Source organism: Leifsonia sp. RCC_180 (genome assembly GCF_058138205.1).
This window is the reverse complement of sequence record NZ_CP200340.1, coordinates 558,384-786,922: the sequence shown is the minus strand read 5'-3', so window position 1 is coordinate 786,922 and position 228,539 is coordinate 558,384. Positions and strand designations below refer to the sequence as shown.

Genomic DNA, 228,539 nt, shown 5'->3' with positions numbered 1-228,539 from the left:
AATACAGCAAATCGACGCATCGACCACCGTTCGGGATCGTTGTCAAGCTCTGGCCCTGAACTCGCCGGTCTACTTGGCTGGGCTTATGAAAACGCACGCGCGCTTCCTCCGCCAAGGGCTGGAGGTGTCGGAGATCTCGGACCACGAGTGGAGGGTCAGTGACACTCGGGTCGCGGCGGTGGGCGCGCCTCCGGTGGTGGGCTTCATCCTGCAGCTGGATGCGATGTTCGAGGTGACGCAGATCGGGCGGCCCGGCCAGCGCAGCTACTTCCGCTCCTTCGACGCGGCGCTCGACGCGCTGCACTCCTAGGCAAGGGTCGGTCGGCCCCGCTCCTTCGTGGGAACGGGGACCACGACCACAGGCACGAGTTGGTCATGGGCAAGCCGTGCGGCGACGGAGCCTGCGAGCCGGTCCTCGACGGCATTCGCGAAGCCGCGCCGCCGGGTGCCGACGACGATCAGCCGGGCCTCCACCTCGGCCGCGACCCGAGCGAGGGCTTTCGCCGGATCGCCCGCGAGGAGACGCAATGACCAATCCGTGGCGCCGGATGCGTCCAGCACCTCCGCAACGGCTGCTGTGAGGGCGAGCACCGCCTGCCCCTCCCCCGCACCGACCTCCGTGGGGTGCAGCGATTCACCGGCGACCGTGTCCGGCTTGTCCCATTCGGTCAGGTAGCTGTCCTCGCTGGCGTAGGCGCACAGCAGGGGCCGACGGAGCTCGCCGGCCAGGCGGGCGGCCTCCTCGACCACTATCCGGTCCTGTCCGCGGAGGACGCCGACCACGACGGCGCCCGCCGTCTGCGGCGACCCCGCGTCAGCCTCCGTCTCGACGGCGTCCGTCACGTCAGCCTCCGTCACGTCAGCGGCGGGTACCGACCCGTTCTCGTCCACGTTCCCCGCCGGACCAGTCGCCTAGCCCGCGGACGCCGCCGGAGCTCCCGCGATGTTCACCAGCCACTGGATGCCGAAGCGGTCGACCGCCATGCCGAAGCTGTCACCCCACGGCGCTTTGGCGAGCTGTTCAACGACGGTGCCGCCATCGACGAGCTTCTCCCAGTACCCGGTGAGCTCCGCTTCGTCGTCGCCGCTCAGGGAGATGCTGATGTTTGTGCCCTCGTTGAAGTCCATGTGCGCGGGCACGTCGGCTGCCATCAGTGTGAAGCCGGATGGAGACGTCAGCTGCGAGTGCATGATCAGGTCGTTGTCGGCCGGGTCTTGCGCCATCTGGTACTCGGCGAAGGTGCTGCGCTGCACCTCCCCGCCGAAGACGGACTGATAGAAGTCCATCGCCTCGCGCGCGGACGCGCGGAAGTTGAGGTATGGGTTCAATGTCGACGGCATGGTGTGTCCTCCTCGTGAGAGCGTGTGGATGCCGGTTCGCCGCCCAGCGTAGCGATGGGTGCGCGCCGCGTACCAGAGTGCGAATGCGCGAAAATGCGCGCACACCGATCAGCGCAGGTACGCCGCCACGAACAGGTCGCCGCGGATCTCTCCCAGCCGCCCCAGGATGCGCTCGACGAGCGTGTCATTGACCGCTCCGGCCGTCAGGTCGTACGGCCCGATCGGCTGCAGCTTGCCGCAGCGCACCCGCACCACCTCCCAGCCGGCCGCCCGCAGCAGGCGGTCCTTGCGCCGGTCCGAGGCCTCCCGTGGGCCGACGTGCTCCAGCCCGTGCCGCCCGGTGGTGTCGTACTCGATCGCGACTTTCAGCTCCGGCAGCAGGATGTCGGGCCATACCTCGAGGTGGGAATGGAACGGCTTCGCGACGCGGACCGCGTTCATGCCCAGGTCGAGTTCCAGGCGAGCGGCGAGCCGTCGCTTCAGTTCGGGCTCCGCCGCGGAGGCCGGGACGGGCGCCCAGCGGCTCACGAACGCCTCCCCCACCGGCACCGCGACCGCGCCGCCGTGTGCGTGACGGCACACCGGGCAGCGCCGCCCGCCGAGGATCCGCTCGATGTTCGCCTGATAGGTCGGATGTCCGGCCTCGCACTGCCAGGAGTGCTTCGTCGCCGTCCCGTTGTCAGCGGAAACGGCGACACGTGAGCCGGGCGCCGCCATGCTCACCAGCTGCTCCCGGGTGATCGATTCGCGGTCGAGCCTGCGACAGAGATAGCAGCGGTCATCGGCCGCGTCGTTCTCGATCCTCCGCAGATCGCGGACATGGCCGCAGAGGTGGACGCCGGCATCGTGTTCCGGGGTGCGCACCGGCCGCGGCGCCGCCGCCTCGAAGCACTGCGGGCACCACACCGATCGACGCCGCGTGCCCCCGGGCCGCGACCGCTGCTCCTCGGGCGTCGCGACGAAGCGGTGACCAGAGTCGCACTCCCACACCAGATACACGTCGGCGGCGGGCGGGACCTGCGTCAGGGTGATCCCGTGATTGAGGTCTGGATGGTACTGCCGGATGAGCACCGGGTACCGCTCCCAGTCGCTGCGGTAGCTGCCGATCGGGTACGGAACGGCGACTCCCTTCGACCACTGGCGGCGTGCCCACCACTGTTCGACGCTCTCCGGCACCAGCGATCCCTTCTCCCGCCGCCAGCGTAAGCGGGACCACCGTCATCGGGGCGCACATCGCGTTCAGAGCACGAACGGGATCAGCGCGCGCCGCTCCTGCGGATAGTCGTCGAACGTCTCCCGGTACCACCGGTGGTTCGCCATCGCCCGCGGGGCCAGGTTGGCGATCGTGTACAGCGCGAATGCCGTTCCGGCGAGCGACCATGTGGCGACGGCCCAGCCCGTCCACTCCACCATCTCGCCCAGGTAGTTCGGGCTCGACACGTACCGGAAGCCTCCCCCGCTCGGGATGCGGTAGCCGCCGCCTGCGCGACGCAGGCGCCGCAGCGTCCGGTCCGACCGCGCGTTCAGCGCAAGCCCTCCCGCGAACAGCACCACGCCGATCCAGAACCGTGGATCGGAGAGCCAGGCGACCGGATACGTCCCGTACTCCGAGATCCAGCGCGCGTTCACCCAGGCGTTCAGCACGTTGAACCCGATCGCGAGCAGCATCACCAGCACCGGCATCCGCGACCCCGAGCGCATCAGAAAGGGGTAGACGAACGCGCGATAGACGTAGTGCACGAGCCAGAGCGCAAGGAAGACCAGCGGCACCAGCTCCGCCCGGTGCGAACCGAGCAGGTAGAAGACGACGAAGAGGATGGACGCGGGCGCCTCCATGACGACCCAGCCGACGCGGGCGGGCACGGTCGGTCCCCAGCCCCCGCGTCCGTGGCGGCCGCCGTATGGCGCCACGACGAACTGCAGCGCGATGTAGGTGACCGCCGCCAGCGCCAGCTCGGCGTAGACGAACCAGCGGTACGCTCCCTCGGGCATGCGGTCAGGCTAGCGCGATCGAGTGGTCCCGACACGCCGCGACGAGCGGTGCCGTCGCGGCGTGTCGGGACCAGTGGATGCGCTACTGCTGCGGCGCGTTGGCGGCGGCCAGGAGGCCGTCGATCATTTCCGGGGTGACCTGGCCTCCGGCCATCATGCCGATCCGGCCGATCGGGAACGACGCCATCATCCGCTCCATCGAGACGCCCTCCGGCATGATCGAGGATGCGCCCTCCAGCATCTGCGACATCCCGGCAAGGGCCCCCTGCACCAGCGGGCCGGCGACGGGATGCGCGAGCACCTCGCCGAGCGACGACTCCCGGGTGAGTGGGAGGTGCACCACGTCACCGTCGACCGCGACGGTGACCGTGGACCGCAGGTCGCGGCTCGACGCCCCCACCTCGACCACGTAGTCGCCGCCCTCGACCGCCCAGCGCTCGGCGCGGAGGTCCCAGTACTCCAGGTCCTTCCGCCGCACGACCACGACCACCTCGCGGGAGGCGCCCGGCTCGAGCTCCACCGACGCGAAGCCCTTGAGCTCGCGCGGCGCCCGCTGCACACGGGATCCAGGGAGCGACGTGTACACCTGCACGACCTCGCGCCCCGCGCGATCGCCCGTGTTGGTGACGGTGATCCGCACCTCCAGGTCGCCGCCGTCCGTCTCGGAGACACGCGCCGCGTCGTACCCGAACGTCGTGTAAGAGAGCCCGTGGCCGAACGGGTACTCGACCTCCATCCGGCGCGCGTCGTACCAGCGGTAGCCCACGAACAGGCCCTCGCCGTAGCGGACGTGCCCCTCCTCCCCAGGGAAGTTGAGGAACGCGGGGGTGTCCTCCAGCCGCAGCGGGATGGTCTCGGTGAGCTTGCCGGACGGGTTCACCGCACCGAACAGCACGTCGGCGGTCGCCGAGCCTCCCGCCTGGCCGAGGAGCCATCCCTCGACGATCGCCGGCACACGCCGCGCGAACGGGAGGGTGACCACGCCGCCGTTGGAGAGCACGACGACCGTCCGCGGGTTCACTGCGGCGACGGCGTCGATGACAGCCAGCTGGTCGGCTGGGAGGTCGATGTCGTCGCGGTCGTAGCCTTCCGATTCGAGCCGCGCCGGAAGTCCGGCGAAGACGACGGCGATGTCGGCAGTGGATGCGGCAGCCACCGCGTCGTCGCGCAGCCGCGCCGTCTCGGCGGGGTCCTGGTCGGCCGCCAACGTAAAGCCGGGCGCGAACGTCGCGTCACCGGCCGCCGCGCGGATCGCCGTCAGCGCGTCATCCACCCGCGTCGGGTTGATCATCGACGAGCCCGCGCCCTGGTAGCGCGGCTTCTCGGCGAAGGCGCCGATCACCGCGATCGAGCGGCCGGTCGTCAGCGGAAGGAGCGGTTCGCCGTCCACCGGCTCGTTCTTCAGCAGCACGATCGACCGCGCGGCGGCCTCGCGGGCGAGGGCATGGTGCGCCTCCACATCGAGCGGTCCCTCCACTCGCGGAGTGGCCGCCCAGCGGGTCGCCAGCGAGGCAACGCGTTGCGCGGACGCATCCAGGAGCGCCTCATCGAGCGAACCGTCGGAGACGGCTGCGACGAGTTTCGCATCGGTCTCCCCTCCGTTTCCGGGCATCTCGAGGTCGAGGCCCGCGCGCAGGGCGGCGACGCGATCGGAGACCGCGCCCCAGTCCGACACGACGAGGCCCTCGAAGCCCCACTCGTCACGGAGCACGTCCGTGAGCAACCAGCGGTTCTCCGAGGCGAAGACGCCGTTGATGCGGTTGTAGGAGCACATCACGGTGTGCGGCTGCGCGTCCTCGACCACCCGCTGGAACGCGCGCAGGTAGATCTCGCGGAGCGGCCGCGGGTCGACGTCCGAGGAGGACCGCATCCGGTCGTCCTCCTGGTTGTTCGCCGCGAAATGCTTCAGCGACGCGCCGACGCCCTTCGACTGGATGCCGCGCACGAGCGCCGCGCCCAGCACGCCGGAGACGATCGGGTCCTCGCTGAGGTACTCGAAGTTGCGGCCGCAGAGCGGCGACCGCTTGATGTTGATGCCGGGGCCGAGGATGACGGCGACGTCCTCGATCGACGACTCGACACCGAGGGCGGCGCCGACGCGCTCGACCAGCTCGACATCCCACGAGGAGCCGAGGGCGACCGCCGGCGGGAAGCACGTGGCGGGAATACTGTCGCCGATCCCGAGGTGATCGCCTCCCTCCCTCTGCTTGCGGAGCCCGTGCGGGCCGTCGGTGAGCATGACCGACGGGATGCCCGCGCGCTCCGCTCCCTTGGTGCGCCAGAAGCTCGCGCCGCTGGTGAGCGACGCCTTCTCCTCGGTGGTGAGGCCGGTGATGTCGGCGGCCTGGTCGTGCGTGATCGTGTCGGTCATGTGTTTCCTTCCGTGCGGAACTGTGCGGAACTATGCGGTGTTGGATGCGGCGCGGCGGGCGCGCGAGCGGGTCAGCGGGTCGCCTTGATCGGCCACACGGCCAGTGCACCCAGGATGCCGAGGACGATGGCCACGGGGAAGAGCCCCGCGAAACCGAAGGCCAGGACGATGGCGCCGGCGACTCCCGGCGCGAGCGTCTGCGGCAGGGTCGCCGCGATGTTCACGACGCCCAGGTCCTTCGCGAACGACTTCGCCGACGGGAGCACCTCGCTCATGAGCGCCGTGTCGACCGCCTGGAACATCCCGAAGCCGAAGCCCGCGATCACCGTCATGACGATCCAGGCGGTGATGTCCGGCCAGATCCACGGGATGAGGAAGGCGAGGCTCACGACGGCCGCCGACGCGAACACGAAGGGCTTGCGGCGACCGACCCGGTCGGAGAGCGGCCCGGCGACGAGGGTCGACACGATGATGCCGACCAGGCTGAGCAGCCCGAGGAGCGGGATGACCTGCTCCGGATGCGCGATGTGGAAGTAGTCGGTGAGGAAGAACAGCTGGTACCCCGTGACCGCGAAGTAGCCGGTGTAGAGCAGGAGCCGTCCGGTGAACGCCCAGAAGAAGTCGGGATGTGCGATCGGGTTGACCCAGAACGTCTTCAGGAACTCGGTCAGCGTGAACGGCTCACGCTGCAGCTGACGGCTGGGGTAGTCCGGGTTCGCGAGCACGAAGAGGCTCAGCATGACGAGCGCGAACACGGCGAAGAAGATGTACCCGACGGCGATGCTGTTGAAGAACAGGGCTCCGACGATCGATCCGCCGAGCGCGCCGACCATCAGGCCGATGCCCATGAGGGCCGCGAACGTGCCTCGCCGCTTGAGCGGGACGCGGTCGGGCATCACCGCCGTCAGGGGCCCCTGCGCGAAGTTGAACGAGATCTGCACGAGGGTCCAGGCGATGATCACGCCGATGAACGAACCGGCGAACGCGAGTCCGACGAGGGAGAGCCCGCCGGCGAGTGCTCCGATGATGATCCACGGCGCGCGCCGGCCGAAGCGCGAGCGCGTGCGGTCGGAGATCTGCCCGGCGATCGGCTGCGCCACCATGGCGGCGAACGCGCCGATGGTGGCGACGATGGCCAGGTTGGCGACCTTGTCCTCCTCGCCGAACAGCACGGTGATCTGCTGCGGGAGCAGGATGCCGGGCACGGCTCCCCAGATCAGGTAGATGCCGATGTTGGCGGGGATGATCCACGCCATCAGGCGCCGGAGGCCCTTGAGCGGCGTGGGCGGATCGTCGCTGCCGGAGGCGGTGCCGACGAAGGTGTTCGTCGTGATGGGACGGACGGGTTCGGCGACCGGGTCGCCGGTCGGCACGGAGGTGTCTGACGTCATTGTCGAAGGTGTCCTCTCACCATCCACCGTGGATGGTGGCAAAACCTTACGTCACTCGGTTTTGGAAATGCAAGCGATGTTCGGGTTTAGTGTGGAGGCATGGCACGACGAGGGGCCTACGCCAAGGGCGTGGCCAAGCGCGACGAGATCCTGGAGAGCGCGCTGGAGGTGATCGCCCGCGAGGGATACCACGGCGCGTCCGTGAAGGAGCTCGCGGAGGCGGTCGGCCTCAGCCAGGCCGGGCTGCTGCACTACTTCGACAGCAAGGACGAGCTGTTCACGGCCATCCTCCGCAAGCGAGACGAGGTCGACTCGCGGCGCTTCGGCGCCATCGACGAGCACCCGTCGCTCGATCGCATCCGCGAGGGGTTCGTCGGGATCGTCGCGCACAACGCGGAGGTTCCGGGCCTCGTGGAGCTGTTCTCCCGTCTCGCGGTCGAGGCCGGCGAGCCGCAGCATCCCGCCCACGACTACTTCGTCGAGCGGAGCGCCGCGATCCGTCAGACCTTCAGCGAGGCGATTTCCGACCGGCAGCGCGACGGCCGCCTGACCGACCGGGTCGATCCCGACACGCTGGCGCGCCTCGTTCAGGCGGTCTCCGACGGCATGCAGCTGCAGTGGATGCAGGACCCTGCCGTCGACATGGCCGCGACCGTCGACGCCTTCTTCGAACTCCTCGACGCGAAGGTCCCCGCTCGCGGCGTCTAGTGAGTGGGCCCTGCCGGGATCGAACCGACGACATCCACGGTGTAAACGTGGCGCTCTACCAGCTGAGCTAAAGGCCCGGGATGACCGCCAGCCTAGTGGATGCGATCAGACGCGAGCGGTCAGACGTGGGCGGGCAGCCGGTCGAGCGCGGCGCGGTACGCGTCGATCGAGCGGGCCTCGCCGGGAGCCGTGATGAACGAGGCGCGGATGATGCCGCGCTCGTCGATCAGGAAGGTGGCGCGGTTCGCGAAGCCCTTCTCGGGGAGGAACACGCCGTACTCCTTCGCGATCTCGCCGTGCGGCCAGAAATCGGCCAGCAGCGAGAAGTCGTAGCCCTCCTGCTCGGCCCACGCGCGCAGCGTGAACTTGGAGTCGACGGAGATGCCCAGCAGCTCGACGCGGTGGTCCTCGAACAGGCCGATGTTGTCCCGCAGCGCGCAGAGCTCCCCCGTGCAGGTGCCGGAGAAGGCCAGCGGAAAGAAGACGAGCGCCACCGCCTTGCGTCCACGGAAGTCGCTCAGCCGAACGGTCTCGCCGTACTGGTTGCGAAGCTCGAAGTCGGGAGCCAGGGTGTCGTTCTCGAGTGCCATCGATAGTCCTTTCACGCCGGCGCGGCGTGGCTCGCGCGCAGGCACGAGAACAGAGCATAGACCTCGCTTCCGGGAGAGCCAAGCGGCGGTCATCAGTACCCGCGGAGTGAGGCTAGGCTGAATGTTGGTGCCCACGCTTGTCGTAACCCGACAGCGTTGTGGCCCGTCCACGATCCATCCGACACAAGAAAGAGGTCGAGGGTGACTGTAAACGACCAGGACCCGTACTCGATGAATAACATCGATTCGGACCCGGAGGAGACCGCCGAGTGGCGCGAATCCCTCGACCAACTGGTTGCGGCCCAGGGCCATGAGCGTGCTCGCGAGATCATGCTCAGCCTGCTGAAGCGCTCGAAGGACCTGCACGTCGGCGTCCCGATGGTGCCGACCACCGACTACATCAACACCATCTCCCCCGAGAACGAGGCGGAGTTCCCCGGCGACGAGGAGATCGAGCGCCGCTACCGGGCGTGGATCCGCTGGAACGCGGCCGTGATGGTGCACCGCGCGCAGCGCCCCGGCATCGCCGTCGGCGGCCACCTCTCCAGCTACGCCTCCAGCGCGACGCTGTTCGAGGTCGGCTTCAACCACTTCTTCCGCGGCCAGGACCACCCGGGCGGCGGCGACCAGATCTTCTTCCAGGGCCACGCCTCCCCCGGCGTCTACGCGCGCGCCTTCCTCGAAGGCCGCCTGAGCGCCGACCAGCTCGACGGCTTCCGCCAGGAGAAGTCGCACGCGGGCGGCGGGCTCTCCAGCTACCCGCACCCGCGCCTCATGCCGGAGTTCTGGCAGTTCCCGACCGTGTCGATGGGTCTCGGCCCGATCAACGCGATCTACCAGGCGCAGCTCAACAAGTACCTCACCAACCGCGGCATCAAGGATGCGTCCGACCAGCACGTCTGGGCCTTCCTCGGCGACGGCGAGATGGACGAGGTGGAGTCACGCGGCCAGCTCCAGGTGGCGGCGAACGAGAAGCTCGACAACCTCACCTTCGTCATCAACGCGAACCTGCAGCGCCTCGACGGCCCTGTGCGCGGCAACGGCAAGATCATCCAAGAGCTGGAGAGTTACTTCCGTGGCGCCGGCTGGAACGTCATCAAGGTGATCTGGGGCCGCGAGTGGGATGACCTGCTCGCCCACGACGCCGACGGTGCGCTGGTCAACCTGATGAACCAGACGCCGGACGGCGACTACCAGACGTACAAGACCGAGAACGGCGCGTACGTCCGCGAGAACTTCTTCGGCCGCGACCCGCGGACCCTGGAGCTCGTCAAGGACTACAGCGACGACCAGGTCTGGGGCCTCAAGCGCGGCGGCCACGACTACCGCAAGGTGTACGCGGCCTTCAAGGCGGCAGTCGAGCACAAGGGACAGCCGACGGTCATCATCGCGAAGACCATCAAGGGCTACGGCCTCGGTCCGTCGTTCGAGGGCCGCAACGCGACCCACCAGATGAAGAAGATGACCCTCGACAACCTGAAGGCGTTCCGGGATGCCATGCGCATCCCCGTGTCGGACGCCCAGCTCGAGGAGAACCCGTACCTGCCGCCGTACTTCAACCCGGGCGCCGAGGACGAGACGATTCGCTACCTGCACGAGCGCCGTCGCGACCTGGGCGGCTACGTGCCGGAGCGCCGTGCGAAGTACACGCAGCTGAACCTCCCGGACGACTCCGCGTACGCGATCTCGAAGAAGGGATCGGGCACGCAGGAGATCGCCACGACGATGGCCTTCGTCCGCCTGCTGAAGGACCTGCTGCGTTCGAAGGACTTCGGCCACCGCATCGTCCCGATCATCCCGGACGAGGCGCGGACCTTCGGTATGGACGCCTTCTTCCCCAACGCGAAGATCTACAACCCCAACGGCCAGCACTACACGTCGGTCGACCGCGAGCTGCTCCTGGCCTACAAGGAGAGCCCGCAGGGCCAGATCATCCACGTCGGCATCAACGAGGCGGGCGCACTGGCCGCGTTCACCAACGTCGGCACGTCGTACTCGACGCAGGGCGAGCCGCTCATCCCGGTGTACGTCTTCTACTCGATGTTCGGCTTCCAGCGCACCGGCGACGCGATGTGGGCGGCGGGCGACCAGATGGCGCGCGGCTTCCTGATCGGCGCCACCGCCGGCCGCACCACGCTGACCGGTGAGGGCCTGCAGCACGCCGACGGCCACTCCCCGCTGCTGGCATCCACGAACCCGGCGGTCGTCTCGTACGACCCCGCGTACGGCTACGAGATCGGCCACATCGTGCGCGCCGGCCTCGAGCGGATGTACGGCGGCAACCACCCCGACCCGAACGTCATGTACTACCTCACGGTGTACAACGAGCCGATCGTCCAGCCGGCGGAGCCCGAGGGCGTGGATGTGGACGGCATCGTCCGCGGCATCCACCGCATCAGCACCTCCGATGTGGCGGGCCCGAAGGCCCAGCTGCTCGCGTCGGGCGTTTCGGTGCCATGGGCTCTCGAGGCGCAGCACCTGCTCGCGCAGGACTGGGGCGTGTCGGCGGATGTCTGGAGCGTCACCTCGTGGAACGAGCTGCGCCGCGACGGCCTGAAGGCGGAGGAGCACAACTTCCTCTACCCGCAGCAGGAGAAGCAGGTGCCGTACGTGACCCGCAAGCTGCAGGAGGCCGACGGCCCGTTCGTCGCCGTGAGTGACTACGAGCACGCCGTCGCCGACCAGATCCGTCAGTTCGTCCCGGGCGAGTACGCGACCCTCGGCGCCGACGGCTTCGGCTTCTCGGACACCCGCCCGGCCGCGCGCCGGTTCTTCAAGATCGACGGCCCGTCGCTCGTGGTCCGCACGCTCGAGCTGCTCGCAGCTCAGGGCAAGGTCGACCCGAACGCACCGGCCTGGGCGATCGAGAAGTACCTGCTGCACGACGTCAACGCCGGCACCACCGGCTCCGCGGGCGGCGAGGCGTAACGCCTCCCGTGGCCGGCAAGCCGGTGGAGAGGACGAAGCCCGAGACGCTCGCGTGGCTGCGCAAGATCTCGGGTGAGCTGGCGACGACCACGCTCAAGCGACTCGAGGACACCCTCCCCTGGTACCGCGACATGCCACCGGGCCGACGCAGCGCCGTCGGCCTGGTGGCCCAGGCGGGCATCTCGTCGTTCATCTCCTGGTACGACGACCCGCGGTCCACGCCGTGGATCGCCGCGGATGTGTTCGGTGCGGCTCCGCGCGAGCTGCTCCGCAGCGTCAGCCTGCAGCAGACCCTCCAGCTGATCAAGATCACCGTCGAGGTGGTCGAGGAGCGCGTGAAGAGCGGCGGCGGGGAGGATCTTCGGGAGTCGATCCTGCTGTACTCCCGCGAGATCGCGTTCGCGGCCGCCGATGTGTACGCGCGCGCCGCTGAGGCCCGCGGCCTGTGGGACGCCCGGCTGGAAGCGCTCGTCGTCGACAGCATCCTCACCGGCGAGTACGACGACGAGCTGCCCAGCCGGATCGCCGCCCTCGGCTGGCACGGCCACGGCGAGGTGAGCGTGCTGGTCGGCACCGCGCCGAAGATGCTCGACGTCGACCAGCTGCGCCGTACGGCGCGGCACATGTCGGCCGACGTGCTGATCGGCGTGCAGGGCAGCAGGCTCGTGCTCGTCATCGGCCGGGCTTGGCCGAGCAACAGCACGCCGGAGGACCAGATCGGTCCTGCGCCGATCGTCTCGTTCATGGAGATCGCGCAGCAGCTGGAGCCCGGCTTCGGCGCCGGCCACCTGGTGCTCGGCCACGAGGTGCCGAGCCTGGTGGATGCGTCCAAGAGCGCCAAGGCGGCCCTCGCCGGGTTCGCGGTGGCGAAGGCATGGCGCAACTGCCCGCGCCCGGTGCACGCCGACGACCTGCTGCCCGAGCGGGCGCTCGCGGGCGACGGCCTGGCGCGCGCGACCCTGATCAGCCGCATCTACCGTCCGCTGCAGGGCTACTCCACCGAGCTCCTCACCACGCTCTGGTGCTACCTCGACAACGGCCGGTCGCTCGAGGCGACGGCACGCGAGCTGTTCGTGCACCCCAACACCGTGCGGTACCGCCTGAAGCGGGTCTCCGAGGTGATCGGGTGGGATGCGACCGGCGCGCGAGAGGCCCTCATCCTGCAGGCGGCGCTGATCGTCGGCTCCATCAACGAGCCGGATTCTTCGCGTCGCGGCAGTTGAGTTTGTAGACAACCACAAAGCATCCGCGGATACTTCGTATCCGTTCGACACATCCGCTGGGCGGAAGATTGGCAGACTGGAAACCGTGATCGTCATCGTGTGCCCCGGGCAGGGATCCCAGACCCCGGGCTTCCTGGACCCCTGGCTCACCGAGTCCTCGTTCCGCGATCAGCTCACCGGCATCTCCGACGCCGTGGGCATGGACCTCGTCGCCCACGGCACCGTGAGCGACGCCGATACCATCCGCGACACCGCGGTCGCACAGCCGCTCATCGTCTCGGCGGGGCTGCTGACCCTGTCGGCTCTTCTGACTGACGGGCGCCGCGAGCGTGTCGGCGGCATCGCCGGCCACTCGGTCGGCGAACTGACCGCTGCCGCGGGCGCCGGGGTGCTGAGCGAGACGGACGCCGTCGCCTTCGTGCGCGAGCGCGGCGCCGCCATGGCCCGGGCCGCGGCCGAGGCGCAGACCGGCATGAGCGCGGTGATCGGCGCCGACGAGACGGAACTGCTCGCACGTCTGGACGAGCTCGGCCTCTCCCCCGCCAACTACAACGGCGGCGGCCAGATCGTCGTCGCGGGCGCCGTGGATGCGCTGGCCCAGCTGGCCGAGAACCCGCCGGCCCGCGCGCGCGTCATCCCGCTGCAGGTCGCCGGCGCCTTCCACACCCGCTACATGGCACCGGCCGTGCCGGCGCTGGAGCAGTTCGCCTCCACCCTGACCACGAACGACCCGAGCCTGCGGCTCTGGACCAACAAGGACGGCTCTGAGGTCACCGACGGCGCCGAATTCCTGCGCCTGCTGGTCGGCCAGGTGTCGTCGCCGGTGCGCTGGGACCTCGACATGAAAGCGTTCGAGCAGGCCGGTGTGACCGGGCTGATCGAGGTGGCCCCCGCCGGCGCCCTGGTCGGTCTCGCCAAGCGCGGCCTCAAGGGCGTCCCGACCGTCGCGATCAAGACGCCGGACGACCTGGCCGCCGCCTTCGACCTCATCGACCAGGCCGCCTGAGCCGCAAGGAGCATCACGATGACCCACCCCACCCTGCAGCAGTCTCACGGCCCGCAGTACACCCGCATCCTCTCTATCGGCGCCGCCCGCGGCGACCTCGTCGTGCCGAACGACGACCTCGTCGGCCCGATCAACTCCTCCGACGAGTGGATCCGGCAGCGCACCGGCATCATCACGCGCACCCGTGCCAGCGCCGATGTGCTCGCCGTCGACCTCGCTACGGAGGCCTCGAAGGAGGCGATCGAGAAGTCGGGCGTCGACCCCAAGCTCATCGACGCCGTGATCGTCGCCACCGTCTCGAACGTGCAGCAGACCCCGTCCATCGCGGCCGTCCTCGCCGATCGTGTCGGCGCGAACCCGGCAGCGGCCTACGACATGAACGCCGCCTGCGCCGGCTACGCCTACGGCATCGCTCAGGCCGACGCGCTCATCCGCACCGGCGCGGCGCACTATGCGCTGGTCGTCGGCGCCGAGAAGCTGTCCGACGTCGTCGACCCGACCGACCGCACCATCTCGTTCCTGCTCGGCGATGGCGCCGGTGCCGTCGTCATCGGGCCGAGCGACTACCCCGGTATCGCGAAGACGGTGTGGGGCTCGGACGGCTCCAAAGCCGACGCGGTCGGGATGGGCAACACGCTCCTCGAGTACCGTGACGGGGAGAAGCCGTGGCCGACCCTGCGCCAGGAGGGCCAGACGGTCTTCCGCTGGGCCGTGTGGGAGATGGCCAAGGTCGCCAAGCAGGCTCTCGACGAGGCCGGGGTCAGCCCCGACCAGCTGGCCGCGTTCATCCCGCACCAGGCGAACATGCGCATCGTTGACGAGTTCGCCAAGCAGCTCAAGCTGCCGGAGACCGTCGCGATCGCCCGCGACATCGAGACGACCGGCAACACGTCCGCCGCCTCCATCCCCCTTGCAACCCACCGACTGCTCCAGGAACGCCCGGAGCTGAGCGGCGGTCTGGCGCTTCAGATCGGCTTCGGAGCCGGTCTGGTGTTCGGCGCGCAGGTCGTCGTGCTGCCCTAGACTGTTCCACGGTCAAAACGACACCCCCCAAGGAGAGAAAAACCATGGCATTGTCCACCGAAGAAGTTCTTGCCGGCCTGGCCGAGCTCATCAACGACGAGACCGGTATCGCGACCGACACGGTTGAGCTGGACAAGTCGTTCACCGACGATCTCGACATCGACTCGATCTCGATGATGACCATCGTGGTCAACGCCGAGGACAAGTTCGACGTCAAGATCCCCGACGAAGAGGTGAAGAACCTCAAGACCGTCGGAGACGCGGTCGAGTTCATCGTCAAGGCGCAGGACGCCTAAGCGCCGCCAAGGACTTCCGCGCGGGCGGCGCCACCTCGAGTCGCCGCCCGCGCGTGCGAACGCGCTCTAGCTGAGCGCGCCGCTGTTCTTTCTCACGGAGAGTTGCCGTTATGACCAAGAAGATCGTCGTCACCGGTATGGGTGCGTCCTCGCCCCTCGGTGGCACCGCCCCCGACAGCTGGGCAGGCCTGCTCGCCGGTACATCCGGCGCCCGCGCCCTCGAGCACGACTGGGTCGCCAAGTACGAGCTGCCCGTCACGTTCGCCGCGGAGGCGAAGGTGCGGCCGGAGGAAGTGCTGGAGCGCCCCGTCGCCAAGCGGCTGGACCCGTCCAGCCAGTTCGCCCTGATCTCCGCCATGGAGGCGTGGGAGGACGCCGGACGTCCTGAGGTCGCCCCTGAGCGCCTCGGCGTCGACTACGCGACCGGCATCGGCGGCGTGTGGACGCTACTGGATGCGTGGGACACCCTGCGCGAGCGCGGACCCCGGCGCGTCCTCCCCATGACCGTGCCGATGCTCATGCCGAACGCCGCCTCCGCCGCAGTGTCGATGCACTTCGAGGCGCGGGCCTTCGCCCGTACGGTCGCCTCCGCGTGCGCCTCCAGCACCGAGTCGATCGTCAACGCCTACGAGCACCTGCAGGCCGGCCTCGCCGACGTGATCATCGCCGGCGGAACGGAGTCGGCCATCCACCCGATCACGGTGGCCTCGTTCTCCTCCATGCAGGCCCTCTCGCGCCGCAACGACTCGCCCGAGACCGCGTCGCGGCCGTACAGCGTCGACCGTGACGGCTTCGTCATGGGCGAAGGCGCGGCCAGCCTCGTGCTCGAGACCGAGGAGCACGCGCTCGCCCGCGGCGCACGGATCTACGCCGAGCTCGCCGGTGGCGGAGTGACCGCCGACTCGTACCACATCACCGCCAACGACCCGGAGGGCCGTGGCGCGAGCCGCGCCGTGCACATCGCGCTGGAGCGCGCCGGTGCGGTGCCTGACGACGTCACCCACATCAACGCGCACGCGACGAGCACGCCGGTCGGCGACCCGTCCGAGTACGTCGCCCTGCGCGAGGTGTTCGGGGAGCGGGTGCACGACATCCCCGTGTCCGCCACCAAGGCGTCGACCGGTCACCTGCTCGGTGGCACCGGCGCCCTGGAGGCGGTGTTCTCGATCCTGGCCATCCGCGACCGTAAGGCGCCGCCGACGATCAACATCACGGAGATGGACCCGGCGATCCCGCTCAAGGTGGTCGGTGAGCCGCAGCCGCTCGGCGAGGGCGCGCAGCTGGTCATCAGCAACTCGTTCGGCTTCGGCGGCCACAACGCCGTCGCCGCGTTCCGCAGCTACGGAGACTGACGCGCTGACACACAGACACACTGACGCAAGAGAAGGCCCCGGTCGATGCGACCGGGGCCTTCTCTGTGTCACCGCCGGCGGGCGGCTGAGCCGGGCCCGCTGCGGGAGTGGTGGCGTGGTCAGCCGACGTTGTGCAGCCAGATGACCGAGGTGTCGTCGTGGGCGTGCCGGAACGGCTCCAGCTCGTCGTCCCACGCCTGCCCGAGCGCGAGCCGCAGCTCGCGGTGCAACTCGAGGGTGTTCGAGCCGGCGATCTCCATGGCGTAGCGGATGCGGTCCTCCGGGATCACCATGTTGCCGGCCGTGTCCACCTGGGCGAAGAAGATGCCGAGATCGGGAGTGTGCATCCACCGGCCGCCGTCGGTGCCGTGACCGGCATCCTCGGTGACCTCGTAACGAAGATGCTCCCAGCCCCGCAGCGCGGATGCGAGGCGTGCGCCCGTGCCCTGGGGGCCATCCCAGAAGAACTCCGTGCGCTGCGAGCCCTTGAGCACGGGCTGCGTCTCCCACGTGAAGTTGACGGCGCGACCGAGCGCGCGTCCCGCCGCCCACTCGATGTGAGGGCAGAGCGCGCCAGGTGAGGAGTGCACGTAGAGCACCCCTCGAGCTGTCTGTGCCGACATGGTTCTCCTCCGTTCGTTGGTGCGTCTTCCCCTACGACCAGGAACGGATGAAGTGTTTCGGCATATGCAATTGTGCAGGCGCTCGCGCGCGTTGCCACGATTATGCCCGAGAACCGCGGGTAGTTACAAGATTGTGATTCGGCGATTCGCTCGTCCCGCGAACGTTCGGCGCAATAGCATACCGAGTATGTCGGTGCAGAACGGTTTCCTGGCCCTGCTGACGCAGGGAGCGGCGTACGGGTCGCAGCTGCAGAGCGAGTTCCTGTGCCGCGCGGCGCACCGACGGCAGTTGAACCCTGGGCAGGTGTATTCGACCCTCGACCGGATGACCGACCAGGGACTCGTCGCCTCCGCCGGGGCGACCGATGACGGCCTCCCGCTCTACGAACTGACGCCCGCCGGCCGCGAAGCCGCGGCAGTGTGGCTCCGGAGCGGGCCGTCGGACGCGCGGCCCGACTGGGACGAGATGCAGGATCAGGTGCTGATCGCCGCCTCCCTCGACGGAGCCGATGCCCTCGCGATCGTCGACGACTACCGCGCCGCCTTCGCCGAGAAGATCCGGTACCTCACGCATGAGGCCGACTCGCGGGCGCTCCTCGCGGCCAACCGGGCGGGGGAATTAGGCGCGAAAGCGGCCATCGAGTGGCTGGACGAGGTGGCGGCGACCCTGCGGGCGCACCCCGGCGCGCTGGTGCAGCCGCGCTCCCCCGAGCGTCCGCGGCGCGGGCGTCGGCCGGCGGCGGAGACGACCGAAACCGTCCCGCCCGTCGGCTAGGAAGCGCCCGTGACGGACTAGTGGAGCAGCTCGCCCTGCTTGTTCAGGACGTTCTTCTCGCCGGCCTCGATCGGCACGGCGAACCGGTTCTGCGCCGGCGGGAGCGGGCAGTTGAAGTTGTAGCTGAACGCGCACGGCGGCAGCACCGCGAGGTTGAAGTCGAGGGTGACCGTGCCGTCCTCGTTCGGAACGACGAACAGGAAGCGTCCGACCGAGTAGGTGCTGTCGCCGTTGGTGGTGTCCGAGAAGACGAGCTGGAGCGCGCGGCCCGCCTTGAAGGCGGCCAGGTTGTAGTCGACGCCGTCCTTGCTGAACGTGATCTCGCCCGGGATCACCATGTCGCGGGTGGCGCCGTCGTCCTTCAGGTGCTCGAAGCCGACCGTCTTGCCGCCCTCGATCGGGCTGAAGGTCGCGCTGATGATCCACTCGGGGTTGAACGGGAAGGCGTCGATGGAGCCGAACTCCTGGATCGCCTCGGACTGCGCATCCCACACCCGCAGGGCGTAGTCGCCCTCCTCGCTGGCGATGACGAAACCGGTCTGCGTGTCGCTGAAGCGGATGGCACCCGGATTCGGGTCGTCCTTGCCGCGAACGATCGCCGAACCGTCCACGAGGACCTCATCCACGAAGATGTTGTCGGTCGCCTGGGCGGTGACCTTCAGGCCGGACTCGCCCTTCGGCAGCGGCGACCAGAGGCCGGGAACGCCCCACACCGGCTGCTCGGAGTCGGGCTCGCCCGTGATCCACTGCGTGTTCACGAGAGCCAGGTTGCCCTGGGGCGCGGTGACCGCCTGTTCGCGGCGTGCGCGGTACCGGGCGAGAACCGAGTTCGGGTCGGTCCGGGGGGCTTCGTTGCTCTGCGTGGCGGTGTCGGTCATGATCTCCATCCTCGGCCAGGTCTGTGGTGACAACCAACTCCGACACTCGGGCATTCCGCGCGGGCGGTCATTTCGCCTCGGCGTAGGTGTCGACGATCGCCGCGGTGACCGGGAACTCCACCGGGAAGTCCCCGAAAAGCAGCCTCCCGGCCTGTTCCGCCGAGGCGCGGACGGCCGCGGCGACCGGCTCCGCCAGCGCCTCGGGAGTGTGGACGATCACCTCGTCGTGCAGGAAGTACACCAGGTGCGGCGCGGCGGTGAGGGGCGCGTCGGGTGTGAGCGCGGTGAGCCGGTTGCGGAGTTCGGCCATCCAGCACAGTGCCCACTCGGCGGCGCTCGCCTGCACGACGAAGTTGCGGGTGAACCGGCCCCAGTCGCGTGCCTGGCCGCGCGCCCGGCGCTCGTCGGCGTCGGTCGAATCGGCGGCGGAGGCGGCGGACTGGGCCACGGCCCACGCCCGTCCGGGAAGTGGCGAGCTCCGGCCGAGGCGCGACGTCACCTTCTCGCCGCGCTCCCCCGCCCGCGCGGCCTCCTCCACGAGCCGGACGGCGCGCGGGAAGGCGCGGGTCAGCCGGGGCATGAGCCGGCCGCTCTCCCCTGTCGTGGCGCCGTACATGGCGCCCAGCATGGCCACCTTCGCCTGCGCGCGCTGCTCGACCGCTCCCGACGCGACGATGCCCTCGTACAGGTCTTTGCCGCGACCCGCCGCCGCCATCGCCTGGTCGCCGGCGAGCCCGGTCAGCACGCGCGGCTCCAGCTGCGCCGCGTCGGCGACGACGAGCTTCCAGCCGGGATCGGCGACGACAGCACCGCGCACCTGCCGCGGCAGCTGCAGCGCGCCCCCGCCCCGGGTGGCCCAGCGGCCTGTCACCACGCCGCCGGGCACGTAGTCGGGCCGGAAACGGCCGTCGTGCACCCACGTGTCGAGCCAGGTCCAGCCGTTCGCGGTGAGGAGCCGAGCGAGCTTCTTGTAGCGCAGCAGCGGGTCGATGACGGGATGCTCGAGCTTCTTCAGCTCCCACGAGCGAGTGGATGTCGCCATGACGCCAGCGCGCTGCAGCGCCTTGAGCAGATCGGGCGGACTGTCGGGGTTCAGCTCGGGCGCATCCAACGCCTCGCGGATCTCCCGCACCAAAGCATCCAGTACCGCCGGCCGCCCGTACGAGGGCCGGGGGCCGAGAAGGTCGGTGAGGAGCTCGTCGTGACGGTCGGCACGGTACGGGAGGCCCGCATGCTGCAGCTCGACGCCGATGAGCGCGCCCGCCGACTCTGCCGCGAGCAGCAGCCGCAGGCGACGCGGGTCGGTGCTGGTGGCGACCGCGTCCTCCTGGGCGGCGAACTCGGTGCGGGCGGACGGCCGAGCGGTTGCAGCGGTCCGCGGGGCGTCGTCGAGATCGAAGAGGGCGGTGTGGGCGGTTCGGGCGGCCGGAACCTCCAGCTCGGGCTCGGCGGCGACATCCCAGGGCCCCGGCTCAGCGCGGGCCAGAGCGCTTGCGGCGGTCAGCGTGGAGTTGCGCAGGATGGCATGGCTGAGCCGGAGGTCGACGCACCGCTCGACCCGCACGCCCCGTGCCAGGAGCGGCGGGTACCAGGAGCGCGTGTCATCCCACACCCAACGGGGCCGGTCGGCAGCCGCTTCTTCGGTGCCGACGAAGGCAGCGAGGTCGTCCGCCACGATCGTCTCGGCGCGCTCGCTGTCGCCCGCGCCGCCTGCCTCCAGTCGCGTGGCGCGGACGACGCCGCGCTCGGCGCGCTCGAGGAGGATGTGCACCCTCCCATTCTCGCGCCCACCCCCGACACCCCCTTGCCGGCCCCAAGCGATCCGCTCCTGAGTTTTTCGTCCCCGCGACCGCGTGTCGAGCGGAAAAACTCAGGAGCGGATCGCTTGGGACAGGGGCAAGGGGGACGGCGGGGCGGGAGAAGCGGGCGCGTCAGTCGGAGAGGGCGGTGAGGCGGGAGCGGAGCTGCGGCCACGAGGCCGCGAAGCCGGGGTGCAGGGGCAGTTCGGTGACCTCGTGGATGGGCACCCAGCGCAGCTCGATGCTCTCGACGTCCGCCATGTGCGGCTCGAACGGCCGGACGGCCTGCGCCACGACGGTGGTGTACGACCAGAACCCCAGGTCGAGAACACTCTCGAACAGCACCTGGACCGCATCGGGAGGCACGGCAGCCTCCTCCGCCGCCTCACGCAGCGCGCCCTGTACCGCACTCTCGTCGGCGTGACGGGCGCCGCCCGGGAGACCCCAGGTGCCGCCGAAGTGGCTCCAGTCGGCCCTGTGCTGCAGCAGCACCCCGCGCCGGAGGTCGTGCACGAGCAGACCCGCGGCACCGAACCGGCCCCAGAACCGCTGGCCCTCCGGCCCTTCCACCCACGCGTCTCCCGAATCCACGTCTCCACGTTAGTCGCCGCCGCCGAACCCAGCGGACGCGGTGTCACACGGCGACGCGAGGTGGCAGGCTGGGCGGCATGACCGTCCGCAGCGCCGCCCTGCTCCTGTACCGCCGCCGCACGGACGTGGAGGTGTGGATCGGGCACATGGGCGGCCCGTTCTGGGCGCGCAAGGACGAGGCGGCCTGGTCCCTCCCGAAGGGCATCGTCGAGTCGGACGACCTGGGCGACGAGCTCTCCGCCGCCCGCCGGGAGTTCGCGGAGGAGATCGGGACGTCCGCACCGGATGCCGACTACGTGCCGCTGGGCGAGTTCCGCGGCTCGGGTAAGACCATCGTCGTCTTCGCGGCCGAGACCGAGTTCGATCCCGGCACCGTCGAGAGCAACACCTTCGAGCTCGAGTGGCCGCCGCGCTCCGGCCGGATGCAGGCGTTCCCGGAGATCGACGACGCCCGCTGGTTCACCGTCGACGAGGCGCGCGTGAAGCTGACGAAGGCCCAGCGGCCCATTCTGGATGCGCTCCTCGCCCGCCTGGAGCAGGACGCGGAAATCCACTAGCCCGCAGAGGCGCTTGGGGCCATAGGGTAAGCCCCATCCAGGGGGCCGAACCCGAAGGAGGCACTGTGGCCAAGAGCAAGGCGGAGAAGGCAGCGGAGAGCGCGCTGGATGCGGCGAGAGTCGCGGTCGGCGAGGCGGAGCACGCCGTGAAGAAGCTCGACAAGAAGACCCGGCGGCAGGCTGAGGACCTCGCGGACCGCCTCCAGGTGGCCGCGAAGGATGCGCAGAAGGCGATCCGGCGGGCGAAGAAGACCGCCACGGAGGCCCGCACCTCGGCGAAGCAGATCGCCGAGCACGTGGCTGCCCCAGCGGCGAGCACCGGCATCCCGACGTTCCGCGAGCTGCGCGACCGGGCGAAGTCACGCGGAATCCAGGGCTACTCGCGGATGAACAAGGCGCAACTGCTGCACGCCCTCGGCGAGGGATGAGCGTGCGGGCGCACCCGCCGTTCACCCGCGCTTAACCCGCCACCCGTAGCGTGCGGCCGTGCCCGATGCTTCCGTGACCCCTGCGCCGGGAGTGCTGTTGCGCGCAGAGAGCGCCCCTCCCGCCCGCACCCTTTTCGACATCCTGACGGAGACCGCGCGGCGCTTCCCGGACGCCTCCGCTCTAGAGGATGCCGCAGGCGCTCTCAGCTACCGCGAGCTGCTCGCCCGCGTCTCCGCCGGGGCCGCGCGGCTGCACGACGCCGGCGTGCGTCGTAGCGACCGGGTCGGCGTGCGGATGAGCTCGGGCACGCGCGACCTGTACCTCGCCATCCTGAGCGTGCTCGCCGCGGGCGCCGCCTACGTGCCCGTCGACGCGGACGATCCGGAGGAGCGGGCCGACCTGGTCTTCGGCGAGGCCGACGTGCGCGCGGTGATGACCGACGAGGGACTCGTGCTGCGGGGGGAGGATGCCGCCCGCCCGGTCTTCGACGGCGGAGCACCGCACCCCAGCATCTCCGCCATTCCGGTGAGCACGGCGCCGACTCCGGAGGACGACGCCTGGATCATCTTCACCTCCGGGTCGACCGGGACGCCGAAGGGCGTGGCCGTGCGGCACCGCTCCGCGGCGGCGTTCGTGGACGCCGAGTCCCGACTGTTCCTCCAGGAGGAGCCGATCGGGCCGCAGGATCGCGTCCTGGCCGGCCTGTCGGTCGCGTTCGACGCCTCCTGCGAGGAGATGTGGCTGGCGTGGGCGCACGGCGCGTGCCTGGTTCCCGCGCCGCGATCGCTGGTCCGTACCGGCATGGACCTCGGCCCGTGGCTGTCCGCACGCCGCATCACCGTCGTCTCGACCGTGCCCACCCTCGCGGCCCTGTGGCCCGTGGATGCGCTGGACAGCGTCCGGCTGCTCATCTTCGGTGGGGAGGCGTGCCCGCCGGAGCTGGTGAGCCGCCTGGCGGTGCCCGGCCGCGAAGTCTGGAACACGTACGGGCCGACCGAGGCGACGGTCGTGGCCTGCGCCGCACCGCTGGTGGCCGGCGAGCCGGTGCGGATCGGGCTTCCGCTCGACGGCTGGGACCTCGCGGTGGTGGATGCCGCAGGGCAGCCGGTCGCCGACGGCGAGGGCGGCGAGCTGGTCATCGGCGGCGTCGGGCTCGCCCGGTACCTGGACCCGGCGAAGGATGCGGAGAAGTACGCTCCGATGCCGACCCTCGGCTGGGAGCGCGCGTACCGCAGCGGCGACCTGGTGCGGTTCGACCCGGCGGGCCTGTTCTACCTGGGCCGTGCGGACGACCAGGTGAAGCTCGGCGGCCGCCGGATCGAACTGGGCGAGGTGGAGGCGGCCCTCCAGCAGCTCCCGGGCGTCTCGGGCGCAGCGGCCGCGGTGCGGAAGTCCGCGGCAGGCAACGACGTGCTGGTCGGCTATCTCGCCGTCCCGGATGCCGCCGCCTTGGATCGCCGAGCCGCCGTCGAGCATCTGCGCGAAACGCTGCCTGCGGCACTGGTCCCGCTGCTCGCGGTCGTCGACGAGCTCCCGGTCCGCACCTCCGGCAAGGTCGACCGGGCCGCCCTCCCCTGGCCGCTGGATGACGCCGGGGGTGACACGGCGGGCGGTGACGACCCGGTTGCCGAAGCGCTCGCGGCCGACTGGCACAGCGTCCTGGGCCTGCGGGTCTCCGGCCCCGACGACAACTTCTTCGATCTGGGCGGAGGGTCGCTCGCCGCCGCCCAGCTCGTGTCGCTGATCCGCCGGCGGCATCCCGACGTCACCGTCGCGGACGTGTATGCGACGCCCCGGTTCGGAGCGATGGCCCAGGCACTCGCCGAGAGCTCTCCGTCGTCGTCCGCCGCCTCCACGCATGTCGTGCCGCCGACACCGCTGCGGATGCGTGCGCTGCAGACGGTGCTCGGCGTCCCGCTGTTCATCCTGGGCGGGATCCGCTGGCTCCTCTACCTGCTGACCGCGTCCGCGCTGCTCCGCCCGTTCGGCGGTTTCGACGTGCTGCCCGCCGTCGATCCCGTGTGGCTGGTCGTCGGCCTTCTCGTCTTCGTGACGCCGTGGGGCCGTATGGCGATCTCGGTGGTGGCCGCGCGCCTGCTGCTCGCCGGCGTGAAGGCTGGCGACCATCCCCGCGGCGGCGGGGTGCACTTGCGGCTGTGGCTGGCCGAGCAGGTGGCACACCAGATCGGGGCCGCGAGCCTCGCCGGAGCCCCCTGGATCCTCTATTACGCCCGTGCGCTGGGCGCGACCATCGACCGCGGTGTCGACCTGCACACGTTACCGCCGGTGACAGGGATGCTGCGCATCGGCGCCGGCGCCTCCATCGAACCGGAGGTGGACCTCGCCGGGTATTGGATCGACGGGGACGTGCTGCGGATCGGCGAGATCCGGATCGGCGCAGGGAGCGCGGTGGGCGCACGCAGCTCACTGATGCCGGGCACGAAGATCGGCCGCAACGCCACGGTCGCCCCCGGCTCCGCGGTCTTCGGCCGGGTCCCGGCCGGCCAGAACTGGTCCGGCTCCCCCGCCGTGCGTGTCGGCCGCGCCCGAGAGTGGTGGCCGGAGGCACGCCCGGAGCGACGGACGCGGTGGGTCGCCGCCTACGCGCTCGCCTCGATCGTCGTCTCCCTCGTTCCGGTGATCGCTCTGGCCGCAGCGGCGGCCGTCGTCGCCGCGTTCGTGCGTGGCGCATCCACCTGGGGAGACGTCGTCGTCCGGACAGCCGCGGGGCTGGTGCCCGGAACGCTGGCCGCGGGCCTGGTGCTCGCCGGACTCATCGTCGGTTTCGTGCGCCTGCTCGGCATCGGGATGCGCGAGGGCGTCCACCCGGTGCGCAGCCGGCCCGGCTGGCAGGCCTGGTCGACCGAACGACTGCTCGACCTATCCCGCACGGTGCTGTTCCCGCTGTACTCCAGCCTGTTCACGCCGGTGTGGCTGCGGATGCTCGGTGCCCGGGTGGGCACGGACGTCGAGGCCTCCACCGTGCTGCTCCTCCCCCGCATGACCCGGATCCGCGACGGCGCTTTCCTCGCCGACGACACCCTCGTCGCCTCCTACGAGCTCGGCGGCGGCTACGTGCGCATCGCCGCCGTCGACATCGGCGCGCGGGCGTTCCTCGGCAACTCGGGGATGGCCTTCGGCGGCAACCGCGTTCCGCGCGACGGGCTCGTCGCGGTGCTGTCCTCAGCGCCGCGGAAGGCGAAAGCCGGATCCTCATGGCTCGGTTCCCCTCCAGTCCGGCTGCGGCGGCGGGCGCAGGAGGGCGACCTCTCGCGCACGTTCGAGCCGCCGACCGCTCTCCGCGTGGCGAGGACCGCCTGGGAGCTCCTGCGGTTCGTACCGGTCATCGTGACCTGCGGCATCGGCTTCGGCGTCGTCATCGCGCTCGGCGCGATCGACACCGCGTGGGGGCTCGCCTGGGCCGTCGTGCTCAGTGGACCCGCGCTCATCGTGACCGGAGCGGTCGCGGCGGGCATCAGCACAGCGGCCAAGTGGATCCTGCTCGGCAGGCTGAAGCCGGGCGAGCATCCGCTCTGGTCCTCGTTCATCTGGCGGAGCGAAGTGTCGGACACTTTCACCGAGATGGTCGCGGCGCCCTGGTTCGCCTGGGCGGCCACCGGAACCCCGGCGCTGGTGTGGTGGCTGCGCAGCCTCGGCGCGCGGATCGGGTCCGGGGTGTGGATCGACAGCTACTGGCTGCCGGAGGCTGACCTCGTGACGCTCGGGGACGCATCCACCGTCAATCGGGGCTGCGTTGTGCAGACGCACCTGTTCCATGATCGAATCATGAGCATGGACCAGGTCACCATCGAGCGGGGCGGCACCCTCGGGCCGCACAGCGTCATCCTGCCCGCCGCCGATATCGGCTCCGACGCGACCGTCGGGCCCGCGTCGCTCGTGATGCGCGGCGAGACGGTTCCGGCGAGAAGCCGTTGGAGCGGCAACCCCATCGGGCCGTGGCGCGAGGTCGTGGTGCGCGAGTACCGGGCGCGGTCCGGCGGATGAGCGACGCCCCACACGCCTACCTGCCGCGCTCCGGCACCACCGACTACTCCGTCCTCCGGTACGACCTGGACCTGAACTACCGGGTGGCGACCAACCGGCTGGATGCGACGGCGGTCATCCGTGCGCGCGCCAACGTCGCGCTGTCGGCGATCATCCTCGATCTGGTGCACCTGAAGGCCAAGCGGGTCCGAGTGGACGGCAACAAGCGCGTCCGCTTCAGCCAGACGCCGACCCACCTGCGGATCGCGCCGGCCGCGCCCCTCCCTGCCGGCATGGAGTTCACCGTCGAGGTCGCGTACGACGGGTCGCCCGTCCCGCGCCGCACCCGGTGGGGCGCCCTCGGCTGGGAGGAGCTGACCGACGGAGTGATCGTCGCAGCGCAGCCCTCGGGGGCGCCGACCTGGTACCCCTGCAACGACCGACCGTCAGACCGCGCCGCCTACGGCATCCGGGTCACCACCGAGCAGGCCTACACGGTGCTCGCGACCGGCGAGCCGACCGGCCACAGCGTGAGCGGTGGACGCGGCACCTGGACCTTCGAGCGGCCGGAGCCCACGGCGAGTTACCTCGCAGCCGTGCAGATCGGCCGGTACACGCTCGAGCCGAGACGCTCCGCCGGGGTGGAGTGGGTGGTGGCGTACCCGCCGGCCCTCGCCCGCCGGGTGCTGCACGACTTCGAGCCGGTCGGGCGGATGCTGGAGACCTTCCAGGACCGGTTCGGGCCCTATCCCTTCCCGTCCTACACGGTCGTGGTGACGGAGGATCCGCTGGAGATCCCGTTGGAGGCGCAGGCGATGGCGACCTTCGGCTCGTCGCACGCCGACGGCCACGGCGGCTCGGAGCGCCTGATCGCGCACGAGCTCGCCCACCAGTGGTTCGGCAACAGTGTGGGCCTTGCATCCTGGCGCGACATCTGGCTCAACGAGGGCTTCGCCTGCTACGCGGAGTGGCTGTGGTCGGAGGCGTCGGGCGGACTGTCGGCCTCGGCGCAGGCGCGGGCGCATCACGCCGGCCTCCGCCTCGCGCCGGCCGACCTGGTGCTCGGCGATCCCGGGCCGGACTCGATGTTCGACGACCGGGTCTACAAACGGGGCGCGTGCCTGCTCCACGCCCTGCGGCTGCGGCTGGACGACGGGCCGTTCTTCGACCTGCTGCGCGGGTGGACGCGGGAGCACCGCTTCGGGAGCGTCACCACCGCCGACTTCGAGGCGCACGCCGAGAGGTTCTCCGCCGAGCCGCTCGGCGGATTCTTCGACGCCTGGCTGCGTCAGCCCCGGCTGCCGTCACTGACGCGCTGACGGGTCGCGACGGTCACCACGCAGCCAGACACCCGGATGGTGCGCAGGCGGTAGCGGACGCCGTCGAGCGAGCCGGTCCACCGGCCGACATGGACGCTGTCCGGCGGCAGGCGCAGTCCCCGTCCGTCGGCCTTCAGCACCGCCTCTACCGCGGTCCATCTCCGCAGAGCGTTCCCGTGGCCGGGTGCGAGGTCGTCGATGGCGGCAGTGCGGTCCGCCCCTGTACGGTCCGCCTCTGTACGGTCCGCCCCTGTACGGTCCGCCTCTGTACGGTCCGCCCCTGTACGGTCCGCCTCTGTACGGTCCGCCTCGGGGCGGGCCGGTTCGGCGTCGATGCCGACGGGGCTGCGAGCGGCGACCGCGAACGCATACCCGTCGGCATGGGCGAGCCCGAGGTACAGCGAGCGACCTCTACCGGAGGCGGTCGGCTGCCCGTGGGACAGGCCGCAGTCGGCACAGGGCGCGGCGATCTGGACGCTGGGCTCCCCCAGGCGTTCCGCAGCGGCCAGCAAGGCCCGGCGACCGGAAAGGAACCGCCGGATGTTCTCGTCGTCCGCTGCGTACGACGTCAGCCGCGCACGATCGCCCGCATCCAGGCGGGCTGTCACGCAGGAGGCGGTCGCCGCATCCAATTCGCTGTACGGCATCACGACGAAGGCGGGCATCCGACCTCCGTCCGTGCACCCCGATCCGCCTCGATGCTAACGCGCGGAGGCGCGAACCGCCGGGTCGTGGTCGGGCTCGGCCCGGCGATTCGCGCGATCTGTGGAGGATGCGGTCAGCGAGTGGTGCGGCCGGTCCCGTCATCGAATCGGGGAGCCTCGTGGCGGGCGGTGCGACGGGTCGCGTCGTCGTCCACGGGGGCGGCTGTCGCGTCCTGAGCGGGGACGGTGCCTGCGGGTGCGTCGGTGCGGGCTGTGCCCGCGGGGGCCGTGCCCGCCGGGGCCGCGGCGTCCGTGCGCGTCCCGTCATCGATGCGGTTGCCGTTCTTGTCGGTACGGACGTCGGGGTCGACGTGGTCCGCTCGGCGCATCGCTTCTTCCGACTCTGAGCGGGCGCTGGCCGCCGAGGACTCGCGCTCCTCCGCCTCGCGCCGCAACCGCTCGGCGTCGACCTCCGCCTGCTTGGCGTCCGCCGCTGCGCGTGCCGCCTTCGCTTCCCGGTCCCGCGCGTCGAGTTCGGTCTGCGCGGCCGACTGCCGCATCTCTTCGGCACGGCGGCGGTCCGCCTCGCGCTTGCGGTTGCGGCCGACGGTCGCGATGATGGCGATCACTGCGATCACGACCACGACGACGACGATCAGGATGATCCATCCGGTTGTGTTCATGCTGCATCACGGTACCCCTGAGAAGCGGAATCGCTAGGGGATTGAAATACTTCGCGCGCGCTGGACGCTGACTATCGCCGCCTCCCCGCAGAGACCTACCGTTTGCCTGCAGCCGCACTTCGCGCGCGTGCAGACCGATTGGAGCGGCGACATGGCCGACAAGCCCTACGTGGCGATTACCGCGCAGTATGCGAGCGAAGACGAGGCCGTGGCGGACTTCGACGCGCTCAAGGAGCACTACAAGGACGACGGACGCAAGCAGTCGTTCGACGCCGCCGTCGTCGTGCGCGACAAGGAGGGGAACGTCTCCATCCCGAAACGCGACAACGAGGCGAAAAGCCATGGCGGACGCAAAGGCATCGCGGTCGGGATCGCCGGCGGCGTCGTCGTCGCACTCTTCCCCGCAGTCGCCCTCGGTGGTGCACTCCTCGCCGGAGCCGGCGTGGGCGGAGGGATCGGCGCCCTCGCCGGTCACATCTCCAACAAGTCGTCGGCGAAGGAACTGAAGAAGATCAGCGAGACCCTGCACGCGGGCAGCGCCGGGATCGTCGTCGTGGTGTCGCCAGAGCAGGCCGACGCGGTGCAGCAGCAACTCACGCACGCCACCGGGGTCACCCGAGCCGAGCTCGCGGTCGACGAGGAGAAGCTGGACGAAGAGGTGAAGAACGCGTCCTGAGGGGCGTCACTGAGCGGGTGGCACCGCTGGGACGCCAGCCCTGGGTACGATCCCGGTATGAGACGCCTCGCCGCACTGATCTCCATCGGCGTGGCGTTGGCGTTGACCGGCTGCACGACGCTGCCAGCGACCGGCACTCCCGACACTCCGGAGCCGACCCGGTCGACGCCGTTCAGTGTCAACGGAACGTTCACGTTCGGGCTGGGCAACGCGAGCACGCAGCAGTTCCCCGAAGGCAGCCGGTGCGACACCCGGGACTCGCTCCAGGGACGCCGCGTCAGCGTCCTGAATCAGTCCGGCATCGTGATCGCCACCGGGAAGCTCGGACCGGGGACAACGAAGTGGGCTGCCAACCAGGCTGAATGCACGTTCGAGATGCAGGTTCACGCGGTCCCCGGGCGCCAGGAGTTCTACCGACTCCACGTCGACGACTACAAGGACACCGGCGACCTCACCGCCGGCTCACTCGAGCACTACCACTGGCTGGCGGAACTCATCTGACGGAGGCTGCCGTTCGGCGCTTGCTAGTTCACTACCTTCGACCGTCCACCCGTCGTAAGAGACTTCGCGGCACTCCTCAGCCGCGGCGCCGCGCCCGAGGCGAACGCAGAACGGCCATCGTCACGCCGACGGTCAGCAGGACGCTACCCGCCCAACCGGCACCGAGCTCGAGCAGCGCGGACCAGTCCCTCGACGACGGCGTCACCACCGCGGACCAGATGGCGAAGCCGAGGAATCCGGACATGAGCACGGTGGCTGTCCACCGCACGGTCAGCCGCCAGGTCATCTCCCACGTGCTCAAGGGCCACGCAGGCATGGTGACACGCGCCAGCCAGGCGCCTGGGCGCGCAAGTCCCGGTGCTCGTCCGCGGGCCAAGAGTCGACCACGAGGTCGTGACTTCCGACGCGGGTCGCTCACACGCCAGAATCTACACTGACGGCGCGCACCCGCGCTGAGCGAGCGTCGACAGGTACAGCTCAGCTCGCAGTCGTAGGGCGGACGGGACTTGAACCCGTGACCGAGGAATTATGAGTTCCCTGCTCTGACCAGCTGAGCTACCGCCCCGATCGTGCGCCGGCCCGGGTCACTCCGGTGCGGGCACGCTGGGGGCCGCATCCGTCACCGGGTCGGCCACCGGCTCACCACGATACAGGCTTTCGAAGGTGCTGATCGTGGTCTGGATGTCGTGCGTGGCGACGATGCGGAGTGAGCCGCGCTTCAGCACATCCAGCTCTTCCTGGGGCAGCGTGAGCACGCCCTCCAGCTTGTCCGCGAGGTCCTGCGCGTCGCCCGGGCGGAACAGGTAGCCGTTCTCGCCATCGTGGACGAGGTGCGGCAGGGCCATCGCGTCAGCGGCGACCACGGGGAGGGCGGACGCCATGGCCTCCATCGTCGCGATCGACTGCAGCTCGGCGATCGACGGCATCGCGAAGACGGTCGCGCGCGTGTACGCCTGGCGCAGCTCCTCGTCGCTCACGTAGCCGAGGAAGTCGACCCGGTCGGCGATGCCGATGGTCTCCGCCATGGTCTGCAGGTTCTTCAGCTGGTCGCCGCCACCGACGATCTGCAGGCGGGCATCCAGGCTGGCGGGCAGCAGCTTGATGGCGTTGAGCAACACGTCGATCTGCTTCTCGCCGGTCACCCGGCCGACGAACAGGATGTGGTTGCCCGCGCGCTTAGAGAAGTCGGGGATGTAGTTGTGGGCGTCGATGCCGCAGGAGATGGCGTGCACGCCGCGCAGGCCGGTCGACGCTTCGAGGAACTCCGCCGCCTTGCGCGTCGGCGTGGTGACGGACTCCGCCCGGTCGAAACTCTTGCGCGCGTCTGCCCAGGAGAGCTTCACGAAGATCTTCTGCAGGAACTTCGGCAGGAGGGTGAACTCGACGACGTTCTCGGCCATGACGTGGTTCGTGGCGACGATCCGGATGCCGCGCTTCTCAGCTTCGGCTGCGAGCCCCCGGCCCACGACGATGTGCGACTGGATGTGCACGACATCCGGCTTCACCTCGTCGAGGATGCGGCGGGCGTTCGCCTTGCTCGTCCACGGGAGCGCGAACCGCAGCCAGTCGTGCGGGTACCAGCGCCAGCTGAGGAGCCGGTGGACCGTCATCTTGTTGCCCTGGTGCTCTTCCACCCATGTGCCATGCGCGCGGCTCGCGGCGGGGGCGACGACGTGGACGTCGTGGCCGCGTTCGACCAGCCCGGCAGCGAGGCGCTCGGCGAAGCGCGCAGCCCCGTTGACGTCGGGGGCGAAGGTGTCGCAGCCCATGACGATGGTCAGCGGCTTGTGGGCTGCCGGGGCGGGCGGGGTGGGATGCGGTCCGCTCGTATCAGGCACGTTGTTCGTTCCCTACGGTCGTGTGCTTCGGAAGGCGAACCCTGCGACGGTGTTCGCGGTCCGGGCGAGTGGGTGTGCCCGGTCGATTCAACGGCCTAGTCTAGGCGGCTTTCCCTTGCGACGTCCGTAATGCGGTCAGCCACCGGCGCGTCCGAGGCGCTCTGCGGGTGGTACTTCGACAGCCGGAACACGCCGAAGACGGCGACGGCCCCGGTCAGCGCGAAGCCGACCATGGCCCACCAGGGGGCGCCGGCCGCCTCGTTGAGCACCACGATTCCGATGGTGACAGCGACCATCGGGTCGATGACGGTGAGCCCGGCGATGACGAGATCGGGCGGTCCGGAGGAGTATGCGTTCTGCACGAAGTAGGCGCCGAGGACGGCGGCCAGCAGCAGCGCGACGATGCAGGCGACCAGCAGCCAGTCCCACTCCTGGTTGGAGATCCGGTCGATCGCGACCTTGGCGAGGGTCGCGACGAAACCGTAGAGGACGCCGGCGCCGACGATGTAGATCAGTGCCTTGAGCCGGTGCCGCAGAAAGTAGAACACGACGCCGAACGCGATGAGCACGACGGCGAGGATGATGAGGATGACGATCAGCGCCCGACTCGTCACCGGCAGATCGCGGGCGAACACCGCAGCGAGCAGCACGAACGCACCGACGCCACTGACGCAGAGCGTCACCGCCACCACCGATTGATGGTTCAGCTTCACACCGCTGACCCGGGCGTTCAGGATGCTGGTGATGACGAGGCCGACGACGCCGAGCGGCTGGACGAGGATGAGGGGCGAGAGTTTCAGGCTGACCAGCTGGAACACGATCGCGAGGCCCAGGAGCAGCGTCCCGATCACCCAGGACGGCCGGGCGAGCAGGAGTCCGAGTGCGCGGACGCCCAGGCCGGACTCAGCGTGACCGGCGGTCGCCTCGACCTTGGCGACGCCGTGGTGCTGGAGCTGCGCGCCGACAGACAGGAAGCAGGCACCGACCAGCGCGACCGGGATGCCCAGGAGCTGGCTGGGCTGATAGGACAGGTCGAAAGCGTCCATCAGTTCCGTACCCACCCCACGACCCTACCGGGAATGATCCGGATAGTCTTGCTGAATGGCCGTCCTCCCGATCCGGATCACCGGTGACTCTGTGCTCCACTCCCCCGCCAGGCCCGTCGCCGAGATCGATGATGAGGTGCGCGCACTGGTCGCGGACATGTTCGAGACGATGGATGAAGCGCCCGGCGTGGGGCTCGCCGCGCCGCAGGTGGGCGTGCCGCTGCGGCTCTTCGTCTACGGGTGGACCGATGACGACGGCGTGCTGCACCGCGGGGTCGCGATAAACCCGACCCTCTGGCAGAGCCCGCTCACTGTCGGCGAGCTCGATGAGGACAGCGAGTCGGAGGGATGCCTGTCGTTCCCGGGCGAGCGTTTCCCGCTGCGGCGCGCCGAGCGCGTCATCCTGCAGGCCACCGACCTCGACGGCGCCGAGTACGAGGTGCGCGCGGACGGCTGGCTGGCCCGGATCTTCCAGCACGAGTACGACCACCTCGACGGGGTGCTCTACGTCGACCGCCTGGAGCATCCATTCGGCAAGGCGGCGCTGAAGACGCAGCGGAAGAACAGCTGGGGCGTGCCCGGGCTGAGCTGGCTGCCGGGCCGCGACCACCTGGAGGACTGAGGCGGTCGGCGCCCGGAGACGCGTCGGCGGTCAGCGCCGCAGATCGACCCCGTGCACGCCGTTGTGGTGGCGGAGCGCTGGGAAGACGACGGACAGCGTGAAGCCGACCCCTGGCACGGTCTGCGCGTTCAGCGTCCCGCCGAAGAGGGCAGCGCGCTCCCGCATCTCGATCATCCCGGCGCCTTCGTAGTGCTCCGTGAGGGCGCGGACGTCGTCCGCGATGCTGTACGCCGTCGCCTGGTCGACCCCGTCGCGATCGAGGCCCAGCCTGCGGGCGGCCGCACGGATCCCGTCGTCTTCGACGCTCACCTGGAGCCCGTCCGGCGTCCAGGCGAACGCCACGGCGACGTTCGTGCCGGCGCCGCCGTGCTTGAGCGCGTTCTCGAGGCTCGTCTGCAGGATGCGGAACACCGCCAGTTCGGCGCCCGGCCGCAGGTCGAAGCGCTCACCGCTCTCGGTGAAGGTGACGGCGAGTCCGGCATCCCGCATCACCCGGAACAGGTCGCGGGCGGAGTGCAGGCTCGGTTGTGGGAGCGCGGACTCCTGCGCCTCCCGTGCGACAGCCTGCAGACGACGGAGGTCGGCGAGGGCGTCGCGGGCTGAGGTCTCGAGCGCGCCGACCGAGCGGAGCGCGGTCGCTGGATCCGCGTCGGCGGCGTAACGGACACCCTCGGCCTGTGTCACCAGACGGGAGACCGACTGGATCGCCACATCGCCCAGATCGCCGATGATGCGGAACCGGCCGGCCTGCTCGGCGAGGTCGAGCTCGCGGTCGATGCGGTCCCACTCCGACTCCTGCCGGGTGTCGCGCAGGCGGATGCGGCGGCTCCGCTCCCACAGCCAGACCGCGAGGAAGACGAGCGCGGCGAGCCCGAGCCCTGCGGCCGCAAGCACGGTGGCATCCATCTACTGCCCGTTCCTTCTGTCCGTTCCGGCCACGCGGCTGCGCGGCCCGGTTGATACTACCGGGCCGCGCAGGCGGGGCGACGGGCGGCCGCCGAGCGTTGTGGATAACTCGGCGGCCGCCCGATCGGGGACGGATCAGGCGGTGTCGCGGTTGGCGCGCAGCACCTCCAGTCGTGCCCGGTACTCCTGCTCGTCGATGTCGCCGTTGGCGTAACGCTGTGCGAGCGTCTGCTCGGCGGAGCGGGTTCCACCGTTCGGGCCCCAGCCGGAGTATCCACCGCGTGCGATGGCGGCCCGGCGCCAGCGCCGCCCGGCGAAGCCGAAGATGAGCACGAAGACGAGGATCCAGAAGATCGGGATGAAGATCCACCACCAGCCGAAGAAGTGTGGGCCGTACGCGACGGCGCACGGCGCGGCGGCGACGGCGGTGGCCAGTGAGCTGAGCATGATGTCTGTCCAATCGGTGTGCGGCCCGCGCCATCCGCGAACCGTCACCCACAGCCTCGCCGGGCGGCGGCGCCCGCGAATCGGCCGGCGGGAGCGTTCGTGCCTACTCCCCCGGGAGCACGGCCCCGTCCAGGCCGCTTCCTTCCGAAGGAGATTCGACGCCCCTCCAGCCGAATCTCCTTCAGTACTGCCATTCGAAGGAGATTCGACGCCCGATCTCCTTCCCTGGCCGATCGGTCCCTGTCGGCAACACCCACCGACGACGTACGATGCGCCCATGGAGCATGACGACGGCAGGCACGACGCGGACGACCGCAACAACGAGGATCCGGACGACCCGGTCACCGAGTACGAGAACGACCAGGCGTCCAACCGCGAGTCGCTCGAGCGAGAGGCCGGCCTGACCGCCTTCGGAGGCCCGACGTTCGGGCACCTGTTCGACCAGCAGCCGGACGACGGCGGGTTCGACGCCGAGCACAACCCGTGAGCCGCCCGGGCGCCCGCCGGGTACTCCCCGGGTACTCCCAGGGGAGTAGCCGCGAGACACCCCGCGGCCGACGCCTGGGGCATGCGCCCTGGCTAGCATGAGGTAATGCCCTCGAACGCGTCCGCCGATCCCGGCTGGAGCGCGCCTCCCGAGTCCGGGCCCCACACCTCCGACCGCTGGTCCAACCCCTCCGAGCGGTGGTCACGTCCGCCATGGGGAGAACGCGGCCGCCCGCCGGGCACGCGCTGGTTCGCCCCCATCGTCGCCGCGCTCGTGCAGATCCCCGGACTCTTCATCGCCGGTCGGGATGCCGCCAACGACCCGGTCGCGCTGGGATTCGCCCTGCTCGCCTTCGCCGCGTCGTTCCTGCTGCTCGGCGCACGCCGGTATCCCGGACCGACGGTCGCGGCCATCGCGGTGCTGTGCGGGCCCGCGATCGCGGTGACGACCGGTCCCCCTTTCTCGGCGGTCCCTCTAGCCTTCGCCGTCGTCAGCGCCGTCGTGCGCGGCGCCCGGGTCTGGGCGTGGTGGACGCTCGCCGGGTTCGCAATCGCAGGTCCCGTAGCCGCCTACCTGCTGCGCGGCCAGCCCGCCGCGATGCTGCGCCCTCTGATCATCGCGCTCATCCTGGTGCTGCTCCTGGGGGTAGGTGAGGCACTCCGCAACCGGCGGGAACGCTACCGGGAGGTGGCACGCGCGGTCGCGGCGAGGCGCGAGTCGGCGGCCGAGGCGGAGCGGTTGCGCATCGCCCGCGAACTCCACGACGTGTTGGCGCACTCGCTGTCGCAGATCAGCGTCCAGGCCGGTGTGGGCCTGCACCTCTTCGACTCGCGCCCGGAAAAGGCGCGGGAGAGCCTCGAAGCGATCAAGGCCACGAGCGGACAAGCGCTGGAGGAGGTCCGCGGTGTGCTGGGATTCCTCCGCGGGACCGAGCAGTACGCGTCGCGGTCGCCGGAGCCGGACCTCGGGCGCATCCCCGTGCTGGTCGAGACGTATCAGAAGGCGGGACTCCGCGTGTCGTATGACCGCGAGCTGGCCTCGACCCCGTCGGCGGCGACCCAGTTGGCGCTGTACCGGATCGTGCAGGAGTCGCTCACGAACGTCGGCCGTCACGCCCAGGCGCGCTCCGTGTCCATCCGGCTCGTCGAGGAGGCTGGCTGGTATGTGCTCACCGTGCAGGACGATGGGCGCGGGCTTCCGGAGGAGAAACCCGGTGGCCTGGGGGGCGGCGTCGCCGCCGACCTGACCGGCGGTGGTTCGACGGGCAGAGGGATGCTCGGGATGCGCGAGCGCGCCGAGCTGCTCGGCGGGCGGTTCGAGGTGCGCGGCGCAGAGGGCGGCGGTCTCGTCGTGGAGGCGCGCATCCCGTCCGGCCGGACGACTTCGTCGCCTGCTTCGGGGCGCGCATCGTGATCCGGGTCGCGCTCGCGGACGACCAGCTGCTGGTCAGGGCCGGTTTCCGCGCCCTGCTCGAGTCTGAGGACGATGTCGAGATCGTCGGCGAGGCCGGCACCGGACGCGCGGCCCTCGACGTGGTGCGGGAGACGCATCCCGACGTCGTGCTCATGGACATCCGCATGCCCGACGGCGACGGGCTCTGGGCGACCGGCGAGATCGTCGCCGACCCGGCACTGGCCGGTACGCGGATCGTGATCGTGACCACGTTCGAGCTGGACGAGTACGTGGCGCAGGCGATCGTGGCCGGGGCGAGCGGATTCCTGGTGAAGGACACGGAACCGGTCGAGCTGATCCGTGCGGTGCGCGTGGTCGCCGCCGGGGACGCGCTGCTCTCCCCCGGGGTCACGCGCCGCTTGATCGAGCGCGTCTCGGGCGGACTTCGCCCGGCCCCGGACACCGCCCGCCTCGAGCAGCTGACCGACCGCGAGCGGGAGGTGCTCGCGCTGGTCGCCCACGGCCTGACGAACACGGAGATCGGCGAGCGGCTCTACCTCAGTCCGTTGACCGCCAAGACGCACGTGTCGCGGATCATGAACAAGCTGGATGCGCGCGACCGCGTCCACCTCGTCGTCCTCGCATACGAGACCGGGGTCGTGCAGCCGGGGTGGCAGTAGGGCTCGGTCCTGAATACAGGATGGCGTCAGCCGCGCCAGATACCGAAAACCCCCGGCCTTCCGCAGAAGACCGGGGGTTTCACTGGCTCCCCGACTTGGACTCGAACCAAGAACCTGCCGGTTAACAGCCGGCTGCTCTGCCAATTGAGCTATCGAGGAATGCTTGATCAGCGAAGCTACTCTAGCAATATTCGCGGCCCGTCGAGAAATCGAGGCCGCATCCCGCGCGCGTCATATTCAGCACCGGCTCAGTACCCCGCCGACGGGTCGACGACGCCAACGAACCGGCCGTCGTCCAGGAATGCACGCACGTTCACGCGGATGCGCTCGGCGAGCAGCGGCGCCGTCATCTCCGGGGTGTCCGCCTGATGGGGCGTGATGATCAGGTTCGGCTCGTCCCACAGCGGGTGTCCGTCGGGCAGCGGCTCCGGGTCGGTCACGTCGAGTCCGGCGCCGGCGATCGCACCGGAGCGCAGGGCGTCGAGCAGGGCATCCGTGTCGACCAGGCCGCCGCGCGCGATGTTGACCAGGTACGCGCTCGGTTTCATCGCGGCGAATTCGTCCGCGCCGAACAGGTGACGCGTTCCGCCGGTGAGTGCCGCAGCGACCACGACGAGGTCCGCGGCGGGCAGCACTTCGGCTAGCCGGTCGGCGGACACCGTGCTGACGGCGCCTGAGACCGGAGCGGAAGACCGTCGCACGATCGTCACGCGCACGCCGAACGGCTCTAAGAGCCGCATCAGCTCCAGCGCGATCCCGCCGGCGCCGACGATGACGACGTCGAGGCCGTACAGAGAACGCCCCTCCGGCTCGGTGGCCCACGATCGCGCGCGCACGCGCTTGGGCAGCACCCGCAAGAGCGCGAGGCTCAGCACCAGGGCGTGCTCGGCGACCGGCTGCGCGTAGGCACCTTTCGCGCTCGTCCACACGAGACCGGGGCGGTCTTCGGCCGCGAGGATGTCGGCGAACGCATCCACGCCGGCGAACGGCAGCTGCACCCAGCCGATACCCGGATGCGCCTCCAGCACCGGCGGGAACGCCGCGGCATCCTTGTTCGAAAGCCAGACGACGCCACGGGTCCGCTCCGAGAGCGGCTCGACCGTGCCGCCGGCGGCCTCGACCGCATCCACGAACTGCTTCTCCGGCTCGGGCAGCACCGCGATCGGGCCGGGCTCCGGTCGCTCCTCGGCGGACAGCTGCGTCGCTTCGACGGCGAGCACCGCCCGGTGACGCGCTCCTGCAGAACCGTCGCTCATCGCATCCCCATTCGTCCGTTCGTCTGCCATCAGAGGTCCTTTGCGGCCCGCCGCGTAGCGGCACGCTGCGGCCGCCGCTCGGTCCGCTGCGCCGGCGGCTTCAGGGCGCGCGCGAGGCCGGCGACGAAGGGATGCGTCGGGTCGGCGAGCACCTCCTCGATCGGCCCGTAGCCGACCGGCCGTCCGCCCTGCAGCACCAGCGAGGTGTCGGTCGCCCGGCGGAGCACGGAGAGGTCGTGGCTGACGACCACCGCGGAGAATTCCGGATGCCCGCGCAGCTGTGCGAGCAGGTCGATCACCGCGTCCCGCACCGTCGCGTCGATGCCCGCCGTCGGCTCATCGGCGATCAGGATGCTCGGCCCGAGCACCAGCGCTCGCGCGAGCGCGACGCGCTGCCGCTGGCCCGAGCTCAGCTCGTACGGGTACTTCTTGAGGACGCTCAACGGCAGGTGGACCGTGTCGAGCATCGTGGCAGCGCGCTCGCCCGCCGCTCGGCGCGGGTAGTGCTCGTCGCGTTCGAAGATCGGCAGCGTGACGTTGTCCTGCACGCTGAGCGAGGGCTCCAGGGTCGCCGCCGCCTCCTGCGGCAGGTACCCGACGTGGAAGGTCACCTCGGCGATGTCGCGCTTGCGCGCCTTTCGGAGCGGGTGCCCGAGCACGGATGCCTCGCCTCCGCTGATCCGCGGGCCCGGGTCGGACGCACGCGCCGGGAGCACGCGGCCTGCCAGCACCTGCGCGAGGGTGCTCTTGCCGGAGCCGGTCTCGCCGAGCACGCCCAGCACCTGCCCGTGCTCGAGGCGGAAGCTCACCCCGCGCAGGGCCACGCACGATGCGCTCGGGCCCCGCGCGGGGTATTCGACGGACAGGTCGCTGACGACGATGGCGGGCTCGGAACTCACATATTCGACCCTAAGCGCTCTCCGACTGCAGTTGGTGCAGCGCCTCCCGCCGGTCGGCCTGTTCGATCGGGTTGGGGACGGGCAGGGAGGCCAGCAGTCGCTGCGTGTACGCCTCGCGGGGATTTCCGAGCACCTCGGCGCCGGTCCCCTCTTCGACCAGTGTGCCGCGGTGCAGCACGGCGATGCGGTCGGCCAGCAGGTCCACCACCGCCAGATCGTGACTGATGAACAACGACGCGAAGCCGAACTCGCGCTGCAGGTCGGCGAACAGTTCGAGCACGCGCGCCTGCACCGACACATCCAGAGCCGAGGTGGGCTCGTCGGCGATCAGGAGGGACGGCTCCAGGGCCAGCGCCCGCGCCAGGCTTGCACGCTGCCGCTGTCCACCGGACAGCTCGTGCGGGAAGCGGTCGCCGTAGGCGCGGGGCAGCTGAACGGCCTCGAGGAGCTCATCCACCCGCTTTCGGGCATCGCCCGCAGAACTTGCACGGCCGTGCACCACGAGCGGCTCGGCCACGCACTCGGCGATCGTGAGCAGCGGGTTGAAGCTAGAGGCCGGGTCCTGGAACACGAATCCGATGTCGCTGCGCACCTTGCGGAAGTGCCGCTCGCGGACGCCGTTCATCTCCTGACCGAGCACCTGCAGCGAACCGCCGGTGACCCGGTTGAGCCCCGCGATGGCACGGCCGATCGTGGTCTTGCCCGAGCCGGACTCACCGACGAGGCCGAGCACCTCGCCCGGGCGGATGTCGAAGGACACCCCGTCGACCGCCACGAACCCGGGGCGACCCAGGCGACCCGGGTACTGGATGCGCAGGTCGCGCGCCTGTACCACCGGCGCCTCGATCGGACGCTCGGCCCGTGCGATCGCACGGTCCTGCGTCGCCACCAGGCCCTGCCCGATCTTGGGCACGGCAGCGAGCAGCTTCTTCGTGTACTCGTCCTGCGGATCGGCGAACAGCGTCCGCACGTCCGCCTGCTCGACGACCTTGCCCTGGTACATGACGGCGACCCGGTCGGCCAGATCTGCGACCACGCCCATGTTGTGGGTGATCAGCACGATCGCCGCGCCGAACTCGTCGCGGCAGCGGCGGAGCAGGTCGAGGATCTCGGCCTGCACGGTCACATCGAGTGCCGTGGTCGGCTCGTCGGCGACGATGAGCCCCGGGTTCAACACGAGCGCCATCGCGATGACGATGCGCTGCTTCTGGCCGCCGGAGAACTGGTGCGGGTAGTACTTGACCCGCTTCTCCGGCTCCGGGATGCCGACCCGCTGCAGGATCTCGATCGCCCGGGCCTGCGCCTCCTTCTTCGACAGCTTCCCGTGCGCCCGCAGGCCTTCGGCGATCTGCCAGCCGACCGGATAGACGGGGTTGAGCGCGGTCGACGGCTCCTGGAACACCATGGCGACGTCGGTGCCGCGCACCTCGCGCAGCTTGCTCTTGCCGACCGAGACGATGTCCGCCTCGGTGCCGCCGTCGCGACTGCGGAGGATGACAGCGCCGGATGCGGTCGCCGTCTCCGGGAGCAGACCGAGGATCGTCTTCGCCGTCACGGTCTTGCCCGAGCCGGACTCGCCGACGATCGCGAGCACCTCCCCCGGCGCCACGGTGAGGCTCACACCGTCGACCGCCTTGACGGCGCCCGCGTCGGTGGAGAAGGTGACCGACAGGTCCTTGATCTGTACGACGTCGTCGCTCATGGACGCACCTCGATTCCATGCTCGTCGAAGGATTCGCCGCCCTCGAGGCCGTCCACTCCGCCGGGGCCGGCGATGAGAGTGCCGCCGGGCACCACCGAGGTCTCTGCGACCTCCCCGGAAGCCGCCGCCGCTCGGCGACGACCGCGGAGGCGCGGGTCGGCCAGGTCGTTCAGGCTCTCACCCACGAGCGTGATGCCGAGCACCACCAGAACGATCGCGAGACCCGGGTAGATCGAGGTCCACCAAATGCCGCTCGTCACGTCATCCACGGCCTTATTGAGGTCATAGCCCCACTCGGCTGCGGCCGTCGGCTCGATGCCGAACCCGAGGAACCCTAGGCCTGCGAGGGTCAGGAGCGCCTCGGACGAGTTCAGCGTGAAGATCAGCGGCAGCGTGCGGGTGGAGTTCCGCAGCACGTGGCGGAACATGATCCGGCTGTTGCTCGCCCCGACGACCTTTGCCGACTCGACGTACGCCTCCGCCTTGATGCGGACGACCTCCGAGCGGATGACCCGGAAGTACTGCGGGATGTAGACGACGGTGATCGAGATCGCCGCGGCCAGGATGCCGCCCCAGAGGCTCGACTGGCCGCCGCTGATCGCGATGGCCATGACGATGGCGAGGAGCAGCGACGGGAACGCGTAGATCGCATCGCACAGGACCACGAGCACACGGTCGAGCCAGCCGCCGAAGTAGCCGGAGATCAGGCCGAGGAACACGCCGAGGAAGATCGAGAGGATCACCGCGACGATCATCACCAGAATGGCCGTCTGGGTGCCCCAGATCACGCGCGAGAAGACGTCGTAGCCGCCGGAGGTGGTGCCCCAGATGTGGGCGGGGCTCGGCGGCTGCTGCGCGCCGAACGAGACGCCGTCGGCTTTCGACTGCGCGAACCCGTAGGGCGCGACCAGTGGAGCGAAGATCGACAGAAGGATGAAGACGGCCGTGATGACGAGACCGGCGACGAGCATCCCACGCTGCAGTCCGACGCTCTGACGCAGCTGGTGGACGACGGGGAGGCGGTCCCAGAGGGACCGCTTACGGGTTGTGAGGGAGGCCGTGGACATCTCAGTACCTCACTCTCGGGTCGAGGAGGGCCGCGATGACGTCGACCACGAAGTTCGTAAGCGTGACGATCACCGCGAGCAGCACCACCATGCCCTGCACGGCGACGAAGTCGCGCGCCTGCAGGTAGTGCACGAGCTGGAAGCCGAGGCCCTTCCACTCGAAGGTCGACTCGGTCAGCACCGCACCGCCGAGCAGAAGGGCGATCTGCAGACCGATGACCGTGATGATGGGGATGAGCGCCGGCCGGTACGCATGCTTCCGGAGCAGCCGGGATTCGCTCACGCCCCGCGAGCGGGCAGCATCCACGTAGTCGGTGGACAGCGTCCCGATGACGTTGGTCCGGACCAGGCGCAGGAAGATGCCGGCTGTCAGGAGACCCAGTGCGACGGCGGGCAGGATGGCGTGGGTCAGCACGTCGCCGACCACCGCCGGGTCGCCGGTCTGGAATGCGTCGATCAGGTAGATGCCGGTCTTGTTCTCCAGCGTCTGCATTTCGAGTTCTGAGCCGGTGGAGGCGCGCCCCGACACGGGGAGCCAGCCCAGCCATATCGAGAACACGAGCTTCAGGACGAGGCCCACGAAGAAGACGGGCGTCGCGTAGCAGAGGATGGCGAAGACACGCAGGCTCGCATCCTGAGCCTTGTCGCGGAAGTACGCGGCCACGAGGCCCAGCGGAATGCCGACGACGAACGCGACGATGAGTGCGTAGAAGGCGAGTTCGAGCGTGGCGGCGCCGTAGGTCAGCAGCACCTCGGTGACGGGCCGGTTGTCCGTGAACGTCGTGCCGAAGTCGCCGCGGAGGAGCTGGCCCAGGTACTCGAAGTACTGGACGAAGATCGGGCGGTCGTACCCGGCCTCGTGCACGCGCTGGGCGAGCTGCTCGGGGGGCAGCTTGCCGCCGAGCGCTGCGGTGATCGGGTCACCAGTCGACCGCATCAGGAAGAAGACGACGGTGACCAGGATGAAGATGGTGGGGATGATGAGGACGGCGCGGACCAGGATGTAGCGGCCCAGGCCGCCTCCCGAGCGTCGCTTCGCCTTCGTCCGTTCTGGCCCGGGGGCGGGTCCCGCCGCCGGAGCGCTGACAGTCGCTGTCATGGAAGCCAATCGTGGTGGTTCGTGGAAAGGGGGCGGCTCGCTGCGTGAGCGAGCCACCCCCCGGTTCGGCTCAGAGCTGGTGGCTCAGTGCCGGATTACTTCGAAAGAGCCGCGTAGCGGAACTTGAACGAGGCGTCGAGCGTCTTGTCGGCGCCCGAGACGTCCTTGCCCACGACGGCGATCTGCGAACCCTGCAGCAGCGGCAGGGTGCTCAGGTCGGCTCCGACCTTGGCCTGGATCTCCTCGATCAGCTTGGTGCGCTCGGCCTTGTCGGTCGTGCCCGCCTGCTTCGCGATGAGATCCTGGACCTCGGCGTTGTCGTAGTGGTTCGCAAGGAAGTTCTTCTTGATGAAGAACGGCGACAGGTAGTTGTCGGCGTCGGAGTAGTCCGGGAACCAGCCCAGCTGGTAGGCCGGGTAGACGTCGGAGGTGCGGTCCTTGGAGTACTGCACCCACTCGGTCGACTGCAGGTTGACCTTGAACAGGCCGCCGTTCTCCAGCTGCTCCTTGACCAGCGCGTACTCGTCACCGGAGGACGGGCCGTAGTGGTCCGGGTTGTACTGCAGGTTCAGCGAGACCGGGGTGGTCACGCCGGCGGACTGCAGCGCCTGCTTGGCCTTGTCGAGGCTCGGGCCGCCGTTGCCGTCGCCGTACAGGTCCTTCAGGACCGTCGTGGCGCCGGTAAGACCGTCCGGAACGAACGAGTACAGCGGGGTGTAGGTGCCCTTGTAGACCTGGTCGGCGATCGCCGAGCGGTCGACGAGGTCCGCCGCCGCCTGACGCACGGCGAGTGCCTTCTTCGGGTCGGCCTCGGGCGTTGTGGCGCCGTACGGCTGGGTGTTGAAGTTGAAGACGATGTAGCGGGACTCGCCACCCGGTCCCTTAACGACCTTGACCTTGTTGTTGCCCTGGAGGCTCGAAACGTCGGTCGCCGAGAGGCTGCGGTAGGCGACGTCGATCGCGTTCTTCTGGATGTCGAGCTTCAGGTTCGACGACTCGGCGTAGTACTTGACGTTGACCTTGTCGGTCGCCGGCTTTCCGAGGAGGCCCTTGTAGTCCGGGTTCGCCTTGTACGCGATCAGGTTGTTGAAGTCGTAGCTCGTGATGTCGTACTGACCGGCGAAGGGGTGACCCTTGACGATGGTGTTGTCAGCCGTGACCTTGTCGGCGGAGAAGACCTGCTCGTCGACGATCGGACCGGCGGGGCTCGAGAGCACCTGCGGGAACGTCTGGTCGTTCGGGACCTTCAGCTTGAACACGACCGTGGTCTTGTCCGGGGTCGAGACGCTGTCGAGGTTCGCCAAGAGGGATGCCGGCCCGTTCGGGTCGTTGATCTTGCTCTGACGGTCGAACGTGAACTTCACGTCCGACGAGGTGAGGTCGTGACCGTTCGCGAACTTCAGGCCCGGCTTGAGCTTGACCGTGTACTCGGTCGGCGAGGTGAAGTCGGCGCTCTCGGCGATGTCCGGCTTCACGTCCGGGCTGCCGTAGGGCGTGTTCAGAAGGAACGGGTACACCTGGTTCATCACGGCGAAGGAGCCGTTGTCGTACGAGCCGGCCGGGTCGATCGACGTGATCTTGTCGGTCGTGCCGACGGTCAGGGCGCCGCCGCCTCCGCCGGAACTGTTGTTGCTCCCCGAGCAGCCGGCGAGCACCAGTGCCGTTGCTGCGAACGCGGCGGATACGGCGAGCAGGCGCCGTCCGCCGTTGTGTGCGGATGTCATATCCGATTACCTCTTCCTGGTGTGGGATCGCGGCGGCGTCGTCGCAGGCATGCGGGTCGCCCAAACGCGTGAGAACTTTCCTAGCACGGAAAGCTCATGATTCATGCATTCGGATAGGGATCCGGGCGCGATCTTTACAGGGACGCAACAAAAGAGCGACTATCGAGGCCAACGACGACGGATTTCGCAAGAGCGTCATTCGCCGCGGAGACGGCGCCGTTCGGTCTCGATCGCGACCATCGCCCGCTCGATCTGGCGGCGCAATTCCGGCTCCTCCGTGCGGCCCAGCCGGGATGTCAACTCCGCCTTCTCGCGCAGCAGATCGCGGTCGATCAGGCCGTCGACGATCGACCGGGCGTAGCGCCCGGGGTCGCCGCCCTGCGGCAAGGCCGCGACCGCGAGGCCGTTCACCGTCGGGGCGTACGCCTGCGGCACCTCGGCGAGGACGCGGTCGACCCAGCCCGGTTGCGTCATCGTGGGGAGCTGGCTGGCGATCGCATCCCGCACCACGGCATGCGTCGGGTTCACGAAGGGAACCTGGACGGCGCGGGCGGCCCGCTCGGCGCCCACCTCGCCGGGCAGCTGCAGCAGGACCATGAGGCTCTCGCGCTCGGTGCGCTGCGTCGGGTCGGCGAGCTCGGCTCGCGACAGCTGGACCTGGCCTTCGCCGCCCGGGCCGGAGGTGCCGTCGGCGCCGCCCTGCGCGGTGCCGCCCTGGCCGTCGCGGGAACGGCTGCGGGGGTCCCCGCCCGAGCCGTCTCGGGAGCCGCCGCGCTGGGCCGCGCGCACAGCTCGCACCGCATCCTGAAGGTCGCCTCCGGAGAGTCGCGCGAGTTCGCGCGTGTAGCCGTTCTGCGAGGCGGGGTCGCGGATGGTGGCGACGATCGGCGCGCCCGCCCGGAGCGCGGCGGCGCGGCCCTCCACCGAGTCGAGGTCGAACCGCTCGACCACCTGGCGGATCATGAACTCGAACATCGGCTTGCGCGCGTCGATCATGCGGCGCACCGCGTCGTCGCCCTTGGCGAGTCGCAGGTCGCACGGGTCGAGGCCGTCGGGACCCACGGCGACATAGGTCTGCGCCGAGAAGCGCTGCTCCTCGCCGAACGCACGCGTCGCCGCCTTCTGGCCTGCGGCGTCCGGATCGAAGGTGAAGATCACCGAGCCCTGACTGTTGTCGTCGCCCATCACGCGGCGGATCACCTTGATGTGATCTACGCCGAACGACGTCCCGCAGGTCGCGACGGCCGTGGTGATGCCGGCCAGGTGGCAGGCCATGACGTCGGTGTAGCCCTCGACGACGACCACCTGGTCCTGCCGGGAGATGTCCCGCTTGGCGAGGTCGAGGCCGTAGAGCACCTGCGCCTTCTTGTAGACCGGTGTCTCGGGAGTGTTCAGATACTTCGGGCCCTTGTCGTCCTCCAGGAGCCGGCGGGCGCCGAAGCCGATCGTCTGGCCAGTGACATCCCGGATCGGCCAGATCAGCCGACCGCGGAACCGGTCGTAAACCCCGCGGTCGCCCTGGGAGACCAGCCCAGCGGTGAGCAGCTCCTCCTGCGTGAAGCCCTTGCCGCGCAGGTGCTTGGTGAGCTCGTCCCAGCTCTTCGGGGCGAAGCCGACGCCGAAGTGCGCTGCTGCGGCAGAGTCGAAACCTCGCTCGCCGAGGAACCGACGGCCGGGGTCGGCGTCGGGCGCCGAGAGCCGGTCGCGGAAGAACTCCTCGGCCGCGGAGTTCGCCGCGAGGAGACGCGCCCGGTTGCCGGAGCCCTCCGACGGGCCACCACCGCCCTCTTCGTAGTGGAGCTGGTACCCGATCCGAGCCGCGAGACGCTCGACAGCGTCGGTGAACGACACGTGATCCATCTTGAGGAGGAACTCGTAGACGTCGCCGCCCTCACCGCAGCCGAAGCAGTGGTAGCGGCCGACGCCCGGGCGCACGTAGAAGCTGGGACTCTTCTCGTCGTGGAACGGGCAGAGACCCTTGAGCGCGCCGACGCCCCCCGTTTTCAGACTGACGTAGTCGCCGACGATGTCGCCGATGTTGGTGCGGGCCTTGACCTCTTCGATGTCGCTTTGTCGAATCCGGCCGGCCATGTCTCGATTCTAGTGAGCCGCGGAGACACTCGGTCCGGCTCGGCCGAATCTGTGGAGTACTCCCCCGGGGTCGCCCCGGCTGCTGTGCTTCTACTTGCCCGGCGGGCGACGGCGACGTGTGTTCTGGGCGATCTCGATGATGGCGCAGAACACTTCGATCCCGACACGGAGCAGGAGCACGCTGAGCATGGCCCCGACCAGAGTGATCAGCACGCCGAAGAGGAAGACGAACGCTCCGATCGGCGCGTGCGTCGCGATGGCCGACGTCAGGGAGTTCGTGAAACCGACCACGATTCCGAGGCCGATGAGCACGAGGCCGACGACGTACACCGGGCCCGCGAGCTTGCGCGTCACGTAGTTGGTGAAGGTGAAGTCGAACAACGACGAGAAGAAGCGCGAGTCGTCCAGGCGGTCGGCGAGGTCGGTCACGGTACGTCCGTGGCCCGGCTGGCTCGGGTCTGCCTGCGCGTCGGCGGGGATGCCTGCCTCGGGCCCGGCGGTTTCCGGCGCGGCGGTTTCGGGCTCGGCGGTTTCGGATGAGACGGTTTCGGGCGCGATCACTTCGGTCGCGACGACCTCGGTGGCCTCGGGCGTCTCGCGAGCCTCGGTCGTATCCACTGGAGCCTCCTGAGTGGCCTCATCGGGGCCGGCAGCCGGCTCCGTGCTCACCGTATCGGCCGGAACGGCGGCCGCTGACGACACGCCCGACGCGGTACCCGCATAGAGCTCCGCCGCCGTGGGAAGGCGCTTCGTCGTGGCGTCATCGGTCGAGGCTGCGTCGCTGGTATCGATCAGCGGTTCTGCCGGGGACGTGGAGGTGTCCGTGCTGCCCGAGGTAGTCGGAGCGGCGGTGGTCGGAGTGGCGGTGGCCGGCGCTGAGGTGGCCAGCGGCTCGCGTGCACCGAGCGTGGCATCCATGATGCCCGGAGCCTCGCCCTCTGGAGCGATCGCCGCCGTCTTCGCGGCCGTGCGGCGGGTGCGCGGCGTGGAGGGCTTCTTGGCGGCAGGCTTCGCTGCTGCGGCAGGCTTCTCCGTGGCGGCTTTCTTGGCTGCGGCAGGCTTTGCTGCGGCGGCGGGCTTCGCTGCGGCGGCGGGCTTGGATGCTGCGGCCGGCTTCGCCTCAGCAGCCTTCGCAGTGGTTCCCGCGCGAGGCGTGCGAGCCGCACCGCTTGCCGTGGACGTGCGCGGCGTGCGGCGAGGCGTTCCCGGCGTGGCGGGGGCCGGCTGTGCCGCCTCCGCTGATGCCGAGCCGTCCGTCGCCGGGCTGCCCTCGGTGGGGCGCTCACCGTCCGTCGGTGGTTCTGCGGTGCTCATTGGTCTCCTCCTGAGGCTCGACTCCCAGCATTCTGCACAGGGCCGAGGTATTCAAGCCCGGGCTACGCGGGCAGCGTCGCTTCAGTGCGTCACAGTTCTCTGCGACTCAGTGCTGCACGAGCCGTTCGTACCAGGCCAACGCCGACTGGTCGGTGAGGCTGGCCACCTGATCCACGACCACGCGGCGGCGTTCGTCGTCGGTCGACGCGGCCCGCCAATCCTCGGCGAATCCGGGGTCGAGTTCCGCCGGCCCGCGCTGGAACAGCAGGTCGGCCAGGGTCGTCAGGATCTGCCGCTGCTGCGCGTAGATCGGCTGACGGGTGTTTCGCGACATCACGAACGTCGCCACAATGCCCTTCAGCACGGCAATCTCGGCCTGGATGCCCTCCGGAACCACGACGTCCGCCCCGAAGCGGATCAGATCCGTCCGGCCGGCCGACTCCTTGGTCGCATGCACGGCGGCGTGGGCGAACCGCCCGATCAACTGGCTCGTCAGATTCTTCAGCCGGGCCTGCGAACGGCGGGAACCATCCCATCCATCGAGCCAGATGTCCATGCTGTCGAGCCGGTCGAAGGCTTCGATCAGGTGCTCGTGGCTGATCTCGCCGCCGATCCACTCGTGCATCGACTCCACCAGGTCCTCGTGGTCGACCCGGCTGCCCAGCGCCGCCACATCAATGTAACCGTTGACCACGGCGTCCTCGAAGTCGTGCACCGAGTAAGCGATGTCGTCGGAGAGGTCCATGACCTGCGCCTCGATACAGCGCTGACGCTCGGGGGCGCCCGCGCGCATCCACTCGAACACCGCCCGGTCATCGGCGTAGAACCCGAACTTCGCCCGACCGCTAGGATCGGCCACCGAGTTGGAGGCAGGCCAAGGGTACTTGCAGCTCGCGTCGAGGCTGGCCCGCGTCAGGTTGAGACCGTACGGGCGGCCGTCGCGGCCGAAGACCTTGGGCTCCAGCCGGCTCAGCAGCCGGAGGGTCTGCGCGTTGCCCTCGAACCCGCCGATGTCGTCGGCCCATGCGTTGAGGGCCCGCTCGCCGTTGTGACCGAACGGCGGATGGCCGATGTCATGGGCGAGGCAGGCCGTGTCGACGATGTCCGGGTCGAGCCCCAGGCTGTTCGCCAGCTCACGACCGACCTGGGCGACCTCCAGCGAATGCGTGAGCCGGTTGCGCGCGAAGTCGAGCCCGGCAGTGGGGCTCAGGACCTGCGTCTTCGCCGCCAGCCGTCGCAGCGCGCTCGAGTGGAGCAGCCGCGCCCGGTCGCGGGCGAAGTCGCTCCGGCGGTTGGAGTGGTGCTCCGGCATCCACCGCTCCTGGTCGTGCTCGGTGTAGCCGCCGATCGTCTCGCCGCTGGACGCCGTCGGGCGTGCGGTCGCCGCCACGTCATCCACCACTGTTGTGCACCTCCGCGTCGGCGACCTCGGCGCGCTGCACGCCGTCGAGCTCGCGGCTCTGCAGCCAGCCCTCGGGAAGGGCCGGACGCTTCGGTGAGCCGGCGCGCCCGCGCTGGCCTTCCGCGGCCTCCCCTGGGTACTCCTGGTCGGCGTCGAGGGTCGCGAGCAGCTCGTCGAGGTGCTCGAGAGTGTCGACCGTCGCCAGGCTCGCCCGCAAGTCGCCGCCGACCGGATAGCCCTTGAAGTACCAGGCCACGTGCTTCCGGATGTCTCGGCAGCCGCGCTCCTCGCTGTCGAAGAACTCGACGAGCAGTTCGGCGTGCCGGCGGAACGCCTGCGCGACCTGTCCGAGCGTCGGATGCGCCTGCGCAGCCTCGGCCTCGGCCGTAGTGATTTCACCGGCGCGGGCACGGAAGGCGGCGGCCAGGTCGCCGAACAGCCACGGGCGCCCGAGGCAGCCACGGCCCACGACGACGCCGTCGCAGCCGGTCTCCTCCACCATCCGGATCGCGTCGGCGGCCGACCAGATGTCTCCGTTGCCGAGCACAGGCGTCGAGGTGACGGTCTCCTTCAGCTTGGCGATCGCCGACCAATCGGCGTGACCGGAGTAGAACTCCGCCGCGGTGCGCGCGTGCAGCGCCATCGATGCGACGCCGGCTCCCTCGGCGACGCGTCCGGCTTCCAAGTAGGTCAGGTGGTCGTCGTCGATGCCCTTGCGCATCTTGATCGTGAGCGGGATGTCGCCCGCGGCCTTGACCGCGCCCTCCACGATTTCGCGGAAGAGCCCGAGCTTCCACGGCAGGGCCGCACCACCGCCCTTCCGGGTCACCTTGGGGACGGGGCAGCCGAAGTTGAGGTCGATGTGGTCGGCGCGATCTTCGGCGACGAGCATGGTCACCGCTTCGCGCACGGTCTTCGGGTCGACGCCGTAGAGTTGGATCGACCGCGGCGTCTCCGACTCGTGGTGGGTGATCAGCCGAAGGGACTCGGGGGTGCGTTCGACGAGGGCGCGCGAGGTGATCATCTCGCTGACGTAGAGCCCGGCGCCGAACTCGCGGCAGAGCCGCCGGAAGGCGGTGTTGGTGATCCCCGCCATGGGCGCGAGGACCACGGGCACGTCGAGCTGCAGCGGACCGATGGTCAGCTGGGGCGCGTGGCTTAGGGTGGCAGTGGTAGACATCTCACTCGATTCTCCCAGAAGGCGCGCTGAACTATGGCCGAGAGCCCGGAACAGGTGGACAACTCCCCCGCTGACGGTCCTGTGAGCACCGGTCGTGAACGGGTGGCCCAGGACGCGCAGGCGCGCGACGTGGACATCCGCATCATCGAACGCCCCGCCGCCCGAAGCCTCGGGGAGGCCGCGTCGCTGCTCGGCATCCAGCCCTCCGACATCGTGAAGACGCTGGTCGTCAAGCGCAGCGACGACACGTTCGTCTTCGCCCTCGTGCCCGGCGGTCGCAAGATCGCCTGGCCGAAGCTCCGGTCGGTGCTGCAGGTGAACAAGCTGCAGCTGCCCGACGCGTCCGTCGCCCTGGCTGCAACCGGTTACGAGCGCGGGACCATCACCCCCTTCGGCAGCACTACGGCCTGGCCCGTGGTCGCTGACGCGAGCATCCTCGGCCGCACCGTCTCGATGGGCGCCGGCGAACACGGCTACTCCCTCTTCGTGGATGCCGATGCCCTCATCGCCGCCTTCGTCGCCACCGTCGCCGACATCACCGACCCCGAGTAGCTCCGGTTGACGCAACACGCCGTCGTCGCATTCGCCGCGACGGCGTGTTGCGTCAACTCGGCGGAGGGGCTGTGGAGAGATTCCGAAACTGGCATCGGGAGCGTGCGAGCATGACGCGATGCACGACCTGGAACTCGGTAAGAACTTCTCGACGTGGGACGCTCAAGACGCTGGCGTCTCGCGCTCGCGGCTGCGCCGAGCCGACCTGCTGAAGCCGCACCACGGCGTCCGTGCGATGACTTCGGCGCACGATCTCGTCGAACGCTGCCGCGCATTCCAGCCCGCCATGAGCGCGCAGATGCTATTCAGCCATACGACGGCTGCGCTCCTCCACGGGCTTCCCTTGCCCGCTTCGATCGCCGGAGACCAGACGCTGCACGTGTCGACGCGAGCGCCGTACCGTGCACCACGGCACGCGGGAGTGCGTGGACATCAGACGCACCAGGGAGACGACACCGTGGTGGATCAGCACGGGCTCCCCGTTTCGTCCCCCATCGAGACGTGGTGTCAGCTCGCGTCCATGCTGGGTGAACGCGACCTCATCCTCTGCGGGGACGCCTTGCTGCGCAGGCAGCGCCCGCTGGCGACGATGGACGGACTGCGGGCCGCAGTCGCAGCCAGTCCTCGCCGATCAGGGGTGGGCCGCCTTCGCTCGGCACTCTCGCGAGTGCGGGCTCGGACCGACTCTCCGATGGAGAGCGTTCTCAGGCTCGCCCTCGTCGACTCCGGGCTGCCGGAGCCGGTGGTCAACTACCGCATCGCCGGTCGCGACGGTGAGGCCGCAGCGCACGGGGACCTCGTCTACCCTGGCGCTCGCGTCGTGATCGAGTATGACGGGGATCAGCACCGAACCGACGCCCACCAGTACTACGTCGACGTCGATCGCCTCTGGCGCATCCGCTCGCTCGGCTGGGAGATCGTGCGCCTCAACAAGTCCCACATGGCCGGCCACGCTGCGGAAGCCGTCCGCCGCGTGCGGCTCGCGCTGGCGTCGAGTTGACGCAACACGCCGTAGCGGACGGTGCGGCGACGGCGTGTCGTGTCAATTGGACGGCGGCAGGGTGCAGGTGTCGCCGTCACAGACGGCGGCGGGGGCGCCGAGCGGGAGCAGCGGGACGCGCGGCGCAGGCGCGGCCTGCGCAGGCGTCGGCTGCGGAGCGGCGGCCGCGCCGTCGGCGGGCGCGCTCACGCGGTCACCGCGGCGCGCTCGGACCAGACCTGCTCCAGCACCTGGGCGAACGTCGCCGCATCCTGCGCACCGGAGACACCGTACTTGCCGTCGATCACGAAGAAAGGGACGCCGTTGATGCCGTATTCGACGGCGGTGGACTGGTCGGCGCGCACGTCGTCGAGGTACTGCGACGACTCCAGGGCTGCGACGGCGGCATCCCGGTCGAGTCCCACCTCGGCGGCGAGGTCGGCGAGGTCTGCGACGCGGCCGACGTGACGACCCTCCACGAAGTAGGCGCGGAACAGGCGCTCGGCCAGTTCCAACTGCTTGCCGTGCGCCTTCGCGAAGTGCAGCAGTTCGTGCGCCTTGACGGTGTTCGTGTGCTTCAGGTTCTCGAAGTCATAATCGAGCCCGACCGAGGAGGCGGTACCGGTCACCCGCTCCAGCATCTGCTCGACCTGTACGGCCTGCATGCCCTTGTGCCCGGCGAGGAAGTCGATCTCGCTGCCGTCGAAGTCGACGGGGGTGTCCGGCGAGAGCTCGAAGGAGTGGTACTCGACCTCCACCGCGCGGTCATCGCCCGCGCCGGAGAACAGGCCGCTCCCGGCTTCGAACTTGCGCTTCCCGATGTAGCACCACGGGCATGCGATGTCGGACCAGATGTCGATCTTGATGGGTTCGCTCACAGTGAGGACAACCGTGCGGGACGGCAACTATTCCGCGATGCCGGTCGCCTCGGCGGTCGGCGCATCCACCGCACCACCGAACCGGCGGTTGCGTCGCAGGTACAGGTCCACCGCATCCCACAGGTCGGTGCGGCTGAAGTCCGGCCACAGCGTGTCGAGGAACACCATCTCGGCGTAGGCGCTCTGCCACAGCAGGAAGTTGCTCGTCCGCTGTTCCCCGGAGCTCCGCACGAACAGGTCGACGTCCGGCATGTCCGGGAGGTAGAGGTGACGCTGGATGGTCTTCTCGCTCACCGCGGACGGCCGCAGCCGCCCGGTCGCGACATCGTCGGCGATCGAGCGCACGGCATCGGCGATCTCGGTGCGCCCGCCATAGTTCACGCACATCGTGAGGGTCAGCACGTCGTTCTCGGCCGTGAGCCGCTCGGCGTACTGCAGCTCCTTGATAACCGACGACCACAGCCGCGGCTTGCGGCCCGCCCACCGGACGCGCACACCCCACTCGTTGAGCTGGTCGCGGCGACGGTGCAGCACGTCGCGATTGAAGCCCATCAGGAAGCGCACCTCCTCGGGCGACCGTTTCCAGTTCTCGGTCGAGAACGCGTACACGCTGAGGTGCTTGATGCCGACCTGGATGGCGCCGGCCACCACATCCAGCAGCGCCGCCTCCCCCGCGCGGTGACCCTCGATGCGGGTGAGGCCCTGCCGGTTCGCCCAGCGGCCGTTTCCGTCCATGACGATGGCCACGTGCGAGGGAACGCCGCCGGCAGGGAACGCGGGCGGGTACACCCCGGTCCAGTCGAGCGGACGGTACTCGACCGCATCCTTGTGGGTGTAGGGCTTCGGGCTCATCCACTCGCCTTCTGGTCGTGCGGGGTCTGGTCGTGCGGGGTCTGGTCGTGCGAGGTCTGGTCGTGCGGGGCCGGGTTGTGTGGCGTCTGGTCGTGAGGGATGTGCTGCAGCGATCGCAACCCGCGCTCCAGGTGCCACTGCGTGTACGCCGCCACGACGCCGTTCGCACGGCTGCGGGTGGGCTCGGGAGCAGCTTCCGCGGCCGCCCAGTCGCCGGTCAGCAACGCGCCGAGCAGCGCGATCGTGTCGGCGTCGACCCGGGGTGCACCTTGAGGCGCGCAATTGTCGCAGACCACTCCACCGAGCTGGACTACGACCGCGGTGTGCGGACCGGGTGCGCCGCAGCGGGAGCAGTCCTCGAAGCTCGGCGCCCATCCCGCGAGCGACAGCGCCCGCAGCAGGTACGAGTCGAGGGTGAGCCCGGGGCCGTGCTCGCGGCGCGACAGCGACCGCAAAGCGCCGACGAGCAGCAGGTACTGCTGGAGGGACGCCTCGGCGTCCGTCAGGCGGTCCGCCGCCTCCACCATCGCGTTCGCCGCCGTGTAGCTGGCGTAGTCGTCCGCGATCAGCGCGCCGTACGCCCCGATCGACTCGGCCTGCGTGACGATGTCGAGGCTCCGGCCTTCGTAGAGCTGCACGTCGGCGACCATGAACGGCTCGAGACGGGACCCGAACCGGGATGCGGTGCGCCGCACTCCCTTGGCCACCGCCCGGATCTTGCCGTGCTGCCGGCTGAGCATGGTGACGATGCGGTCGGCTTCCCCCAGCTTGTGGGTGCGGAGCACGACGGCTTCATCACGGTAGACAGGCACACCCCAGTATCGCGCCTACGGCTGACAGCGAGGCGGATGCGGAGCCCGCGCATGATACATATGTCGAGTGAGCACGACCGCCCAGACCATCGGCGCCCTGTCGATCCCGTTGTGGGGCGACCTGATCGCCGTCGGCGTCGGCAGCCTCCAGGGCGCGATGTTCGCCTCCGGCTTCCGTGACCGCCGCCTCGACCTGCTCGGCGTCGCCATCATCGGTGTGGCGACGGGCGTCGGAGGCGGGCTGCTGCGCGACCTCCTGCTGAACGTGACGCCGGTCGCCCTGCAGTCGAACTGGTACCTGCCGATCACGGTCGTCGCTGCGCTGCTCGGGATGCTGCTGATCCGCCTGTTCCGCCGGCTCGACCCGGTCATCACCTTCCTCGACGCGCTCACGATCGGTCTGTTCGGCGCGATCGGCGCGAGCAAGGCGCTGGCGCTCGGCTTACCGGAGGTGCCCGCCGTGTTCGTCGGCGTGGTCGCGGCGGTGGGCGGATCCATCCTTCGGGATGTGCTGCTGAACCTGCCGATCGCACTGATGCACGTCGGCTCGCTGTACGCGGTGGCGGCGGGGGCGGGCACGATCGTGCTCGTCGTGATGATCGACCTCGGCGTGCCGCTGACGGTCGCCGCGATCGTGTGCGTCGTGGTGACGCTCACCATCCGGCTGCTCGCAGTCCGGTTCGGCTGGAGCCTTCCGGAGCAGCGGGAGCTCGGCCGCATCCCGCGCCCGCGCTGGCCCCGCTTCACGCGCGCGCCGAGCGCCGCTCGCACGGCCGAGCGCACCGACACCGGCGCAATCCCCCGCTACCGCATCGACAAGCCCGAGTAACCCGGCGAGATTCGGCACGAATGTCGATTCTTGGGTGACGAAAATCGACATTCGGCACGGATCTCGCCGGGCGGACAGCACGAAGCCCGACATTCAGCACGAATGTCGGGCTTCGCAAAGGGAGGCGACGGAGGCGTCAGGCGGTGACCAGGTCGGCCGCCTGCCGGCCGGCGCCGGACCGCACCGCGCGGTTCACCGCGGAGACGACCGCCTTGAAGGATGCCGTGGTCGTGTCCGCGTCGATGCCGACGCCCCAGCGGCGCTGGCCGTCGACATCCACCTCGACGTAGGCGGCCGCCAGAGCGGACTCGCTGGCCGACAGCGTGTGCTGCGAGTAGTCGTACAGGTGGGCGTCCACCCCGTGCTGGTGCAGAATGTCGAAGAACGCCGCGATCGGACCGTTGCCCTCACCCGTGGCCTTCGAGACGGTGTCGCCGTCGCGCAGGGTCACGGTGAGCACGACGTGCTCGCCGGTCTCGTTCGAGGTCGTCGTGCTGCCCAGTTCGAAGCGTCCCCACTTGGCGTCCGCGTCGTCCGTCGGGGCCGGCAGGTACTCGTCCTGGAAGACGGCCCAGATCTGGTCGCTGGTGACCTCGCCGCCCTCGGCATCCGTCTTGGCCTGCACCACACCGGAGAACTCGATCTGCAGCCTGCGCGGCAGGTCGAGCGAGTGGTCCGACTTCAGCAGGTACGCGACGCCGCCCTTGCCCGACTGCGAGTTGACGCGGATGACCGCCTCGTAGCTGCGGCCCAGGTCCTTCGGGTCGACCGGCAGGTAGGGCACGCCCCAGACCAGGTCGTCGACCGAGACGCCCTGACGGACGGCCTCCGCCTCCATGGCCTCGAAGCCCTTCTTGATGGCGTCCTGGTGGGACCCGCTGAACGCGGTGAAGACCAGGTCGCCGCCCCACGGGCTGCGCTCACCGACCGGCAGCTGGTTGCAGTGCTCGACCGTGCGCTTGATCTGGTCGATGTCGCTGAAGTCGATCTGCGGGTCGATCCCCTGCGTGAACAGGTTGACGCCCAGGGTGACCAGGTCGACGTTGCCCGTGCGCTCGCCGTTGCCGAACAGGCAGCCCTCGATGCGGTCGGCGCCGGCCATGTAGCCCAACTCCGCAGCGGCCACGGCGGTTCCGCGGTCGTTGTGCGGGTGCAGCGACAGGATGACGTTCTCACGGTGGTTCAGGTGGCGCGACATCCACTCGATCGAGTCGGCGTAGACATTCGGTGTCGCCATCTCGACGGTCGCGGGCAGGTTGATGATGACCTTGCGCTCGGCCGTCGGCTCGAACACCTCCAGCACCTGGTTGCAGATGTCGGCGGCGAACTCCAGCTCTGTGCCGGTGTAGCTCTCGGGCGAGTACTCGTAGTAGATCGTCGTGCCGGGGACCAGCGATTCGAACTGGCGGCACAGCCGCGCACCGCTCAGGGCGATGTCGATGATGCCCTGCTGGTCGGTGCGGAACACGACCTCCCGCTGCAGGATGCTCGTCGAGTTGTACAGGTGCACGATCGCCTGCTTGGCGCCGACCAGCGACTCGTAGGTGCGCTTGATCAAGTGCTCGCGCGACTGCGTCAGAACCTGGATGGTGACGTCGTCCGGGATGGCGCCCTCTTCGATGAGGCTGCGGACGAAGTCGAAGTCGGTCTGACTGGCCGACGGGAAGCCGACCTCGATCTCCTTGTAGCCCATCCGCACCAGCAGGTCGAACATGATGCGCTTGCGCTCGGGGCTCATCGGGTCGATGAGGGCCTGGTTGCCGTCACGCAGGTCGACGGCGCACCAGCGGGGCGCCTGAGTGATGCGGTTGGACGGCCAGGTGCGGTCGGGCAGGTCGACACGGATCTGCTCGTGGAACGGTCGGTACTTGTGGATCGGCATGGCGCTCGGCGCCTGACGGTTCTTCATGGTCTGTTTTCCTCTTCGCGAGCTGCGCTTGTTCGTGTGCTGGGGTGGTGAGCCGACGACGAACTCCGCGACGAGTGAGGCCCAGAACTAGGACTCGTCGCGGCAGCTAAGGAGGAGCAGACCGTACACAGCACCGAGGGTACCACGACGCACTCCCGGGATGCCCTCCTACCGCCCCCGAACGAAGCCGGCGGCCTGCCGCACCGACAGCTCCGGCAGGTACGCGCGCACCAGCGCGATACCGATCGCGGGCAGGGCGACCGGGTCCGGATAGGCCATGATCAGCGGGTGCAGCTCGGGCTGGAACTTCTGCTTGAACTTCAGCAGCGAACGGAAGCCGTAGACCGGCTCGAGCGACGAACTTAGGTAGCCGAGCACGCGGTCCATCGTGTCCTTCTCGCCCTCGGCCGTTGAAGCCGTGTGCGCAAGGGGCGCCGCCGAGAGCGACATGAACTCGATGCCGTCCTCCTTCATCCGCGTGGCCGCCTCGGCGATGAGGAACTCCATGACGCCGTTGATGCTGTCCGGGCGCCGGCGCATGAAGTCGAGGGTCCAGCCGACGACGATGCCGTTGCGGTAGGTCGGCAGCCAGCTGGTGACGGCCTCGATACGGCCGTCCTCATCCACCGCGAGCATCAGCCGGACCTCGGGGTCGCGCAACTCGTCGAGACCGCCCAGGGTGAAGCCCATCTCGGGCAGGTCTTTCTCGGCGACCCACTGCTCGGAGATGTCCGACAGCTGGACGGAGGCGGTGAGCGGGAGGGCCGCGAAGCTCGTCCACTCCGACCGGATGCCCGCGCGCTGCGCCCGGTTGATCGACGACCGGACGTCCTGCCACTTCTTGCCGGTCGTCGCCCACAGCTGCGGCCGGATGACGGTCTCCTCGGCGACCGTCATGGTCGACCAGCCGAGGCGCTCGAACAGCGGCCCGTAGTGCGCATCCACGCTATAGAAGACGGGGATCCAGCCGTTATCGTCGCAGAACCGGGCGAATCCCTGGATGGCGCCGTCCTGCGGCCCGGGGCTCCCGAACGGACCACCGGTGGTCAGCGCGACGCGCCCCTCGACCCGGTAGGCGATCGCACCTCCGCCGATCGGATCGAACCAGAAGGAGTTGCCTGGCCAGGTCGCCATGAACGAGATGGCGTCGCCGCCGCCGCGGTGCAGCAGGTCGCGCACGTGAGCGGCCTCTCCCGTGCCCCGCCTGCGCAGCCCGCGGCCGAGGGTCGCCGGGATGGCGCCGACGATCGCGACGAGCCAGAACACGGTTCCGATGTTGTGGTAGACGACCGTCGCAAACGGCGTGGTGGGAAGGTATTCCACCGGTTCGCGCCGCAGGAAGCTCACCGGCACGAAACGCTCGAGTACGTCCGCGAGCAGGTCGCCGACCTCGATCGGCCGGGTGAACCCGGTGTCGCGCTGCAGCCATCCGACGAACACATAGAAGACGATGAGGCCCACACCGGTCGCCAGCACCAGGATGATGTATCTCCGCACGGCCCGTGCCGACGGCATGACCGTGAAGTGCCTGCGGTAGACGATCAACAGCACGGCCATGGCCAGCGGGATGAGCGTCGACATCGCCAGGATGACCGTCACCTCCCAGTACCGCGGCGACCCGACGGGATGGGCGGAGGCGACCGGGAGGATTCCGTAGTAGAGCGCGGAGAGCAGCGCCAGCAAGCCGTTGACCGACACGGCCAGCCACACGGCGAACCGCCGGCCGCGCAGCAGCCCGTACGCCGCGACCAGCAGGAGCAGCAGCGGCAGCACCGAGAGGAGGACCGGACCCAGGCCGTTGATCCGTTCGAGCGTGAGATCGCGGAAGCACTGCCGCGTCACGGCGAACGCCTGGCAGCGTTCCACGACCGCGCTCGCGCTCGGCGCCTCGTTGCTGAACAGCAGGCCGATCGGCGACAGCATCCCGTACCGGGTCGACCCGAGCAGGCCGATGACCGGCCCGAGCGCCGTGATCGTCAGAGCCGACGCGAGCAGCACCCGGACCTCGTGATGCGAGCTGCGCAGCCAGCCTCCGGCGACGCGTACCTGACGCAGCAGCGGCCCCAGGGCCAGGCCCGTGAGCACGGCGAGCAGCCGGTACAGGTCGGAGGGCAGCCCCGAATACAGCAGGTACATGATCGCGACGAGGAGGGTGATGACCCGGATGCGGCGGCGCCACAGCGTTCCGGCGAACGCACTCGCCGTCATGATCGTGCCGCCGATCGCCGTGAACGCATCCAGCACCAGCAGCCCGTGCACGTTGCGTGCCCACAGCTCGCCGATGTCGTTGGCGACCACCTGCACCAGGACCCCGACGACAATGCCGACCACGGCCGTCCCGAAGAGGGCGAGCGCCGTCCGCCAGGTCCCCATGAGCCGTTCGGACACGCCGACGAGCGCGACCGTCAGGATGAGGACGACGATGAGTTCGAGCAGGTCGTCGGTGAACAGCACCGCTGTGAACGGCGACCACCAGTGCCCGTCGAGCAGCTGGACGGCGCCGGCGCCGAGCCAGCCGCGGAGGGGACGATGCGGACCCCGGATGGGACCGGTCGCCAGCGCGAGCACCAGGACGAGCAGGGTCACCGCGGTGGTGAACGGATGCTGCGCGATGAGCCGGCCGGTACGCGCGGCCAGAGCGGCCGGCTTCACGAACCGAGCCCCAGCTGTCGCGCGATCACGGGGAAGCCGTGCGCGAGGACGTAGCGCACCGTCTTCCAGTCGTGCGCGGTGTCCGGCGAGCTGAGCAGCTGGGCACGGATGCCCGCGCTCTTCGCCTTTTCGTACAGGGTTCGCGCGAAGCCCGAGTACTTCGCATCCATCGCCCCAGCGCCGAACACCATGACCGAATCCCGGTACGGTGCGTTCGCGGCGAGCAGAGAAGCCGGCTGTGCCTTCTCGAACGCCTCCTTGGATCCCCCGAATCCCGTGCTGATCGTCAGCTCCTCATTCCCCAGTGTCGGTCCCAGCTCGCTCGACGACGCCAGCGCGGAACCGAACAGGTCCGGCCGCCCGCTCGCGAACTGCACGGCGCACGTCGCGCCCTGCGAGTAGCCGAACACGCTCCATCCTGCCGGATCGCTGCTCACGCGCAGGTTCGAACGCACCCAGTTGCGCACATCCGTCAGGAGATACGTCGCGGAATTCCCGAAGTCGCGGGAGTCGACGCACATCGGATTGCGGCCAGGGCCGCCGAGCTGGTCGGCCGCGACGACGATCGGCGCATAGCCGTCATGCTCGGCGGCGAACGCATCCATCGCCGTCGCCATCCCGCCCGCCGTGAACATGTCGGCCGGCGCGCCTGGCTGCCCAGACAGTGCGTACAGCACGGGGAGAGCCGGAGGGTTCGGGGTCAGCGCGACCGGCGGCAGGTAGACGACCGCCGTGCGCGCGGGGAACCGGGACTCGGTCGCCGGGATGCGCACCGTGCCGACCTCGCCCTTAACGGGCACCTCGGTACCCGCGGCGGCCGTTCTCGTCGCACGCCAGTCCGTCCCGGCGACCACCTCGCCGTGCTCGGAGTGCAGCTGCAGCGCCCCGTACGGGACCACGCCGAGCACGTCGTTGAGGTTGCGGTACGCACCGAAGTCGACGTTGATCCCGCAGAACGCCGCAGCCACGAACACAGGGATGCTGACCGCGGCGATCACCTTCCGCCACCAGCGGGAGCGGAACAGGTTCGCGATCGCGAGGCTCACTCCGCCGAAGCCCAGGGCCGTCCACAGGGTCGTCACGGGAGTGAGACCGACGCCGAACACATCCAGTACGTCGGTGACCAGCCAGACCAGGAACCACCCGGCGAGTCCGCCCACCACCGCGGCCGTCAGACCTGCCAGCGTCCGGCGCCAGGTCGGGCGGATGAGCAGGTACAGCGCCAGGATCCCGGCCGCGACGTACAGCGCGGTGAGGAACCGCGGCTCGTCGATCCTCAGGGTCATCAGCCAGTTCAGGGGGCATCCTCTCGGGGCGGACATGGGCCCGCAGGCGGGCGGAGCACGGGGCGGCCACTCGGGCCGCCCCATTATCCCGGGCTCAGTTCATCGATAGCTGAAGCTCTGTGAGAGTTCAGCAACCATCCAGGGCGTGTCACTCCACCGCGAGGGCCGCGACCGGCGACACCCGTGTGGCCCGGCGGGTCGGCGCGAGGGCGGCGACGAGCGCGAGTGCGGCCGCTCCCACCAGGATCGCGGCCAGGAACGGCCACGGGAACACCGGCGCGAGCAGACCGCCGCCGGGGATCATCCCGAGCAGGGACTGCGCCCCGATCCAGCCGTACGCCGTGCCGAGGATGAGCCCGGTGGCCACAGAGGCGACGGTCAGCTGAGCGCTCTCGGCGAGAACCATCCGACGCACCTGGCCCGCGCTGAAGCCGAGGGCGCGCAGGAGTCCCAGTTCCCGTCCGCGCTGCAGCACGCTGAGCGAAAGAGTGTTGACGACGCCGCACGCCGCGATCACAGCGGAGAACCCGACCAGCACCGTGAACACCGCCAGCGTCCCGCCGATCACCTGGTCGGCTCCCTCGTACATGCCCGGCTCGCGCGCGGACGCATCCCTGATCAGCTGCTGCCACGTGGATGCGGCGACCACGAACATCGTGATCAGCGTCACCCCGATGACCAGGCCGATCGCGGTGCGGGAGCTGCGCTCAGGGTTCCGCACCGCGTTCGCGGCAGCGAGGCGGCCCGCTGCTCCCCGGCCGAGCAGGAGGCCGACGGCCCGCAGAACGGCGGGCAGGAAGAACGGCGCAGCGAGGACGATCCCGGTGAACGACAGGATGCCGCCGGGCAGGGCGATCAGGACCCCGTACGACGACAGGCTCGCCAGCGTCGCACTCACCTTCACGAACGTGCCGAGGCCGAGCAGCAGTCCGAACACGAGCAGTGCGGCGCCCACGACGATCAGCACCAGAGACACCGCGAGCCGGCCGCGGCTGCGGACGACCGCCGCCGGACGTTCCTGGGCCGCGCCCAGCGCCTGCATCGGCGTCACCGCGAGCACGCGGCGGCTGCCGACCCACGACGCGAGCCACGTGGTGAGCACGACGGCGACGACCGGAGGCACCATCTCGATGCTGAGGACCGGGTACGTCGCCTCCGGGATCGCCCCCGTGACCACGAGGACGCGCACGGCCGCCAGGGCGAGCACTGCGGCTGCCGCGCCTCCGACCGTTCCCCCGATCAGTCCGACGGCCAACCCCTCGCCGGCGACCGAGCGCCGCTGCGTCCGGGCGCTGGAGCCGATCAGCCGCAGCAGCGCGATGGTACGCGTGCGACCCGCGATGACCGTCGCGAACGTGTTCGTGGTGACGATGGCGCCGACGTAGACCGCGACGACGAAGAAGATTCCGGCGACCACGGTGAGGGCGAGCTGGACGCTGCTGTGCTCCCCCATCGACGAGGCGCCGATGTAGGCGCCGAGCACGTTCACGCCTCCGACCAGCGCCACCCCGAAGGCAGCGCTCAGCGCCGCGACGAGGATGCCCGCCCGATGGTCGCGCGCGTTCGCCCGGAACGCCGAGAACGGCCGGCTCACGCGCGCGCCTCCATCCCGAGCATGAACGACGAGATCTCCTCAGGCGTCGATTGCGGTCGCTCGGCGGCCACCCGGCCGTCGGCCAGGAAGACGATGTGATCGGCGTAGCTGGCGGCCACCGGGTCGTGGGTGACCATGGCGATGCTCTGGCCGAAGGTCCGGGATGCCTCCTGCAGCACCCCGAGCACCTCGCGCCCGGTGCGCGAGTCGAGGTTGCCGGTCGGCTCGTCGGCGAACACGAGGTCGGGCCGAGTCGCGAGGGCGCGGACGATGGCGGCGCGCTGCTGCTGCCCGCCGGACAGCTCGTGCGGACGGTGGGTCAGCCGGTCGCGCAAGCCGAGCGTGTCGATCAGGTGGTCGATCCACTCGTTCTGCTCGCGGGTGGGACGGCGGCCGTCCAGCTCGAACGGGAGCAGGATGTTGCCCCGCACATCCAACGTCGGCACCAGGTTGAACGACTGGAACACGAAGCCGACGCGGCGGCGGCGCAGGAGGGTCAACTCCGCATCCCCCAGGTGCGTGATCTCCGTGTCGCCCAGAAACACGCGACCCCCGGTGACAGAGTCGAGCCCGGCCATGACGTGCATCAGCGTCGACTTGCCGGACCCGCTCGGTCCCATGATCGCGGTGAACCGGCCGGCCGGAATGCCGAGGGTGACGCCGTCGAGCGCGTTCACGCGCCCCGCGCCGGTGCCGTAGGTCTTCGTGGCCGCTTCGACGCGGGCCACCGTATCGGTGAGAGTCAGCTCCATGACCTCAACGCTAGGGATGCCGTCTCCCCGGCGGATCGGGCGGCGGGGCGATCCTGTGTCCTCCCTGAGGATGACGCGGAGTGGTACCGCTACCGCGCCAGCCCGCCTACTCGACCGCTGTCAGCCCGTGCTCGAACGCGTAGACCACCATTTGCACGCGGTCGCGCAGGCCGAGTTTGGCGAGGATGCGCGAGATGTGCGTCTTCACCGTGGCCTCGCTCAGAAACTCGGAGCCGGCGATCTCGGCGTTGCTCAAGCCGCGAGCGGCCAGCACGAAGATCTCGCGCTCGCGCGAGGTGAGGGACGCGAACTCCGGCGGCTCCGGGAGGCTCGGCTGTGCGGAGGAGAAGTACTCGAACAGCTCCCGGGTCGCTCCGGCGGCGATCACGGCGCTGCCCGCGTGCACCGTCCGGATGGCGGCGAGCAGGAACTCCGGCTCGGCGTCCTTGAGCACGAACCCGCTCGCGCCTCCGCGGATGGCGCGAGCCGCCGCCTCGTCCAGGTCGAACGTCGTCAGGACGACGATGCGGGGCGGCGTCCGTCCGGCCCGCTCCGCCTCTTCGATGATCGTGCTCGTCGCCGCGATGCCGTCCATCACGGGCATCCGGATGTCCATGAGCACCACATCCGGCCGCGTCTCTGCCGCCAGCCGGACGCCCTCCTGGCCGTTGCCCGCCTCCCCCGCGAACTCGAGGTCGCCCTGGGAGCTGAGCAGCATTCGCACGCCGGCCCGGAACAGCGGCTGGTCGTCCACCAGCAGCACCCGGATCGGCGCCGACTCCACCCCGGTCACGCGGCCGCCCCCGGAAGGAAAGCCGTGACGACGAACTCGCCGGCGACGGGCCCCGCGGTGAGCGAGCCGCCGGCGAGGGAGGCGCGCTCGCGCATCCCCGGAAGTCCGTGGCCGATCCGCGGCAGCGCCCCGGTCGTGGTCGGTTCGAGGGTGGTATCTCTCATGCTGTTCCTCACGGTGATGACGAGTCCTGGGCCGCGGTCGGCGGGCGCCTCCGCGAGCACGACGCTCGCAGGGCTACCGGTGTTGCCGTGCCGCAGCGCGTTGGTGAGCGCCTCCTGCACGATGCGGAAGGCGGCGAGCTGTTGCGCGGAGCCGAGCCCCGCGACCTCTCCGTGCCGCTCGAGGGTGACGGGGAGTCCGGCCGACCGGATGTGCTCGATGGTCAGGTCGAGGTCCGCCAGCGACGGCTGCGGGCCGTCGTGCTCGCCCGGCTGACGTGGAGTGTCAGAGGGATGCGACTGCCGCAGCTCCGCGAGCAGTACGCGCACGTCGCCGAGCGCCGAACGGGCGGTGGATGCGATCGTCGCGAGCGCCTCATCCACCGCGTCCGGGTCGGAGTGCCGGGCGTAGCGGGCGCCATCGGCCTGCGCGATGACAACGGCGAGCGAGTGGGCGACGACGTCGTGCATGTCGCGGGCGATGCGCGTCCGCTCTTGCTCGACCACCACGTCCTCCACTGCGCGGTTGCGGTCCAGCTCCGCCTCGGCTCGAGCGCGGCGGGCCACACGGGCGTTCCGCCAGGTGCGCGCGAGCAGGCCGAGAACCCACGACAGCCCGAGCACCGTGATGCTGACGACGAACAAGAACGCGAACTGCAGTGCGACGCTGGCGATCGCGCTCGACAACAGGTCGTAGTAGTTCTGCGCGACCGCCGAGGTCACCGTCAGGTACAGCGCAGCGACGAGCGCGCCGATGCCCGCCGAGATGAGTCCGGCGCCCCGCACGATCCGGTCGCCGTACCTCGCCGTGGCGTACAGCACGATCAGCACGCCCAGGTCGCTGACCAGGATGCTGTGGCCGGTCGTCATCTGGAGCACCGCCGCGAGCCACGCGATCACCAGGGCGACCGCCGGCGACAGCCGGCGGAGGGCGACGGCCACTGCGAAGGCGGTCAGCACGACGAAGGCGGCGCGATCCTGCTCGCCGACCACCAGGCAGAACACCTCGAAAAGGACGGCCCCGAGGATGTCGGCCGTCAGCTGGGTCCGCGTGAGCCGCCGGACCAGCACAGCACGATCATTCTCGTCCTCGGTGACCTCTGCTCCCCCGTTCGACGCCAGCCAGACGAGCACCGATGGCCCGCGCCCGGCCGTCTCCGCGCGCTGCCGAGCCACCAGGAAGCCGAGCAGCCATCCTGCGACGAAGATCACCGCCAGCAGCAGGCTCATCAGCAGGAAACCAACTCCCTGGCTGGTGTAGTAGCCGCCGATCACCGGGCCGAACTGTGGAAACTTCAGGTCGCCGCGCACCGTGAACAGGTACGCCAGGGCGGGCGCGAACAGGATCGCCGACCCGAAGTCGAACCAGCGCAGCACCCGCCCGCCGTGCGCCGCGACGCCGACGAGCGCCGCGACGACAGCGATCGCCGCGATCATCCGGAACGCGCCGTCCATCGGCTCCTGCTCGGTCAGCTCCAGCAGCACAGCGATCCAGACGAGCCCCAGCGCGACGGCCGGAAGGATGCGCGACAGCGCCACCGCGGCGCAGTAGAACACGAGCGCGAGGCCCGCCGCCATATCGAACGGGAGGCCGGTGACCAGCCACGCCGCGAACAGCGCTAGCGCGAGCGCAGGCTCCAGCACCCAGCGGTGCGGCGCCAGTGCGCTCAGCAGTCGGCGGCGGTCGGGCATGCTTCTACCGTACGGTCCGGCGCACCGCGGCCGGGCATCCGGTCACGGGAATCATCCTCGGGATGTACGAGGCCGCCGCGGACGCCCCCTCAGAACCCGAGTCGGCCCAGCTGCTTCGGGTCGCGCTGCCAGTCTTTCGCGACCTTCACCCGGATCGACAGGAACACGTGGCGGCCGAGCAGCTGCTCGATCGGCACGCGAGCGGTCGCACCCACGTCGCGGATGCGGCTCCCGCCTTTCCCGATCACGATCGCCTTCTGGCTGTCGCGCTCGACGAACAGGTTCGCGTAGACCTCGACGAGGTCCTTGTCGTCGCGTTCCACGATGTCGTCGATGGTCACCGCGAGCGAGTGCGGCAGTTCGTCCTCGACGCCCTCCAGCACCGCCTCGCGGATCATTTCGGAGATGCGGTCCTCCAGGCCCTCGTCGGTGATCGCCTCCTCCGGGTAAAGCGGCGCCGGAGAAACGGGAAGCAGCTTCATCAGTTCGGAGGTCAGTGTCTCCAGCTGGATGTTGCTCACCGCCGACACGGGGACGATCGCCTCCCACTCCCGCAGGGCCGACACCGCGAGCAGCTGCTCGGCGACCTGTGCCTTGCCCGTCGCATCCACCTTGGTGACAATGGCCACCTTCTTGGCTCGCGGGTACTCGTCGAGCTGCTCGTTGATGAACCGGTCGCCCGGGCCGATCTTCTCGTCCGCCGGAATGCAGAACCCGATGACATCCACGTCGCCCAGCGTCGACTGAACGAGCGAATTGAGGCGCTCCCCGAGAAGGGTGCGCGGGCGGTGGATGCCCGGGGTGTCCACCAGGATGAGCTGGCCGTCCTTCTGGTGCACGATCCCCCGGATGGCACGCCTTGTCGTCTGCGGCTTGGAGCTCGTGATCGCGACCTTCTCACCGACCAGGGCGTTGGTCAGCGTCGACTTGCCCACGTTGGGGCGGCCGACGAACGAAACGAATCCGGCGTGGTACTCGGTCACGATCTGGTCTCCTGTGCGGTGTGTCTGGAGTCGCCGTGGCGGGACTCGCTGTGCCGGTCGCTGCGGTCCGGGCGTTCGTGGCGCTCCGGGCGTTCGTGGCGCTCCGGGCGTTCCGGCCGTTCGGTGCGCTCCGGGCGTTCGGTGGGCTCGGGCAGCAGTGCCGCATCCCGCTCCACCAGCACCGTCGCGACATGCTTGTGCCGTCCCTCGATGCGGTCGACGGTGAACCTCAGCCCGTGCACCGTGACCGTGGAACCGACCTCCGGCAGCCGCCCGAGCGCTTTGGTGACGAGGCCGCCGACGCTGTCGACGTCCTCCTCCTCGATCTCGATGTCGAACAGTTCGCCGAGATCGTCGATGGGCAGGCGCGTGGCGATCCGGTAGCGGCCCTCGCCGAGCACCTGGATGAGCTCCAGCTCATGGTCGTACTCGTCCGAGATGTCTCCGACCAGCTCCTCGATCAGGTCCTCGAGCGTGACCAGGCCCGCGATACCGCCGTACTCGTCCACCACCATCGCCAGGTGATTGGATTCGCGCTGCATCTGGGCGAGCAGAGCGTCGGCTTTCTGCGACTCGGGCACGAACAGGGCGGGGCGCGCCAGCTCCTGGACGGTGATGTCGTCGGCGCCGAGCGGCCGCTCGTAGCTCAGCTTGGCCGCATCGCGCAGATAGAGGATGCCGACCACTTCGTCCGGGTCGCCGCCGTCGATGACGGGCATGCGCGAGACGCCGGTGCTGAAGAAGAGTCCCATCGCGGTGCCGAGGCCGGCCGTCGAATCCACGGTGACCATGTCGGTCCGCGGGATCATCACCTCGCGCACCACCGTCGCGTTGAACTCGAAGATCGAGTGGATGAGTTCGCGGTCGTCCTCTTCGAGCACGTCGAACTCGGTCGCCTCGTCGACGATTGAGAGGAGTTGCTCCTCGCTGGTGACCGGCGCCGACCGGGCGCGCGACGGCGTCACCCGATTGCCGAGCGCGACCAGCCCGCCCGGGATGGGCCCGAGCACCACGCGCACGAACCGGACGATCGGCGCGGTCAGCCGGAGCAGCACGGGCGCGTTCGCCCGGCCAACGCTGCGGGGGCTTACGCCCACCAGCACGAAGGACACCGCGGTCATGATCAGCGCCGCGAGGATGAGCGAGACCCACCACTCCGCGAAGATCTGCTCGAAGGCGAGCGTCACGAGCACCGCAGCCGTCGTCTCGGCGAGGAGGCGGGTGAAGCTGACCGCGTTGAGGTAGGCGCCCGGATCCTCCGCGATCGAGCGGAGGGACTTCTTCGCACGGGACGTCTCGGCCAGGTCGGCGATATCGCCGCGCGACTGCACCGCAAGCGCCGAGTCGACAGCGGCCATCAGACCGCCGAAAGCCACCAGCAGGAACGCGACGATGAAGAACAGCGCCTGCAGCATCCTGCCCCCTACCGCTGTCGGTCGTAGCGCGCGAACCCGACGAGGATGTCGCGCTGGATGGCGAACATCTCACGCTCCTCGGCCGGTTCGGCGTGGTCGAAGCCCAGCAGGTGCAGGATGCCGTGCGTCGTCAGCAGGAGCAGCTCATCCATCAGGGAGTGACCGGCCGTCTCCGCCTGCACCTGGGCGACCTGCGGGCAGAGCACGACGTCGCCGAGAAGCCCGGCGGGCGACGGCTCCTCTTCCGTTCCCGGGCGGAGTTCGTCCATCGGGAAGCTGAGCACGTCGGTCGGGCCCGGCTCGTCCATCCACTGCACGTGCAGCTGCTCCATGGCAGCCTCGTCGACGAGCACGATCGCGAGCTCGGCGTCAGGATGCACGTGCAGGATGTCGAACGCATAGGTGGCGAGCCGCTGCAGGGCGGCCTCGTCCACCTCGATGGTCGACTCGTTGTTGATCTCGATGCTCACTGCGGCCCTATCGTCGCTTCGGGAGGTGGTCGCGCGGCGATCCGCCGCGGCGCTCGGCGCGATTGGCGAACTCGGCCGCCTGCTCCCGCTCGTAGTGCCGCGCCTGCTGGCGCGCGTCGTACTCGGTGTAGGCGTCGACGATGCGGCCGACGAGGCTGTGCCGCACGACGTCTTCGCTCGTCAGCCGGGCGAAGTGGATGTCGTCGATGTCGTTGAGCACGCGGGTCACCAGGCGCAGACCGCTCGCCGCGTTGGGGAGGTCGACCTGGGTGATGTCGCCGGTGACGACCATCTTCGAGTTGAAGCCGAGACGCGTGAGGAACATCTTCATCTGCTCCGGCGTCGTGTTCTGCGCCTCATCGAGGATGATGAACGAGTCGTTAAGCGTCCGCCCACGCATGTACGCCAGCGGCGCCACCTCGATGGTGCCGGCGGCGAGGAGCTTCGGGACGAGGTCCGGGTCCATCATCTCGTTGAGTGCGTCGTACAGCGGCCGCAGGTACGGGTCGATCTTGTCCGTCAGGGTGCCGGGCAGGTAGCCGAGGCGCTCCCCCGCTTCGACCGCCGGACGGGTCAGGATGATGCGGGTGACCTCTTTGCGCTGGAGCGCCTGCACGGCCTTCGCCATGGCGAGGTAGGTCTTGCCGGTACCGGCCGGCCCGATCCCGAACACGATCGTGCTGTGGTCGATCGCGTCGACGTACTGGCTCTGCCCGAGCGTCTTCGGGCGGATGCTCTTGCCCCGCGCGGTCAGGATGGCCTGGCCGAGCACATCCGCCGGGCTCAGGTTGAGGTCGGTGCCGAGCATCTTGGCCGAGCTCGTGACCTCGGCAGGCGACAGTTCCTGGCCGTTGCGCACCATCTGCAGCAGCTCCTCGACGAGGCGCTGGGCAGCGGCGACCTGCGTCGGGTCGCCGGCGAGGGTGATCTCGTTGCCGCGCACGTGCACGCTGACCAGCGGGTACTGGCGCTCCAGCGTGGTCAGCAGGCGGTCCTGTGGGCCGAGCAGGCGGACCATCTGCACGCCGTCGACGCTCAGCCGGGCTTCCGCGCCCTCGCCGGGGGCCGCGGTCGAATCGCTAGAGGGCAAGGCTTCCTTCCTCGAGCCCGCCTTCGCCGGCGGCGCTCAGTACATGTGCATGGACGTGGAACACGGTCTGACCCGCACCCTCGCCCGAGTTGAAGATCAAGCGGTAGTCGCCGTCGCCGTACTCCTCGGCGAGGCGTTTGGCGGTCGCCACCAGCTCGGCGAGGAGCTCGGTGTCACCGGCGGCAAGCTCCGCGACATCGCGGTACTGCTCCGTCTTCGGAACGACGAGCAGGTGCAGCGGCGCCTTCGGGGCGATGTCGCGGAACGCGATCAACCGCTCCGAGTCGTACACGACGTCGGCTGGGATCTCGCCCGCGATGATGCGGGAGAAGATCGAACGCTCCGTTTCTGCCATGCCTCCATCCTATTCGCGAGGGCCGACAACGGCGGGGTGTCCGCCCAGGGCGTCACCAGCGGTTGAGAGCCGCGTTCAGCACCGCGAGGGCGGCGGGGCCCGCGGTGGAGGTGCGGAGCACCGTGCTGCCCAGCCGCACGATCTCGGCGCCCGCCTCACGGAACAGCGCGAGCTCCTGCGGCGCGATACCGCCTTCCGGGCCGACCACCAGCACCAGGTCGCGGCCATCCGGCTCGATTGCGGTCAGCGGAGTGTCGGCGTCGGGCTCCAGCACGAGCACCCGGCTGCTGCTGGCCAGCCCGGCGACCTGCTTCGTCGCTGCGAGCTCGGCGACCTCCGGCGTCCACGCGCGGATCGACTGCTTCGCCGCCTCCCGCACGATCGTGGCCCAGCGCTCGCGGCCCTTCGCGACCTTCGCGCCGTCCCACCGGGAGACCGATCGGGAGGCTGCCCACGGCACCACCGCATCGACACCCAGTTCGGTGGCCGCCTGCACCGCGAGTTCATCGCGGTCGCCCTTCGCCAGGGCCTGCACCAGCGTGATCAGCGGAGCCGGGCGCTCGACGCGCGAGACCGACTCCACGTCGATGGTCAGCTCGGTGTTCGTGGAGACGAGCACCTCGCCCGAGGCGACGAGTCCGCGGCCGTTGCCGATCAGCACCGACTCGCCGGGACGTGTGCGGTTCACGGTCGCCGCGTGCTTCGCCTCGGCGCCGGTCAGCGACAGCCGGGCGCCGACCTCGACGTCGTCGAGATCCTCACGCAGGTAGAGGGAGGCCACGATTCACCTCAGAGGTTGAGGAACCGGTCGCGCAGCTTCGCGAACAGCCCCTGCTGGAACCGCGCGAGCGACGGCTCCGGGCCCGCGTGGGTCGCGGCGAACTTCTTGATCAGCTCTTTCTCCTTGTGGTCGAGCTTCGTGGGCGTGACCACCTGGATGCCGACCCGTAGGTCTCCGCGTCCGGCTCCCCGCAGGTGCGTGATGCCGCGATCCTTCACCGTGATGATGTCGGCGGACTGCGTCCCGGGCTTCAGTTCGAGCCGGATGTCGCCGTCGAGCGCCTTCATCGTCGCCGTGGTGCCGAGGATCGCATCCGTCATCGACAGCTCGAGCGTGCAGAGCAGGTCGTCGCCGTCACGGCTGAAAACCTCGTGGTGCTTGACCTTGATCTCCAGATACAGGTCGCCGTTCGGGCCACCGGCGGGGCCGGCCTCGCCGCTGCCCGGCATCTGCAGCCGCAGGCCGGTGTCGACGCCGGCGGGGATGTCGACCGGCACGGAACGCCGGGCGCGGACGCGTCCCTGACCCTGGCAGGTCACGCACGGCGTCGCGATGACGGTGCCGTAGCCGCGGCAGGTACCGCAGGGGCTGGAGGTCATCACGTTGCCGAGCAGGGACCGCACCGAGCGCTGGATGCTGCCGGTGCCGTGACAGATGTCGCACGTCACCGGCTGGGTGCCCGGCTGGCAGCACGAGCCGTTGCAGGTCTCGCAGACGACCGCCGTGTCGACCTCCAGGTCGCGGTGCGTGCCGAAGATGACCTCGTCCAGGTCCACCTCCACGCGGAGCAGGGCGTCCTGGCCACGCTCGCGGCGCGACCGCGGACCGCGCGTCGCCCCTCCACCGCCGCCGAAGAACGTCTCGAAGATGTCGCTGAACCCGGCGAAGTCGCCGGCTCCCGCGCCCCCGCCGAAGCCGCCGGAGCCGCCCAGGTCGTACTGCTGGCGCTGTTGCGGATCGCTGAGCACGTCGTAGGCGTGCGTGACGAGCTTGAAGCGCTCCTGCGCCTCAGAACTGGGGTTCACATCCGGGTGCAACTCGCGCGCGAGCCGGCGGTACGCCTTCTTGATCTGGTCGGGGCTGGCGTCGCGCTCGACGCCGAGGACTTCGTAGTGGTCGGCCACGTAGGCTGTTCCTTCTTCTTCTCGATCGCGTGTTGTGGTCTCGGTCGCAGGCGGCCTACTGGTCGCCGAGCAGCCGGGAGAGGTAGCGGGCGACCGCGCGGACGGCCGCCATGTTGCCGGAGTAGTCCATGCGGAGCGGCCCGAGCAGGCCCACGCGGGCCACATCCGATCCCGCCGCACTGTAACCACTGGAGAGGATGGATGCTTCCGTCAGCCCGAACACGGCGTTCTCGCGCCCGATGCTGACCGCCACGCCGTGCTGGTCGGTCGCCATCTCATCGAACAGCCGGAGCAGGACGACCTGCTCTTCGATGGCCTCCAGCACCGGTGTGATGCTGCCGGGGAAGTCGTGCTCGGTGCGGACGAGATTCGCGGCACCCGCCATGACCAATTTCTCCTGCCGGTTGGCGGCGATCTGGTCGAGCAAGGCACCGACGACCGGTTCGACGAGCTGGCGAGTGCGTTCGGTCAGCGCTGCCGGCAGCTCCCGCAGCCGCGCGGTCGCCTCTGCGAGGGTCAGCCCCGCAGCGGCGCCGTTGATCGCACCGCGGATCTCGGCCACATCCTCGTCGCTGATCTCGACGTGCGACTCGATCACGCGCTGCTCGACGGCGCCCGAGTCGGTGATCAGCACGCTGAGCAGCCGGCGCGGCGCAAGTGCAACCAGTTCGATGTGCCGGATGCGCGAGCGCGCTACCGACGGGTACTGCACCAGGGCGACCTGGCTCGTCAGCTGCGAGAGCAGGCGCACGGTGCGCGAGAGCACGTCGTCGAAGTCGACGGACTCGCCGAGGAACGTCTCGATCGCGGTGCGCTGCGCCGGTGTCAGCGGGCGGACCTCAGCGAGGTGGTCGACGAACAGCCGGTAGCCCTTGTCGGTCGGCACGCGGCCCGAGGAGGTGTGCGGGGCCGCGATGAGCTCCTCTTCTTCCAGCAGCGCCATGTCGTTCCGGATGGTGGCAGCCGACACGCCGAAGGAGTGCCGCTCCACGATGCTCTTCGACCCGACCGGCTCCCGCGACGCCACGTAGTCCTGGACGATGACGCGCAACACTTCGAGGCTGCGTTCCGAGACCATCTCCGCCTCCCGTCGACCGATTAGCACTCGCTGTTCCTGAGTGCCAATCCTACCGCGCCGAAACGCGGTCAGGATGATTGCTGCCTGAGACTCGCCCGCAGTACCGTATGGGCACCGGTTCGACAGTGTTGCAACCGATCACGAAAGGGTTCCGCCGATGACAGACCCGAACCAGCCCTCCGACCCCGCGGACGGTGTCCCGCCGCAGCAGCCCGGCGGCGTCCCCCCGCAGCAGCCGTACTCGAACGTCCCGCCCCAGCAGCCGTACTCCCAGCCGGCCGGCGCACCGCAGCAGCCCTACGCCGCCCAGGCCGCGCCGCTCGACCCGGCCCAGGACAAGCAGTGGGCGTCGTTCGCCCACCTCGGCGGCATCCTCTGGATCCTTCCCTCACTGATCATCTGGCTCGTCTTCAAGGACCGAGGACGCCTCACCAACCAGGAGGCCAAAGAGGCTCTCAACTGGCAGATCACCTGGATCATCGCCTGGGTCGCCTCCCAGATCATCGGGATCATCATCGGCAGCTTCACTTACGGCATCGGCTACCTGCTGTTCGGCCTGCTGATCCCGTGGGCGCTGTACATCGTGAACCTCGTGTTCTCGATCCTCGGTTTCGTCCGCGTGAACAGCGGAGGCACCTACCGCTACCCGGTGAACTTCCGGTTCATCAAGTAGGGATACCGCGTTCAGGCTCTTTTCAGCCTGGGGCCGCGCGCCCTAGGCTGGCTTGATCACGTCCACCCCTGGTCCGTCAGAGGAGAACAGCACCATGTCCGCGACACCCCCGCCGCCCCCACCGCCCCAGCAGCCGTACGGAGGGGCGCAACAGCTCAGCCCCGCCGACGAGAAGCTGTGGGCCACCCTCGTGCAGGTCGGCGGCATCCTGTTCAACTGGATCCCGGCGCTGATCGGCTACCTCGTGCTGAAGGACCGCGGTCCGTTCGTGCGCGCGCACACGGCGACGGCGCTCAACTTCCAGATCACCATCTTCATCGCGTACATCGTCGGCGGCATCCTGTCGATCGTCGTCGTCGGGATCTTCATCATCATCGCCGCGTGGGTGATCAACATCGTGTTCAGCATCATCGCCGCGGTGAAGGCCAACCAGGGCGAGTACTACACGTACCCGGTGGCCATCCGCTTCGTCAGCTAGGCGAGCGATGCCGGTCGGCCTCGTCCACTGGGCGAGCCGTCACGCGGCCTCGTCGGCCAGCAGCCGGCGCACGACCGCGTCGGCCAGGAGCCGCCCCCGCAGGGTCAGCACGATCGACCCGCGGAGGGCGGCTCTTCCGTCTACGAGACCGTCCGCGATCAGCCCGGGCACCTCGTGTCGTCCGGACTCCCCGAGTTCAGTGGTGCGCAGACCGTCGCGGATGCGCGACAGCAGCAGCACGCGCTCCACGTGGCGGGTCTCGCTGTCGAGCGTCTCGCGCCCGGCGGCCGGCGACTCGCCGGCTAGGACTCGCTGGGCGTACGCGGCGGGATGCTTCACGTTCCACCAGCGGACGCCTCCGACGTGACTGTGCGCGCCCGGACCGATGCCCCACCAGTCGTGGCCGAGCCAGTAGGCCAGATTGTGACGCGACCGGTGGGCCGCATCCGTCGCCCAGTTGCTCACCTCGTACCAGTCGTAGCCGGCGTCGGCGAGCCGCGTGTCCGCGAGCTCGTACATGTCGGCCTCGAGGTCGTCATCCGGCTCGGGCACCTGGCCGGACCGGATCTGTCGGGCCAGCTTCGTGCCCGGCTCGACGATCAGGGCGTACGCCGACAAGTGGTCGGGCTGGCAGGCGAGCGCGGTGTCGAGGCTCTGCGACCAGTCGTCGAGCGACTCCCCCGGCGTGCCGTAAATGAGGTCGAGGCTGACCTGCAGGCCGGCCTCGCGCGCCCAGCCGACCACCAGCGGGATGCGCGCCGGGTCATGGGTGCGCTCCAGCGTCTCCAGCACATGCGGGACGGCGGACTGCATCCCGAACGACACGCGGGTGAACCCGGCGTCGGCCAGGCGCCGCAGGTCGTCGGCATCCACCGAGTCCGGGTTCGCCTCCGTGGTCACCTCCGCCCCTTCGGCGAGACCCCACGTGTCCCTGACCGCGCCGAGCATCGCACCGAGATCGCCGGGCGGCAGCAGCGTGGGCGTGCCGCCCCCGAAGAAGACGGTCGACGCAGGACGGTCGGGGATACCGCTGGCGCGGAGTGCACCCGCGGCGAACTCCACCTCCCGGACCGCGTGCCCGGCGTAGTCCGACTGCGAGACCCCGCGCAGCTCGGTGGCCGTGTAGGTGTTGAAGTCGCAGTACCCGCAGCGCACCCGGCAGAACGGCACGTGCAGGTAGACGCCGAAGTCGCGGGTCTCGGTGCCGTCGGCGGCGGTCGCGGGGAGCAGACCGTCGGCGGGCGCCGGGTCCCCGAGCGGAAGGACGCTCGGCATCAGGCGGACCGGACGGGGTGGAGCGCGCGCAGGTACTTCGCGGTGAACCGGCGCTGCACCAGGGTGAGCACGGGCGACACCAGGCGGTAGAACGCATTGGAGGGTCGGGACAGCGCGCGGAGCAGGAACCAGACCGTCCCGTCCTCACGCTGTTCGACGAGGAACAGTTCCTCTCCGCTCTCCGGGTGGCCGTGCAGGGTGCCGTAGGCGAAGCCGCGCCGGTGCGGCTCGTCGACGACATACACGACGCGGATCGGCGCGGACACCCGGAACGGGCCGAACGGAATCTTCAGGACCGCGGTCATCCCATTGCGGACGAACGGTGTTCCGTCGTCGGCGAAGACGTCCTCCTCCGGCCGGTTGGTGCGCATCCGGACCGGTGTGCCGTCCGGGCCGAACTCGACGCCCTCGTACTGAACGCCGGTTCCCTCGTGGACGTCCGTGACCTGGATGCCGCTGCCCTTCTGCACACCCCACGCCATCAGCGCGGTGGCCGCGGTCTCGAACCGCTCGTCGCCGCTGCCCAGCCGGATGCTGCGCTCGAGCGGCTTGTAGCCCTTCGGCGGGTAGTACAGCAGATCGGCCGCCTGGGTGCCGCCGACCGCCCCGTACGTGACGGGTTGATCGGTGAACGTGGAGCGGCGCATGTATTCATCTTCCGCCATGTCCCCGGGGTTCGCGAAACGGGCTGCGGCCGCCGAACCGGATGCCCGCGCAGATCGGCCTACTTTTAATCCTTCTTCTGTGTAACCCGAGGGTCGCCGAGTAAAAAATAACGGCGCACGATCGCAAGCAGGAAGGCGGGCCAACGATTTTTTGAACCCATTCGCACCAAACAAACGGACAGTTTAGGGATCCGTCGGTTGGTCAGCACAAGTCAGGACTGCTTCGGCGAAGGTCTCTTCTTGCCCTTGTTCTTCTCGGCGTAAATGCTTTGGCTCACGACCTGAACTGAGGTTTGCGTCATCGCCGCGATCTCACCACGCTTGAAGCCGACCAGTGACAAGCGGTAGATCTTCGCTGCCTGGGTAGCTCCTTCCATCCGATCAAGCATGCCGAACGCAGCGATCCGGTCCTGAATAGTCGCTTCGCCCGCCGGGATGCCGACTTCGTCTGTCTCAGCCATCTGCGTCGTCCTTGTTCACATGCTCGAAATTGCCAGCGGTCCGCCATTTGTCGCGGTCCATATCCACCGTGCACTTGGCGTTGATTAGTTTGGTCGCGAGTTCACGCCGGGTGTCGATCGAATTGTTTAGGTGCGTGACGTGGATCCCGCCGATGTCAGTGAAGGGCCTCACGTCGCCTAGCTGCGTGATAACGGTGCGGTCGGGGTGGCTACTCATCGCCATGCCAGCCTCGAAAAGCACGTTTGGACGGGCCTGTCCCGTCAGTTCCCTCTCATATGAAGGGTCGTTCTTCTTCCACAATCCCGGCTTGAGTTGTGCTAGGTCGTCCGGCGTCAGCAGGACCACCACCGCGACCGCCTTGACGAAAAGCGCATCGACGACTTGGCGCACTGTCGGATTTGCGATCTTGGTTTGGCTGATTCCTTGGGTCCAACTCATCGGCTTCAAATCCAGCGCTTCGAGAAACTCGAACATCGCCTCTTTGGCCTCTCCGTCGCGCCCGTACACCACCATCACAGTTCGCCCCGACCTCGCGCGGGCAGGCCGCTTTGAGGAGATTGAACTCCGGGCGTTGGGAACCGAAGTGGGTTGAGCGCCTGGAGTGGCAACCGAAGCGACGCCTTGTGCGCCTCGGAGTACCGCCCAGTCTTCGTCGTCGACGTGCTTGTTAACGTTGACCTTCTTCTCCAGTGCTACGGCCAGAGAGGCGTGATCTCGACCGAGACGATCTGAGAGCATTTTCGCCTGCACCAGGCGGTTCACGTGCCGGGCAGAAAATCCCGTCTTGTCGCTGATTGCGCGACGGATAGCAGCGCCATCAGCCATCTGTATCCTTAGCGGACTTGTCATCGGCAGATTTCTTGCGCGCTTGAGAAATCAGTGCGCGCACGGATCCCTCGCTCGAGCCAATCAATCCGGAGATCTGCTTGGTGCTGAATCCGCATGAGGAAAGGGTTGCAGCGGCAGTCGATCGATTCATCTCACGCGTCAAAAGGAGGGCGAGGACGTTGGCGATCCTTGCAAGATCGGGGGAATCGTCAGGCATTCTGTTCCACGTCCCCGCCCTTGGCCGCGACCGCGGTGCCAGCCTTCTTCTTCGCGCGGGCCATTTGCACTCGCAACGAGTCATCACTCGACCCCAGCAATGCAGCCGCCTCAGCCCGCGAAAGGCCAAGGGTCATAAGAAAGTTTGCTCGCACGACAAGCGGCGCGCTGCTGAGGTCTGCGAGGTGAAGGGCCTGATAGGCCTGGGCGCGAGCAGAGACCGCCAGCCAATCAGGCTCACTGTTATTCTCCGGCATTGGAACTCCTTCACATGAGTGTTCCTCAGATTACACCCGACGCTCCCGCTTGCGATTGATGGAATCGTCGACGGCTCACGAATCCCCCGGCCATGTGGGCTAGACGGACGTTGAAGTGCAGAGGTGAAGTTCAAACGGACCTGCACCGTATGCCGCAATTTCGCGAAACTTCAATGCTCAACTGTTCACCGAGGCGGCTATTTCACATTGTAGGCAGCTCGGTCTCGCCCGTTCAGACGAAAACGTCAGACCCGAGAACCGCGGAGTGTTGCTTCCATCGAACTGGTCGCCATGCTGAGACGACAGACAATCAGCCGGCATACAGCGCCGGGTCTCGCTTCTGCCATGAGGGCCTCGCACAGCCCAGCTTCGGAGCGGTGTCATCGCTAAGGGCAGAGGCGCCTTGGCGACGACTACTTCTTGTCCTTCTTCTCCGTGTCGCCGGAGAGCGCTGCGATGAACGCCTCTTGGGGGACCTCGACGCGGCCGACCATCTTCATGCGCTTCTTGCCCTCCTTCTGCTTTTCGAGGAGCTTGCGCTTTCGCGTGATGTCGCCGCCGTAGCACTTGGCGAGGACGTCCTTGCGCATCGCGCGGATGTTCTCGCGCGCGATGATCCGTGCGCCGATGGCGGCCTGAATAGGCACCTCGAACTGCTGGCGCGGGATGAGCTCCCGCAGACGGGACGCCATCATCGTGCCGTACGCGTACGCCTTGTCGCGGTGGACGATCGCGCTGAACGCATCCACCGCCTCACCCTGCAGCAGGATGTCGACCTTCACGAGGTCCGACTCCTGCTCTCCGAACGGCTCGTAGTCGAGGGAGGCGTAACCGGCGGTCTTGGACTTCAGCTGGTCGAAGAAGTCGAACACGATCTCGCCGAGGGGCATCGTGTAGCGGATCTCGACACGGTCCTCGCCGAGGTACTCCATGCCGAGGAGCGTCCCGCGGCGACCCTGGCAGAGCTCCATGATGACGCCGACGTAGTCCTTCGGGGCGAGGATGGCGGCTTTGACGACCGGCTCCTCGACCTTCTCGATCTTGCCGCCGGGGAACTCGCTCGGGTTGGTGACGGTGACGGTCTTCTTGTCCTCCGTCGTCACCTCGTAGATGACGCTCGGGGCGGTCGTGATGAGATCGAGGTCGAACTCGCGCGACAGCCGCTCGGTGATGATCTCCAGGTGCAAGAGACCGAGGAAGCCGCAGCGGAAGCCGAAGCCCAGGGCGACGGAGGTCTCGGGCTCGTAGACGAGCGCCGCATCCGACAGCTTCAGCTTGTCGAGGGCTTCACGCAGTTCGGGATAGTCGCTGCCGTCGAGCGGGTACAGGCCGGAGAACACCATCGGCTTCGGCTCGGTATAGCCCGGCAGGGCCTGAGAGGCCGGCTTCGCCGCGGTCGTGATCGTGTCGCCGACCTTCGATTGGCGGACGTCCTTCACGCCGGTGATGAGGTAGCCGACCTCGCCGACGCCCAGCCCCTTCGATGGCGTCGGCTCGGGCGAGGAGACACCGATCTCGAGGATCTCGTGGGTGGCCCTTGTCGACATCATCTGCACGCGCTCGCGCGGGTGGAGCGTGCCGTCGACCATGCGGACATAGGTGACGACGCCGCGGTAGCTGTCGTAGACGGAGTCGAAGATCATCGCGCGGGCCGGCGCGTCGGCGACCCCGGTGGGAGCGGGGATCTCGGCGACGACGCGGTCGAGGAGCGCCTCGACACCCATGCCGGTCTTGCCGGAGACGCGCAGGACGTCCTCCGGGCGGCCGCCGATCAGGCTCGCGAGCTCTTGCGCGTACTTCTCGGGATCGGCCGCCGGCAGGTCGATCTTGTTGAGCACCGGGATGATCGTGAGGTCGTTCTCCAGCGCGAGATACAGGTTGGCGAGGGTCTGCGCCTCGATGCCCTGGGCCGCATCCACCAGCAGGATGGCGCCCTCGCAGGCGGCGAGGGAGCGCGACACCTCGTAGGTGAAGTCGACGTGCCCGGGGGTGTCGATCATGTTCAGCGCGAAGGTCTGCCCGTCGACCTCCCACGGCATGCGGACCGCCTGGCTCTTGATGGTGATACCGCGCTCACGCTCGATGTCCATCCGGTCGAGGTACTGGGCGCGCATGTCCCGGTCGGAGACCACGCCGGTGATCTGCAGCATGCGGTCGGCCAGGGTCGACTTGCCGTGGTCGATGTGCGCGATGATGCAGAAGTTGCGGAGGGAGGCCGGGTCGGTCGCGGCGGGCTCGAGGGCCTGAAGAGCTCGTGGTGACATCGTCCGGCCATTCTCCCATGAACGCTCGGTGGCCGTCGTCAGGCGAATCGATCGGCGCGCTCGACGACGTGGCCGCGTCCGTCCTCGAAGCGGTAGACCTCGGCGCCGCCGATGTAGACGCGCTCCGCGCGCGAGTTCACATCGAGCGGGTCGCCCGACCAGACCACCACATCGCCGTCGAGCCCCACAGACAGCGAGCCGACGCGGTCGTCGAGACGGAGGAATGCCGCAGGGTTGATGGTGAGTGCTTCGAGCGCGGTGTCCCGTGGCAGGCCGTCCTTCACCGCGAGAGCGGCCTGGTACACGAGGAAGTTGATCGGGACGACCGGGTGGTCTGTGGTGATCGCCACCCGGACACCGGCCTGGGCGAGGATGGCGAGGTTGGCGATCGCCCGGTCGCGGAGCTCGACCTTGGAGCGCGAGGTGAACATCGGCCCGAAGATCACCGGGATGTCGCGCTCGGCCAGAACGTCCGCGATCTTGTGCGCCTCCGTGCCGTGGTTGATGACCAGACGGTAGCCGAACTCGTCCGCGAGGCGCAGAGCGGTCGCGATGTCGTCGTGACGGTGGGTGTGCTGATCCCAGGCGAGGTCGCCGTCGAGCACCCGCACCAGCGTCTCCTTCGCCAGGTCGCGGTCGAAGGGCTTGCCCTCCAGCTGCGCCTCGTCGCGGCGGGTCCGGTAGTTCTGGGCGTCCACGAACGCCTCGCGGATGATCATGGCGACACCGAGACGCGTGCTGGGTGTTTGATTCTTGGCTCCGTAGACGCGCTTCGGATTCTCGCCGAGGGCCGACTTCACACTGACGGCCTCGCGGATGACCTGCTCGTCGATGATCCGCCCGCCCCAGGTCTTGATCGCCACGGTCTGGCCACCGATGGGGTTGCCCGATCCGGGCTTCACCACGACCGAGGTCACGCCACCGGAAAGCGCATCGCGGAACCCTTCGTCGTCGATGTTGATCGCGTCGATCGCGCGGACCGCCGCGGTGTTGGGCGTCGTCATCTCGTTGGTGTCGTCGCCGGCGGGGCCGTTCGCCTCCTCGTGGATGCCGACGTGCCCGTGCGATTCGATGAAGCCCGGAAGGACCCACTTGCCTGCCGCATCCACCACGGTCACGTCGCCGGGGATCTCGATGGTGCCCGCCGCTCCCACCGCGTGGATGACGCCGTCCCGAACGAGGACGACGCCGTTCTCGATCGGCTCCTGCGAGACGGGGACGACGTAACCGTTGACGATGGCGATGCTGGAAGAAGTCATGGAAGGAGCCTACGCGCGTGGCCCGGCGGGCTCCGAGGGGACGGCAACCTGGGGAATGTTCGCGCGCATCCGATGTTGTGGACGATATGAACATCCTTCTCACCGGCGCGACCGGCTTCATCGGATCGGCCGTTCTCCCCCGTCTTCTCGACGAGGGCCATGCCGTCACCGCCCTCGTCCGCGACGAGGCCAAGGCAGCTGCAGTTCAGATGGCGGGCGCCACCGCGCTCATCGGCGACGCGAGTGACGCCGCTCTCGTGGAGCGTGCCGCGCGGACCAGCGACGGCGTCATCCACCTCGCCTCCTCGAAGGACGTGGATGCCATGCTCGTCCCTGCTGTGCTCTCCGGACTCACTGACTCCGGCAAGCCGTTCGTGCACACCGGCGGAATCTGGACCTACGGCTCGTGCGACGACATCACCGAGGAGTCCCCCGCCGCGCCGCCCGCCCTGACCGCCTGGCGGGCCACGGGCGAGCGCCTGGTGCTCGAGGCGGAGGGCGTGCGCGGCACCGTAGTCGTACCCTCGATCGTCTACGGGCACGGCAAGGGGCTCGCGAACGTGATCGTGGACGCGCCGCGCGGCACAGGCGCCGTCCCGACGCTCCGCTTGATCGGCGATGGGTCGCAGCACTGGGCGACGGTGCATGTCGACGATCTGGCGGCCCTCTACGTGCTCGCGCTGGAGAACGGCACCGCCGGACACACCTACATCGGCGCCGGCGGGCACAACCCCACCGTTCGCGAACTCGGCGAAGTCGCCGCCCAGGCCGCAGACGTGGCCGGCGGGGTCGCCGCCGAGTCTCTCGAAGAGACGGCCTCGCGGCTGGGCGAAGGCCTCGCGGAGGCGCTGCTGCTCGATCAGCAGGCACGTGGAATCCGCGCGAGGGTCGAACTGGGTTGGGAGCCGAACGGCCCCGCGTTGTCCGAGGAGCTGCTCGTCGGGTCGTACGCGCCCGCACGCGTCGGACGGTGACCGCACACCGTTTTGGCGGGAGGGCGCAATCGCTGGTAATGTTGTTTGTTGGCTTGCGTGTGGATGTGTCCGCACGAAACGCCGCAAGGCGCCCTCTCCGCTGAGCGGCACATCCCTAACTCACTCCAGAACGAAAGTGACCATTCGTGGCAAACATCAAGTCGCAGATCAAGCGCAACGGCACCAACAAGAAGGCGCAGGAGCGTAACAAGGCCGTCAAGAGCCAGCTGAAGACGGCCATCCGCGCCACCCGCGAGGCTGTCTCCGCCGGTGACAAGGACAAGGCGACCGCGGCGCTGCGCCTCGCCGCGAAGAAGATCGACAAGGCTGCCAGCAAGGGCGTCATCCACAAGAACCAGGCGGCGAACCGCAAGTCGGCCATCGCCAAGCAGGTCGCCGCGCTCTAAGCGACGACCGCCCGCGGGACCTGTCCCGCGCCGCTAGCGAGCCCCCGTCAGGACTTAGGTCCGGACGGGGGCTCGCTGCATGTGCGGGCGCTCAGTCGCGACCGCGGGCGCTGATGATGCGGACCATCCGCTCCAGCGCGAACACCGGGTCACGTCCTCCGCCTTTGACGTTGGCATCCGTCTCGGCGAGGAGCTCGATGCAGCGTCCCAGGCCGTCCTCCGTCCAGCCCTGGAGGTCGCGGCGTGCGCGGTCGACCTGCCACGGAGCGAGGCCGAACTGCTGGGCGAGCTGCCCGGAGCCGCCCCGCGACCCCGAGATCTTCGCCATCGTGCGGAGCTTGCTGGCGAAGGCGGCCACCATCGGGACGGGGTCGGCGCCGGACGCGAGGGCGTGGCGCATTGTCACCAGAGCTTCGCCGTGCCGCCCCGCGATCGCGGCGTCCGCGACCTGGAAGGCGTTCGTCTCGACCCGCCCTCCGTAGTACTTGTCGACGGTCGCCTCGGTGATCTGCTCCGAGGAGTCCGACAGGAGCTGCTGGCACGCCGCCGCGAGCTCGGCCAGGTCGTCGGAGAACGCCGACGTGATCGCGCGAAGCGCGCCCGGCGTCACTTTGCGGCCCGCCGCCGCGAACTCGGCCTGGGTGAAGTCGTACTTCTCGGCGTCCTTCTTCAGTTCTGCGCAAACGACTTCGATGCCGCCGCCGGTGCCGGAACGGATCGCGTCGAGGAGCTTCTTGCCTCGGACGCCGCCGCCGTGCCGCAACGTGACGACCGTGCCTTCGGCGGGAGAGCCCAGATAGTCGAGCATGTCGGCGAGGAACGCGTCGTTGCACTTCTCCACGGCCTCGACCCGGATCAGCCGCGGCTCACCGAACAGGGAGGGGCTCGCGAGGGTGAGCAGCTCTCCTGGCGCATAGTCACCGGCATTGAGGTCGCTGATCTCCAGGCTGGGATCGTCGGCTTTGAGCGCATCGCGAAGGGTGCGGACGGCACGGTCGGCGAGGAATCCCTCGGCCCCGGTGACGAGCACCACGGGCGCCGCGCGGATCTGATTCCACGGGACCTGCGGGATCGCGCTCGCGGCACGCGGCTTGCTTGCGCCGGCTCTACTGCTGCCTCGGGTCGCCACGGGTCTCCTCGTCGGTGTCGAGAGCCGTCCTGTTCCAGCCCTGCGTATCCAGGATACGGGCGACCACCGGCACTGCTCGTCGCGGCGTGCTCGCTCCACAACTGCACGCCGGAGGGACCGGGCGATACGAGCAGCAGGCCGGATTCGTCGGTCCGCGCGACCGCCGTTCCCGAGTCCGCCAGCAGCTCGAGCGCACGACGGGTCGGATGCCCGTAGCCGTTGTGCGCGCCGACGGACACCAGACCCACCCTTGCCCCGAGCGCCTGATAGAGGGCAGCACTCTGGTCGGCGGAGCCGTGGTGCGCGACCTTCACCACATCCACCGGACGGATGGACCGCGTTGCGAGCAGGGCATCCTGCGCCTGCTCGCCCAGGTCGCCGAGGAAGATCGAGCGGACGCCGCGCCCCTCGGCCTCGAGTGTCAGGCTGCCGGCGTTGCCGGTGTCCTCCACGGTAGCGGAGGCGGCTCGGGCCTCCCCACCGTTGCCACCCAGAGGCCAGAGCAGCCGCCAGGACAGGGCACCGAGCTGGCCCTGGAGTCCGGCGTGCCCCTGCTCCAGGGGGACGCCGGCGGACTCCAGCACGGCCAGCGTCCGTTGGTCGGCTTCCCGCACCGGACGCTGAACGATCGCGCGATCAGCCCGTTGCGCCACTGCGGCGACGCCGCCGACGTGGTCCGCGTCGAAATGAGTGAGCAGGAGGAAGTCGAGTCTGTCGATCCCGAGCCGGTCCAGGCACGCGGTCGCGGGTTCCGGCTTCCGTCCCACATCGATCATGGCGGTCGAGTCGCCATCGCGCAGGATCACTCCGTCTCCCTGGCCGACGTCGCATGCGGCGATCTGCCAGTCGGCGGGGATGGCCAGCGCGCGTCCCACCCCGCTGCCGCCGAGGGCACCTGCGTACACGACCGCGCCGAGACAGAGCGCGACGACCGCCGTGGCCGACACGGCGCGCGGAGCTCGGCGGGCGAGAAGCAGGACGCCGACGGCGAGAAGGACAACACCGCTGAGCACCACTCCGAGCGCCCCGGGCGCCCACGGCAGTGCGACGCCGGGTAGCCCGCTCGCGAAGGTCGCGACCTGCGCGATCCACGCCGAGGGCGCCCACGCCAGCCACACCACGAACTCGCCCGCAGCGGGCGCCCAGGGCAGCAGGGCGCACGCGACGCATCCGAGCACGGTCGCGACGGGCGCTGCCGGCTCCGCGAGGAGATTGGCGGGGACGCCGAACAGCGGCAGCGTCGGCGTCAGCAGCACCAGCACGGGCTGGCAGGCCAGCTGCGCCGCGGTCGGGACAGCCAGTGCGATCGCGAGTGAGCGCGGCATCCACCGCGAGAGCACCCGGCTCAGCGGGCCCGCGAGGACCAACAGGCCCGCCGTCGCCAGCACCGAGAGGGCGAAGCCGTAGTCGCGCGCCAGCCAGGGGTCGTTGACCAGCAGCGCGATCACCGCGAGGCCGAGCGCGGGCACCCCGTCAGCGGGCCGACCGCGTGCCAACCCGATGAGCAGCACGACGGCCATCGCTGCGGAGCGGATGACACTCGCTCCCGGCCCGACCAGCGCCACGAACGCCAGGAGCGCTGTGAACGCCGCGAGAATGCGCGTCCTTCTACCAGCGCCGGCCACGCGGGCCAGGCCGAAGACGAGCCCGATCACCAAAGCGCAGTTGGCCCCAGACACCGCCGTGAGATGACTCAGTGACGACGACTTCATCGCTTCGTCGAGCTGTTGTGAGACGGCCGTCTCATCGCCGATCGCGAGGCCAGGAAGCAACGCTCCTCCATCACCAGGCGTCGCGCCCGCCGCCTCGGCGAAGCCGGTGCGGATCACGGCGGTCCACGCGGCCCAGAATGGAGGGGGCTTCAAGATGGCCGGAGGCTGGTCCCCGCTCGCCCGGATCGTGTAGGTCGTCGCCTCTCCCGGCTCATTGAGGATGACCGTTCCCTCCACTCGGATTACCGCGCCCAGCGCGAGGACTCTCGCCTCCCGCTCGCCGGCCCCGAAGAGCACCGAGACCGGGATGGATGCGTGCGGCTCGACCGTCCTGCCCCGAACGCTCCACCGCGAGCCCCCGTCGAAGCCGGCAGCGACGCGCTGCGGCGCGCGCTCCACACGGACGCGGAGGTCCGCCGTCTCGAAGGCATCGGCGGCCGCATCCAGCTCCGGAGAGGTCCGACCGGGCGCCTGCATGGCGACGATGGCGGCGGCCAACCCGGCGGCCGTGAGCACCGTCGCGATCAACGGACCCATCCGCGCGATCCGCCCCCGCGACGTCGAGGCAACCCGGCTCGCTCCCGGCCAGCCGATCAGCGCGGCGCAGACAGCGACAACGGCCAAAGCCGCCGAAGCGATCGCAACGATCCAAGCGACGTCCGGAAGCCCGATCAGCACCGCACAGCAGACCCACAAGGCCACGGCGGGCAGAGCCAGCCGGAGGTCGGGCATCACACCGTCACCCGATCTTTCAGGCCGTCGAAGAGCTTCTGGCCGATGCCGGAGACCTTCAGGAGATCCGTCGCCTGGACGAACCGGCCGTTGGCCGCTCGCCAGTCCAGGATGCGCTGGGCGAGTGCCGGCCCGATGCGTGGAAGACTCTCGAGCTCGGCCTGAGTGCCTGTGTTGAGATTGACGGGCGCTCCCCCGGAGCCCGCCGCCGCGCCGGGACTGCTCCCACCATTCGCGACGGCGCCGGCGGGCGGCTGCTCGCCCACCCGCGGAACGACCAGCTGCTCGCCGTCGGCCACCGGCCGGGCCAGATTCAGGGCTGCCGGATCCGCTCCGTCGGCGAACCCTCCCGCAGCGGCGACCGCGTCGACGACCCGCGCCCCGGAGTGCAGGACGACGAGACCGGGCGTCCGCACCGCCCCGGTGACATGCACGATCGCGCTGTCGCCTGCAGTCTCCGACCCGGATCCAGGCGAGGAGGGGGCGCGGGAGACGGCGCCCGTGCCGGTCGGCAGCGGAAGCGAACTCCCCCGCTGCGCGGTCGCCGACACCAGCACCGCGACGACGGCCGCCACGATGAGCAGCACGACGGCCGCTCCGACCCCGACCCGAACCCGCCGCGGACGCCGCCCGTCGTCCCCGTCGCCAGCCCCCGGCACTTCCACATCCAGCGCAGGGTCGACGGAGCCGCCGCTCAACTCGGGCGGTGGCCCGTCGAGGTCGGAGGAATCGGAACGATGTCGCATCCCTTCACGCTAGGAAGAGCCGCCGCTCCCGAACCGCCCGAAAGCGAAGAGGTGGACAAACGCCGAGGGCGCCGGATTGTGCACGACAATCCGGCGCCCTCGGGCGCGAGCGACCGACCTCAGCCGCGCGGCTTGGTAGCGATGTTCACCAGACGCGGCGCGCGCACGATCACGTTGACGATCTCCCGTTCACCGACCGAGCGGACGACCGCCTCCAGTCCGCGAGCCAGCGCCTCCAGCTCGTCGGACGCGATCTTAGGCGACACCTCCAGCCGGTCGCGGACCTTGCCGTCGACCTGAACCACAGCCGTCACGGACTCCTCGATCAGCAGCGTCGGGTCGGGCTTGCGCCACTGCGCGAGCGCCACTGGCGGCTCGTAGCCGAGCTTGCTCCACATCTCTTCGGCGGTGTACGGCGAGAACAGGTTGAGCGCCATGGCGATGACCTCGGCGGCCTCGCGCACGGCGGCATCCGCGGGACCTGCTCCCGTGTCGATCGCCTTCCGGGTGGCGTTCACCAGCTCCATCAGACGCGCGACGACCACATTGAACTTGAACGACTCGATGAGCCCTGGGGCGTCCGCCAGGAAGCGGTGGGTCACGCGCCGGAGGGCCGGGTCACCCGTCTTCCACACGACATCGGGAGCGCTCGTCACGTCGTCCGCGATACGCCAGGCGCGCGCCAGGAACTTGGCACTGCCCGACGGAGACACGTCCGCCCAGTCGATGTCGTCCTCCGGGGGTCCGGCGAAGGCCATCGTCAGTCGCACCGCATCCACACCGTGCTCGTCCAGCTGCTCGGACAGCTTGACCAGGTTGCCGCGCGACTTCGACATCGCCGAGCCGTCCATCAGCACGAGGCCCTGATTCAGCAGGGCCGTGAACGGTTCCGTGAAGCTGATGTAACCGAGGTCGAACAGCACCTTGGTGATGAACCGCGCGTACAGCAGGTGCAGGATGGCGTGAGAAACGCCGCCGATGTACTGGTCGACCGGCGCCCACTTCTCCGCCTCGCGCGGGTCGAACGCCTGCGTGTCGTCCTTCGGCGACAGGAAGCGCAGGAAGTACCACGAGCTGTCCACGAACGTGTCCATGGTGTCCGTGTCGCGCTTCGCCGGTCCACCGCAGCTCGGGCAGGAGACATTCACCCAGTCGCTCGCAGCGCCCAGCGGGCTGGTGCCCTTCGGCTGAAGGTCGAGGCCCTCCGCCGGCGGCAGCAGCACGGGCAGGTCGGACTCGGGTACCGGCACCTCGCCGCACTGCTCGCAGTGAATGATCGGGATGGGCGTGCCCCAGTAGCGCTGGCGCGAGATCAGCCAGTCGCGCAGGCGGAAGTTCTTCGCCGGTGCGCCCAGCTTCGAGCTCTGCAGAGCCTCGGTGACCCGGCGGATGGCGTTCGACTTGCTCAGGCCGTCGAACGGTCCCGAGTTGATCAGCCGGCCCTCGCCGGTCAGCGCGACACCGGTCTCCGACGGATTCTCGAGCGCAGCCTCCTCCGGCAGAATCGGCTCGCCGGTCGCAGGGTCGGTGTGGATGACGGGGATGGCACCGGTCACCGGCTGCGTGGTGTCGACGACCACACGCACCGGCAGGTCGAAGGCGCGCGCGAAGTCGAGGTCGCGCTGGTCGTGTGCGGGCACGGCCATGATCGCGCCGTGACCGTAGTCGCTCAGCACGTAGTCGGCGGCCCAGATCGGCAGGCGCTCACCGGTCAGCGGGTTGATCGCGTGGCGCTCCAGGAACACGCCGGTCTTCTCGCGCTCGGTGCTCAGGCGGTCCATTTCGGTGGTGCCGCGCACGACGTCCAGGTAGTCGTCGAAGCGCTTCCTGACCTCCGGGCGCGCGCCCTCCACCAGCTCGGCGGCCAGGTCGGAGTCGGGCGCCACCACCATGAACGTGACGCCGTACAGCGTGTCCGGACGGGTCGTGTAGACGCTGACCGGTTCGTCGCGTCCCTCGATCTGGAAGGTCACGTCAGCGCCGGTGGAACGACCGATCCAGTTGCGCTGCATCGAGATGACCTTGGACGGCCAGGCGCCCTCCAGCTGGTTCAGGTTGTCCAGCAGGCGGTCGGCGTAGTCGGTGATCCGGAAGTACCACTGGGTCAGCTTCTTCTTGGTGACCAGGTGGTCGCAGCGCTCGCAGCGCCCGTTCACCACCTGCTCGTTGGCCAGCACGGTCTGGTCGAAGGGACACCAGTTGACCTGGCTCGCCTTGCGATACGCCAGCCCCTTCTCGTACAGCTTCAGGAAGAGCCACTGGTTCCAGCGGTAGTACTCGGGGTCGCTCGTCTGCAGCACGCGGTCCCAGTCGAAGCTGGGCGCGTAGCGGCGCATGCTGGCCTTCTGCTGCGCGATGTTGTCGTACGTCCAGCCGCGCGGGTCGAGCCCGCGCTTGATGGCGGCGTTCTCGGCGGGCAGGCCGAACGCATCCCAGCCGATCGGGTGCAGCACGTTGAATCCCTGCTGGCGCCAGTACCGGGCGACGACGTCACCCAGCGCGTAGGCCTCGGCGTGGCCCATGTGCAGGTCGCCGGAGGGGTACGGGAACATGTCGAGGATGTACTTGCGCGGACGCGTGTCGGCGGGGTCGTCGGTCGCGAAAGGCCGGAGCTGCTCCCACACCGGGAGCCACTTGTCCTGGATCGCCGCGAAGTCGTACTGGGCGCGCTCGGCGCGGGTGTCCTGCGGGGTGCTCGCTGCCGTGGTGCCGGCTGCGTCGTGCTCGTGTGCCACGTGACTCTCAATCTGGGTTCCGTCGTGCCGTCGGCGGGATTCGGACGGCACGGAAGAGACCGGACGGCGTGCGCCCGGGACTCCAGCGTACTAAACGTCGGACACGCCCAGTCCGTTCCCAGTGACCGTTCAGTTCGCGGCAGGCGTGATTGTCCGCACGGGCGGTGTGGTCAGCGCACCGTGAGCCCGGCCGCCGCGAGAAGGGCGGCGGCCTTCACCCGCACCTCCTGGAGCTCCTCCTCCGGCACCGACAGCGCGGTGATGCCGCCTCCTGCTCCGATCACAGCGGTGTCCCCGGCGAAGTGGATGCTGCGGATCACCATGGCGAGATCCGCCGTGCCGTCGAAGGCAAAGAAGCCGAAACATCCCGCGAACGCCCCTCGCGGGCCGCCCTCCAGACGATTCAGAATGCGCATCGCGCTGAGCTTCGGCGCGCCGGTCATCGAGCCGGCCGGGAAGCAGGCGGCGACCGCATCCACTGCGCCGAGACCCGGGCGCAGGAGCCCCGCGACGGTGGACACGAGCTGGTGGACCTGCGCGTAGCTCTCCACCGCGAGAAGGTGCGTGACTTCGACCGATCCGACCCTGCTGACCCGGCCCAGGTCGTTGCGCATGAGGTCGACGATCATCACATTCTCGGCGCGCTCCTTCTGGCTCGCCTCGAGGTCCGCCCGCAACACCAGATCGGCGGCGAGGGTCGCTCCTCGCGGCCGCGTCCCTTTGATCGGCCGGGTTCGCACGCGGCCGTCCGGCTCGACGCGGAGGAACTGCTCGGGCGACGAGCTCACCAGCGCCTCGCCGCCGATCCGGAGGAACCCCGCGTGCGGTGCAGGGCTCGCCCGGCGGAGACGAAGGTGGACGGCCAGCGGATCCGCCGTGGTGGTCGCGACGGCACGGTTCGTCAGGCAGAGCTGGTAGGCATCCCCGTCGTGGATGGCCTCCTGGCACGCGCGGATCGCGGCGAGGTAGGCCGGGTCGTCGTGACGCCAGCGTGCTGTCGCTTCCGGGAGCGGGTGTGCCGTCTCGTAGGCACGCGCGGCGCCGGAAACCTGGCCGAGCGTCACCGCGGTCGCGGCTGCCCAGGCACGACCGTCGGCGTCGTCGGAGGTGACGAGGGCGACGGACTGCGCCGCGTGGTCGAAGGCGACGAGGCGGTCGACGAGGAGGAGAGCGGCGTCGGCGGTCGGGTCGGCCGGCGGGTTCTCCGGCGGGTTCTCCGGCGCGTTCTCCGTCGGGTCACCGGCGGCGACCGGCGCGCCGACCGCCGCGGCCCCGGCTTCGTAGCCGATCCGGCCCCACCAGCCGACGGGATACGGTGACGGCTCAGCGTGCGGGCGCTGCGCGAGGTCGGCGCGCAGCGCATCCAGAATTCCGCCGGGCTTCCGCACCTCGCCGACCGTGACGGTGCCGTCGGCAACCGACGACGTCATGGTGAGCCGGCCCGTACCGATGAACGAATGTCCGCCGCCCGCGTCCGGCCCGCTGTCGAGCCAGGCGGCGTCCGCCCCGGCGTCGCCGCCGAAGAGCGCAACGAACGCGTCCGCCGGGTCGACCCAGAAGTCGAGCGGCTGCGTGCGGAGCGGGAGGACCACCGGGCTAGCCTAGGCGAGTGGACGCGCACGGCACCGGACCTGTCAGCACGATCGCCGATTGGGCGGAGGGCGAGTTGCGGGTGCGCGAGGACTGCGAGCTGGTGGAGACGCATTTGCTGGCGGCCGATTCGTTCCTGGTGCAGCACGGCGAGTCCCTCGCCCTAGGCCTCCACCGGACGCGGTTCGCCGAGACGGCTCGCGAGCAGGGCTTCGCGTCGGCCGGGGAGCTCGAAGCGTTCTGGGAGGCTGGCATCGGCACGCTACCGCGCGAGGGTGCGTGGTTCCCCCGCTTCGAATTGGTTCGCGCACGGGATGCGCTGCGCCTGCGATTCCGGCTGCGCACCGCGCCGCCGCTGACGACCTCGGTGGTCGTGGCGACGGCGGAGGCGGACCCGCGGCGCACCCCCGAACTCAAGGGGCCGGACATCGACACGCTGAGCGCCGTGCGTCAGCGCGCCCAGCGGCGTGGGGCGCAGGAGGCGATCCTCCTCGACGGCGGGCAGGTGTCGGACGGCACGAGCACCGCGCTGCTGTGGTGGCGCGGGGATGCGCTGTTCGCGCCGCCGTTCTCGCTGCCGCGGGTGGACAGCGTCGCGGCGAGGACGGTACGCGGGATCGCCGCGGCACTCGGGGTGCCGGTCGACGAGGAGGCGGTGCGTCCGGCGGAGCTCGACGGTGTTGTGCTGTGGGCTGTGAATGCGCTGCACGGGATTCGCGCGGTCACGGCGTGGGTCGACGGGCCCGCGCTGGTGCAGGATGCCGCACGGACGGAGGCGTGGCGGGCACGGTTCGCGATGCTCGCGCGGCCATTGCCCCCGGTGTCGCAGGCGCCGCAGGGCTGAAGCCGCTCACGCACCCACGAGCCGCCCACCCTCTATCCGCAGCTCACGATCGATCAGCCCGGCCGGCACCTCCGTGTGCGAGATGAGCAGCACCGTCCTGCCGTCCTCCGCCGCCGTCTGCAGCACATCCCGGACGATCGTGTCCGCGACCGACGCGTCCACGTTCGCGGTCGGCTCGTCGACGATCAGCACCGGGAAGTCGGCGAGCAGCGCCCGGGCCAGCGCGATGCGTTGCGCCTGGCCGCCCGAGACCAGGGCCCCGCGCTCCCCCATCCGAGCGGACAGCCCGCCGCGCGAGACCGCCCAGTCGCGCAGCCCCACCCGGTCGAGTACCGCGAGCAGCTCGTCGTCCGTCGCGGTGTCCCGCGCGAAGAGCAGGTTCTGCCGGAGGTCGGAGTCGAACAGGTACGGACGCTGCTCCACGAGACCCACCACTTGCCGCACGTCATCCTGTCGCAGCTCCCGCGTCGGGATGCCGTCGAGCCGGTAGTCGCCGGTGTGGTCGAGCAGGCGCGTCAGCACGTGCGCCAGCGCCGTCTTCCCGGCGCCGGTCGGACCAGTGAGCAGAACGCGCTCCCCCGGTGCAAGCCGCAGCGAGACGCTGTCGACAACCGGCGACCCCTCGTCCGGCCAGCTGGCCGACACCGCATCCAGCCGCACCTCGGGCACCGAACCGACCGCGAGGTCACGCGCGTCCGGCGCATCCACCGGGATCCCGGCCGGCACGCTCGCGGGAGCCACAGACGCGATCCGCTCGGCGCTCGCCCGCACCCGCCGCCAGGCGCCGAACGCGAGCGGCACCGTCCCGAACACCTCGAACACCGCCAACGGCAGCAGCACGATCACGGCGAGTCCCGGGCCGTCGATCGCACCGCCACCCAGAGCCGGGATGCCGCAGGCCAGCGCCCCAACCGTGGCGGCGCCGGCGAGCAGCGACACCGCACCGGCCGTCAGCCCCAGACCGACAGCGCGCACACGGACCGCCGCCGTGAGCCGCGCGCTCGCACGGCGCACACGCTCCTCGGCCGCCGGGAGGGCGCCGTAGGCGGTGAGCACGTCAAGATTGCTCACCAGGTCGTGCAGGGCATCGTTCACCGCGGCCCGCAGCGGCGCGATGCGACGCTCCGCGGCCCCGGCGGACCAGCGGTTCACCAGGGCGCCTGCGACCAGCGTCGCGACCAGCGTGACCAGCAGCACGACACCGGCGGCCGGAAGGATCAGGGCCGCCACGACGACGCTGCCCGCGGCGACGACACCCGCAGAGACGAGCGGCTGGATAACGCGCACGGACAGGTTCTGAAGCTCGTCCACGTCATCCGCGATGCGGGCAAGCAGGTCGCCGGACCGGACCCCGTGAAGTCCGTCGGGCGCGAGCGGCACCAGGCGGGTGAACAGCCGCGACCGGATGGTGCCCAGCTGCCGGAAGGCCGCGTCATGTCCCGCCAGCCGTTCCAGGTAGCGGAAGAACGCCCTGCCGAGGGCGAAGGCACGCACACCGACGACCGCCATCGATAGGTACATCAGTGCGGGCTGTTCCGAGGCGCGGGTGATCAGCCACGCGGAGACGCCGAGCAGCGCGACCGCGCTCGCCCCGCTGAGCGCACCGAAGGCGATCGCGGTCCACAGCCGACCGGCCGAGGGAACGGCCAGGCGCAGAATGCGGCGCACCTCCGACGGATCGGCGGCGACGACGCCACGTACGGGTTCAGCGGACACCGGACACCTCCGCCCTCGCTTCGATACCCACTTCGGGAATCCTGAGCACGGTATCGGCCGCATCCGCCACCGCCTGCCGGTGACTGACCACCAGCACAGCCACTCCGTCCTCCGCCACCATCCGCAGCGACTGCAGCAGCCGCCGCTCGGTCGAGGCGTCCAGCGCGGACGTCGGCTCGTCGAGGATCAGCACCGGGCATCCCTGGCTCCGTAGCCGGTACAGCGCGCGGGCCACCCCGACTCGCTGTGCCTGGCCACCCGACAACCCGGTTCCGCCCGGCCCGAGCACCAGTTCCGGGTCCAGTTCAGAGGCCGCTGCGCCTCGCAGCGCCTCGGCCACCTGCACAGGGTCGACCGCATCCCCCAGCGCGACGTTCTCGGCGATGCTCCCGGCCATGAGCGCCGGACGCTGTCCCGACCACGACACCGCCTCCCGTCGACCTTCGGCGTCCGTACGACCGCCCACGTGGATGCGACCCTCCGCCGCCACGAACCCCAGCACCGCAGCGATGAGGCTCGACTTGCCGGCCCCGCTCGGCGCCTGCAGCACGGCGAACTCGCCCGGCCGGACGTCCGCGCTGAACCCGTCCACCACGGTCCGTCCGTCGTACGCGACGCGGACGTCGTCGAACACGAGCCCGCCCCTGCCTGCTCCGACATCCGCGGCAGCAGCGACCGTCGCATCCTCCGCCGCCTCGATCACCGCGAACGCGTTCGACGCCGCCTCGATGCCCTCCGCGGCCGCGTGATAGCTCGCTCCGACATTACGCAGCGGGAGGAACGCCTCCGGCGCGAGCAGCAGCACGAACAGCCCGGCCGAGAGGTCGAGCGACCCACCCAGCAGCCGCAGCCCGATCGTCACCGCGATGACCGCGACCGACAGGCTCGCCGCCAGTTCCAGCACGAACCCCGACAGGAACGACATCCGCAGCACCCGCATCGTGTGCAGGCGGTACTGCTCGCTGACCTGGCGGATGCGGGCCTCCTGCCGGTGCTGGCGGCCGAACAGCTTGAGCGTCGCGAGCCCGGCGACGACATCCAGGAATCCGCTCGACAGCGTCGAAAGGGCCCGCCACTGCCGCCGCTGGGCGGCCTGCGTAGCCCAGCCGACGAGGACCATGAAGACCGGGATGAGCGGGAGCGTCACGACGAGGACGATCCCGCTGGTCAGATCCCGCCATCCGATCGTCAGCACGAGCAGCGGAGTCGCGACCGCCGTCGCGATGAGCTGGGGCAGGTACTTGGCGAAGTACCCGTCGAGCGCGTCCATGCCGTGGCCCGCGATCAGCGTCACCTCACCGCTGTTGCGGCGGGAGACCCATCCCGGACCGAGGCGCCCGATCGCCGACACCAGGCGCTCCCGCAACTGCCCGACCGCGCGTGCGCCGCCGCGCGCCGCAACCGCGTCGACGGCCCACAGCAGAACGGCGCGCACCAGCACCACGACGGCCAGCAGCGCGAGCGTGCCGCCGAGGTCCGTGAGCGAATCCCCGGCGATCGCGCGCACCACCAGGTCCGTGACGAGCCAGGCGAAAGCGACGATGGATGCGGTCTGCAGCACGGCGAGCATCCCCCCGACGGCGAGGGTGCCGCGGGTGGATGACACATAGCGCAGGAGGCGGGGGTCGAGCGGCTTCATGTCAGGCGGTCACCGGCCGCGGGGTGTCGTCGTCGGCCGTCGGCTCCACGGCCGGTCCTTCCTGCGGGATGTGGTCGCGCGTGACCCGCTTGCGGAAGATCCAGTAGGTGAAGACCTGGTACACGAGGATCAGCGGCAAGAAGATCGCCACGACCCAGGTCATGATCGTCAGCGTCGTCTGCGAGCTCGACGCGTTCGCGATCGTCAGGCTGTTCTCCGGGTTCGGCGAGGAGGGCATCACATCCGGGAACAGCGCGGCGAACAGCGAGACCACAGCCAGTGCGATCGTCGCGGCCATGAACCCGAAGGACCAGCCTTCGGCCCCGCGCAGGTTGGCGATCCAGGAGGAGACGAGGGCGACCGCCGCGAGGATGGCCAGTGCCAGGAAGACCGGCGAGAAGTGCGAGAGCGCGGTCCAGCCGAGGAAGACGACCGCGACGACGATCGCGACGAGCCCCGCCTTGGCGGCCAGCTTTCGTGCCCGCACCCGCAGCTCACCATCGGTCTTCAGCGAGATGAACACGACGCCGTGGGTGAAGAACAGCAGCAGCGTCGTGAGACCGCCCAGCAGCGCGTAGCCGTTGAGCAGGTCGAAGAAGGTGCCGGTGTAGTCGTGGTTCGCATCCAGAGTCACGCCCTGCACGATGTTCGCGAACGCGACGCCCCACAGGAACGCGGGCAGCGCCGAACCTGTGATGATCATCCCGTCGAACCACTTCTTCCAGCGGTCGCCGGCGCGCTGGTGCCGGTACTCGAACGACACACCGCGAACGATCAGAGCGAGCAGGATGAGCAGCAGGGCCAGGTAGAACCCGCTGAACAGTGTGGCGTACCACTCCGGGAACGCCGCGAAGAGGGCGGCCCCGCCGACGATCACCCACGTCTCGTTGAGGTCCCAGACCGGGCCGATGGTGTTGATCATCACGCGGCGGTCGACGTCGTCGCGCCCGAGGAACGGCAGCGCCATCCCGACGCCGAAGTCGAACCCGTCGAGCACGAAGTAGCCGACGAAGAAGAAGGCGACGAAGCCGAACCAGAGAACTGCGAGATCCATGTGCGGTGCCTCCTAGTAGATCGTCGCGACGGGGATGGGCTCACCGGCGTCATCGAGGTGCTTCGAGACGTCCTCCGGGCCCTTCTGCGCCGCGCGCTTGATGAGCAGAAACTCGACAACGGCGAGCGTGCCGTACACGGCGGTGAAGGCCACCAGCGAGATCAGCACCTCGAGACCCGTCGTCCCGGGAGAGACGCCGTCGGCCGTCTTCATGAGGCTGAACACGATCCACGGCTGACGGCCCATCTCGGTGAACACCCAGCCGACCACCATGGCGAGGAGCGACAGCGGCATCGCCCAGATCGCGATCCGCCACATCCACGTCCGCGGTGTCCGGCCCTTGCGGGTGAACCAGAGGCCGGCTACGGCGATCAGCACGTGGAGCATCCCGAGCCCGATCATCCACCGGAACGCCCAGTAGGTGACCCAGATGATCGGCGTATAGTCGCCCGGCCCGTACAGGTGCGTGTACTGCGCCTGCAGGTCGTTGATGCCCTCCACGGTGCCGTTCAGGCTGTGCGTGGAGAGGAACGACAGCAGGTACGGGATGCGGATCGAGAACAGCTCGTGCACGCCGTCAGGGGTGCCGAGGGTGAAGATCGAGAAGGAGGCGTCCGCCCCGGTCGAGGTCTTGTAGAGCGCCTCCGCCGCCGCCATCTTCATCGGCTGCGTCTCGACCATCGCCAGCCCCAGCTGGTCGCCGCTGAGCACCGTGCCGACCGCGGCGCCCACCATCAGCCAGAGGCCGAACTTCAGCGCCGGACGCATGGTGTCGAGGTGCCGGTTGCGCGACAAATGCCAGGCGGCGACGGCGATGATGAGGCCGGCCGAGACCATGAAGCAGCCGAAGATCGTGTGCGGGAACGCCGCGAGGGCCACCTTGTTCGTCAGCACGGCCCACAGATCGGTGAGCTCGGCCCGTCCCTTCGCCGCGTTGAGGTGGTAGCCGACCGGGTTCTGCATGAAGGCGTTCGCCGCCAGGATGAAGTACGCCGAGAGGATGCTGCCCACCGAGACCACCCAGATGGTCGCCAGGTGCAGACCTTTCGGCAATCGGTCCCAGCCGAAGATCCACAGGCCGATGAAGGTCGCCTCGAGGAAGAACGCCAGGAGACCTTCCAGCGCCAAGGGGGCCCCGAAGATGTCGCCGACGAAGCGGGAGTAGTCCGACCAGTTCATGCCGAATTGGAACTCCTGCACGATGCCGGTGACGACTCCCATCGCGAAGTTGATCAGGAAGATCTTGCCGAAGAAGTGGGTGAGCTGCAGGTAGTGCGGCTTCCCCGTCCGGTACCAGGCCGTCTGGAAGACGGCGGTGCAGGTGACCAGCCCGATCGTCAGCGGAACGAACAGGAAGTGGTAGATCGTGGTGAGCCCGAACTGCCAGCGCGACAGCAGGAGCGGGTCCAGCAGCTCGTTCACGTGCATCCTTTCGCCTCTTCTACGCTCTGTAGAAAACAACTTCTACGAAGTGTAGAACATTCCCAGCCTGATCGCGCTACCCTGTATCCGTGGCCAATCTCGGAGAACTGGAGCGGGCAGTCATGGACGCCCTGTGGGACGGCGACGCGCCCATCACCGCGGGCGAACTACGCGACAAGCTAGCGGCGGCGCGCGCGACCGGAAAGGCACCGGCGCTCACCACGATCCTGACGGTGCTCTCCCGCCTGGAGGCCAAAGGGTTCGTCGGCCGCGACCGCGATGCCCGGCCGCACCTCTACTACGCTGCACTTACGCGCGCCGGTCACGTCGCCGATCTCATGCGCGAAGTGCTGGAGTCGTCCTCCGACCGCACCGAGGCCCTGGCGTACTTCGTCGGCTCGGTCGACGAGTCCGAGGCGGAGATGCTGCGCCGTCTGCTCGACGCGCGCAGCGTGTGAGCGCCGACCCCGCCGCGGGACTGACCGGGGCGATCTTCCTCGGCGCCCTCGCGGTCGCCCTCGCGTGGCCGGTGCCGCTGCTGCTCGCCCGCGCGAAGTGGCCCTCAGCCGCCCCGGTACTCGCCGTCGCCCTCTGGCAGTCGATCGCCCTCGCCGGCGGCATCTCGATGATCGGATCGCTCCTGCTCGCCGGGCTGCAGCCGTTCGGCGACACCCTGTGGAGCCGGATCGAGGGCGCCTGGGCTTCCCTCTTCCACGGCCCTCTGCCGCCCGAGGCGACCCTGTTCAACGCGTTCCTGCTGAGCGCCGCCATCCTGCTCACCGCGCACCTGCTCCTGAACCTCGCGCTCACCTCGGTGCGGAGCCGCAATCAGCGCCACCGCCACATGGAGCTGCTGCGACTGCTGTCCTCGCCTCTCCCCGACACCCCGAGCACCCGGGTCATCGACCACCCGGCGCCCGCGGCCTACTGCCTGCCCGGCGCGCGTAGCGTGACCGTGCTCAGCGAGGGCATGATCGAACTCCTCTCCCCCGCCGAGCTGGATGCGGTGGTCGCCCACGAGCGCGCCCACCTGCGGCAGAAGCACCACCTGCTGCTCGACGCCTTCCGGTCATGGAAACGGGCGCTGCCATGGTTCCCGATCGCCACGCGGGCTCAGGACGCCGTGGCCCTGCTGCTGGAGATGCTGGCGGACGACACCGCCCGGCGCACCTCCGGGGACGCGGCGCTCGCCGAGGCGATCCGGCTGGTCGACGAGACGGGGCAGGCCGGTGCCGTATTGGGTGCGCCGAAGGATCGGAGGACGCCCGAGCAGCGTCGCGCCGCCCTCGTCGCCCGGGAGGAACGCCTGACGGGCCACCGCCGCACGGTAGGTCCGGCGCTGCGGGCCGTCGTGGTCGTGCTGACGGTACTGCTGGTCGTGGTGCCGCCCGTCGTGGTCCTCGTCAGCTGAGAGCCAGGGCGCGCCGCTAGCATTCGGGTATGCCGCCGCGGGGAACGACATGAACGATGCACTGACCTGGATCCTCGACCTCGTCCAGAGCGTCGATCCTGTTCTCAGGACGCTTCTCGCCGGCGTCGGGATCCTGCTCGAGACGTCCATCCTCGTCGGCCTCATCGTGCCCGGCGACACCATCGTGCTCGTCGCCAGCACCGGTGTGGCAAACCCCGTAGAGTACGTCGCCCTGGTGCTTGCGGTGATCGTCGGGGCGCTCTGCGGCGAGTCGATCGGTTTCGCGCTCGGGCGCTGGTTCGGCCCGCGCATCCGGGGCAGCCGCCTCGGCCGGCGGATCGGCATCCGCAACTTCGACCGGGCCGAGGCGTACCTGGCGCGCCGTGGCGGGATCGCCGTGTTCCTCTCGCGGTTCCTTCCGGTGCTGCACTCGATCATCCCGCTGACGGTCGGCATGAGCCCGATGCGCTATCGGACCTTCATGGCCTGGACGGTGCCGGCCTGCGTTCTGTGGGCCTTCGCCTACGTGAGCGTCGGCTCTGCCGCGGCCGGCGGATACCGCGAGCTGTCACGCGAGCTGCACTGGGCGGGATACGTCTTCGTCGCCGTCATCGCGGTCTTCCTGGTGGCCGTGTTCGTGGTGAAGAAGGTACTGACCAAGCGGGAGGCCCGGCACATGGAAGCGGCGGCCCGGGAATCCGAGCCGCCGCTGCCTGATGCCGAATAGGCCTACTTGATCGGGTGGTCCTGGAGCCACTTCTTCGCGACGGCGTCGGGCTGCGTCTTGCTGTCGCCCTGGTTCTCGCCGTTCATGTCGATCAGGTCTTCCGTGGTGAGTTCCTTGGAGACCTTGTTCAGCACGTCCTTGACCTTGTCGGACGCCTTGTCGCTGTTGATCAGCGGAACGATGTTCTGCGCGGCGATCAGGTTCTTCGGGTCCTTCAGCGTGACGAAGCCGTTGTCCTTGATCGCCGGAGTCGTCGTGTAGATGTCCGCCAACTGCACATCGCCGTTCTTCAGAGCGGCGACGGTCAGCGGGCCGCCCGAGTCGCTGATCGGCTTGAGCGTCGCGGTGACGCCGTAGGCCGACTTGAGCCCCGGGATGCCGTAGGGCCGCGTCTGGAACTCCGGGTTCGCGCCGACCGTCAGCGGGTCGGTCACCTTCTTGAGGTCATCGAGGCTTGTGACCTTCCACTTCTCGGAGAACTCCTTGGTGACGTTGTACGAGTCGGCGTCCTGAGCCTCCGACTGGTCGAGCACCTCGTAGCCCTTCGGCAGTGCCTTGCCGAGTGCGGTGATCACGTCGTCGCTGGAGGTGGCGGTGCTGTTCTTGTCGTAGAACTGGAGCAGGTTGCCGCTGTACTCCGGGATGAGGTCGATGGAGCCGTCCTGGAGGGCCTTCAGGTAGACGTCGCGCTGGCCGATGCTCGGCTTGTACGCGACCTTGACGCCGTTGGCCTCGAGCGCCTGGCCGTAGATCTGCATGAGGATCTCGGACTCGCCGAACGCGGCCGAGCCGACCGTGACGGTGTCGCTGGAGGACGATGCCTTGTCGGAGCTGAAGGCGCCACCGCCGGATGAGCAGGCGCTGAGGGCGAGCAGCGCCCCGGCGGCGAGCACGCCGGCCGCGATGCGGCTCTTCTTCGATGCGAACATGATCTCTCTTCTCTTGGTGTGTTTCTCTGTGTGCGTGGGACGTAAACGTTCGGGTCAGGTGGTGGATGCGCTCTCGCGCGCGGTGCTGCGGGCGGCCCGTCGGGGCTCCCCCTCAGCGGAGTCGCGGACGCGCCCTGCGGCGACACCGGGCGGGACGACCAGCCGCTGGACGATCGCGAAGATCCCGTCGGAGACGAGCGCCAGCGCGACGACGATGATGGAGCCGCCGAGCATCTCCGGATAGTTCTGCACGGCGATACCGTCGAACAGGTACCGGCCGAGACCCCCCACGGGAAGGATCGCGGCAACCGTCCAGGTGGCGATCACCTGCAGCGCTCCGGAGCGGATGCCGCCGATCACGAGCGGCAGGGCGAGCGGGAGCTCGACTTTGGCGAACACTTGCCAGCCCGTCATCCCGATCGCACGGGCCGCATCGATGGGCGCCCGGTCGACCGATTCGAGGCCCGAGTACGCTCCGGCCAGGATCGGTGGGATGGCCAGGATGGTCAGCGCGATGAGCGGCGGCACGATCGTGAGGTTCGTCGTGATCAGCGCCAGGTAGATCACGAGGCCGAGCGTCGGCAGCGCGCGGAGAGCGCCGGAGACTCCGACGGCGAGGCCGCGGAACCGACCGCTGTGACCGATCGCGAATCCGATGGGCAGTGCGATGATGGCTGCGAGCAGGAGGGTGAGCAGCGAGTACACGATGTGCTCGCCGAGCCGCACCGGGATGCCGTTCGGCCCCGACCAGTTCACCGGGTCGAAGATCCAGCCGAAGGCGGCGACGATGTCGGTCATGCGCCCACCACCGTCTTCATGGCCTGGCGACGACTGAGCCGCGAGGCGCGCCGGTCGGCACGCGACCAGGGCAGCAGCAGACGCCCGATGCCGACGAGGATCAGATCGAACACCAGGGCGAGCAGCATGATGAGCACGATGCCCACCGCGACCTCCTCGGTGTACGAGCGGTTGAGGCCGTCTGTGAACAGGTACCCCAGGTTGGGGACGCCGAGCAGCGCCCCGACGCTGACGAGGCTGACCGTGCTTACGGACACGACCCGGAGGCCGGCGAGGAGGACCGGACCTGCGAGCGGCAGCTCGACCGACCAGAACCGCCGCCAGGTCGAGAAGCCGACCGCGGTCGCCGACTGCAGAACATCGCCCGGGACCGACCCGAGCGCGTCAGCCGTGGTGCGGACCATCAGCGCCAGCGCGTAGATGCTCAGCGCGACCACGACATTGATGGGCGAGAGGATCTGCGTGCCGATCAGCGCCGGCATGGCGAAGAACAGCGGCAGAGACGGGATGGCGTAGAGGATGCCGCCCACCGTCAGCAACACGCCCCGGCTGAGCCGGTAGCGGTTCGCCAGCCACCCGATCGGCAGGGAGAGCACGAAGCCGATGACGATCGGCAGTGCACTCAGCCACACGTGGTAGACCGTGAGATTCCAGACCTGGCCGAGGTTCGACCACAAGAAGCTCACGGCGCGTCCTCACCCTGCGCCGGAGCACCCGCGACCGAAACGGTCGCGGCCTTTGCCTCGAAGGAGCCGGAACCACCGTGCAGTGGTCCGGAAAGGACGCCCGCGGCGCGGCCGTCGCTGTCGACGAGCACCGAACCGGTCGGTGTCTCCTCCACGTGCAGGGCGCGCCGACCGCGGTCGGCGCCGACGAACGACGCGACGAAGTCGTCGGCCGGGTCGGCGAGGATCTCGGCAGGGGTGCCCTTCTGGGCGACGATCCCGCCCTTGCGGAAGATGACGACCTGGTCGCCGAGCTTGAAGGCCTCGTCGATGTCGTGCGTCACGAAGACGACGGTCTTTCCCAGGTCGCGCTGAAGCCGGAGGAGTTCGTTCTGGAGATCGTCGCGCACGATCGGGTCCACCGCGCCGAAGGGTTCGTCCATCAGCAGGATGTTGGGGTCGACGGCAAGACCGCGGGCCACGCCCACACGCTGCTGCTGCCCGCCGGAGAGCTGACTCGGGTACCGGTCGGCCAGCGACCGTTCGAGCCCGACCGTGTCCATCAGTTCGAGGGCACGCTCGCGCGCATCCTTCTTCTTCACTCCGGTCAGGAGCGGAACGGTCGCGATGTTGTCGACGACCTTGCGGTGCGGGAGCAGTCCGGAATTCTGCATCACATAGCCGATCGATCGGCGAAGGGCCACCGGCTTGAGCGAGAGGACATCCTCTCCGTCGATCTCGATCTGCCCCGAGGTCGGGTCGACCATGCGGTTGATCATCCGCAGGATGGTCGTCTTTCCGCTTCCCGAGGAGCCGACCAGCACGGTGATCTTGCGCGACGGGATCACCAGCGAGAAGTCGTCGACGGCGAGCGTCCCGTCCGGGAAGCGCTTGGTCACATCGCGGAACTCGATCACGTCAGCGCTCCCTGGGTCGGGAACGCTGCGCTCATTGAGGCGCGAAAAAGTGCGGGGGACGTGAGAGCCATCGACGTAAGCCAAACAGCGTCCAGCCGTTTGCGCAACGGAATACGTCGAATTGTGGCGGACAGGGTCGGTCGCATTCCGGCCCCCTTCCTCTCGGTGAAGCGGCGATTCGGTGTGGTGCACTCTGTGTTCGGAGTGCTCGCCTCTGTGGATGGCAACTTGCCACCGACCACCGACATTCCCGAGGGATGCGACCAACCGAACTCAGGAGTTCGGCCCGAACCGCCGTTCCAGGTACTCGCGTGCGACGTCCCGCGCCTCCGAGATGTAGCGCTCGTCGCCGTTCGGGTCTTCCACGAAAGCACGGTTGATCAGGGAGTCCATGATCTCCACGACCACCTGGAGCCGGAAGGCGAGGTCGTCGCCCCCCGGGAGCCCGTACTCGTCGGAAAGAATCTGCGCGAATTGGTTCGCGAAGCCGGTGTCCGGAAGTGTCTCATCCTCTGCTGCTCCGGAGCGCTCGGCGTCGGTGAACCGGATGATGCGGAAACCGCGCTCGGTGCGGAACATCTCGACGAAAGCGTCGATCGCGCACTCCACAGCGTTCCACCAGTGTGCGGGCGACTGCGCGTCGATGGCCTCGACGACCGAGCGTCGGTAGCGCAGCAGCGCCCGGTCGCGCAGGGCCTGGAGCAGCACGATGCGGTCAGGGAAGTAGCGGTACACGGTCCCGATGGACGCGCCGGCGCGTTCTGCCACCATGGCGGTGGTGAGCCGGTCGAAGCCGATTTCGTCGACCACATCGGCGGCGGCATCGAGCAGGGCGTCGATCCGCGCAGCGCTGCGCTCCTGAATCGGCTCCGTACGCACGAGTTGCGCTCCGACAGTGGTCTGACCGGCAACCAGATCGTTGATGGGCACGAGGGCGACTCCTTCTTTCTCTCGAATAAGGCGGTATTGCGGGTCCCCAGCCCGGCGACGGGGCGACCCGTCGCACTGACCCGATCATATTCGTGGAAACCTCACTTCTGCTGAGGATTACCCTGTGACGCGCCGCGGAATTGTCCCCCAAATCTGGGGGATGCATTCGTGCGCACGTTCACTCCATGAGAAAATAGCTCAGATGCCCTCCCCCGAATCGCGCCCCGAGCAGGTCTCCGGCGAGCCCGTCGCCCGCCGAGGCGCCGCGGTCGAGCCGATCATGCACCGCGCAGCGCGCCTGGAAGATGCGTTCCACGAGTTCCGCGCCCGTCGCGCCCGCAAGCGCGGTTTCCTGGCGACCGTGGTGCCGTACACCGGCTACGGCTCGCCGAGCTGGGTGCGCATCCTCGGCCGCGTCGTGCTCGCGAAGGATCCGCGACCCGGGAGCCGTGCCGAGCGCCTGCACCGCAAGCGGGAGGAGTCCGTGCGCGGTTGGCGTTCGTTCGTCAGCGTCCCGCTGGCGATGACCACCGTGACAGTCGAGATCGAGGGCGAGCGCCATGAAGTCGTCACCGATCGCGGCGGCGTGATCGACACCGTCGTCCCGGTGCAGCTGACCCCCGGCTGGCACACCGTGCGCCTCTCGACCGCCGAGTCGGCCCGGGTCTTCGAAGCCCCCGTGTTCGTCATCGACCCGAAGGCGACCTTCGGGATCATCTCCGACGTCGACGACACGGTCATGGTCACGGCGCTCCCCCGCCCCTTCCTCGCCGCGTGGAACACGTTCGTGCTCGACGAGCACGCCCGCGTCCCGACGCCGGGCATGGCGGTGCTGCTCGAACGGCTCGCCGCCGCGCATCCCGGAGCGCCCGTCGTCTATCTCTCGACCGGGGCCTGGAACGTCGCGCCCACGCTCAGCCGCTTCCTCTCGCGGAATCTGTTCCCCGCGGGAGCCCTGCTCCTCACCGACTGGGGGCCTACGCACGACCGCTGGTTCCGCAGCGGCCGCGAGCACAAGCGGACGAGCCTCGAGCGCCTCTCGGAGGAGTTCCCCGGGCTCAAGTGGCTGCTGATCGGCGACGACGGCCAGCACGACGAAGACCTCTACGGCGAGTTCACGGTCGCCCACCCCGACAACGTCGCGGCAGTCGCGATCCGGCAGCTGTCCAGTGGCGAGGCCGTCCTCGCCGGTGGGCGGTCGAAGGCCGACAAGCACAGCGAGCTGTCCGGCACGCCGTGGGTGTACGCCCCCGACGGGGCCGGCCTGAGCGAACAGCTCGGAGAGCTCGGCCTGCTCCACTAGCCGGATGCGCCGTGTCGGCGGTCACTGGCAGGCTGGACCCATGCCCGCCAGCCGAGTCCGCCGCGCCGACCTCCTCCGCCTCCGTCGGCTCGCGCAAGCGATCGACGGCCGCCGCCAGCCCGATCCCGCCTCCGTCGCGCGTCGCATGCTCGCCCTGCAGGGTCAGGACTTCGCAGCGGGATGCTGGGCTCTCGCTCTGCGGACGACGGGCGCGACGCAGGCGGACGTCCTCTCCGACCTCGACGCCGGCAGGATCATCCGCTCCTGGCCCATGCGCGGCACCCTCCATTTCGTGCCACCGGAGGACCTGCGCTGGATGCTGTCGGTGACGACCGAGCGCCTGGTGGCCGGGCTTGCACTCCGGCAGAGGCAGCTCGAACTCGAACCCGCCGACTTCGCGCGCGCGGCCGAGGTGGTGACCGCCGCGCTCACGGGCGGCCGCAGCATCAGCCGAGCCGACCTCATGACGGTGTGGGAAGAGGCGGGAATCTCCACGGCCGGACAGCGCGGGTACCACCTCATCTACTTCCTCGCGCAGACCGGGCTCCTGTGCTGGGGTCCGGTCGTGCGCGCCGGCAACGGGAATCCGGCCCAGGCGCTCGTGCTGCTCGACGAATGGGCGCCGGCTCCCGCAGAGCTGTCGCCGGACGAAGCGGTCGCCCGGTTCCTGCTGCGGTATCTGCAGGGGCATGGGCCCGCGACCGTGCGCGACTTCGTCTGGTGGACGAAGGGCACGGTCGCCGGAGCCAAGACTGCTCGCGCGGTGCTGGGCGACGCGCTCACGACGCTCGAGGTGGATGGCATCGAGTACCTCGTGACGACGGAACTCCTCGACCGCGCGCAGGCCACGCCGGAGACGCGCGCCGAGAAGGATGCGGTCCACCTGCTCCCCGGGTTCGACGAGTACCTGCTCGGCTACCAGGACCGCTCGCCGATCCTCGACGACGAGCACGCCGAACTCATCGTCCCCGGCAACAACGGGATCTTCCAGCCGATCATCGTCGCAGGCGGCCGCATCGTCGGCACCTGGCGCCGCGACGGAGGCCGCGTGGTGCCTCAGCCGTTCGCGACGCTGACCAAGGCGCGCGCAGCTCGGCTGGAGCGCTCGGCGCGCGCGTACGCAACGTACGCGGCGTAGGGGCGTACGGGGCGTAGGGGCGTACGGGGCGTAGGCCGGGTAGCGTTGACGGGTGGCTCGCAACAGGACGTCCGGACGCCGGCTCCCGGCGGCCCTCGCGCTCCCCACCACCATCCGCACCTCGACGCGGGCGCCCTTCCTGCAGGTCGTGAAGACGGCCGTTGCGATGATCCTCGCCTGGGGAGCGGCCAGCCTCTTCGTCCATGGCGAGCTGCCGATCTTCGCCACCATCGCCGCCCTGCTCGTGGTCCAGCCGAGTGTGAATCAGTCGGTCGGCCGTGCCATCGAGCGTTCCCTCGGCGTCATCGGGGGCGTCGTCATCGCGTATCTGATCGGTCTGGCATTCGGCACCAACAGCTGGATCGTGCTGCTCGCGGTCGTCGTCTCCGTGCTGCTCGCCTGGGCACTCCGCCTGACGCCCGGCACGGCCAATCAGGTGCCGATCACCGCCATGCTCGTCCTCGCGATCGGGGCCTCCGACCCCGAGTACGCGCTCGCCCGGATCGTGGAAACGGTGATCGGCGCGGCGATCGGCGTCGTCGTCAACGTGGCGATCGTCCCTCCCGTCCTGACGGCTCCCGCCCGCCAGGCGGTGATCGCGCTGGGGGCCGAGATCGCGTCGACGCTGGACCGTCTCGCGGACGCCCTGACGACCGAGCAGACCCGGCCCGACTTGGATGCGCTGCTGATCGAGGCGCGACTGCTGCGGCCGATGGAGGCCAAGGCACAGGCGGCGCTGACCGCTGCGGACGAGAGCCTCTCGCTGAACCCGCGGCAGCGGAAGCATCGCGTGTTCCTGGACCACGATCAGCAGCTGTTCGACCGGCTGCGTCCGCTGATCAACCGCACGCTCGGGATGACGCGCGCCTTCCACGATCACTACGACGACAGCCTGGCGGCCGAGCCGACCATCCACGCGATCGCAGACGAGCTCGACCGCGCCGCTCACGACCTCCGGCTGCTGACGCGCGACCCGGACGAGCCCGTCGTCGAACCCGGCACGGAGACCGCCGGGGTTCCGGTGCTCACCGCTCCGCTGACCGTCATCACCCCGGACCCGCGCCACTGGGTGCTGATCGGGTCGCTCGTGGAGGACCTCCGCCGCATCCACGTGGAGATCGCCGGCGACGACGCGTCCACGGGCTGACCCCGGCCGACCGCCGGCCGGGCTCGGCTACGCCGTGAGCTCTGCCACCGCCTCGCCGACCGGGAGGGTGCGTCGATCACCCGTACGGCGGTTCCACAGCTCGACCTCGCCCTCGGCCGCACCGCGGCCGATGACGAGCACTCGCGGCACACCGATCAGCTCGGCGTCGCCGAACTTCACACCCGGGGAGACCTTGGGGCGGTCGTCGTAGAGCACGTCGAGGCGAGCATCCTCCAGCTGCACGACGACCTGCTCGGCAAGCTCGTAGGCGGCCGCATCCCGACCCGCCGCGACGACGTGCACGTCGAACGGCGAGACGGATTCGGGCCAGATGAGACCGCGGTCGTCGTTGTTCTCCTCCGCGATGATCGCGAGGATCCGGGTGACGCCGATTCCGTACGATCCCATCGTCACGGTGACGAGCTTGCCGTTCTCGTCGAGCACCTTGAGTCCGAGCGCCTCCGCGTACTTGCGGCCCAGCTGGAAGACGTGACCGATCTCCATGCCGCGGGCAAGCTCCACGGGGCCCGAGCCGTCCGGCGCGGGGTCGCCCGCCTTGACCTCTGCGGCTTCGACGACCCCGTCCCAGCCGAAGTCGCGACCGGCGACCAGACCGAAGACGTGCTTGCCCTCGATGTTCGCGCCGGTGATCCATCCCGAGCCGTCGACGACGCGCGGGTCGACGACGTAGCGGATCCCCGTCGCCGACTCTTCACCCAGCACAGGGCCTTCCGGCGACCAGGGGCCGATGTAGCCCTTCACAAGCCCGGGGTGCTTGGCGAAGTCGGCGTCCGTAGCCGCCTCGACCTCGGCCGGAGCGAAGGCCACCTCGGCGCGCTTGAGGTCGACGCCGCGGTCGCCAGGCAGACCGACGATCACCAGTTCACGCGTGCCGTCCAGGTGCGTGAGCGCGAGCACCACGTTCTTGAGCGTGTCCGCCGCGCCCCACGCGCGGCCGTCCGGCCGAGGGTGCTTCTCGTTGGCGAGTTCGACGAGCGACTGGATGGTCGGAGTGCCCGGCGTGTCCAGCACCTCTTGCGGCGTCAGCTTCTCGTACGAACGGGTCGGCGGAATCTCGGTCGTGAAGGCCTCGACGTTCGCCGCGTAGCCGGCGGGCGAACGGACGAACGTGTCCTCGCCCACGACGGTCGGGTGCAGGAACTCCTCCGAGCGCGAGCCGCCCATCGCCCCGGCATCGGCCTGGACGATGACATACGACAGCCCGAGCCGGGTGAAGATCCGCTCGTAGGCGTCGCGCTGCGCCATGTAGCTCGCGTCGAGCCCCTCGTCTGTGTAGTCGAACGAGTACGCATCCTTCATCGTGAACTCGCGGCCACGGAGGAGCCCGGCACGCGGACGTGCCTCGTCGCGATACTTGTCCTGGATCTGGAAGATCGACAGCGGCAGGTCTTTATAGGACGAATAGAGGTCTTTCACCAGCAGGGTGAACACCTCCTCGTGCGTCGGCGCGAGCAGGTAGTCGGCGCCCTTGCGGTCGTGGAGGCGGAAGATCCCATCGCCGTACTCCTCCCACCGGCCGGTGGCCTCGTAGGGCTCGCGCGGCAGCAGCGCGGGGAAGTGCACCTCGTGCGCCCCCGCCGCCGCCATCTCGTCGCGGATGATCCGCTCGATCTTCTCCTTCACCCGCAACCCCAGCGGCAGCCACGCGAAGATGCCCGGCGCTTGGCGACGGATGTATCCGGCGCGGACGAGCAGCCGGTGGCTGGTCACCTCCGCGTCGGAGGGGTCTTCACGGAGGGTGCGGAGGAAGTAGTTGCTGAGGCGTGTAGGCACCGTTCCATGTTAAGGGGCGGCCACGGGGCTCAACGCGCGGCGGGGCCCGGTGGGTACAACCGCTGAAAGAGTGAACCTGTGGACACGATCCGGGGCGTCGGACGCGAAGGCTAGTGTGGCGGCATGCCCGACCGCCGGACCCGTGTCACCGACTCCGCCTCGGCGGCCCCGCTCGCCGCCTCCTTGGCGGCCCTGCGTCACGAGCTCGGCCTTCCCGACGGCTTCCCCGAGCCCGTTGAGGCCGAGGCGCACGCGGTCTCCGCGCAGCACCCGCTGCCCGACGCCGACCTGACCGACGTCCCGTTCCTCACCATCGACCCCGCCGGCTCGACCGACCTGGATCAGGCACTGCACCTCTCCCGCACGGACCACGGCTTCCGCGTGCGGTACGCCATCGCGGACGTCCCGGCTCTGGTGACGCCCGACGGCGAGGTGGATGCGGAAGCTCGGCGCAGAGGGCAGACGCTGTACGCGCCCGACGGGCGGGTGCCGCTGCACCCCTCCGCCATCGGCGAGCACGCCGGCTCGCTGCTGCCCGACGCGATTCGCGGAGCGTTCGTCTGGGACATCGCGCTCGACTCCGCTGGTCACGAGACCTCGGTGCACGTCTCGCGAGCTCGCATCCGGTCGCGCCGCCAGTGGAGCTACGAGGAAGCGCAGCGCGCGCTCGACGACGGCAGCGCACCGCCCGAGCTCGCGTTGCTGCCCGAGATCGGCACCGCCCGCATCGCCTGCGAGCGGGAACGCGGCGGCGCGAGCCTCAACACCCCCGACGAGGAAGTGGTCTTCCGCAACGGCGCGTACACCTTGGAGCGCCGAGCACCCCTGCCCGTCGAGGAGTGGAACGCCCAGCTCTCGCTCCTCACCGGCATGGCGGCCGCCAAGCTGATGCTGGATGCGCGGGTCGGCATCCTCCGCACCATGCCGGCTCCGAGCGCCGAGGCGTTCGCCGCCTTTCGCGCGCAGACCGTCGCGCTCGGTCTCCCCTGGGCCGACAGCGTGCCGTACGGCGAGTACCTGCGCCTGCTCGACCACGCGGAGCCGCGCGCCGCGGCGGTGCTGCAGGCCGCGACCAGCCTCTTCCGGGGCGCCGGCTACGTCGTGATGGACGGCGAGGCGCCAACGGATCCGCAGCAGTCCGCCATCGCGGCTCCGTACGCGCACGTCACCGCGCCGCTCCGCCGACTGGTCGACCGCTGGGGGCTGGTGATCTGCGCGGCTCTCTGCGCCGGTGAGCCGGTTCCCGAGTGGGCGCGCACCTCGCTCGGCGTCCTGCCGTCGATCATGGGCAACTCCTCGCGACTCGCCGCCCAACTCGACGCGGGCGCCGTGGACCGGGTGGAGGCGGCCCTCCTCTCCTCCCGGATCGGGAGCGAGCTGGATGCCACGGTGCTCGGCGTGCGCAACGGCAGCATCCTCGTTCAGCTCGACGACCCGGCGGTCACGGCGTCGGCGCCGCGCCCGGACGGCGTGGCGCCGGGCGACCGGGTGCGCCTGCGACTGACGGCGGCGGACATCGCGACGGGTCGCGTGTCGTTCGCCGACGTTCGGTCCTGAGAGGGCAGCGCGCACGCCGCCCCAACGTCAGTGCGCGCCGACGCTCACCGTCGGCTCGCCGGAGGTGGTGTCCCCCATCTCCTCGGCGAGGCGGTTCGCCTCGGCGATGAGCGTCGCGACGATCTCCGACTCCGGCACCGTCTTGATGACCTCGCCCTTGACGAAGATCTGTCCCTTGCCGTTTCCGCTGGCGACACCGAGGTCGGCCTCGCGTGCCTCGCCCGGGCCGTTCACGACGCAGCCCATGACAGCGACACGCAGCGGCACGCTCATACCCTGCAGACCCTCGGTCACGCTGTCCGCCAGCGAGTAGACGTCCACCTGGGCCCGGCCGCAGCTCGGGCACGAGACGATCTCGAGCTTGCGCTCGCGCAGGTTCAGGGACTGCAGGATCTGCAGTCCGACCTTGACCTCCTCCGCCGGCGGCGCCGACAGCGAGACGCGGATGGTGTCGCCGATGCCTTCGCCGAGCAGGATGCCGAATGCCGTCGCCGACTTGATCGTGCCCTGGAACGCCGGGCCGGCCTCGGTCACACCGAGGTGGAGGGGCCAGTCGCCGCGCTCGGCGAGCATCCGGTACGCCTTCACCATGACGACGGGGTCGTTGTGCTTGACCGAGATCTTGAAGTCGTGGAAGTCGTGCTCCTCGAACAGGCTGGCCTCCCACACGGCGGACTCGACCAGTGCCTCCGGGGTGGCCTTGCCGTACTTCTCGAGCAGTCGCCGGTCGAGCGATCCCGCGTTCACGCCGATGCGGAGGGAGACGTCGGCCGCCTTCGCCCGGCGGGCGATCTCGGCGACCTGGTCGTCGAACTTGCGGATGTTGCCCGGGTTCACGCGTACCGCGGCGCAGCCGGCGTCGATCGCGGCGTACACGTAGTTCGGCTGGAAGTGGATGTCGGCGATCACCGGGATCTGGCTCTTCTTGGCGATGATCGGAAGCGCCTCGGCGTCGTCACGGCTGGGGACGGCGACGCGGACGATGTCGCAGCCGGAGGCGGTCAGCTCGGCGATCTGCTGCAGCGTGGCGTTGATGTTGGTCGTCGGCGTCGTGGTCATCGACTGGACGCTGACGGGAGCGTCACCGCCGACGAGGACTTTGCCCACCTTGATCTGACGGGACTTGCGACGGGGTGCGAGGGTTTCGGGGACCTTGGGCATCCCCAGATTGATTGCTGCCACGGGCTCAATCCTACGCGGCTCCGTGGGAGGCGGCTGGGTGCCTCCGGTGAGCGCGCCAACGGATGGCACGGGCGGCCAGGGGTCAGCCGAAGAGGTTGACCGGCTTCACGATATCCGCGTACATGAGCAGGACGCTCATGCCACCGAGGACGATCACGACGGCGAAGGTGAGCGGCATGAGCTTGGCCATGTCCACCGGTCCTGGATCGCGTCGGCGGAAGATCTTCGCCCAGGTGCGGCGCAGCCCCTCCCAGAGGGCGCCGGCGATGTGACCGCCGTCGAGAGGCAGCAGCGGGACGAGGTTGAAGACGAACAGCGCGATGTTGAGCGAGGCCAGCATCCCGATCATCGTGTAGACCTTGTCGACAGCCGGGACGCCGTCGAGTGCGGTGAGCTCACCCGCCGCCCGGCCGATGCCGACGACGCTGATGGGTCCGTTCGGGTCGCGCTCGGCCGAGCCGAACGCGGCGTTCCAGACGTCGACCATGCGCTGCGGCAGGTGCAGGAACACGTTGAAGACCGCCCCGGTCTGGGCACCGACCGCGGGAAGCACGGCGGTGGCCGGTTGCGGCACCAGCTTCGCGACCGGGCCGATGCCGACGAAGCCGACCGTGAGGGTCTCGATGCCGCCGTTGGCGTTCTTGACGACGGCGCCGCTGGCGTCCGTCTTGGCGACCTTGTTGACGACCGGCGTGAGCTGCACGGTGCGCTGCTCGTCGCCGCGGCTGATCACCATCGTGAGCGAGCGACCCGCCGACTCGCGGATGATGGCGGTGGACTGGTCCCAGCTGCTGATCCTGGTGCCGTCGATGCTGACGATGGTGTCACCGGGCTTCAGGCCGGCGGCGGCGGCCGGGCCCTGCGGAGCATCGTCCGGACAGGTCTTGGACGTGCTCCCGGCGGGCAGGACGCACTGGCTCACGGTCGCGACGGTCGTCGAGCTCTGCGGAGCGCCGAAGCCCATCAGGAGGACGCCGAAGAGGACGACGCCGATCACCAGGTTCATGAACGGCCCGCCGAACATGATCACGATCCGCTTCCAGACCGGGAGCTTGTAGAAGGTGCGCTCCTCCTCGCCGACGGCCACCGTCTCGGAGCTCGCGGTGCGCGCATCCTGGACCATCTGCTGCATGAAGCCGGTGGTCGCGTTGCGGCCGCGTCCGCCCTCCTTGCCCGGGGGGAACATCCCGATCATGGAGATGTAGCCACCGAGGGGGATCGCCTTCACGCCGTACTCGGTCTCGCCACGGCGGAACGAGAACAGCGTCTTGCCGAACCCGATCATGTACTGCGTCACCTTGACGCCGAACAGCTTCGCGGGCACCAGATGCCCCACTTCGTGCAGCGCGATCGACACAGCGACGCCGATCAGGATGATGACGACGCCGAGGACGAAGAGGAGCACGGATTCCACGGCTTCAGAGTACTGGCGGACGCCTGCGAGGAGGCCGCGAACGACCTCTATGGCGGCTATGCGCGAGCCGTGGTCTTACCCCGCAATCAGGGCGTCGGCCTTCGAGCGCGCCCAGCGCTCCGACTCCGCCAGCGACTCCCTGGTCAGTTCGCCGGCCGGGACGTGCGCGTCGACCACGCGCTCCACCGTCGTGAGGATGTCGAGGTAGCCGATCGCGCCCGCGTGGAACGCGGCGACGGCCTGCTCGTTCGCGGCGTTGAACACGGCCGGGTACGTGCCGGCGGCAAGCCCGACGCGCTTTGCGAGCGCGACGGCCGGGAAGGCTTCGGTATCGAGCGGCTCGAAGGTCCAGGTGTGCGCCGTCGTCCAGTCCAACGGTGTGCCGACGTCGGGCACGCGGTCCGGCCAGCCGAGACCGAGCGAGATCGGAAGCCGCATGTCGGGCGGCGACGCCTGGGCGATCGTCGACCCGTCCACGAACTCCACCATCGAGTGGATGACGGACTGCGGGTGGACCGTCACCTCGATCCGGTCGTAGGGCACGTCGAACAGCAGGTGCGCTTCGATCACCTCCAGACCCTTGTTGACCAGGGTCGAGGAGTTGGTGGTGACCACGAGACCCATGTCCCAGGTGGGATGCGCGAGCGCCTGCTGGGGGGTGACTTCAGCCAGCGACTCCCGGGCCCGGCCGCGGAACGGACCGCCGGACGCGGTGAGGACGAGCCGCCGGACCTCCGAAGGCGCCCCCGAGCGGAGCGCCTGGGCGATGGCGGAATGCTCCGAGTCGACAGGCACGATCTGTCCAGGCGCGGCCGCCCGCTTGACCAGGCCACCGCCGACGATCAGCGACTCCTTGTTGGCAAGCGCCAACAGAGCGCCGGTCTCCAACGCGGCGAGCGTCGGCCCGAGGCCTACGGAGCCGGTGATCCCGTTGAGCACCACATCCGCTTCGACCGACCGCACCAGCAGTTCGGAGTCGTCGGCGCCGAGCGCCGTGTCGACCACCCCGAAGCGTTCCGCCTGCGCGGCGAGCTCGTCCGCGTTGCGCCCGGCACTCAGCCCGACGACACGGAACCGGTCCGGATTCGCCGCGACCACATCCAGCGCCTGCGTACCGATGGAGCCGGTGGACCCGAGGATGATGACTCTGCGCACGAAGCCATCGTACGCAGCGGGGTGACGACGGCGGCTAGTGCGTGGCCTTGAGGATGTCCACGACGAAGACCATGGTGTCGGTCCCCTTGATGTCCCCGTTGCCTGCGCTGCCGTAGCCGTCGGCGGGCGGGATGACCGCGATCACCTGGGAGCCGACCTTCTGGCCGACCAGTGCCTTGGTGAATCCTGGTACGAAGCCGGAGGCGGTGTTCGTGTAGGGCGCACCGCGCGTCCACGTCGCATCGAAGACGCTGCCGGTCCTCCACAGGACGCCCTTGTACTGGATCGTCACCGTGTCCGTGGCCTGGACCGTCTCCCCGTCGCCCTGCTTGAGCACGGCGATCTTGGTCTCCGTCGGCGGGTCTGCCTTCGGGATGGTGATGGCGGGCTCGCCGGTCTTGGCGTTGAGCTTGACCGCGGGGAAGCCGGAAGGCGGGGTGACCGCCTTGCCGTTCGCGCGGGTCGGGGGCAGGTCGACGACGTCCGCGACCAAAACGACGCTGTCCTTGGTGGTGAGTCCGAGCTGGGAGAGGTCCTGGTTGCCGAAGGCGTCCTTCGCGGGCGCGGTCAGCACCACGCGGGAGCCCACCGACAGGCACTCGACGGCCCGCACCAGGCCGGGCACGTAGGCCTTGTCGTTGACCTGCACCGTCGCGGGCGCCGAGCCGTCGAAGCCCTGCGCGGAGGTCAGCTCCTTGCCGGTCGTGCCGTTGTAGGCGGCCAGCGCGATGTCCACGCTCGACCCGCCCTTCGCCTCGGCGCCGTCGCCCTTGATGACGACGGTGCGCTCCACATCCGTCGCCTTCAGCGGTACCTTGAAGGCCACCTTCGGGGCTGCGCGGTAGTCGCCGGTCACCGTGACCGCCTTCGAGGTGGCGCCCGACTTCACGTTCTGGCAGGCGTTCGCGGCAGGAGTCGAGGTGGCGGCCGGCGCGGCGGAGCTGCACGCGGCGAGTCCGGAGACGAGGAGGGCGGCCGCTGCGGTGGCGGTCAGGGCCTTGAGAGAGGTACGCACGGTCGACCATCCTGCCTTATCCGCCTCTGCCCAAGCTGAGCGCCGGTCAGGGGAACGCTGGATGCGCCGCATACGATGGATTCATGACCCGCGAATTCTCCGTGCCCCAGTCCCGCCATCTCGTCACCGAGCTGCCCGGCCCTCGCTCGGTGGAACTGCAGCAGCGCCGCGTGGCCTCGGTGAGCCGCGGCGCGGGAACGCTGGCGAACATCTACATGGAGTCCGGTTCCGGCGCGATCCTGGTGGATGTCGACGGCAACCGGCTCATCGACCTGGGCTGCGGGATCGGCGTCACCACGATCGGGCACGCACACCCGGGGGTCGCGGCGGCCGCCGCGGAGCAGGCCGCGAAGCTGACCCACACCCTGTTCACGGTCACCCCGTACGAGAACTACGTCGCCGTCGCCGAGAAGCTGGCCGAGATCACGCCCGGCGACTTCGAGAAGCACAGCATCCTCGTCAACTCCGGCGCCGAGGCGGTCGAGAACGCCGTCAAGATCGCCCGGAAGTACACCGGACGCCGCGCCATCGCGACCCTCGACCATGCCTTCCACGGCCGCACGAACCTCACGATGGCGATGACGTATCGCCCCTGGCCGGAGCGGGCCGGGATGGGCCCCTTCCCCGGTGAGATCTACAGCCTCCCGATCAGCTATCCGTTCCGCGACCCGGAAGGGATGACCGGCGAGGAGGCCGCCGAGCGGACGATCGACTACATCCGTACACACATCGGGGCGACCGAGCTGGCCGCGCTGTTCGTGGAGCCGATCCAGGGAGACGGCGGGATCATCATCCCGGCGCCCGGCTACTTCGCCCGCCTGGCCGAGTTCTGCGCCGAGAACGGCATCGTGTTCGTGGCGGACGAGATCCAGGCCGGCATCGGTCGCACCGGTACGTGGTACTCGATCGAGCACCACGGCGTCGTTCCGGACCTCGTCACCAGCGCGAAGGGCATCGCCGGCGGCTTCCCGCTCGCGGCGGTGACCGGCCGTGCCGAGATCATGGATGCGGTCCAGCCCGGCGGCATCGGCGGCACCTTCGGCGGCAACCCCGTCTCGACGGCGGCGGCTCTCGCGGTGTTCGAGGCGTTCGAGCAGGAGGACCTTCTCGCCGAGGCCCGACGGGTCGAGAAGGCCCTGTGGGCCCGGATCGGCGACTGGGCGGACCGCTTCCCCGTCGTCGGCGAGGTGCGCGGGAAGGGCGCGATGTTCGGCATCGAGCTGGTGGTCCCCGGCACCAAGAAGCCCAATCCCGAGGCCCTGACCGCCGTGCTGCAGCACGCGACCCGCAACGGCGTCATCCCGCTCGACGCGGGCAGCTGGGACAGCGTGCTGCGCCTGCTGCCCTCGGTCGTCATCAGCGAAGAGCTCATCGACGACGCGGCCACGGTGCTCGAAGAGGCCCTCGGTCGTCTGGGCTGATTCCCCGCCGTTTCCGGCGCTCTGCTCAGAATCGATCGCTAGGGTCGCAGGGCCTCCGCTCCGGGCGGTCGGTGACAGCAGCAAAGAAGGATGGTGGCAATGCGGCTCCCCCGTCTGCGCCTGCTCGCCGCGGCGTCCGCCGTGGCAGCGGCGCTCGCGCTGGTTCCTGCGGCAGCGGTCGCCGAGTCGCCCACGCCGTTCTACCCGGGCTACATCATCAGCGACGACAGCTTCTTCAACCCGGACGCGATGACCGCGGGCCAGGTCCAGCACTTCCTGGACGATCGCAGCTGCCGGCCGAAGGACGACTCGTTCTGCCTATCCGACTTCCGGATGGATTCGCCCGCCCAGCCGGCGTCGAAGGAGCGATGCACGGCGATGCCCGCGAAGAAGGGCGAGCGGGCCAGCAGCATCATCGTGCGCGTGGCGAAAGCCTGCACGATCAGTCCGCGCGTGCTGCTCGTGCTCCTGCAGAAGGAGCAGTCGCTGTTGACCGCGCCGAGCGCATCCGGCTATCAGAAGGCCACCGGCTACGCGTGCCCCGACACCGCCGCCTGCGACGCCCGCTACTTCGGCTTCTTCAACCAGGTCTACCGGGCGGCGTGGCAGTTCCGCGAGTACACCGTGCACCCCGGCGACTGGCGATACAAGGTCGGCGCGAACAGCATCCAGTACCACCCGGATGCGACGTGCGGCGCGAGCACGGTGACGATCCTCAACCAGGCGACCGCGAACCTGTACAACTACACGCCCTACCAGCCGAACGACGAGACCCTGAAGGCGCCGAAGGGTGAAGGCGGGGACTGCGCGGCCTACGGCAACCTCAACTTCTCGCGGCTCTACTCCGCCTGGTTCGGGACGCCGCTCGCTGTGCGGTACACGGGATTCGTCGAGGACTGCATGGTGTACCGATCCGGCTTCGGCTGCCCGCAGGTGACGCCGCTCAAGCCGTGAGACCCGCGCGCCACGCGACTCGCGCGCATCCATGCCCGAACCGGCATACGACCCCGCCTACCCTCGAAACGTGAGCATCGACGACCCCGACGATGGTGTGGCCTCGGTGAAGAGGCCCGGCGTGCCGTACTACCTCGGCCGCGTGCTCATGGCGCCCCTCCTCAAACTGGTCTACCGCCCGCGCGTGATCGGGAAGCGCAACGTCCCGAAGCACGGCAAGGTCATCCTGGCGAGCAATCACCTGTCGTTCATCGACTCGGTGGTGATCCCGATGACGGCGCCACGGCGTGTCCAGTTCCTCGCGAAGTCGAGCTACTTCGAGGGCACCGGTCTGAAGGGACGCGTCTCCCGCTCCTTCTTCACCTCCATCGGAGCTGTCGGCGTCAAGCGTGGCGCAGGTGCGGCGGCTCAGGAGGCCCTCGACCAGTCCCGCAAGATCATCGAGACGGGTGCGGCGTTCGCGCTCTACCCCGAGGGGACCCGGTCGCTCGACGGCCGCCTGTACCGAGGGCGGACCGGGATCGGCTGGCTCGCCCTGACCACCGGTGCGGTCGTCATCCCGGTCGGCCTGGTCGGCACGGACAAGATGCAGCCGGTGGGTGCGAAGTTCCCCAAGCCGCACCGGATCACGGTGACGTTCGGCGAGCCGATCGACCTCTCGCACTTCGGGCCGCCGGAGTCGGGACGCGCACGGCGCCAGGCGACGGACGCGATCATGACGGCCATCCACAACCTCACGGGCCAGGAGCTGGCCGGCGTCTACAACGAGACCCCGCCCGCGAACGCGGTGGAGCGGGTCAAGCGGGCGTTTCGCCCCGAGCGCCTCTGACGCGGTCTTCCGAGCGCCGGCTCAGGAGGCAGGGCGGTCCTTCGCGCGGTAGGTGCGGGCCTTCTGCCGGTTGCCGCAGACCTCCATGCTGCACCACTGGCGGGAGCCGTTGCGCGAGGCGTCGTAGAACGCCCAGCGGCAGTCCTCTCCCCCGCATAGCTTCACACGCCCGAGCTTGCCCTGGAGGCTGAGGACCACGGCGCTGGCGACCGCGGCGTCGGCCGCGGTCTGGGCTCCGAGTGCCACTGAACCCGCCGCGACGGTCACCGGTAGCGCCAGTTCGGGGAGCTCAGCAGGGACGCCGTCGACGATCTCGCGAAGCGCGTCACGGGCCTGCACGGCGGCGATCCGGTCGCCGGGCTCCACGTTGTGCTCGTGCGCCCAGCGGGCGTGGCCGTCGTCGTTGGCGAGCTGGTCGACGTCATCTTCGACGTCGAGGGTGTTCAGGAAGTCCACCAGCAACTCGGCCCCGAGTTCGGGCCCATTCGTACGCATGTAACCATTGTAACTCATTAGCGGGTTACGGTAGTCTGTAACCAGTCAAAGTAGATAGGTAGTTATCATGCATCCGCTGTTCTTCTGGTCCATGTCCGTGAACGACCTCGCCGAGCGCGAGCGCGATGCCGCCCTGCTTCGAGCGCAGCGTGACTCCGGCGTCGAGCAGCCTCCCCCGCTGAGCCGCGACGACCGCTGGCGCGCCGCGATCCAGCGCTGGGCCGCTGCCGAAGCACCACAGACCGCGGCCCCCGCTCCCTCAACGTCGCCTCGTCTCGGCTGCGCCTGACCTTCAGGCGAGGGTGAGCAGTTCGGGCGCGTGGCGGACGGGGAAGTTCACGCTCGAGGCGATGAAACACTTCTCCGAGGCCGGCTTGTGGAGGGATGCGGCCAGCTCACGCTGAGCAGGGTCGGCCAGAGTCACGCGAGGATGCAGCGTCACCTCGGTGAAGTGGCCACCACCGTCGCGGGTCTGCTCCATGGTGCCGGTCGCCGCATCCGTGTAGCCCACGACGACGACTCCGGCGTTCGCCGCTTCCGCCAGGTAGCTGAGCATGTGGCACTGCGCCAGGGCCGCGAGGAGCAGCTCCTCCGGGTTCCAGCGGTCGCGGTCGCCGAAGAAGGGCCGGTCGGCTGATCCCTCGATCGGATGCTTGTCCGGGGCGCTCACGACGAGGTCGCGGCCGTAGTCCTTGTAGCCGCTGGTGCCCGTCCCACGGTTGCCGGTCCACTGCAGGTCGATCGCGTACGCGTGCTCGAGCTTCATGCCTCGATTCTCGCACCGCCGCTAGACTCGGATGACCATGACTGACACCGTGAGCACCCCCGCGCCCGTCTTCTCCGTTCCACAAGAACGCCGCATCGTGACCGCCATCCCCGGCCCGAAATCGCAGGAACTGCACCAGCGCCGCCTGGCCGTCGTGCCGACCGGCGTGTCGTCCGCACTGCCCGTGTACATCGCCCGCGCGAACGGCGCGATCCTGGTGGATGTGGACGGCAACCAGTTCGTCGACTTCGGCGCGGGCATCGGGGTCACCACGGTCGGCCACACGGAGACGGCGGTCGTCGAGGCCGCCGCCGGACAGCTGCAGGACGTCATCCACACGCTGTTCACGATCACTCCTTATGAGGAGTACGTGCGCGTCGCCGAATTGCTCGCGCAGCACACCCCCGGCGACTTCGCCAAGAAGACCGTCCTCGTGAACTCGGGCGCCGAGGCCGTCGAGAACGGCGTCAAGATCGCGCGCAAGTACACCGGCCGTCGTGCCGTCGCCGTGCTCGACCACGCCTATCACGGCCGCACGAACCTGACGATGGCCATGAACTACAAGGCCATGCCGTACGCGACCGGCTTCGGTCCGTTCGCCGGCGACGTCTACCACGCGCCGAACTCGTACCCGTACCGCGACGGCCTCAGCGGCGAAGAGGCGGCCGCGCGCACCATCGCGTACCTCGAGAAGGTCGTCGGCGCCGCAGACCTCGCGTGCCTCGTCGCTGAGCCGATCCAGGGCGAGGGCGGCTTCATCGTCCCCGCCGAGGGCTATCTCGCCGCTCTGCAGGAGTGGTGCACGGCCAACGGCGTCGTCTTCATCGCGGATGAGATCCAAAGTGGGATGGCGCGCACCGGCGCGCTGTACGCGAGCGAGCACTTCGGCGTCGTCCCGGACCTCGTGCTCAGCGCCAAGGGCATCGCCGGCGGCCTCCCCCTCGCCGCGGTCACCGGACGCGCCGAGATCATGGATTCCGCCCAGCCGGGCGGCCTCGGCGGCACCTTCGGCGGGAACCCGGTCGCCGCGGCAGCCGCGATCGCGGTCTTCGAGACCATCGAGCGCAACGACCTCCTCGCGCAGGCCCGCCGGATCGAGAACGCTCTGAAGCCGGCACTCGAGAAGCTGCAGGAGAAGTACGACATCATCGGCGACGTGCGCGGCATCGGCGCCATGATCGCGGTCGAGCTCGTAAAGCCCGGCACCGGCCACACGACGAAGGAACCCAACCCGGAGGCCGTCAACGCGATCGTCGCGGCGGCCGCCCAAGAGGGCATCCTCTTCCTCAATGCCGGCACCTGGGGCAACGTGCTCCGCTTCCTCCCGAGCCTCGCCGTCTCCGACGAGCTCATCGCCGACGCCGTGTCGGTGATCGACGACGCCATCGCGGCGCTGTGAGCGCGCAGAACGCGATGACCGCCGAAACCTTCTCGGTCGACGACTCCGTCGAGCTGGCCGTCGTCGAGCGCAGCGGGTTCGTCGAGTCGCGGCACGCCGGATCCGCCGTGGTGCTCGGGCCGGACGGCATCGTCGTGCGCAGCCTCGGCGCGCCCGACCAGCCGGTGTTCCCGCGGTCGAGCATGAAGCCGTTCCAGGCGGTCGCCGTCATGGGTGCCGGTGTCCCGCTCGAAGGTGCCAGCGCCGTGCTCGCGACCGCCAGCCATGCCGGCACGCCGGCTCACCTGTCGGTCGTCCGCAAGCTGCTCGCCCAGGCGCAACTCACCGAGGACGCGCTCGGCTGCCCGCCCGACTGGCCGCTCGACACGGCCGCGCGCGACGAGCTGGTCCGCGCGGGCGAGCACAAGCATCCCGTGTTCATGAACTGCTCCGGCAAGCACGCCGCCATGCTGCTCGCGTGCCGCGTGAACGGCTGGCCGACCGAGAGCTACCTCGACCCGACGCATCCCGTTCAGCAGCACATCCGCGACACCGTCGAGCGCCTCACCGGCGAGAAGGTCGTCGCGACAGGCGTCGATGGATGCGGCGCGCCGGTCCACGCCATGTCTCTGCTCGCGCTGGCCCGCGGCATCCAGAGGATCGCGACGGCGTCCGAGGGGTCGCCGTTCGCTCTGTTCCGCAACGCGGCGCTGCTGAAGAACGCGGTGCTGGCGGACGGCTGGGCGATCGACGGTCCGGGGCGCGCCAACACGGTCGTCATCGACGAGCTCGGCATCTTCGCGAAGGGCGGCGCCGAGGGCGTCATGGTGATGGCGGCTCCGGACGGCACGACGGTGACGCTCAAGGTGCTCGACGGCAGCCTCCGCGCCGCCACGATCGTGGCCCTGCGGCTGCTGGCCGACGCCGGCGCGCTGAGCCACGACGATGTCGACCGGGTCGCCCCGATGCTCGACCTCGCGGTGCTCGGCCGCGGCGCGCCCGTCGGCGCCATCCGCGCCTCCTACATCTGACCTCACGCACATCCCCGCTACACAAGCCAACAGCTCCTGAGTTTTTCCTCGCTTTCACGGCGATTCGGGCGAAAAACTCAGGAGCTGTTGGTTTGGGGGCGGGTCGGGGCGGATGGGACGGGACGGTTATTGGCGGGCTAGGCGCTTCGCGCGGGCGGCGGCAGTGATCTGCGACACCAGCACCACGAGGATCGTCAGGATGAAGACGGCCGACGCGATCACGTTCGCCTGTGCCGGGATGCCGCGCGACGCCGCGATGTAGATGTACATCGGGAACGTGGTGACGGCTCCGGCGTTGAAGTTCGTGATGATGAAGTCGTCGAAGCTGAGCGAGAACGACAGCAGCGCCGCTGAGGCGATTCCGGGGAGCAGCAGCGGGAACGTGATCCGCCAGAACACCGCGTTCGGCGACCCGTACAGGTCGCGGCCTGCCTCCTCCAGCGCCGGATCGAGGGACGCGACCCGCGCCTTCACCGTCACGACCACGAAGCTGATGCAGAACATGACGTGCGCGATGATGATCGTCAGGAAGCCCTTGTTGACTCCCAGGCTGAGGAACTGCGCGGCAAGACCCGCACCGAGCACCACCTCCGGACTCGCCATCGGAAGGAACAGCAGGAGGCTGGTCTGCGACCGCAGCCGGAAGCGGTAGCGCATCAGCGCGATCGCGATCATCGTGCCGAGCACGGTGGCGATCACCGTGGAGATGATGCCGATGATGATGCTCGCCATGAACGCGTCGCAGATGCCCACGGCATCGCACACGTTCGTCCAGTTGTGCAGCGTGAACCCGCGCCACGCGATGTTGTTCTTGATGGCGTCGTTGAACGAGAACACGAAGGTGTAGACGATGGGGATGAGCAGGAAGGCCAGCGCGAGGAATGCGTAGACGCCCAGTCCGATCCCCTTGTACCGGCGCCTGCCCTTGACCGCGGACGGCGGTGTGGTGGTGTCGGTGGGAGTGATCATGGTGGTCACAGCAGCTCCTCCGTCCCACTCCGCCGCACGTACGCGCCGACGATGACGAGGATGACGGCCATCAGCACCACCGACATGGCGGCGGCCGTCGGATAGTTCTGCAGCACGAGGAAGTTGCTCTCGATGACGTTTCCGATCATCGAGGTGTCCGCGGCGCCGAGGAAGTCCTGCGAGGCGTTGATATAGTCGCCGGCCGCCGGGATGAACGTCAGCAGCGTCCCCGACACGATCCCGGGCATGGAGAGCGGGATGGTCACCTTGCGGAAGGTGGTCCACGGGCTCGCGTACAGATCCTGTCCGGCTTCGAGCAACCGCGTGTCGAGCCGCTCCAGCGTCGAGTACAGCGGCAGGCACATGAACGGGATGAAGTTGTACGTCAGTCCGAAGATGACCGAGAACGGCGTGCCGGTGATGTGGGCGTCGGGCGGGAGGATGGAGAGCGCCTTCAGAGAGCTGGCGATCCAGCCGTCGTCGCTCAGGATGGCCTTCCACGCCAGGGTCCGCAGCAGGAAGCTGATGAAGAACGGCGCGATGACCAGGGTCATCAGCAGGTTCTGCACCAGCGGCCGTCCGCGCATCTTCACGCCGATGAAGTACGCGAGCGGATAGCTGATCAGCAGCGCGGCGGCCGTCGCGATCAACGCGTAGGCGAACGAGCGCAGGATCTGCGGCCAGTACTCGGCGAGCGAGTCGGTGTAGTTGCTCCACTGGAACGCGGCCTGATACTGGCCGATGTCGCCGTCCACCACCGGCGCCTGGAACGACGTGATGATCAGCGAGATCAGCGGCGTGAGGAAGAAGAGGACGAGGTAGAGAACGCCCGGGAGGAGCAGGACGAGCGCGATGCTGCTCTTGCGGCGGGCGACGGGCTCCTGATCCTGGGTCGGCGGCGCCCCCGTGAACGCGGCGAGGGCCACTATGCCTCCTCCAGCTCCGTCAGCATCCGCTCGCGCGCCTGGGCCGCCAGCGCCTGCGTGTCGGCGTCGTCCGAGAACCGGCCGTCGGCGGGCGGCTCGTCGGCGAGGACGAACGTGTGGGATGCGTCCCACGACACCCAGACGTCGGCGCCGAGCGAGGCGACCGGACCGCTGGCCATGTTCTGCGCGAAGACGACGACGGTTCCGAGACCCGGCACATCCACCAGGTACTGCGTGCTCACGCCGCTGAACGACACATCCGTCACGCGCCCCGGCCCCAGCCGGTTGGCACCGGAGGGGATCGTCGCGGGCGTCTCGTGCAGCGTCAGCTTCTCGGGCCGTACGCCGACGGTGACGAAGCCGCTGGTGCGCTTCGCCCGCGCCCTCGGAACCTGGATGCGCGAGCCGCCGACATCCACGCCGATCGTCTCGTCCCCCGACTCCTGCACCGGGCCGGCGAAGAGGTTCGACTGTCCGAGGAAGTTGGCCACGAACACGGTCGACGGGAGCTCGTACAGGATCTCCGGCGACCCCATCTGCTCGATGCGCCCCTTGTTCATGACCGCGACGGTGTCGGCCATGGTCATGGCCTCCTCCTGGTCGTGGGTGACGTGCACGAAGGTCAGCCCGACCTCGGTCTGGATGGACTTCAGCTCCAGCTGCATCTGCCGGCGGAGCTTGAGGTCGAGCGCGCCGAGCGGCTCGTCGAGCAGGAGCAGGGCCGGCCGGTTGACGACCGCCCGGGCGAGCGCGACGCGCTGCTGCTGGCCGCCGGACAGCGAGGCGGGCCGGCGGGAGGCCAGGTGGTCGAGCTCCACGAGCCGCAGCGCTTCGTGCGCCTTCGCGATCGGGTCGCCGATGCGGCGCCGTCGCAGACCGAACGCAACGTTCTCCAGCACCGTCATGTGCGGGAAGAGCGCGTAGCTCTGGAACACGGTATTCACCGGGCGCTGGAACGGCTTGGTGCGCGTGACATCCTCACCGCCGATCAGGATGCGGCCCTCGGTGGGCTCTTCCAGCCCGGCGACGAGACGCAGGGTGGTGGTCTTGCCGCAGCCACTCGGACCGAGCAGCGCGAAGAACGACCCGGCCGGGATGACGATGTCCAGCTGTTCGATCGCGGTGAACCCGGGGAACCTCTTCTTGATGCCGTCGAGTCGCAGGTCTGCGCCGGACTCGGCGAATACTCCCTTTGCCATCAGGCCCCCAGGATCACCTTCTGGAACGCCGCCTGGTACTTCTGCTCCTCGGCGGGCGTGAGCGAGGCGAAGATCTTGACCGTGCTCAGGGTCTCATCGTCCGGGAAGATCAGCTGGTTGTCGGCGAGCTCCGGGTCGATCTTCGTGGCCGCCTCCTTGGCGCCCTGGACCGGGGTGATGTAGTTCACCCACGCCGCCACCTCAGCGGCGACCTCCGGCTGGTAGTAGTAGTCGATCAGCTTCTCGGCGTTCGCCTTGCGCGACGACCCGATGGGGATGACGAAGTTGTCGCTCCACAGGGTGCCTCCCGCCTCCGGGATAGCGAACTGCCAGTTGTCGCCGGCCTCCGCGTTCAGCTGCGTGATGTCGCCCGACCAGCAGATGGCGGCCAGTGTGTCGCCCGACTTCAGGTCGTTCAGGTACGAGTTGCCCTTGATGTTGCGGATCTGGCCGTCGTTCACCTCTTTGGTGATGGTGTCGATGGCCTTGTTGAAGTCGGCCTCGCTGAACTTCTTCGAGATGTCCACTCCCTGCTGCAGCATGATCAGGCCCATGGTGTCGCGCATCTCGCTGAGCACACCGACCTTGCCCTTGAGCTCGGGCTTCCACAGGTCGTCGATCGACTTGAGGCCCTTGGGCAGCTTCTCCTTGTTCCAGCAGATGCCGGCGAAACCGCTCTGCCACGGGAGGGACTTCTTACGTCCGGGATCGAAGTCGACGTCCTGGAGGTTCGCGACGAGGTTCTTCTTGTTCGGAATGGCGGACTCGTCAAACGGCTGGACGTAGCCCAGACGGATCCAGCGCGCGATCATCCAGTCGGTGAGGCACACGGTGTCCGCACCGATGTCCTTGCCGAGGGCGAGCTGGTCCTTCACCTTGGCGTAGTAGGTGTTGTTGTCGTCGACCGCGACGTCGTACTTGACCTTGATGCCGCTCTGCTTCTCGAAAGCCTCGAGCGTCGGATACTTCCCGGCGTCATCCTGGTCGAGGTAGGCCTGCCAGTTGGCCCAGGTCAGGGTCTTGTCGCTGGAGGACTGATCCTTCGCGGCGGTCGGTTTGCTCGACGCTCCCCCGGTCGAACACGCGGCCAGGGCCATCGCTGCTGCACCGGCGGTCGCACCGGCGAGGAGACCCCGTCGGGTGAGCTGCGACGCCCGGGCGGACTGGACGAGCTGGCGGATCATCGGGTCTTGCGGAAGGTTGCTCGGTTTCACTGTGGTGCTCCTCGGGGGATCGAACACGGACCACGGGCGACGGCGCTTCGGGCGGCACGTCCTCGTGCCGTCGCGGTGGACCCGATCCTGACACAGAAGAGTTGCGATCCGCAGCAGAAAAGGGCCGGATCGTCCATTCGGAAACACAATCTTTACGAAATCCGTTCCCGATCGGTCGATTCGCCCGGGAAACCGCAGACCCGACGTTCTGCCGCGAACAAGCCTGGCCCGGGTGCCTGCGGCGACGGCTGCGCTGCGGAAACCGTCTGCCGAGCGCGCGTCCACCCGCGAAATCAGCATCCGAAGTCCCACATTGCAGTCGAAATCCTCCGTGAACCCCGCTATGGTGAGAGCGAACCATCACGTCGAGTGCCGAAGGAGCCCCATGAAGGTCGCGATCCCCCGCGAGATCAAGAACAACGAGTTCCGGGTGGCGATCACGCCGGCCGGCGTGCACGACCTGGTCGGCGCGGGCCACGAGGTCTTCGTCGAGACCGGCGCCGGAGTCGGATCCTCCATCCCCGACGAGCTGTACGCGAATGCCGGCGCGACCATCCTGCCGGACGCGGCCGCGACCTGGGAGGCCGGGGATCTCATCCTCAAGGTGAAGGAGCCGATCGAGAGCGAGTACGGCTACTTCCGGCGCGGCCTCGTGCTCTTCACCTACCTCCACCTCGCGGCCGACGAAGCGCTGACCCGTGCCCTCATCGAGAGCGGCGTCACCGCGATCGCGTACGAGACCGTGCAGCTGCCGACCCGGGCGCTCCCCCTCCTCGCTCCGATGAGTGAGGTCGCCGGTCGCCTCGCCCCCATCGTCGGGGCCAACACGATGCTGAAGCCCAACGGCGGGCCCGGCCTCCTCGTACCCGGCGTCCCGGGAACCCACCCGGCCGTCGTCACCGTGCTCGGCGGCGGCGTCGCCGGCACCAACGCGATCTCGGTCGCCGTCGGACTCGGCGCGGAGGTCACGGTGCTCGACACGAACATCCAGCGCCTCCGTGAGCTCGACGCCCTCTACGCGGGCCGCATCAAGACGATCGCGTCGAACAGCTTCGAGATCGAGAAGGCCGTCGTCGCCTCGGACCTCGTCATCGGCTCGGTGCTGGTCCCGGGCGCGAAGGCCCCGAAGCTCGTCACCAACGAACTGGTGTCGCGCATGAAGGCGGGCAGCGTGCTCGTGGACATCGCGGTCGACCAGGGCGGATGCTTCGAGGACTCCCACCCGACGACGCACGCCGACCCCACCTTCACGGTGCACCAGTCGGTGTTCTACTGCGTCGCCAACATGCCGGGCGCGGTGCCGCATACCTCCACCTACGCGCTGACCAACGCGACCCTTCCGTACGCCCGGGCCATCGCCAACCGTGGTTGGCAGGAGGCGCTGCGCGCCGACGCATCCCTCGCCCTCGGCCTGAACGTGTTCGACGGCCGGGTGACCAACGCCGGGGTGGCCGCCGCCCACGGCATCGACGCCGTCTCCGTCGAAAGCGCTCTCGTCTAATCCCGCGCCGCGCGTCCCTGCGCCGCGCGTCCGAAGCGAACAGCTCCGGAGTTTTTCTGCCGACACACCGCGTGTCGCACGAAAAACTCCGGAGCTGTTTGCTTGGGGGCGGGCGGTTAGGAGACGTCGAACCAGTGGTCGCCGATTTCCACACGAGTGCCTCGCGTGACGCGGTAGCGACGGCCGGCCTCGCACTGGCGCGCCACGCCGCCGAGGGGATGCGCGATGGTGCCGTTCCCGGAGTAGCGGTCGCAGATCCACAGCTCGTCGCCCTCGAGACCGAACTCGAGGTGCGTCTTCGACACGCTCCGCCCTGGGTCGGACACCACGACCACCTGGTCGACGTGCTCCCCCGGCTGCGTGATCGGCCGGCGGCCCACCAGCCCGGAGCCGGTGACCTCGACGACGTCGCCGGTCGAGAAGCTGAGTGTGTAGGAGCGTCGCGCCTTCTGCGCAGGCGGTGCCTTCTCGACCGGGATGATCGTCATCGCCTGCGTCGGCGGCAAGCCGTCCTCGTCCAGCTCGAACGCGTCCGGGAACCGGCCTGCGATGGCGGGAGCCGGCTGCCGCTCGGCGATGCGGCCGGAGATGATCGAGGTGTCGGACGGGCGGGGATCGGCGAGCTCCGGCTCCCGGACACGGGACGACGTGACCGAGCTGCCGCACATCGGACAGAACAGAGTGCCCTCGGCCAGCTCCGCACCGCACACGCGACAGTTCATCGATCCCTTCCCTTTCCGTTCCGTCTCCCACGGTAGCCGAGCGATCGCAGCGAGACCGCCGCGAGCAGCCGCTTCCACCGCGTGTCGCGTTTGGCGAGCTGCGCGCGCAGGGCATCGACGGCCAGCCACACCGATTCCGCCTCGGCGGGCGTCGGGGCCACGCCGCTGAACGTGGCCCGGTCGGCGACCTTCGCCAGGGCGTTCGCCCGCGATCCGCCGATGGTGTCGGCGAACTCCACGCGGGTGGCGGCGGGCGGCGGGTCGTAGCCGTGGTCGACGGCCGCGTCGGCGAACTCGCGCCAGCCGCCGACGATCCGCTCCCGGGCCGTGGCGGCCGACCGCCGCAGCGCGCGACGCCGCCATTTCGCCGCCAGCACCGCGAGGAACGGAGAGGAGACCAGCGCCAGGATCAGCAGCGTCCACCCCACGATCACGAGCACGGCGAGCAGCGTCTCGAGCACGGGGTTCGGCTGCGGCTGGTTCGCCGGGTCAACCTGCGCCTGCGGCGGTTCGTCGTTGCGCTGCGGGTTCTCGTCGACGGGTGGTTGCACGTTCGTCTGCGGGCGCGAGATCTGGGTCGGCTGCTCGGGCTGCTTCGGCGGCACCGGGCGCAGCGGCGGCGTCGGGTCGACGGTGACCCAGCCAGAGGTGGTCTGCACTTCGATCCAGGCGGAGATGTCTGAGCCGAAGAAGGTCAGGTTCGAGCCTGTGACGTCCTCCGGTGCGACGAAGCCCACGACGACGCGCGCCGGGAACCCGAGCTGCCGCGCCATCAAGGCTGCGGTGACCGCGTACTGCTCCTGGTCGCCCAGCATCGGTACGTCGGTAAGCAGTTCGGTGATGCGGTCGGCTCCGTGGCCGGAGCGGCTGGCCGGCTCGTTCGGCCCGATCCCGTGGCTGATGTAGCCGTCCTGGGCGAGACCCCGCAGCGCGGCGGCGAGTTTCGGGCCGGCACCGGAGACTCCCGCCGTGTACTTCTGCAGCACCGACTGGAGCTCATCCGGGATGACGCTCGGACGCGGGACCGAGTCGGTGCCCGGCTGCACCTTCTCGAGCCGGTCCACCGACAGCATCGGCTTGACCACCGACTCCTGGGTGTAGGTGTCGCCGCTGCGCAATGAGGTCGTGACCGCGCCCGTCCCCGTCACGTCGTTGTAGTAGAACGCGCCGGCGAGCCGTCCCGCGTCCGGCCCCCCGAAACCGACCTGCTCCAGCTGACCGGCACCCGGCAGCCACGGACCGCGGTAACCGCGGACCACCACGGTGGTCGTCGCCGGCTTTCCGGTCGTCCGGCTCTGGTCGATGCGGTACGGCACGCGGCTGAAGGAGCCGGATGCGCTCGTCACCGCGCCGCTGCCGACGGCGTACGTCACACCGTCGTAGGTGTCGAGGGTCGCGATGCGCAGCCGGCGATCGGCGGGTAGCCCCGTGACGGTGAGCATCGCGTCCTCCGCCTTGGCGGGCTCCAGGTAGGAGCGGAAGCCGCTCAGAGGGCTCGCGTACTCACGCGGGTCGAACGGCTGCTCCACCGCCGTCCTGACCACCTGCCTGTCCCCCTGCGGCGGGATGAGGGCGGCGGCGGCGATCCCGGCGGCCGCCGCGGCGACGAGCATGACCGTCGCGCCCGCCGTCGTCAGCAGCGCGGTCGACCGGCGCTCGCTGCGCGACTCGATGAGGAGGCCGCTCTGCTCCCGCAGCGACCGGATGGATGCCGCCCGCCGCACGAGGCGGAACCGGATCAGCCAGGCGAGAAGGACGACGAACAGCGCGAACAGCAGGACCAGCGGCACGGAGGCGACCGACGATCCGAGCAGGATGCCGGCGACGAGCAGCACAACCGGCGGCACTGCAGCAAGCTCCGGCCGGGACGAGCGCAGCGCGATCGTGACCGTGAGAACCGTGGCGATCAGGGTCAGGATGAAGGCGGGAACCAGGAGCGCCTGGTACGACCCCACAGGGACGCTGATCGTGACCAGCTGCTTCCAGCTCAGCCAGGTCCCCTCCACCAGGTCGGCGAAGCCCGGCCCGCTGGGCAGGAGTCCACCGGCCGCCGCCTCCGACGGCACTGCGAGTTGCACGCCGAGCGCCAGGTACACCGCCACGATCATCCCGGCGACCGCGATGCTGGGCAGGCGGAACGCCCAGCCGAGCACGGCGACGGCGGTGCCGGCGACCAGCGTCGCAACCAGCATCAGGACGAACTCCGGCGACTGGTACACCGGCCAGAAGGCCCACGCGCCGAGTGCGACCGCGACCAGGGCGAAGGCGACGTCGATGAGAGCGTAGAGGGAGCGACGGGCGGTCATCAGGTCGCCATCCGCTTCGCCAGGCTGCGCTGCAGGTCCTCCAGGTAGCCAATGGTCAGCACGCTGAGATCGGAGACGCGACGGAGGGAGGGCACGGCGCCTTCGTCACAGACGATGGAGACGACATCCACGCCCAGCGGGAAGTGCGCGGCCGCCGCACGGAGCTGCGCCGCGGTCGGGGTGGATCCGCAGACCAGGAAGGCGATCGAGATTCCGGCCGAATCCTCCGACGCCACCCGCGCGAGCTCGGAGATTCGCAGGGCCGACTCCGCCGTCTCCACCCCGGCCAGGTCGTCCAGGAGTCTGCCGCGGTTGACCGTGCTGAGACGGCGGGCGCTGAACACCATCCGCTTGGCGAACTCGGGCGTCTCGGCGCTGGCGACGACCGACACGGTGCGGGAGTCGAGCATCGCGCGCACCCCGAGGGAACCGGCGACGCTGACGGCCAGTTCGAACTCCTCCTCCGTCGCGTAGTCCGCCGCCGAGAGGCTCAACGCGACCAGCAGATGGCTGCGCCGGGTCTCCTCGAACTGCCGCACCATGTAGCTGCCGGTCTTGGCGGTCGACTTCCAGTGGATGTAGCGCCGCTCGTCGCCGGGCACATACTCGCGCAGCGCGTGGAAGGCGATGTCGCTCGAGGTCAGGTCACGGGTCGGCGAGCCCTCCAGGTCGCGGACGAAACCGGTGCTCATGCTCGGGATGGCGATGGTGCGGGGATGCACGAACAGGTCGAGGGATTCGGCCCAGACGACCTCCCGGCGCAGCAGCCCGATGGGGTCGGCACGGACGGTCCGCACCGGGCCGATCGGGACGATCCCCCGACGGGTCGTGGGCACGACGAAGACGTCGGAGTGCTCCTCGCCGGAGGAGAGCGACGGCGCCGCGAACTCCGCGAGCCCGTGACCGACCGGGACCTCGACGCGCACGCCCGGCAGCCTCCGCCGCAGCGGGTTGCGCACCGACACCTCCCCCGGCGCCCGGTCGCCGACCACCACGCGGTTCGCGGGGAGCGACAGGCCGACCTCGTAGGCGGTGCGGCCGATCAGGTAGCCGGATGCAACGACGAGGAGGGCGAGCGCTGTCCAGCCCGCGACCACCGCCTCCACCCAGTTCCAGACATAGCCCGCGGTCAGTGCCAGCGCGGCCAGCACCAGCATCGACCAGCCGAGCGCGGTCACGACCGCACTGACGCGCCGAGCGACCACGGCGATCGCCCGCCCGGCTGTGGCGGAGGTGCGGACCACCCAGACGATCGCATCCGCGAGGAAGCCTTCGCGCTCGCCGACGATCCGGGCTCGCGCGTTGGTCAGCTCGGTCTGCGAACGGGTGACGGTGGTCACACGGCGGCCCGATCGCTCGGCGGCGGGGTCTCGATGAGGAGCTGGCCGATCACGCTGGACGCGCTGACGCCCTCGAACTCGGCCTCCGGGTCGAGCACCAGGCGGTGGGCGAGCACGGGCTCGGCGAGAGCCTTCACGTCGTCGGGCGTCACGTAGTAGCGGCCGGAGGCGGCGGCCATCGTCTTCGAGGCGCGCAGCAGCGCGAGGGCGCCGCGTACGCTGACGCCGAGACGGATCTCATCAGCGGTTCGGGTCGCCTCGACCAGCCGCGACACGTAGTCGTTGATCGTCGGGTCGACGTGGACGCCGCGCGCCATCGTGCCCATCTCGACCACCGTGGAGGCCGAGATGACCTCCGGGACGACGACCTCGTGCGCCTTGCGCTCCGAGCCCTCCAGGATGCGCAGGGTCGCCTCGTGGTCCGGGTAGCCGATCGACGCCTTCATCAGGAAGCGGTCCAGCTGGGCCTCCGGAAGCCGGTACGTGCCCGCCTGCTCGATCGGGTTCTGCGTCGCGATCACCATGAACGGAGCGCCCACCGAGTGCCGTACGCCGTCGACGGTGACCTGCTGCTCCTCCATCACCTCCAGGAGCGCGGACTGCGTCTTCGGGCTCGCGCGGTTGATCTCATCGGCGAGCACGATGTTCGCGAACACCGGGCCACGGTGGAACTCGAAGGCACCCGAGCGCTGGTCGTAGATGTTCACGCCGGTGATGTCGCCCGGAAGGAGATCCGGGGTGAACTGGACGCGGTTCGTCGTCCCGCGGACGCTCTCCGCGATAGCGCGGGCGAGCGACGTCTTTCCCGTTCCCGGGAAGTCCTCCAGGAGCAGGTGTCCCTCGCTGAACAGAGCGGTGAGCGCCAGCCGGATCACGTGGGTCTTGCCGAGGAGCACCCGGTCGATGTTCCCGACGAGGCGCTCGAACACTCCGGAGAACCAGCCGGCCTGCTCGGGGGTCATCGTCATGCTCCGGCCTCTTTCGGTTCGGGGCGCGACCCGACGGGTCGCAGGGAAGGATATGCGTGCAGCGGAATGCGGCACACTCCAGTATGGCGTCCGCGGATCATTGCAGACTCGATCCGGGGTAGCGCCAGCTGTACGTGTCGGCTCCGGAGACCACCGAGACCGTCAGCGTCGGGGACGGGTCGTTCGCCGGGGCGGTGCAGGATGCGGTCTGACCGGCGGCAGGCATCGGCAGCTGCGTCGTCCCGTCGCACGAGTAGGTGACGGCGTCGTACGAGCCGGTGGGCCAACTGGTCCAGCTGAAGACGTGGCTCGCCGGGTCGTAGCGCGCCCCGTCGATCGCGAGGCTCACCGCAACGCCGAGCGGCTGGGTCGCGTTCTGCGCGGAACAGAGCGGAGCGCCGTCCGGGTAGCTCTCGCACACCCGAGTGATCCGCACGGTGAGCGGCGTGCCATAGTGGCTGCCGTTCGTGCCGGTCAGGACCCCGCTCGTGCCCGCCAGGCTGCCGGAGTCGACCACGGCTCCCCCGGCGCTCACCAGCTGGTAGTCGAACACCGGGCTGGACCCGCCGCCCGCGCGGTAGTCGATCGTGACGGGGAAGTCGACCGTCGTGCCGTTCTGAGCCCGCTGCTCGACGGTGATGCCGGTCACGTCCCCGGGCGACTGGCGCGGCGTGGCTGTCACGACGGCCGAACGCGTGCAGCCCTGGCCGTTGTAGGCGTAGACCACGAAGTTGTAGCTCTGGTTGGGGCGGAGCCCGGTGAACGCGGTGCTGCCGCCCTGCACATCCTTGAGGCGCGGGTCCACGCTGGGCGTCGGCCGCCCGCTCTCCACACCGGACACCGAGCAGTCGGGCACGATCCCGCCCTGGAAGACGCCCGCGTAGTAGTCGGTGATCGCCTTGCCGTTGTCGCCGAAGACGTTCGACCAGCTCAGTGTGGCGCTGGTCCCGTCCTGCGTGTCCGGGTTGGCGACGGGAGCGATACCGGTGGTCGTCGGTGCGCCGGCGGGGATACCGCTTCCCGAGGCCTGGTTCCAGGTCGTCCGGCCCTGATAGAAGTCATTACGCGACGCCACTGTGAAGCCGATCGCCGCGCCGTTGGCGATCCCCGCGTCGGTCACGTTCAGGGCGTAGGTTGTGCCGACGGGATCGGACCCGGTGACCTGGACGGCGTTGGTCACCCCGCCGAGAGTCACCAGGTACGAGGTGATCGGGCTCGCGTTCGGGGCGTCGGCGGGCTTCGCCCAGGCGATGCGGAGGCCGTGGTCGAGGGGTGCCGACGAGAGGCCCGCCGGGGCGTTCGGGACGACGTCCGACCACACGGGCTCGGCGTACGCCGTCGGGTCCGAAAGTCCGAGCGCATTGCGGGCGCTGACGCTGAGGTTCACGGCGTTGGCGGACCCATTGCCCGGTGTGGTGATCGCGCACGTGGTCGTGGCGCACGGCGTGGTCGAGAGGACCTGACCGGTGGCCGCGGAGGTCATGGTGACCTCGAAGCCCGTGATCGGCGAGTTGTTGAACGCGCCGGGGATCCAGCTGAGGGTCAGACTACGGTCGGCGATGGCGCTCACCTGGACGTTGCTCACCGGCGCCGGCCGGTCCTGCACGGACACGACGACTGTTCCCCAGGTGTAGCGGTCGGGATCGCCCGTGGCGTCCGCCACCTCGTACTGCAGCGTCGCATCCGCGGGCGCCGCATCCTGCGACACGGTGATCTGCAGCTCGGAGTTGTCAGCGCTCGGCGTGATGCTCACGCCTGCGGGGAGCCCGCTTCCGAGGCCCCGGACGGCGACGACACGCAACGGCTTGCCCGGGAAGGGGTTCGTGGCGCCGTCGTTGGCGAGCACGTCGACGCTCGACGTCTGTCCGCGCGGGGCGATCACCCGGTCGGGCTGGGGGCTCGCGAGCGGCCTGCTCGACGGAACGACGGAGATGTCGATCCGCCCGGCCTGCCCGGCGTTCACGGCATCCCTCACCCCGATCGACAGGGAAGGGGTCGCACCCTTGGGCGTGCTCGTCGCCACGGTCACCGTGAGCTTCTGACCGGAGAGGGAGGCGCTGACTCCGACCGGGCGCGGGTCTTGGATGGAGTACACCAGCTCCGCCTGGTCTTTGGCGTACGGGTACTTGGTCACCTTGGTCAGATCGATCGTCTTCGTCTGCCCCGGCTCGAAGTCGATGAGCGCGCCCGTGAACACGGGCGGCTGGTTGTCGCGCGGGGTCACGTCGATCGGCAGCACGATGGTCGCGACGTTGCCGTCGGGATCGCTCGCGCTCGATCCATCGGTGACCTGGAACGAGATGGAGGCCGGCCCGAAGTACCGCGGCGAGGACGTGAACTGGAGGGTGTCGCTCCCCGCCACCAGGTCGTCGCCGTTCGCGTGGGTGGCGCGGACGGTCGCGGCGTCGGTGAGGCGCACCTTCCGGTCGCCGACGGCGACGATGTAGTCGTTGAGGTGGATGGTGAGGGTCTTCTCGCTCACCACCGTCAGCTTGGGTGCGCCGCGCTTGAGCTGGGGCAGGGCATCGTCGTAGCCGGGGACGTGGACGAAGCCGTAGGCGACGACCGACTCGTCCTCGGGGTTCGCGACGCGGAACGGCACGATCTGGCTCTTCGCCTGGACCGTGACCCGCAGCCGCTTCGAGGCCGTGACCTGGGCGCCCGTGCTGTAGCCCGGCACCAGGGACAGCTTGAGGGTGGACACCGGACCGTCGGCGAAGAAGACGTTCGCGAGGACGTTCACGTCGACCCGCTGCTTGCCGAGGATGTCGGAGAGCCCGAGCGTCGTGTCGGAGACGACGGGCCGCGCCGGCGGCGCCTTCTGGTCGACGGTGAGCCGCAGGAACGCCTGGCTGGTCCCTCCCCGCTCGTTCTGGATCGTGTACAGGAAGCCGTAGGACCCCTGCGTCTGGGGCGCAGTGACCGTGACGATGTCCCTGCTGACCTTCGCCTTGGCCTTGCCGTCGAGCGAACTGACCGACGTCACGCTGAGCGGACTGCCGTCGGGGTCGCTGTCGTTGGCGAGTACCTGCACGCTCAGGGTCCGGCCCGGTCGCGCGGTGACGTCGTCCTCCACGGCGATCGGGTTGCGTGCGCCCTCCACCCGCGCGGCGATGCCGACGCGGACCGTCCCCGTCGCCCGGGCTCCGAGCGCGTCGACCACGGCGTAGGTGAAGGTGTCGGTGCCCGCCGCGTAGTCGCCCGCCTGGAAGTCCATCCAGTCGGGTCCGGATGCTGTGACCGCACCCTTCTGCGGGTTGGTCTCCTGGCCGATGAACTGCACGGAGTCGCCGTCCGGGTCGATCCCGGAGAGCGGCACGGTGATGCGCACCGTGTCGCCGGCCAGCACACGGGCCGTGACCGTCTTCGGCACCGGAGGGTTGTTGGTGGCGGCGTCGCGCTCGCGGACTGCGATCGTGACCTCGGCCGTGGCCCATTGGCCGTCGGCCCCGTACACCTTGTAAGCGGCGGTGTAGTTGCCGGGCTTCGCTGGGGCGAGGTAGCGCAGGTGGTCGCCGCTGGCGAACAGCAGGCCGGCGCCGCTCGGCAGCGGCGTCGCGAGCGCCGGGTCGAGGGTGAGCTTGTCGCCATCCGGCTGTACGTCGTTGGCGAGCACGGGGATGTCGACCACGTCGTCCACACGCACCGACACGGCATCCGGCGCGGCGATCGGGGGCTGGTGGACCGTCAGCGGCGGCAGCTGCACGACGGTGACCGTGCCGACGGTCTCGGAGAGCCCGTTGCTCAGGCGGTAGTGGAAGTCGACCGGACCCTCCAACGGCCTGCTGAGCGTGACGCGGAGAGTGCGCTGCTGGAGCACCTGCACCCGCACGCCGGTCGCCGCGTCCGGATCGGTCACTCCGGTGACCAGCAGCACGCCGCCGGACGGGTCGATGTCGGTCGACAGCACGTCCACATCCTGGGTGGACTGCTCGCGGATGAACGCGGTGTGCGGCACGGCGATCGGCGCGGTCTTCGCCCCAGGAGGAGCCTTCACTTCGACCCGCACGACACCCGTGGCGGTCACGACACCGTCGGTGACCGAGTACTCGATGTTGTGCGTTCCGGCCTGGTCCGACTCGAAACGGAACGTGCCGCCCTGGTAGTCCGGGGTAAGGGTGGCGTCGGCCTTGCTGGGAACGGTGCTCAGCCGGACGGTGCCGTTACCGCCGCGCACATGGTCGAGCGGCGAGACGGTCACCTCCTGGCCCTGGTAGGCGAGCACGGCGAAGGGGTCCGCGATGATCGGCACCTGCCCGGGCGGGCGCACGGTGACCGCCAGCAGACCGGCCGACTCGGCCCGGCCGTCCGAGAGGGTCAGCGCGACATCCTTCACCCCGGCTCCGTCGCCGTGGTCGGAATATGCGACCTGCCCCTGCGGCGTGAACGTCACCGTGTCCGGGGCGGGGATGGCAGCGCCCGACAGGTAGAAGGAGTCGCCGTCCGGGTCGTAGCAGTCGCCGAGGACCGGCGACGACACGCGGCCGCCCACCTGCACGACCGCTTTGGCGTTGCGGACGCAGACCGGCGGCGTGTTCTCCTCCGCCGAGCGCACGGTGACGACGACGTGCGCCGTGGCCGTCCCCCCGCGACCGTCCGAGATCGTGTAGTCGAAGGCGATCGAGCCGGTGGCCGTCTCAGGGAGGGAGATCTGGAGCTGCTGGTCGGCATTCGTCAGCTCGATCGTTCCCTGCGTGGCAGGGACCGCGGTGAACGAGTCGATCGTCAGCACGTCGCCGTTCGGGTCGTAGTCGTTCAACAGCACCGGCAGAGGGGTGACGCGCCCGGGCCGGGCGCCGAACGCGTCCTCCACGGCCACGGGAGGCTGCTCCTGCTTCTCGAACTGCGGCGCCGTGTCCTGCTTGGTCTGGTCGACCAGCTCCTGCGTGGTCTTCTTCGAGACGAGCTCATCCCAGTTGTCGATCCGGGCGTTGCCGCTCTGCACCGCCCAGGAGACACCGGAGCGGCCGTCGTTCAGCACGACGCGGTCGCCGTTCACCCGGAATCGCAGGTCGGCCGTCGACGGCACGTCCTTCAGGGTGGTCCGTTCCGCCGAACCGGCCGAGCCCGAGCCGGCGCACGTGCGCCAGGCGGTTCCGTCGTTCCAGGCGGCGTACGTGCAGCCCGCTACCGTGACGGGAGCGGCCGGCGCGCCACCGGCCTGCGAGAACGGGCGCGTCGCCTTTCCGCCGTCGAGCGGCACGCGCACGAGGCCGGTGGTGGAGGCGATCCACACCGCGTTCCCGCCGGCCGCGGGCTGCTGAAGCACCGCGTCCACTCCTTCGGGGAGGAGGGATCGAAGGCTGACGGCCCGGCCATCGACCCACACCGTGCGCTCGGCCGGGTCGAAGAGCGCCCAGTGGCCGCCGACGGTGGTGAGGGCGACATCCGCCCCGTCTCCCGTGGTCGCAACGCTCCGGGTGGTGGTCGAGGGCTCTGCTGCGCCCAGGTCGACACGGACCAGCGACCGCGTCGAGGGCTGGTAGGCGAAGAGCACGCCGGAGGGGTCCATCGCAGAGACCGCGCGACCACCGAGGTCGACCGTCGCGGCCGATCCCGAGTTGAACTGGTCGAGCTGACCGACGCTGGTCAGCCACAGCTGGCCGGTGGTCTGCGACAGCAGCGCCACGTGGCCGCCGGCGAGCGACACCTGTGGCGACCGCGGCGGCAACGCCACCGACTTGCCCGCCTCCGCCTTCGCCGGGTCGACGACCGCGACCGTGTTGGCCTCGCGGTCGACCAGGAGCACATCCGTGCCGTCTTGGACGACGTCCAGCGATTCGCCGGTGCCCGCCACCACCGAGTTGAGCTTGTCGATCTCGGTGTTCGCGCGGCCCAGCGACTTCTTGGCGTCGCTCGCGACCCACACGGCCGCGTCGTTCAGCTGCAGGTGCTGGGCGCTGTAGCCGCCGGAGACCACCGCGAGCGTCGTCACCAGGGCGGCCACCGCCGTCCCGCTCACGGCCGTGGCCGCGATGGACTTGTGTGCGGCGAGCCAGGACCCGATGGCGCCGAAGCGGCTCACGTCCCGTCCGCCCTCTCGACGCACTTCTGGCCGCTCGGCGCGCCCGTCTTGCCATCGCGGTTCACCGTCACAGTGACGCAGACGCTGTCGCCGGGCTTCGCATCCACCCGGAACTCGGTCGCATGCTGGCTGCTGGGCGGCTGGTCGTCCACGGTGACCTGGTACGTGTCGCCGCTCTGGAGCCCGGGATCGCTCCACGTGAACACGATGGTGCTCCCGGTGACGCGCCCGCTCAGGTCGCGCACGGTCGGGATGTCGTCACCCGCCGAAGCGCGCACGAGCACGAACGACGCCGTCACCGCGAGCACCACGACCAGCACCGCGCAGGCGATCAACGCCATCACGAGCGCGCGCGACGTCTTCGCCGGCGCCGCTTGTGTCGGCGTCTGGGCGCTCCCGCTCTCGCGCACCACCGTGCGCGTCGGGGCACGCATCACGGTCGCGGACGGTGGAGCAGCGCGCCGCCTGCGCCGCCGGGCTCCCGGGTCGACGGCGACGACGCCCTTGACGCGGGTGCGATCCTCCGGGTCACCGGCGGTCGCCAGTGCCCAGTCGTCCATCGCCACCTCGATCGGCGTCTGCGGAAGCGCCATTTCGGCCTCGACCGCCTGCAGTTCGCGGATGAACTCGAGGGCGCTGCGCTGCCGTTGTGAGGGCCGGCGCGACATCGAACGCAGCAGCACCTGCTCCAGCCTCGGCGGGACATCCGCCCGGCCGATCGGGAGCGGGCGACCCTTCGTGATGCGCTGGATCAACTCGGCCGACGTGTTCTCCTTGCCGGGCACCTCGAACGGCGACCGGCCGGCCAGCAGCGAGTACATGGTCGCGCCCAGCGACCACACCTCGCTCGCGATCGTGCCGCTCGTCTCATCCAGCAGCACCTCAGGAGCCGACCACGGGATCGACAGGCCGATCGCCTCGGTCACGTCGGCCTCGCTGAGCGTAGCGGCGATCCCGAAGTCGCTCAGCACCGGGTGTCCGTAGGCGGTGCTCAGGATGTTCGACGGCTTGATGTCGCGGTGGAGCACCCCGGCGCGGTGGGCGGTCTCGACGGCGCTCGCGATCCGCACACCGGTGGCGAGCACCTCGGGGACGGAGAGCGGTTCGCTGCGGTAGCGCTGGCCGATGGCGGCCGAGCAGAGCTCCATCACCAGGTAGGGCCTGCCGTCGGAAGACACGCTGGCCTGATACACGGTCAGGATCGAGGGATGCGTGCTCAGCTGCGCCATCAGGTTGGCCTCGGCCTGGAACATCTGCTTGACCTGGCTGGTGACCACTTCGGCGAGCATCACCTTGACCGCCACCTGCCTGCGCGGCATGTTCTGCTCGTACAAAAAGACGTCGGCGAAGCCGCCGGAACCCAGAACCCGGACGTACGAGAAACCGGGAAGGTTCGGCGGCTGGGACGGCAAACGCCGGGCCATCGGCTCCCTCCCGTTCGTCGACGAAACGCGTTTCGCGGGGTGCAAAAGCGGTCTGACAATTGTAGGCAGCCGCATACCGCCACCAGCCGGCCCGGACCCGCACTGGGGACAAGTCCCATACCCCCAAGTCGGGGGGCAGGATCAGTGCCTTCGGGCGGCCCGGCGGGACACTCCCTCGCGATGCGCACCCGACTCCGGCGTCGCCAGCACATCCACGACCACGACGGTCACGTTGTCACGGCCCCCGTTGCCGAGGGCCGCATCCATCAGCTGCTGCGCCGCATCGAGCGGCGACGAGCCTTCGGCGAGGAAGTACCGGATGCCGTGCTCGGTGAGCTCCTTGGTCAGGCCGTCCGAGCACACGAGCAGACGCGAGCCGGCCACGATCGGGAGCAGGAAGTAGTCCGGGACCGGGTCCTCGTTGAACCCGACGGCACGCGTGATGACATTGCTGTGCGGGTGCACCTCGGCTTCGGCGGGCGTGATGGCGCCCGCGTCGAGCAGCTCCTGCACGATCGAGTGATCCAGGGTCAGCTGCTCCAGAGTCCCGTCGCGGTAGCTGTACACGCGGGAGTCGCCGATGTTGAAGACCAGCCAGTACGGCGCACCGTCGACCAGCGTCAGGGCGATCCCGGTCACGGTGGTCCCCGTCCCGAGATCGGTGTGCCCGACGCCGCGGGTCATGTCGTCGACGGCCGAGCGCAGGGCCTCCGTCAGCGCCACTTCGCCGACGAAGTCGGCTTTGACCTTCTCGGCCAGGCGCGTGACGACCGCGGTGCTGGCGAAGTCGCCTGCGGTATGGCCGCCCATCCCGTCGGCCACCGCGAAGATGGGCGAACGGGCCAGGAGGCTGTCCTCGTTGACGCTGCGCCGGTAACCCGTATCGCTGAGCGCCGCCCACGAGAGGCTGATGCGTGCGTCGGGATCGCCGGGGACGGCCACCGTGTGGCGTCTGCTGCTGCGACCGATCTGGGTCACTCGCGTCCTTCTTCTCGGGCTTCGGTGATCTCGATGATATTACCGTCGCCGATCTCCACTCTCGCTCCTGCGAGCACGACCGCCGATTCGCCCGGCCTCAGTCGCCTCGATCCGCCCGCACCTGTGATGACGGTGCCGTTGGTGGAGCGCAGGTCGGTGACGACGACCGCGTCCCCCGACTGCTCGATGCGGACGTGGGTGGATGACACCTCCTGCGTCGGCGACGGAACAGCGACCAGCCGCGGCTCGGCGCCGGTGTCGACCCGCGCGGGGGCGGGCCGGCGGCCGATCAGCACGGGGGCGTCGAGAGTCGCCGTGTCCCCCGACGGGAGCCGGACGGCGAAGCGGACGGGAGGCGGCGCGAGCACGACCGGCGCGGTGGGACTGGGCTGGGTCGGCATCGCGGGAATGGACGTCGGCGTGTCGATGTCCACCGCACCGAGAAGCTCGTGCGGGGCGGGATGCGCCGCAGGGGGCACGTCCTCGGTGCCGCCCGAGGCGTCTGCCGGGTCTGCTGTATCAGTCGCATCCGCCGAGTGCCCGAACAGGCTGGAGCTGCGGTTGCGGTCCCGGATGATGGTCTCTTCGGCCGCGGGGCCGGTCGCCGAAGGCGTGACTTCGGCTGCCGTCGTCGGCTGCGCGCCGCGCTCGGCGCGTTCGATCGGCGTGAGCGTCCAGGTGAGGAGCTCGCCGTCGGTCACGCCGACACGCAAGGGCAGGGATCCGATCGAGAGGCGGGCGACAGGACCGGTGGCGGCGTCGTCGCCCTGCAGCACGAGACCGGTCACATTCCGGAACTCCGCCAGCACCCACGGCTGCACGCCGCCGGCCGAGAATCGCCGAGCGCCGCCGACGGAGAACACGTCGATCGCGGCGGACCCTCGCACAACCGCCGTCACCGTCACCTCGCCGGCCGCGTTCGGCTCCGCGAGCTCCGCCACGGCGAACGAACGGACGCTGTCGGGCCCCGCCAGCGGGAACGCCCCGACGACCGACTCGATGGTGGCGAGGTCCGAGTCGGCGAGCCAGAACAGCGCATCCACGATCTCGTCAGAGACCGTGCTCTCGACGGCGGCGACGAAGCGCTGCCCCGCGATGAGCAGCCACCTCGACGGGCCCGCCGCTGGCGCGTACCGGATGAAGCCGCCCGTCATCGTCGGCTCCTCGCGGTCGGTCGCGCCGGAGGACTCCGGCGACGTAGATCTGTGGTCGATGAGAGTGTAGCCCGCGCACCGCGCGTCCCGTGACGAATCACCGACCGAGACACGGGCGGTGCGCGTGCAACTCCCGCGTCTCGATCTGCTGAGCCCAACGTCTGACTCATCGAGGGGTTTCCCTCTGGGTCGAGCAACCACGACACGGCCTCATTCGTCACGATGCTGCTGGTCGTTCCCCCATTTTCATTGGCGGCCATCGTCCTGGGCGCGACAGTGATGGTCTTCTCCGTCGGTCGCGACAATGATGGCGGGTTTTGGCCTACCAACAAGGGCTCTATGGTCCTCGGCGGAGTCGGATTCACAGGAGGTCTCGTGCTGCTCACGCTCACCTTCTACAGGCCCTGACGTCGATCCCCGTTTGCGCGCCCCTAGGATGAAGCGGCGTCGAGCGAAGGAGCGAGCATGGCCGAGGGCGTTCCCCCGCACACGACCGGCGTAGCGACCGGCGTGCCCGGCGGCGTGCTCAACGGTATCCGCGTCGCCGACTTCTCCCGGGTGCTCGCCGGTCCGTACGCCACCATGATGCTGGCCGACTTCGGCGCCGACGTCGTCAAGATCGAGAGCCCGTCGGGCGATGACACCCGTGCCTGGCGACCGCCGGTGGATGACGCCGGCGAGTCCACCTACTTCGGTGCGGTGAACCGCAACAAGCGCTCGGTCGTCTGTGACCTCACCACCCCCGACGGCCTGGCTGCAGCCCGGCGACTGACCGCGACGGCCGACGTCGTGGTCGAGAACTTCCGCCCGGGCGTGATGGAGCGGTTCGGCCTCGACGAGGCCTCCCTCCGCGAGGCCAACCCGCGCCTCGTCTACTGCTCGATCACGGGCTTCGGACGCGGCGAAGGGGCTCCCCTGCCCGGCTACGACCTGCTCGTGCAGGCGGTCGGCGGGCTGATGAGCATCACCGGCGCGCCAGACGGAGAGCCCACCAAGGTCGGTGTCGCGGTCGTTGATGTGCTCACCGGCCTGAACGCGTTCTCCGGCATCCTGCTCGCCCTGCGGCAGCGGGATGCGACCGGCCGCGGCTCGCGGGTGGAGGTGGACCTCCTCAGCTCGCTGCTCTCCGCCCTCGCCAATCAGGCGTCTGCGACGCTGGCGACCGGACTCTCCCCCACCCGGCTGGGCAACGCGCATCCGAGCATCGCGCCGTACGAGCTCTTCCGCGCGGCCGATCGCGTGCTCGTCCTCGCAGTAGGCAATGACCGGCAGTTCGCGGCACTGGCCACAGCCCTCGGCAGACCCGGGCTCGCCGCCGACGGCCGCTTCGCGACGAACGAGGCGCGCGTCGGCAACCGCCCGGCCTTGCGGGAGGTGCTGGATCCGCTCCTGGCTGCCCGTCCAGCCGCCGTCTGGGTGGACGAACTGACGGCGGTGCGGGTGCCCGCCGGCCTGGTCAACGACGTCGCCGAGGCGTTCGCCTTCGCCGAGTCCCTGGGCCTCGACCCCGTCGTCACGACGACCGACCCGGACACCGGCCGCGTGTCCCGCACCCCGGCGACGCCCATCGGACTGGATGCGGCCCCGGCCATCCACCGAACTCCGCCACCGCTCCTGGGCGCGCACAGCGCACGGTGGGCCGACGAAGTCGACGACACCGAAGACCCAGCCGACGCAGAAAGGACCCGACCGTGACGACCACCCTCGAGGAAGCCTTCAGCCTCGACCCCCTCCTCACCGATGAGGAGCGCGGCTGGCGCGACCGTGCCCGCACGTTCGCCACCGACCGCATCCGGCCGGTCATCGAGCAGGATTTCGAGGACAAGCACTTCCGCCGCGAGTTCGTCGCCGAGCTGGGCGCCCTTGGCTTCCTCGGCATGCACCTGAAGGACGAGGGATGCGCCGGCGCGGGAGCTGTCGCCTACGGACTGGTCTGCCACGAGCTGGAAGCGGCCGACAGCGGCTGGCGCACGTTCGTCTCCGTGCAGGGCTCGCTCGCCATGAGCGCCATCTCGAAGTTCGGCTCCGACGAGCAGAAGACGGAGTGGCTCGCGCCGATGGCACGCGGCGAGCGGATCGGCTGCTTCGCCCTCACCGAGCCGGACGGCGGCAGCGACCCCGCCGCCATGCGCACACGGGCCCGCCGCGACGGCGACGACTGGATCCTCACGGGCACCAAGCGCTGGATCGGCCTGGCCAGCCTCGCCGACGTCGCGGTCGTGTGGGCGCAGACCGACGACGGTGTCCGCGGGTTCCTCGTCCCGACCTCGACGCCGGGTTTCACTGCGACCGCCATCGACGGCAAGCTGTCGATGCGCGCCTCCGTGCAGTGCGACGTCGTCCTCGACGAGGTCCGCCTCCCCGCCTCGGCGCAGCTTCCCGGCGCGCGCGGGCTCTCCGGGCCGTTCTCCTGCCTCAACGAGGCGCGGTACGGGATCGTGTGGGGCGCGATGGGCGCGGCCCGGGACTGCCTCGAGGTGTCGATCGAGCGCGCCACCAGCCGGGAGGTGTTCGGGCGACCGATCGGCGCGACCCAGCTCATCCAGCAGAAGCTCGCCGACATGCTCGTGGAGTACGAGAAGGGGATGCTGCTGGCGCTCCATCTGGGACGGCTCAAGGAGGCCGGGCGCCTCACGCCCACCCAGATCAGCGTCGGCAAGCTGAACAGCGTGCGGGAGGCGCTGGCGATCGCCCGGGAGGCGCGGACCATCCTCGGCGGCGACGGCATCACCAGCGCCTTCCCTGTCATGCGCCACATGGCGAACCTGGAGTCCGTGCGCACCTATGAAGGGACGGACGAGATCCACACGCTCGTCCTCGGCCGGGCGCTGACCGGGCTGGCTGCGTTCGAATAGGCATGCGTTTCGGGCGCTGTCCTGCTGATTTCGTCATCCAAATGCCCGAATTCGTGCGGAATCGCTTGCCAGGTGCCCGATCCACTGACAGAATCGCTCCATGAGTACCCCTCGGGCAGCGAACGGCCAGAAGGCTGCGGTCATCGACGATGTCTCCAAGGCGATCATCGAACAACTGCAGGTGGACGGTCGCAAGTCGTACGCGGAGATCGGCAAAGCCGTCGGTCTCAGCGAGGCGGCGGTGCGCCAACGCGTGCAGAAGCTGACCGAGTCGGGCGTGATGCAGATCGTGGCCGTGACCGACCCCATGCAGCTCGGCTTCTACCGGCAGGCGATGATCGGCGTGCGCTGCACGGGCGACACGCGTGCGGTCGCCGACAAGCTGGCGGCCATGCCGGACGTGGACTACGTGGTGCTGACAGCCGGCACCTTCGACATCCTCGCCGAGGTGGTGTGCGAGAACGACCTCGACCTCATCACGATGCTCAACTCCGAGATCCGGACGCTGGAGGGCGTGCTCTCCACCGAGACGTTCGTGTATCTGAAACTCCACAAACAGTTCTACAACTGGGGAACGCGATAACCATGACGACAACCGTAGAAACGTTCGGCGAGCCGATCGAGGCCGAGGAGGCTGCGCTGCAGGCCAAGGCGCGCGACCACCTCTGGATGCACTTCGCACGCCAGTCGGTGATGGAGGAGGGCCACGGCGTCCCGATCATCACCCGTGGCGAGGGCCACCACATCTTCGACTCGCACGGCAAGCAGTACATCGACGGCCTCTCGGGCCTGTTCGTCGTGAATGCGGGCCACGGACGCAAGCGCCTCGCCGAGACGGCGGCCAAGCAGGCGGAGCAGCTGGCGTTCTTCCCCATCTGGTCCTACGCCCACCCGAACGCCATCGAGCTGGCCGACCGGCTGGCCTCCTACGCTCCTGGCGACCTCAACCGCGTCTTCTTCTCCACCGGCGGCGGCGAGGCGGTCGAGACCGCCTTCAAGCTCGCTAAGTACTACTGGAAGCTGCAGGGCCGTCCGACCAAGCACAAGGTCTTGTCCCGCGCCGTCGCCTACCACGGCACCCCGCAGGGCGCGCTCGCGATCACCGGCATCCCGGCCATGAAGGAGATGTTCGAGCCGCTCACCCCCGGCGGGTTCCGCGTCCCGAACACGAACTTCTACCGTGCGGATGAGATGGGCGCCCCGTCCGACGACCTCGAGGCCTTCGGCGTCTGGGCCGCGAACCGCATCGAGGAGATGATCCAGTTCGAGGGTCCGGAGACCGTCGCCGCGATCTTCCTCGAGCCGGTGCAGAACTCGGGTGGATGCTTCCCCCCGCCTCCCGGCTACTTCCAGCGCGTGCGTGAGATCTGCGACAAGTACGACGTGCTCATGGTCAGCGACGAGGTCATCTGCGCCTTCGGCCGCATCGGCCACATGTTCGCGTGCGACGAGTACGGCTACGTGCCGGACATGATCACCTGCGCGAAGGGCATGACGAGCGGCTACTCCCCCATCGGCGCGACGATCATCAGCGACCGCCTCTACGAGCCCTTCAGGCACGGCGACACGTCGTTCTACCACGGGTACACGTTCGGCGGTCACCCCGTCTCGGCCGCGGTGGCGCTGGAAAACCTCGACATCTTCGAGGAGGAGCGACTCAACGAGCGCGTCCGCGAGAACTCGCCGCTGTTCCGGGCCGAGCTCGAGAAGCTGCTCGACCTCCCGATCGTCGGCGACGTCCGCGGCGCCGGGTACTTCTTCGGCATCGAGCTGGTGAAGGACAAGAACACCAAGGAGACCTTCAACGACGACGAGTCGGAGCGCCTGCTCCGCGGGTTCCTCTCGAAGGCCTTGTTCGACGCCGGCCTGTACTGCCGCGCCGACGACCGTGGCGACCCCGTCGTCCAGCTCGCGCCGCCGCTCACCATCGGGCCGAGCGAATTCGTCGAGATCCGGCAGATCTTGGAGTCGGTGCTGACGGAGGCATCCAACCACCTGTAATTCGACATCGAGTGGTCCCAACACGCCGTCACGTCCGTGACGCGAACGGCGTGTTGGGACCACTGGGTTAAGGGAGGCACCGCATGGACTACCGCAACGTCGGCTTCTGGTTCGACTCCATCGCCGACCAGGAGGACGGCTTCCGGCCGCGGCCCGGGCTCTCCGGTGACCTGGATGTGGACGTCGCGATCGTCGGCGCCGGCCTCACCGGGCTCTGGACGGCGTACTACCTTCAGGAACGCGACCCCGCCTTGCGCATCGCGCTCCTGGAGAAGGAGGTCGCCGGCTTCGGCGCCTCCGGACGAAACGGCGGCTGGTGCTCTTCCTTGTTCCCGTGGTCGGCGTCGAAGCTGGAGAAGCGTTACGGCTTCGACGCCGCCGTCGCGACCCGGCGGGCCATGGTCGACACGGTGGATGAGGTCGGCCGTGTCGCCGAGGCGGAAGGCGTCGACATCGACTTCGCGCGCGGCGGCACCGTGACCTTTGCCCGCTCGGCGCCGCAGCTGGTGGCCGCGCGCGCCGAGTTCGAGGAGTCGGAGCGCTACGGCGTCGACCAGGTGGCGCTATGGGGCACTGAGACTGTGCGGAACCGCTTCGGTGTGACGGATGCGGTGGCCGCGACCTTCACGCCGGCCTGCGCGCGCATCCACCCGGCCAAGCTCGTGCGGGGCCTCGCCCGTGTGGTCGAGCGTCGCGGTGCGACCATCGCCGAGCAGACCGTGGCGCTATCATGGGGGGACGGGACCGTCCAGGTCCGCTCGGGCGGCGCCGACCGCGTGGTGCGCGCCGGCACGGTCGTCAACGCGACCGAGGGCTACGGCTCGCAGCTGCCGCAGGTCGGGCGGCGCATCCTGCCCCTCTACTCGCTGATGATCGCGACGGAGCCGCTGCCCGACGCCACCTGGGATCGCATCGGCATCCACCACGGCCAGACGTTCACCGACTTCCGCAACCTCATCGTCTACGGGCAGCGCACTGCCGACAACCGGTTCGCCTTCGGCGGGCGCGGCGCGCGGTACCACCTGGGCAGTGCCATCCGCCCGGAGTACGACCGGTCGCCGCGGGTGCGCGAGCACCTCATCCACACGCTGTTCGACCTGTTCCCGGATGCTGCGGGCGCCCGGATCACGCACCACTGGGGCGGTCCGCTCGGCGTTCCGCGCGACTGGCACGCCAGCGTCGGCTACCAGAAGGATGCGCGCGAGGCCTGGGCCGGCGGGTACGTCGGCGACGGCCTGAGCACGACGAACCTGGCCGGGCGGACCCTCGCAGACCTGCTGACCGAGACGCGGACGGAGCTCACCGCACTCCCCTGGGTCGGCCACCGCTCCCCGCGCTGGGAGCCGGAGCCGTTGCGCTTCGCCGGCGCGAACGCCGGCCTCGTCGCCATGGAGTCGGCCGATCTCGAGGAGGGCGTCACGCGCCGCCCATCCGTAGTCTCCCGCACCCTCGCCCCTCTCCTGGGCCACTAAAGAACCCCGCCTCCCACCATCGAGTCCGCGAACTTTGCACGCACGCAGGGCGTGTCGTGTGCAAAAGATGCGGACTCGACGGTCGGGGCGGGGTAGGGGGTCGAGAAGCTCAGGCGGCGAGGACGGCCTGCAGCTCGAGGGTGATGGTCACCTCGTCGCCGAGGAGCATTCCGCCGGTCTCGAGCGCGGCGTTGTAGGTGAGGCCGAACTCCTCGCGGTTGATCTTGGTCTTCGCGGTCGCGCCGGCCTTGTAGTTGCCGTACGGGTCCTGACCGAAGCCGCCGAAGTCGAATTCGAACGTCACGGGCTTGGTGACACCCTTGATGGTGAGGTCGCCGTCGACGAGGAAGTCGCCGCCCTCGTGGCGCACACCGGTCGAGACGAAGTCGATGGTCGGGTGCTCGTCGGCGAGGAAGAAGTCACCGGTGCGCAAGTGCGCGTCGCGGTTCTTGTCCTTGGTGTTGATGGAGGCGACGTCGGCCTTCGCGGTGACCTTCGACTCGAGCGGGTTCTCGGCGGTGACGAAGGTGGCGTCGAAGTTCTCGAACACGCCCTTGACCTTGCTGATCATCAGGTGGCGGATGCTGAAGCCGACCTCGCTGTGGGTGGGGTCGATGGTCCAGGTGCCTGCTTTGTAGCCGGGGATCTCGATGGTCACGGTGTCTCCTCGTGGAATCTGTGCGCAGGGCAGCCGGTCCGCCCGCGTTCGAGTACATGCAAGCGTATGGATCGGCTGTCTATTCCGGATCCAGGAAAAAAAGTTGACGCGTCACCCTTTCGGCGCGAGCGACCGCCGCAGTTCCAGCACCTTCAGCGCATCCGCATCGATCTGAGCGGCTGGGATGCGCCCCTGCTGCACCGCCGCCACCACCGCGTCGATGAGGGCATCCGGATCGCCGCCCGCGGGCAGCACGTCGAGCACCATCGTGTTGCCCGCCGCGAACGCCTGCACTGCGTTCTCGCCCGGGTCCTGATACTGCGGAAGGCCGGTGTCCTGCAGCATCCGCAGGTCGTCGGTGATACTGACGCCGCGGAACCCGAGCTCGTCGGTGAGGATGCGGTGCCAGGCGGGCGACAGAGACGCGGGCGCCGCATCCACGTGCGTGTAGGCGAGATGGCCGAACATCACCAGCTCCGCCCCTGCGCCGATGCCCGCCCGGAACGAAGGCGCGTCGCGCGCGGCCCAGTCCGCTTTCGTCACCGGCGTCGCCGGGACGGCGTGGTGCGAGTCGGCCTCGGTCTCGCCGTGCCCAGGGAAGTGCTTGAGCGTGCTGAACACCATCCCCCGCTCGCCGGCGACCGACGCCGCGACCCGAGCGGATGCGCCGCCCGGCTCCGTGCCGAGCACGCGATCGGCGATGAACGAGTGCGGGTCGGCGGTGACGTCGGCGACGGTCCCGAAGTTCACCGAGATCCCGGCGTCCCGCAACAGCTCCGCGCGCCGAGCGAATGCGGCCTGGGTGGCGGCCGGGCCCTGCGATCGCAGGGTGTCCGCCCCGGGCTGGTCGTCCCAGGCGAGGCGGGTGACATCCCCGCCCTCCTCGTCGACGGCGATCAGCGGAGGGAGGCCGGGGTCGGACGCCTTCATCGCACCCGTCTGCGCCGCGAGTTCGGCGGGGCTGCCCGGGATGTTGTCGCCCATCAGGATCATGCCGCCGAGACCGTACCGGTCGACGTACCCGCGCAGGGCCGCCGGATCGGTGCCCGGCAGGTGCAGCATGAGGAGGCCGGCGACCTTCTGCCGCAGGGTCTGGTTGGCCAGACGCAACTTCGCGTAGGCGACCACGGGATCGACGGTCGGCGTGGGGGTCGGTGTCGAAGCGGCCGACGGCGACGGTGAACCGCTGAGTGGATGCGCGGGCGCGGCCCCGACGCACCCCGCCAGCGTCGCGGACAGCGCCACGGCGACCGCCGCGGCGGTCCATCGTCGGGCGGCACGCATCCATCGATGTTAACTCAGCGATGCTGCGGCTCCGCTCAGTCCAGTCCGCTCAGCGAACTCACCCCTTGACTGCGCCCCCGAGCCCCGCGCTCCGCAGGAACAGCCCCTGGAACACCAGGAACAGCACGATCGGGATGAGCGTCGAGATGGCGAGCGCCGCCAGGTACACATCCAGCTGGATCGCCGCCTGCAACGTGGGCAGCCGAACCGACAATGGCTGCAGAGCCGGGTCGCGCAGAACGAGCAGGGGCCACAGATAGTCCTTCCAGGCCGCGATGATCGCGAACACCGAAACCACGCCGAGGATCGGCTTCGACATCGGCAGCACGATCGACCAGAACAGCCGGAACGGCCCGGCCCCGTCGGTCCGCGCCGCCTCGAACACCTCCCGCGGCAGGTTGTCGAAGAACCGTTTCACGAGCACTACGTTGAAGGCGCTCGCCCCGGCCGGCAGCCACACCGCCCAGAACGTGTTGATGAGCGAGGTCCCGAGCAGCGGCGGGTTCAGGATGGTGAGGTACAGCGGCACGAGCAGCACCACCGACGGCACGAACAGGGTGGTCAGGATGAGGCCGTACAGCACCTTCCCGTACGCGGGGCGGAGCACGCTCAGCGCGTACCCGGCAGTGGTCGCCACGATGATCTGCGCAGCCCAGGATCCGGCGGCGACCCAGATCGTGTTGACGAACTGCACATCGATGTGGACGGTCGACCACGCCGTGGAGAGGTTGGCCCAGTCGACGCCGTGCGGGAACAGCGCCATCGGCGTCTGGAGGGTGTCCACCGTGGGTGTGATGGCCGACTTCGCGAGCCACAGCAGCGGGCCGAGCCCGACGACGATCAGCACGACCAGCAGCACGCCGTGCACCACGCGCGTGCTCCAACGGACCCCGGGCTTGCGCCTGTCCGAGATCGAGAGGATGCCGCGGTCGCCCGAATCCTCGACGACCCGCCGCCGCCCACGGCGACCGCGCCGACGTGGCGGCTCGGGGCTTGCGCCCTCCTCGATCACGTCGGTGAGGACGTTCCTGACTTCAGGGGGCAGCTGGGTCGAGGTGCTCAATTGGTGCTCCAGGACTTGGTGAGGCGGAAATAGACGAGGGACAGCACGGCGAGGAATCCGGCGAGCATCAGGCTGAGGGCCGTCGCCGCCCCGTAGTCGCCGCCCAGCGAGTTCTGGAACGCGTAGCGGTAGATCAGCAGCAGGACGGTGACCGTCGAGTCGACCGGGCCTCCCCCGGTGAAGAGGAACGGCTCGAGAAAGACCTGCGCCGTCCCGATGATCTGCAGGATCAGCGTGATGAGCAGGATGCTGCGCAGCTGTGGCAGGGTGACGTGCCAGATCTTGCGCCAGATGCTCGCACCATCCACTTCGGCCGCGTCGTACAGCTCGGGGGCCACCCCCGTGATCGCGGCGAGGTAGATGATGATCGTGCCGCCGGCCGCGGCCCAGGTCGCCTCGACCACCAGCGACGGCATCGCCTGCGCGGCCGACTGGATCCACGGCTGCGGCGGGATGCCGACCCAGCCGAGGATCGTGTTGAAGACGCCGTCGGGGCGGGCGTCGTAGAAGAACTTCCACAGCAGCACCGCCACGACAGGCGGCACAACGACCGGGAGGTAGGCGAGCGCGCTGTAGAGACCCTTCGCCCGCTTCACCTCGCTCATGAGAACGGCCGCGATCAGCGGGATCGGGTAGCCGAGGATCAGCGCGAGGAGGGCGAACCACGCGGTGTTGCCGACGGCCGTCCAGAACAGCGGATCGTTCACCACCTGGACGAAGTTGTCCCAGCCCACCCAGGTGGGAGCCGAGACGAGGTTGGTGTGTTGGAAGCTCATCACGACGCTCCGCACGATCGGCCACCACGAGAAGATGCCGAAGATCAGGAGCATCGGCAGCAGGAACAGCAGGCTGCTGAGTCCCCCGCCGCGGATCCAGGTCAGGGGTGTGCGCCGTGGGCGGGCGCGAGGGCGTTCGATCGTTGTCATGGTGGTTCTCCGGGTGCCGAGGGCCGGCGGGATGCGCAGGGCATCCCGCCGGCCGGATGGGCGTGCTGGCTGGCTGCTGCTCGCGGTTACTTGTCCGCGTCGACGAGTTTCTGGATATCGCTGTCGACCTTGGTCAGCAGCGCGTCGATATCGGCGTGCTCATCCGTCAGTACCGCCTGGACGACCGAGTCGAGCGCACCGTAGAGCTCCTGCGAGTGCTTGTTCGGCTCCGGGACCAGGTTCGCGTCGAAGATCTTGTCGGTGAACGGCGCCACGTTCTCCTGCGGCACGTTCACCTCATCCTTGATCCACTCCATGTTCTGGTCGTAGGTGGCCTTGTCGAAGACCGGCAAGGTCGGGACGCCGACCGGCTGGTTGGACTTCACCAGCACCTTGGCGTCGGCGATCGCCTGCTCCTTGTTGAGCAGCTTCTGCATGTAGTAGAAGTCGATCCACTTGACCGCCGCCTCCTTCTGCGCCTGAGACGACTTGGGGCTGACCGCCGCGACATTGCCGCCGACGAGAACGCCCGCGTCGCTGTTACTGGCGTCGATCGGCAGCATCGTCAGCCCGTAGTTCTTCGGGTCGACGTTGTTCTGCTGCACGAGCGCCGTGAGCACGTCGGAACCCGACGGGTACATGGCGATCTGTCCGGCGCCGAACGCCTGGTTGATGCCGCTCCAGTCGAGCAGGAAGTTGCTGCCGACCGAGTTGTCCTCGAAGCGGAGGTCGTGCAGCCACTGCAGCGCCTCCTTGGTCACCGGGTTGTTGGTGGTGACCTTCGTCGTGTCGCCGTCAGTGGTCTCCATCCGGCCGCCGCGGGCGTACACCGTGGTGGTGAGCTCCCAGCCGCCGGTGTTGCCTTGCGTCATCTGCATGTAGCCGGCGACGCCCGGAACCTTGTCGGAGATCGTCTTGGCGTCCTGACGGACCTCGTCCCAGGTCGTCGGCGGCTTGTCTGGGTCGAGCCCCGCCTTCTGGAAGATGTCCCGGTTGTACGAGAGCCCCATCGCGTACGGGCCGTACGGGATGCCGTAGACCTTGTCGCCGGACTTCGCCACGGCCAGCACGTTCTCGTTGAACTTCTTCGCGTACGGGAGCTTGTCTACCTCTGCTGTGATGTCGGCCAGCTGCCCGGCCTGGACCAGCGCCTGGGAGTCGGTGAACGGCACGTTGAAGACGTCCGGGAGGGTGCCGCCCGCGAGCTGCGTCGCGAACGTGGGGCCCGTCCACTGGTACTCCTCGGACTTGATGACGACGTTCGGATTGGCCTTCTCGAACTCCTTCACCCGGTCGTCGAAGGCCTTGAAGGCGGCCTTGTCGCTGCCGGGGATGAGGCTGGCGACAGTGATGTGGACCTTGCCGTCGGATTCGCCGCCGGACGACGAGCATCCGGCGAGGAGCCCGGCTCCGGCGAGGGTGACCGCGGCGACCGCCGCGATCGTGCGTACTGACTTCATTGTCTGGACCCTTTCGAGTGTGATGCGTGGATGGTGCGTTCAGGTGGTGAGGTGCCCCGCGGGCGGCCGCTGGGTGCGCAACCACGCCGTGGAGTCGGATGGCAGGAGTCCGCCGACGAGCGGACTGCTGCTGAGCAGGATCGCCTGGTGCTCGGGCAGAGCGACCGGGCCGCCGGAGAGGTTGGTGACGCTGACGAACGCGGCTCCGCGGGCGAAGGCCAGCACGCCGGCGGGTGACGCGTGCCAGGTGAGCGGGCCGTCTCCGAGGGCGGGCTCGGCGCGTCGGATGCGCAACGCCTGCCGGTACAGCCAGAGCATCGACGAGGGATCGCTCTGCTGCGCCTGCACGGTGAGGCTGCTCCAGTCCGCCGGCTGCGGCAGCCAGGGCACGGCAGAAGCGTCGTCGGGGCTGAAGCCGAACGGCGGGGTGGTTCCGCGCCAGGGCAGCGGGACGCGGCAGCCGTCCCGGCCGGGGTCGACGCCGCCCGAGCGCTCGTGCATCGGGTCCTCGCGCAGTTCGTCCGGCAGGTCCTCGACCTCCGGGAGGCCGAGCTCGTCGCCCTGGTAGATGTACAGCGAGCCCGGAAGCGCCGAGGTGAGGAGTGCGGCGGCGCGCGCCCGTCGGCGGCCGAGGACGAGGTCGGTCGGCGTGCCCTTGCGCTTCTTCGCGAAGGCGAACGACGAGTCCTCCCGGCCGTAGCGCGTGACCGCACGGGTGACATCGTGGTTCGACAGCACCCACGTGCTCGGGGCGTGCACCGGCGCGTGCGCGGCGAGGGTCTCGTCGATGGATGCACGCAGGGCGTCCGCATCCCACGGTCGCGCCAGGAAGTCGAAGTTGAAGGCGGTATGCAGCTCGTCGGGCCGCAGGTACAGGGCGAACCGCTCGATGTCGGGCAGCCAGATCTCCCCCACCAGGACGCGCGTGCCGGGGTAGGCGTCGGCGAGAGTGCGCCAGCTGCGGTAGATCTCGTGCAGTTCGTCGCGGTCCTGATTGGGGTGCTCGCCGGCCCCGGGATGCTCGGGGATCTCGGGCAGGGCCGGATCCTTCACGAGGAGCGCGGCGGAGTCGATGCGGACGCCCGCGACGCCGCGATCGAACCAGAAGCGCAGGATGTCCTCGTGCTCCCGCCGAACGTCCGGATGGTTCCAGTTCAGGTCGGGCTGCTGCGGGCTGAACAAGTGGAGGTACCACTCGCCGGGCGTCCCGTCGGGGTTCGTCGTGCGCGTCCAGGTGTCGCCGGAGAAGTTCGAGGGCCACGACGTCGGCATCTCATCGCCCTGCTCCCCGCGGCCGGGCCGGAACCAGAACCGCTCGCGCTCAGGCGATCCGGGCACAGCGGCCAGCGCCTCCTGGAACCAGCGGTGACGGTCCGACACATGGTTCGGAACGATGTCGATGATCGTGCGGATGCCGAGGTCGAGCGCCTCGGCGATCAGCGCCTCCGCCTCGTGCAGGTCACCGAAGGCCGGGTGGATGCTGCGGTAGTCGGCCACGTCGTAGCCGCCGTCGGCGAGCGGCGACGCATACCAGGGCGTGAACCAGATCGCGTCGACGCCGAGGTCGGCGAGGTACGGCAGGTGCTGCCGTACCCCGGCGAGGTCGCCGACGCCGTCCCCGTTCCCGTCGGCGAAGCTGCGCGGGTAGATCTGGTAGATCACGGCGCTGCGCCACCACTGCGGGTCGTCGGCCGGCGGTGTCGGGCCGGCGGCACCGGCCGCGGCTGCCGCTGCACCGCCTGCCGGGGCGACGGGTGCGGCGGTGCCGCCATCCATCACAGTGAGGTCCACGCTGAGCCCTTCGGTCGTCTGTCGTCGCGACGAACCGGCTCGGCGCCGTCGTCGTTGTCCGAAATGTAGCTAAGACGACAAGATGACGCAAGAACTCAACAACACGTAATTGGTTTGCGCACATTTGCGTGCGCTTGCACGTCAGGCCGCGTGCGGGACGGGTCCCGTGGAGCCGCGGACGACCAGCTCAGGCTCGAAGAAGAGCTCGTCGCGGATGGCCGAATCGCTCGAGATCTGACGCAGCAGCAACTCGATCACCGTGCGGCCCATCGGCTCGATCGGTTGCCGGATGGTGGTGAGCGGGGGCTCGGTGCAGTTCATCAGCGCGGAGTCGTCGAACCCGACGATCGAGACATCCCGCGGCACCGACAACCCGGCCCGCCGGACGGCGCGGATCGCGCCAAGCGCCATGGGGTCGCTCGCACAGACGATCGCCGTGACACCGGCCGCGAGCAGCCGCGTCGCCGCCGCCTGACCGGCCTCCAGGGAGTACAGCGAGTGCACGACCAGGGACTCGTCGAGCTGGGTGCCCCATCCCTCGACGATGCGCCGCGCGGCCTCGAGCTTGCGCTGCGACGGGACGTGGTCGCGCGGGCCGAGCAGCAGCCCGATCCGCTCGTGCCCGAGAGAGCGCAGGTGTGTCAGCGCCTGGGCCGTCGCCACCGAGTCGTCGCAGGACACCGTGGCGAAGTGGAGCGAATCGACCGGAGCGTTGACCAGCACCGTGGGCAGGTTCAGGTCGGTGAGCCGGCCGTAATGCGCGTGGTCCGCATCCTTCTGCGCGTACGCGCCGCCGACGAAGACCACGCCGGACACCTGCTGCTGCAGCAGCAGTTCGACGTAGTCCGACTCGGAGATCCCGCCCGCCGTCTGGGTGCAGAGAACCGGCGTGTAGCCGTTCTGCGCCAGCGCACCGCCGATGATCTCGGCGAAGGCGGGGAAGATCGGGTTCTGGAGCTCTGGCAACACGAGCCCGACGAGCCGGGCACGCTCGCCTCGGAGCTTCGTCGGTCGCTCGTAGCCGAGCACATCCAGAGCGGTCAGCACGGCCTGCCGGGTGGCATCCGACACGCCGGGCTTGTCGTTGAGCACGCGGCTGACGGTCGCTTCGCTGACGCCGACCTTGCGGGCCACTTCGAGGAGACGTTTGGACATGACGCGAGTGTACGCAAGTCGTTGCGGATTCACGCAAGTTTCTTGCAAGGCGGTCCCGGGATACGATGACGGCATGGCGAAGAAGGCGATCTCCCTGCTCCTCGCCAGTCACCCCGGGCCCACCGTCGTCGTCACGGTCATCACCACCCTGCTCGGCGTCGGCCTCGGCTATCCGCCCGCCCGGCTCGCCCTGCTGGCCCTCGCCATCCTGCTCGGCCAGCTGTCGATCGGCTGGTCCAACGACTGGCTGGATGCGGCCCGCGACCGCGCCGTCGAACGCACCGACAAGCCGGCGGCGCGTGGTGACGTTTCGGTCCCGGCCGTCCGGCTGGCCGCCTTCGTGTCGCTGGCGCTCGCGATTCTCGTCACCATCCCGCTCGGCTGGGGCGCCCTCGCCGCGCACATCGTGGCGATAGCGGGCGGCTGGGCCTACAACCTGGGCCTCAAGTCGACCGTCTACTCGTTCGTGCCGTTCGCGATCAGCTTCGGCATCCTCCCGGCCATCGCCACCCTCGGCCAGGAGCAGCCGGCACTGCCTCAGTGGTGGGTGTACGCGGCGGGCGCCCTGCTCGGCGTCGCTGCGCACGTCACCAACGTGCTCCCGGATCTCGAGGACGACGCCCGCACCGGCATCCGCGGGCTGCCGCACCGGCTGGGCGCCCGGCTCAGCGGACTCCTCGCCTTCGCGGCTCTCGCGATAGCCACCCTCCTGATCACCTTCGGCCCCGGCCTGCCCGTCCGCCCGCTGCTCATCGCTGGGCTCGTAGTCGGGCTGGGAGCCGCCGTCGCCGGGGTCGTGCTGCTGCTACGGCGCAGCCCCACGAGGCTGCTCATGCAGCTCATCATGACGTGCGCGATCGTCGACGTGGCGATGCTCGCGCTCGCCGGTCAGTCCGTGACCGTCTGAATCTTCTCCGCGACGCGCGCGTGGTTCTCGATACCGATGGCCGACACCACGCCTCCGACGAGGAGCAGGGCGGCCGCGGCGATCATCGCGCGGTGCAGCCCCGCCGTATCCAGGGTCCCGCCGATGATCATGCCCACCGCGGCGACGGCGAGAAGGCCCGCGATCCGCGAGACCGCGTTGTTGGTGGCGGAGGCGATTCCCGCCTGCTCGGGGTGGATCGCCCCGAGGATGGCGCTGGTGAGGGGCGCGACGGTGATCGACAGCCCGACGCCGAAGAGCAGGACTGCCGGGAGCAGCGTCGTCCAATAGTTCACGTCCGTCCCCATCATCAACAGCCAGAGGAAGCCGACGGCCGCGATCACCGGGCCGACAGCCATGAAGAGCCGAGGTCCGTAGCGCCCGGCCAGCCCGCCGAACAGGCCGGAGAGCAGGAGCATGCAGAGGGTCGACGGGATGAACACGAAGCCGGCGGCGATGGCCGAGAATCCGGCGACCTGCTGCAGGTAGAGCGTGACGATCAGCGGGCCGAACGAGAGGGCCGCGTAGACGAAGAAGGTAGCGATGTTGCCGACCCAGAAGTTGTGGACGCGGAACAGGCCGAGCGGCAGCATCGGCTGCTTCACCCTGGTCTCGGCGATGAAGAAGGCAGCGAGACAGAGGAGACCGACGACGAGCGGGATCCAGACGCGCGGGTTGGTCCAGCCGTAGGTGCCCTGCTCGATGAGGGCGAACACCGTGCCCGCCAGACCCACCGACCCGAGGACGGCGCCCAGGTAGTCGACGCGGCCGCCCATCCCCTTGTCGGTGTCGTGAAGGGTCATCATCAGCACCAGCGTGATGGTGATCGGGATGACGTTGATCACGAACACCCACCGCCACGAGAGCGTGTCCACGAAGATGCCGCCGATGACGGGTCCGGCGATCATGGCGACGCCGGTCCACGCCGTCCAGCGGCCGATCGCCTTCGCCTGTGCGGCTCCCTCGAAGCGGGAGATGATGATCGCCAGCGAACTGGGCACGAGCAGCGCGCCCGCGACGCCCTGCAGGGCGCGGGCGACGATGAGGAAGATCCCCGTCGGCGCGAACGCGCAGAGCAGGGAGGTCACGCCGAAGCCGATCAGTCCTGCGTACAGGACGCGCTTTCGGCCGAACACGTCGGAGAGCGAGCCTGCGATCAGGATGAGCGACCCGAGCGTGACGAGGTAGGCATCCACCACCCATTGCTGCAAGGGCAGCCCGCCGCCGAGTTCACGCGAGATCGCCGGGAGGGCCACGTTGATGACGGCGCCGTCGAGGAAGGCGACGAAGCTCGAGAGGATCGCGATGACGAGCACCTTGAGCTGGAGCGACGACATCCGCTCGATCCGTACGTTGGTCATGCTCTCATTCAACGGCCTCGCGCACGGCCGTCGCAACAACGACCGGCGTGGCTAGTCGTTGCCCTTGGTGCAGGTCTGCTGCGCCGCCGTCTGGCCGGTGATTGTCGACGGGAGCTCGACCGCGCCGCCTGCGGTGTCCGTCGCGCTGGGAGCCGGCGTCGCCGGGGTCGCGGGTGCGGTCGGCGTCACGGGCGACGGTTCGCCGCCTGCGCCCGCGTCCGGTGCAGGCGAGGCTGTCGCGGTCGGATCCTCTGCCGCCCGGCCTGTCGACCCGGTCAGCTTCACGGGCTGGTCGTTCACCAGCGCTTCGTTGAGGGCGTCGGCGGCCGACTCCTGCGGAACGACCCTGTTCGGATTGTCCGGGTCGCTGACGGCCGGATACTGCACGAAGACCATGTTCTCGAGGCCGGTGTCCTTCAATGCCAGTGCGATCTGCACCAGCGTCGTCGGGTTGGTGAGGGTGTCCGACGGGGTGATGTTGTCGACCGCCGCCTTCGCCAGCCCGTACAGCTGGACAGGGTTCGACAGCACGCCCCCGCTCACGACCTTGCGCGCCAGCGCCGACAGGAACACCTGCTGGTTGGAGATGCGGCCCAGGTCGCTGCCATCGCCGACGCCGTGCCTGCTGCGCAGGAACGAGAGGGCGACATCCCCGACGATGGTCTGCTCGCCGGCGGGGAGGTCGAGCGGCGGGTTCGTGTAGTCGTCGACGACCGGCGACGCGAGGCACACGTTGACTCCGCCGACCGCGTTCGACATCGCGCTGACGCCGTTGAAGTTGATCTCCGCGGCGAATGGGATGCTCAAGCCCGTCATCTTCGACACCGTCGCCACCACGCAGTTCAGGCCGCCCCGCGACAGCGCCGTGTTGAACTGGGCGTAGGAACTGCCGTCGATGGTGCCGCCGTCCGGCGACGGGCAGTCCGGGATGGGCACCATGAGGTCTCGCGGGAAGCTGACGACCATCATGCTCTTGTGGTCCTGGGCGATGTGCAGCAGCATCGTGACGTCGTTGTTGCCAGCGCCGCTGCTCGCATCCTGCTCGTCGGCGCTGTTGTAGATGCCGCCGAGGTCGCTGCGGCTGTCGGTGCCGGCGATCAGCAGGTTGACGCCGCCAGGAATGGCGGCGACGTTGGGGACGTCCTGCGGGATCGGCGTCTGACCGGGGAGGGCCTGCAGGTGCACGCCCGTCTTGATCGACCGCGCCACATCCCACACCGCGTAGGCGGCGACGGACCCGATGCTCACGACGACGACGACCACCACAGCGGACAGCAGCTTGAGCGCGGCGACCGCTCCGCGGCGACGCGGCAGGCGACCGTGCCGGACGGCTTCCGGTCCGCGGGCACGCTGGTGCCGTCGCGGCAGATCGGTCATCGGCATCCCTCGGCTCGTCGGACGTTGCTCGAAATCCTAGCGATGCTCCCTTTCCTCCGGCTGCGAGGCGCGCATCCAGTGCTGAAGACGCTCACACGGGGACCGGCACGACCTGCGGATGAGGGTTTCCCCTCATTCGGGGTCGTCCCGCTGCGGGCCTTGGCGGTTCTCCCCGATGCCACGGCGGTCGCGGGCGGAGCATCGTCGCACCCGTGGCCGACCGGCGGCCACGACGACCCGAGGGGCCTCACCATGACTATCGCCGAGAAGCGCGCCGACGCGGCCGCATCCGGTGCGGACGCCGAGATCCGCCCGTTCTCCTACACCGCCACCGACGAGGAACTGGACGACCTCCGCCGCCGCATCCGCGCCACCCGGTGGCCCGACCGCGAGACCGTCGACGACACCTCGCAGGGCGTCCGGCTCGAGACGATGCGAGCGCTGGCCGACTACTGGGCCGACCAGCACGACTGGCGCCAGGTGGAGGCCCGGCTCGCGGAGCTGCCGCAGTTCGTCACCGAGATCGACGGCGTCGACATCCACTTCATCCACGTCCGCTCGAAGCATGAGGATGCGCTGCCGCTGATCGTGACCCACGGGTGGCCCGGCTCCGTGATCGAGCAGCTGAAGATCGTCGGCCCGCTGACCGACCCGACCGCCTACGGCGCCGACGCCTCCGACGCGTTCGACCTGGTCATCCCGTCGCTTCCCGGCCACGGCTTCTCCGGGAACCCGCGGACGACCGGGTGGGATCCCATCCGCATCGCCCATGCATGGGCGGAGCTGATGCGCCGCCTCGGCTATGACCGCTACGTCGCGCAGGGCGGCGACTGGGGCAACGCCGTGACAGAGCAGCTGGCGCTGCAGGCCCCCGAGGGGCTCATCGGCATCCACACCAACATGCCCGCGACCATCCCTCCGGCCATCCAATCGGCGCTCGATGCCCACGAGGAGCCGCCGGCGGACCTCGACGAGGAGGAGCGCTACGCGTGGGACCAGCTCGCTTTCTTCTACGCCCACGGCCTCGCCTATGCGCAGGAGATGGGCAACCGGCCGCAGACGCTGTACGGGATCGGGGACTCCCCCGTGGGACTAGCGGCGTGGATGCTCGACCACGACGCCCGCAGCTACGACCTGATCGCCCGCGTCTTCGCCGGCGGCTCGGAGGGGCTGTCCCGCGACGACGTGCTCGACAACGTGACGCTGTACTGGCTGACCAACACCGCGGTCTCCTCCGCCCGGCTGTACTGGGAGAGCAAGCTGCCGTTCTTCGCGCCGAAGGGCGTCGCACTGCCGACCGGCGTCAGCGTGTTCCCGGACGAGATCTACGCGGCGCCGCGCAGCTGGGCGACGCAGGCGTACCCGAACCTCATCCACTTCAACCACCTCGATCGCGGCGGGCACTTCGCGGCCTGGGAGCAGCCGGAGCTGTTCTCGCAGGAGATCCGCGCCACGTTCCGATCGCTGCGCTGAGCGGGGCGGACGATGGAGCGCGTTCTGCAGCTCGAGGCCGGCGAACTGAACGTCGGCTACACCGATGACGGACCGGCGGATGCCCCGGTCGCCCTGCTGCTGCACGGCTGGCCGTACGACATCCACAGCTTCGAGGGCGTCGTCCCGCTGCTCGTGGACGCCGGGTTCCGCGTGATCGTGCCGTACCTCCGCGGGTACGGCATGACCACCTTCCTCGATCCCGGCGGGCTGCGCACCGGGCAGCCGGGCGCGCTGGCACGGGACGCCGTCGCCCTCCTGGATGCGCTCGGCGTCGACTCCGCGGTGATCGGCGGCTCCGACTGGGGAGCACGGACGACCAACATCGTCGCTGCCCTGTGGCCGGAGCGCGTTCGCGGGCAGGTGACCGCGAGCGGGTACCTGGTCGCCGGCCAGGCGGCGAACGCCAACCCGCTCCCGCCGGAAGGCGAGCTCACCTGGTGGTACCAGTTCTACTTCGCGACCGAGCGGGGCCGGGCCGGCTACGACCGGTACCGCGACGAGTTCGCGCGGCTCATCTGGCGCACGGCCTCGCCGCGCTGGGACTTCGACGACGCGACGTTCGAACGCACGCGCCCATCGTTCGCCAACCCGGACCACGTCGACATCGTCATCCACAATTACCGCTGGAGACTCGGGCTCGCCCCCAGCGACCCGACCCTCGACGAACTGGAGGCGCGGATCGCCGGCCGCCCCGTCATCCCGGTGCCCGCGATCACGCTGGAGGGCGACGCGAACGGCGCGTTCCATCTCGACCCGTCCGCCTATCGCGACCGCTTCACGGGGCCGTACGAGCATCGGCTGCTCACCGGCGGCATCGGCCACAATCTGGCGCAGGAGGCGCCAGAGGCGTTCGCTCAGGCGGTCATCGATGTCGCGCGCTTGGCCGATACCGCGTCGGCGACATCCGGATCGGAGGCGGACCGTGTCGGATGACCGCGACCGCGGGCTCTTCCGCACCCTCGCCCACCGGCTCTCGGGCGACGCCGAGGAGCTTCCTGACGAGGGCCGGCTCCCCTCGTTCGCCCGGGCCAACGGCTGGCTGAACTCCGAGCCGCTGACTCCCGAGGGGCTCCGCGGCCGGGTCGTGCTCGTCGCCTTCTGGACGTACACCTGCGTCAACTGGCTGCGAACCGCTCCGTACCTGCGGGCGTGGCACGCGAAGTACGCGGACGCCGGGCTGACCGTGATCGGCGTCCACACTCCCGAATTCGGGTTCGAGCACGACCGCGCCAACGTGACCGCTCGCACCCGGGCGCTCGATGTCGAATACCCGGTGGCCGTAGACGACGACTACGGCGTCTGGGAGGACTTCGCCAACCACTACTGGCCGGCGTTCTACCTCGCCGACGCCGACGGGCGGCTGCGGTACCACCACTTCGGCGAGGGCGAATACGAGCGCACCGAGATGATGATCCAGCGGCTGCTGATGGATGCGGGAGCCCGGGACCTCGACCTGAACCTCGTCATGGTGGATCCGCAGGGGCTGGAGGTGGCGGCCGACTGGCGCGACCTCCGCTCACCCGAGACCTATCTCGGGTACGGCCAGAGCAGCGGCTTCGTCTCCGAGGCGACCGACCGCTACGACCGCTCGGAGCGGTACGACGGCGGGCGGGAACTGCCGCTGAACGGCTGGGGTCTGACCGGCCGATGGACGCAGGCGCGGCACGCGGCAGTGCTCGACGAAGCGGGCGGCCGGATCGCCTTCGCCTTCCACGCGCGCGACGTGAACCTGGTGATGGGTCCGGGCGCGGACGGCCAACCGATCCCGTTCCGCGTGCTCCTCGACGGGCGGCCGCCCGGCGAGGCGCACGGCACCGATGTCGACGCGGACGGCCGCGGCGTGGTGGACCGGCAGGACACCCTCCAGCTGATCCGTCAGGGCTCCCGCATTCAGGACGCCGTGGTCGAGCTCGAATTCGACCGCCCAGGGCTGGAGGCCTACTGCTTCACCTTCGGGTAGGCGTCCCCCGTTCACACGACGCCGTGCCGCAGGGCGAAGGCGGTCGCCTCGCTGCGCCGGGCCACGCCGATCTTCCGGTACAGGCTCGTGATGTGCCGCTCCACCGTGCGATCGCTCAGCCACATGGCCCCCGCGATCTCCTTGTTGCTGAGACCCTGCGCCAGGAGACCCAGCACCTCAAGTTCCCGGCGGGTCAGCGTGGCGACCAGGTGGTCGGCGCTGTCGGCGACCAGCGGCGTGGGCGCAGTCGCGGCGAACACCCGGCCGAGGCCGGCGACCCCCGCGACCGGCACGGGGACGCTCGCGTCTCCCGCCTCCCGAGACGCCTGGCGGACCCGTCGTGACACCGCCGTGAGCGCCGGACCGACCTCCTCCAGCAGCGAGTGAAGCGCCGCACTCTGCCGTTCGAGCGCATCCTCGGCGGTCCGTCGCGCCCGCTGCTCCGCGCTGAGTCGCCTGGCCGTATGCAAGGCGATCGCGGCCTGGCCGACCGCCACTCTCAGGAGATGCGTCTCCCGGTCGGTCGGGAAGTCGGGACGGGATGCCGCCACCAGCACCCTCGCGGACTCCCATGGCAGCGCGAGGGCCAGACTGGCCACCCGGGTGATCGCCCCCGCCGTCGCCGAACGCACATCCGTCGTCCGCACGGCCGCCGTCGCGAACCCGGCCGCCCCCTCGGGGAACGCGATACCGCCGCCCGCGGCAGCCGTGCCGGACGCGGGCTCCGCCCGCAGCGCCTCCGCGAACGCCTCCGGCGCCTCGGCCCCGGTCGGCCGCCATCCTTCGATGCGCTCCGTCCCGCCGGGCACCTCGAAGCGGGCGTAGGCGGCATCCAGTCGCAGCACCCCCACGAGCACGCTGAGCAGTCCGTCGGCGATCTCACCCGGCGCGTGGTCGACCCAGAGCGACGGGAGTGCCAGCAGCGCGCCGAGGTCGCGCATCCACCTCCGGTCGTCCGCCTCCATCGCTGCCGACCGCCCTCAGGCCCTGGCCCGGGCCGGCCGCTCCGCCAGGAACTCGTCCGGCGGCACGACGAAGGGGTTCTGCTGCAAAATCCCGCCGATCAGCACCATGGGATGCGTCCGCAGGATGTCGATCACGAAGGCGCCGTCGAACCGCGAGGTGTCGTAGGCGCAGATCACGACGTGCCGGTGGCGCGCGTGCAGGAAGTTGGCGCGCGCTTCGAACTCGATCAGGTCTTCGGCCACGTCGTCGTCGCGCTCGGCCCAGCCCATGTCGGCGAGCAGCCGGATGCGCGGCGCCTCCGATGCCAAGAGCATGCCGTCGAGCTGCCGCAGCATGTCCGCCTGGTCGAACGCACCGGTGCGCAGGTAGGTCTCCGCCCAGGTGCGCACTTCGCACCGGCCGTCCTTCAGAAGCTCCGCAGTGTCGTAGCCGAGCCGACGCAGCCGTCGGAGGGGGATGCCGGGGGCCGCGGTGTCGACCAGGTGCACCAGGCGGTCGCCCGCCTCCACGCCGTCCCGCACGAACGGGTCGAGCACCGCATCCGCCTCCGCCGATCCGTTGACGAACGCGCAGACGTGCCGATAACGGTCGAGCACCCCGCCCGCGAACGTGACGGGGTCTTCCGCGCTGGGGACCTGAGATGCCATTGCCGACTTCCCGCTTCGAGGTTTGGAGAGTATCCCGTCGGGGAACCCGCGCACAATGCACACCGACCGTTCCGGGCACGTGCACCTGCCGATACCCTCGCCTCATGACGAACAAGACCCCGCGCGAAGAAGAGATTCAGAAAGAGCAGGAGGCGAAGGACGCCGAGAAGGAGCGTCTGGAGCAGCAGGAGGAGGAGCGGCTGCGCTGACCTCGGCCTCTTTGGTCAGGCGCTCGAAGAACAGTGCGAGTACGGCGCGCTCGCGCCGGGTGAGCCCGGCGATGAGCGGCGCCACCTGCTCGACGGTCGGTTCCGTCTCGAACCGGCCGGCGAACTCGCCGAGCACCGCCGTGATGTCATCCGCTGTCAAGGACATTGGTCACCTCCTTCCGATGGTGTCGAGGTGTTCGGTGGTGGGGTGTTCGGTGGGCTGCTCGCGCCCAGGAGGAGCCGCGTCCTCCCACCGTCGGACTGCAGGAGGCCCAGCCGGCCCGGGATGCACGAGACGAGCGCCCCTTCCCGCGAGAGATAGACACGGTGCAGCGCCGAGTCGAGGGTCGTGACCTCGTCCTCCAGGAGTCCGTCCTTCACGAGGACGCAGGTGGGCGGTGCGCCGCGCGCGACGAGCAGAGCATGCACCTCACGCTCCGGCAGGGCGCTGACATCGAGGGCGGTGCCGTCCTTCAGGGCCACGCGGCCCGTCAGCCGGCTGCGGAACTCCCTTCGGCCACGGGTCGTCGCACGGCCGGCGAGCAGCAGCACCCACCGCTGCGCGAAGAATTCGTGCACGGCAGCGCTGACGTGCTCCTCGACGACCCGCACGATTGCCTCCTGTGCGACTCAGCGGTGCGGCATCCACGGGACCCCGAACCGACGAGCCCTTTGATGTCGAAACCCGTTCGTCTCCCACAGTGCATTCGGCGCGACAGCGCGATCGGATGCCGGTGAGGCGGAGAAATCTCCGACCGGTCGCGCTGGTCGCGCAGAAGGCGCAGCCCGGGTCAGCTCAGCGCTGGTGCGGACGGCGCGGCGGTCGACGTCTCGACGGTCCGGTGGCGAAGGCGCCGGCGAGGAGCAGAGCGATACCGATCACCCAGCCCGGCGTCTGGTCGATGCCGGTCGCCGCGAGCGACTCGGTCATCGACGGAGTGGAAGCGCCGCCGCCGCCCGCAGGAGGAGTAGGAGGCGGAACCTCCGCCGCGGTCACCGTGACCGTGGCCGTCGCGACCGTCAGTCCCGAACGCAGCACCTCCACCTCGTGGTCGCCGGGGGTCACCGAGGACGGCACAGTCGCCGAGAATCGGAGGCTCCCGTCCGGGCCGACCGATGCCGAGCCGAGCGCGACGGGATCCGAGTGGAGCACCAGGTCGTAGTCGCCCGGATCGAAGTGCTCACCAGAGACGGTGAGCGTGCCGCCGACCGGCACGGGACTCGTGACGTCGATGGTCAGCTGCGAGATGGCGAGGGAGAACGGCGCGGAGGCGGTCTGCGGCTGCGCCGACGAGTCCGTCACGACGAACGAGAACGTGCCGGTGAACGGTGCGGCGGCCGTGCCCGAGATCACGCCGGTCGCAGCATCCAGAGTCACTCCGGCGGGCAGCGTCTCCCCCGCGCCGAGGGCGTACACGTACGGTGCGGTGCCTCCGGAGACGGCGACCGGGATGGCGGCGAACGGGACGTCGACGTAGGCCTCGACGGGTGAGGGCACCAGCTCCAGGGCAGGCGGCGGCGCGGGGGCCACCTCAAGCGCAGTGGCCACGGTGGCGGTCTGCGCGGGAAGTTCCGCATCCACCACCTCGATGTGGATGGTGAAGCTGCCGGGGGTGCTGGGAACGCCGCCGATCCGTCCGGTCGCCGCCTCGATCGACAGCCCGGCGGGGAGGTCGGGTGAGGAGTAGGTCAGCGGGGCAAGGCCGCCGCTGACGGAGACCGGGACGGCAGAATACGGCTCGCCTTCCTCGCCGTCCGGCAGCGTCAGCGCCGTCGCGGTCAGTGCAGCCGAGAGCACCTGCACGGTCGTCCGTCCGACCTCGACGCCCTGGAAGAGCACGCTTACAACGTGCGATCCGAGCGTCTCAGCGAGCGGGACGGCGACGGTCGACCCGAGTTCGCCCAATGCTGCGACCGTCGTCGTGGCGACCTGCGTGCCGTCGAGGTCGATCGCGTAGTCGCCTGCGACGAGGCCGGACGCGGACACGGCCGCGGAGGCGCCCCGACGCACCGTGGCGGGCACGCCGATCGGCGTGGTCGAGAGGACGAGCGTCGCCGGCCCGGCCACCGCCGTCCCCGGCGGGATCGACGAATCCTGCACGCCGAGCGAGACGCTGTACGTGGATGCCGTGGTCGGGATTCCGCTGACCACACCTGTGGCACTGTCGAACGAGGTGCCCGGCGGGATGCTGCCCGACGCGACTGACCACGAGTACGGCGCCGTGCCGCCCGACAGCGTGGCCGGGCTCCAGGTCAGGGGTTGCCCCACCCGGCCCGCCGCATCGGCTGCCGGGACGAGCGCGACCGGCGCCGGGCGGACCGTGAGGCTCAGCGGGATCGAGACGGTCTGCGGCGCCGGGGAGATCGCGTCGGTGACATCGACGGTGAACGGGAAGACACCGCTGACCGTCGGAGTGCCCCCGATGCGGCCCGTGAACGGGTCGATGCTCAGCCCATCGGGAAGAGCCCCGTCCGCGACCGTGAACTCATAGCCCGGCCGCCCTCCGAACGTCGCCCCGCCGCTGACCGTCACCGCGGGCGTCACCAGCGAAACACCCTGCTGTGCGATCGGAAGGATCGGCGGAGTCACGACCAACTCCGGCACGCTGAAGCGGATCGTCAGCGAACCGTCACCGCTGTTGACACCGCTCGACGTCTCGGAGAAGTCGCCGTTCGTGGTCTGCAGTGCGCCGGAGCCGCCCCCGCCGGCGCCGCACCCGTCGGCACTGCCGAGACTTCCGCCGCCGCCGCCGCCCGCATATCCCGAGCCGCCGCCCCCGCAGGCACTGAACTGCGTCGCCACTCCGGCAGCGCCGCCCGCGGCGAGCAGAAAGTCGGTTCCCGGCGGGACCCGGAGCTGCACGTCCTGGCCGTCCTCCCCACCCGGCCGTCCCGTCCCGCCCTGGCCACCGGCGGCGAAGCCGCGCAGCGGTCCGCTGGGCGGTGCCTGTCCGCCCTGCCCCGCATTTCCGGCGGAACCCTGGCCGGCACCGCCGCCGCCGTCACTTCTGCCACTGACGACGCCGCCGTCTCCGCCGGCGAACCGGGCGCCCGCAATGGAGCCGCCGCTGCCGCCACCCCCGCCGACGACGACGAGCAGGATGCCCGGCACGGCCAACACCGATGCGCCACCGCCACCGCGGTAGTCGATGACATCATCCCCGGTGCCGCTCAGCGTCTCCACGTCGCCCGCGGCGCCGACGGTGTACTGCACCGGGGTGCCGGCGAAGGAGCGGCCGAGGGTGAAGTCCATGCTCCCCCCACCGCCGCCGTTCCCCTGGAAACCGAGCCCTTCCCCGGCTGACAGCGTGACCCCGATGCTGGTCGCGTTCTCGGGGATCCGGAAGGACCCCTCCCCTGGCGCGAACACGTGTGTCACCTGGACCGTGGCCGCTTCGGCCGGGACGGCGGTCACGGAGAGGGAGATGGCGACGAGCGCGAGGGAGGCCATCGCCGCGAGCGTCGGCACGAGTGGCCTTCGACGCTCCGGCTCCCCAGGGCCCGAGGTTCGCACGATGCCTCCCGGTGACTCGTGACGCGAACGCGCTCACGGTAGCACTCGGCGAACAGGTGCACCACTGATCCTCAGGGCCGAGGGGCTCCGGTCTCAGTGGCCGGCACGGCCCGCCACATGGTCGAGATGGCCGCGTCGTCGAGCACCGCGCGGAAACCGCCGATGGTGCTGAAGCCCGCGCGCTCGTACCGATGATCGTTCGCCGGATTCGTCGACTCCAGATAGGCCGGAAGCCCCGCGGCGTCGAACTCCGCCAGATTCTCGGCCAGCAGACGCTGCCCGATCCCCTGCCCGCGATGATCGGGATGCGTCGCCAGCAGACTCAAGTACATGTGCGGTTCGGAGTGCGGGTGGCTCGCGTCGAAGCGCCCCCAGAGCAGCTGGTAGGCCTCGAACCGTTCCGGCGCCAGAGTGCGTGCCATCAGCGCGTCCACCTCGGCCTCTTGCGCGCTCGTCAGCTCGTCCACTTCCGGTGGGAGCCACACGGCGACGGTCGCCGCCTCACCGGCAGGGCCGTCCTGCACGTAGACCGTCCGGTGGGCGATGGCGCCCTCGACGAAGTACCTCCAGAACCGTTCCAGGTGACCCGTGCCCCCGTCGGGCGCGCTGAGCGCCGGACCCCAGACGGGATCCACGCGGAAGGCCAGCGCGATCGTCGCCGTCACAGCATCCACGTCGGCGGCTTCGGCGATCCGTGTCTCCATGGAGGAACTCTAGCTTCGGACCCGGACAACGACGCGAAAAACCCCCGGTGAGCAGGTATCTCGCTGCTCGCCGGGGGCGATGGGTGGATCTGAGGGGACTCGAACCCCTGACCCCCTGCATGCCATGCAGGTGCGCTACCAGCTGCGCCACAGACCCAGAGTGTGAACCGATTCGGCCCTTTCGGACCTCCCGGAACAACTCATTCAGACTACTACATCGTGCGCACCAGAAAAAACTGAGCGGGCCTCGCGTCAGTCGAACAGCTCACTCAGCCAGTTCTCGCGCTTCTTCTTGTACGGGCGCTGGCCGTACTGATCGTGGTGCGGCTCACGGCGCTGCTCGCGGTACGGCTCGTCGCGGTACGGCCGGTCGGCATATTGCGGGGCGGAGACGGGTGCGGCGGGCGAGACGGGAGCGGTCCCCGCCCGGTCGATGATCTTGTCGAGTTCGCCGCGGTCGAGCCAGACGCCGCGGCACTCCGGGCAGTAGTCGATCTCGATGCCGTGCCGCTCGCTCATCACGAGGGTCGCATTGTCGGTAGGACACTTCATGCGCCCATCCAATCGGGCGACCATGAGAGAGTCCTCAGGCGAGCCCGGGAGAACGCTGGGTAGCGCTACTCGGCCCGCTCGTGGACCGGCAGCTCGATCGGGAGCGTCGGGCAGTCCTTCCAGAGACGCTCGAGCGCGTAGTACATCCGGTCCTCCTCGTGGAAGACGTGCACCACCAGGTCGCCGAAGTCGAGAAGGATCCAGCGGCCCTCCGCCTTGCCCTCGCGGCGCAGCGTCTTCACACCGGCGTCGTTCAGGCGGTCCTCCACCTCGGAAGCGATGGCGATGACGTTGCGCTCGACACGACCGCTGACCAGCAGGAACGCATCCGTCAGTGGGAGCGGTCCCGACACGTCGAGAGCGACCAGGTCTTGCCCGCCCTTCGAGTCGGCGGCGGCCGCGGCCACTTGCAGGATGTCCCGGGCGTGCTGGGATGCGGTCACGGACGGTCCTCCGGTCGCGGTCGGTACGAAAGTTGTGCAGGAGTGAAGGAAGACGCGCGGATGATCAGAACACCTTCAGAACGTAGGCGGCCACCAGGAGGCCGATGACGCCGACGGCGAGCACGCCTGCGGCGACCATGAGGACGACGGGAAGCAGATTGCCACGCTTCTTCGGCGGCGCGATCACCCCGCGAGTGGAGGTGTGGGTGCTGATGGCGCGCGACGCGCGAACCGGCTGCACCTCCGAGGTGTTGAACTCGTTCTCCTCGCCGTCGAGGAGACGGTCGAGGTCGGACGAGTCGATCCGATCGGGGTGGGCCCCGGTCGCGCCCATGCCGCGCGGCAGGTCGATGGACCCGGTCACCAGGATCTCGCCGGTGCTGGTCAGCGGAGCCGTGTTGTTCGGCTGCGGGATGACGGGCAGGATCAGCGCATTGGTGGTGGTCGCCGCCGTCGACTGGCCGACGTTCCGTGAGGTGATCGGCTCCTTCTGGTCGTCCAGCTCGGCGGCCGTCGACCAGTGCCCGGTGGGCGGAGTGAAGGGGCGGCGCTCCTGCGCGGCTGTGTCGTCGGCGCGTGCAGCCGGCGTCGGCGTCGGCGAACCGTTGTCGGCGGACGGCGCAGCGGGCTCGGCGGACTTCGCCGCGGCGGAGGCACCGAAAGCAGCGAACGGGGACGTACCGCTCTGGGTGACCGTGGTGTCGCTCTGCGCGGTGCGCGCACCGGCGGGGGCCGACGACGGCGTGAGGGGCGCGAACGGCCAGGCGGACTTCTCGCTCGCCGGAGCAGCGCTCCGGGCTTCCGGCGTCGAAGCGGAAGCCGGCACGTCGCCATCGCGTGCGGGAGCCGGCTCGTCGGTCTTCGCCGCGGCGTCCGCGTCCGCGTCCGCGTCCGGAGTGAAGGTCACAGGGAAGACGGCCTCACCTGCGGCGACCGGATGGTTCGCCTGGGCGTTGGCCTCCTGGGCCTGCAGCATGGCGCGCAGCTCACGCCGGGTGAGGGTGCGCTCGCGCGAGTCGTCACCGCTGGAGGTGGCCGCAGGGCTCGGCTGCTGAAGGATCGCCATCGGCTGGGTCACCGGCTCGGGCTGGGAGGCGTCGGGAGCCTGGCGGAAGAGGTCGAATGAATCGCGCGACGGCGAGGTCACGCCCGGCTCCGCGAAGGCGCTGGCCGGGATGGCGGGACGCTCGGGCGCAGCCGGACGCTCGGCAGCCTTCTGGGTCTCCTGCGCTGCTGCGGACTCGGGCGCGACAACCGCAGGCTCGACAACGGCCTCCGGGGCTTCCGCCTGCTCGACTTCCGCGGGCTCCCGCGGTGGAACGTTCGTGGTCACATCGGGGATCTGCCCGGCAGGGGTCGGCTCGGCAGTGCCCGCTCGTCGGGAAGCGGAGCGCTCGAACTCCCTCGCCTGTCGCCGCGTCTGCGGCTGGCCCGTCGGCGGCTGTTCAGGCCACGATGTCATGCCACGCTCCGATACAGATGGTGTTTGGAGATATATTGAACGACCCCATCAGGCACGAGGTACCAGACCGGGAATCCCCTGCTCACCCGGCTCCGGCAATCGGTCGACGAGATCGCCAGGGCCGGAACTTCCAACAAGCTTACGTCTTGCTCTGGTAATCCAGAAATACTCAAGTCGTGTCCCGGGCGACTCACAGCCACGAAGTGCGCGAGCTCCCAGAGCTCGGTCACGTCGCGCCAGCTCAGGATCTGCGCGATGGCGTCAGCGCCAGTGATGAAGAAGAGCTCGGCATCCGGCCGCTCGCGGTGGAGGTCGCGCAGAGTGTCGATCGTATAGGTGGGTCCGTCGCGGTCGACGTCGACCCGGCTGACGGTGAACTGAGGATTCGATGCCGTCGCGATGACGGTCATGAGGTAGCGGTGCTCCGCCGACGTGACCACGCCCTTCTGCCAGGGCTCACCGGTCGGGACGAAGATGACCTCGTCCAGGTCGAACGACTGCGCCACTTCGCTGGCGGCGACCAGGTGGCCGTGATGGATCGGGTCGAAAGTGCCGCCCATCACGCCGATCCGCGGCCGGCCCGTCTCCGTCAGCTCCATGCTCGCGGTGGGTCAGTGCCCCTGGTTCGGGTGTCCGGAGCCGTGGTGCGTGGCTCCCGGTGCGCCGGCGTGGGCCGCGGCGTCCGGTGCGGAGCGGTGGCTGTGGCGGTTGGCGACGTCCTTGAAGCTCCAGGCGACGAAGGCGAGGGAGATGAAGATCACGATGGCGATGGCACCGAACATCCACGTGGGCATCGGCAGCTCGACGTGGGTCTCCGCCTCGGCGAGGACGGTCGTCAGAAATGACATCGTGCGTAATCCTTTCTCCGGGCCGGTGGCCCGTCGTCAAGTCTAGCGGTCGGCTATGCGCGGATCTGGCCGGACCCGCGGACGATCCACTTGGTGCTGGTCAGTTCGGGCAGCCCCATCGGGCCGCGAGCGTGCAGCTTCTGCGTCGAGATGCCCACCTCGGCGCCGAACCCGAACTCGCCACCATCGGTGAAACGCGTGGAGGCGTTCACCATCACGACGGCGGAGTCGACCTCTGCCAGGAAGCGATCGGCGTTCACGACATCGTTGGTGATGATCGACTCCGTGTGCTGCGTGGAGTAGCGGCGGATGTGCTCCATCGCCTCGTCGAGGTCGTCGACGACCTTCACCGAGATGTCGAGGCTCATGTGCTCGGTCGCGTAGTCCTCGTCGGTCACCGGCACCGCATCCTCGGCGAACGGCAGCGCCCGATCGTCGGCGTGGATGGTGACACCCTCGGCCCGGAGGGCGGCCAACACCGGCGGCAGAAGCCGCTCCGCCGCGTTGCGATGCACGAGCAGGGTCTCGACGGCATTGCAGACGCTCGGCCGCTGAACCTTGGCGTTCCGCACGATGTCGACGGCCCACTCCTCATTCGCGGACTCGTCGAGCACGACGTGGACGACGCCCGCGCCGGTCTCGATCACCGGGACCGTCGACTGCGTCACGACCGTCTGGATCAGCTCCGCACTGCCGCGCGGGATGAGCACATCTACATACCCGCGGGCCGTCATCAATTCGGCAGCACCCTCGCGACCGAAGTCGTCGATCGTCTGCACGGCGTCGGCGGGGAGCCCGGCGCTCGCGAGAGCCTCCTGCAGCACCCGGACGAGCACACGGTTGGTCTCGATGGCGGCGCTGCCGCCTCGGAGGACCGCCGCATTGCCGCTCTTGATCGCCAGGGCGGCGATGTCGATCGTGACGTTCGGACGCGCCTCGTAGATCGCGCCGACGACGCCGAAGGGCACACGCACCTCGGTGATCTTCACCCCGTTCGGCAGGGCGCTTCCGCGCACCGCCTGCCCGACCGGGTCGGTCAGACCGACCACTTGGAGGACTGCATCGGCGAGGCCCTGCAGCCGCGCCGGGCTGAGGCTCAGCCGGTCGAGCAGACCCTTCGACAGGCCGTTCTCGCGCCCATTGGCGAGGTCGAGCTCATTGGCCGCGAGGATGTCGCCAGAGGCGGTGAGGACGCCGTCAGCGATGGCGCGCAGCGCGCGGTTCTTCTGCTCCGTGTTGGCTGTCGCGAGAGCCCGCGACGCCGTCTTGGCAGCTGCGAGCCGTTCGTGGAGGGAGAGCGCCGTTTCGGGCGCCGCACCGGTGATCTGGGACATGCCTCGATTCTAGGACGCGGCGGAGTCGGAGGTGACGGTCGTGACGGAACCTGTGGAGAGCTGGCCGCGGGCGTCGTTGGGGACGGAAGCGGTCGGCGCGGGCGCGAACCAGGTGCCGACGCGCTCGCCCCGCAATGCCTGCGAGACGAGCGACGTCGCCGTGAGCACCACGGCCGTGCCGCGCTCGGCGGCCTGCCGGGCCGCGGAGACCTTCGTCACCGCTCCCCCGCTGCCGACGCCCGAAAGTCCGGTCGAGCCGATCTCGACGCCTTCGAGCTCGTCATCCCAGCCGACGTGCTCGATGCGCGCAGCTCCCGGCTCGTGCGGCGGCCGGGTGTAGAGCGCATCCACGTCCGACAGCAGAACCAGCACGTCGGCCTGCACCAGCAGCGCCACCAGCGCAGCCAGTCGGTCGTTGTCGCCGAAGCGGATCTCGTGCGTCGCGACGGTGTCGTTCTCGTTGACGATCGGCAGGATGCGCAGGTCGAGCAGCCGCTCCATCGCCCGCTTCGCATTGCTGCGGTGGGTCGGGTTCTCCATGTCGCCGGCGGTGAGGAGCACCTGCGCTGCGACGATCTCGTACCGGTCGAAGCTGTCCTGGTAGCGGTAGATCAGCACGTTCTGCCCGACCGCCGCCGCCGCCTGCTGCGTGGCGAGGTCGGTCGGACGCTCGGACAGCGACAGGTACGGGATGCCCGTGGCGATGGCACCGGAGGACACGAGGATGACCTGCGTTCCCCGGCCATGCGCCTCGGCGAGGGCATCGACGAGCGAAGCGATCTGTCCCGCGTTCTCACCGCTGATGGACGATGAGCCCACCTTGACGACGATGCGCCGGGCGGACGGGATCTGGCTGCGGTCGTCGATGGTCATCCCTCGGTGCTCTCCTCGTCTCCGTCGCGCCGGTCGGTGCCGGCGACGACGTTGTCGTCGTAGCTGTCGTCTTGCCAGAGACCCGCCTCGCGCTCGCGCCGCAATTCTTCGCGCGCCGCCGCCTTGGCGTCCATCCGCTCGAAGTAGTCCTCGCGGCGCTGGTTGCGCGTCGGCCGGCCGTTCATGTCGAGGCGCGTGTCGGCGCCGCGCGGAGCGGTGATCAGCTCGGCCGTGGAGGTCAGTGTGGGCTCCCAGTCGAAGACCACGCCGTTCTCGCGGCCGATCACGACGGTGGAACCGGCGATGGCGCCCGCGCGGACCAGCTGGTCCTCGACGCCCAGCTTCGCCAGCCGGTCGGCCAGATACCCGACGGCCTCATCGTTCGCGAAGTCCGTCTGCGCCACCCAGCGTTCGGGCTTCGCGCCAAGAATGCGGTAGACCGGCCCATCGGAGCCGCCCTCGACCTTCACGACGAAGCCGGAGTCGTCGACGGCCTTCGGGCGCATGACGATGCGCGGTCGCGACTCTTCGAGCGCCGCCTGCTCGACGCGCGCCTGCTCGACGATCTCGGCCAGAGCGAACGACAGCGTCCGAAGGCCCTCATGGCTGACCGTCGAGATCTCGAACACGCGGTAGCCGCGCTGCTCCAGCTCCGGACGGACGAAATCGGCCAGCTCGCGCGCGTCTGGCACGTCGATCTTGTTGAGGGCGATCAGCTGCGGGCGCTCCAGCAGCGGCTTCTGTCCCTCCGGGACGGGATACGCGGCGAGCTCGGCGAGGATGACATCCAGGTCGCTGAGCGGGTCGCGGCCGGGCTCCAGCGTCGCGCAGTCGAGCACGTGCAGCAGGGCCGAGCAGCGCTCGACGTGGCGGAGGAACTCGAGCCCCAGCCCGCGGCCCTCGCTGGCGCCCTCGATGAGGCCAGGGACGTCGGCGATGGTGTAGCGGACCTCGCCCGCCTGCACGACACCGAGGTTCGGGTGGAGGGTCGTGAACGGGTAGTCGGCGATCTTCGGCTTCGCGGCGGACATCGCCGCGATGAGGCTCGACTTGCCGGCGGACGGGAAGCCGACCAGGGCGATGTCGGCAACGGTCTTGAGCTCGAGGAGGACATCGCCCTCCCAGCCAGGCGTGCCGAGCAGCGCGAAGCCGGGAGCCTTGCGCTTGGGGTTCGCCAGCGCTGCGTTGCCGAGGCCGCCGATGCCGCCGGGGGCGACGACGACGCGCATCCCGGGCTCCGTCAGGTCGGCCAGCTCGCCGCCGTCCGCGTCCTTCACGACGGTGCCGACCGGGACGGGCAGCTCGAGGACCTCGCCCGTGTGGCCGCTGCGGTGGTCGCCCATCCCGAAGCCGCCGTTGTCGCTCGAACGATGCGGTGCGCGGTGGTAGCCGAGCAGGGTGGTCACCTGCGAATCGGCGACGAGCACGATGTCGCCGCCGTTGCCGCCGTTGCCGCCGTCAGGGCCGGCCAGCGGCTTGAACTTCTCTCGGCGGACCGAGACGCACCCGTTGCCGCCGTTGCCGGCGCGCAAGTGCAACGTCACGCGATCAACGAACGTCGCCATGGTGCTCTCCTACTTCGTCACTGCTCCTGCGTTGTCCCGCAGAAATGGCGGATGGGCGGGCCGAAGCCCGCCCATCCGGAAAATGGTGCTCGTGGCCCTGGCTCAGGCCGAGGCTTCCACGATGTTGACGACCTTGCGGCCGCCCTTGTTGCCGAACTCGACCGCACCGGCGGCGAGGGCGAAGAGGGTGTCGTCGCCGCCACGGCCGACGTTCACGCCGGGGTGGAAGTGGGTGCCGCGCTGGCGGACCAGGATCTCACCCGCGTTGACGGTCTGGCCGCCGAAACGCTTCACGCCGAGGCGCTGCGCGTTGGAGTCGCGGCCGTTGCGGGTGGAGCTTGCTCCCTTTTTGTGTGCCATGGTGTCTTCTCCTCGAGAGCTTCGACTACTTGATGCCGGTGATCTTGACGCGCGTGAGCTCCTGGCGGTGGCCCTGACGCTTCTTGTAGCCGGTCTTGTTCTTGAACTTCTGGATGTGGATCTTCGGGCCGCGGAGATCCTCCAGGATCTCGGCGGTCACGGTGACCTTGGCCAGGGAGTCGGCGTCGGAGGTGATCTTGTCACCGTCGACCAGCAGCACCGGCGCGAGCTCGACCTTGCCGTCCTTGCGGGCCTTGATACGGTCCATCGTCACGATGGTGCCGACCTCGACCTTCTCCTGTCGGCCACCGGCGCGCACAACTGCGTAAACCACTTGTCAGTACCTTTTCGTCGGGGAACAGCTCCCGGCGATGCCGCGGACCTGATCCTGCTCTTCTACTCTTCTGGATGTCACTGGTCTGATTGTCACTGCCGAGCCGTGCCGGCAACGGTTGCGACCGACGGCTCTCAGAAAACCATGATGGCTGCGCGAGCGGGGCTCGGCACACACCAACGGTCAACTTTACCCGACAGCCCGTATCCCGTCAATTCAGCGCACGTCCGTCCGGCGCGAGTCGAAAGGGGCGTCAGGCCAGCCGGCTCCTCCAGCGGAACCGGTTCCTACAATCATTGTATGACGGTCCTGATCGATCCCCCGGCATGGCCGGCGCACGGCATGTTGTGGTCGCATCTGGTGAGTGACGCGTCGCTCGATGAGCTGCATGCGTTCGCCGCATCCAACGGCGTGCAGCGGCGCGCGTTCGACCTCGATCACTACGACGTGCCGGACCGTCGCTACGACGAACTCGTGGCCGCTGGAGCGCATCCCGTCTCCGGAAAGGAGCTCGTCTCGCGGCTGATCGCCAGCGGCCTGCGCGTGCGAGCGCGTGACCGCGTGCGCCGCCACTAAACGTCGCGTCCTTGCAAACGAATGGTCCCGACACGCCGTGTCGCTGATGCGCCATACGGCGTGTCGGGACCAGTGGATGCTTACTCGCCCTTCGGGGCCAGCTCACCGCCGGCGATGACCGTGGTGCTGGCGCGGCGACTACGGCCGCGACCCTGACCCGGCTCCTTGGGAGCCGGGAGGGCGTCGAGTACGGAGTCGAGCAGCAGCTCGGCGTCGTGGGGCAGCGTGCGCGAGGGGGCAGGCGCAGCGGCCGGCTCGGGGAGATCGAGCAGCGGGACGATCGGGTCGGCCGGAGCGCTGGCGGCGGTCTCCTGCTCCGGCGCGTCCGGCGTGAGCGCGGCCGCAGGCTCCGCCGCAGCGTCCGCCGTGACGGCCTCCGGCTGCTGCCGGTCGGCGCCTCCCTTGCCCTTGCGACGGCGCTTCTTGGTGGCGGTCACCTCGGTGACGCTGATCTCCTCGGACTCCGGCGCCTCGGCGGCCTCAGCAGCCTTCGACTCCTCGTCGTGGTGGATGGTCGACGCCGCGATCTTGGCGAGCGCGTTCTTCGCGTCGTCCGTAATGGCATGCGTGCCGCTGTGACCGGCCCCGTTTCCATTGCCGTTCCCGTTCGACCCGCCGTTGCCGCTGTTGGAGCCGCCGTTGCCACGCCCGCGGCGGCGGTCGCTCTGCGGCTGCTGCTGCTGCGGCTGGCGGTGCTTCACGACGGGGTCGTGGTGCACGACGACGCCGCGCCCGGCGCACACCTCGCAGGCCTCGCTGAAGGTCTCGAGGAGCCCGAGGCCGAGCTTCTTGCGCGTCATCTGGACGAGGCCGAGCGAGGTGACTTCGGCCACCTGGTGCTTGGTCCGGTCGCGGCTCAGGCACTCCACCAGGCGGCGCAGCACCAGATCGCGGTTCGTCTCGAGGACCATGTCGATGAAGTCGACGACGATGATGCCGCCGATGTCGCGCAACCGTAGCTGGCGGACGATCTCCTCCGCCGCCTCCAGGTTGTTCTTGGTGACCGTCTCCTCGAGGTTGCCGCCGGAGCCGACGAACTTGCCCGTGTTGACATCCACGACGGTCATCGCCTCGGTGCGGTCGATGACCAGCGAACCACCCGAGGGCAGCCACACCTTGCGCTCCAGCGCCTTCTCGATCTGCTCGGTGATGCGGTACTCGTCGAACGCGTCGCGCTCCCCCGTGTACGGCTCCACCCGGTCGAGGAGGTCCGGTGCGACCTGGCGCAGGTAGTTCTCGATGGTCTGGCGTGCGTCGTCGCCGGCGATCACGAGCTTCTGGAAGTCCTCGTTGAAGACATCGCGGATGATCTTGATCAGGAGGTCCGGCTCGCTGTGCAGCAGCGCGGGAGCCTGCTGCGTGTCGACGCGGGTGCTGATGTCGGTCCACTGCGCCGTGAGGCGGTTGACGTCGAGCGTCAGCTGCTCCTCGGTCGCGCCCTCGGCGGCGGTGCGCACGATCACGCCGGCGTTCTCGGGCAGCACCTCCTTGAGGATCTTCTTGAGCCGCGAACGCTCCGTGTCGGGCAGCTTGCGGCTGATGCCGTTCATGGATCCGCCGGGCACGTACACGAGGTAGCGGCCGGGGAGCGAGATCTGGCTGGTCAGGCGGGCGCCCTTGTGGCCGACCGGGTCCTTCGTGACCTGGACGAGGACGCGATCGCCGGCCTTCAGGGCCAGCTCGATGCGGCGCGGCTGGTTGCCGGTCTCCACCGCATCCCAGTCGACCTCTCCTGAATACAGGACGGCGTTGCGGCCACGGCCGATGTCGACGAACGCCGCCTCCATGCTCGGGAGCACGTTCTGCACCCGGCCGAGGTAGACGTTGCCGATCAGCGACGCCTCCTGCGAGCGGGCGACGTAGTGCTCGACGAGGACCTTGTCCTCCAGCACACCGATCTGGATGCGGCCGCCCTTCGAGCGGACGATCATCTGCCGGTCGACGGACTCGCGGCGGGCGAGGAACTCCGCCTCGGTGATGACGGGACGGCGACGGCCGGCATCGCGGCCGTCACGGCGGCGCTGCTTCTTGGCCTCGAGGCGGGTCGACCCCTTCACCTTCTGCGGCTCGGTGATCAGCTCCGGCTCACGCGGCGTGCGCACCTTGACGACGGTGTTGGCTGGGTCGTTCGTGCCCTCACGGCCGGTCTCGCCCGCACGGCGGCGGGCGCGACGGCGGACACCGCCTGCGGGCTCCTCGTCCTCGCTCTCGGAGAGCGGCGGAAGGGGCAGCGGGTCGGGCGCCTGGAACAGCAGCGTGGTCGGCGGGAGGCCGGGCGCAGCCGCGGCCGCGACTGCCTCGGGCTCGCCGTGCTGGTCGGGCAGAGCCGGAGGCTCGTGCGCGGCGGCCGCAGCTGCGGCATCCACCTCGGGCAGCGCCTCGGGGGCGGCTTCGGCGGTCGCCTCAGCAGTGGACGCGACCTGCGCGTCCTGCTGCACGTCCCGCTGCTGCTCCTGCGAGACGTGCGGCTCCGGAAGGTCCTGGGTGTCGGAAGCGTCGCCGTAACCGGCCAGCGGAGCCTTCCTCACCACGCGTCGCGTGCCGAAGAGCCCCTTGCGCTTCCGTCCTCCCGTCTCCGTGTCGTTGTTGTCCGTGTTGTCGATATTCTCGTTATCCACCATCGCTGGTGCACTCCTCGACCGGTGCGGTTCCCCGCTCACCGGGTACTCTCCGTCGGGAGGCGGCGCGCGCGGCGCCTCCCTCAATCCTGTTCGGATGCCTCCGGGCTCGTGGCGCGGCGTGCATCCGGCTATGTCATTCGCCGGCCTTCACGGCCGGCACTTTCACGGACGCTCGGGGCGCCCTCAAGCCTTCTGTCGGTGCTCCCGGCCTCGGCCGGGACGACTGCTGCAACGATTATCGCACGGGCGCGGGCCGGTGCGGGTCGCTCTCAGAACGACACGCAGGCCGCATGCCATAATCCGAGGGTGTCAGACAGTCCAACAGAGGCCGCCTACCGCCGCCCGACCGCTCTCGCCGTCTTCCTCATCATCGCCGGAGTGATCGGCCTCTGGGCCGCCTTCATGCTGACGGTGGACAAGTTCCACCTGCTGGAGAACCCGGATGCGCAGCTCTCCTGCAACTTCTCGGTGCTCGTGGGGTGCTCCAAGAATCTGAACTCGCCGCAGGGAGCGGTTCTCGGTTTCCCGAACCCGTTGCTCGGGCTCGGCGGGTGGACGGCCGCGATCGCCGTCGGCGTCGGCCTGCTGGCGACCCGCGCACGCTTCGCCCGCTGGTACTGGATCGCGTTCAATGTGGGCGTCCTGCTCGCCCTGGTGCTGGTGATCTACCTGATCACGCAGTCGCTGACCGTGCTGGATGTGCTGTGCCCCTGGTGCATGGTCACCTGGCTCGTGACGATCCCGACCTTCTGGGCGGTGACCCTCTACAACCTCAAGGAGGGCAACATCCCGCTGCCGGAGCGGGCGCGAGCCTTCTTCCGTGCCCTGTACGGCTGGGTGCCGCTGATCACCATCGTCTGCTACGCGATCGTCGCGGTACTGGCGCAGATCCAGCTGGACTGGATCCACCGCGCCTTCGTCTGACCCCGCGCGTCACACCCCGGAGCCTCACGACGCGCCCAAGGCGCACGCAGATTCGTGCCGAATGTCGACTTTCAGCGCGCTGAAAGCGACATTCGGCACGAATCTCGCGAAGCCGGTCCTGAAAACAGGACTCAGTCGAACCAGAGGGCCAGCTCGCGGGCGGCCGACTCGGGCGAGTCGGAGCCGTGCACGAGGTTCTGCTGCACCTTGAGACCCCAGTCGCGGGCGAGGTCGCCGCGGATCGTCCCCGGCAGCGCGGTCGTCGGGTCGGTGGCTCCGGCGAGCGAGCGGAAGCCCTCGATGACGCGATTGCCGGCCAGGCGGATGGCCACAATGGGACCGGATTCCATGAACTCGACGAGCGGCTCGTAGAAGGGCTTGCCCTCGTGCTCGGCGTAGTGCTGGGCGAGCAGCTCGCGGTCGGCCTGCAGCATCCGGAGGTCGACGAGCGAGTAGCCCTTCGCCTCGATGCGTCGCAGGATCTCGCCCGTGAGGTTGCGGGCGACCCCGTCCGGCTTGATGAGCACAAGGGTCTCTTCGACGGCACTGGTCATGGGTTCTCCGTTCCGTTGTCGGCCGCGCGAGCGGCGGCCTGATTGTTGCGGTCGATGCGTGCGGCGGCGATCATGCAGTACGCCCACATGGCGGTGAAGATCGCGCCGACGATGAAGAAGGCGGGGACGAGGAGTCCGGCGGCGACGAGCACGAGCTGCACGATCCATCCCAGGACCACGCCGACGGTGTTCCGCAGCAGGGCGATGGCGAGGATCATCAGCACGATGAGGCCCGCTCCCCCGCCGAGCGCCACGGCGGCGGGCAGCGCGTGCAGCCCGAACAGCACCAACGCGCCGAGGAAGACGACGAGGAGCTCGAAGCCGAGGACGATGGAGCCGAGCAGTTCGCGCAGCGACCGTTGCCGACGCGGCCGGGAGGCGCGCTCCGGAACCGAAGCGTCCGTCACGTGACCGCCTTCTTCCACTCCTGCTCCTCGGCGTAGGCCATCGCCTGACCGACGAGGACGATGCTGCCGGCGACGACGACGGCACGGCGAGCCTCTTCACCGGCCCAGTCACGGGCGGACTCGAAGGCGTCGATGGCGTCGGAGTAGACGATCGTCGCCTCGTCGCCGACCTCCTCGCGCACCAGCTCGCCGAAGTCCTCGGCGTCGCGAGCGCGCTCCGAGTCGGGGCGCGTGACGAAGAACTGCGTGGCCACCGGCGCGAGCGCGCGGATGACGCCGCGCGCATCCTTGTCGTTCAGGATGCCGACCACGAAGGTGATCTCGTCGAAGTCGAAGTACCGGCGGAGGGCCTCGGCGAGCGTCTCGGCACCCGCAGGGTTGTGCGCGGCGTCGACGAGGATGCTCGGCTCGATCCCGATGAGCTGCAGGCGGCCGGGCGAGGTGGCGGTGGCGAAGCCCTCCTCGACGAGGTCGGCCTTGAGCGGCTGCGTCCCGCGCCCGAGGAACGTCTCGACCGCGGCCACCGCGACGGCGGCGTTCTGCGCCTGGTGGTCGCCGTACAGCGGCAGGAAGACGTCCTCGTAGGTCGCGGCCCGGCCGCGGACGGTGACCAGCTGGCCGCCGACGGCGACCCGGGTGGCTGCCACATCGAAGTCGCGCGGCTGCTCGGCGAAGGTCGACTCGGTGAGCACGGCGGCATCCCGGAGCACCCGGTCGGCCTCCGGAGTCTGCGCGGACGACACGACGTCGGCCGAGGGCTTCACGATGCCGGACTTGGTGCGCGCGATCTCCTCGACCGTGTCACCGAGCGCCTTGGTGTGGTCGAGCGCGATCGGCGTGAAGACGGCGACCTGGCCGTCGCCGACGTTCGTCGAATCCCACTCGCCACCCATGCCGACCTCGATCACCGCGACATCGACCGGCGCATCGGCGAATGAGGCGTACGCCAGAGCGGTCAGCGCTTCGAAGAACGTCAGCGGCGCCTTGCCCGCCTCGGCGAGCTCCGCGTCCACGATCTCGAGGTACGGACTGATGTCCTCCCAATTGCGCACGAGCGATTCGTCGTCGATCGGCTGGCCGTCGATGACGATGCGCTCGTTGAACCGCACGAGGTGCGGGCTGGTCAGAAGGCCCGTACGAAGCCCGTAGGCGCGCAGCAGACTCTCGGCGATGCGGCTGGTGGACGTCTTTCCGTTCGTGCCGGTCACATGGATGATCGGGTACGCCCGCTGCGGATCTCCCAGCAGCTCGACGGCTCGCCTCGTCGCATCGAGCCGCCGCTCCGGCGCTCCCTCGCCCACGCGCGCGAGCAGCGCCTGGTAGACCCCTTCCGCGCGATCGCGGAACTCCTCGTCGTCGGTCACGATGCCTCCTCGACCCTGGTCACGCCGACGGTGAACGCCCCGGCGTTGGCGAACTGGCCGGCGCCGAACTCCTGCTCGAACGCCGAGTCTCCGGCGGACGATTCGCTCCCCGCGGACGATGGTCCCGCGGCGGACAGCCGCACGGCTAGAGCCAATGTCTCGGTCGCGATGTCGACGTCCGCCGCGAGGCCGATCGCGCGCGCGTCGTCTTCGTGCTCGAACGAGAGGGCCAGCCGGATGCGGTCGCTCACATCGAGCCCTGCCGCCTTGCGGGTGTCCTGCACGGCGCGGATGATGTCGCGCGCCAGACCCTCGGCCTCGAGCTCCGGCGTCGTGGCCGTGTCGAGCAGCACGAAGCCGCCGCCGGCGAGGAGCGCCAGCGCCGACGAGCCATCGCCGCTGGACGCGGTCTCAAGCACGAGGTCGTATTCGCCCTCGGCCAGCTCGACGCCGCCGACGGTCACGACGCCGTCCGTCTCCGACCAGTCCCCGGCGCGCGCGGCCTGGATGACCTGCTGCACCTGCTTGCCGAGACGCGGGCCCGCAGCGCGAGCGTTGACGGTCAGTTTGCTGGTGATGCCATAGCGGGATGCGCTGTCGTCCTGCAGCTCCACGAGCTGGACGGCCTTCACGTTCAGCTCGTCGCGGAGGATGCCCTCGAACGGCCGCAGCGCCTCGGCGTCATGGCCGACCACGGTCAGTGACGCGAGCGGCAGCCGCACGCGGCGACCCGCCTGCTTGCGCAGCGACAGCGCGGTCGAGCTGATCGCACGGATGCGGTCCATCGCATCCACCAGGGCGTCGTCCGCCGGGAACTCGGCCGCCTCGGGCCAGTCGGTCAGGTGCACGCTGCGCCCGCCGGTGAGGTCCTTCCAGATCCGCTCGGTGACGAGCGGCAGGAGCGGAGCGGCGACCCGGGTGAGCGTCTCGAGCACGGTGTAGAGGGTGTCGAAGGCTTCGGCACCCGAGCCGTCCTCCTCCACTCCCTGCCAGAACCGGTCGCGCGACCGACGCACGTACCAGTTGGTGAGCACGTCCGCGAAGTCGCGCAGCTTCGCGGCGGCGAGCGTCGAATCGAGGCCTTCGAGGTCGGCGGTCACGGCCTCGACCAGGTCGCGCGTCTTGGCGAGCAGGTAGCGGTCGAGCACATCGGTGGACGCGGTGGAGCGCTTCGCCTCGTATCCGGTCGCATTCGCGTACAGCGAGAAGAAGTACCAGGTGTTCCAGAGCGGCAGAAGTACCTGACGGACGCCCTCGCGGATGCCCTCCTCGGTGACGACCAGATTGCCGCCGCGGAGAACCGGGCTCGACATCAGGAACCAGCGCATCGCATCCGACCCGTCGCGGTCGAAGACCTCGTTGACGTCCGGATAGTTGCGCAGCGACTTGGACATCTTCTGCCCGTCGCTACCCAGCACGATGCCGTGACTGATCACATTGCGGAACGCCGGCCGGTCGAACAGCGCGGTCGCCAGCGTGTGCAGCAGGTAGAACCAGCCGCGCGTCTGCCCGATGTACTCGACGATGAAGTCGGCGGGGTTGTGGCTGTCGAACCAGTCGCGGTTCTCGAACGGGTAGTGCACCTGAGCGAAGGGCATCGACCCGGAATCGAACCACACGTCGAGCACGTCCGGGATGCGGCGCATCGTCGAGCGGCCGGTGGGGTCGTCCGGGTTCGGACGGGTCAGCTCGTCGATGAAGGGACGGTGCAGGTCCGGCTCCCCCGCCGCATTGAGCGGCAGGCGGCCGAAGTCGCGCTCCAACTCTTCGAGCGAGCCGTACACATCCACTCGCGGGTACGCCGGGTCGTCGCTCTTCCACACCGGGATAGGCGAACCGAAGTACCGGTTGCGCGAGACCGACCAGTCGCGGGCGCCGGCCAGCCACTTGCCGAACTGGCCGTCCTTGACGTTCTCGGGGACCCAGGTGATCTCCTGGTTGAGCTCGCCCATCCGGTCACGGAAGTCGGTGACGCGCACGAACCAGCTCGACACCGCTTTGTAGATCAGCGGATTGCGGCAGCGCCAGCAGTGCGGGTACGAGTGCTCGTAGCTCGCCTGGCGCAGCAGCCGACCCTCCTCCTTCAGCATGCGGGTGAGCGGCTTGTTGGCGTCGAAGACCTGCAGGCCGGCGACCTCCGCGACGTCCGGAAGGAAGCGACCGCCGTCGTCCACCGAGATGATGACCGGAATGCCGGCCTTCTCGGTGACGCGCTGGTCGTCCTCGCCGTAGGCGGGAGCCTGGTGGACGATGCCCGTGCCGTCCTCGACGGTGACGTAGTCGTCGACGAGGATGCGCCACGCGTTCTGCGTGCCCCACTTCTCGGTGTCGGCGTAGAAGTCCCACAGCCGGTCGTACTCGACGTCCGCGAGCTCGGAGCCGCGGACGGTGCCGCTGATCGCGGCGAGGGCGTCGGCGGGCGAGTCGTAGCCGAGGTCCTTCGCGTAGTTGCCGACGAGGTCCTTCGCGAGCAGGTAGCGCCCGCTCAGCACCTGGCTGTCCGGGTCGCCGTACGAGTCGGCGGCGCCGTTCGGGCCGGACGGGAGGACGGCGTACTCGATGTCGGGGCCGACCGCCAGCGCGAAGTTGGTGGGCAGCGTCCACGGCGTCGTCGTCCAGGCGAGGGCGCGGGTGCCGGTGAGGCCGAGCACTTCCGCCTTCTCGCCGACGAGCGGGAACGTGACGGTGACGGTCTGGTCCTGACGCATCTTGTAGACGTCGTCATCCATCCGCAGTTCGTGGTTCGACAGCGGGGTCTGGTCGCGCCAGCAGTACGGGAGCACACGGTAGCCCTCGTACGCGAGGCCCTTCTCGTGCAGCTGCTTGAACGCCCAGATAACCGACTCCATGTAGGTGGTGTCGAGCGTCTTGTAGTCGTTGTCGAAGTCGACCCAGCGCGCCTGCCGGGTCACGTACTCTCGCCACTCACGGGTGTACCGCAGCACGGAATCCTTGGCCGCCTGGTTGAAGGCGGCGAGCCCCATCTCCTCGATCTGGCTCTTGTCGGTGATGCCGAGCTGCCGCTCCGCCTCGAGCTCTGCGGGAAGGCCGTGGGTGTCCCAGCCGAAGCGGCGCTCCACCTTGCGGCCGCGCATGGTCTGGAAGCGCGGGAACACATCCTTCGCGTAGCCGGTCAAGAGGTGGCCGTAGTGCGGGAGCCCATTCGCGAAGGGCGGACCGTCGTAGAACACCCACTCCTCGGCTCCGGCGCGGTTGTCGATGGAGGCGCGGAAGGTGCCATCCTCGTCCCAGAACTTCAGGACGTCGGTCTCGATCTCCGGGAAGACCGGGCTCGCCACGATGTCGTGGCGCTGCACGTCGGGGCGGGCTGCGGGGCGCGCCTCGGGCTCGTTCTCGTCCGGCGCGGACTTGGGGTACGGCATCTCACTCCTGGCAGGTTCTCGTTCTGCACGAGGACGCCGGACGCTCGCACGCCCGCCGCGGTACCACCCCGCTTGCCCCACCCGCCGCCGGTGCCGGACGGAGCCTCTCATTCTTCGGCTGTGACGGGCCGGTCCCGTTCGGTTCTACTGGGCGCCGCTCGCGCGGGCTGTTCTTCCGAAGACTCGCCGGTGATGACCGGGTCAGTGTCTGTGCCTCCATTGTATCCGGTCGCGGGCGGCACTGTCCCGCTTCGCGAGCGAACGCCCCCTCCCGTTGCGAGCGCGCCTGCGCGCGCAGGCGCGCTCGTTCCGAGGAGCGTCGCTCGGCAGCGGCCATCACAATGCGGCGGCGTAGCCCGCGCAGACCGGTTCCACCGCCGCACGCACCAGCGGGGTGAGCGGCCCGCGGCCGACCCCGGCGCGCGCCCACGCGGTCGCGGCCGACACAGCAGCCCCCACCACGGCGGTCGCCGCCGCTCGCGGAAGCAGCGCCTCCGGCGACGCCCCGGCGCGCTCCGCGATGAACGACTGGAGCCGGCGCACCAGCGCGAGGAACCGCGGCAGCGCCGACGCCTGCAGCTCTGCGTCCGTCCCCATCAGCTCCACCTGCGTGACCGCGAGCGGAAGGCTGCCCGGACCGAACGCGTCGGCGAGACGGGTGACCGCCGCGAGGACCGCATCCATCGGCGCGAGGTCCGCGGGAACGGATGCCGCCGTCGCATCGAACGCGTCGAGCGCCTCGTCGACCTCCAGCCACAACAGGTCGCTCTTGGCTGACAAGTAGTTGAAGAACGTCGCGCGACTCACGCCTGCCCGCCGCGCGATGTCGTCGACGGTCGTGCCCGCGTAGGTCTGCTCGAGGAACAGTTCGGCGGCCGCCTCGGCCAGCATCCCGCGCGATGAGGAACGGGGACGACCGGAGCCGGACTGCCGCTCGGAATGCGCGAGAGCCATCCTGCGTTCCTCCTCATGCCATTATTGGACCCGGTCCACATATTAACCGTTCCGAAGGACACCCGTGACTACCACCATCAGCCCCGTCCGCAGCGAGACCGACCGTCCCGGCATCACGCCGGGCACGGCGCGCCGCGTCACCATCGCGTCGTTCGTCGGCACGGCGCTCGAGTCGTACGACTTCTATCTCTATGCGTACTTCGCCGCCTTCTTCGTGGGCCCCCTCTTCTTCGCGCCCCTCGGCGCCTTCGGCGGGACACTCGCCGGGTTCCTCGCCATCGCGGCCGGTTTCGTCATCCGCCCCATCGGCGCGATCGTCTTCGGAAACTTGGGCGACCGGATCGGCCGGCGGCCCACCCTGCTGATCACCATCCTTCTGATGGGCCTCAGCACCGGACTCGTCGGCGTGCTGCCGACCTACGCCGCGGCCGGCTGGTTCGGCGCGATCGCGATCGTGCTGCTGCGCCTGGTGCAGGGCTTCTCCGTGGGTGGCGAGTGGGGCGGCTCGATCCTTCTCGCCACCGAGTACGCCAACCCCAAGCGGCGCGGGTTCTACGCGGCGCTCCCCCAGCTCGGCTCGCCGGTCGGCTCGATCCTGAGCGCCGTCGTCTTCATCGTGCTCACGCTGAGCATGTCGACAGCCGACATCGCGGCCTGGGGATGGCGCATCCCCTTCCTGACGGCCTTCCCGCTGCTGCTCGTGTCGCTGTACCTCCGGTGGTCGATCGATGAGACCCCGGTGTTCCGCAAGCTACTGGAGACGGGCAAGCGCGACCGCTTCCCCGTCCTCGACGTCTTCCGCAAGGCGCCCACGGGCTTCTTCATCGGCGTGGGCGCTGCCATCCTCGGCATCAGCTCCTACTCGCTCATGAACACCTACATGGTCGACTACGGCACCGCCGTCCTCGGCTTCAAGTACCAGGATCTGCTGGTCGCCACGACCATCGGCGGCCTGCTGCAGCTGGTCACCATCCCGCTGTTCGGGCTCTGGGCGACGCGGATCGGCTCGGCGAAGGTCGTCGCGATCGGCGCGATCGGGACGCTGCTCGTCGCGTTCCCGATGTACTTCCTGCTGCAGTCGGCGTCGTTCGCGATCCTGGTCGGCAGCATGATCATCGGCGGCATCCTGCCCACCCTGTCGTGGGCGGGACTCGGCGGCCTGATGTCCGACCTCTTCCCGAGCGAGATCCGCTACAGCGGCCTCTCGGTCGCGTACAGCATCGCCGCACTGCTCACCTCGTTCGTGCCGGCGCTCACGTTGATCTTCGGTCAGGCGACCGGCAACGCGTGGTGGCACCCGGGCATCGTCCTGGTCGTGATGTCGGCGATCACGCTAGTGGCGTCCCTCTTCGCCGCCCGCCGGAAGCCGATCATCGACGAGGTCTGACGCGCAGCCGGGGCGCAGCCGACGCGTTCACACCCCACGATTCGGTACTCTTGAAGGGATCCCACACTCAGGCACCTCGACGACACGGTGCCGCATATATCGAATCGGAGGTCCTCCATGGGCGCGCAGAACGTTCCGGACAAGCCCGCACTGGAGGGCCTGGAGTCCAAGTGGGGCGACCACTGGCAGGCTGACGGCACCTACCGGTTCGATCGGGAGGGCGCGCTCGCGGCCGACCGCGACGGGGTCTACTCGATCGACACTCCGCCGCCGACGGCCTCCGGTTCGCTGCACATCGGCCACGTCTTCAGCTACACGCACACGGATGTGATCGCCCGCTTCCACCGCATGCGCGGTCAGAAGGTGTTCTACCCGATGGGCTGGGACGACAACGGCCTGCCGACCGAGCGCCGCGTCCAGAACTACTACGGCGTCCGCTGTGACCCGTCGCTCCCCTACGAGTCAGGATTCGTCCCTCCCTTCGAAGGCGGCGACAACAAGAGCACCAAGGCCGCCGACCAGAAGCCGATCTCGCGCCGCAACTTCATCGAGCTGTGCGAGCGGCTGACGGTCGAGGACGAGAAGCAGTTCGAAGCGCTGTGGCGCGCGCTGGGCCTCTCGGTCGACTGGTCGCAGACGTACCGCACCATCGGGCACGAGTCACTGCGCACCTCGCAGCTGGCGTTCCTGCGCAACATCGAGCGCGGTGAGGCCTACCAGGCGCTCGCGCCGACGCTCTGGGACATCACGTTCCGCACCGCCGTCGCCCAGGCCGAGCTGGAGGACCGCGAGCAGCCGAGCGCCTACCACCGCGTCGCCTTCCACGGCGCCGACGGACCGATCTGGATCGAGACGACCCGGCCGGAGCTGCTGCCCGCGTGCGTCGCACTGGTCGCGCATCCCGACGACGAGCGGTACCAGCCGCTCTTCGGCACGACGGTCCGCACTCCGCTGTTCGACGTCGAGGTGCCCGTGGTGGCGCACCACCTGGCGCAGCCGGACAAGGGATCGGGCATCGCCATGATCTGCACGTTCGGCGACATCACCGACGTCACCTGGTGGCGCGAACTCGACCTCCCGAATCGCGCGATCATCGGCTTCGACGGCCGCATCCTCCCCGAGCCCCCAGCGGTGATCACCTCGGACACCGGCCGCGAGGCGTACGCCGAGCTCGCCGGAAAGACCGTGTTCTCGGCCAAGCAGGCCGTCGTCGAGCTGCTGCGCGCCTCCGGCGACCTGGAGGGCGAGCCCAAGCCCATCCAGCACCCCGTGAAGTTCTTCGAGAAGGGCGACAAGCCGCTCGAGATCGTCTCCACGCGCCAGTGGTACGTCAAGAACGGCGCCCGCGACGAGGAGCTGCGTCAGCGGCTCATCGAGCTCGGTCGCGAGCTCGACTGGCACCCCGACTTCATGCGCGTGCGCTACGAGAACTGGGTCAACGGCCTCACCGGCGACTGGCTGATCTCGCGGCAGCGCTTCTTCGGCGTCCCCATCCCGATCTGGTACCCGCTCGACGCCGACGGCAATCCGGTCTTCGACCAGCCGATCCTGCCCACCGAGGACCTCCTCCCCGTCGACCCCTCCTCCGACGTCGCGCCCGGCTACGACGAATCGCAGCGCGGTCAGGCCGGCGGCTTCGTCGGCGAGCACGACGTGATGGACACGTGGATGACGTCCTCGCTTACCCCGCAGCTCGCCGGCGGGTGGATGCGCGACGACGAGCTCTTCGACGCCGTCTTCCCGTTCGACCTCCGCCCGCAGGGGCAGGACATCATCCGCACCTGGCTGTTCTCGACGCTGCTGCGCGCGAAGCTGGAGGCGGATGTGGCCCCGTGGCGGCATGCCGCGCTCTCCGGCTTCATCGTCGACCCGGACCGGAAGAAGATGTCGAAGTCGAAGGGCAACGTGGTGACGCCCGCCGACATCCTGGAGAAGCACGGGTCCGACGCCGTGCGCTACTGGGCGGCCTCGAGCCGGCTCGGGACGGATGCGGCGTTCGATCCGCAGAACCCGACGCAGATCAAGATCGGTCGCAGGCTTGCGATCAAGCTGCTGAACGCGGCCAAGTTCATCCTGGGCTTCGACGCTCCGGCCTCACTCGACCTCGACCAGGTGACCAGCCCGCTCGACCGCAGCATGCTGTTCGCGCTGGCGGGCGTGGTCGCCGACGCGACGGCGGCGCTCGAGAACTACGAGCACGCCCGGGCGCTGGAGATCACCGAGACGTTCTTCTGGACGTTCTGCGACGACTATCTGGAGCTCGTCAAGGAGCGCGCGTACGGCGAGGACAGCGCGGAGAAGACGTCCGCGGTCGTCGCTCTGCGGATCGCCCTCTCGGCCTTCCTGCGCCTGCTGGCGCCCGTGCTGCCGTTCGCGGCGGAGGAGGCCTGGAGCTGGTCCGAAGAGGGTTCGGTGCACGTCGCGCCGTGGCCCGAGGCCACCGAGGTGGCTGGCGACTGGAGCGCCGATCGTGACGTGCTCGCGATCGTCGGCCGAGCGCTGACCGGCATCCGCGGCGCCAAGACCGCCGCCAAGGCGTCGCAGCGCACGGCAGTCGACTCGGCCGTCATCGCCGGTCCTGAGGCTGAGATCGCCGCCGTCGAGTCGGCAGCAGGAGACCTCCGCTCGGTCGGGAGAATCGCCGAACTGCGGTTCGCCTCCGCCGACGAGCTGGCGGTGACCGATATCCTGCTCGCCCCGGCCCCGAAAGAGGAGGAACGATGAGCGCGAGCGTGCGAGAAGTCCAGGACAACGAGTTCTTCACCTGGCTCGACCTCTACGCGGGGTACGGGCAGTTCTACGAGCGCCCCATCACCGATGAGAAGGCTCTGCTGGTGTGGAGCTGGATCTCCGACCCCGACAACGAGCTTGAGGCGTTCTTCGCCGTCGACGAGGAGGACACTCCGATCGGGCTGGCGCACGTGCGCGAGTTCGTCCGTCCCCTCGACGGCAGCAAGGGGCTCTACCTCGACGACCTGTTCGTTTCGCCCGATGCCCGGGGCGCCGGGGCCGGCAGTGCGCTGCTCGAGGCGCTCCGCGACAGTGCGAAGGAGCGCGGCCTGTCGGTTGTGCGCTGGATCACCGCGAAGGACAACGAGACCGCCCGGCGCCTGTACGACAGGTTCGCTGAAAAGACCAAGTGGGTCACCTACGACCTCGTCCCCTGAACGGGACCGCGATATGGTCGGAACACGCACCGGGATCGCAACCGGGCGTGAAACGCGAACGGAGGAATCCATGTCGATCGAGGTTCGACCGGTCAAGGACGGCGATTTCTTCGCCTGGCTCGATGTGTACGCGAAGTACGCCGAGTTCTACGACACCCAGCTGACCGACCAGAAGGCGCTCGTCCTCTGGTCGTGGCTGACGGCCCCAGAGCACGAGGAGGACGGCCTCGTCGCCGTCGACGGCGACCGCATCGTCGGCCTCGCGCACTTCCGGCAATTCGCCCGGCCGCTCGAAGGCGACCGCGGGCTCTTCCTCGACGACCTGTTCGTCGTGGAGGAGGAGCGCGGCAAGGGAGTCGGCGCCGCGCTCATCCAGACGGTCCGCTCGCTGGCCGAGGAGCGCGGGCTTGGCGTCGTGCAGTGGATCACTGCGCAGGACAACTCCACCGCGCAGAAGCTGTACGACGATGTCGCGAACCGCACCTCGTGGGTGACGTACGAGATCGACCTGGCCGGCGCCCGCGTCCAGGCGGGGAACGCCTGATGCAGCTCGGGACGCGCTGGTCGGTCGGCGAGCAGGCTCCGGCCTCCCTGCCGGAGGTCGTGGCGTACGCCGTGCGAACGGTCGAAGAGGAGCTCGTCGCCACGGATGTGGAGACCACCGGCTGGAACTGGACGCTCACCTGGCTGGAGTCGAAGCCGGTCGTCACACTCGACGACGGGACCGAGATCCGCTACAACCCGGGCGAGGATTCGGCGACCATTACGCAGCCGGTCGAGGTCGACACGTCGGACTACGACGAGGACGAGGCGTAGCCTCCGGCCGCTAGCGCCCGACGCTTAGCGAGGCAGCTGCGGGAGGGTGCGCGCGGCGGCGTCCCGTGAGAACTCCATGCGGGCCACGCGCTCGACGTGGTGCGGCTCGCGCGCGAGCGGGCGTGCGCCCCAGGCGGTGAGCGCGCGGCCGAGGCGGAGCGCGAGACGGTGCGGGAGCGGGCGGGCTGTGGAGTCAAGCATTGCGGAGACGAGGACGGCGGTCATGACGGTTGTCCTTCCGGGACAGGTTCGGCGGCCGGCTCCTGCACGGATGCCGACAGAATCAGGCGGGACGCGACGAGCGTCAGGACGACCACCACGCCGCCGCCGATGACGAACGGCAGCCGGAGGTCGATGCGGGCGACGAAACCGCCCAGGACGGTGGCGATGGGGGTGAGCCCCCAGCCGATGGTGCGCACTATGCCGAGGGCGCGGCCCAGCATGGCGTTGGGGATGATGGCCTGACGTAGAGCACCCCACGGGACGTTCCAGACGGCCACCCCGAAGGCGCCGATGGCGTATGCCCCGATTGCGACGACCACGTTGCCGGTGACGCCGACCCCGAGTATGCCGACGCCGCTGACGAGGATCGCCCAGAACATGACGCGGCCCCGCCCGAAGCGGGCGACGAAACGGCTCGACACGAGTGCGCCGACGAGCGCACCGACCCCGATCGCAGCGGTCACCACGCCGATCAGCGCGGCCGGCACGTCGAACGTCTCCAGGAGCAGCAGGACGACACTCCCCTGCGCGAAGGCCAGAGCCGAGGCAGTGGTGGACGTGAGCAGGATCATCAAGCGCAGAAACCGGTGCTGCCACAGGAAACGGACGACTCCGGAGAGCGGCGGGAGCTCCGGTGCCACGCCTCCCTGCTCACCGGCACGGTGCGCGTGCGCGGCGGCCACTGGGATGGTGAGCGCAAGCATCCCCGCGATGAGGAACCCGGCGCCGGTCAGCCAGATGGGCAGCGCGATCGCGAATGCGAACAGGAAGCCCGCGAGCGGGGTGGCGATGAAGTTCTGGATGGTGATCTCGGCCGACTGCATCCGCCCGGCCGCGCGGTCCAACTGGTCGCGGGCCACCAGGCTCGGGACGACGGTGCTGGTCGCGTTGTCGAACACCGTCTCCCCCAGCCCGAAGGCGAGCACGCAACCGTAAAGCAGCCAGATGGTCAGCGAATCGGTCGTGATCAAGACGGCGAGCACCGCGGCGACGGCGAAGCGGAGCGAGTTGGCGACGGCCATCGCGATGCGGCGGTCGACGCGGTCGAGCAGCATCCCGGCAGGGATGCCGAACAGCAGCCAGGGCAGGAAGGTCACCGCACTGATACCTGCGATCAGCGCAGGGTCGCGGGTCAGGGTGGTGGCGATCAGCGGGACGGCCGTGCGGCCGAGGCCGTCGGCCAGGTTGCTGGCGATGGCAGCAGTCCACAGCCGGCCGAAGCCGGCGCCGAGCGGAGTCCGCGCGACCGTGGACATCAGCGGTCCTCCTGCTCGACCAGCGGGAACGCGTTGAACTGGACCTGGACGCGCTTGCTCTCGGCGTCACCGCCGGCGTTCTCCGCCTTCCACCTCTCCTTCAGCCGCTCCTGCAGCGCGTAGTACTCGCGGCCGAATTCGGCCAGCTGCTCGATCGTCAACTCCTGGTGCGACGTGGAGAGCGTGCTCGCCTCCATCCACTCGAAGCCGAACGTGTCGAGGCCGCGGCGGAGGAAGCCGGCGAGCCGGCGTTCGTTGTTCTGCTGCCAGCCGAGCGAGATGAGCTCGCTCGCTTCGCGGCCGGCCGGTGTGGCGAGCGTCTCGGGCGAGCCGATGGTCACGCCGCCCGGCGCCATGCGCCACCAGCGCTCGCGCCCGGAGCCCCGCTCGGTGTCCTCGACGATGATGTCGTGCTTGGCCAGCTGCCGGAGGTGGTAGCTGGTCGCACCGCTCGACTCCCCCAGCCGCTCGGCCAGCATGCTGGCGGTCGCCGGGCCGAAGTCGGAGAGCTCGTTCATGAGCTCGACCCGGAGGGGATGCGCGAGCGCCCGCAGGGCGGCCATGCCGAGCGCGTCCTCCCAGGGGTGACGCCCTCCGGCGACTCCCCCGGCCGGTGCGGTCGGCTCGGCTGCCTGCTCTTCGTTCGTCATATGACCAGGGTACGGATGCAAAGGCTTCTTTGCAAGTGTTTCTTTGCAAGCATCTTTTTGCAGAAGTATCCTTGCAATGCGGCCGTGACGCATCACTCAGCCGAATGCACCGGCCTCCCGGTGCCCTAGCGGCGCGCGATGATCTCCCCGTGGGGCATTGCGTACCAGCCCGATGGTGTCCTAGTCCACTCGCGCCACGCTTCTGCGATGGATGCGAGATCCGCGTCGGAAGCGATCCCGGCGTCTTTCGAATGACGACCGAAATCCGACTCCGTCACCCGCACACTCCACGAGTCGCCCCACCACTGGCGCTCCTCGGTCGACGCGAAGCACCAGACCGATGCAGAGCTGTGCACCTCGTCGAACCCTGCATCGAGAGCCCAGCCGCGTAGCAACCGACCCGCGAACGGTTCACCACCGTTCGCGCGTTGGACAGTCTGATTGACCCTCATCCACTCGGCGAGCCCAGGAAGCAGCGGGGCCCACATCGTTCCACCCCAGTCCACATCGCGGGCGACGACGTGGCCGCCCGGCTTCACGACACGCCGGAACTCCTGCAGTACCGCGACCGGATCGGAGACGTGTTGCAGCAACTGGTGCGCATGGACGAGATCGAAAGACGCATCCGGGAAGTCGAGACGATAAGCGTCGCCCACCTCGAAGCGGACATTCGACACCCCCCGCTCTCGGGCCGAGCGCTCGGCGTGCTCCACAATCGCCGCGTTTCCATCGACGCCGACGACAGTGGCCGGGGCAACCCTCTGGGCCAGGTCGAACGAGATCGTGCCGGGGCCGCTCCCGACATCGAGAACGGTCATACCCGGGCGGAGCAGATGCGTGAAGTACGCTCCTGAATTATCCAGTGTGCGCCATTCGTGTGACCGCAGCACACTCTCGTGATGACCGTGTGTGTAGCGTTCGTGAACATCCATGCAACCATCGTCGCACGAGCCGGACGGCCCGACGGGTTCGTTACGGATAGACCGGTGTCTAGGCTGGAGCAATGGCCGACACCGCGAACCCCTTCCTCTCGCCGAGTTCCCTCCCCTACCAGCTCCCGCCGTTCGCCGAGATCCGCGACGAGCACTACCTGCCCGCCTTCGAGCACGGGTTCACCGAGCAGCTCGCCGAGATCGACGCCATCGTCGCGACCGACGCGCCCGCCGACTTCGAGAACACGATGCTTCCGCTGGAGCGGTCCGGTCAGACCCTTCAGCGCGTCGCTGAGGTCTTCTTCAACAAGAGTTCCTCCGACAGCACCGACTTCACCAACGCCCTGGAGGAGGAGATCGCGCCGCGCCTTGCCGCCCATCAGGATGCGATCCGCCTGAACCCTGCGCTGTACGCCCGCATCGCATCCCTGCACGAGCGTCTCGACGACCTCGGCCTCGACGCGGAGTCCCGCTACCTCGTCGAGCGGTACTACGCCGAGTTCACGCTCGCGGGCGCCGGACTCGGCGACGCAGAGAAGGAGAAGCTGCGCGAGTACAACCAGCGCCTCTCCACCCTCACGACCCGTTTCGAGAAGAACCTCCTCGCCGACACCAACGACCTCGCCGTCGTCTTTGACAGCGCCGACCAGCTCGATGGTCTCGGCGAGGGCGAGCTCTCGGCCGCCGCTCAGGCCGCCGCCGAGCGCGGAGTCGACGGAAAGTACGTCGTCACCCTCGTGCTGCCCACCGGGCACCCGTGGCTGGCCGACCTGACCCGGCGGGAGTCTCGGGAGCGCATCATGACCGCGTCCCGCGCCCGCGGCATCCGGGGCGGTGACAACGACAACCGCGACCTGGTGCTCGAGATCACCCGACTCCGCGCCGAGCGGGCGCGGCTGCTGGGATTCGACACGCACGCCGCGTACGTCACGGCCGACCAGACGGCGCGCACGCCGGAGGCCGTCGCCGACATGCTGGGACGGCTCGCGCCTGCCGCCGCACGCAACGCCCGCGCAGAACAGGCTGATCTGCAGGCGCAGCTCGCCGAGGGCGAGACCGTCGAGGCCTGGGACTGGGCCCACCTCACCAGTGCGGTGCGCGCCGAGAAGTTCGACGTGGACTTCGCCGCCATGCGACCCTACTTCGAAGCGGAGCGCGTGCTGCAGGACGGCGTCTTCTACGCCGCGAACCGGCTGTACGGCATCAGCTTCACCGAGCGCCCGGACCTGGTGGCCTACCACCCCGACGCCCGGGTCTTCGAAGCCCGCAACGAAGACGGCTCCGAGCTCGGCCTGTACATCCTCGACCTCTACACGCGCGACTCGAAGCGCGGCGGCGCGTGGATGAATCCGCTCGTCTCGCAGTCCGCTCTGCTGGACACGCCGACCGTCGTCGTCAACAACCTCAACGTACCGAAGCCCGCAGCCGGGGAGCCGACCCTGCTCACGTACGACGAGACCAACACGCTGTTCCACGAGTTCGGCCATGCGCTGCATGGCCTGTTCGCGCGGGTCACGTACCCGCGGTTCGCCGGCACCAACGTGTTCCGCGACTTCGTCGAGTTCCCGAGCCAGGTCAACGAGATGTGGATGCTGTGGCCCGAGGTGCTCGAGAACTACGCCGTGCACCACCGCACCGGCGAGCGGATGCCGCAGGACCTCGTCGACCGGCTGCACGCCTCCGAGTCGTTCAACGAGGGTTTCGCCACCAGCGAGTACCTCGCGGCCGCGCTCCTCGACCAGGCCTGGCACCGGATCACCGCCGACGACGAGGTCACCGACGTCGCGGCGTTCGAGGCGCAGGCGCTCGCCTCTGTGGGTCTCGACAATCCCGCGGTGCCGCCGCGCTACGCCAGCACGTACTTCGCCCACACCTTCTCGGGAGGCTACGACGCCGGCTACTACTCCTACATCTGGAGCGAAGTGCTCGACGCCGACACCGTCGAATGGTTCCGCGAGAACGGCGGTCTCACCCGCGAGAACGGCGACCGGTTCCGGGCCCGGCTGCTCGGGGTCGGCGGGTCGAAGGACCCGCTGGAGGCGTACCGCGACTTCCGCGGACGCGACGCCGAGATCGAGCCGCTGCTGAAACGGCGGGGACTCGACCGCTGAACGTGCTCTAGCGGCCACCGCCGCCTGCCCTCTAGCCTGAGGCGCAACGCGGAGGGAGCCGAGCATGACGTCGACCGATCAGGGGCTGCCGGCACCCACCGTGCGCACCATGGTGCTGCTCAGCATCCCCGCGGTCGTCATCGGCGTGGTCAGCGGGCTCGCCCTCTGGCTGATCGAGACGATCGCCGGCTGGGTCGAGGACGGCGTGTGGACAGCGCTGCCGAAGGCCCTCGGGGTCGACCCGTCCTCAGGCTGGTGGATCTTCGCCGTACTGACGGTGACAGGCATCGCGGTCGGGCTGACGGTGTGGCTGGTCCCGGGTCACGCCGGGCCGGACTCTGCGACGACGGAGCTCGTCAGCACTCCGCTACGACCGGCCATCGTGCCGTCACTCGCCCTCGCCGCCGTCCTCGGGCTGGCGGGCGGGGTGAGCCTTGGCCCGGAGAACCCGATCATCGCGATCAACGCCAGCATTCTCGTCGCCCTCGTCGGGAGGCTGTGGAAGGCCGTTCCCGCGCAACTCGTCGTCCTGATGGCCGCCTCCGGCACCATCGGCGCGCTCTTCGGGACTCCCGTGGCCGCTGCGCTGGTGTTCACCGGCATCGTGGCGGCGATCCGCGGCGGCGGATCGCTCTGGGACAAGCTGTTCCTCCCGTTGGTGGCCGCGGCCGCGGGTTCGTTGACGATGACGTTCCTCGCGCATCCGCAGTTCCTGATCCCGATGCCCGCGTACACCACGATCACCGGGTGGAATGTGCTGGCCGCCATCATCATCGCCGTGGCCGCCACGGCGTTCGGGCTGGTCGGGGTGTACCTGTTCCCGCTCATCCACCGGGCATTCCACGCGCTGCGTCACCCGCTGCTGTTCACGCTGGCCGGCGGCATCGTTCTCGGAGTCCTCGGCGCAATCGGCGGTCCGATCACCCTGTTCAAGGGGCTCACTCAGATGGGCCAGCTGATCGAGAACCGCGACGACTACACCGTCGCACAGATCGGGATCATCCTGCTGGTCAAGCTCGCGGCACTGCTCGTCGCCGCGGGTTCCGGGTTCCGCGGCGGCCGGATCTTCCCTGCCGTGTTCATCGGAGCCGCGGTAGGAGTGTTCGCCTGGGCGCTCGTGCCCGGCATCCCGTTGCAGGTCGCCGTCGCCTCCGGGGTCATGGGGCTCACCCTGGCGGTCGCGCGGGACGGCTGGATCGCCATCTTCATCGGCGTAGCCGTGACCGGCAACCTGCTGATCCTGCCCATCCTGTGCCTGGCTGTGCTTCCGACCTGGCTGATGGTGACCAAGGCACCGGAGATGCTGATCAAGCCGCCTGCGCTTACGCCGACTTCTCCTCGCGCCGCGGACGGTGCGGGACGATAGTCGGCGCGGCGTTCTCGAGCACGGCCTCCTTCGTCACGACGACGCGGGCCACCTCGGAGCTGGACGGCACCTCGAACATGATCGGGCCGAGCACCTCCTCCATGATGGCGCGGAGTCCGCGGGCGCCGGTCTTGCGGAGAACCGCCAGATCGGCGATCGCCTCGAGGGCGGGGGCGTCGAACTCGAGCTGGACGCCGTCGAGCTCGAACATCCGCTGATACTGGCGCACCAGCGCGTTCTTCGGCTCAGTCAGGATCTGCATTAGCGCATCCTGGTCGAGCGGCGTCACCGTCGTCACGACCGGGAGGCGGCCGATGAACTCGGGGATCAGGCCGAACTTGTGCAGGTCCTCCGGCAGCACTTCGCTGAAGAGGTTGATGTCGTCGCCCTTCGAGTGCAGCGGGGCGCCGAAGCCGATGCCCTTCTTGCCTGCACGCGAGGAGATGATCTCCTCGAGGCCGGCGAAAGCGCCTGCCACGATGAAGAGCACGTTCGTGGTGTCGATCTGGATGAACTCCTGGTGCGGGTGCTTGCGTCCGCCCTGCGGCGGGACGGAGGCGACCGTGCCCTCCAGGATCTTCAGCAGCGCCTGCTGCACACCCTCGCCCGACACGTCGCGCGTGATCGACGGGTTCTCGGCCTTGCGGGCGATCTTGTCGACCTCGTCGATGTAGATGATGCCCGTCTCGGCCCGCTTGACGTCGTAGTCGGCGGCCTGGATGAGCTTCAGCAGGATGTTCTCGACGTCTTCGCCGACGTAGCCGGCCTCCGTCAGCGCCGTGGCGTCCGCCACCGCGAACGGGACGTTCAGCCGGCGCGCCAGCGTCTGCGCGAGGTAGGTCTTGCCGCAGCCGGTCGGGCCGATGAGCAGGATGTTCGACTTGGCGATCTCGACGTCGTCCATCGAGTCGGCTGCCGTGATGGTCTGCTTGGCGCGGACCCGCTTGTAGTGGTTGTACACCGCCACCGCCAGCGCGCGCTTGGCCGCCTCCTGGCCGATGACGTACTCCTCCAGGAATCCGAAGATCTCCTTGGGCTTGGGCAGGTCGAATTCGCTCGACGCCTCCTCGCCCGCCTCGGCGAGCCGCTCCTCGATGATCTCGTTGCACAGCTCGACGCACTCGTCGCAGATGTACACGCCGGGACCGGCGATGAGCTGCTGTACCTGCTTCTGGCTCTTGCCACAGAAGGAACACTTGAGCAGATCGGCGCTTTCCCCGATGCGTGCCATCCCTCTCCCCACCTTCTTCGGTCTCTTCCGTCGAGCCTAACCCGTGCCGGCGACAATGACGCGCACCTGACCTCGTTTTGCGTCATGCGGCGCGTCTGCTGACAGCAGATCTCGTGTACGGGTGATGTCGACTTCAGAGAAGGTGCCGGAGATAACGCTCGGGCGCGTCGAGGAAGGACCGGTAGTGCGCGACGATCTCGAGATCGTCATAGGTCGTCTCGCGGATCCCCCACTCGCCCAGCTCGAGGAGGTGCGCGCCGGGCAGGGCGGCGAGAATCGGCGAGTGCGTCGCGCACAGCACCTGCGTGCCGCGCTTCGCCATGACATCCAGATTCGCCAGCCACGTGAGCGTGGACTGGAACGAGAGCGCCGCCTCCGGCTCGTCGAGGCAGACCAGCCCAGCGACGAACTGCGGGTGATTCAGCCGGGTGGCGAGCAGCGCGTTGAACGACTCCCCATGGCTCATCTCATGGAAGCGCGGGTCCGCGCCGGTCGCGACGCCCTCGAAGTAGCTGTAGTAGCCGTGCATCGACTCTGCGCGGAGGAAGAACCCCCACTTCGCTGCCCAGGGCGCCCGCTCGAGCGTCAGCCAGTCGGAGAGCGGCGACTCGGACGGCCGCGTGACGTGACTGCCCTGGTTGCTGCCGCCCTCGGGTGGGAGTCCGTAGGCGGTCGCGACCGCCTCGACGATGGTCGACTTGCCGGTGCCGTTCTCACCGACGAGCATCGTCACCCCGGCGGGGAGGTCGAGACCTTCGTCGAGCAGTTGACGGACCGCCGGGATGCTCGCGGGCCACACGTCCGGGTCATACCCGGCATGCGTCGCCCGCCGGATACGCCGAACGGGGCGATCGTCGAATCGATCGCCCCGTTCGTGCATGCAGCGAAGGCTACTACTTGACCAGCGCCGGCAGCTGCTTGCGGCTGGTGAGCACCTGGTCGATGAGGCCGTACTCGAGGGCCTCCTCCGCGGACAGGATCTTGTCGCGGTCGATGTCCTTGTTGACCTGCTCAACCGAGCGGTTGGAGTGCTTCGAGAGCGTCTCCTCCAGCCAGGTGCGCATGCGCAGGATCTCGGCGGCCTGGATCTCGATGTCCGACGCCTGGCCCTGGCCGGCCTCGCCGACGGCGGGCTGGTGGATCAGGATGCGGGCGTTCGGCAGCGCCAGCCGCTTGCCGGGGCTGCCGGCTGCGGTCAGCACGGCGGCGGCCGAAGCGGCCTGGCCGAGCACGACCGTCTGAATCTGCGGACGGATGTACTGCATCGTGTCGTAGATCGCCGTCATCGCGGTGAACGAGCCACCGGGCGAGTTGATGTACATGACGATGTCGCGGTCCGGGTCCTGGCTCTCGAGCACGAGGAGCTGGGCCATGATGTCATCGGCCGAAGCGTCATCCACCTGCACGCCGAGAAAGATGATGCGGTCCTCGAACAGCTTCGCGTACGGGTCCTGGCGCTTGTAGCCGTAGGCCGTGCGCTCTTCGAAGCTGGGCAGGATGTACCGGGCGCCGGGCGCCTGGATTCCTCCGAAGGCCTGACCGCCGAGCATGGGGGTGTTCATAGTGTGTCCTTATCCTTCCGGCGGTGGGCTACTGGGCGTCCGGCTCGGTGCCGCCGCCGCCGGAGACATCGAGTGCCGACTCGCGGATGTGGTCGACGAAACCGTAGTCGAGCGCCTGCTGCGCGGTGAACCAGCGGTCGCGGTCACCGTCGGCGTTGATCTGCTCGACCGACTTGCCGGTCGCCGCTGCGGTGATCTCAGCCAGGCGGTTCTTCATGTCGATGATGAGCTGCGCCTGCGTCTGGATGTCGCTGGACGTTCCACCGAATCCACCGTGCGGCTGGTGCAGCAGCACCCGGGCGTTCGGGGTGATGTACCGCTTGCCCTTGGTGCCTGCCGTCAGCAGCAACTGCCCCATGGAGGCGGCCATTCCGATGCCGACCGTGACGATGTCGTTCGGGACGAACTGCATCGTGTCGTAGATGGCCATACCGGCGGTGATGGAACCGCCCGGGGAGTTGATGTAGAGGTAGATGTCCCGCTTGGGGTCCTCCGCAGCGAGGAGCAGAAGCTTCGCGGCGATCTCGTTCGCGTTCTCGTCTCGAACCTCGGAACCGAGCCAGATGATTCGGTCCTTCAGCAGTCTGTCGAAAACATTGGGCTGGATACCCATGTCGGCCATGTTCGCTCCGTTTCCTTTGTCGCTTGGCATCGAATCTATCGGAGCCCCGGGCCCCGCGCGGCCCTGTTCGCCGTGGGCAGAGAGCGGGCGCCGCCGCGGGCCACGCAGCGCGGTCAGAGGTCGTCGTCGAGGGCCGCGGCGTAGGCGGTGACGGCGCGGCCGTAACGCGCGAGGTGCGGTGCCAGGGCGTAGAGGGCCTCGCGGAGGGCGTCGGCGCGCATCCCGTCGTCGAAGAGCGCGAGGGCGGCGAACGCGCGGGCGGCGTCGGAGAGGGGATGCTCAGGCTCGGCGCCGAGGAAGTCGCGCAACAGACTCAGGGCCTCGGCCGGTCGGTCGAGGTTGCGCAGAGTGCTCGCCAGCTGCACGATCGCCTGACCGCGATACGGCTCGGGGAGGCCGTGGGCGAGTGCCGCCCGGTAGAACGGCTCGGCGTCGGCCTCACGACCGGCGAAGTCGCGCGCGCCGGCCGCCTCGAAGAGCGCCTCCGCGTCGTTCGCCGGGCGTTCGGCGACGAGGGCGTCGATCGCGGCGAGGGTCGCCTCCTCCCCCGCATCGTCGGCGGCCGCCCACACCGCATCCACTCGCTGCCGCCAGTCGTCCATCCCCGCTCCTTCGTCCACATGACACAACACGCCGTCTCGCAACAGTACGAGACGGCGTGTCGTGTCAACCAGACGGAAGGCTTACTTGTCGTCGGCCTTCTTCTTGGTGGAGCGCTTCTTCGGCTTGGCCTCGGCGGCGGGGGCCTCCTCGGTGGCTTCGCCACCGTCGGTTGCCTGGTCGGCGTCGGTTGCCTCGTCGGAGGTCGGCTCGGCCGCCTCGTCGCCGTCGGCGATCGCGGTGAACTCGGCCAGGTCGACCGGCTTGCCGTTCGAGTCGACGACCTTCACCTTGCCGAGGATGATCGCGAGGGCCTTGTTACGGGCGACCTCACCGACCATCGACGGGATCTGGCCGTTCTCGCTGAGGATCTTGACGAACTCGTTCGGGTCCATGCCGTACTGGCCGGCGCCCTGGATAAGGTACTGGGTGAGCTCGTCCTGGCTGACCTTGACGTCGTTCTCCTGCGCGACCTCGTCGAGGAGGATCTGCGTGCGGAAGGTCTTCTCGCTGGACTCGGTGACCTCTGCGCGGTGCACGTCATCCTCGAGCCGGTTCTCCTGCTCCAGGTGGCGGTGGACCTCGTCCTCGACGAGCTGCTCCGGGACGGGGATCTCGACGAGCTCGAGCAGCTTGTCGACCAGCTGGTCGCGCGCCGCGGTGCCCTGGCCGAAGACCTTGGCCCGCTCGACCTGCGTGCGCAGGCTCTGACGCAGCTCGCCGATCGTGTCGAACTCGCTGGCGATCTGCGCGAAGTCGTCGTCGGCCTCGGGGAGCTCGCGCTCCTTCACGGCGTTCAGCGTCACGGTGATCTGTGCGTTCTCACCCTCGTGGTCGCCGCCCATGAGCGGGGCCTCGAACGTGGTGGTCTCGCCGGCGGTGAGGGTGTCGAGCGCCTCGTCGATGCCCTCGATGAGCTCGCCGGAGCCGATCTCGTACGAGATGTTGGCCGCGGTGTCGACCTCTTCGCCGCCGATGACGGCGACCAGGTCGATCTGGGCGAAGTCGCCGGTCTTCGCCGGGCGGTCGACGGTCACGAGGGTGCCGAAGCGGCTGCGGAGCCGGTCCAGCTCCTCCTCGACGTCGTCGACGTCGACCTCGGCCGCATCCACCGTGATGGTGATGTCGTCGAACGCGGGCAGCTTCACTTCCGGGCGGGTGTCCACCTCGATGGTGAGCAGCAGGTCGCCCGAGAAGTCCTTCTCGTTCGGCCACTCGGTGATGTCCGCCTCCGGGCGGCCGAGCGGACGCACGTCGTTGTCCTCGATCGCCTGACGGTAGAAGCCGTCGAGACCCTCGTTGACCGCGTGCTCCAGGACGGCGGCCTTGCCGACCCGCTGGTCGATGATGGGCGGCGGCACCTTGCCCTTGCGGAAACCGGGGATGGTCACCTGCTCGGCGATGTGCTCGTACGCGTGGTTGATGGAAGGCTTCAGCTCCTCCGGCGTCACCGAGATGGTGAGCTTGGTGCGGGTGGGGCTGAGCTTCTCGACCGTGGTCTTCACGATGTCTGGGTTCTCCTGAATGATCGAACGATGGTCTTCTCGCAAGGAACGAGGTCCTCGTCGGGGCGACAGGATTCGAACCTGCGACCTCCCGCTCCCAAAGCGGGCGCTCTAGCCAAGCTGAGCTACGCCCCGGCTTCAAGCGGTGCGAAAGACCGGGGCAAGTCTACTGCACGCCCGCTCCCCGCGCGTCTGTACTACGATGGTCGTCGGCCGCCGCGCAGAGAGGCGGCCCGGTGCCGCTTGCGGCGCTCGGGGATGTAGCTCAATGGTAGAGCCTCAGTCTTCCAAACTGATTACGCGGGTTCGATTCCCGTCATCCCCTCCGTTTCATCCCGTTCATCCCACCGCGCCGCGAATGCGGCCACACGTAACGTGCGCGCCTGCGCGCCGCGGCGCGGTCGTGACAAGGGGGCGCACTCGCTGGTGCCAACGGCATCCCGGCGCGGGACAATGCCCGCATGACGGCACCTCCCCCGCCGGGCGACGAGCGCAACGACGCGCCCGAGCACCTCACCGACGCGCAGCGCAGCCTGCGGGCGCAACTGCTCGCGACCGAGCACTGGAGCCTGCTCGCGTCGCGGTCGACGACGCAGAGCGAGGTGCTGACGCGCATCGCGATCTTCCTCACGCTGGTGTCCGCCGGGCTCGTCACGCTCGGGTTCCTCGGGCAGGCGAGTGGATTCCGTGGCTGGTTCGGGGCGGCCTCGCTCGGGGTGCTGCTGGCGCTCGCGCTGCTCGGACTGGTCACCGAGATTCGGGCGTTCAACACCGCCAGTGAGGATCTCATGTATGTCGTCGCGATGAACCGCCTGCGGGCGGCCTACGTCGAACTCGACCCGGGCTTGGAGCGCTACCTGATGGCGTCGGCCCACGACGATGAAGCCGGCGCGGTGGCCACGTACCACTTCTTCTACCGGCGCGGGACGAGTCCCGTGCTCGGGAGTTCCATGATGATCATCACCATCGTGGAGGGGATCGTCGTCGGGCTGCTGGCCGGAGGGACCTCGTGGGCGCTCGGCGCGCATCCCATCGTCGCCACGGTGATCGGGGCAGTCGTGACAGTGGCGGTCGTCGGCGTGTCGCTTTTCCTGGGCATGCGGATGTACCGGAAGACATTCCGCTTCCACCGGCCGCTGCGCCCGAGCGACTGAGCCCTACTCGTTGCCGATGTGCTTGTCGGCTTGCTCCCGCGCGCCCTCGATCGTGTCGTCGTGCTTCCCGCCGGTCACCTTCTTCGCGGCGCCGGCGACGCCGTCGAGCAGCTTGTCGCTGATGTCCTCCGCCTGCTCGGAACTCAGGGCGTCCTTGACCTTCGGGTCGTTCAGGAACTCTTGCGCCTTCTTGGTGATGTCATCGAATCCGGCCATGGGGCCCATCCAACACCTCAGTGCTGCAGGAAGGCCAGTACCGCGAGCACTCGGCGGTGGTCGTCGCCGGAGTCCTCGAGGCCCAGCTTCTGGAAGATGGACGTCACGTTCTTCTCCACTGCGCCGACCCCCACGACCATGCGGGCGGCGATCGCGGCGTTCGTGCGGCCCTCGGCCATCAGCTCCAGCACCTCCCGCTCCCGCGGGGTGAGGGTCGCGAGCGGGTCGGTGCGCCGCATCAGCAGCTCGCGGACCACCTGCGGGTCGAGCACAGTGCCCCCGGCAGCGACCCGGGTGACGGCGTCGCGCAACTCGTCCAGCGACGCGATGCGGTCCTTCAGCAGGTAGCCGGTGCCGCCCTCGCCGCCGGCGAGGAGCTCCTGCGCGTACGTCCCCTCGACGTACTGCGACAGCAGCAGGACCGCGATCGACGGGTACTCGCGGCGGATGCGCAGCGCCGCCCGCACGCCCTCGTCGCGGAACGCCGGCGGCATCCGCACATCCAGCACCGCGACCTCGGGCATGAGATCCGGCACCGCCTCCAGCAGCGTGTCCGCGTCGCCGAAGGCGCCCACCGTGTCGAAGCCGGCCTCATCGAACAGCCGGATGAGGCCCTCACGCAGGAGGACGGAGTCGTCCGCCACGACGAGGCGCAGCGGGGTGGGGCTGGGGTCGTTCGCCACGACCCCAGCCTAGGGCCGCATCCACCGGGCACTGATTCAGCCCGGCGGATGCGGCCCGCGGATTCAGGCCAGCGGATTCAGGCCAGCGGATTCAGGCCAGCGGGATGCGCGCCCCGATGCGCGTCGGGCCACCGACCGGGCTCTCCACCACCAGTTCGCCGCGCAGACCGCGGACCCGCTCCTGCAGGCCGCGCAGCCCGTGGCCGTCGACCAGCGAGGCTCCGCCGCGACCGTTGTCGGTCAGCCAGACGTTCAGCGACGGCGTGCCGGCGGTATCCACGCCCTGCTCCAGGAACAAGCGGGCAGCGTGCGCCTCGGAATGCTTGGCCACGTTCGCGGCGAGCTCGGCCAGCACGTAGTAGGCGTTGCGTTCGAGCTCTGGGCTGAACCGCTCCCCCGGCTGCAGCGACGACTCCACTGACATCGGGACGGGGCTGCGTGCGGCGAGCGACTCGGCGGCGGCGGCGAGGCCGCGGTCTTGCAGGATGGGCGGGGCGAAGCCGCGCGACAGGGCCCGCAGCTCCTCCAGCGTGTCACCCGCCTGCTGTCGTGCCTCCGCCAGGAGGACGGCGGCAGCGTCCGGGTCGTCTCCGAGCTTGCGCTCGGCGGCGGCGATGTCCATCTGCAGGCGGATCAGGCGCTGCTGAGGGCCGTCGTGCAGATCGCGCTCCAGGCGGCGCAGCGCCTGGTCCTCGGCCGCCACAGCCGCGCCGCGCGACGCCGACAGGTCGGCGACCTCGCGCTGAAGCGCCTCCGACGGCCACCCGCCGAGGAGCCCCCGGGCGACGGCCTCGTGCAGCAGCGTCAGCCCGCGTGTGACGAACGGAAGCGTCGCGGCGAAGAGGGCACCCGCGATCAGGTACAGGATGCGGTCGCCGACGGTCGGATCGAAGTCCGAGTTCGTGCGGAACACCGCATCCACGATGATCTGTGACAGGAAGACGTCACGGCCGCCCTGCGGGATGAACGGCTCCCAGATCCACCCGGTCAGACCGCCGAGCGCGACAGAGGCCCAGACGACGGTGACCGTCCACGACAAAATGCTGATGATCGGGTTGATGATCGCGCCGTGCAGCAGGTACAGCCAGTAGTGGCCGTTCGCGAACGGACCGAAGACCGACCGCCAGAACGTGCGCGGCGTTCCCGGCCGTTCCCACACGGGACGAGGGATGGATGGCCTCCCCGCCCAGTCGAGGCGGGTCAGCTCCACCATCCCGAAGCCGCGGGCCGTGTAGAACGTGGCGACCAGGATGAAGACGCCGACGTAGATGACGATGGTGCCGACGCCCGTCCAGAACAGCGACAGCAGCACCGAGAGCCCGATGATCGCGATCGGCATGGTGAGGAGCAGGAAGCCGAGCTCCCTGGGCACGCCGCGCCACAGCGAGCCGTAGTTCGCTCGGGCTGTGGGAGGTGCGGAGGTGGTCACAGTATCCAGCGTGGCAGAAGAAGCGGCGCGGGACGGCGACGGATCGGAAGGCTGTGGAGAACTCACTACTGGTTCTGTTGTCATGCTTCGAGCCTGGCCGCGGCCGGACCTCCACCCCATCCCGCGTCCCTCCGGAACGATGCGGGGGTTAACCCGACCTAACTAAGCGCAGCCTTCGCTTCGTTGCGGAATTCCGGGGCCTGAGTAGCGTTGAGGCAGGCAGAAGAAAGGACGCCATCCATGACGGACATCACTGCAACCCAGAGTGTCTCCAACCCCGACGTCGCCGCCGGGGTCGCCCAGTTCCTCACCCCCGTGGTGATCGACCTGACGGCCATCGTCGTCAACGGCAAGCAGGCGCACTGGCACGTGCGCGGCGCGAACTTCATCGGCGTCCACGAGCTGCTCGACACGATCGTCGATCACGCGCAGGAGTGGGCGGACCTCGCCGCGGAGCGCATCGTCGCCCTCGGCCTCCCCGTCGACGCGCGCCTCGGCACGGTCGCCGCGAAGACCACGACCGCCGAGCTCACCGCCGGCTTCCGCCCCTCGCGGGAGACCATTGCCGAGGTCATCGCACAGCTGGATGCGGCCCTCGTCGGCGTGAACGCCGCAGTCCGCGAGCTGGCCGAGCTCGACCAGACCAGCCAGGACGTTGCCATCGAGATCGCGCGCGGGCTCGACAAGGACCGCTGGTTCCTGTTCGCCCACATCAGCGAGTAGGACCAGGTACGACAACGGGCCGTCTGCGGAAGCGGGCGGCCCGTTCTGGTTGACGGCCGGCCGGTGCTCGGCTTCGGCCTTCCGCCGACTCGTGGACACGCCGCGGACCTCGGCACTACGCTTCGGCCATGGCCCGCCGGGTGATCGCCGTCTGCGCGCTGAGCGTCGTCGCGGCGATCGGGCTGCTGGTGGCGCCCGCGGCGGGAGCTGCGCCGATCACGACCTTCGACGTCCTGAAGGGCATGAATGACGCACAGCAGGACGCGTACCTGGAGGCGCATCCCGAGCTCAACATCCGGCTCGCCAACACCGACCCGGATGCGGTGCACGACCAGTGGGACGACCTCGATGCCGCCACCAAGAAGGATGCGATCGAGACGTTGCCCGAGATCGTCGGGAACCTCGACGGGATCGACTACGACGATCGGGACACAGCCAACCGGAAGGCGCTGGCCCGCGCGCTCTCCACGAGCACGAAACAGGTGAAGAAGCACCCCGACGACGCCCTCGCGAAGCGGGTGATGGGTTCGCTCACGGCCATCCAGAAGACCTTGAAAGGCAAGCGGACGCCCGCCCGGCACCTGGTCTCGCTGAGTCTGGACCGGCCTCCGCTCGCGGCAATCGCACTGGGCGACCTGGACACGGCGTCCGACGTCACGTTCCTGGTGCCGGGCATGGGCACCTACACCGACGACATGCAACTGTGGACGCAGTCCGCGCAGAACCTGTACGACGAGCAGGGCGAGGTGGGCGCGCCGACGCGTCGGGCGGTCGTGTCGTGGATCGGCTACGCCACCCCGCCACCGGGCGTGGATGCCACCCTCGGCGACTTCGCCGAGCGCGGGGCGCCGCTCCTCACCGCCGACCTGCGCGGGGTCAACGCGGTCCGCGTCGAGTCTCCACCGCGCGCGCTCAACGTCGTCGCGCACTCCTATGGGACCACAACCGCGGCGAACTCCCTCGCCGAGGCGCGCGACCTGGGCATCTACGCCTTCGTCATGCTCGGCTCTGCGGGAATCGAGAACCGCATCCCGAACGCGGCAGCGCTGAACGCCCAGCACGTCTACGCCGGCGAGGCGGTAGCGGACAGCGAGGCCCAGTTCGGCCGGTTCACCCGTCGCGACCCGCGGGGGCCCGCGTTCGGCGCGACGGTCATCAGCGTCGACGGCGACAAGGCGGCCGACTTGCTGCCGGTCACCGGCCACGCGCCGGTGCTACACTCCGCCTGGAACGACGATCCGCTCTCCTCGGCGTGGTCGGGCATCACCGACACGGCGCTGTTCGAGCAGAAGTTCGCCGAACATCTGGCGCATTACGGCTACCTGGATGCGTACACAGAGTCGTTGCGGAACACGGCGGTCGCGACGGTGCCCGGGCGCGATCGGTTGCTGTTGCGCGGGCACTGAGCTGCCACCTATCGAAGGAGAATCGGGCTCGGATCTCCTTCGATTGGCAGTAGTGAAGGAGATTCGGACGGGATCGCTGCGAATCTCCGTCGATAGTGGGATGCGGGACGCAGCGGGACCTGTCAGCGGAGGGCGTCGTAGGTGAAGCGGCCCGCGAGGAGGGTCGCCGCGACCGGCATCGTGCGGAGGTCGTCCGGCTCCGAGGCGAACGGGTCGCGGTCGAGCACCACGAGGTCGGCCGGTTCGCCCACGGCCACCGCCGAACGGACGGAGGCGCCGAGGGCCACCTCCACGGGGATGCTCTGCTCGGGATGCCACGGCTCCCGCCCGTCGCGCGTACGACCCACGGCCGACGCGATCGCCGCCCACGGGTCAAGGGGCGCCACCGGCGCGTCCGACCCGAACGCGAGGCGGGCGCCGGCGCGGTACAGTTCGGCGAGCGGGAAGGCCCGGTCGGTGCGTCCCTGCCAGAGGTGCTCGGCCACATCCCGGTCGTCCATCGCGTGCTCGGGCTGCACGCCGGCCGTCACGCCCAGCCGAGCGAAGCGGGGGATGTCGGACGCGTCGATCAGCTGCGCATGCTCGATGCGGCCGCCGGCGCCCAGCGCCTCGAACGCATCCAGAGCGCGGCGGTTGGCCTCGTCGCCGATCGCGTGGACGGCGGGCTCCAGCCCGTGCTCCACCGAGAACCGCATCCGCTCGACGAGCTCTGCCGGGGACAGGTTCGCGATCCCATGGCCGCCGTCCGGATACGCGTGCGTGCACAACGCGGTGCGGGTGTTGAGCGAGCCGTCGGAGATCACCTTGAACGGCCCGACCGACAGCAGTCCCCCAGTCTCCGGGATGGCGTCCCCGGTGCGCAGGCCCAGTCCGACCGCCCGCTCGAGGTCGTCGCTGTAGATCCCGAACTCGACCCGCAGGCCGTCTGCACCGTCGGCCATCCGGCGCCGCCACACGTCGAGGTTCCAGCCGTACTCGAGGTCGACGACACCGACGACACCGCGAGTGGATGCGCGCCGAGCGGCGTCGGTCGCCCACCGGTCGAGCGTCGCCTCGTCGGCGGCCGTGAGGAGGCTCGTCACGGCGAAGCTCGCATCCTCCCGCAGCACCGGCTCGCTCGATCCCGGCGCAAACCGCCGGGCGGCGGCCGTGTTCAGCCACGAGCAGTGCAGGTCGCCGGCGATCAACACCACCGGGCGGTCGCCGGCTGCCGCATCCAGAAGCTCACGCGTGGGCAGGTCGGACCATAGCGCATCGTGGAAGCCGAAGCCCACGATCACCTCGTCGCCGCCCTCAGCGGTCGCGCGCTCGCGCGCCAGGGCGGCGGCCTCGGCGGCCGACGCCGCGCGCGACACGTCGAGGCGCCGCGCGGTCTGCGCCCACTGCGTGAAGTGCACGTGCTGGTCCCACAACCCGGGGATCAGCCAGCGGCCGTCGAGCGCGACCCGCTCCACGGCGGACCCACTGGATCCGCCGATATCGCCGGCAGACGTGGATGCGGCACCCGCCCCCGCAATCGTCGCGATCCGCCCGCCGTCGAGCACGACATCCACAGGGTCCGGCCGTCCGGGCAGCCGCGCCCCGGCCAGCACCAGGCTCATCGCGCGGCGCGTCTCCGGTCATGCACGAGCTGCATCTCGCGGAGCAGGCCCGCGCTCGCGTAGGGTCCGTCGCCGCCGAGCTCCGACATGATCGAGTCGACGATGTGGTCAGGCCGGTTCTGGCTCATCTTCTGCTTCGCCACCACGCGGGTCGGGGTGAGTCGCAGCCCGACCGTCCCGGAGACGATGCGTTCGGCGTAGGCGGCGTCCTTCAGCGTCCCGCGCATGCGGCGGGGCTCCGGGAGCTCGTCCTCGAAGTGGTCGACCAGACGGGCCAGCACATCGAGGTTCTCCTCGTCGCTCAGGATCTCGGGAACGCCGGAAAAGTGCGCAGCGATGAAGTTCCAGGTCGGCACCGCGGGGTTCTCGTCGTACCAACTGGAGGAGATGTAGCCATGGGGACCCTGGATGATGACGAGCAGCTCATGCTGCCCCAACTCGTGCAACTGCTCGTCGGGGCGCCCGACGTGCGAAAGCAGGCTGAGCTCCTCCCGTGTGTCGTCGAGGATGACCGGGTAGTGGGAGGCCACGAGCCCGTTCGCGGTGTTGCTGACGAAGGTCGCCCACGGGTTCTCGCGCACGAGCCGCTTGAGCTCGACCGGGTCGGTGAGGGTGAAGCTGGGATTCTGTCGCATGAGGCCTCCTACGCCTGGTCCACCGGGCACCAGTACAGCTTGCGGCCGCCCAGTTCCTCCATCACGATGTGCGTGCCGCATACCCGGCACGGCAGTCCCTCGCGCTTGTACACCCAGTGCCGGTCTTCGCGGCTGGCCATGGCGCGGCGGTAGGAGTCGTCGTCGAGGTCGTCCATGGTCATCATCTGGCCGGTCTCGACGCCGATGCGGAGCAGGTGCACCCAGTCGCGCCAGAGCGCCCGCACCGTCTCCTCGCGCACCTGTTTGCCCGGCGTGTGCGGGTTCTGACGCGCACGGAAGAGCAGCTCGGCGCGGTAGACGTTGCCGATGCCGCTCACCACGCTCTGGTCCATGAGCAGCAGCGCGATCGAGGTCGGCTTGCGGCGGACGATCGAAACGAAGCGGTCCTCCGCCTCCTGACCGGAGTCGACCTGAGGATCGGGCCCCAGCTTGGCGATGACCGCATCCACCTGCGCCGGGTCGAGCACCTCGCAGGCTGTCGGGCCGCGCAGGTCGGCGACCGCGCTGTCGGTGAGCAGCCGCACCCGCACCTGGCCGATGGGCTCCGGCGGGAAGCTCGTGATTTCGGCCTCCACCTTCTCGGACTCGGCCATGCGAAGCCGCGTGCGGCGCGGCGCACCGATCGAGTGCAGCGAGTTCTCGCCCGCACTGTCGAGGATCGGGTCGAGGTCGGTCCCCCGCTGGTTGGTCTGCCCCATCCGGCCGTTCGCACTGGCGATGGTCGGATCGATGCTGATGTCGCCGGCGAAGTCCCACGCCCCGTACAGCCCGAGGTGAACCCGCAGCCAGAGGTCGTTGTCGAACTCCAGGAACATCTGCTTGCCGACGGCTTTGGCGTCGGTCATCACGTGCCCGTCGATACGGGTGGCGTCGGCCGCGAACCGGCCCTGCGGTGACGACACCGCCACGCGGTGCCCGACGAAGTTCACCGCGAACTGCTTCGCGATGCGGTGGACGGAGTGACCTTCGGGCATCAGTGGTCCACGTGCTTGCCCGCGATGTCGCCGGTGGCCTCGTACTCCGCCAGCTGGGCGATCCGGCGCACGTGGCGCTCCTCGAACGAGAACGGCTCGGCGATGAAGGCGTCGATGAAGGAGGTGGCCTCCTCCACCGTGTGCTGCCGGGCGCCGATCGCGATGACGTTCGCGTCGTTGTGCTGCCGGGCGAGCAGAGCGGTGGACTGGCTCCAGACCAGCGCCGCACGCACGCCGCCCACCTTGTTCGCCGCGATCTGCTCACCGTTGCCCGAACCGCCGAAGACGATGCCGAGCGCATCCACCCCCGCCTGCTGATCGCGCACGACCGCCGCGGCAGCATTGATGCAGAAGGCCGGGTAGTCGTCGATGGGGTCGTACTCGACCGGCCCGTGGTCGATCACCTCGTGACCGGCCGCTCCCAGGTGCTCCTGCAAGTGCTTGCTGAAGTCGAGACCTGCGTGATCGGTGGCGATGTGGATGCGCATATCCACAGTCTAGGGAAGGCCACCGACGGCGTCGGCGCCGATGGATAAGGTGGTTGCGGTGGACACGATCCACGCCGTCCGAGTCCCAAGGAGCAAGCGTTGCCCGGAGAAAACCTCACCCGCCTCGAAGCACAGGAGCGCGCCGCGCTCATCCGCACCCACAGCTACGACGTCACCCTCGATCTGACGACCGGGCCCGAGACCTTCCTCAGCACGACGACCGTGCGGTTCGGGGCACAGGCGGGCGCGTCGACCTTCATCGACGCGATCACGCGGACGGTGCACTCCGTCACGCTGAACGGCACCGAGCTCGACCCTGCCGCCGTGAGCGACGGCGTGCGCATCCAGCTCGACGGCCTCGAGGACGAGAACGAGCTGACGGTCGTCGCCGACGCGATCTACACCAACACCGGTGAGGGCCTCCACCGCTTCGTCGACCCGGTCGACGGCGAGGTGTACCTCTACAGCCAGTTCGAGGTGCCGGACTCGCGGCGCATGTTCGCCGTGTTCGAGCAGCCGGACCTGAAGGCCGAGTTCACGTTCACGGTCACGGCACCCGCGCACTGGGCGGTCGTCAGCAACTCGCCCACGCCGGAGCCTCAGGATGCAGGCGAAGGCAAGAAGGTCTGGGCCTTCCCGCCCACCCCCGTCATCTCCTCCTACATCACCGCGCTCGTCGCCGGCCCGTACGAGTCGGTCCACAGCGAGCTCACCAGCCGCGACGGCCGCACCATCCCGCTGGGCGTGTACACGCGCAAGAGCCTCGCCGAGTACCTCGACGCCGACTACATCTTCGACAAGACGCGCGAGGGCTTCGCCTTCTACGAGGAGCGCTTCGACTACGCGTACCCGTTCGAGAAGTACGACCAGCTGTTCGTGCCCGAGTTCAACGCGGGCGCCATGGAGAACGCCGGTGCCGTCACCTTCACCGAGACCTACGTCTTCCGCTCCAAGGTCACCGACGCGATCAAGGAGCGCCGCGTCGTCACCATCCTGCACGAGCTCGCCCACATGTGGTTCGGCGACCTGGTGACCATGAAGTGGTGGAACGACCTGTGGCTGAACGAGTCGTTCGCCGAGTACGCCTCCACCCTCGCCACCGCCGAGGCCACCGAGTGGACCGAGGCCTGGACCACCTTCGCCGCCATGGAGAAGAGCTGGGCGTACCGGCAGGACCAGCTGCCGTCGACGCATCCCATCGTCGCGACCATCAACGATCTGGAAGACGTGCAGGTCAACTTCGACGGCATCACCTACGCCAAGGGCGCCTCTGTGCTCAAGCAGCTCGTCGCGTGGGTCGGTCAGGACGACTTCCTGGCCGGTGTCGCCCAGTACTTCAGGAAGCACGCGCACGGCAACACCGAGCTCGCAGACCTGCTGGTCGAGCTCGAGGCCACCAGCGGCCGCGACCTCACCGACTGGTCGAAGAAGTGGTTGGAGACCGCCGGCGTCAACACCCTGCGCCCGGAGCTCGAGGTGGATGCGGACGGCGTCATCACGTCGTTCGGCGTGCTGCAGACGGCGCCGGCCGACTACGCCACGATCCGCCCGCACCGCCTCGCTATCGGCCTCTACAACCTGCGCGACGGCAAGTTGGTACGCGAGAACCGGATCGAGCTGGATGTGGACGGCGAGCGCACCGACGTCCCCGAGCTGGTCGGTACCCGCCGCCCGGACCTCGTGCTCATCAACGACGACGACCTCGCCTACGCGAAGATCCGTCTCGACGAGGAGTCGCTGAAGGTCGCGATCGAGCACCTCTCCGACATCGAGAGCCCGCTCGCCCGCTCGCTCGTCTGGGGCGCGGTGTGGGATGCGACCCGCGACGCCGAGACCGGCGCGAGCGACTACGTCCGCCTGGTGCTCGGCAACATCGCGTCCGAGACGGAGTCGACCACGATCCGCACGACGCTCAACCAGCTCGTGCTGGCGGCGACCGCGTACGTGGTGCCCGAGCGGCAGAAGGAGACCGCGCAGAGCGCGGCGTCGGCCCTGTGGGAGCTGGCGAAGAACGCGGAGGCCGGAAGCGACGCGCAGTTCCAGTTCGTCAAGTTCTTCGCGGCTCTCGCCTCCACCGACGAGCAGCTGGACACGATCGCGGCCCTGCGCGACGGCTCGGTCAAGCTCGACGGGCTGAGCATCGACACCGACCTCTCGTGGGAGCTGCTCATCGCCCTGGTCGCCGGCGGCGCAGCAGGCACCGCCGAGATCGACGCGGCCCTGGCGGCGGACAACACCGCCAACGGCGGCCAGTTCGCGGCGCAGGCCCGCGCGAGCATCCCGACCCGTGAGGGCAAGCAGGCCGCGTGGGACTCGGTGTTCGGCTCGGACTCGCTGCCGAACACGATCGTCCGCTACACCGGGATCGGGTTCCAGCGGGCGAAGGACAAGAGCGTGCTCGCCTCCTTCATCGAGCCGTACTTCTCCTCCCTGCAGGAGATCTGGACCTCGCGCTCCTACAAGATCGCCGAGTACCTCGTCGAGGGCATGTACCCGGCGCCGCTGGCGAGCGAAGAGCTGCGCGACGCGACGCGTGCGTGGCTCGATGCCAATGCCGAGCCGGCGGCCCTCCGCCGCATGGTCGTCGAGAACCTCGCCGGTGTGGAGCGGGCGCTCGCCGCGCAGAAGCGGGACGCGGCGGCCTGACGCCGAACGCATCCCGGGCTGACCGCATCCCGACACGAAAGGGTCCCGCCGTCGCGGGGCCCTTTCGTCGTATCGACGGGAAGTCGCACGGGCGCCGGCACGAGTGGTACCGAGGGTGGATACCCCGAAGGAGCGCAGGCCCCTAGTCTCGGAGGCATGATCCAACTCGATCACCTGACCAAACGGTTCGGCGCGAAGACCGCCGTCGACGATATCTCCGTGACCATCCAGCCGGGCAAGGTCACCGGCTTCCTCGGCCCGAACGGTGCCGGCAAGTCCACCACCATGCGCATGATCGTGGGGCTCGACCGGCCGACCCAGGGCACCGCACTGATCAACGGCAGGCGTTACGCGGAGTTCCGCTCGCCCCTGACGGAGGTCGGCGCCCTGCTCGACGCCAAGGCCATCCACACCGGCCGCACCGCGTACGGGCACCTCCTCGCCTTGGCTGCGACGCACGGCATCCCCACCTCTCGCGTTCACGAGGTCATCGGGATGACCGGCCTCGAGTCGGTGGCCTCCAAGCGTGTCGGCGGCTTCTCCCTCGGGATGGGCCAGCGGCTGGGAATCGCCGCCGCCATGCTCGGCGACCCGGCGACGCTCATCCTCGACGAGCCGGTGAACGGTCTCGACCCGGAGGGCGTGCTCTGGGTACGCCAGTTCGCCCGGCACCTCGCCAGCCAGGGCCGCACCATCTTCCTCTCGTCACACCTGATGAGTGAGATGGCGCAGACCGCCGACCACATCATCGTGCTGGGCCGCGGCCGCGTCCTCGCGGACGCTCCCGTCGACAGCATCCTGGCCGGGGCCACCCGTCATGCCGTGCGCGTGCGCACCCCGCAGCCGGACCTACTCGCCCGCGCCGTCGCCGGTGCGGATGTCGCCGTCACCGGCGTCGAGGCGCAGCTGCTTGAGATCACCGGCCTGACGGCCGCGCAGATCGGCGAGACGGCCGCGCGCGACGGCATCGTGCTCCACGAGCTGACGCCGATCAGCGCCTCGCTCGAGGAGGCCTACCTCGAACTCACCCAGGACGACGTCGAGTACCGCACGGAGGTCAGCCGATGAGCACCGCAACCGCTCCCGCCGGAACCACGCATCCGCACACATCGCTGGGGCACCTGAACTTCGTCCGGGTCGTGCGCTCCGAGTGGATCAAGCTGCGCACCCTGCGTTCCACCTTCTGGACGCTGATCAGCGCCGTCGTCCTCGTCGTCGGCATCGCCGCCCTCGTGGCGTTCGCCATCCCCAACAAGACCACTCTGCTGGCCCGGGTGCCCGCCACGCAGCACGCTGCGGTCGAGGCGCAGGCGGCCGGGTTCACCTTGACCGCCGCGACCGCAGGCCTCACCTTCGCATCCCTCGTCATCGCGGTGCTCGGCGTGCTGGTGATCTCCGGCGAGTTCAGCACGGGGATGATCCGCGCGTCCTTCACCGCCGTCCCGCGCCGGTTCCCGGTGTTCGCGGCGAAGACGCTCGTGCTCTTCGTGGTCGCGTTCGTCGTCGGCCTGATCTCCTCGGCGCTGTCGTGGGCGGTCGCCGTGCCGGTGCTGACCGGCAAGGGGTACACGGGAGACCTGTTCGCAGCCGACACGCTGTGGGCGATCCTCGGAGCCGGCGTGTACCTGGGGCTCGTGGCCGTGTTCGCACTCGGTGTCGGCGCCATCCTGAAGTCCACCGCTGGCGGGATCGCCGGAGCGCTCGGCGTGCTGCTGGTGCTGCCGATCATCGCGGGACTGGTGAGCAGCCTCACCCAGACGCAGTGGCTCGCCGACGCGCAGCGCTACCTGCTGAGCAACGCCGGACAGGGGATGTCGGGCGTCGCCAACGGCGGAGTCGATCCGTGGGTGAACGTCGTCACGGTTCTGGCCTGGACGGTTGTCTCCTTCGTGGTCGGAGCCGTGCTGCTGCAGCGCAGGGACGCCTGACCGGCCGCGTGACCGCGCCCGTCCCGATCAACGACACCCCGGGCGGCCTCGAACTTCCGAGGCCGCCCGGGGTGATCCGTCGTTTTGTGGCGGCGCATCCCCTCGCCCTCGACCTGTTCGTGGCGGGCTTCTACCTGGTGCCGTCGGTGGTCGGCGCGCTCGTCGTGTCGGCGAGGGAGCCGACCGTCCAGGAGACCGTGCACCTCCTGCTCTCGACGGTCGCCGGCGCGGCGCTCGTCGCACGCCGCCGACGGCCGGGGATCGTCTTCGCTTTCGCGACGGTGCTGCTCGGGGCTAGCGTCTTCCTCGGCCGCGACATGGATGTGGTGCCCACCTTGTTCGCGCTGTATGCCCTCGCGGTCTACCGCTCCATCCGGTCGGCCTGGATCGCCTTCGCGGTCACTTCGGCGGTCACGGTCGCGACGGTCACGGTGGAGGTCGTGCTGACGCAGGCGAAGGTGTTCACGCCGCTGGAGACGGCAGCGGTGCCCTCGGGCATCCTCGTCTTGTCGTTCTCGGTGGTCGCCGTGCTCATCGGAAGCAACGTCGGAAACCGGCGGCGGTACCTGGATGCGCTGATCGACCGGGCGCGCCAGCTTGCGCGCGAGCGCGACCAGCAGGCCGAGATCGCCGCCGCGGCGGAACGCAGCCGCATCGCTCGCGAGATGCACGACATCGTCTCGCACAGCCTCACGGTGATGATCACGCTCGCCGACGGGTCCGTGCGCTCAGCGGAAGCGTCGCCTCCGTCTCCGGGGCTTCCGGACCGCTCGGTGGATGCCATGCGGCTGGTCGCCGAGACCGGTCGCGGTGCACTGGCCGACATGCGCCGCCTGCTCGGGGTGCTCCGCGATGGCGAGGGCGGCGCGGCCGCGCGCGAACCGCAGCCGGGGGTGACCGACCTCGCGGACCTGATCGAGACGTTCCGTGCGGCCGGTCTCCCCGTTCGTATCACCGTCACCGGCGTCCCGCCGGAGGACGTGGGCCAGCAGCTGACCGTGTTCCGCGTGGTGCAGGAGGGGCTGACCAACGCCCTCCGCTACGCCGCTTCGGCGACCGCGGTCCGTGTCGTCATCGTGTTCCGGCCCGGGACGGTGATCGTCACGATCGACGACGATGCCGCCATTCACCCGGCGGCCGATCAGGGCTCCGGTCGCGGCCTCATCGGGCTGCGCGAGAGGGTCGGCCTGTACGGCGGGACGCTGGAGGCCGGACCCCGGCCGGGCGGCGGGTGGCGCGTGCGCGCGCTGTTCGACGCGGTGCGGGCGGCTCCCCCGCCGGACCTGTCCCCTGCCGCAGAAGAAGAGCGCCAGCCCTCACCGCACCACCCCGAGACGAAGGAGACGACGTGACCGACGCTTCCATCCGCATCCTGCTCGTCGATGACCAGCAGCTCGTGCGCCTCGGGTTCCGCATGGTGCTGGAGGCGGAGCCGGACCTCGTCGTCGTCGGCGAGGCGGCTGACGGCGCAGAAGCCGTACGCCTGAGCGCCGGGCTACGGCCGGACGTCGTCCTCATGGATGTGCGGATGCCGACTCTCGACGGGATCGAGGCGACCCGGCGCATCGTGGAGGCGGACCCGGGTGCGCGGATCATCATCCTGACGACCTTCGACCTCGACGAGTACGCGTTCGGCGGGCTGCGCGCCGGAGCGAGCGGATTCCTCTTGAAGGATGCGCGCCCCGACGAGCTCATCGGTGCCGTACGCGCCGTCGCCGCGGGCGACGCCGCCGTCTCGGGCAGGGTGACCCGGGCGATGCTGGAGCTGTTCGCGGACCGCCTCCCGGCGGGCGACGTGCCCTCCCCCGGCGGGAAGGACCCCGCGGAGGTGCTCACCCCGCGCGAGCGGGAGATCCTGCTCGCCATGGGCGAAGGTCTGAGCAATGGCGAGATCGGTGCGCGGTTCTATCTGACCGAGTCGACCGTGAAGACGCACGTGGGCCGGGTGCTGTCGAAGCTTCAGCTGCGCGACCGGGTGCACGCGGTGATCTTCGCGTACGAGCACGGGCTGCTGGAGCGATGACCCGCGTCGTCATTCCAGCGACCGCCAAGGGAGGGGTCGCTAGGCTCGACCGGGTATGGAAATCCTGAGACAAGACTTCTGGACCGCGATCGGGTCGTGGGCCGTCCAGGCCGGCTGGAACCTGGTCAGCGCCGCCTGCATCATCGGCGGCGCCTTCCTGCTCAGCTGGATCCTCCGCGTGGTGATCCGCAAGGTCGTCTCGCGGATCGTGAACGGCGTGAAGAAGGGGCAGAACGTCAGCGACACGCAGGCGCTGGTGGCCTCGCCGCTGGCCGCCGTCCGCGTCGTCCAGCGCACGCGCACGCTCGGCTCCGTGCTGATGAACATCGTCAACGTGACGATCGGGATCGTCGCGATCATCCTCATCCTGAACGTCTTCGCGGCGAGCGTCCTCGGGTCGTTCGCGCTGCTGACCGCCGCGATCGGCGCCGGCCTCGGTTTCGGCGCCCAGAACATCGTGAAAGACGTGCTGAACGGCCTGTTCATGGTGATGGAGGACCAGCTCGGCGTGGGCGACGTCGTCGACCTGGGTTCGGCGACCGGTGTCGTGGAGGCGGTCGGCATCCGCGTCACCCAGGTCCGAGACGTGAACGGCACCTTGTGGTTCGTTCGCAACGGCGAGATCCTCCGCGTCGGGAACATGTCGCAGGGCTGGGCGCGCGTCATCATCGACCTCGCCGTGCCCTACGACACGGATGTCGAAGCGGTGCAGGCGAAGATGCTGGAGACGGCGAACGCGCTCGCGACGAGCACCAAGTGGCGCTCGCGCATCCTGGAGAAGCCGGAACTGTGGGGGCTGGAGTCGATCTCGGCCGACGCGCTGGTCATCCGCATCGTGCTGAAGACGCGCACCACCGCCAAGGACGACGTGTCGCGCGAGTTGCGCGTCCGGTTGAAGGCGGCTCTGGATGAGATGGGCGTCAAGCTCCCGTCGCTGTCGGCCGTCGTGCTCACCGGGTTCGACAGCGCGGCGAGCGTCATGGGCGCGAAGCCGCCGCGCACCCGGCCGAGCCAGGTCGTGACGACGGAGCCGCCGCTGAAGGGGCGCAAGGCCCGCGCGGCCGCCAAGCGCCAGGAGTCCGGCGCAGCCACCCCGGCGCCGCGGGCCGCCGACCCCGGTGCGATCCGGATCACCCCGGCGGTGGAGAAGGCGCCGAAGCCGCGCCCGGACGGAGAACAGACGTGAGCATCCCCGTCGGCCCCCAGCCCGCCTTCTTCGATCAGGTCGGCGGCCACGAGACGTTCGTCCGGCTCGTCGACGCGTTCTACCGGGGCGTCGCCGACGACCCGGTGCTGCGCCCGATGTACCCGGAGGAGGATCTGGGACCGGCCAAGGAGCGGCTCACGCTGTTCCTGGAGCAGTACTGGGGCGGCCCCACAACCTACAGCGAGCAGCGCGGCCACCCCCGCCTCCGGATGCGGCACAACCCGTTCAAGGTCAACCCGGATGCGCGCGACCGCTGGCTGGCGCACATGCGCGAGGCCGTCGGCGAGCTCGGGCTGCCTCCGCTCCAGGAGGAGACGCTCTGGAATTACCTGGAGCGGGCGGCGTTCGCTATGGTCAACACATTCGAGGAGTGACGCTCCCGCCATCCCAGTGCCGAAGGAGACACGGATGACCTACGAACCCGACGCGATCGTCGTCGGCGCGGGGCTTGCGGGCCTCGTCGCCGCGTCCGAACTCCTGGACGCCGGCCGGCGCGTGACGATCGTGGAGCAGGAGCCGTCCGCGTCGTTCGGCGGGCAGGCGTGGTGGTCCTTCGGCGGACTATTCCTCATCGACTCCCCCGAGCAGCGGCGGATGGGCGTGCACGACTCGCTCGCCCTCGCGCGCGACGACTGGTTCGGCACAGCAGGATTCGACCGCGACGAGGACCATTGGCCGCGGCAGTGGGCTGAGGCGTACCTCCAGTTCGCCGCGGGCGAGAAGCGCGCCTGGCTGCACGAGAAGGGTGTCCGGTTCTTCCCCGTCGTCGGATGGGCGGAACGCGGCAGCGGGATGGCCGGCGGTCACGGCAACTCGGTGCCGCGGTTCCACATCACGTGGGGAACGGGACCGGGAGTGGTCGAGCCGTTCGCACGCCGGGTGCAGTCGGCGGCGGCGACCGGGCGCGCGGTCATCCGGAACCGTCATCGCGTCGACGAGCTCATCGTCGAGAGCGGCCGTGTGGTCGGAGTCCGCGGTGCCGTCCTCGCACCCGATTCGGCCGAGCGCGGGGCGCCGAGCAACCGGGACCTCGTCGGCGACTTCGAGCTGCGGGCGCGCGTCGTCATCGTCGCCTCGGGCGGTATCGGCGGCAACCACGACCTCGTGCGGGCTGCCTGGCCGCAGCGTCTGGGGACTCCGCCCGCGTCGATGCTCTCCGGGGTGCCCGCGCACGTCGACGGCCGGATGCTCGGGATCGCCGAGACGGCGGGCGCGCACCTGATCAACGGCGACCGGATGTGGCACTACACCGAGGGCATCCAGAACTGGGATCCGGTGTGGGAGCGGCACGGCATCCGCATCCTGCCCGGTCCGTCGTCTCTGTGGCTCGACGCGCGCGGCGACCGCCTGCCCTCGCCGCTCTTCCCCGGCTTCGACACGCTCGGGACGCTCGAGCACCTGCGGCGCACCGGCTCGGACTACAGCTGGTTCGTGCTTACGCAGAAGATCATCGAGAAGGAGTTCGCGCTCTCGGGCAGCGAGCAGAACCCGGACCTGACCGGCAAGGATGTGCGCCTGCTTGCCAAGCGCGTTGCGCCCGGTGCGCCGGGGCCGGTCGAGGCGTTCAAAGAGAAGGGCGCCGACTTCGTGGTCGCCGACACGCTGGACGAACTCCTTGCCGGTATGCAGCGGATCGCCGACGTCCCGCTCGACACCGAGCTCGTCGCCCGCCATGTGCACGAGCGCGACCGGCAGCTCGACAACGAGTTTGGCAAGGACCTCCAGCTGGCCGCGGTGCGGTCGGCGCGGAAGTACCGCGGCGACCGGCTCATCCGCGTCGCATCGCCGCACAAACTCCTCGACCCGTCCGCCGGCCCGCTCATCGCGGTGAAGCTGCACATCCTGACCCGGAAGAGTCTCGGCGGGATCGAGACGGACCTCGACGGGCGGGTGCTGGGCACGGACGGCGCTGTGGTGCCCGGCCTCTACGCCGTGGGCGAGGCGAGCGGATTCGGCGGGGGCGGGATGCACGGCTACCGGGCCCTCGAGGGCACCTTCCTAGGCGGGTGCCTGTTCTCGGGACGCCAGGCCGGCCGCGCGGCCGCGCGCGCCTGACCGCCGCTCGCTCCAGTCTTCCGCGCCCGTCCCGTCTCGCTTCCCCAACGACCCCATCCAACAGTTCCTGACTTTTTCGCGCGAAATCGACGATTCGAGGCGAAAAACTCAGGAGCTGTTGGCTTGGGGCGGGTCGGGAGGGTGGGAGCAGCTGGCGGGACGGGCTAGCGGCGGAGGGACCAGGAGACGCGGCGCACCAGCGTGTGGCCGCGGCGGGTCGTGAGGCGCGTCCAGGTGCCGGTCTCGTGGATGGTGACCGGGTCGTCGTCGCCGACGAAGCCGAGGCTGTCCGCTGCGAAGGCGGCACCGCTCGGGATGTACTCCAGGCCGTCGATCGGACGGCCCCACACCTCCGCCCGCACCCGCTGCACGAGCTGCTCCCCTGTTCCCGTCGGCACGGCCTCCGCGACCTCGGCGACGCCTGCCTGCGCGGTCGACTGCAGCAGCGCGGACGTGGTCTCGCCGACCTTCTGCCAGCCGCCCCGCGGCGGCGAGATGCCCGCCCAGGTGACCGTGGAGACCTCGAGCGGCAGCCGGATCTCGACCGGGCCGGCGTCCGGTTCCCCCGCCTCCCCCGCCGCAGCCGCCGCCGCCGCCTCGGCGCCCTCCCGGGCGCGCGCGACCCGGTCGAGCAGCGAGCGGACCGGCACGACCGCGTCGAACTCCACGTCGCCGCGGGTCGCGAAGGTGCGCAGGCCCAGCACGGTCGGCGTCTCGTCGAGGAGACCCCGCGGGTACAGGATCGCCGTGTACACGGCCAGGACCCCGGAACCGGCGATCAGGCGCACGGATCCCTCCTCGACACGGGCCGCCCTCGACAGATACGTCTGCAGATCGGCGACAGCGAGGGCGTCCACTAGAGAAAACGACTGGCTCATCGGTTGTCTAAACTACCAACAGACCACCGACTTGGAGGCAC

General features: G+C 69.5%; 205 protein-coding genes, 6 tRNA genes and 1 pseudogene. 71 read left to right on the top strand and 141 right to left on the bottom strand.

Translation table 11 applies throughout. From position 1 onward, the window contains the following. The first annotated feature begins 85 nt into the window (after positions 1 to 85). Entirely contained in the window at positions 86 to 310 is a 225-nt protein-coding gene (locus AB7E03_RS03860) for a hypothetical protein (RefSeq protein ID WP_441782232.1), read from the top strand. Here AB7E03_RS03860 and AB7E03_RS03855 read toward each other — a convergent pair. The 6 genes from AB7E03_RS03855 to AB7E03_RS03830 all read right to left on the bottom strand — a co-directional run bounded on the left by AB7E03_RS03855 (position 307) and on the right by AB7E03_RS03830 (position 7,095). Then, positions 307 to 843 carry a universal stress protein gene (locus tag AB7E03_RS03855; protein ID WP_489939479.1) on the bottom strand — a complete coding sequence of 179 codons (537 nt, stop codon included), beginning with the start codon at positions 841 to 843 and terminating at the stop codon, positions 307 to 309. The genes AB7E03_RS03860 and AB7E03_RS03855 overlap by 4 nt on opposite strands. Positions 844 to 912: 69 nt before the next feature. Further along, the gene (locus AB7E03_RS03850) at positions 913 to 1,341 is read right to left on the bottom strand and encodes a VOC family protein (protein ID WP_489939477.1); all 429 of its coding nucleotides are present in this window, start codon (positions 1,339 to 1,341) and stop codon (positions 913 to 915) included. Between the two features lie 108 nt (positions 1,342 to 1,449). Then, positions 1,450 to 2,517 (bottom strand): zinc-ribbon domain-containing protein, encoded by a 1,068-nt coding sequence (locus AB7E03_RS03845; protein WP_489939475.1) that lies wholly within the window; start codon positions 2,515 to 2,517, stop codon positions 1,450 to 1,452. 63 nt (positions 2,518 to 2,580) lie between these two features. Beyond that, positions 2,581 to 3,333, bottom strand: a complete 753-nt coding sequence (locus tag AB7E03_RS03840; RefSeq protein ID WP_489939473.1) for a phosphatidylethanolamine N-methyltransferase family domain-containing protein — start codon at positions 3,331 to 3,333, stop codon at positions 2,581 to 2,583. A gap of 82 nt (positions 3,334 to 3,415) precedes the next feature. Continuing rightward, positions 3,416 to 5,704 (bottom strand): glycoside hydrolase family 3 C-terminal domain-containing protein, encoded by a 2,289-nt coding sequence (locus AB7E03_RS03835; RefSeq protein ID WP_489939471.1) that lies wholly within the window; start codon positions 5,702 to 5,704, stop codon positions 3,416 to 3,418. A gap of 71 nt (positions 5,705 to 5,775) precedes the next feature. After that, a complete protein-coding gene (locus AB7E03_RS03830) occupies positions 5,776 to 7,095 on the bottom strand; it encodes an MFS transporter (RefSeq protein ID WP_489939469.1) in 1,320 nt (439 codons plus the stop codon). Positions 7,096 to 7,194: 99 nt separating this feature from the next. Here AB7E03_RS03830 and AB7E03_RS03825 point away from each other — a divergent pair, with 99 nt between their 5' ends. Next, complete coding sequence (locus tag AB7E03_RS03825) at positions 7,195 to 7,803, top strand: TetR/AcrR family transcriptional regulator (RefSeq protein WP_489939467.1); 609 nt, start codon at positions 7,195 to 7,197, stop codon at positions 7,801 to 7,803. 4 nt (positions 7,804 to 7,807) lie between these two features. Here the strand turns inward: AB7E03_RS03825 and AB7E03_RS03820 are convergent. Further along, positions 7,808 to 7,880 (bottom strand) — tRNA-Val (locus tag AB7E03_RS03820). Between the two features lie 42 nt (positions 7,881 to 7,922). After that, positions 7,923 to 8,393, bottom strand: a complete 471-nt coding sequence (locus tag AB7E03_RS03815) for a peroxiredoxin (RefSeq protein ID WP_441782240.1) — start codon at positions 8,391 to 8,393, stop codon at positions 7,923 to 7,925. Between the two features lie 201 nt (positions 8,394 to 8,594). Here AB7E03_RS03815 and aceE point away from each other — a divergent pair, with 201 nt between their 5' ends. From aceE to AB7E03_RS03785, 6 genes are all read left to right on the top strand, one after another. Continuing rightward, the gene (gene aceE, locus AB7E03_RS03810; RefSeq protein WP_489939465.1) at positions 8,595 to 11,321 is read left to right on the top strand and encodes a pyruvate dehydrogenase (acetyl-transferring), homodimeric type; all 2,727 of its coding nucleotides are present in this window, start codon (positions 8,595 to 8,597) and stop codon (positions 11,319 to 11,321) included. Positions 11,322 to 11,344: 23 nt separating this feature from the next. Then, entirely contained in the window at positions 11,345 to 12,544 is a 1,200-nt protein-coding gene (locus AB7E03_RS03805; protein ID WP_489942852.1) for a PucR family transcriptional regulator, read from the top strand. An 85-nt stretch (positions 12,545 to 12,629) separates the two neighbouring features. Further along, positions 12,630 to 13,550 (top strand): ACP S-malonyltransferase, encoded by a 921-nt coding sequence (locus tag AB7E03_RS03800; protein WP_489939463.1) that lies wholly within the window; start codon positions 12,630 to 12,632, stop codon positions 13,548 to 13,550. Positions 13,551 to 13,568: 18 nt separating this feature from the next. Continuing rightward, positions 13,569 to 14,573, top strand: a complete 1,005-nt coding sequence (locus AB7E03_RS03795) for a beta-ketoacyl-ACP synthase III (RefSeq protein ID WP_489939461.1) — start codon at positions 13,569 to 13,571, stop codon at positions 14,571 to 14,573. 44 nt (positions 14,574 to 14,617) lie between these two features. Continuing rightward, entirely contained in the window at positions 14,618 to 14,869 is a 252-nt protein-coding gene (locus AB7E03_RS03790; protein WP_021765217.1) for an acyl carrier protein, read from the top strand. Positions 14,870 to 14,979: 110 nt separating this feature from the next. Then, entirely contained in the window at positions 14,980 to 16,221 is a 1,242-nt protein-coding gene (locus AB7E03_RS03785; RefSeq protein WP_489939458.1) for a beta-ketoacyl-[acyl-carrier-protein] synthase family protein, read from the top strand. Positions 16,222 to 16,340: 119 nt separating this feature from the next. On the opposite strand, the gene AB7E03_RS03780 is transcribed toward AB7E03_RS03785, so the two are convergent. After that, positions 16,341 to 16,844: a DUF3145 domain-containing protein gene (locus AB7E03_RS03780; protein ID WP_489939456.1), complete on the bottom strand. Its 504-nt coding sequence runs from the start codon at positions 16,842 to 16,844 to the stop codon at positions 16,341 to 16,343. A gap of 187 nt (positions 16,845 to 17,031) precedes the next feature. Here AB7E03_RS03780 and AB7E03_RS03775 point away from each other — a divergent pair, with 187 nt between their 5' ends. Beyond that, complete coding sequence (locus AB7E03_RS03775) at positions 17,032 to 17,619, top strand: PadR family transcriptional regulator (protein WP_489939454.1); 588 nt, start codon at positions 17,032 to 17,034, stop codon at positions 17,617 to 17,619. A 17-nt stretch (positions 17,620 to 17,636) separates the two neighbouring features. On the opposite strand, the gene AB7E03_RS03770 is transcribed toward AB7E03_RS03775, so the two are convergent. The 3 genes from AB7E03_RS03770 to AB7E03_RS03760 form a co-directional block, all read right to left on the bottom strand. Further along, on the bottom strand, positions 17,637 to 18,497 hold the full coding sequence (locus tag AB7E03_RS03770; protein WP_489939452.1) for a DUF1684 domain-containing protein: 861 nt from the start codon (positions 18,495 to 18,497) through the stop codon (positions 17,637 to 17,639). 67 nt (positions 18,498 to 18,564) lie between these two features. Next, the gene (locus AB7E03_RS03765) at positions 18,565 to 20,268 is read right to left on the bottom strand and encodes a bifunctional 3'-5' exonuclease/DNA polymerase (RefSeq protein WP_489939450.1); all 1,704 of its coding nucleotides are present in this window, start codon (positions 20,266 to 20,268) and stop codon (positions 18,565 to 18,567) included. Positions 20,269 to 20,428: 160 nt separating this feature from the next. After that, positions 20,429 to 20,887, bottom strand: a complete 459-nt coding sequence (locus tag AB7E03_RS03760) for an NUDIX domain-containing protein (protein ID WP_489939448.1) — start codon at positions 20,885 to 20,887, stop codon at positions 20,429 to 20,431. A 77-nt stretch (positions 20,888 to 20,964) separates the two neighbouring features. On the opposite strand from AB7E03_RS03760, the gene AB7E03_RS03755 reads away from it, so the two are divergent. The 4 genes from AB7E03_RS03755 (at position 20,965) to AB7E03_RS03740 (ending at position 27,176) form a co-directional block, all read left to right on the top strand. Beyond that, positions 20,965 to 21,444 (top strand): NUDIX hydrolase, encoded by a 480-nt coding sequence (locus tag AB7E03_RS03755; protein WP_489939446.1) that lies wholly within the window; start codon positions 20,965 to 20,967, stop codon positions 21,442 to 21,444. Between the two features lie 65 nt (positions 21,445 to 21,509). Beyond that, entirely contained in the window at positions 21,510 to 21,872 is a 363-nt protein-coding gene (locus tag AB7E03_RS03750; RefSeq protein ID WP_489939444.1) for a hypothetical protein, read from the top strand. Between the two features lie 58 nt (positions 21,873 to 21,930). Further along, entirely contained in the window at positions 21,931 to 25,878 is a 3,948-nt protein-coding gene (locus tag AB7E03_RS03745) for a Pls/PosA family non-ribosomal peptide synthetase (protein ID WP_489939442.1), read from the top strand. Next, complete coding sequence (locus tag AB7E03_RS03740; protein ID WP_489939440.1) at positions 25,875 to 27,176, top strand: M1 family metallopeptidase; 1,302 nt, start codon at positions 25,875 to 25,877, stop codon at positions 27,174 to 27,176. Before AB7E03_RS03745 ends, AB7E03_RS03740 begins: the two co-directional genes overlap by 4 nt. Here the strand turns inward: AB7E03_RS03740 and AB7E03_RS03735 are convergent. Further along, positions 27,146 to 27,841, bottom strand: a complete 696-nt coding sequence (locus tag AB7E03_RS03735; protein ID WP_489939438.1) for a 4'-phosphopantetheinyl transferase family protein — start codon at positions 27,839 to 27,841, stop codon at positions 27,146 to 27,148. The two genes, AB7E03_RS03740 and AB7E03_RS03735, sit on opposite strands and share 31 nt — an antisense overlap. 113 nt (positions 27,842 to 27,954) lie before the next feature. After that, complete coding sequence (locus AB7E03_RS03730; RefSeq protein ID WP_489939436.1) at positions 27,955 to 28,503, bottom strand: hypothetical protein; 549 nt, start codon at positions 28,501 to 28,503, stop codon at positions 27,955 to 27,957. A gap of 151 nt (positions 28,504 to 28,654) precedes the next feature. Between AB7E03_RS03730 and AB7E03_RS03725 the strand changes: the two genes are divergently transcribed. Next, a complete protein-coding gene (locus tag AB7E03_RS03725) occupies positions 28,655 to 29,179 on the top strand; it encodes a DUF1269 domain-containing protein (protein ID WP_489939434.1) in 525 nt (174 codons plus the stop codon). A gap of 57 nt (positions 29,180 to 29,236) precedes the next feature. Continuing rightward, positions 29,237 to 29,680 carry a hypothetical protein gene (locus AB7E03_RS03720; protein ID WP_489939432.1) on the top strand — a complete coding sequence of 148 codons (444 nt, stop codon included), beginning with the start codon at positions 29,237 to 29,239 and terminating at the stop codon, positions 29,678 to 29,680. Positions 29,681 to 29,756: 76 nt separating this feature from the next. On the opposite strand, the gene AB7E03_RS03715 is transcribed toward AB7E03_RS03720, so the two are convergent. From AB7E03_RS03715 to AB7E03_RS03700, 4 genes are all read right to left on the bottom strand, one after another. Further along, a complete protein-coding gene (locus AB7E03_RS03715) occupies positions 29,757 to 29,981 on the bottom strand; it encodes a hypothetical protein (RefSeq protein ID WP_489939430.1) in 225 nt (74 codons plus the stop codon). Positions 29,982 to 30,171: 190 nt separating this feature from the next. After that, positions 30,172 to 30,245, bottom strand: a tRNA-Ile gene (locus AB7E03_RS03710). A gap of 19 nt (positions 30,246 to 30,264) precedes the next feature. After that, positions 30,265 to 31,518 (bottom strand): glycosyltransferase, encoded by a 1,254-nt coding sequence (locus tag AB7E03_RS03705; RefSeq protein ID WP_489939428.1) that lies wholly within the window; start codon positions 31,516 to 31,518, stop codon positions 30,265 to 30,267. Positions 31,519 to 31,613: 95 nt separating this feature from the next. Continuing rightward, a complete protein-coding gene (locus tag AB7E03_RS03700) occupies positions 31,614 to 32,579 on the bottom strand; it encodes a DMT family protein (protein WP_489939426.1) in 966 nt (321 codons plus the stop codon). 40 nt (positions 32,580 to 32,619) lie between these two features. Here AB7E03_RS03700 and def point away from each other — a divergent pair, with 40 nt between their 5' ends. Then, positions 32,620 to 33,186: a peptide deformylase gene (gene def, locus AB7E03_RS03695; protein ID WP_489939424.1), complete on the top strand. Its 567-nt coding sequence runs from the start codon at positions 32,620 to 32,622 to the stop codon at positions 33,184 to 33,186. Between the two features lie 30 nt (positions 33,187 to 33,216). Here the strand turns inward: def and AB7E03_RS03690 are convergent, their stop codons facing one another. Together AB7E03_RS03690 and AB7E03_RS03685 are read right to left on the bottom strand one after the other, a co-directional pair. After that, complete coding sequence (locus AB7E03_RS03690) at positions 33,217 to 34,092, bottom strand: sensor histidine kinase (RefSeq protein WP_489939422.1); 876 nt, start codon at positions 34,090 to 34,092, stop codon at positions 33,217 to 33,219. Between the two features lie 135 nt (positions 34,093 to 34,227). Beyond that, entirely contained in the window at positions 34,228 to 34,539 is a 312-nt protein-coding gene (locus AB7E03_RS03685; RefSeq protein ID WP_441782266.1) for an SHOCT domain-containing protein, read from the bottom strand. Between the two features lie 277 nt (positions 34,540 to 34,816). Here AB7E03_RS03685 and AB7E03_RS03680 point away from each other — a divergent pair, with 277 nt between their 5' ends. From AB7E03_RS03680 to AB7E03_RS03670, 3 genes are all read left to right on the top strand, one after another. Continuing rightward, positions 34,817 to 35,026: a hypothetical protein gene (locus AB7E03_RS03680; protein ID WP_489939420.1), complete on the top strand. Its 210-nt coding sequence runs from the start codon at positions 34,817 to 34,819 to the stop codon at positions 35,024 to 35,026. A gap of 105 nt (positions 35,027 to 35,131) precedes the next feature. Continuing rightward, on the top strand, positions 35,132 to 36,439 hold the full coding sequence (locus AB7E03_RS03675) for a sensor histidine kinase (protein ID WP_489939418.1): 1,308 nt from the start codon (positions 35,132 to 35,134) through the stop codon (positions 36,437 to 36,439). Further along, the gene (locus AB7E03_RS03670; RefSeq protein ID WP_489939416.1) at positions 36,436 to 37,098 is read left to right on the top strand and encodes a response regulator; all 663 of its coding nucleotides are present in this window, start codon (positions 36,436 to 36,438) and stop codon (positions 37,096 to 37,098) included. The genes AB7E03_RS03675 and AB7E03_RS03670 overlap by 4 nt, the downstream gene beginning before the upstream one ends. 83 nt (positions 37,099 to 37,181) lie before the next feature. Here AB7E03_RS03670 and AB7E03_RS03665 read toward each other — a convergent pair. From AB7E03_RS03665 to dusB, 11 genes are all read right to left on the bottom strand, one after another. After that, positions 37,182 to 37,257 (bottom strand) — tRNA-Asn (locus AB7E03_RS03665). A gap of 89 nt (positions 37,258 to 37,346) precedes the next feature. Continuing rightward, complete coding sequence (locus tag AB7E03_RS03660) at positions 37,347 to 38,384, bottom strand: D-isomer specific 2-hydroxyacid dehydrogenase family protein (protein ID WP_489939414.1); 1,038 nt, start codon at positions 38,382 to 38,384, stop codon at positions 37,347 to 37,349. Beyond that, positions 38,384 to 39,253 carry an ATP-binding cassette domain-containing protein gene (locus AB7E03_RS03655; protein WP_489939412.1) on the bottom strand — a complete coding sequence of 290 codons (870 nt, stop codon included), beginning with the start codon at positions 39,251 to 39,253 and terminating at the stop codon, positions 38,384 to 38,386. Before AB7E03_RS03655 ends, AB7E03_RS03660 begins: the two co-directional genes overlap by 1 nt. Positions 39,254 to 39,263: 10 nt before the next feature. Next, complete coding sequence (locus AB7E03_RS03650; protein ID WP_489939410.1) at positions 39,264 to 40,955, bottom strand: ABC transporter ATP-binding protein; 1,692 nt, start codon at positions 40,953 to 40,955, stop codon at positions 39,264 to 39,266. Then, positions 40,952 to 42,022 carry an ABC transporter permease gene (locus tag AB7E03_RS03645; protein ID WP_489939408.1) on the bottom strand — a complete coding sequence of 357 codons (1,071 nt, stop codon included), beginning with the start codon at positions 42,020 to 42,022 and terminating at the stop codon, positions 40,952 to 40,954. The genes AB7E03_RS03650 and AB7E03_RS03645 overlap by 4 nt, the downstream gene beginning before the upstream one ends. Before the next feature lies 1 nt (position 42,023). Next, complete coding sequence (locus tag AB7E03_RS03640; protein WP_489939406.1) at positions 42,024 to 43,121, bottom strand: ABC transporter permease; 1,098 nt, start codon at positions 43,119 to 43,121, stop codon at positions 42,024 to 42,026. A 95-nt stretch (positions 43,122 to 43,216) separates the two neighbouring features. Next, a complete protein-coding gene (locus tag AB7E03_RS03635) occupies positions 43,217 to 44,845 on the bottom strand; it encodes an ABC transporter substrate-binding protein (RefSeq protein WP_489939404.1) in 1,629 nt (542 codons plus the stop codon). Between the two features lie 195 nt (positions 44,846 to 45,040). After that, positions 45,041 to 46,936, bottom strand: a complete 1,896-nt coding sequence (gene dnaG / locus AB7E03_RS03630; protein WP_489939402.1) for a DNA primase — start codon at positions 46,934 to 46,936, stop codon at positions 45,041 to 45,043. 90 nt (positions 46,937 to 47,026) lie between these two features. After that, entirely contained in the window at positions 47,027 to 48,250 is a 1,224-nt protein-coding gene (locus tag AB7E03_RS03625) for a DUF4282 domain-containing protein (protein WP_489939400.1), read from the bottom strand. Between the two features lie 106 nt (positions 48,251 to 48,356). After that, positions 48,357 to 49,652, bottom strand: coding sequence for a deoxyguanosinetriphosphate triphosphohydrolase (locus AB7E03_RS03620; protein ID WP_489939398.1), 1,296 nt, complete (start codon positions 49,650 to 49,652; stop codon positions 48,357 to 48,359). Further along, positions 49,642 to 50,832 carry a tRNA dihydrouridine synthase DusB gene (gene dusB, locus AB7E03_RS03615; protein ID WP_489939396.1) on the bottom strand — a complete coding sequence of 397 codons (1,191 nt, stop codon included), beginning with the start codon at positions 50,830 to 50,832 and terminating at the stop codon, positions 49,642 to 49,644. The genes AB7E03_RS03620 and dusB overlap by 11 nt, the downstream gene beginning before the upstream one ends. Before the next feature lie 33 nt (positions 50,833 to 50,865). Between dusB and AB7E03_RS03610 the strand changes: the two genes are divergently transcribed. Together AB7E03_RS03610 and AB7E03_RS03605 are read left to right on the top strand one after the other, a co-directional pair. Next, the gene (locus tag AB7E03_RS03610) at positions 50,866 to 51,384 is read left to right on the top strand and encodes an aminoacyl-tRNA deacylase (RefSeq protein ID WP_489939394.1); all 519 of its coding nucleotides are present in this window, start codon (positions 50,866 to 50,868) and stop codon (positions 51,382 to 51,384) included. 118 nt (positions 51,385 to 51,502) lie between these two features. After that, positions 51,503 to 52,384, top strand: a complete 882-nt coding sequence (locus AB7E03_RS03605) for an endonuclease domain-containing protein (protein ID WP_489939392.1) — start codon at positions 51,503 to 51,505, stop codon at positions 52,382 to 52,384. 42 nt (positions 52,385 to 52,426) lie between these two features. Here AB7E03_RS03605 and AB7E03_RS03600 read toward each other — a convergent pair whose 3' ends face one another. Genes AB7E03_RS03600 through recO form a run of 4 tightly spaced genes read right to left on the bottom strand, consistent with a single transcriptional unit; the run spans position 52,427 to position 54,905 of the window. After that, the gene (locus tag AB7E03_RS03600) at positions 52,427 to 52,573 is read right to left on the bottom strand and encodes a hypothetical protein (RefSeq protein ID WP_489939390.1); all 147 of its coding nucleotides are present in this window, start codon (positions 52,571 to 52,573) and stop codon (positions 52,427 to 52,429) included. Next, complete coding sequence (locus AB7E03_RS03595; RefSeq protein WP_489939388.1) at positions 52,570 to 53,241, bottom strand: DsbA family oxidoreductase; 672 nt, start codon at positions 53,239 to 53,241, stop codon at positions 52,570 to 52,572. The genes AB7E03_RS03600 and AB7E03_RS03595 overlap by 4 nt, the downstream gene beginning before the upstream one ends. 27 nt (positions 53,242 to 53,268) lie before the next feature. Continuing rightward, a complete protein-coding gene (locus AB7E03_RS03590) occupies positions 53,269 to 54,093 on the bottom strand; it encodes an isoprenyl transferase (protein ID WP_489939386.1) in 825 nt (274 codons plus the stop codon). Then, on the bottom strand, positions 54,090 to 54,905 hold the full coding sequence (gene recO / locus AB7E03_RS03585; protein ID WP_489939384.1) for a DNA repair protein RecO: 816 nt from the start codon (positions 54,903 to 54,905) through the stop codon (positions 54,090 to 54,092). The genes AB7E03_RS03590 and recO overlap by 4 nt, the downstream gene beginning before the upstream one ends. A 67-nt stretch (positions 54,906 to 54,972) precedes the next feature. Between recO and AB7E03_RS03580 the strand changes: the two genes are divergently transcribed. Continuing rightward, positions 54,973 to 55,734, top strand: a complete 762-nt coding sequence (locus AB7E03_RS03580; RefSeq protein WP_489939382.1) for a trimeric intracellular cation channel family protein — start codon at positions 54,973 to 54,975, stop codon at positions 55,732 to 55,734. 136 nt (positions 55,735 to 55,870) lie between these two features. Here AB7E03_RS03580 and leuA read toward each other — a convergent pair whose 3' ends face one another. The 15 genes from leuA to hrcA form a co-directional block, all read right to left on the bottom strand. Then, a complete protein-coding gene (gene leuA, locus AB7E03_RS03575) occupies positions 55,871 to 57,643 on the bottom strand; it encodes a 2-isopropylmalate synthase (RefSeq protein WP_489939380.1) in 1,773 nt (590 codons plus the stop codon). A 168-nt stretch (positions 57,644 to 57,811) separates the two neighbouring features. After that, complete coding sequence (locus tag AB7E03_RS03570; RefSeq protein ID WP_489939378.1) at positions 57,812 to 60,295, bottom strand: bifunctional lysylphosphatidylglycerol flippase/synthetase MprF; 2,484 nt, start codon at positions 60,293 to 60,295, stop codon at positions 57,812 to 57,814. Next, positions 60,292 to 61,581: an alpha/beta hydrolase gene (locus AB7E03_RS03565; RefSeq protein WP_489939376.1), complete on the bottom strand. Its 1,290-nt coding sequence runs from the start codon at positions 61,579 to 61,581 to the stop codon at positions 60,292 to 60,294. Before AB7E03_RS03565 ends, AB7E03_RS03570 begins: the two co-directional genes overlap by 4 nt. Positions 61,582 to 61,729: 148 nt before the next feature. Beyond that, the gene (locus AB7E03_RS03560) at positions 61,730 to 63,175 is read right to left on the bottom strand and encodes an ABC transporter permease (protein ID WP_489939374.1); all 1,446 of its coding nucleotides are present in this window, start codon (positions 63,173 to 63,175) and stop codon (positions 61,730 to 61,732) included. Beyond that, complete coding sequence (locus AB7E03_RS03555) at positions 63,172 to 63,927, bottom strand: ABC transporter ATP-binding protein (RefSeq protein ID WP_489939372.1); 756 nt, start codon at positions 63,925 to 63,927, stop codon at positions 63,172 to 63,174. The genes AB7E03_RS03560 and AB7E03_RS03555 overlap by 4 nt, the downstream gene beginning before the upstream one ends. A gap of 106 nt (positions 63,928 to 64,033) precedes the next feature. Then, positions 64,034 to 64,711 (bottom strand): response regulator, encoded by a 678-nt coding sequence (locus tag AB7E03_RS03550; protein ID WP_489942851.1) that lies wholly within the window; start codon positions 64,709 to 64,711, stop codon positions 64,034 to 64,036. Positions 64,712 to 64,716: 5 nt separating this feature from the next. Further along, on the bottom strand, positions 64,717 to 66,573 hold the full coding sequence (locus AB7E03_RS03545; RefSeq protein WP_489939370.1) for a sensor histidine kinase: 1,857 nt from the start codon (positions 66,571 to 66,573) through the stop codon (positions 64,717 to 64,719). Between the two features lie 89 nt (positions 66,574 to 66,662). Continuing rightward, the gene (gene era / locus AB7E03_RS03540) at positions 66,663 to 67,556 is read right to left on the bottom strand and encodes a GTPase Era (RefSeq protein ID WP_489939368.1); all 894 of its coding nucleotides are present in this window, start codon (positions 67,554 to 67,556) and stop codon (positions 66,663 to 66,665) included. Continuing rightward, positions 67,553 to 68,971, bottom strand: coding sequence for a hemolysin family protein (locus AB7E03_RS03535; RefSeq protein ID WP_489939366.1), 1,419 nt, complete (start codon positions 68,969 to 68,971; stop codon positions 67,553 to 67,555). Before AB7E03_RS03535 ends, era begins: the two co-directional genes overlap by 4 nt. A gap of 8 nt (positions 68,972 to 68,979) precedes the next feature. Beyond that, on the bottom strand, positions 68,980 to 69,441 hold the full coding sequence (ybeY, locus tag AB7E03_RS03530) for an rRNA maturation RNase YbeY (RefSeq protein WP_121260820.1): 462 nt from the start codon (positions 69,439 to 69,441) through the stop codon (positions 68,980 to 68,982). A 7-nt stretch (positions 69,442 to 69,448) separates the two neighbouring features. Further along, a complete protein-coding gene (locus tag AB7E03_RS03525; RefSeq protein ID WP_489939364.1) occupies positions 69,449 to 70,531 on the bottom strand; it encodes a PhoH family protein in 1,083 nt (360 codons plus the stop codon). Further along, a complete protein-coding gene (locus AB7E03_RS03520; protein WP_489939362.1) occupies positions 70,521 to 70,886 on the bottom strand; it encodes a histidine triad nucleotide-binding protein in 366 nt (121 codons plus the stop codon). The genes AB7E03_RS03525 and AB7E03_RS03520 overlap by 11 nt, the downstream gene beginning before the upstream one ends. Before the next feature lie 52 nt (positions 70,887 to 70,938). Then, positions 70,939 to 71,667, bottom strand: a complete 729-nt coding sequence (locus tag AB7E03_RS03515) for a 16S rRNA (uracil(1498)-N(3))-methyltransferase (RefSeq protein WP_489939360.1) — start codon at positions 71,665 to 71,667, stop codon at positions 70,939 to 70,941. Between the two features lie 8 nt (positions 71,668 to 71,675). Further along, positions 71,676 to 72,791, bottom strand: a complete 1,116-nt coding sequence (gene dnaJ, locus AB7E03_RS03510; RefSeq protein WP_441782301.1) for a molecular chaperone DnaJ — start codon at positions 72,789 to 72,791, stop codon at positions 71,676 to 71,678. A 55-nt stretch (positions 72,792 to 72,846) separates the two neighbouring features. After that, the gene (hrcA, locus tag AB7E03_RS03505) at positions 72,847 to 73,869 is read right to left on the bottom strand and encodes a heat-inducible transcriptional repressor HrcA (protein ID WP_489939357.1); all 1,023 of its coding nucleotides are present in this window, start codon (positions 73,867 to 73,869) and stop codon (positions 72,847 to 72,849) included. Positions 73,870 to 74,026: 157 nt separating this feature from the next. Here hrcA and AB7E03_RS03500 point away from each other — a divergent pair, with 157 nt between their 5' ends. Continuing rightward, complete coding sequence (locus AB7E03_RS03500) at positions 74,027 to 74,542, top strand: DUF4870 domain-containing protein (RefSeq protein WP_489939355.1); 516 nt, start codon at positions 74,027 to 74,029, stop codon at positions 74,540 to 74,542. Between the two features lie 94 nt (positions 74,543 to 74,636). Then, entirely contained in the window at positions 74,637 to 75,020 is a 384-nt protein-coding gene (locus tag AB7E03_RS03495; RefSeq protein WP_489939353.1) for a DUF4870 domain-containing protein, read from the top strand. 39 nt (positions 75,021 to 75,059) lie between these two features. Here AB7E03_RS03495 and hemW read toward each other — a convergent pair whose 3' ends face one another. From hemW to AB7E03_RS03455, 8 genes are all read right to left on the bottom strand, one after another. After that, positions 75,060 to 76,295: a radical SAM family heme chaperone HemW gene (gene hemW, locus AB7E03_RS03490; protein ID WP_489939351.1), complete on the bottom strand. Its 1,236-nt coding sequence runs from the start codon at positions 76,293 to 76,295 to the stop codon at positions 75,060 to 75,062. Next, entirely contained in the window at positions 76,295 to 76,942 is a 648-nt protein-coding gene (locus AB7E03_RS03485; protein WP_489939349.1) for a DUF1990 domain-containing protein, read from the bottom strand. The genes hemW and AB7E03_RS03485 overlap by 1 nt, the downstream gene beginning before the upstream one ends. 230 nt (positions 76,943 to 77,172) lie before the next feature. Beyond that, on the bottom strand, positions 77,173 to 77,421 hold the full coding sequence (locus AB7E03_RS03480; RefSeq protein WP_489939347.1) for a hypothetical protein: 249 nt from the start codon (positions 77,419 to 77,421) through the stop codon (positions 77,173 to 77,175). Further along, a complete protein-coding gene (locus AB7E03_RS03475; protein ID WP_489939345.1) occupies positions 77,414 to 78,247 on the bottom strand; it encodes a TIR domain-containing protein in 834 nt (277 codons plus the stop codon). Before AB7E03_RS03475 ends, AB7E03_RS03480 begins: the two co-directional genes overlap by 8 nt. Further along, on the bottom strand, positions 78,240 to 78,467 hold the full coding sequence (locus AB7E03_RS03470; protein WP_489939343.1) for an RNA polymerase sigma factor sigma-70 region 4 domain-containing protein: 228 nt from the start codon (positions 78,465 to 78,467) through the stop codon (positions 78,240 to 78,242). Before AB7E03_RS03470 ends, AB7E03_RS03475 begins: the two co-directional genes overlap by 8 nt. Beyond that, positions 78,460 to 78,723 (bottom strand): hypothetical protein, encoded by a 264-nt coding sequence (locus tag AB7E03_RS03465; protein WP_489939341.1) that lies wholly within the window; start codon positions 78,721 to 78,723, stop codon positions 78,460 to 78,462. The genes AB7E03_RS03470 and AB7E03_RS03465 overlap by 8 nt, the downstream gene beginning before the upstream one ends. A gap of 413 nt (positions 78,724 to 79,136) precedes the next feature. Then, on the bottom strand, positions 79,137 to 80,987 hold the full coding sequence (gene lepA, locus AB7E03_RS03460) for a translation elongation factor 4 (protein ID WP_489939339.1): 1,851 nt from the start codon (positions 80,985 to 80,987) through the stop codon (positions 79,137 to 79,139). A 38-nt stretch (positions 80,988 to 81,025) separates the two neighbouring features. Beyond that, positions 81,026 to 82,246, bottom strand: coding sequence for an amidohydrolase (locus tag AB7E03_RS03455; protein ID WP_489939337.1), 1,221 nt, complete (start codon positions 82,244 to 82,246; stop codon positions 81,026 to 81,028). A gap of 86 nt (positions 82,247 to 82,332) precedes the next feature. Here AB7E03_RS03455 and AB7E03_RS03450 point away from each other — a divergent pair, with 86 nt between their 5' ends. Both AB7E03_RS03450 and rpsT read left to right on the top strand, forming a co-directional pair. Further along, positions 82,333 to 83,220 carry an NAD-dependent epimerase/dehydratase family protein gene (locus AB7E03_RS03450; protein WP_489939335.1) on the top strand — a complete coding sequence of 296 codons (888 nt, stop codon included), beginning with the start codon at positions 82,333 to 82,335 and terminating at the stop codon, positions 83,218 to 83,220. Positions 83,221 to 83,366: 146 nt separating this feature from the next. Then, complete coding sequence (gene rpsT / locus AB7E03_RS03445; RefSeq protein ID WP_441782310.1) at positions 83,367 to 83,627, top strand: 30S ribosomal protein S20; 261 nt, start codon at positions 83,367 to 83,369, stop codon at positions 83,625 to 83,627. A 91-nt stretch (positions 83,628 to 83,718) separates the two neighbouring features. Here rpsT and holA read toward each other — a convergent pair whose 3' ends face one another. The 5 genes and pseudogenes from holA to AB7E03_RS03420 form a co-directional block, all read right to left on the bottom strand. Then, the gene (holA, locus tag AB7E03_RS03440; protein ID WP_489939332.1) at positions 83,719 to 84,756 is read right to left on the bottom strand and encodes a DNA polymerase III subunit delta; all 1,038 of its coding nucleotides are present in this window, start codon (positions 84,754 to 84,756) and stop codon (positions 83,719 to 83,721) included. Positions 84,757 to 85,034: 278 nt separating this feature from the next. Beyond that, positions 85,035 to 86,945 (bottom strand): annotated as a pseudogene (locus AB7E03_RS03435) (ComEC/Rec2 family competence protein); the annotation flags it as partial. Positions 86,946 to 87,199: 254 nt separating this feature from the next. Next, positions 87,200 to 87,946 (bottom strand): ComEA family DNA-binding protein, encoded by a 747-nt coding sequence (locus tag AB7E03_RS03430; RefSeq protein WP_489939330.1) that lies wholly within the window; start codon positions 87,944 to 87,946, stop codon positions 87,200 to 87,202. A 119-nt stretch (positions 87,947 to 88,065) separates the two neighbouring features. Continuing rightward, on the bottom strand, positions 88,066 to 90,681 hold the full coding sequence (gene leuS, locus AB7E03_RS03425) for a leucine--tRNA ligase (protein WP_489939328.1): 2,616 nt from the start codon (positions 90,679 to 90,681) through the stop codon (positions 88,066 to 88,068). 170 nt (positions 90,682 to 90,851) lie between these two features. Further along, complete coding sequence (locus AB7E03_RS03420) at positions 90,852 to 92,273, bottom strand: anthranilate synthase component I family protein (RefSeq protein WP_489939326.1); 1,422 nt, start codon at positions 92,271 to 92,273, stop codon at positions 90,852 to 90,854. Positions 92,274 to 92,290: 17 nt separating this feature from the next. Here AB7E03_RS03420 and AB7E03_RS03415 point away from each other — a divergent pair, with 17 nt between their 5' ends. Further along, positions 92,291 to 93,115, top strand: coding sequence for an aminotransferase class IV (locus AB7E03_RS03415; RefSeq protein ID WP_489939324.1), 825 nt, complete (start codon positions 92,291 to 92,293; stop codon positions 93,113 to 93,115). 6 nt (positions 93,116 to 93,121) lie between these two features. Here AB7E03_RS03415 and cydC read toward each other — a convergent pair whose 3' ends face one another. The 4 genes from cydC to AB7E03_RS03395 are packed head-to-tail and all read right to left on the bottom strand — an operon-like array spanning position 93,122 to position 98,946. Then, on the bottom strand, positions 93,122 to 94,831 hold the full coding sequence (cydC, locus tag AB7E03_RS03410; RefSeq protein ID WP_489939322.1) for a thiol reductant ABC exporter subunit CydC: 1,710 nt from the start codon (positions 94,829 to 94,831) through the stop codon (positions 93,122 to 93,124). Beyond that, positions 94,821 to 96,470 (bottom strand): thiol reductant ABC exporter subunit CydD, encoded by a 1,650-nt coding sequence (gene cydD / locus AB7E03_RS03405; RefSeq protein WP_489939320.1) that lies wholly within the window; start codon positions 96,468 to 96,470, stop codon positions 94,821 to 94,823. Before cydD ends, cydC begins: the two co-directional genes overlap by 11 nt. A 1-nt stretch (position 96,471) precedes the next feature. After that, a complete protein-coding gene (cydB, locus tag AB7E03_RS03400; RefSeq protein WP_489939318.1) occupies positions 96,472 to 97,524 on the bottom strand; it encodes a cytochrome d ubiquinol oxidase subunit II in 1,053 nt (350 codons plus the stop codon). A gap of 12 nt (positions 97,525 to 97,536) precedes the next feature. Next, on the bottom strand, positions 97,537 to 98,946 hold the full coding sequence (locus AB7E03_RS03395; protein ID WP_489939316.1) for a cytochrome ubiquinol oxidase subunit I: 1,410 nt from the start codon (positions 98,944 to 98,946) through the stop codon (positions 97,537 to 97,539). An 89-nt stretch (positions 98,947 to 99,035) separates the two neighbouring features. Between AB7E03_RS03395 and AB7E03_RS03390 the strand changes: the two genes are divergently transcribed. From AB7E03_RS03390 to AB7E03_RS03380, 3 genes are read left to right on the top strand one after another with little or no spacing between them, the layout of a single operon-like run. Then, complete coding sequence (locus AB7E03_RS03390) at positions 99,036 to 99,404, top strand: BlaI/MecI/CopY family transcriptional regulator (protein WP_489939314.1); 369 nt, start codon at positions 99,036 to 99,038, stop codon at positions 99,402 to 99,404. Beyond that, complete coding sequence (locus AB7E03_RS03385) at positions 99,401 to 100,357, top strand: M56 family metallopeptidase (protein ID WP_489939312.1); 957 nt, start codon at positions 99,401 to 99,403, stop codon at positions 100,355 to 100,357. The genes AB7E03_RS03390 and AB7E03_RS03385 overlap by 4 nt, the downstream gene beginning before the upstream one ends. Positions 100,358 to 100,406: 49 nt before the next feature. Continuing rightward, entirely contained in the window at positions 100,407 to 101,084 is a 678-nt protein-coding gene (locus AB7E03_RS03380; RefSeq protein WP_489939310.1) for a DedA family protein, read from the top strand. Between the two features lie 2 nt (positions 101,085 to 101,086). Here AB7E03_RS03380 and AB7E03_RS03375 read toward each other — a convergent pair whose 3' ends face one another. From AB7E03_RS03375 to AB7E03_RS03355, 5 genes are all read right to left on the bottom strand, one after another. Further along, positions 101,087 to 102,013 carry an ABC transporter substrate-binding protein gene (locus AB7E03_RS03375; protein WP_489939308.1) on the bottom strand — a complete coding sequence of 309 codons (927 nt, stop codon included), beginning with the start codon at positions 102,011 to 102,013 and terminating at the stop codon, positions 101,087 to 101,089. A gap of 54 nt (positions 102,014 to 102,067) precedes the next feature. Further along, entirely contained in the window at positions 102,068 to 102,811 is a 744-nt protein-coding gene (locus tag AB7E03_RS03370; RefSeq protein ID WP_489939306.1) for an ABC transporter permease, read from the bottom strand. Beyond that, complete coding sequence (locus tag AB7E03_RS03365; protein WP_489939304.1) at positions 102,808 to 103,497, bottom strand: ABC transporter permease; 690 nt, start codon at positions 103,495 to 103,497, stop codon at positions 102,808 to 102,810. Before AB7E03_RS03365 ends, AB7E03_RS03370 begins: the two co-directional genes overlap by 4 nt. Continuing rightward, the gene (locus tag AB7E03_RS03360) at positions 103,494 to 104,393 is read right to left on the bottom strand and encodes an ABC transporter ATP-binding protein (RefSeq protein ID WP_489939302.1); all 900 of its coding nucleotides are present in this window, start codon (positions 104,391 to 104,393) and stop codon (positions 103,494 to 103,496) included. Before AB7E03_RS03360 ends, AB7E03_RS03365 begins: the two co-directional genes overlap by 4 nt. Before the next feature lie 273 nt (positions 104,394 to 104,666). Next, positions 104,667 to 105,323: a TetR/AcrR family transcriptional regulator gene (locus tag AB7E03_RS03355; protein ID WP_489939300.1), complete on the bottom strand. Its 657-nt coding sequence runs from the start codon at positions 105,321 to 105,323 to the stop codon at positions 104,667 to 104,669. A 202-nt stretch (positions 105,324 to 105,525) separates the two neighbouring features. On the opposite strand from AB7E03_RS03355, the gene AB7E03_RS03350 reads away from it, so the two are divergent. The 3 genes from AB7E03_RS03350 to AB7E03_RS03340 are packed head-to-tail and all read left to right on the top strand — an operon-like array spanning position 105,526 to position 108,911. Continuing rightward, positions 105,526 to 106,626, top strand: coding sequence for an App1 family protein phosphatidate phosphatase (locus AB7E03_RS03350; RefSeq protein ID WP_489939298.1), 1,101 nt, complete (start codon positions 105,526 to 105,528; stop codon positions 106,624 to 106,626). A gap of 40 nt (positions 106,627 to 106,666) precedes the next feature. Then, positions 106,667 to 107,764 (top strand): winged helix DNA-binding domain-containing protein, encoded by a 1,098-nt coding sequence (locus tag AB7E03_RS03345; RefSeq protein ID WP_489939296.1) that lies wholly within the window; start codon positions 106,667 to 106,669, stop codon positions 107,762 to 107,764. A gap of 52 nt (positions 107,765 to 107,816) precedes the next feature. Then, the gene (locus AB7E03_RS03340; RefSeq protein WP_489939294.1) at positions 107,817 to 108,911 is read left to right on the top strand and encodes an FUSC family protein; all 1,095 of its coding nucleotides are present in this window, start codon (positions 107,817 to 107,819) and stop codon (positions 108,909 to 108,911) included. 27 nt (positions 108,912 to 108,938) lie between these two features. Here the strand turns inward: AB7E03_RS03340 and AB7E03_RS03335 are convergent, their stop codons facing one another. Continuing rightward, positions 108,939 to 110,705 (bottom strand): proline--tRNA ligase, encoded by a 1,767-nt coding sequence (locus AB7E03_RS03335; RefSeq protein WP_489939292.1) that lies wholly within the window; start codon positions 110,703 to 110,705, stop codon positions 108,939 to 108,941. Between the two features lie 123 nt (positions 110,706 to 110,828). On the opposite strand from AB7E03_RS03335, the gene AB7E03_RS03330 reads away from it, so the two are divergent. After that, entirely contained in the window at positions 110,829 to 112,262 is a 1,434-nt protein-coding gene (locus AB7E03_RS03330; RefSeq protein WP_489939290.1) for an RNB domain-containing ribonuclease, read from the top strand. Between the two features lie 27 nt (positions 112,263 to 112,289). Here the strand turns inward: AB7E03_RS03330 and ispG are convergent, their stop codons facing one another. The 4 genes from ispG to AB7E03_RS03310 all read right to left on the bottom strand — a co-directional run bounded on the left by ispG (position 112,290) and on the right by AB7E03_RS03310 (position 117,028). Then, complete coding sequence (gene ispG, locus AB7E03_RS03325; RefSeq protein WP_489942850.1) at positions 112,290 to 113,423, bottom strand: flavodoxin-dependent (E)-4-hydroxy-3-methylbut-2-enyl-diphosphate synthase; 1,134 nt, start codon at positions 113,421 to 113,423, stop codon at positions 112,290 to 112,292. A gap of 103 nt (positions 113,424 to 113,526) precedes the next feature. Beyond that, positions 113,527 to 114,858, bottom strand: coding sequence for a M50 family metallopeptidase (locus AB7E03_RS03320; protein ID WP_489939288.1), 1,332 nt, complete (start codon positions 114,856 to 114,858; stop codon positions 113,527 to 113,529). Positions 114,859 to 114,933: 75 nt separating this feature from the next. Further along, the gene (locus tag AB7E03_RS03315) at positions 114,934 to 116,013 is read right to left on the bottom strand and encodes a 1-deoxy-D-xylulose-5-phosphate reductoisomerase (protein ID WP_489939286.1); all 1,080 of its coding nucleotides are present in this window, start codon (positions 116,011 to 116,013) and stop codon (positions 114,934 to 114,936) included. A 34-nt stretch (positions 116,014 to 116,047) separates the two neighbouring features. Next, complete coding sequence (locus tag AB7E03_RS03310) at positions 116,048 to 117,028, bottom strand: FKBP-type peptidyl-prolyl cis-trans isomerase (RefSeq protein WP_489939284.1); 981 nt, start codon at positions 117,026 to 117,028, stop codon at positions 116,048 to 116,050. A gap of 83 nt (positions 117,029 to 117,111) precedes the next feature. Between AB7E03_RS03310 and AB7E03_RS03305 the strand changes: the two genes are divergently transcribed. The 3 genes from AB7E03_RS03305 (at position 117,112) to AB7E03_RS03295 (ending at position 120,232) form a co-directional block, all read left to right on the top strand. Further along, positions 117,112 to 118,449 carry an aminotransferase class III-fold pyridoxal phosphate-dependent enzyme gene (locus AB7E03_RS03305; RefSeq protein ID WP_489939282.1) on the top strand — a complete coding sequence of 446 codons (1,338 nt, stop codon included), beginning with the start codon at positions 117,112 to 117,114 and terminating at the stop codon, positions 118,447 to 118,449. 99 nt (positions 118,450 to 118,548) lie between these two features. Then, entirely contained in the window at positions 118,549 to 119,403 is an 855-nt protein-coding gene (locus AB7E03_RS03300; protein ID WP_489939280.1) for a hypothetical protein, read from the top strand. Positions 119,404 to 119,473: 70 nt separating this feature from the next. Continuing rightward, positions 119,474 to 120,232, top strand: coding sequence for a lysophospholipid acyltransferase family protein (locus tag AB7E03_RS03295; protein WP_489939278.1), 759 nt, complete (start codon positions 119,474 to 119,476; stop codon positions 120,230 to 120,232). Positions 120,233 to 120,253: 21 nt separating this feature from the next. Here AB7E03_RS03295 and AB7E03_RS03290 read toward each other — a convergent pair whose 3' ends face one another. Beyond that, positions 120,254 to 120,727 carry a CGNR zinc finger domain-containing protein gene (locus AB7E03_RS03290; protein WP_489939276.1) on the bottom strand — a complete coding sequence of 158 codons (474 nt, stop codon included), beginning with the start codon at positions 120,725 to 120,727 and terminating at the stop codon, positions 120,254 to 120,256. A 67-nt stretch (positions 120,728 to 120,794) separates the two neighbouring features. Here AB7E03_RS03290 and AB7E03_RS03285 point away from each other — a divergent pair, with 67 nt between their 5' ends. Further along, a complete protein-coding gene (locus AB7E03_RS03285) occupies positions 120,795 to 121,016 on the top strand; it encodes a hypothetical protein (protein WP_489939274.1) in 222 nt (73 codons plus the stop codon). Positions 121,017 to 121,019: 3 nt separating this feature from the next. Here AB7E03_RS03285 and AB7E03_RS03280 read toward each other — a convergent pair whose 3' ends face one another. After that, on the bottom strand, positions 121,020 to 121,493 hold the full coding sequence (locus AB7E03_RS03280; protein WP_489939272.1) for an OsmC family protein: 474 nt from the start codon (positions 121,491 to 121,493) through the stop codon (positions 121,020 to 121,022). 37 nt (positions 121,494 to 121,530) lie between these two features. Here AB7E03_RS03280 and gabT point away from each other — a divergent pair, with 37 nt between their 5' ends. Together gabT and AB7E03_RS03270 are read left to right on the top strand one after the other, a co-directional pair. Then, complete coding sequence (gene gabT / locus AB7E03_RS03275) at positions 121,531 to 122,892, top strand: 4-aminobutyrate--2-oxoglutarate transaminase (protein WP_489939270.1); 1,362 nt, start codon at positions 121,531 to 121,533, stop codon at positions 122,890 to 122,892. A 14-nt stretch (positions 122,893 to 122,906) separates the two neighbouring features. Then, on the top strand, positions 122,907 to 123,902 hold the full coding sequence (locus AB7E03_RS03270) for an asparaginase (protein WP_489942849.1): 996 nt from the start codon (positions 122,907 to 122,909) through the stop codon (positions 123,900 to 123,902). 126 nt (positions 123,903 to 124,028) lie between these two features. Here the strand turns inward: AB7E03_RS03270 and AB7E03_RS03265 are convergent, their stop codons facing one another. Genes AB7E03_RS03265 through AB7E03_RS03250 form a run of 4 tightly spaced genes read right to left on the bottom strand, consistent with a single transcriptional unit; the run spans position 124,029 to position 128,210 of the window. Next, the gene (locus AB7E03_RS03265; RefSeq protein WP_441782344.1) at positions 124,029 to 124,880 is read right to left on the bottom strand and encodes an ABC transporter permease; all 852 of its coding nucleotides are present in this window, start codon (positions 124,878 to 124,880) and stop codon (positions 124,029 to 124,031) included. After that, the gene (locus tag AB7E03_RS03260) at positions 124,877 to 125,797 is read right to left on the bottom strand and encodes an ABC transporter permease (RefSeq protein ID WP_489939268.1); all 921 of its coding nucleotides are present in this window, start codon (positions 125,795 to 125,797) and stop codon (positions 124,877 to 124,879) included. Before AB7E03_RS03260 ends, AB7E03_RS03265 begins: the two co-directional genes overlap by 4 nt. Continuing rightward, positions 125,797 to 126,996 (bottom strand): ABC transporter ATP-binding protein, encoded by a 1,200-nt coding sequence (locus tag AB7E03_RS03255; protein ID WP_441782346.1) that lies wholly within the window; start codon positions 126,994 to 126,996, stop codon positions 125,797 to 125,799. Before AB7E03_RS03255 ends, AB7E03_RS03260 begins: the two co-directional genes overlap by 1 nt. Continuing rightward, positions 126,996 to 128,210: an ABC transporter substrate-binding protein gene (locus AB7E03_RS03250; RefSeq protein ID WP_489939265.1), complete on the bottom strand. Its 1,215-nt coding sequence runs from the start codon at positions 128,208 to 128,210 to the stop codon at positions 126,996 to 126,998. Before AB7E03_RS03250 ends, AB7E03_RS03255 begins: the two co-directional genes overlap by 1 nt. 385 nt (positions 128,211 to 128,595) lie before the next feature. On the opposite strand from AB7E03_RS03250, the gene ald reads away from it, so the two are divergent. Next, complete coding sequence (gene ald, locus AB7E03_RS03245) at positions 128,596 to 129,711, top strand: alanine dehydrogenase (RefSeq protein ID WP_489939263.1); 1,116 nt, start codon at positions 128,596 to 128,598, stop codon at positions 129,709 to 129,711. A 116-nt stretch (positions 129,712 to 129,827) separates the two neighbouring features. Here ald and AB7E03_RS03240 read toward each other — a convergent pair whose 3' ends face one another. The 8 genes from AB7E03_RS03240 to AB7E03_RS03205 form a co-directional block, all read right to left on the bottom strand. Continuing rightward, on the bottom strand, positions 129,828 to 130,433 hold the full coding sequence (locus tag AB7E03_RS03240) for a zinc-ribbon domain-containing protein (RefSeq protein ID WP_489939261.1): 606 nt from the start codon (positions 130,431 to 130,433) through the stop codon (positions 129,828 to 129,830). Beyond that, positions 130,430 to 132,739, bottom strand: a complete 2,310-nt coding sequence (locus tag AB7E03_RS03235; protein ID WP_489939259.1) for a transglutaminaseTgpA domain-containing protein — start codon at positions 132,737 to 132,739, stop codon at positions 130,430 to 130,432. Before AB7E03_RS03235 ends, AB7E03_RS03240 begins: the two co-directional genes overlap by 4 nt. Then, positions 132,739 to 134,079: a DUF58 domain-containing protein gene (locus tag AB7E03_RS03230; RefSeq protein WP_489939257.1), complete on the bottom strand. Its 1,341-nt coding sequence runs from the start codon at positions 134,077 to 134,079 to the stop codon at positions 132,739 to 132,741. Before AB7E03_RS03230 ends, AB7E03_RS03235 begins: the two co-directional genes overlap by 1 nt. After that, positions 134,076 to 135,047, bottom strand: coding sequence for an AAA family ATPase (locus AB7E03_RS03225; protein WP_441782352.1), 972 nt, complete (start codon positions 135,045 to 135,047; stop codon positions 134,076 to 134,078). Before AB7E03_RS03225 ends, AB7E03_RS03230 begins: the two co-directional genes overlap by 4 nt. A gap of 97 nt (positions 135,048 to 135,144) precedes the next feature. Then, positions 135,145 to 141,072, bottom strand: coding sequence for an Ig-like domain-containing protein (locus AB7E03_RS03220; protein ID WP_489939255.1), 5,928 nt, complete (start codon positions 141,070 to 141,072; stop codon positions 135,145 to 135,147). After that, on the bottom strand, positions 141,069 to 142,496 hold the full coding sequence (locus AB7E03_RS03215; protein WP_489939253.1) for a serine/threonine-protein kinase: 1,428 nt from the start codon (positions 142,494 to 142,496) through the stop codon (positions 141,069 to 141,071). The genes AB7E03_RS03220 and AB7E03_RS03215 overlap by 4 nt, the downstream gene beginning before the upstream one ends. A 141-nt stretch (positions 142,497 to 142,637) precedes the next feature. Further along, entirely contained in the window at positions 142,638 to 143,474 is an 837-nt protein-coding gene (locus tag AB7E03_RS03210) for a PP2C family protein-serine/threonine phosphatase (protein ID WP_441782355.1), read from the bottom strand. Next, entirely contained in the window at positions 143,471 to 144,628 is a 1,158-nt protein-coding gene (locus AB7E03_RS03205; protein WP_489939250.1) for an FHA domain-containing protein, read from the bottom strand. Before AB7E03_RS03205 ends, AB7E03_RS03210 begins: the two co-directional genes overlap by 4 nt. A gap of 465 nt (positions 144,629 to 145,093) precedes the next feature. Here AB7E03_RS03205 and AB7E03_RS03200 point away from each other — a divergent pair, with 465 nt between their 5' ends. From AB7E03_RS03200 to AB7E03_RS03180, 5 genes are all read left to right on the top strand, one after another. Further along, on the top strand, positions 145,094 to 146,323 hold the full coding sequence (locus tag AB7E03_RS03200) for a CaiB/BaiF CoA transferase family protein (RefSeq protein ID WP_489939248.1): 1,230 nt from the start codon (positions 145,094 to 145,096) through the stop codon (positions 146,321 to 146,323). After that, positions 146,320 to 147,483: an acyl-CoA dehydrogenase family protein gene (locus tag AB7E03_RS03195; RefSeq protein ID WP_489939246.1), complete on the top strand. Its 1,164-nt coding sequence runs from the start codon at positions 146,320 to 146,322 to the stop codon at positions 147,481 to 147,483. Before AB7E03_RS03200 ends, AB7E03_RS03195 begins: the two co-directional genes overlap by 4 nt. 100 nt (positions 147,484 to 147,583) lie before the next feature. Beyond that, the gene (locus tag AB7E03_RS03190; RefSeq protein WP_441782359.1) at positions 147,584 to 148,066 is read left to right on the top strand and encodes an Lrp/AsnC family transcriptional regulator; all 483 of its coding nucleotides are present in this window, start codon (positions 147,584 to 147,586) and stop codon (positions 148,064 to 148,066) included. Between the two features lie 2 nt (positions 148,067 to 148,068). Then, on the top strand, positions 148,069 to 149,484 hold the full coding sequence (locus tag AB7E03_RS03185) for an aspartate aminotransferase family protein (RefSeq protein ID WP_489939244.1): 1,416 nt from the start codon (positions 148,069 to 148,071) through the stop codon (positions 149,482 to 149,484). A gap of 83 nt (positions 149,485 to 149,567) precedes the next feature. Next, entirely contained in the window at positions 149,568 to 150,956 is a 1,389-nt protein-coding gene (locus AB7E03_RS03180) for an NAD(P)/FAD-dependent oxidoreductase (RefSeq protein WP_489939242.1), read from the top strand. A 109-nt stretch (positions 150,957 to 151,065) separates the two neighbouring features. Here the strand turns inward: AB7E03_RS03180 and AB7E03_RS03175 are convergent, their stop codons facing one another. The 7 genes from AB7E03_RS03175 to AB7E03_RS03145 all read right to left on the bottom strand — a co-directional run bounded on the left by AB7E03_RS03175 (position 151,066) and on the right by AB7E03_RS03145 (position 159,293). Continuing rightward, entirely contained in the window at positions 151,066 to 151,614 is a 549-nt protein-coding gene (locus AB7E03_RS03175; RefSeq protein WP_489939240.1) for a YceI family protein, read from the bottom strand. A gap of 111 nt (positions 151,615 to 151,725) precedes the next feature. Continuing rightward, on the bottom strand, positions 151,726 to 152,898 hold the full coding sequence (locus AB7E03_RS03170; protein ID WP_489939238.1) for a glycoside hydrolase family 3 N-terminal domain-containing protein: 1,173 nt from the start codon (positions 152,896 to 152,898) through the stop codon (positions 151,726 to 151,728). A gap of 58 nt (positions 152,899 to 152,956) precedes the next feature. Beyond that, entirely contained in the window at positions 152,957 to 153,961 is a 1,005-nt protein-coding gene (locus tag AB7E03_RS03165; RefSeq protein ID WP_489939236.1) for a carbohydrate ABC transporter permease, read from the bottom strand. Next, a complete protein-coding gene (locus AB7E03_RS03160; protein ID WP_489939234.1) occupies positions 153,958 to 154,887 on the bottom strand; it encodes a carbohydrate ABC transporter permease in 930 nt (309 codons plus the stop codon). Before AB7E03_RS03160 ends, AB7E03_RS03165 begins: the two co-directional genes overlap by 4 nt. An 86-nt stretch (positions 154,888 to 154,973) precedes the next feature. Beyond that, positions 154,974 to 156,347, bottom strand: coding sequence for an ABC transporter substrate-binding protein (locus AB7E03_RS03155; RefSeq protein ID WP_489939232.1), 1,374 nt, complete (start codon positions 156,345 to 156,347; stop codon positions 154,974 to 154,976). Positions 156,348 to 156,386: 39 nt separating this feature from the next. After that, positions 156,387 to 158,123, bottom strand: coding sequence for a glycoside hydrolase family 13 protein (locus tag AB7E03_RS03150; protein ID WP_489942848.1), 1,737 nt, complete (start codon positions 158,121 to 158,123; stop codon positions 156,387 to 156,389). A gap of 156 nt (positions 158,124 to 158,279) precedes the next feature. After that, positions 158,280 to 159,293, bottom strand: coding sequence for a LacI family DNA-binding transcriptional regulator (locus AB7E03_RS03145; protein WP_489939230.1), 1,014 nt, complete (start codon positions 159,291 to 159,293; stop codon positions 158,280 to 158,282). 73 nt (positions 159,294 to 159,366) lie between these two features. Between AB7E03_RS03145 and AB7E03_RS03140 the strand changes: the two genes are divergently transcribed. Further along, the gene (locus AB7E03_RS03140; RefSeq protein ID WP_489939228.1) at positions 159,367 to 160,200 is read left to right on the top strand and encodes a UbiA family prenyltransferase; all 834 of its coding nucleotides are present in this window, start codon (positions 159,367 to 159,369) and stop codon (positions 160,198 to 160,200) included. Here AB7E03_RS03140 and AB7E03_RS03135 read toward each other — a convergent pair. Beyond that, on the bottom strand, positions 160,182 to 161,579 hold the full coding sequence (locus AB7E03_RS03135; RefSeq protein WP_489939226.1) for an MFS transporter: 1,398 nt from the start codon (positions 161,577 to 161,579) through the stop codon (positions 160,182 to 160,184). The genes AB7E03_RS03140 and AB7E03_RS03135 overlap by 19 nt on opposite strands. Before the next feature lie 51 nt (positions 161,580 to 161,630). Continuing rightward, positions 161,631 to 162,956: an LCP family protein gene (locus tag AB7E03_RS03130; RefSeq protein WP_489939224.1), complete on the bottom strand. Its 1,326-nt coding sequence runs from the start codon at positions 162,954 to 162,956 to the stop codon at positions 161,631 to 161,633. Positions 162,957 to 163,208: 252 nt separating this feature from the next. Here AB7E03_RS03130 and AB7E03_RS03125 point away from each other — a divergent pair, with 252 nt between their 5' ends. From AB7E03_RS03125 to AB7E03_RS03115, 3 genes are read left to right on the top strand one after another with little or no spacing between them, the layout of a single operon-like run. Then, positions 163,209 to 164,429 (top strand): epoxide hydrolase family protein, encoded by a 1,221-nt coding sequence (locus AB7E03_RS03125; RefSeq protein ID WP_489939222.1) that lies wholly within the window; start codon positions 163,209 to 163,211, stop codon positions 164,427 to 164,429. 12 nt (positions 164,430 to 164,441) lie between these two features. Next, on the top strand, positions 164,442 to 165,383 hold the full coding sequence (locus AB7E03_RS03120) for an alpha/beta fold hydrolase (protein ID WP_489939220.1): 942 nt from the start codon (positions 164,442 to 164,444) through the stop codon (positions 165,381 to 165,383). Next, positions 165,373 to 166,410, top strand: a complete 1,038-nt coding sequence (locus tag AB7E03_RS03115; RefSeq protein WP_489939218.1) for a redoxin domain-containing protein — start codon at positions 165,373 to 165,375, stop codon at positions 166,408 to 166,410. Before AB7E03_RS03120 ends, AB7E03_RS03115 begins: the two co-directional genes overlap by 11 nt. 11 nt (positions 166,411 to 166,421) lie before the next feature. On the opposite strand, the gene AB7E03_RS03110 is transcribed toward AB7E03_RS03115, so the two are convergent. The 16 genes from AB7E03_RS03110 to rplU all read right to left on the bottom strand — a co-directional run bounded on the left by AB7E03_RS03110 (position 166,422) and on the right by rplU (position 180,221). Continuing rightward, the gene (locus tag AB7E03_RS03110; protein WP_489939216.1) at positions 166,422 to 167,375 is read right to left on the bottom strand and encodes a helix-turn-helix transcriptional regulator; all 954 of its coding nucleotides are present in this window, start codon (positions 167,373 to 167,375) and stop codon (positions 166,422 to 166,424) included. A 15-nt stretch (positions 167,376 to 167,390) separates the two neighbouring features. Next, on the bottom strand, positions 167,391 to 168,023 hold the full coding sequence (locus AB7E03_RS03105; RefSeq protein WP_489939214.1) for an MEDS domain-containing protein: 633 nt from the start codon (positions 168,021 to 168,023) through the stop codon (positions 167,391 to 167,393). A gap of 365 nt (positions 168,024 to 168,388) precedes the next feature. Then, complete coding sequence (locus AB7E03_RS03100) at positions 168,389 to 168,844, bottom strand: hypothetical protein (RefSeq protein ID WP_489939212.1); 456 nt, start codon at positions 168,842 to 168,844, stop codon at positions 168,389 to 168,391. Positions 168,845 to 169,028: 184 nt separating this feature from the next. Beyond that, a complete protein-coding gene (locus AB7E03_RS03095) occupies positions 169,029 to 171,701 on the bottom strand; it encodes an Ig domain-containing protein (RefSeq protein ID WP_489939210.1) in 2,673 nt (890 codons plus the stop codon). 116 nt (positions 171,702 to 171,817) lie between these two features. After that, positions 171,818 to 172,450 (bottom strand): GNAT family N-acetyltransferase, encoded by a 633-nt coding sequence (locus tag AB7E03_RS03090; protein WP_489939208.1) that lies wholly within the window; start codon positions 172,448 to 172,450, stop codon positions 171,818 to 171,820. Between the two features lie 84 nt (positions 172,451 to 172,534). Then, positions 172,535 to 172,607 (bottom strand) — tRNA-Ala (locus AB7E03_RS03085). Positions 172,608 to 172,702: 95 nt separating this feature from the next. Continuing rightward, entirely contained in the window at positions 172,703 to 173,002 is a 300-nt protein-coding gene (locus AB7E03_RS03080) for a TFIIB-type zinc ribbon-containing protein (RefSeq protein WP_489939206.1), read from the bottom strand. Positions 173,003 to 173,067: 65 nt separating this feature from the next. Then, positions 173,068 to 173,445, bottom strand: coding sequence for a ribosome silencing factor (gene rsfS / locus AB7E03_RS03075; protein ID WP_441782381.1), 378 nt, complete (start codon positions 173,443 to 173,445; stop codon positions 173,068 to 173,070). A 64-nt stretch (positions 173,446 to 173,509) separates the two neighbouring features. Further along, positions 173,510 to 174,907 (bottom strand): hypothetical protein, encoded by a 1,398-nt coding sequence (locus AB7E03_RS03070; protein ID WP_489939204.1) that lies wholly within the window; start codon positions 174,905 to 174,907, stop codon positions 173,510 to 173,512. Then, positions 174,904 to 175,506, bottom strand: a complete 603-nt coding sequence (gene nadD / locus AB7E03_RS03065) for a nicotinate-nucleotide adenylyltransferase (RefSeq protein ID WP_489939202.1) — start codon at positions 175,504 to 175,506, stop codon at positions 174,904 to 174,906. Before nadD ends, AB7E03_RS03070 begins: the two co-directional genes overlap by 4 nt. A 12-nt stretch (positions 175,507 to 175,518) precedes the next feature. After that, a complete protein-coding gene (locus AB7E03_RS03060; RefSeq protein WP_441782384.1) occupies positions 175,519 to 175,755 on the bottom strand; it encodes a hypothetical protein in 237 nt (78 codons plus the stop codon). Between the two features lie 53 nt (positions 175,756 to 175,808). Continuing rightward, a complete protein-coding gene (locus AB7E03_RS03055; protein WP_489939200.1) occupies positions 175,809 to 177,089 on the bottom strand; it encodes a glutamate-5-semialdehyde dehydrogenase in 1,281 nt (426 codons plus the stop codon). Positions 177,090 to 177,098: 9 nt separating this feature from the next. Then, the gene (gene proB / locus AB7E03_RS03050) at positions 177,099 to 177,962 is read right to left on the bottom strand and encodes a glutamate 5-kinase (RefSeq protein WP_489939198.1); all 864 of its coding nucleotides are present in this window, start codon (positions 177,960 to 177,962) and stop codon (positions 177,099 to 177,101) included. Continuing rightward, entirely contained in the window at positions 177,959 to 179,527 is a 1,569-nt protein-coding gene (gene obgE / locus AB7E03_RS03045) for a GTPase ObgE (RefSeq protein WP_489939196.1), read from the bottom strand. The genes proB and obgE overlap by 4 nt, the downstream gene beginning before the upstream one ends. A 102-nt stretch (positions 179,528 to 179,629) precedes the next feature. Continuing rightward, complete coding sequence (gene rpmA / locus AB7E03_RS03040) at positions 179,630 to 179,887, bottom strand: 50S ribosomal protein L27 (protein WP_441782388.1); 258 nt, start codon at positions 179,885 to 179,887, stop codon at positions 179,630 to 179,632. A 25-nt stretch (positions 179,888 to 179,912) separates the two neighbouring features. Continuing rightward, positions 179,913 to 180,221: a 50S ribosomal protein L21 gene (gene rplU, locus AB7E03_RS03035; protein WP_441782389.1), complete on the bottom strand. Its 309-nt coding sequence runs from the start codon at positions 180,219 to 180,221 to the stop codon at positions 179,913 to 179,915. Positions 180,222 to 180,521: 300 nt separating this feature from the next. Here rplU and AB7E03_RS03030 point away from each other — a divergent pair, with 300 nt between their 5' ends. Continuing rightward, entirely contained in the window at positions 180,522 to 180,797 is a 276-nt protein-coding gene (locus tag AB7E03_RS03030) for a DUF4031 domain-containing protein (RefSeq protein ID WP_489939194.1), read from the top strand. An 80-nt stretch (positions 180,798 to 180,877) separates the two neighbouring features. Here the strand turns inward: AB7E03_RS03030 and AB7E03_RS03025 are convergent, their stop codons facing one another. After that, the gene (locus AB7E03_RS03025; protein WP_489939193.1) at positions 180,878 to 183,418 is read right to left on the bottom strand and encodes an Rne/Rng family ribonuclease; all 2,541 of its coding nucleotides are present in this window, start codon (positions 183,416 to 183,418) and stop codon (positions 180,878 to 180,880) included. Between the two features lie 306 nt (positions 183,419 to 183,724). On the opposite strand from AB7E03_RS03025, the gene AB7E03_RS03020 reads away from it, so the two are divergent. Next, positions 183,725 to 184,342 carry a vitamin K epoxide reductase family protein gene (locus AB7E03_RS03020; protein WP_489939191.1) on the top strand — a complete coding sequence of 206 codons (618 nt, stop codon included), beginning with the start codon at positions 183,725 to 183,727 and terminating at the stop codon, positions 184,340 to 184,342. Between the two features lie 131 nt (positions 184,343 to 184,473). Here AB7E03_RS03020 and ndk read toward each other — a convergent pair whose 3' ends face one another. The 5 genes from ndk to AB7E03_RS02995 all read right to left on the bottom strand — a co-directional run bounded on the left by ndk (position 184,474) and on the right by AB7E03_RS02995 (position 191,004). Further along, entirely contained in the window at positions 184,474 to 184,896 is a 423-nt protein-coding gene (gene ndk, locus AB7E03_RS03015; RefSeq protein ID WP_285117015.1) for a nucleoside-diphosphate kinase, read from the bottom strand. Then, positions 184,893 to 185,303 (bottom strand): DUF4233 domain-containing protein, encoded by a 411-nt coding sequence (locus AB7E03_RS03010; RefSeq protein WP_489939189.1) that lies wholly within the window; start codon positions 185,301 to 185,303, stop codon positions 184,893 to 184,895. Before AB7E03_RS03010 ends, ndk begins: the two co-directional genes overlap by 4 nt. Next, entirely contained in the window at positions 185,300 to 186,667 is a 1,368-nt protein-coding gene (locus AB7E03_RS03005; protein ID WP_489939187.1) for a bifunctional folylpolyglutamate synthase/dihydrofolate synthase, read from the bottom strand. The genes AB7E03_RS03010 and AB7E03_RS03005 overlap by 4 nt, the downstream gene beginning before the upstream one ends. Further along, a complete protein-coding gene (gene ileS, locus AB7E03_RS03000; protein ID WP_489939185.1) occupies positions 186,664 to 190,050 on the bottom strand; it encodes an isoleucine--tRNA ligase in 3,387 nt (1,128 codons plus the stop codon). The genes AB7E03_RS03005 and ileS overlap by 4 nt, the downstream gene beginning before the upstream one ends. 336 nt (positions 190,051 to 190,386) lie before the next feature. After that, positions 190,387 to 191,004 (bottom strand): TetR/AcrR family transcriptional regulator, encoded by a 618-nt coding sequence (locus AB7E03_RS02995; RefSeq protein WP_489939183.1) that lies wholly within the window; start codon positions 191,002 to 191,004, stop codon positions 190,387 to 190,389. A gap of 64 nt (positions 191,005 to 191,068) precedes the next feature. On the opposite strand from AB7E03_RS02995, the gene AB7E03_RS02990 reads away from it, so the two are divergent. The 5 genes from AB7E03_RS02990 (at position 191,069) to AB7E03_RS02970 (ending at position 196,374) form a co-directional block, all read left to right on the top strand. Continuing rightward, positions 191,069 to 192,391 carry an MFS transporter gene (locus AB7E03_RS02990; RefSeq protein WP_489939181.1) on the top strand — a complete coding sequence of 441 codons (1,323 nt, stop codon included), beginning with the start codon at positions 191,069 to 191,071 and terminating at the stop codon, positions 192,389 to 192,391. Positions 192,392 to 192,508: 117 nt separating this feature from the next. Continuing rightward, positions 192,509 to 195,115 (top strand): valine--tRNA ligase, encoded by a 2,607-nt coding sequence (valS, locus tag AB7E03_RS02985; protein WP_489939179.1) that lies wholly within the window; start codon positions 192,509 to 192,511, stop codon positions 195,113 to 195,115. Then, a complete protein-coding gene (locus AB7E03_RS02980; protein ID WP_489939177.1) occupies positions 195,112 to 195,558 on the top strand; it encodes a GNAT family N-acetyltransferase in 447 nt (148 codons plus the stop codon). The genes valS and AB7E03_RS02980 overlap by 4 nt, the downstream gene beginning before the upstream one ends. Before the next feature lie 70 nt (positions 195,559 to 195,628). Next, positions 195,629 to 196,102, top strand: coding sequence for a GNAT family N-acetyltransferase (locus AB7E03_RS02975; protein WP_489939175.1), 474 nt, complete (start codon positions 195,629 to 195,631; stop codon positions 196,100 to 196,102). After that, on the top strand, positions 196,102 to 196,374 hold the full coding sequence (locus AB7E03_RS02970; protein ID WP_489939173.1) for a hypothetical protein: 273 nt from the start codon (positions 196,102 to 196,104) through the stop codon (positions 196,372 to 196,374). The genes AB7E03_RS02975 and AB7E03_RS02970 overlap by 1 nt, the downstream gene beginning before the upstream one ends. A gap of 24 nt (positions 196,375 to 196,398) precedes the next feature. On the opposite strand, the gene AB7E03_RS02965 is transcribed toward AB7E03_RS02970, so the two are convergent. The 4 genes from AB7E03_RS02965 to AB7E03_RS02950 all read right to left on the bottom strand — a co-directional run bounded on the left by AB7E03_RS02965 (position 196,399) and on the right by AB7E03_RS02950 (position 199,434). Continuing rightward, on the bottom strand, positions 196,399 to 196,599 hold the full coding sequence (locus AB7E03_RS02965) for a hypothetical protein (protein WP_489939171.1): 201 nt from the start codon (positions 196,597 to 196,599) through the stop codon (positions 196,399 to 196,401). Beyond that, positions 196,596 to 197,852, bottom strand: a complete 1,257-nt coding sequence (locus AB7E03_RS02960) for an MFS transporter (protein ID WP_489939169.1) — start codon at positions 197,850 to 197,852, stop codon at positions 196,596 to 196,598. The genes AB7E03_RS02965 and AB7E03_RS02960 overlap by 4 nt, the downstream gene beginning before the upstream one ends. Next, positions 197,852 to 198,502 (bottom strand): ArsR/SmtB family transcription factor, encoded by a 651-nt coding sequence (locus AB7E03_RS02955; protein ID WP_489939167.1) that lies wholly within the window; start codon positions 198,500 to 198,502, stop codon positions 197,852 to 197,854. The genes AB7E03_RS02960 and AB7E03_RS02955 overlap by 1 nt, the downstream gene beginning before the upstream one ends. A 125-nt stretch (positions 198,503 to 198,627) precedes the next feature. Then, positions 198,628 to 199,434 carry a class I SAM-dependent methyltransferase gene (locus tag AB7E03_RS02950; protein WP_489939165.1) on the bottom strand — a complete coding sequence of 269 codons (807 nt, stop codon included), beginning with the start codon at positions 199,432 to 199,434 and terminating at the stop codon, positions 198,628 to 198,630. 71 nt (positions 199,435 to 199,505) lie between these two features. Here AB7E03_RS02950 and AB7E03_RS02945 point away from each other — a divergent pair, with 71 nt between their 5' ends. Beyond that, positions 199,506 to 201,545 (top strand): M3 family metallopeptidase, encoded by a 2,040-nt coding sequence (locus tag AB7E03_RS02945; RefSeq protein WP_489939163.1) that lies wholly within the window; start codon positions 199,506 to 199,508, stop codon positions 201,543 to 201,545. 64 nt (positions 201,546 to 201,609) lie between these two features. Then, complete coding sequence (locus tag AB7E03_RS02940) at positions 201,610 to 202,911, top strand: ion channel protein (RefSeq protein ID WP_489939161.1); 1,302 nt, start codon at positions 201,610 to 201,612, stop codon at positions 202,909 to 202,911. Here AB7E03_RS02940 and clpX read toward each other — a convergent pair. The 7 genes from clpX to AB7E03_RS02905 form a co-directional block, all read right to left on the bottom strand. Then, on the bottom strand, positions 202,868 to 204,142 hold the full coding sequence (clpX, locus tag AB7E03_RS02935; RefSeq protein WP_441782408.1) for an ATP-dependent Clp protease ATP-binding subunit ClpX: 1,275 nt from the start codon (positions 204,140 to 204,142) through the stop codon (positions 202,868 to 202,870). The genes AB7E03_RS02940 and clpX overlap by 44 nt on opposite strands. Positions 204,143 to 204,275: 133 nt before the next feature. Next, complete coding sequence (locus tag AB7E03_RS02930; protein ID WP_489939159.1) at positions 204,276 to 205,022, bottom strand: AAA family ATPase; 747 nt, start codon at positions 205,020 to 205,022, stop codon at positions 204,276 to 204,278. Between the two features lie 13 nt (positions 205,023 to 205,035). Beyond that, the gene (locus AB7E03_RS02925) at positions 205,036 to 205,704 is read right to left on the bottom strand and encodes an ATP-dependent Clp protease proteolytic subunit (RefSeq protein ID WP_489939157.1); all 669 of its coding nucleotides are present in this window, start codon (positions 205,702 to 205,704) and stop codon (positions 205,036 to 205,038) included. Between the two features lie 28 nt (positions 205,705 to 205,732). After that, positions 205,733 to 206,326: an ATP-dependent Clp protease proteolytic subunit gene (locus AB7E03_RS02920; RefSeq protein WP_489939155.1), complete on the bottom strand. Its 594-nt coding sequence runs from the start codon at positions 206,324 to 206,326 to the stop codon at positions 205,733 to 205,735. 113 nt (positions 206,327 to 206,439) lie between these two features. After that, on the bottom strand, positions 206,440 to 206,928 hold the full coding sequence (locus AB7E03_RS02915) for a tetratricopeptide repeat protein (protein WP_489939153.1): 489 nt from the start codon (positions 206,926 to 206,928) through the stop codon (positions 206,440 to 206,442). An 81-nt stretch (positions 206,929 to 207,009) separates the two neighbouring features. Then, on the bottom strand, positions 207,010 to 208,431 hold the full coding sequence (tig, locus tag AB7E03_RS02910) for a trigger factor (RefSeq protein ID WP_489939151.1): 1,422 nt from the start codon (positions 208,429 to 208,431) through the stop codon (positions 207,010 to 207,012). Between the two features lie 60 nt (positions 208,432 to 208,491). Next, positions 208,492 to 208,566, bottom strand: a tRNA-Pro gene (locus AB7E03_RS02905). Positions 208,567 to 208,685: 119 nt separating this feature from the next. Between AB7E03_RS02905 and AB7E03_RS02900 the strand changes: the two genes are divergently transcribed. After that, positions 208,686 to 208,756 (top strand) — tRNA-Gly (locus AB7E03_RS02900). 136 nt (positions 208,757 to 208,892) lie between these two features. Further along, positions 208,893 to 209,585, top strand: a complete 693-nt coding sequence (locus tag AB7E03_RS02895; RefSeq protein ID WP_489939149.1) for a hypothetical protein — start codon at positions 208,893 to 208,895, stop codon at positions 209,583 to 209,585. A 3-nt stretch (positions 209,586 to 209,588) separates the two neighbouring features. Here AB7E03_RS02895 and AB7E03_RS02890 read toward each other — a convergent pair whose 3' ends face one another. The 3 genes from AB7E03_RS02890 to AB7E03_RS02880 form a co-directional block, all read right to left on the bottom strand. Beyond that, entirely contained in the window at positions 209,589 to 209,801 is a 213-nt protein-coding gene (locus AB7E03_RS02890; protein WP_489939147.1) for an antitoxin, read from the bottom strand. A gap of 17 nt (positions 209,802 to 209,818) precedes the next feature. Next, positions 209,819 to 210,484, bottom strand: a complete 666-nt coding sequence (locus AB7E03_RS02885) for a response regulator transcription factor (protein ID WP_489939145.1) — start codon at positions 210,482 to 210,484, stop codon at positions 209,819 to 209,821. Positions 210,485 to 210,575: 91 nt separating this feature from the next. Next, positions 210,576 to 211,913, bottom strand: a complete 1,338-nt coding sequence (locus AB7E03_RS02880; protein ID WP_489939143.1) for a sensor histidine kinase — start codon at positions 211,911 to 211,913, stop codon at positions 210,576 to 210,578. Positions 211,914 to 212,153: 240 nt separating this feature from the next. Between AB7E03_RS02880 and AB7E03_RS02875 the strand changes: the two genes are divergently transcribed. Further along, positions 212,154 to 212,636 (top strand): Dps family protein, encoded by a 483-nt coding sequence (locus tag AB7E03_RS02875; RefSeq protein WP_489939141.1) that lies wholly within the window; start codon positions 212,154 to 212,156, stop codon positions 212,634 to 212,636. A 128-nt stretch (positions 212,637 to 212,764) separates the two neighbouring features. Then, positions 212,765 to 214,042 (top strand): alpha/beta hydrolase, encoded by a 1,278-nt coding sequence (locus AB7E03_RS02870; RefSeq protein WP_489939139.1) that lies wholly within the window; start codon positions 212,765 to 212,767, stop codon positions 214,040 to 214,042. Positions 214,043 to 214,164: 122 nt separating this feature from the next. On the opposite strand, the gene AB7E03_RS02865 is transcribed toward AB7E03_RS02870, so the two are convergent. Genes AB7E03_RS02865 through AB7E03_RS02850 form a run of 4 tightly spaced genes read right to left on the bottom strand, consistent with a single transcriptional unit; the run spans position 214,165 to position 217,761 of the window. Then, a complete protein-coding gene (locus AB7E03_RS02865) occupies positions 214,165 to 215,643 on the bottom strand; it encodes an amidohydrolase (protein WP_489939137.1) in 1,479 nt (492 codons plus the stop codon). Further along, the gene (locus AB7E03_RS02860) at positions 215,640 to 216,278 is read right to left on the bottom strand and encodes an FMN-binding negative transcriptional regulator (RefSeq protein WP_489939135.1); all 639 of its coding nucleotides are present in this window, start codon (positions 216,276 to 216,278) and stop codon (positions 215,640 to 215,642) included. Before AB7E03_RS02860 ends, AB7E03_RS02865 begins: the two co-directional genes overlap by 4 nt. 8 nt (positions 216,279 to 216,286) lie before the next feature. Next, entirely contained in the window at positions 216,287 to 217,273 is a 987-nt protein-coding gene (locus AB7E03_RS02855; RefSeq protein ID WP_489939133.1) for an Fpg/Nei family DNA glycosylase, read from the bottom strand. Further along, complete coding sequence (locus tag AB7E03_RS02850) at positions 217,273 to 217,761, bottom strand: ribose-5-phosphate isomerase (RefSeq protein WP_489939131.1); 489 nt, start codon at positions 217,759 to 217,761, stop codon at positions 217,273 to 217,275. The genes AB7E03_RS02855 and AB7E03_RS02850 overlap by 1 nt, the downstream gene beginning before the upstream one ends. 99 nt (positions 217,762 to 217,860) lie before the next feature. Between AB7E03_RS02850 and pepN the strand changes: the two genes are divergently transcribed. From pepN to AB7E03_RS02810, 8 genes are all read left to right on the top strand, one after another. Next, positions 217,861 to 220,407: an aminopeptidase N gene (gene pepN, locus AB7E03_RS02845; protein ID WP_489939129.1), complete on the top strand. Its 2,547-nt coding sequence runs from the start codon at positions 217,861 to 217,863 to the stop codon at positions 220,405 to 220,407. Positions 220,408 to 220,563: 156 nt separating this feature from the next. Further along, complete coding sequence (locus AB7E03_RS02840) at positions 220,564 to 221,475, top strand: ATP-binding cassette domain-containing protein (protein WP_489939127.1); 912 nt, start codon at positions 220,564 to 220,566, stop codon at positions 221,473 to 221,475. After that, the gene (locus AB7E03_RS02835) at positions 221,472 to 222,335 is read left to right on the top strand and encodes an ABC transporter permease subunit (RefSeq protein ID WP_489939125.1); all 864 of its coding nucleotides are present in this window, start codon (positions 221,472 to 221,474) and stop codon (positions 222,333 to 222,335) included. Before AB7E03_RS02840 ends, AB7E03_RS02835 begins: the two co-directional genes overlap by 4 nt. A gap of 8 nt (positions 222,336 to 222,343) precedes the next feature. After that, positions 222,344 to 223,687: a sensor histidine kinase gene (locus tag AB7E03_RS02830; protein WP_489939123.1), complete on the top strand. Its 1,344-nt coding sequence runs from the start codon at positions 222,344 to 222,346 to the stop codon at positions 223,685 to 223,687. Beyond that, positions 223,684 to 224,358 carry a response regulator gene (locus tag AB7E03_RS02825; RefSeq protein ID WP_489939121.1) on the top strand — a complete coding sequence of 225 codons (675 nt, stop codon included), beginning with the start codon at positions 223,684 to 223,686 and terminating at the stop codon, positions 224,356 to 224,358. The genes AB7E03_RS02830 and AB7E03_RS02825 overlap by 4 nt, the downstream gene beginning before the upstream one ends. Before the next feature lie 55 nt (positions 224,359 to 224,413). Then, complete coding sequence (locus AB7E03_RS02820; RefSeq protein ID WP_489939119.1) at positions 224,414 to 225,544, top strand: mechanosensitive ion channel family protein; 1,131 nt, start codon at positions 224,414 to 224,416, stop codon at positions 225,542 to 225,544. After that, a complete protein-coding gene (locus AB7E03_RS02815; RefSeq protein WP_441782430.1) occupies positions 225,541 to 225,939 on the top strand; it encodes a globin in 399 nt (132 codons plus the stop codon). Before AB7E03_RS02820 ends, AB7E03_RS02815 begins: the two co-directional genes overlap by 4 nt. 34 nt (positions 225,940 to 225,973) lie before the next feature. Then, complete coding sequence (locus tag AB7E03_RS02810) at positions 225,974 to 227,620, top strand: FAD-binding dehydrogenase (RefSeq protein ID WP_489939117.1); 1,647 nt, start codon at positions 225,974 to 225,976, stop codon at positions 227,618 to 227,620. 164 nt (positions 227,621 to 227,784) lie between these two features. Here AB7E03_RS02810 and AB7E03_RS02805 read toward each other — a convergent pair whose 3' ends face one another. Next, complete coding sequence (locus tag AB7E03_RS02805; protein ID WP_489939115.1) at positions 227,785 to 228,498, bottom strand: DUF8185 domain-containing protein; 714 nt, start codon at positions 228,496 to 228,498, stop codon at positions 227,785 to 227,787. Between the last annotated feature and the right edge of the window lie 41 nt (positions 228,499 to 228,539).

Coding starts and splice junctions, on each gene's coding strand:
- AB7E03_RS03860 (WP_441782232.1), top strand. CDS start 86: ATGAAAACGCACGCGCGCTTCCTCCGCCAAGGGCTGGAGGTGTCGGAG.
- AB7E03_RS03850 (WP_489939477.1), bottom strand. CDS start 1,341: ATGCCGTCGACATTGAACCCATACCTCAACTTCCGCGCGTCCGCGCGC.
- AB7E03_RS03840 (WP_489939473.1), bottom strand. CDS start 3,333: ATGCCCGAGGGAGCGTACCGCTGGTTCGTCTACGCCGAGCTGGCGCTG.
- AB7E03_RS03835 (WP_489939471.1), bottom strand. CDS start 5,704: ATGACCGACACGATCACGCACGACCAGGCCGCCGACATCACCGGCCTC.
- AB7E03_RS03830 (WP_489939469.1), bottom strand. CDS start 7,095: ATGACGTCAGACACCTCCGTGCCGACCGGCGACCCGGTCGCCGAACCC.
- AB7E03_RS03825 (WP_489939467.1), top strand. CDS start 7,195: ATGGCACGACGAGGGGCCTACGCCAAGGGCGTGGCCAAGCGCGACGAG.
- AB7E03_RS03815 (WP_441782240.1), bottom strand. CDS start 8,393: ATGGCACTCGAGAACGACACCCTGGCTCCCGACTTCGAGCTTCGCAAC.
- AB7E03_RS03795 (WP_489939461.1), top strand. CDS start 13,569: ATGACCCACCCCACCCTGCAGCAGTCTCACGGCCCGCAGTACACCCGC.
- AB7E03_RS03790 (WP_021765217.1), top strand. CDS start 14,618: ATGGCATTGTCCACCGAAGAAGTTCTTGCCGGCCTGGCCGAGCTCATC.
- AB7E03_RS03785 (WP_489939458.1), top strand. CDS start 14,980: ATGACCAAGAAGATCGTCGTCACCGGTATGGGTGCGTCCTCGCCCCTC.
- AB7E03_RS03780 (WP_489939456.1), bottom strand. CDS start 16,844: ATGTCGGCACAGACAGCTCGAGGGGTGCTCTACGTGCACTCCTCACCT.
- AB7E03_RS03775 (WP_489939454.1), top strand. CDS start 17,032: ATGTCGGTGCAGAACGGTTTCCTGGCCCTGCTGACGCAGGGAGCGGCG.
- AB7E03_RS03770 (WP_489939452.1), bottom strand. CDS start 18,497: ATGACCGACACCGCCACGCAGAGCAACGAAGCCCCCCGGACCGACCCG.
- AB7E03_RS03755 (WP_489939446.1), top strand. CDS start 20,965: ATGACCGTCCGCAGCGCCGCCCTGCTCCTGTACCGCCGCCGCACGGAC.
- AB7E03_RS03740 (WP_489939440.1), top strand. CDS start 25,875: ATGAGCGACGCCCCACACGCCTACCTGCCGCGCTCCGGCACCACCGAC.
- AB7E03_RS03735 (WP_489939438.1), bottom strand. CDS start 27,841: ATGCCCGCCTTCGTCGTGATGCCGTACAGCGAATTGGATGCGGCGACC.
- AB7E03_RS03730 (WP_489939436.1), bottom strand. CDS start 28,503: ATGAACACAACCGGATGGATCATCCTGATCGTCGTCGTCGTGGTCGTG.
- AB7E03_RS03725 (WP_489939434.1), top strand. CDS start 28,655: ATGGCCGACAAGCCCTACGTGGCGATTACCGCGCAGTATGCGAGCGAA.
- AB7E03_RS03720 (WP_489939432.1), top strand. CDS start 29,237: ATGAGACGCCTCGCCGCACTGATCTCCATCGGCGTGGCGTTGGCGTTG.
- def (WP_489939424.1), top strand. CDS start 32,620: ATGGCCGTCCTCCCGATCCGGATCACCGGTGACTCTGTGCTCCACTCC.
- AB7E03_RS03690 (WP_489939422.1), bottom strand. CDS start 34,092: ATGGATGCCACCGTGCTTGCGGCCGCAGGGCTCGGGCTCGCCGCGCTC.
- AB7E03_RS03685 (WP_441782266.1), bottom strand. CDS start 34,539: ATGCTCAGCTCACTGGCCACCGCCGTCGCCGCCGCGCCGTGCGCCGTC.
- AB7E03_RS03680 (WP_489939420.1), top strand. CDS start 34,817: ATGGAGCATGACGACGGCAGGCACGACGCGGACGACCGCAACAACGAG.
- AB7E03_RS03675 (WP_489939418.1), top strand. CDS start 35,132: ATGCCCTCGAACGCGTCCGCCGATCCCGGCTGGAGCGCGCCTCCCGAG.
- AB7E03_RS03660 (WP_489939414.1), bottom strand. CDS start 38,384: ATGGCAGACGAACGGACGAATGGGGATGCGATGAGCGACGGTTCTGCA.
- AB7E03_RS03650 (WP_489939410.1), bottom strand. CDS start 40,955: ATGAGCGACGACGTCGTACAGATCAAGGACCTGTCGGTCACCTTCTCC.
- AB7E03_RS03645 (WP_489939408.1), bottom strand. CDS start 42,022: ATGTCCACGGCCTCCCTCACAACCCGTAAGCGGTCCCTCTGGGACCGC.
- AB7E03_RS03640 (WP_489939406.1), bottom strand. CDS start 43,121: ATGACAGCGACTGTCAGCGCTCCGGCGGCGGGACCCGCCCCCGGGCCA.
- AB7E03_RS03635 (WP_489939404.1), bottom strand. CDS start 44,845: ATGACATCCGCACACAACGGCGGACGGCGCCTGCTCGCCGTATCCGCC.
- dnaG (WP_489939402.1), bottom strand. CDS start 46,936: ATGGCCGGCCGGATTCGACAAAGCGACATCGAAGAGGTCAAGGCCCGC.
- AB7E03_RS03625 (WP_489939400.1), bottom strand. CDS start 48,250: ATGAGCACCGCAGAACCACCGACGGACGGTGAGCGCCCCACCGAGGGC.
- dusB (WP_489939396.1), bottom strand. CDS start 50,832: ATGTCTACCACTGCCACCCTAAGCCACGCGCCCCAGCTGACCATCGGT.
- AB7E03_RS03610 (WP_489939394.1), top strand. CDS start 50,866: ATGGCCGAGAGCCCGGAACAGGTGGACAACTCCCCCGCTGACGGTCCT.
- AB7E03_RS03605 (WP_489939392.1), top strand. CDS start 51,503: ATGCACGACCTGGAACTCGGTAAGAACTTCTCGACGTGGGACGCTCAA.
- AB7E03_RS03590 (WP_489939386.1), bottom strand. CDS start 54,093: ATGAGCCCGAAGCCCTACACCCACAAGGATGCGGTCGAGTACCGTCCG.
- leuA (WP_489939380.1), bottom strand. CDS start 57,643: ATGAAGAACCGTCAGGCGCCGAGCGCCATGCCGATCCACAAGTACCGA.
- AB7E03_RS03565 (WP_489939376.1), bottom strand. CDS start 61,581: ATGACCCTGAGGATCGACGAGCCGCGGTTCCTCACCGCGCTGTACGTC.
- AB7E03_RS03555 (WP_489939372.1), bottom strand. CDS start 63,927: ATGGAGCTGACTCTCACCGATACGGTGGCCCGCGTCGAAGCGGCCACG.
- AB7E03_RS03545 (WP_489939370.1), bottom strand. CDS start 66,573: ATGCCCGACCGCCGCCGACTGCTGAGCGCACTGGCGCCGCACCGCTGG.
- AB7E03_RS03535 (WP_489939366.1), bottom strand. CDS start 68,971: ATGCTGCAGGCGCTGTTCTTCATCGTCGCGTTCCTGCTGGTGGCTTTC.
- AB7E03_RS03520 (WP_489939362.1), bottom strand. CDS start 70,886: ATGGCAGAAACGGAGCGTTCGATCTTCTCCCGCATCATCGCGGGCGAG.
- hrcA (WP_489939357.1), bottom strand. CDS start 73,869: ATGGTCTCGGAACGCAGCCTCGAAGTGTTGCGCGTCATCGTCCAGGAC.
- AB7E03_RS03500 (WP_489939355.1), top strand. CDS start 74,027: ATGACAGACCCGAACCAGCCCTCCGACCCCGCGGACGGTGTCCCGCCG.
- AB7E03_RS03495 (WP_489939353.1), top strand. CDS start 74,637: ATGTCCGCGACACCCCCGCCGCCCCCACCGCCCCAGCAGCCGTACGGA.
- hemW (WP_489939351.1), bottom strand. CDS start 76,295: ATGCCGAGCGTCCTTCCGCTCGGGGACCCGGCGCCCGCCGACGGTCTG.
- AB7E03_RS03485 (WP_489939349.1), bottom strand. CDS start 76,942: ATGCGCCGCTCCACGTTCACCGATCAACCCGTCACGTACGGGGCGGTC.
- AB7E03_RS03480 (WP_489939347.1), bottom strand. CDS start 77,421: ATGGCTGAGACAGACGAAGTCGGCATCCCGGCGGGCGAAGCGACTATT.
- AB7E03_RS03475 (WP_489939345.1), bottom strand. CDS start 78,247: ATGGCTGATGGCGCTGCTATCCGTCGCGCAATCAGCGACAAGACGGGA.
- AB7E03_RS03470 (WP_489939343.1), bottom strand. CDS start 78,467: ATGCCTGACGATTCCCCCGATCTTGCAAGGATCGCCAACGTCCTCGCC.
- AB7E03_RS03465 (WP_489939341.1), bottom strand. CDS start 78,723: ATGCCGGAGAATAACAGTGAGCCTGATTGGCTGGCGGTCTCTGCTCGC.
- lepA (WP_489939339.1), bottom strand. CDS start 80,987: ATGTCACCACGAGCTCTTCAGGCCCTCGAGCCCGCCGCGACCGACCCG.
- AB7E03_RS03455 (WP_489939337.1), bottom strand. CDS start 82,246: ATGACTTCTTCCAGCATCGCCATCGTCAACGGTTACGTCGTCCCCGTC.
- AB7E03_RS03450 (WP_489939335.1), top strand. CDS start 82,333: ATGAACATCCTTCTCACCGGCGCGACCGGCTTCATCGGATCGGCCGTT.
- AB7E03_RS03430 (WP_489939330.1), bottom strand. CDS start 87,946: ATGCGACATCGTTCCGATTCCTCCGACCTCGACGGGCCACCGCCCGAG.
- cydD (WP_489939320.1), bottom strand. CDS start 96,470: ATGAAGCCGCTCGACCCCCGCCTCCTGCGCTATGTGTCATCCACCCGC.
- cydB (WP_489939318.1), bottom strand. CDS start 97,524: ATGGATCTCGCAGTTCTCTGGTTCGGCTTCGTCGCCTTCTTCTTCGTC.
- AB7E03_RS03380 (WP_489939310.1), top strand. CDS start 100,407: ATGAACGATGCACTGACCTGGATCCTCGACCTCGTCCAGAGCGTCGAT.
- AB7E03_RS03375 (WP_489939308.1), bottom strand. CDS start 102,013: ATGTTCGCATCGAAGAAGAGCCGCATCGCGGCCGGCGTGCTCGCCGCC.
- AB7E03_RS03370 (WP_489939306.1), bottom strand. CDS start 102,811: ATGACCGACATCGTCGCCGCCTTCGGCTGGATCTTCGACCCGGTGAAC.
- AB7E03_RS03350 (WP_489939298.1), top strand. CDS start 105,526: ATGCCCTCCCCCGAATCGCGCCCCGAGCAGGTCTCCGGCGAGCCCGTC.
- AB7E03_RS03345 (WP_489939296.1), top strand. CDS start 106,667: ATGCCCGCCAGCCGAGTCCGCCGCGCCGACCTCCTCCGCCTCCGTCGG.
- AB7E03_RS03330 (WP_489939290.1), top strand. CDS start 110,829: ATGCCCGACCGCCGGACCCGTGTCACCGACTCCGCCTCGGCGGCCCCG.
- ispG (WP_489942850.1), bottom strand. CDS start 113,423: ATGCCCAAGGTCCCCGAAACCCTCGCACCCCGTCGCAAGTCCCGTCAG.
- AB7E03_RS03305 (WP_489939282.1), top strand. CDS start 117,112: ATGACCCGCGAATTCTCCGTGCCCCAGTCCCGCCATCTCGTCACCGAG.
- AB7E03_RS03300 (WP_489939280.1), top strand. CDS start 118,549: ATGCGGCTCCCCCGTCTGCGCCTGCTCGCCGCGGCGTCCGCCGTGGCA.
- AB7E03_RS03290 (WP_489939276.1), bottom strand. CDS start 120,727: ATGCGTACGAATGGGCCCGAACTCGGGGCCGAGTTGCTGGTGGACTTC.
- AB7E03_RS03285 (WP_489939274.1), top strand. CDS start 120,795: ATGCATCCGCTGTTCTTCTGGTCCATGTCCGTGAACGACCTCGCCGAG.
- AB7E03_RS03280 (WP_489939272.1), bottom strand. CDS start 121,493: ATGAAGCTCGAGCACGCGTACGCGATCGACCTGCAGTGGACCGGCAAC.
- gabT (WP_489939270.1), top strand. CDS start 121,531: ATGACTGACACCGTGAGCACCCCCGCGCCCGTCTTCTCCGTTCCACAA.
- AB7E03_RS03270 (WP_489942849.1), top strand. CDS start 122,907: ATGACCGCCGAAACCTTCTCGGTCGACGACTCCGTCGAGCTGGCCGTC.
- AB7E03_RS03255 (WP_441782346.1), bottom strand. CDS start 126,996: ATGGCAAAGGGAGTATTCGCCGAGTCCGGCGCAGACCTGCGACTCGAC.
- ald (WP_489939263.1), top strand. CDS start 128,596: ATGAAGGTCGCGATCCCCCGCGAGATCAAGAACAACGAGTTCCGGGTG.
- AB7E03_RS03240 (WP_489939261.1), bottom strand. CDS start 130,433: ATGAACTGTCGCGTGTGCGGTGCGGAGCTGGCCGAGGGCACTCTGTTC.
- AB7E03_RS03235 (WP_489939259.1), bottom strand. CDS start 132,739: ATGACCGCCCGTCGCTCCCTCTACGCTCTCATCGACGTCGCCTTCGCC.
- AB7E03_RS03225 (WP_441782352.1), bottom strand. CDS start 135,047: ATGACGATGACCCCCGAGCAGGCCGGCTGGTTCTCCGGAGTGTTCGAG.
- AB7E03_RS03215 (WP_489939253.1), bottom strand. CDS start 142,496: ATGGCCCGGCGTTTGCCGTCCCAGCCGCCGAACCTTCCCGGTTTCTCG.
- AB7E03_RS03205 (WP_489939250.1), bottom strand. CDS start 144,628: ATGACGGGCGGCTTCATCCGGTACGCGCCAGCGGCGGGCCCGTCGAGG.
- AB7E03_RS03200 (WP_489939248.1), top strand. CDS start 145,094: ATGGCCGAGGGCGTTCCCCCGCACACGACCGGCGTAGCGACCGGCGTG.
- AB7E03_RS03190 (WP_441782359.1), top strand. CDS start 147,584: ATGAGTACCCCTCGGGCAGCGAACGGCCAGAAGGCTGCGGTCATCGAC.
- AB7E03_RS03185 (WP_489939244.1), top strand. CDS start 148,069: ATGACGACAACCGTAGAAACGTTCGGCGAGCCGATCGAGGCCGAGGAG.
- AB7E03_RS03180 (WP_489939242.1), top strand. CDS start 149,568: ATGGACTACCGCAACGTCGGCTTCTGGTTCGACTCCATCGCCGACCAG.
- AB7E03_RS03170 (WP_489939238.1), bottom strand. CDS start 152,898: ATGCGTGCCGCCCGACGATGGACCGCCGCGGCGGTCGCCGTGGCGCTG.
- AB7E03_RS03160 (WP_489939234.1), bottom strand. CDS start 154,887: ATGACAACGATCGAACGCCCTCGCGCCCGCCCACGGCGCACACCCCTG.
- AB7E03_RS03155 (WP_489939232.1), bottom strand. CDS start 156,347: ATGAAGTCAGTACGCACGATCGCGGCGGTCGCCGCGGTCACCCTCGCC.
- AB7E03_RS03150 (WP_489942848.1), bottom strand. CDS start 158,123: ATGGATGGCGGCACCGCCGCACCCGTCGCCCCGGCAGGCGGTGCAGCG.
- AB7E03_RS03145 (WP_489939230.1), bottom strand. CDS start 159,293: ATGTCCAAACGTCTCCTCGAAGTGGCCCGCAAGGTCGGCGTCAGCGAA.
- AB7E03_RS03140 (WP_489939228.1), top strand. CDS start 159,367: ATGGCGAAGAAGGCGATCTCCCTGCTCCTCGCCAGTCACCCCGGGCCC.
- AB7E03_RS03135 (WP_489939226.1), bottom strand. CDS start 161,579: ATGACCAACGTACGGATCGAGCGGATGTCGTCGCTCCAGCTCAAGGTG.
- AB7E03_RS03130 (WP_489939224.1), bottom strand. CDS start 162,956: ATGACCGATCTGCCGCGACGGCACCAGCGTGCCCGCGGACCGGAAGCC.
- AB7E03_RS03125 (WP_489939222.1), top strand. CDS start 163,209: ATGACTATCGCCGAGAAGCGCGCCGACGCGGCCGCATCCGGTGCGGAC.
- AB7E03_RS03120 (WP_489939220.1), top strand. CDS start 164,442: ATGGAGCGCGTTCTGCAGCTCGAGGCCGGCGAACTGAACGTCGGCTAC.
- AB7E03_RS03110 (WP_489939216.1), bottom strand. CDS start 167,375: ATGGAGGCGGACGACCGGAGGTGGATGCGCGACCTCGGCGCGCTGCTG.
- AB7E03_RS03105 (WP_489939214.1), bottom strand. CDS start 168,023: ATGGCATCTCAGGTCCCCAGCGCGGAAGACCCCGTCACGTTCGCGGGC.
- AB7E03_RS03090 (WP_489939208.1), bottom strand. CDS start 172,450: ATGGAGACACGGATCGCCGAAGCCGCCGACGTGGATGCTGTGACGGCG.
- AB7E03_RS03080 (WP_489939206.1), bottom strand. CDS start 173,002: ATGAAGTGTCCTACCGACAATGCGACCCTCGTGATGAGCGAGCGGCAC.
- AB7E03_RS03070 (WP_489939204.1), bottom strand. CDS start 174,907: ATGACATCGTGGCCTGAACAGCCGCCGACGGGCCAGCCGCAGACGCGG.
- nadD (WP_489939202.1), bottom strand. CDS start 175,506: ATGGAGCTGACGGAGACGGGCCGGCCGCGGATCGGCGTGATGGGCGGC.
- AB7E03_RS03060 (WP_441782384.1), bottom strand. CDS start 175,755: ATGTCATTTCTGACGACCGTCCTCGCCGAGGCGGAGACCCACGTCGAG.
- AB7E03_RS03055 (WP_489939200.1), bottom strand. CDS start 177,089: ATGTCCCAGATCACCGGTGCGGCGCCCGAAACGGCGCTCTCCCTCCAC.
- proB (WP_489939198.1), bottom strand. CDS start 177,962: ATGACCATCGACGACCGCAGCCAGATCCCGTCCGCCCGGCGCATCGTC.
- obgE (WP_489939196.1), bottom strand. CDS start 179,527: ATGGCGACGTTCGTTGATCGCGTGACGTTGCACTTGCGCGCCGGCAAC.
- rpmA (WP_441782388.1), bottom strand. CDS start 179,887: ATGGCACACAAAAAGGGAGCAAGCTCCACCCGCAACGGCCGCGACTCC.
- AB7E03_RS03030 (WP_489939194.1), top strand. CDS start 180,522: ATGACGGTCCTGATCGATCCCCCGGCATGGCCGGCGCACGGCATGTTG.
- AB7E03_RS03025 (WP_489939193.1), bottom strand. CDS start 183,418: ATGGTGGATAACGAGAATATCGACAACACGGACAACAACGACACGGAG.
- ndk (WP_285117015.1), bottom strand. CDS start 184,896: ATGACCAGTGCCGTCGAAGAGACCCTTGTGCTCATCAAGCCGGACGGG.
- ileS (WP_489939185.1), bottom strand. CDS start 190,050: ATGCCGTACCCCAAGTCCGCGCCGGACGAGAACGAGCCCGAGGCGCGC.
- AB7E03_RS02995 (WP_489939183.1), bottom strand. CDS start 191,004: ATGGCTCTCGCGCATTCCGAGCGGCAGTCCGGCTCCGGTCGTCCCCGT.
- valS (WP_489939179.1), top strand. CDS start 192,509: ATGGGCGCGCAGAACGTTCCGGACAAGCCCGCACTGGAGGGCCTGGAG.
- AB7E03_RS02980 (WP_489939177.1), top strand. CDS start 195,112: ATGAGCGCGAGCGTGCGAGAAGTCCAGGACAACGAGTTCTTCACCTGG.
- AB7E03_RS02975 (WP_489939175.1), top strand. CDS start 195,629: ATGTCGATCGAGGTTCGACCGGTCAAGGACGGCGATTTCTTCGCCTGG.
- AB7E03_RS02970 (WP_489939173.1), top strand. CDS start 196,102: ATGCAGCTCGGGACGCGCTGGTCGGTCGGCGAGCAGGCTCCGGCCTCC.
- AB7E03_RS02965 (WP_489939171.1), bottom strand. CDS start 196,599: ATGACCGCCGTCCTCGTCTCCGCAATGCTTGACTCCACAGCCCGCCCG.
- AB7E03_RS02960 (WP_489939169.1), bottom strand. CDS start 197,852: ATGTCCACGGTCGCGCGGACTCCGCTCGGCGCCGGCTTCGGCCGGCTG.
- AB7E03_RS02955 (WP_489939167.1), bottom strand. CDS start 198,502: ATGACGAACGAAGAGCAGGCAGCCGAGCCGACCGCACCGGCCGGGGGA.
- AB7E03_RS02950 (WP_489939165.1), bottom strand. CDS start 199,434: ATGGATGTTCACGAACGCTACACACACGGTCATCACGAGAGTGTGCTG.
- AB7E03_RS02945 (WP_489939163.1), top strand. CDS start 199,506: ATGGCCGACACCGCGAACCCCTTCCTCTCGCCGAGTTCCCTCCCCTAC.
- AB7E03_RS02940 (WP_489939161.1), top strand. CDS start 201,610: ATGACGTCGACCGATCAGGGGCTGCCGGCACCCACCGTGCGCACCATG.
- clpX (WP_441782408.1), bottom strand. CDS start 204,142: ATGGCACGCATCGGGGAAAGCGCCGATCTGCTCAAGTGTTCCTTCTGT.
- AB7E03_RS02930 (WP_489939159.1), bottom strand. CDS start 205,022: ATGCACGAACGGGGCGATCGATTCGACGATCGCCCCGTTCGGCGTATC.
- AB7E03_RS02925 (WP_489939157.1), bottom strand. CDS start 205,704: ATGAACACCCCCATGCTCGGCGGTCAGGCCTTCGGAGGAATCCAGGCG.
- AB7E03_RS02920 (WP_489939155.1), bottom strand. CDS start 206,326: ATGGCCGACATGGGTATCCAGCCCAATGTTTTCGACAGACTGCTGAAG.
- AB7E03_RS02915 (WP_489939153.1), bottom strand. CDS start 206,928: ATGGACGACTGGCGGCAGCGAGTGGATGCGGTGTGGGCGGCCGCCGAC.
- AB7E03_RS02895 (WP_489939149.1), top strand. CDS start 208,893: ATGACGGCACCTCCCCCGCCGGGCGACGAGCGCAACGACGCGCCCGAG.
- AB7E03_RS02890 (WP_489939147.1), bottom strand. CDS start 209,801: ATGGCCGGATTCGATGACATCACCAAGAAGGCGCAAGAGTTCCTGAAC.
- AB7E03_RS02875 (WP_489939141.1), top strand. CDS start 212,154: ATGACGGACATCACTGCAACCCAGAGTGTCTCCAACCCCGACGTCGCC.
- AB7E03_RS02870 (WP_489939139.1), top strand. CDS start 212,765: ATGGCCCGCCGGGTGATCGCCGTCTGCGCGCTGAGCGTCGTCGCGGCG.
- AB7E03_RS02865 (WP_489939137.1), bottom strand. CDS start 215,643: ATGAGCCTGGTGCTGGCCGGGGCGCGGCTGCCCGGACGGCCGGACCCT.
- AB7E03_RS02860 (WP_489939135.1), bottom strand. CDS start 216,278: ATGCGACAGAATCCCAGCTTCACCCTCACCGACCCGGTCGAGCTCAAG.
- AB7E03_RS02855 (WP_489939133.1), bottom strand. CDS start 217,273: ATGCCCGAAGGTCACTCCGTCCACCGCATCGCGAAGCAGTTCGCGGTG.
- AB7E03_RS02850 (WP_489939131.1), bottom strand. CDS start 217,761: ATGCGCATCCACATCGCCACCGATCACGCAGGTCTCGACTTCAGCAAG.
- AB7E03_RS02840 (WP_489939127.1), top strand. CDS start 220,564: ATGATCCAACTCGATCACCTGACCAAACGGTTCGGCGCGAAGACCGCC.
- AB7E03_RS02835 (WP_489939125.1), top strand. CDS start 221,472: ATGAGCACCGCAACCGCTCCCGCCGGAACCACGCATCCGCACACATCG.
- AB7E03_RS02820 (WP_489939119.1), top strand. CDS start 224,414: ATGGAAATCCTGAGACAAGACTTCTGGACCGCGATCGGGTCGTGGGCC.
- AB7E03_RS02810 (WP_489939117.1), top strand. CDS start 225,974: ATGACCTACGAACCCGACGCGATCGTCGTCGGCGCGGGGCTTGCGGGC.
- AB7E03_RS02805 (WP_489939115.1), bottom strand. CDS start 228,498: ATGAGCCAGTCGTTTTCTCTAGTGGACGCCCTCGCTGTCGCCGATCTG.